This is a genomic window from Sporosarcina sp. P2, from assembly GCF_002743255.1.
Lineage (GTDB): Bacteria > Bacillota > Bacilli > Bacillales_A > Planococcaceae > Sporosarcina.
On the sequence record NZ_PDYY01000002.1, the window covers coordinates 1 to 230,686 of the forward strand.

Annotated in this window: 261 protein-coding genes, 6 pseudogenes, 1 riboswitch and 1 other annotated feature (1 of these 269 cut by a window edge); of the genes and pseudogenes, 47 read left to right on the forward strand and 220 right to left on the reverse strand. The window is 40.9% G+C overall.

Annotated elements, in window-relative coordinates; translation table 11 throughout:
* The 7 genes and pseudogenes from CSV67_RS02295 to CSV67_RS02325 all read right to left on the reverse strand — a co-directional run.
* Window positions 1–328, reverse strand: a pseudogene (locus CSV67_RS02295) (hypothetical protein); the annotation flags it as partial.
* A gap of 165 nt (window positions 329–493) precedes the next feature.
* Window positions 494–847: a hypothetical protein gene (locus tag CSV67_RS02300; RefSeq protein WP_099630025.1), complete on the reverse strand. Its 354-nt coding sequence runs from the start codon at window positions 845–847 to the stop codon at window positions 494–496.
* Between the two features lie 197 nt (window positions 848–1,044).
* A complete protein-coding gene (locus tag CSV67_RS02305; RefSeq protein WP_099630026.1) occupies window positions 1,045–1,569 on the reverse strand; it encodes a YceI family protein in 525 nt (174 codons plus the stop codon).
* Window positions 1,570–1,719: 150 nt separating this feature from the next.
* The gene (locus CSV67_RS02310; RefSeq protein WP_199173112.1) at window positions 1,720–2,316 is read right to left on the reverse strand and encodes an NADPH-dependent FMN reductase; all 597 of its coding nucleotides are present in this window, start codon (window positions 2,314–2,316) and stop codon (window positions 1,720–1,722) included.
* A gap of 370 nt (window positions 2,317–2,686) precedes the next feature.
* A complete protein-coding gene (locus CSV67_RS02315) occupies window positions 2,687–3,424 on the reverse strand; it encodes a pirin family protein (protein WP_099630027.1) in 738 nt (245 codons plus the stop codon).
* A 37-nt stretch (window positions 3,425–3,461) separates the two neighbouring features.
* Window positions 3,462–3,767, reverse strand: a complete 306-nt coding sequence (locus tag CSV67_RS02320) for a monooxygenase (protein WP_099630028.1) — start codon at window positions 3,765–3,767, stop codon at window positions 3,462–3,464.
* A gap of 2 nt (window positions 3,768–3,769) precedes the next feature.
* Window positions 3,770–4,693: a DsbA family protein gene (locus tag CSV67_RS02325; protein ID WP_199173123.1), complete on the reverse strand. Its 924-nt coding sequence runs from the start codon at window positions 4,691–4,693 to the stop codon at window positions 3,770–3,772.
* A gap of 245 nt (window positions 4,694–4,938) precedes the next feature.
* Between CSV67_RS02325 and CSV67_RS02330 the strand changes: the two genes are divergently transcribed.
* Window positions 4,939–5,511, forward strand: coding sequence for a TetR/AcrR family transcriptional regulator (locus CSV67_RS02330; RefSeq protein ID WP_099630030.1), 573 nt, complete (start codon window positions 4,939–4,941; stop codon window positions 5,509–5,511).
* 232 nt (window positions 5,512–5,743) lie between these two features.
* Window positions 5,744–5,995 (forward strand) — a binding site (T-box leader).
* Window positions 5,996–6,233: 238 nt separating this feature from the next.
* Window positions 6,234–7,535: a branched-chain amino acid transport system II carrier protein gene (gene brnQ / locus CSV67_RS02335; protein ID WP_099630031.1), complete on the forward strand. Its 1,302-nt coding sequence runs from the start codon at window positions 6,234–6,236 to the stop codon at window positions 7,533–7,535.
* Window positions 7,536–7,592: 57 nt separating this feature from the next.
* On the opposite strand, the gene CSV67_RS02340 is transcribed toward brnQ, so the two are convergent.
* From CSV67_RS02340 to CSV67_RS02365, 6 genes are all read right to left on the reverse strand, one after another.
* The gene (locus CSV67_RS02340) at window positions 7,593–9,401 is read right to left on the reverse strand and encodes a M3 family oligoendopeptidase (RefSeq protein WP_099630032.1); all 1,809 of its coding nucleotides are present in this window, start codon (window positions 9,399–9,401) and stop codon (window positions 7,593–7,595) included.
* A gap of 133 nt (window positions 9,402–9,534) precedes the next feature.
* On the reverse strand, window positions 9,535–10,008 hold the full coding sequence (locus CSV67_RS02345) for a peptide-methionine (S)-S-oxide reductase (RefSeq protein ID WP_099630033.1): 474 nt from the start codon (window positions 10,006–10,008) through the stop codon (window positions 9,535–9,537).
* 213 nt (window positions 10,009–10,221) lie between these two features.
* Window positions 10,222–10,422, reverse strand: a complete 201-nt coding sequence (locus CSV67_RS02350) for a cold-shock protein (RefSeq protein ID WP_085130578.1) — start codon at window positions 10,420–10,422, stop codon at window positions 10,222–10,224.
* Window positions 10,423–11,155: 733 nt separating this feature from the next.
* Window positions 11,156–11,854: a DUF7003 family protein gene (locus CSV67_RS16870; RefSeq protein ID WP_233189642.1), complete on the reverse strand. Its 699-nt coding sequence runs from the start codon at window positions 11,852–11,854 to the stop codon at window positions 11,156–11,158.
* 241 nt (window positions 11,855–12,095) lie between these two features.
* Window positions 12,096–12,557 carry a hypothetical protein gene (locus CSV67_RS02360; protein ID WP_099630034.1) on the reverse strand — a complete coding sequence of 154 codons (462 nt, stop codon included), beginning with the start codon at window positions 12,555–12,557 and terminating at the stop codon, window positions 12,096–12,098.
* A 132-nt stretch (window positions 12,558–12,689) separates the two neighbouring features.
* Complete coding sequence (locus CSV67_RS02365; protein ID WP_099630035.1) at window positions 12,690–13,211, reverse strand: GNAT family N-acetyltransferase; 522 nt, start codon at window positions 13,209–13,211, stop codon at window positions 12,690–12,692.
* A gap of 181 nt (window positions 13,212–13,392) precedes the next feature.
* Here CSV67_RS02365 and CSV67_RS02370 point away from each other — a divergent pair, with 181 nt between their 5' ends.
* Window positions 13,393–14,091, forward strand: a complete 699-nt coding sequence (locus tag CSV67_RS02370; RefSeq protein WP_099630036.1) for a pseudouridine synthase — start codon at window positions 13,393–13,395, stop codon at window positions 14,089–14,091.
* A 147-nt stretch (window positions 14,092–14,238) separates the two neighbouring features.
* Here the strand turns inward: CSV67_RS02370 and CSV67_RS02375 are convergent, their stop codons facing one another.
* From CSV67_RS02375 to CSV67_RS02395, 5 genes are all read right to left on the reverse strand, one after another.
* Window positions 14,239–15,918 carry a hypothetical protein gene (locus tag CSV67_RS02375; RefSeq protein ID WP_099630037.1) on the reverse strand — a complete coding sequence of 560 codons (1,680 nt, stop codon included), beginning with the start codon at window positions 15,916–15,918 and terminating at the stop codon, window positions 14,239–14,241.
* A gap of 274 nt (window positions 15,919–16,192) precedes the next feature.
* Complete coding sequence (locus CSV67_RS02380) at window positions 16,193–16,921, reverse strand: Fic family protein (protein WP_099630038.1); 729 nt, start codon at window positions 16,919–16,921, stop codon at window positions 16,193–16,195.
* A 275-nt stretch (window positions 16,922–17,196) separates the two neighbouring features.
* Window positions 17,197–18,462 carry a YbfB/YjiJ family MFS transporter gene (locus CSV67_RS02385; RefSeq protein WP_158232868.1) on the reverse strand — a complete coding sequence of 422 codons (1,266 nt, stop codon included), beginning with the start codon at window positions 18,460–18,462 and terminating at the stop codon, window positions 17,197–17,199.
* Window positions 18,463–19,042: 580 nt separating this feature from the next.
* A complete protein-coding gene (locus CSV67_RS02390; protein ID WP_099630040.1) occupies window positions 19,043–19,798 on the reverse strand; it encodes an SDR family NAD(P)-dependent oxidoreductase in 756 nt (251 codons plus the stop codon).
* Entirely contained in the window at window positions 19,785–20,726 is a 942-nt protein-coding gene (locus CSV67_RS02395) for an MBL fold metallo-hydrolase (protein WP_099630041.1), read from the reverse strand. The genes CSV67_RS02390 and CSV67_RS02395 overlap by 14 nt, the downstream gene beginning before the upstream one ends.
* Before the next feature lie 191 nt (window positions 20,727–20,917).
* Between CSV67_RS02395 and CSV67_RS02400 the strand changes: the two genes are divergently transcribed.
* The 3 genes from CSV67_RS02400 (at window position 20,918) to proC (ending at window position 24,290) form a co-directional block, all read left to right on the forward strand.
* Window positions 20,918–22,057 (forward strand): SPFH domain-containing protein, encoded by a 1,140-nt coding sequence (locus CSV67_RS02400; protein ID WP_099630042.1) that lies wholly within the window; start codon window positions 20,918–20,920, stop codon window positions 22,055–22,057.
* A gap of 10 nt (window positions 22,058–22,067) precedes the next feature.
* Window positions 22,068–23,174, forward strand: coding sequence for a TFIIB-type zinc ribbon-containing protein (locus tag CSV67_RS02405; protein ID WP_099630043.1), 1,107 nt, complete (start codon window positions 22,068–22,070; stop codon window positions 23,172–23,174).
* A 306-nt stretch (window positions 23,175–23,480) separates the two neighbouring features.
* Window positions 23,481–24,290 (forward strand): pyrroline-5-carboxylate reductase, encoded by an 810-nt coding sequence (gene proC / locus CSV67_RS02410; RefSeq protein ID WP_099630044.1) that lies wholly within the window; start codon window positions 23,481–23,483, stop codon window positions 24,288–24,290.
* 444 nt (window positions 24,291–24,734) lie between these two features.
* Here proC and rnz read toward each other — a convergent pair whose 3' ends face one another.
* The 6 genes from rnz to mce all read right to left on the reverse strand — a co-directional run bounded on the left by rnz (window position 24,735) and on the right by mce (window position 30,600).
* On the reverse strand, window positions 24,735–25,682 hold the full coding sequence (rnz, locus tag CSV67_RS02415; RefSeq protein WP_099630045.1) for a ribonuclease Z: 948 nt from the start codon (window positions 25,680–25,682) through the stop codon (window positions 24,735–24,737).
* A gap of 16 nt (window positions 25,683–25,698) precedes the next feature.
* Window positions 25,699–26,889, reverse strand: coding sequence for a DNA polymerase IV (locus CSV67_RS02420; RefSeq protein ID WP_099630046.1), 1,191 nt, complete (start codon window positions 26,887–26,889; stop codon window positions 25,699–25,701).
* Between the two features lie 108 nt (window positions 26,890–26,997).
* Window positions 26,998–27,462: a chemotaxis protein CheW gene (locus tag CSV67_RS02425; protein WP_199173113.1), complete on the reverse strand. Its 465-nt coding sequence runs from the start codon at window positions 27,460–27,462 to the stop codon at window positions 26,998–27,000.
* A 36-nt stretch (window positions 27,463–27,498) separates the two neighbouring features.
* Window positions 27,499–28,623 carry a M20/M25/M40 family metallo-hydrolase gene (locus tag CSV67_RS02430; protein WP_099630047.1) on the reverse strand — a complete coding sequence of 375 codons (1,125 nt, stop codon included), beginning with the start codon at window positions 28,621–28,623 and terminating at the stop codon, window positions 27,499–27,501.
* 18 nt (window positions 28,624–28,641) lie between these two features.
* The gene (locus CSV67_RS02435) at window positions 28,642–30,189 is read right to left on the reverse strand and encodes an acyl-CoA carboxylase subunit beta (RefSeq protein ID WP_099630048.1); all 1,548 of its coding nucleotides are present in this window, start codon (window positions 30,187–30,189) and stop codon (window positions 28,642–28,644) included.
* The gene (gene mce, locus CSV67_RS02440; protein WP_099630049.1) at window positions 30,190–30,600 is read right to left on the reverse strand and encodes a methylmalonyl-CoA epimerase; all 411 of its coding nucleotides are present in this window, start codon (window positions 30,598–30,600) and stop codon (window positions 30,190–30,192) included.
* A gap of 123 nt (window positions 30,601–30,723) precedes the next feature.
* On the opposite strand from mce, the gene prli42 reads away from it, so the two are divergent.
* On the forward strand, window positions 30,724–30,819 hold the full coding sequence (prli42, locus tag CSV67_RS16605; protein ID WP_155979530.1) for a stressosome-associated protein Prli42: 96 nt from the start codon (window positions 30,724–30,726) through the stop codon (window positions 30,817–30,819).
* Between the two features lie 231 nt (window positions 30,820–31,050).
* Here the strand turns inward: prli42 and CSV67_RS02445 are convergent, their stop codons facing one another.
* From CSV67_RS02445 to CSV67_RS02485, 9 genes are all read right to left on the reverse strand, one after another.
* Window positions 31,051–31,491 (reverse strand): BrxA/BrxB family bacilliredoxin, encoded by a 441-nt coding sequence (locus CSV67_RS02445; protein WP_099628904.1) that lies wholly within the window; start codon window positions 31,489–31,491, stop codon window positions 31,051–31,053.
* 117 nt (window positions 31,492–31,608) lie between these two features.
* Window positions 31,609–32,658, reverse strand: a complete 1,050-nt coding sequence (meaB, locus tag CSV67_RS02450) for a methylmalonyl Co-A mutase-associated GTPase MeaB (RefSeq protein WP_099630335.1) — start codon at window positions 32,656–32,658, stop codon at window positions 31,609–31,611.
* A gap of 32 nt (window positions 32,659–32,690) precedes the next feature.
* The gene (gene scpA / locus CSV67_RS02455) at window positions 32,691–34,847 is read right to left on the reverse strand and encodes a methylmalonyl-CoA mutase (protein ID WP_099630050.1); all 2,157 of its coding nucleotides are present in this window, start codon (window positions 34,845–34,847) and stop codon (window positions 32,691–32,693) included.
* The gene (locus tag CSV67_RS02460) at window positions 34,840–36,513 is read right to left on the reverse strand and encodes a methylmalonyl-CoA mutase family protein (RefSeq protein ID WP_158232869.1); all 1,674 of its coding nucleotides are present in this window, start codon (window positions 36,511–36,513) and stop codon (window positions 34,840–34,842) included. The genes scpA and CSV67_RS02460 overlap by 8 nt, the downstream gene beginning before the upstream one ends.
* A 502-nt stretch (window positions 36,514–37,015) precedes the next feature.
* The gene (locus CSV67_RS02465) at window positions 37,016–38,332 is read right to left on the reverse strand and encodes a dihydrolipoamide acetyltransferase family protein (protein ID WP_099630052.1); all 1,317 of its coding nucleotides are present in this window, start codon (window positions 38,330–38,332) and stop codon (window positions 37,016–37,018) included.
* Between the two features lie 18 nt (window positions 38,333–38,350).
* Complete coding sequence (locus CSV67_RS02470; RefSeq protein ID WP_099630053.1) at window positions 38,351–39,334, reverse strand: alpha-ketoacid dehydrogenase subunit beta; 984 nt, start codon at window positions 39,332–39,334, stop codon at window positions 38,351–38,353.
* Window positions 39,334–40,338: a thiamine pyrophosphate-dependent dehydrogenase E1 component subunit alpha gene (locus CSV67_RS02475; RefSeq protein WP_099630054.1), complete on the reverse strand. Its 1,005-nt coding sequence runs from the start codon at window positions 40,336–40,338 to the stop codon at window positions 39,334–39,336. The genes CSV67_RS02470 and CSV67_RS02475 overlap by 1 nt, the downstream gene beginning before the upstream one ends.
* Window positions 40,339–40,351: 13 nt before the next feature.
* Window positions 40,352–41,779 carry a dihydrolipoyl dehydrogenase gene (gene lpdA, locus CSV67_RS02480; protein ID WP_099630055.1) on the reverse strand — a complete coding sequence of 476 codons (1,428 nt, stop codon included), beginning with the start codon at window positions 41,777–41,779 and terminating at the stop codon, window positions 40,352–40,354.
* A 100-nt stretch (window positions 41,780–41,879) separates the two neighbouring features.
* Entirely contained in the window at window positions 41,880–42,974 is a 1,095-nt protein-coding gene (locus CSV67_RS02485) for a Leu/Phe/Val dehydrogenase (RefSeq protein WP_099630056.1), read from the reverse strand.
* Between the two features lie 211 nt (window positions 42,975–43,185).
* Here CSV67_RS02485 and CSV67_RS02490 point away from each other — a divergent pair, with 211 nt between their 5' ends.
* The gene (locus tag CSV67_RS02490; protein ID WP_099630057.1) at window positions 43,186–43,428 is read left to right on the forward strand and encodes a DUF2627 domain-containing protein; all 243 of its coding nucleotides are present in this window, start codon (window positions 43,186–43,188) and stop codon (window positions 43,426–43,428) included.
* Window positions 43,429–43,443: 15 nt separating this feature from the next.
* On the opposite strand, the gene CSV67_RS02495 is transcribed toward CSV67_RS02490, so the two are convergent.
* From CSV67_RS02495 to CSV67_RS02615, 26 genes are all read right to left on the reverse strand, one after another.
* Window positions 43,444–44,163, reverse strand: coding sequence for a glycerophosphodiester phosphodiesterase (locus CSV67_RS02495; RefSeq protein WP_099630058.1), 720 nt, complete (start codon window positions 44,161–44,163; stop codon window positions 43,444–43,446).
* The gene (locus tag CSV67_RS02500) at window positions 44,156–45,709 is read right to left on the reverse strand and encodes a flagellar assembly protein A (RefSeq protein ID WP_099630059.1); all 1,554 of its coding nucleotides are present in this window, start codon (window positions 45,707–45,709) and stop codon (window positions 44,156–44,158) included. The genes CSV67_RS02495 and CSV67_RS02500 overlap by 8 nt, the downstream gene beginning before the upstream one ends.
* A 523-nt stretch (window positions 45,710–46,232) precedes the next feature.
* Window positions 46,233–47,030, reverse strand: a complete 798-nt coding sequence (spo0A, locus tag CSV67_RS02505) for a sporulation transcription factor Spo0A (protein ID WP_099630060.1) — start codon at window positions 47,028–47,030, stop codon at window positions 46,233–46,235.
* A gap of 228 nt (window positions 47,031–47,258) precedes the next feature.
* Window positions 47,259–48,212: a SpoIVB peptidase S55 domain-containing protein gene (locus CSV67_RS02510; RefSeq protein ID WP_099630061.1), complete on the reverse strand. Its 954-nt coding sequence runs from the start codon at window positions 48,210–48,212 to the stop codon at window positions 47,259–47,261.
* 110 nt (window positions 48,213–48,322) lie between these two features.
* The gene (gene recN, locus CSV67_RS02515; RefSeq protein WP_099630062.1) at window positions 48,323–50,023 is read right to left on the reverse strand and encodes a DNA repair protein RecN; all 1,701 of its coding nucleotides are present in this window, start codon (window positions 50,021–50,023) and stop codon (window positions 48,323–48,325) included.
* 16 nt (window positions 50,024–50,039) lie between these two features.
* The gene (gene ahrC, locus CSV67_RS02520) at window positions 50,040–50,489 is read right to left on the reverse strand and encodes a transcriptional regulator AhrC/ArgR (RefSeq protein ID WP_099630063.1); all 450 of its coding nucleotides are present in this window, start codon (window positions 50,487–50,489) and stop codon (window positions 50,040–50,042) included.
* Between the two features lie 77 nt (window positions 50,490–50,566).
* The gene (locus CSV67_RS02525; RefSeq protein ID WP_099630064.1) at window positions 50,567–51,388 is read right to left on the reverse strand and encodes a TlyA family RNA methyltransferase; all 822 of its coding nucleotides are present in this window, start codon (window positions 51,386–51,388) and stop codon (window positions 50,567–50,569) included.
* Window positions 51,385–53,283 carry a 1-deoxy-D-xylulose-5-phosphate synthase gene (gene dxs, locus CSV67_RS02530; RefSeq protein ID WP_099630336.1) on the reverse strand — a complete coding sequence of 633 codons (1,899 nt, stop codon included), beginning with the start codon at window positions 53,281–53,283 and terminating at the stop codon, window positions 51,385–51,387. The genes CSV67_RS02525 and dxs overlap by 4 nt, the downstream gene beginning before the upstream one ends.
* A gap of 142 nt (window positions 53,284–53,425) precedes the next feature.
* Window positions 53,426–54,310: a polyprenyl synthetase family protein gene (locus CSV67_RS02535; protein ID WP_099630065.1), complete on the reverse strand. Its 885-nt coding sequence runs from the start codon at window positions 54,308–54,310 to the stop codon at window positions 53,426–53,428.
* Entirely contained in the window at window positions 54,303–54,545 is a 243-nt protein-coding gene (locus tag CSV67_RS02540) for an exodeoxyribonuclease VII small subunit (protein ID WP_099630066.1), read from the reverse strand. Before CSV67_RS02540 ends, CSV67_RS02535 begins: the two co-directional genes overlap by 8 nt.
* A 2-nt stretch (window positions 54,546–54,547) precedes the next feature.
* Window positions 54,548–55,897, reverse strand: coding sequence for an exodeoxyribonuclease VII large subunit (gene xseA, locus CSV67_RS02545; protein ID WP_099630067.1), 1,350 nt, complete (start codon window positions 55,895–55,897; stop codon window positions 54,548–54,550).
* Window positions 55,898–55,960: 63 nt separating this feature from the next.
* Window positions 55,961–56,830: a bifunctional methylenetetrahydrofolate dehydrogenase/methenyltetrahydrofolate cyclohydrolase FolD gene (gene folD, locus CSV67_RS02550; protein WP_099630068.1), complete on the reverse strand. Its 870-nt coding sequence runs from the start codon at window positions 56,828–56,830 to the stop codon at window positions 55,961–55,963.
* Between the two features lie 78 nt (window positions 56,831–56,908).
* Window positions 56,909–57,283: a transcription antitermination factor NusB gene (gene nusB / locus CSV67_RS02555; protein ID WP_099630069.1), complete on the reverse strand. Its 375-nt coding sequence runs from the start codon at window positions 57,281–57,283 to the stop codon at window positions 56,909–56,911.
* Between the two features lie 520 nt (window positions 57,284–57,803).
* Window positions 57,804–58,190 carry an Asp23/Gls24 family envelope stress response protein gene (locus CSV67_RS02560; RefSeq protein ID WP_099630070.1) on the reverse strand — a complete coding sequence of 129 codons (387 nt, stop codon included), beginning with the start codon at window positions 58,188–58,190 and terminating at the stop codon, window positions 57,804–57,806.
* Window positions 58,191–58,206: 16 nt separating this feature from the next.
* Complete coding sequence (gene accC / locus CSV67_RS02565) at window positions 58,207–59,553, reverse strand: acetyl-CoA carboxylase biotin carboxylase subunit (protein ID WP_099630071.1); 1,347 nt, start codon at window positions 59,551–59,553, stop codon at window positions 58,207–58,209.
* 13 nt (window positions 59,554–59,566) lie between these two features.
* Window positions 59,567–60,070, reverse strand: coding sequence for an acetyl-CoA carboxylase biotin carboxyl carrier protein (gene accB, locus CSV67_RS02570; RefSeq protein ID WP_099630072.1), 504 nt, complete (start codon window positions 60,068–60,070; stop codon window positions 59,567–59,569).
* A gap of 279 nt (window positions 60,071–60,349) precedes the next feature.
* Window positions 60,350–60,901, reverse strand: coding sequence for a SpoIIIAH-like family protein (locus tag CSV67_RS02575; protein WP_099630073.1), 552 nt, complete (start codon window positions 60,899–60,901; stop codon window positions 60,350–60,352).
* Window position 60,902: 1 nt separating this feature from the next.
* Complete coding sequence (locus CSV67_RS02580; protein ID WP_099630074.1) at window positions 60,903–61,310, reverse strand: hypothetical protein; 408 nt, start codon at window positions 61,308–61,310, stop codon at window positions 60,903–60,905.
* A 63-nt stretch (window positions 61,311–61,373) separates the two neighbouring features.
* Window positions 61,374–61,541 carry a hypothetical protein gene (locus CSV67_RS16610; RefSeq protein WP_158232007.1) on the reverse strand — a complete coding sequence of 56 codons (168 nt, stop codon included), beginning with the start codon at window positions 61,539–61,541 and terminating at the stop codon, window positions 61,374–61,376.
* 9 nt (window positions 61,542–61,550) lie between these two features.
* Entirely contained in the window at window positions 61,551–62,450 is a 900-nt protein-coding gene (locus CSV67_RS02585) for a stage III sporulation protein AE (RefSeq protein ID WP_158232006.1), read from the reverse strand.
* Window positions 62,451–62,485: 35 nt separating this feature from the next.
* The gene (locus CSV67_RS02590) at window positions 62,486–62,863 is read right to left on the reverse strand and encodes a stage III sporulation AC/AD family protein (protein ID WP_099630076.1); all 378 of its coding nucleotides are present in this window, start codon (window positions 62,861–62,863) and stop codon (window positions 62,486–62,488) included.
* Window positions 62,864–63,073, reverse strand: a complete 210-nt coding sequence (locus CSV67_RS02595) for a hypothetical protein (protein ID WP_029054553.1) — start codon at window positions 63,071–63,073, stop codon at window positions 62,864–62,866.
* Between the two features lie 320 nt (window positions 63,074–63,393).
* Window positions 63,394–63,951 (reverse strand): elongation factor P, encoded by a 558-nt coding sequence (gene efp, locus CSV67_RS02600; RefSeq protein WP_099630077.1) that lies wholly within the window; start codon window positions 63,949–63,951, stop codon window positions 63,394–63,396.
* Between the two features lie 24 nt (window positions 63,952–63,975).
* Complete coding sequence (locus CSV67_RS02605; protein WP_099630078.1) at window positions 63,976–65,034, reverse strand: M24 family metallopeptidase; 1,059 nt, start codon at window positions 65,032–65,034, stop codon at window positions 63,976–63,978.
* Complete coding sequence (gene aroQ, locus CSV67_RS02610; protein WP_099630079.1) at window positions 65,031–65,477, reverse strand: type II 3-dehydroquinate dehydratase; 447 nt, start codon at window positions 65,475–65,477, stop codon at window positions 65,031–65,033. Before aroQ ends, CSV67_RS02605 begins: the two co-directional genes overlap by 4 nt.
* A 70-nt stretch (window positions 65,478–65,547) precedes the next feature.
* Entirely contained in the window at window positions 65,548–65,973 is a 426-nt protein-coding gene (locus tag CSV67_RS02615; RefSeq protein ID WP_099630080.1) for a hypothetical protein, read from the reverse strand.
* Window positions 65,974–66,095: 122 nt separating this feature from the next.
* On the opposite strand from CSV67_RS02615, the gene CSV67_RS02620 reads away from it, so the two are divergent.
* Complete coding sequence (locus tag CSV67_RS02620) at window positions 66,096–67,085, forward strand: DUF1385 domain-containing protein (protein WP_099630081.1); 990 nt, start codon at window positions 66,096–66,098, stop codon at window positions 67,083–67,085.
* 111 nt (window positions 67,086–67,196) lie between these two features.
* On the opposite strand, the gene CSV67_RS02625 is transcribed toward CSV67_RS02620, so the two are convergent.
* From CSV67_RS02625 to CSV67_RS02650, 6 genes and pseudogenes are all read right to left on the reverse strand, one after another.
* Window positions 67,197–68,624 (reverse strand): carbon starvation CstA family protein, encoded by a 1,428-nt coding sequence (locus CSV67_RS02625; RefSeq protein ID WP_099630082.1) that lies wholly within the window; start codon window positions 68,622–68,624, stop codon window positions 67,197–67,199.
* Between the two features lie 235 nt (window positions 68,625–68,859).
* Window positions 68,860–69,978, reverse strand: a pseudogene (locus CSV67_RS02630) (vitamin B12-dependent ribonucleotide reductase); the annotation flags it as partial.
* A gap of 213 nt (window positions 69,979–70,191) precedes the next feature.
* On the reverse strand, window positions 70,192–70,671 hold the full coding sequence (locus tag CSV67_RS02635) for an HNH endonuclease (RefSeq protein ID WP_099630084.1): 480 nt from the start codon (window positions 70,669–70,671) through the stop codon (window positions 70,192–70,194).
* An 86-nt stretch (window positions 70,672–70,757) separates the two neighbouring features.
* Window positions 70,758–71,411 (reverse strand): annotated as a pseudogene (locus tag CSV67_RS02640) (vitamin B12-dependent ribonucleotide reductase); the annotation flags it as partial.
* A gap of 311 nt (window positions 71,412–71,722) precedes the next feature.
* A pseudogene (locus tag CSV67_RS02645) lies at window positions 71,723–72,520 on the reverse strand (ribonucleotide reductase N-terminal alpha domain-containing protein); the annotation flags it as partial.
* A gap of 163 nt (window positions 72,521–72,683) precedes the next feature.
* Window positions 72,684–73,517 carry a lipoate--protein ligase family protein gene (locus tag CSV67_RS02650; protein WP_099630087.1) on the reverse strand — a complete coding sequence of 278 codons (834 nt, stop codon included), beginning with the start codon at window positions 73,515–73,517 and terminating at the stop codon, window positions 72,684–72,686.
* A 129-nt stretch (window positions 73,518–73,646) separates the two neighbouring features.
* Here CSV67_RS02650 and CSV67_RS02655 point away from each other — a divergent pair, with 129 nt between their 5' ends.
* From CSV67_RS02655 to CSV67_RS02665, 3 genes are all read left to right on the forward strand, one after another.
* Window positions 73,647–74,042: a rhodanese-like domain-containing protein gene (locus CSV67_RS02655; protein ID WP_199173114.1), complete on the forward strand. Its 396-nt coding sequence runs from the start codon at window positions 73,647–73,649 to the stop codon at window positions 74,040–74,042.
* Between the two features lie 59 nt (window positions 74,043–74,101).
* Window positions 74,102–75,367 carry an ATP-binding protein gene (locus CSV67_RS02660; protein WP_099630089.1) on the forward strand — a complete coding sequence of 422 codons (1,266 nt, stop codon included), beginning with the start codon at window positions 74,102–74,104 and terminating at the stop codon, window positions 75,365–75,367.
* 468 nt (window positions 75,368–75,835) lie between these two features.
* On the forward strand, window positions 75,836–75,970 hold the full coding sequence (locus CSV67_RS02665; RefSeq protein WP_369803128.1) for a Spo0E family sporulation regulatory protein-aspartic acid phosphatase: 135 nt from the start codon (window positions 75,836–75,838) through the stop codon (window positions 75,968–75,970).
* A 196-nt stretch (window positions 75,971–76,166) separates the two neighbouring features.
* On the opposite strand, the gene CSV67_RS02670 is transcribed toward CSV67_RS02665, so the two are convergent.
* Together CSV67_RS02670 and CSV67_RS02675 are read right to left on the reverse strand one after the other, a co-directional pair.
* The gene (locus CSV67_RS02670; RefSeq protein WP_099630091.1) at window positions 76,167–76,715 is read right to left on the reverse strand and encodes a DUF7010 family protein; all 549 of its coding nucleotides are present in this window, start codon (window positions 76,713–76,715) and stop codon (window positions 76,167–76,169) included.
* An 81-nt stretch (window positions 76,716–76,796) separates the two neighbouring features.
* Complete coding sequence (locus CSV67_RS02675) at window positions 76,797–77,228, reverse strand: DUF1801 domain-containing protein (RefSeq protein WP_099630092.1); 432 nt, start codon at window positions 77,226–77,228, stop codon at window positions 76,797–76,799.
* Window positions 77,229–77,724: 496 nt separating this feature from the next.
* Between CSV67_RS02675 and queC the strand changes: the two genes are divergently transcribed.
* The 4 genes from queC (at window position 77,725) to CSV67_RS02695 (ending at window position 81,789) form a co-directional block, all read left to right on the forward strand.
* Window positions 77,725–78,390, forward strand: coding sequence for a 7-cyano-7-deazaguanine synthase QueC (queC, locus tag CSV67_RS02680; RefSeq protein ID WP_099630093.1), 666 nt, complete (start codon window positions 77,725–77,727; stop codon window positions 78,388–78,390).
* Window positions 78,390–78,941, forward strand: coding sequence for a VUT family protein (locus CSV67_RS02685; RefSeq protein ID WP_099630337.1), 552 nt, complete (start codon window positions 78,390–78,392; stop codon window positions 78,939–78,941). Before queC ends, CSV67_RS02685 begins: the two co-directional genes overlap by 1 nt.
* 14 nt (window positions 78,942–78,955) lie before the next feature.
* Window positions 78,956–79,444 (forward strand): preQ(1) synthase, encoded by a 489-nt coding sequence (queF, locus tag CSV67_RS02690; RefSeq protein ID WP_099630094.1) that lies wholly within the window; start codon window positions 78,956–78,958, stop codon window positions 79,442–79,444.
* Between the two features lie 305 nt (window positions 79,445–79,749).
* Window positions 79,750–81,789 carry a catalase gene (locus tag CSV67_RS02695; protein ID WP_199173125.1) on the forward strand — a complete coding sequence of 680 codons (2,040 nt, stop codon included), beginning with the start codon at window positions 79,750–79,752 and terminating at the stop codon, window positions 81,787–81,789.
* Window positions 81,790–82,234: 445 nt separating this feature from the next.
* On the opposite strand, the gene CSV67_RS02700 is transcribed toward CSV67_RS02695, so the two are convergent.
* From CSV67_RS02700 to CSV67_RS02760, 12 genes are all read right to left on the reverse strand, one after another.
* Window positions 82,235–83,071, reverse strand: a complete 837-nt coding sequence (locus tag CSV67_RS02700) for a malate synthase (RefSeq protein ID WP_099630096.1) — start codon at window positions 83,069–83,071, stop codon at window positions 82,235–82,237.
* A 537-nt stretch (window positions 83,072–83,608) separates the two neighbouring features.
* Window positions 83,609–85,096, reverse strand: a complete 1,488-nt coding sequence (gene gcvPB, locus CSV67_RS02705) for an aminomethyl-transferring glycine dehydrogenase subunit GcvPB (RefSeq protein ID WP_099630097.1) — start codon at window positions 85,094–85,096, stop codon at window positions 83,609–83,611.
* Complete coding sequence (gene gcvPA, locus CSV67_RS02710) at window positions 85,089–86,435, reverse strand: aminomethyl-transferring glycine dehydrogenase subunit GcvPA (RefSeq protein WP_099630098.1); 1,347 nt, start codon at window positions 86,433–86,435, stop codon at window positions 85,089–85,091. Before gcvPA ends, gcvPB begins: the two co-directional genes overlap by 8 nt.
* 20 nt (window positions 86,436–86,455) lie before the next feature.
* Window positions 86,456–87,556: a glycine cleavage system aminomethyltransferase GcvT gene (gene gcvT, locus CSV67_RS02715; RefSeq protein WP_099630099.1), complete on the reverse strand. Its 1,101-nt coding sequence runs from the start codon at window positions 87,554–87,556 to the stop codon at window positions 86,456–86,458.
* A 163-nt stretch (window positions 87,557–87,719) separates the two neighbouring features.
* A riboswitch (glycine riboswitch) is annotated at window positions 87,720–87,812 on the reverse strand.
* A gap of 134 nt (window positions 87,813–87,946) precedes the next feature.
* A complete protein-coding gene (locus tag CSV67_RS02720; RefSeq protein ID WP_099630100.1) occupies window positions 87,947–88,453 on the reverse strand; it encodes a shikimate kinase in 507 nt (168 codons plus the stop codon).
* Window positions 88,454–88,615: 162 nt separating this feature from the next.
* The gene (comGF, locus tag CSV67_RS02730) at window positions 88,616–89,050 is read right to left on the reverse strand and encodes a competence type IV pilus minor pilin ComGF (protein ID WP_158232870.1); all 435 of its coding nucleotides are present in this window, start codon (window positions 89,048–89,050) and stop codon (window positions 88,616–88,618) included.
* A complete protein-coding gene (locus CSV67_RS02735) occupies window positions 89,047–89,346 on the reverse strand; it encodes a type II secretion system protein (RefSeq protein WP_099630103.1) in 300 nt (99 codons plus the stop codon). Before CSV67_RS02735 ends, comGF begins: the two co-directional genes overlap by 4 nt.
* Complete coding sequence (locus CSV67_RS02740) at window positions 89,339–89,797, reverse strand: prepilin-type N-terminal cleavage/methylation domain-containing protein (protein ID WP_099630104.1); 459 nt, start codon at window positions 89,795–89,797, stop codon at window positions 89,339–89,341. Before CSV67_RS02740 ends, CSV67_RS02735 begins: the two co-directional genes overlap by 8 nt.
* Entirely contained in the window at window positions 89,784–90,059 is a 276-nt protein-coding gene (gene comGC, locus CSV67_RS02745; protein ID WP_099630105.1) for a competence type IV pilus major pilin ComGC, read from the reverse strand. Before comGC ends, CSV67_RS02740 begins: the two co-directional genes overlap by 14 nt.
* Before the next feature lie 288 nt (window positions 90,060–90,347).
* The gene (locus CSV67_RS02750) at window positions 90,348–90,590 is read right to left on the reverse strand and encodes a DUF3006 domain-containing protein (RefSeq protein ID WP_099630106.1); all 243 of its coding nucleotides are present in this window, start codon (window positions 90,588–90,590) and stop codon (window positions 90,348–90,350) included.
* Entirely contained in the window at window positions 90,587–91,672 is a 1,086-nt protein-coding gene (locus tag CSV67_RS17070; RefSeq protein WP_099630338.1) for an MBL fold metallo-hydrolase, read from the reverse strand. Before CSV67_RS17070 ends, CSV67_RS02750 begins: the two co-directional genes overlap by 4 nt.
* Window positions 91,673–91,790: 118 nt before the next feature.
* Window positions 91,791–92,153, reverse strand: a complete 363-nt coding sequence (locus CSV67_RS02760; RefSeq protein ID WP_233192551.1) for a YhjD family protein — start codon at window positions 92,151–92,153, stop codon at window positions 91,791–91,793.
* A gap of 326 nt (window positions 92,154–92,479) precedes the next feature.
* Between CSV67_RS02760 and CSV67_RS02765 the strand changes: the two genes are divergently transcribed.
* Window positions 92,480–92,911 carry a Panacea domain-containing protein gene (locus CSV67_RS02765; protein WP_099630108.1) on the forward strand — a complete coding sequence of 144 codons (432 nt, stop codon included), beginning with the start codon at window positions 92,480–92,482 and terminating at the stop codon, window positions 92,909–92,911.
* Entirely contained in the window at window positions 92,895–93,866 is a 972-nt protein-coding gene (locus tag CSV67_RS02770) for a hypothetical protein (protein ID WP_099630109.1), read from the forward strand. The genes CSV67_RS02765 and CSV67_RS02770 overlap by 17 nt, the downstream gene beginning before the upstream one ends.
* A gap of 104 nt (window positions 93,867–93,970) precedes the next feature.
* Here the strand turns inward: CSV67_RS02770 and CSV67_RS02775 are convergent, their stop codons facing one another.
* The 6 genes from CSV67_RS02775 to CSV67_RS02795 form a co-directional block, all read right to left on the reverse strand.
* Complete coding sequence (locus CSV67_RS02775) at window positions 93,971–94,765, reverse strand: N-acetylmuramoyl-L-alanine amidase family protein (RefSeq protein ID WP_099630110.1); 795 nt, start codon at window positions 94,763–94,765, stop codon at window positions 93,971–93,973.
* Complete coding sequence (locus tag CSV67_RS16985; RefSeq protein WP_255397345.1) at window positions 94,758–94,880, reverse strand: hypothetical protein; 123 nt, start codon at window positions 94,878–94,880, stop codon at window positions 94,758–94,760. Before CSV67_RS16985 ends, CSV67_RS02775 begins: the two co-directional genes overlap by 8 nt.
* A gap of 1 nt (window position 94,881) precedes the next feature.
* Window positions 94,882–95,160 (reverse strand): phage holin, encoded by a 279-nt coding sequence (locus CSV67_RS02780; RefSeq protein ID WP_099630111.1) that lies wholly within the window; start codon window positions 95,158–95,160, stop codon window positions 94,882–94,884.
* Between the two features lie 13 nt (window positions 95,161–95,173).
* Entirely contained in the window at window positions 95,174–95,581 is a 408-nt protein-coding gene (locus tag CSV67_RS02785) for a hypothetical protein (protein ID WP_099630112.1), read from the reverse strand.
* Between the two features lie 91 nt (window positions 95,582–95,672).
* A complete protein-coding gene (locus tag CSV67_RS02790; RefSeq protein WP_099630113.1) occupies window positions 95,673–95,861 on the reverse strand; it encodes a hypothetical protein in 189 nt (62 codons plus the stop codon).
* Window positions 95,862–95,961: 100 nt separating this feature from the next.
* A complete protein-coding gene (locus CSV67_RS02795) occupies window positions 95,962–96,687 on the reverse strand; it encodes a hypothetical protein (protein WP_099630114.1) in 726 nt (241 codons plus the stop codon).
* A 261-nt stretch (window positions 96,688–96,948) separates the two neighbouring features.
* Between CSV67_RS02795 and CSV67_RS02800 the strand changes: the two genes are divergently transcribed.
* Window positions 96,949–97,632 (forward strand): hypothetical protein, encoded by a 684-nt coding sequence (locus CSV67_RS02800; RefSeq protein ID WP_099630115.1) that lies wholly within the window; start codon window positions 96,949–96,951, stop codon window positions 97,630–97,632.
* A 37-nt stretch (window positions 97,633–97,669) separates the two neighbouring features.
* Here CSV67_RS02800 and CSV67_RS16990 read toward each other — a convergent pair whose 3' ends face one another.
* From CSV67_RS16990 to CSV67_RS02965, 35 genes are all read right to left on the reverse strand, one after another.
* Complete coding sequence (locus CSV67_RS16990; RefSeq protein WP_255397346.1) at window positions 97,670–97,795, reverse strand: CD1375 family protein; 126 nt, start codon at window positions 97,793–97,795, stop codon at window positions 97,670–97,672.
* On the reverse strand, window positions 97,795–97,974 hold the full coding sequence (locus CSV67_RS02805; protein ID WP_099630116.1) for a hypothetical protein: 180 nt from the start codon (window positions 97,972–97,974) through the stop codon (window positions 97,795–97,797). The genes CSV67_RS16990 and CSV67_RS02805 overlap by 1 nt, the downstream gene beginning before the upstream one ends.
* Complete coding sequence (locus CSV67_RS02810) at window positions 97,971–99,503, reverse strand: hypothetical protein (protein WP_099630117.1); 1,533 nt, start codon at window positions 99,501–99,503, stop codon at window positions 97,971–97,973. The genes CSV67_RS02805 and CSV67_RS02810 overlap by 4 nt, the downstream gene beginning before the upstream one ends.
* A gap of 2 nt (window positions 99,504–99,505) precedes the next feature.
* Entirely contained in the window at window positions 99,506–100,168 is a 663-nt protein-coding gene (locus tag CSV67_RS02815) for a hypothetical protein (RefSeq protein WP_099630118.1), read from the reverse strand.
* A complete protein-coding gene (locus tag CSV67_RS02820; protein WP_099630119.1) occupies window positions 100,161–100,463 on the reverse strand; it encodes a hypothetical protein in 303 nt (100 codons plus the stop codon). Before CSV67_RS02820 ends, CSV67_RS02815 begins: the two co-directional genes overlap by 8 nt.
* Window positions 100,464–101,120 carry a putative phage tail protein gene (locus CSV67_RS02825; protein ID WP_099630120.1) on the reverse strand — a complete coding sequence of 219 codons (657 nt, stop codon included), beginning with the start codon at window positions 101,118–101,120 and terminating at the stop codon, window positions 100,464–100,466.
* The gene (locus CSV67_RS02830; protein WP_099630121.1) at window positions 101,113–102,159 is read right to left on the reverse strand and encodes a baseplate J/gp47 family protein; all 1,047 of its coding nucleotides are present in this window, start codon (window positions 102,157–102,159) and stop codon (window positions 101,113–101,115) included. Before CSV67_RS02830 ends, CSV67_RS02825 begins: the two co-directional genes overlap by 8 nt.
* Complete coding sequence (locus tag CSV67_RS02835) at window positions 102,159–102,575, reverse strand: DUF2634 domain-containing protein (RefSeq protein ID WP_099630122.1); 417 nt, start codon at window positions 102,573–102,575, stop codon at window positions 102,159–102,161. The genes CSV67_RS02830 and CSV67_RS02835 overlap by 1 nt, the downstream gene beginning before the upstream one ends.
* 14 nt (window positions 102,576–102,589) lie before the next feature.
* Entirely contained in the window at window positions 102,590–102,973 is a 384-nt protein-coding gene (locus tag CSV67_RS02840; protein WP_099630123.1) for a DUF2577 domain-containing protein, read from the reverse strand.
* Entirely contained in the window at window positions 102,973–103,950 is a 978-nt protein-coding gene (locus CSV67_RS02845; RefSeq protein WP_099630124.1) for an XkdQ/YqbQ family protein, read from the reverse strand. The genes CSV67_RS02840 and CSV67_RS02845 overlap by 1 nt, the downstream gene beginning before the upstream one ends.
* Window positions 103,947–104,618 (reverse strand): LysM peptidoglycan-binding domain-containing protein, encoded by a 672-nt coding sequence (locus tag CSV67_RS02850; RefSeq protein WP_099630125.1) that lies wholly within the window; start codon window positions 104,616–104,618, stop codon window positions 103,947–103,949. The genes CSV67_RS02845 and CSV67_RS02850 overlap by 4 nt, the downstream gene beginning before the upstream one ends.
* Window positions 104,611–108,669 (reverse strand): tape measure protein, encoded by a 4,059-nt coding sequence (locus tag CSV67_RS02855; RefSeq protein ID WP_099630126.1) that lies wholly within the window; start codon window positions 108,667–108,669, stop codon window positions 104,611–104,613. The genes CSV67_RS02850 and CSV67_RS02855 overlap by 8 nt, the downstream gene beginning before the upstream one ends.
* The gene (locus CSV67_RS16770; protein WP_199173129.1) at window positions 108,669–108,827 is read right to left on the reverse strand and encodes a hypothetical protein; all 159 of its coding nucleotides are present in this window, start codon (window positions 108,825–108,827) and stop codon (window positions 108,669–108,671) included. The genes CSV67_RS02855 and CSV67_RS16770 overlap by 1 nt, the downstream gene beginning before the upstream one ends.
* A gap of 44 nt (window positions 108,828–108,871) precedes the next feature.
* The gene (locus CSV67_RS02865) at window positions 108,872–109,321 is read right to left on the reverse strand and encodes a phage tail assembly chaperone (protein ID WP_099630339.1); all 450 of its coding nucleotides are present in this window, start codon (window positions 109,319–109,321) and stop codon (window positions 108,872–108,874) included.
* A 110-nt stretch (window positions 109,322–109,431) separates the two neighbouring features.
* The gene (locus tag CSV67_RS02870; protein WP_233192542.1) at window positions 109,432–109,884 is read right to left on the reverse strand and encodes a phage tail tube protein; all 453 of its coding nucleotides are present in this window, start codon (window positions 109,882–109,884) and stop codon (window positions 109,432–109,434) included.
* A 43-nt stretch (window positions 109,885–109,927) separates the two neighbouring features.
* Window positions 109,928–111,322 carry a phage tail sheath family protein gene (locus CSV67_RS02875; RefSeq protein ID WP_099630128.1) on the reverse strand — a complete coding sequence of 465 codons (1,395 nt, stop codon included), beginning with the start codon at window positions 111,320–111,322 and terminating at the stop codon, window positions 109,928–109,930.
* Complete coding sequence (locus tag CSV67_RS02880) at window positions 111,319–111,546, reverse strand: YqzN/YkzM domain-containing protein (protein WP_369803129.1); 228 nt, start codon at window positions 111,544–111,546, stop codon at window positions 111,319–111,321. The genes CSV67_RS02875 and CSV67_RS02880 overlap by 4 nt, the downstream gene beginning before the upstream one ends.
* A gap of 23 nt (window positions 111,547–111,569) precedes the next feature.
* A complete protein-coding gene (locus tag CSV67_RS02885; protein ID WP_099630130.1) occupies window positions 111,570–112,010 on the reverse strand; it encodes a phage portal protein in 441 nt (146 codons plus the stop codon).
* A gap of 12 nt (window positions 112,011–112,022) precedes the next feature.
* Window positions 112,023–112,523 carry an HK97 gp10 family phage protein gene (locus CSV67_RS02890; protein ID WP_099630131.1) on the reverse strand — a complete coding sequence of 167 codons (501 nt, stop codon included), beginning with the start codon at window positions 112,521–112,523 and terminating at the stop codon, window positions 112,023–112,025.
* The gene (locus CSV67_RS02895; RefSeq protein WP_099630132.1) at window positions 112,520–112,873 is read right to left on the reverse strand and encodes a DUF3599 family protein; all 354 of its coding nucleotides are present in this window, start codon (window positions 112,871–112,873) and stop codon (window positions 112,520–112,522) included. The genes CSV67_RS02890 and CSV67_RS02895 overlap by 4 nt, the downstream gene beginning before the upstream one ends.
* Window positions 112,870–113,247 carry a protein YqbG gene (gene yqbG, locus CSV67_RS02900; RefSeq protein WP_099630133.1) on the reverse strand — a complete coding sequence of 126 codons (378 nt, stop codon included), beginning with the start codon at window positions 113,245–113,247 and terminating at the stop codon, window positions 112,870–112,872. Before yqbG ends, CSV67_RS02895 begins: the two co-directional genes overlap by 4 nt.
* Window positions 113,248–113,251: 4 nt before the next feature.
* Window positions 113,252–113,449 carry a hypothetical protein gene (locus CSV67_RS02905; protein ID WP_099630134.1) on the reverse strand — a complete coding sequence of 66 codons (198 nt, stop codon included), beginning with the start codon at window positions 113,447–113,449 and terminating at the stop codon, window positions 113,252–113,254.
* Window positions 113,450–113,465: 16 nt separating this feature from the next.
* Complete coding sequence (locus tag CSV67_RS02910; protein ID WP_099630340.1) at window positions 113,466–114,404, reverse strand: phage major capsid family protein; 939 nt, start codon at window positions 114,402–114,404, stop codon at window positions 113,466–113,468.
* A gap of 26 nt (window positions 114,405–114,430) precedes the next feature.
* Entirely contained in the window at window positions 114,431–115,534 is a 1,104-nt protein-coding gene (locus CSV67_RS02915) for an XkdF-like putative serine protease domain-containing protein (protein ID WP_099630135.1), read from the reverse strand.
* Window positions 115,535–115,550: 16 nt separating this feature from the next.
* Window positions 115,551–115,724 (reverse strand): hypothetical protein, encoded by a 174-nt coding sequence (locus CSV67_RS16620; protein WP_158232871.1) that lies wholly within the window; start codon window positions 115,722–115,724, stop codon window positions 115,551–115,553.
* Window positions 115,725–115,737: 13 nt separating this feature from the next.
* Entirely contained in the window at window positions 115,738–116,652 is a 915-nt protein-coding gene (locus tag CSV67_RS02920; RefSeq protein WP_099630136.1) for a phage minor head protein, read from the reverse strand.
* Window positions 116,649–118,178: a phage portal protein gene (locus tag CSV67_RS02925; protein WP_099630137.1), complete on the reverse strand. Its 1,530-nt coding sequence runs from the start codon at window positions 118,176–118,178 to the stop codon at window positions 116,649–116,651. The genes CSV67_RS02920 and CSV67_RS02925 overlap by 4 nt, the downstream gene beginning before the upstream one ends.
* A gap of 3 nt (window positions 118,179–118,181) precedes the next feature.
* Complete coding sequence (locus CSV67_RS02930) at window positions 118,182–119,483, reverse strand: PBSX family phage terminase large subunit (protein ID WP_233192552.1); 1,302 nt, start codon at window positions 119,481–119,483, stop codon at window positions 118,182–118,184.
* Between the two features lie 8 nt (window positions 119,484–119,491).
* Window positions 119,492–120,283 (reverse strand): phage terminase small subunit, encoded by a 792-nt coding sequence (terS, locus tag CSV67_RS02935; RefSeq protein ID WP_099630139.1) that lies wholly within the window; start codon window positions 120,281–120,283, stop codon window positions 119,492–119,494.
* A 58-nt stretch (window positions 120,284–120,341) separates the two neighbouring features.
* Entirely contained in the window at window positions 120,342–120,605 is a 264-nt protein-coding gene (locus CSV67_RS02940) for a hypothetical protein (protein WP_099630140.1), read from the reverse strand.
* A 27-nt stretch (window positions 120,606–120,632) separates the two neighbouring features.
* Window positions 120,633–120,926 (reverse strand): hypothetical protein, encoded by a 294-nt coding sequence (locus CSV67_RS02945; RefSeq protein WP_099630141.1) that lies wholly within the window; start codon window positions 120,924–120,926, stop codon window positions 120,633–120,635.
* A gap of 106 nt (window positions 120,927–121,032) precedes the next feature.
* Window positions 121,033–121,623: a GIY-YIG nuclease family protein gene (locus CSV67_RS02950; protein ID WP_099630142.1), complete on the reverse strand. Its 591-nt coding sequence runs from the start codon at window positions 121,621–121,623 to the stop codon at window positions 121,033–121,035.
* A 148-nt stretch (window positions 121,624–121,771) separates the two neighbouring features.
* On the reverse strand, window positions 121,772–122,221 hold the full coding sequence (locus CSV67_RS02955) for a sigma-70 RNA polymerase sigma factor region 4 domain-containing protein (RefSeq protein ID WP_099630143.1): 450 nt from the start codon (window positions 122,219–122,221) through the stop codon (window positions 121,772–121,774).
* Between the two features lie 15 nt (window positions 122,222–122,236).
* Window positions 122,237–122,437, reverse strand: a complete 201-nt coding sequence (locus tag CSV67_RS02960; protein ID WP_099630144.1) for a hypothetical protein — start codon at window positions 122,435–122,437, stop codon at window positions 122,237–122,239.
* Window positions 122,434–122,643 carry a hypothetical protein gene (locus tag CSV67_RS02965; protein WP_099630145.1) on the reverse strand — a complete coding sequence of 70 codons (210 nt, stop codon included), beginning with the start codon at window positions 122,641–122,643 and terminating at the stop codon, window positions 122,434–122,436. Before CSV67_RS02965 ends, CSV67_RS02960 begins: the two co-directional genes overlap by 4 nt.
* A 167-nt stretch (window positions 122,644–122,810) precedes the next feature.
* Here CSV67_RS02965 and CSV67_RS02970 point away from each other — a divergent pair, with 167 nt between their 5' ends.
* On the forward strand, window positions 122,811–123,671 hold the full coding sequence (locus CSV67_RS02970) for a manganese catalase family protein (protein WP_099630146.1): 861 nt from the start codon (window positions 122,811–122,813) through the stop codon (window positions 123,669–123,671).
* Between the two features lie 48 nt (window positions 123,672–123,719).
* Here the strand turns inward: CSV67_RS02970 and CSV67_RS02975 are convergent, their stop codons facing one another.
* The 4 genes from CSV67_RS02975 to CSV67_RS02995 all read right to left on the reverse strand — a co-directional run bounded on the left by CSV67_RS02975 (window position 123,720) and on the right by CSV67_RS02995 (window position 125,466).
* Window positions 123,720–123,884 carry a DUF3954 domain-containing protein gene (locus tag CSV67_RS02975; RefSeq protein ID WP_233192544.1) on the reverse strand — a complete coding sequence of 55 codons (165 nt, stop codon included), beginning with the start codon at window positions 123,882–123,884 and terminating at the stop codon, window positions 123,720–123,722.
* Window positions 123,885–123,962: 78 nt separating this feature from the next.
* On the reverse strand, window positions 123,963–124,661 hold the full coding sequence (locus CSV67_RS02980) for a DUF421 domain-containing protein (protein ID WP_099630148.1): 699 nt from the start codon (window positions 124,659–124,661) through the stop codon (window positions 123,963–123,965).
* A gap of 396 nt (window positions 124,662–125,057) precedes the next feature.
* The gene (locus CSV67_RS02990) at window positions 125,058–125,291 is read right to left on the reverse strand and encodes a hypothetical protein (protein ID WP_099630150.1); all 234 of its coding nucleotides are present in this window, start codon (window positions 125,289–125,291) and stop codon (window positions 125,058–125,060) included.
* A complete protein-coding gene (locus CSV67_RS02995; RefSeq protein ID WP_099630151.1) occupies window positions 125,272–125,466 on the reverse strand; it encodes a DUF6877 family protein in 195 nt (64 codons plus the stop codon). The genes CSV67_RS02990 and CSV67_RS02995 overlap by 20 nt, the downstream gene beginning before the upstream one ends.
* Before the next feature lie 88 nt (window positions 125,467–125,554).
* Between CSV67_RS02995 and CSV67_RS03000 the strand changes: the two genes are divergently transcribed.
* Entirely contained in the window at window positions 125,555–125,980 is a 426-nt protein-coding gene (locus CSV67_RS03000) for an NUMOD3 domain-containing DNA-binding protein (protein WP_099630152.1), read from the forward strand.
* Window positions 125,981–126,302: 322 nt separating this feature from the next.
* On the forward strand, window positions 126,303–126,470 hold the full coding sequence (locus tag CSV67_RS03005; protein WP_099630153.1) for an aspartyl-phosphate phosphatase Spo0E family protein: 168 nt from the start codon (window positions 126,303–126,305) through the stop codon (window positions 126,468–126,470).
* A 105-nt stretch (window positions 126,471–126,575) separates the two neighbouring features.
* Here the strand turns inward: CSV67_RS03005 and CSV67_RS03010 are convergent, their stop codons facing one another.
* The 20 genes from CSV67_RS03010 to CSV67_RS03100 form a co-directional block, all read right to left on the reverse strand.
* On the reverse strand, window positions 126,576–127,040 hold the full coding sequence (locus tag CSV67_RS03010) for a DUF1064 domain-containing protein (RefSeq protein WP_099630154.1): 465 nt from the start codon (window positions 127,038–127,040) through the stop codon (window positions 126,576–126,578).
* On the reverse strand, window positions 127,037–127,204 hold the full coding sequence (locus CSV67_RS16775; RefSeq protein WP_199173115.1) for a DUF6011 domain-containing protein: 168 nt from the start codon (window positions 127,202–127,204) through the stop codon (window positions 127,037–127,039). Before CSV67_RS16775 ends, CSV67_RS03010 begins: the two co-directional genes overlap by 4 nt.
* Before the next feature lie 210 nt (window positions 127,205–127,414).
* The gene (locus tag CSV67_RS03015) at window positions 127,415–127,969 is read right to left on the reverse strand and encodes a dUTP diphosphatase (protein WP_099630155.1); all 555 of its coding nucleotides are present in this window, start codon (window positions 127,967–127,969) and stop codon (window positions 127,415–127,417) included.
* 235 nt (window positions 127,970–128,204) lie between these two features.
* Window positions 128,205–128,687, reverse strand: coding sequence for a single-stranded DNA-binding protein (gene ssb / locus CSV67_RS03020; RefSeq protein ID WP_099630156.1), 483 nt, complete (start codon window positions 128,685–128,687; stop codon window positions 128,205–128,207).
* Window positions 128,681–128,893 (reverse strand): hypothetical protein, encoded by a 213-nt coding sequence (locus tag CSV67_RS03025; protein ID WP_099630157.1) that lies wholly within the window; start codon window positions 128,891–128,893, stop codon window positions 128,681–128,683. The genes ssb and CSV67_RS03025 overlap by 7 nt, the downstream gene beginning before the upstream one ends.
* The gene (locus CSV67_RS03030) at window positions 128,890–129,039 is read right to left on the reverse strand and encodes a pilus assembly protein PilO (RefSeq protein WP_099630158.1); all 150 of its coding nucleotides are present in this window, start codon (window positions 129,037–129,039) and stop codon (window positions 128,890–128,892) included. Before CSV67_RS03030 ends, CSV67_RS03025 begins: the two co-directional genes overlap by 4 nt.
* An 11-nt stretch (window positions 129,040–129,050) precedes the next feature.
* Window positions 129,051–129,902, reverse strand: a complete 852-nt coding sequence (locus CSV67_RS03035; protein ID WP_099630159.1) for an ATP-binding protein — start codon at window positions 129,900–129,902, stop codon at window positions 129,051–129,053.
* An 11-nt stretch (window positions 129,903–129,913) separates the two neighbouring features.
* Window positions 129,914–130,828, reverse strand: coding sequence for a replication protein (locus tag CSV67_RS03040; protein WP_158232872.1), 915 nt, complete (start codon window positions 130,826–130,828; stop codon window positions 129,914–129,916).
* A gap of 27 nt (window positions 130,829–130,855) precedes the next feature.
* Window positions 130,856–131,557: an MBL fold metallo-hydrolase gene (locus CSV67_RS03045; RefSeq protein ID WP_099630161.1), complete on the reverse strand. Its 702-nt coding sequence runs from the start codon at window positions 131,555–131,557 to the stop codon at window positions 130,856–130,858.
* Window positions 131,557–132,483 carry a RecT family recombinase gene (locus CSV67_RS03050; RefSeq protein ID WP_099630162.1) on the reverse strand — a complete coding sequence of 309 codons (927 nt, stop codon included), beginning with the start codon at window positions 132,481–132,483 and terminating at the stop codon, window positions 131,557–131,559. The genes CSV67_RS03045 and CSV67_RS03050 overlap by 1 nt, the downstream gene beginning before the upstream one ends.
* A gap of 171 nt (window positions 132,484–132,654) precedes the next feature.
* Entirely contained in the window at window positions 132,655–134,637 is a 1,983-nt protein-coding gene (locus tag CSV67_RS03060; RefSeq protein ID WP_099630164.1) for an AAA family ATPase, read from the reverse strand.
* 95 nt (window positions 134,638–134,732) lie between these two features.
* Window positions 134,733–134,879 carry a hypothetical protein gene (locus tag CSV67_RS16780; protein WP_199173116.1) on the reverse strand — a complete coding sequence of 49 codons (147 nt, stop codon included), beginning with the start codon at window positions 134,877–134,879 and terminating at the stop codon, window positions 134,733–134,735.
* Entirely contained in the window at window positions 134,880–135,068 is a 189-nt protein-coding gene (locus tag CSV67_RS03065) for a hypothetical protein (RefSeq protein WP_158232873.1), read from the reverse strand.
* Entirely contained in the window at window positions 134,992–135,174 is a 183-nt protein-coding gene (locus tag CSV67_RS16515) for a hypothetical protein (protein WP_143560672.1), read from the reverse strand. The genes CSV67_RS03065 and CSV67_RS16515 overlap by 77 nt, the downstream gene beginning before the upstream one ends.
* 193 nt (window positions 135,175–135,367) lie before the next feature.
* A complete protein-coding gene (locus CSV67_RS03070; protein WP_099630166.1) occupies window positions 135,368–135,646 on the reverse strand; it encodes a hypothetical protein in 279 nt (92 codons plus the stop codon).
* Between the two features lie 9 nt (window positions 135,647–135,655).
* Entirely contained in the window at window positions 135,656–135,934 is a 279-nt protein-coding gene (locus CSV67_RS03075; RefSeq protein ID WP_099630167.1) for a helix-turn-helix domain-containing protein, read from the reverse strand.
* 188 nt (window positions 135,935–136,122) lie between these two features.
* Window positions 136,123–136,791: a Rha family transcriptional regulator gene (locus tag CSV67_RS03080; protein ID WP_158232874.1), complete on the reverse strand. Its 669-nt coding sequence runs from the start codon at window positions 136,789–136,791 to the stop codon at window positions 136,123–136,125.
* Between the two features lie 280 nt (window positions 136,792–137,071).
* Window positions 137,072–137,269: a hypothetical protein gene (locus CSV67_RS03090; protein ID WP_099630170.1), complete on the reverse strand. Its 198-nt coding sequence runs from the start codon at window positions 137,267–137,269 to the stop codon at window positions 137,072–137,074.
* A 37-nt stretch (window positions 137,270–137,306) separates the two neighbouring features.
* Window positions 137,307–137,597 (reverse strand): helix-turn-helix domain-containing protein, encoded by a 291-nt coding sequence (locus tag CSV67_RS03095; RefSeq protein WP_099630171.1) that lies wholly within the window; start codon window positions 137,595–137,597, stop codon window positions 137,307–137,309.
* An 11-nt stretch (window positions 137,598–137,608) separates the two neighbouring features.
* Complete coding sequence (locus tag CSV67_RS03100; RefSeq protein WP_099630172.1) at window positions 137,609–137,830, reverse strand: helix-turn-helix transcriptional regulator; 222 nt, start codon at window positions 137,828–137,830, stop codon at window positions 137,609–137,611.
* Window positions 137,831–137,984: 154 nt separating this feature from the next.
* Here CSV67_RS03100 and CSV67_RS03105 point away from each other — a divergent pair, with 154 nt between their 5' ends.
* From CSV67_RS03105 to CSV67_RS03130, 6 genes are all read left to right on the forward strand, one after another.
* Entirely contained in the window at window positions 137,985–138,407 is a 423-nt protein-coding gene (locus CSV67_RS03105; protein WP_099630173.1) for a helix-turn-helix domain-containing protein, read from the forward strand.
* 106 nt (window positions 138,408–138,513) lie between these two features.
* Complete coding sequence (locus CSV67_RS03110; RefSeq protein WP_099630174.1) at window positions 138,514–139,209, forward strand: hypothetical protein; 696 nt, start codon at window positions 138,514–138,516, stop codon at window positions 139,207–139,209.
* A gap of 13 nt (window positions 139,210–139,222) precedes the next feature.
* A complete protein-coding gene (locus CSV67_RS03115) occupies window positions 139,223–139,792 on the forward strand; it encodes an ImmA/IrrE family metallo-endopeptidase (protein ID WP_099630175.1) in 570 nt (189 codons plus the stop codon).
* Between the two features lie 14 nt (window positions 139,793–139,806).
* Window positions 139,807–141,450 carry an AAA family ATPase gene (locus CSV67_RS03120; RefSeq protein ID WP_099630176.1) on the forward strand — a complete coding sequence of 548 codons (1,644 nt, stop codon included), beginning with the start codon at window positions 139,807–139,809 and terminating at the stop codon, window positions 141,448–141,450.
* 77 nt (window positions 141,451–141,527) lie between these two features.
* Complete coding sequence (locus CSV67_RS03125) at window positions 141,528–142,385, forward strand: DNA adenine methylase (RefSeq protein ID WP_099630177.1); 858 nt, start codon at window positions 141,528–141,530, stop codon at window positions 142,383–142,385.
* A 92-nt stretch (window positions 142,386–142,477) separates the two neighbouring features.
* Window positions 142,478–143,632 (forward strand): tyrosine-type recombinase/integrase, encoded by a 1,155-nt coding sequence (locus CSV67_RS03130; protein ID WP_099630178.1) that lies wholly within the window; start codon window positions 142,478–142,480, stop codon window positions 143,630–143,632.
* Window positions 143,633–143,681: 49 nt separating this feature from the next.
* Here the strand turns inward: CSV67_RS03130 and CSV67_RS03135 are convergent, their stop codons facing one another.
* The 3 genes from CSV67_RS03135 to comGA are packed head-to-tail and all read right to left on the reverse strand — an operon-like array spanning window position 143,682 to window position 145,841.
* The gene (locus CSV67_RS03135; RefSeq protein ID WP_158232875.1) at window positions 143,682–143,783 is read right to left on the reverse strand and encodes a prepilin-type N-terminal cleavage/methylation domain-containing protein; all 102 of its coding nucleotides are present in this window, start codon (window positions 143,781–143,783) and stop codon (window positions 143,682–143,684) included.
* Window positions 143,784–143,797: 14 nt separating this feature from the next.
* The gene (gene comGB, locus CSV67_RS03140; RefSeq protein ID WP_158232876.1) at window positions 143,798–144,850 is read right to left on the reverse strand and encodes a competence type IV pilus assembly protein ComGB; all 1,053 of its coding nucleotides are present in this window, start codon (window positions 144,848–144,850) and stop codon (window positions 143,798–143,800) included.
* A complete protein-coding gene (comGA, locus tag CSV67_RS03145) occupies window positions 144,837–145,841 on the reverse strand; it encodes a competence type IV pilus ATPase ComGA (protein ID WP_099630181.1) in 1,005 nt (334 codons plus the stop codon). The genes comGB and comGA overlap by 14 nt, the downstream gene beginning before the upstream one ends.
* Window positions 145,842–146,185: 344 nt before the next feature.
* On the opposite strand from comGA, the gene CSV67_RS03150 reads away from it, so the two are divergent.
* Window positions 146,186–146,428 (forward strand): DUF2626 domain-containing protein, encoded by a 243-nt coding sequence (locus CSV67_RS03150; RefSeq protein WP_099630182.1) that lies wholly within the window; start codon window positions 146,186–146,188, stop codon window positions 146,426–146,428.
* A gap of 61 nt (window positions 146,429–146,489) precedes the next feature.
* Here the strand turns inward: CSV67_RS03150 and CSV67_RS03155 are convergent, their stop codons facing one another.
* Window positions 146,490–147,125, reverse strand: a complete 636-nt coding sequence (locus CSV67_RS03155; protein ID WP_099630183.1) for an MBL fold metallo-hydrolase — start codon at window positions 147,123–147,125, stop codon at window positions 146,490–146,492.
* A gap of 157 nt (window positions 147,126–147,282) precedes the next feature.
* Here CSV67_RS03155 and CSV67_RS03160 point away from each other — a divergent pair, with 157 nt between their 5' ends.
* Complete coding sequence (locus CSV67_RS03160) at window positions 147,283–147,465, forward strand: DUF2759 family protein (protein ID WP_029054522.1); 183 nt, start codon at window positions 147,283–147,285, stop codon at window positions 147,463–147,465.
* Between the two features lie 137 nt (window positions 147,466–147,602).
* Here CSV67_RS03160 and CSV67_RS03165 read toward each other — a convergent pair whose 3' ends face one another.
* The 5 genes from CSV67_RS03165 to rpmG form a co-directional block, all read right to left on the reverse strand.
* Window positions 147,603–148,622, reverse strand: a complete 1,020-nt coding sequence (locus CSV67_RS03165) for a YqgU-like beta propeller domain-containing protein (RefSeq protein WP_099630184.1) — start codon at window positions 148,620–148,622, stop codon at window positions 147,603–147,605.
* A gap of 68 nt (window positions 148,623–148,690) precedes the next feature.
* A complete protein-coding gene (locus tag CSV67_RS03170) occupies window positions 148,691–150,592 on the reverse strand; it encodes an LTA synthase family protein (protein WP_099630185.1) in 1,902 nt (633 codons plus the stop codon).
* 127 nt (window positions 150,593–150,719) lie between these two features.
* Complete coding sequence (locus CSV67_RS03175) at window positions 150,720–150,905, reverse strand: YqgQ family protein (RefSeq protein ID WP_099630186.1); 186 nt, start codon at window positions 150,903–150,905, stop codon at window positions 150,720–150,722.
* Window positions 150,898–151,482 carry a 5-formyltetrahydrofolate cyclo-ligase gene (locus CSV67_RS03180; protein ID WP_099630187.1) on the reverse strand — a complete coding sequence of 195 codons (585 nt, stop codon included), beginning with the start codon at window positions 151,480–151,482 and terminating at the stop codon, window positions 150,898–150,900. Before CSV67_RS03180 ends, CSV67_RS03175 begins: the two co-directional genes overlap by 8 nt.
* A 55-nt stretch (window positions 151,483–151,537) precedes the next feature.
* Complete coding sequence (gene rpmG, locus CSV67_RS03185) at window positions 151,538–151,687, reverse strand: 50S ribosomal protein L33 (protein WP_029054517.1); 150 nt, start codon at window positions 151,685–151,687, stop codon at window positions 151,538–151,540.
* Window positions 151,688–151,860: 173 nt separating this feature from the next.
* On the opposite strand from rpmG, the gene CSV67_RS03190 reads away from it, so the two are divergent.
* Both CSV67_RS03190 and CSV67_RS03195 read left to right on the forward strand, forming a co-directional pair.
* A complete protein-coding gene (locus tag CSV67_RS03190) occupies window positions 151,861–152,220 on the forward strand; it encodes a hypothetical protein (RefSeq protein ID WP_099630188.1) in 360 nt (119 codons plus the stop codon).
* Window positions 152,217–152,666, forward strand: coding sequence for a hypothetical protein (locus tag CSV67_RS03195; RefSeq protein ID WP_099630189.1), 450 nt, complete (start codon window positions 152,217–152,219; stop codon window positions 152,664–152,666). The genes CSV67_RS03190 and CSV67_RS03195 overlap by 4 nt, the downstream gene beginning before the upstream one ends.
* 51 nt (window positions 152,667–152,717) lie before the next feature.
* Here CSV67_RS03195 and CSV67_RS03200 read toward each other — a convergent pair whose 3' ends face one another.
* The 4 genes from CSV67_RS03200 to CSV67_RS03215 form a co-directional block, all read right to left on the reverse strand.
* On the reverse strand, window positions 152,718–154,868 hold the full coding sequence (locus tag CSV67_RS03200) for a peptidoglycan D,D-transpeptidase FtsI family protein (protein ID WP_233192545.1): 2,151 nt from the start codon (window positions 154,866–154,868) through the stop codon (window positions 152,718–152,720).
* Window positions 154,869–154,967: 99 nt separating this feature from the next.
* The gene (locus CSV67_RS03205; protein WP_029054514.1) at window positions 154,968–155,576 is read right to left on the reverse strand and encodes a superoxide dismutase; all 609 of its coding nucleotides are present in this window, start codon (window positions 155,574–155,576) and stop codon (window positions 154,968–154,970) included.
* 87 nt (window positions 155,577–155,663) lie between these two features.
* A complete protein-coding gene (locus CSV67_RS03210; RefSeq protein ID WP_099630190.1) occupies window positions 155,664–156,146 on the reverse strand; it encodes a DUF456 domain-containing protein in 483 nt (160 codons plus the stop codon).
* A gap of 21 nt (window positions 156,147–156,167) precedes the next feature.
* Complete coding sequence (locus tag CSV67_RS03215; protein ID WP_099630191.1) at window positions 156,168–157,799, reverse strand: Na/Pi cotransporter family protein; 1,632 nt, start codon at window positions 157,797–157,799, stop codon at window positions 156,168–156,170.
* A gap of 242 nt (window positions 157,800–158,041) precedes the next feature.
* Here CSV67_RS03215 and CSV67_RS03220 point away from each other — a divergent pair, with 242 nt between their 5' ends.
* From CSV67_RS03220 to CSV67_RS03235, 4 genes are all read left to right on the forward strand, one after another.
* Window positions 158,042–158,545: a DUF1189 family protein gene (locus tag CSV67_RS03220; RefSeq protein ID WP_099630192.1), complete on the forward strand. Its 504-nt coding sequence runs from the start codon at window positions 158,042–158,044 to the stop codon at window positions 158,543–158,545.
* A gap of 46 nt (window positions 158,546–158,591) precedes the next feature.
* Window positions 158,592–158,930: a hypothetical protein gene (locus tag CSV67_RS03225; RefSeq protein ID WP_099630193.1), complete on the forward strand. Its 339-nt coding sequence runs from the start codon at window positions 158,592–158,594 to the stop codon at window positions 158,928–158,930.
* Between the two features lie 61 nt (window positions 158,931–158,991).
* The gene (gene ispG / locus CSV67_RS03230) at window positions 158,992–160,119 is read left to right on the forward strand and encodes a flavodoxin-dependent (E)-4-hydroxy-3-methylbut-2-enyl-diphosphate synthase (RefSeq protein ID WP_099630194.1); all 1,128 of its coding nucleotides are present in this window, start codon (window positions 158,992–158,994) and stop codon (window positions 160,117–160,119) included.
* Window positions 160,116–160,706, forward strand: coding sequence for a 5' nucleotidase, NT5C type (locus CSV67_RS03235; protein ID WP_099630195.1), 591 nt, complete (start codon window positions 160,116–160,118; stop codon window positions 160,704–160,706). The genes ispG and CSV67_RS03235 overlap by 4 nt, the downstream gene beginning before the upstream one ends.
* A 204-nt stretch (window positions 160,707–160,910) precedes the next feature.
* On the opposite strand, the gene CSV67_RS03240 is transcribed toward CSV67_RS03235, so the two are convergent.
* From CSV67_RS03240 to CSV67_RS03250, 3 genes are read right to left on the reverse strand one after another with little or no spacing between them, the layout of a single operon-like run.
* Window positions 160,911–161,327: a Fur family transcriptional regulator gene (locus CSV67_RS03240; protein WP_099630196.1), complete on the reverse strand. Its 417-nt coding sequence runs from the start codon at window positions 161,325–161,327 to the stop codon at window positions 160,911–160,913.
* Between the two features lie 25 nt (window positions 161,328–161,352).
* A complete protein-coding gene (locus CSV67_RS03245; protein ID WP_099630197.1) occupies window positions 161,353–162,183 on the reverse strand; it encodes a metal ABC transporter permease in 831 nt (276 codons plus the stop codon).
* Window positions 162,180–162,950, reverse strand: a complete 771-nt coding sequence (locus tag CSV67_RS03250; protein WP_099630198.1) for a metal ABC transporter ATP-binding protein — start codon at window positions 162,948–162,950, stop codon at window positions 162,180–162,182. The genes CSV67_RS03245 and CSV67_RS03250 overlap by 4 nt, the downstream gene beginning before the upstream one ends.
* 99 nt (window positions 162,951–163,049) lie before the next feature.
* On the opposite strand from CSV67_RS03250, the gene CSV67_RS03255 reads away from it, so the two are divergent.
* Window positions 163,050–163,292: a hypothetical protein gene (locus tag CSV67_RS03255; RefSeq protein ID WP_099630199.1), complete on the forward strand. Its 243-nt coding sequence runs from the start codon at window positions 163,050–163,052 to the stop codon at window positions 163,290–163,292.
* 34 nt (window positions 163,293–163,326) lie between these two features.
* Here CSV67_RS03255 and CSV67_RS03260 read toward each other — a convergent pair whose 3' ends face one another.
* Complete coding sequence (locus tag CSV67_RS03260; protein ID WP_099630200.1) at window positions 163,327–164,229, reverse strand: deoxyribonuclease IV; 903 nt, start codon at window positions 164,227–164,229, stop codon at window positions 163,327–163,329.
* A complete protein-coding gene (locus tag CSV67_RS03265; RefSeq protein ID WP_099630201.1) occupies window positions 164,226–165,521 on the reverse strand; it encodes a DEAD/DEAH box helicase in 1,296 nt (431 codons plus the stop codon). Before CSV67_RS03265 ends, CSV67_RS03260 begins: the two co-directional genes overlap by 4 nt.
* A 109-nt stretch (window positions 165,522–165,630) precedes the next feature.
* On the opposite strand from CSV67_RS03265, the gene vrrA reads away from it, so the two are divergent.
* Window positions 165,631–166,080, forward strand: a complete 450-nt coding sequence (gene vrrA / locus CSV67_RS03270; RefSeq protein ID WP_099630202.1) for a VrrA/YqfQ family protein — start codon at window positions 165,631–165,633, stop codon at window positions 166,078–166,080.
* Window positions 166,081–166,149: 69 nt separating this feature from the next.
* On the forward strand, window positions 166,150–167,115 hold the full coding sequence (locus CSV67_RS03275) for a 4-hydroxy-3-methylbut-2-enyl diphosphate reductase (RefSeq protein WP_099630203.1): 966 nt from the start codon (window positions 166,150–166,152) through the stop codon (window positions 167,113–167,115).
* Between the two features lie 40 nt (window positions 167,116–167,155).
* Here CSV67_RS03275 and CSV67_RS03280 read toward each other — a convergent pair whose 3' ends face one another.
* From CSV67_RS03280 to ccpN, 9 genes are all read right to left on the reverse strand, one after another.
* A complete protein-coding gene (locus tag CSV67_RS03280; protein ID WP_099630204.1) occupies window positions 167,156–168,277 on the reverse strand; it encodes a Nif3-like dinuclear metal center hexameric protein in 1,122 nt (373 codons plus the stop codon).
* Complete coding sequence (locus CSV67_RS03285) at window positions 168,264–168,971, reverse strand: tRNA (adenine(22)-N(1))-methyltransferase (protein WP_099630205.1); 708 nt, start codon at window positions 168,969–168,971, stop codon at window positions 168,264–168,266. Before CSV67_RS03285 ends, CSV67_RS03280 begins: the two co-directional genes overlap by 14 nt.
* Before the next feature lie 117 nt (window positions 168,972–169,088).
* Window positions 169,089–169,466: a cytochrome c550 gene (cccA, locus tag CSV67_RS03290; RefSeq protein ID WP_199173117.1), complete on the reverse strand. Its 378-nt coding sequence runs from the start codon at window positions 169,464–169,466 to the stop codon at window positions 169,089–169,091.
* 138 nt (window positions 169,467–169,604) lie between these two features.
* Complete coding sequence (locus CSV67_RS03295; protein WP_099630342.1) at window positions 169,605–170,744, reverse strand: acyl-CoA dehydrogenase family protein; 1,140 nt, start codon at window positions 170,742–170,744, stop codon at window positions 169,605–169,607.
* Between the two features lie 110 nt (window positions 170,745–170,854).
* Window positions 170,855–171,421: a hypothetical protein gene (locus tag CSV67_RS03300; RefSeq protein ID WP_099630207.1), complete on the reverse strand. Its 567-nt coding sequence runs from the start codon at window positions 171,419–171,421 to the stop codon at window positions 170,855–170,857.
* Window positions 171,422–171,501: 80 nt separating this feature from the next.
* Entirely contained in the window at window positions 171,502–172,671 is a 1,170-nt protein-coding gene (rpoD, locus tag CSV67_RS03305; RefSeq protein WP_099630208.1) for an RNA polymerase sigma factor RpoD, read from the reverse strand.
* A gap of 15 nt (window positions 172,672–172,686) precedes the next feature.
* The gene (gene dnaG, locus CSV67_RS03310) at window positions 172,687–174,504 is read right to left on the reverse strand and encodes a DNA primase (protein WP_099630209.1); all 1,818 of its coding nucleotides are present in this window, start codon (window positions 174,502–174,504) and stop codon (window positions 172,687–172,689) included.
* 169 nt (window positions 174,505–174,673) lie between these two features.
* The gene (locus CSV67_RS03315) at window positions 174,674–175,492 is read right to left on the reverse strand and encodes a pyruvate, water dikinase regulatory protein (RefSeq protein WP_099630210.1); all 819 of its coding nucleotides are present in this window, start codon (window positions 175,490–175,492) and stop codon (window positions 174,674–174,676) included.
* Between the two features lie 11 nt (window positions 175,493–175,503).
* Window positions 175,504–176,142 carry a transcriptional regulator CcpN gene (gene ccpN / locus CSV67_RS03320; protein WP_099630211.1) on the reverse strand — a complete coding sequence of 213 codons (639 nt, stop codon included), beginning with the start codon at window positions 176,140–176,142 and terminating at the stop codon, window positions 175,504–175,506.
* Window positions 176,143–176,456: 314 nt separating this feature from the next.
* Here ccpN and CSV67_RS03325 point away from each other — a divergent pair, with 314 nt between their 5' ends.
* Complete coding sequence (locus CSV67_RS03325; protein ID WP_099630212.1) at window positions 176,457–177,836, forward strand: glycine--tRNA ligase; 1,380 nt, start codon at window positions 176,457–176,459, stop codon at window positions 177,834–177,836.
* A 28-nt stretch (window positions 177,837–177,864) separates the two neighbouring features.
* On the opposite strand, the gene recO is transcribed toward CSV67_RS03325, so the two are convergent.
* The 16 genes from recO to CSV67_RS03405 form a co-directional block, all read right to left on the reverse strand.
* Window positions 177,865–178,659 carry a DNA repair protein RecO gene (recO, locus tag CSV67_RS03330; RefSeq protein WP_099630213.1) on the reverse strand — a complete coding sequence of 265 codons (795 nt, stop codon included), beginning with the start codon at window positions 178,657–178,659 and terminating at the stop codon, window positions 177,865–177,867.
* A 30-nt stretch (window positions 178,660–178,689) separates the two neighbouring features.
* Window positions 178,690–179,598, reverse strand: a complete 909-nt coding sequence (era, locus tag CSV67_RS03335) for a GTPase Era (RefSeq protein ID WP_099630214.1) — start codon at window positions 179,596–179,598, stop codon at window positions 178,690–178,692.
* Entirely contained in the window at window positions 179,579–179,992 is a 414-nt protein-coding gene (locus tag CSV67_RS03340; protein ID WP_099630215.1) for a cytidine deaminase, read from the reverse strand. The genes era and CSV67_RS03340 overlap by 20 nt, the downstream gene beginning before the upstream one ends.
* 28 nt (window positions 179,993–180,020) lie before the next feature.
* Window positions 180,021–180,371, reverse strand: a complete 351-nt coding sequence (locus tag CSV67_RS03345; protein WP_099630216.1) for a diacylglycerol kinase family protein — start codon at window positions 180,369–180,371, stop codon at window positions 180,021–180,023.
* 4 nt (window positions 180,372–180,375) lie between these two features.
* Complete coding sequence (gene ybeY, locus CSV67_RS03350; protein WP_099630217.1) at window positions 180,376–180,849, reverse strand: rRNA maturation RNase YbeY; 474 nt, start codon at window positions 180,847–180,849, stop codon at window positions 180,376–180,378.
* A 15-nt stretch (window positions 180,850–180,864) separates the two neighbouring features.
* Entirely contained in the window at window positions 180,865–182,982 is a 2,118-nt protein-coding gene (locus CSV67_RS03355; RefSeq protein WP_099630218.1) for an HD family phosphohydrolase, read from the reverse strand.
* 79 nt (window positions 182,983–183,061) lie between these two features.
* The gene (locus tag CSV67_RS03360) at window positions 183,062–184,024 is read right to left on the reverse strand and encodes a PhoH family protein (RefSeq protein WP_199171300.1); all 963 of its coding nucleotides are present in this window, start codon (window positions 184,022–184,024) and stop codon (window positions 183,062–183,064) included.
* A gap of 5 nt (window positions 184,025–184,029) precedes the next feature.
* On the reverse strand, window positions 184,030–185,121 hold the full coding sequence (locus CSV67_RS03365; RefSeq protein ID WP_099630220.1) for a sporulation protein YqfD: 1,092 nt from the start codon (window positions 185,119–185,121) through the stop codon (window positions 184,030–184,032).
* The gene (locus tag CSV67_RS03370) at window positions 185,111–185,368 is read right to left on the reverse strand and encodes a YabP/YqfC family sporulation protein (RefSeq protein ID WP_085133497.1); all 258 of its coding nucleotides are present in this window, start codon (window positions 185,366–185,368) and stop codon (window positions 185,111–185,113) included. The genes CSV67_RS03365 and CSV67_RS03370 overlap by 11 nt, the downstream gene beginning before the upstream one ends.
* Window positions 185,369–185,415: 47 nt before the next feature.
* Window positions 185,416–185,934, reverse strand: a complete 519-nt coding sequence (locus CSV67_RS03375; RefSeq protein ID WP_099630221.1) for a hypothetical protein — start codon at window positions 185,932–185,934, stop codon at window positions 185,416–185,418.
* A 36-nt stretch (window positions 185,935–185,970) separates the two neighbouring features.
* Window positions 185,971–186,960 (reverse strand): flotillin-like protein FloA, encoded by a 990-nt coding sequence (gene floA / locus CSV67_RS03380; protein WP_099630343.1) that lies wholly within the window; start codon window positions 186,958–186,960, stop codon window positions 185,971–185,973.
* Entirely contained in the window at window positions 186,960–188,294 is a 1,335-nt protein-coding gene (locus CSV67_RS03385) for an NfeD family protein (RefSeq protein WP_099630222.1), read from the reverse strand. Before CSV67_RS03385 ends, floA begins: the two co-directional genes overlap by 1 nt.
* A 265-nt stretch (window positions 188,295–188,559) precedes the next feature.
* The gene (rpsU, locus tag CSV67_RS03390) at window positions 188,560–188,733 is read right to left on the reverse strand and encodes a 30S ribosomal protein S21 (RefSeq protein ID WP_029054680.1); all 174 of its coding nucleotides are present in this window, start codon (window positions 188,731–188,733) and stop codon (window positions 188,560–188,562) included.
* A 144-nt stretch (window positions 188,734–188,877) separates the two neighbouring features.
* Window positions 188,878–189,549: a deoxyribose-phosphate aldolase gene (gene deoC, locus CSV67_RS03395; RefSeq protein WP_099630223.1), complete on the reverse strand. Its 672-nt coding sequence runs from the start codon at window positions 189,547–189,549 to the stop codon at window positions 188,878–188,880.
* A 95-nt stretch (window positions 189,550–189,644) separates the two neighbouring features.
* Window positions 189,645–191,000 carry a tRNA (N(6)-L-threonylcarbamoyladenosine(37)-C(2))-methylthiotransferase MtaB gene (gene mtaB, locus CSV67_RS03400; protein WP_099630224.1) on the reverse strand — a complete coding sequence of 452 codons (1,356 nt, stop codon included), beginning with the start codon at window positions 190,998–191,000 and terminating at the stop codon, window positions 189,645–189,647.
* A gap of 703 nt (window positions 191,001–191,703) precedes the next feature.
* Entirely contained in the window at window positions 191,704–191,925 is a 222-nt protein-coding gene (locus tag CSV67_RS03405) for a hypothetical protein (RefSeq protein ID WP_099630225.1), read from the reverse strand.
* 366 nt (window positions 191,926–192,291) lie between these two features.
* Between CSV67_RS03405 and CSV67_RS03415 the strand changes: the two genes are divergently transcribed.
* On the forward strand, window positions 192,292–194,703 hold the full coding sequence (locus tag CSV67_RS03415; RefSeq protein WP_099630227.1) for an ATP-binding protein: 2,412 nt from the start codon (window positions 192,292–192,294) through the stop codon (window positions 194,701–194,703).
* Window positions 194,704–194,723: 20 nt separating this feature from the next.
* Window positions 194,724–195,689: a TIR domain-containing protein gene (locus CSV67_RS03420; RefSeq protein WP_099630228.1), complete on the forward strand. Its 966-nt coding sequence runs from the start codon at window positions 194,724–194,726 to the stop codon at window positions 195,687–195,689.
* Between the two features lie 688 nt (window positions 195,690–196,377).
* Here the strand turns inward: CSV67_RS03420 and CSV67_RS03425 are convergent.
* Window positions 196,378–196,584 (reverse strand): hypothetical protein, encoded by a 207-nt coding sequence (locus tag CSV67_RS03425; protein ID WP_099630229.1) that lies wholly within the window; start codon window positions 196,582–196,584, stop codon window positions 196,378–196,380.
* A 12-nt stretch (window positions 196,585–196,596) separates the two neighbouring features.
* Entirely contained in the window at window positions 196,597–197,148 is a 552-nt protein-coding gene (locus CSV67_RS03430; RefSeq protein ID WP_099630230.1) for a hypothetical protein, read from the reverse strand.
* Between the two features lie 150 nt (window positions 197,149–197,298).
* Between CSV67_RS03430 and CSV67_RS03435 the strand changes: the two genes are divergently transcribed.
* Window positions 197,299–197,619 carry a hypothetical protein gene (locus tag CSV67_RS03435; RefSeq protein WP_099630231.1) on the forward strand — a complete coding sequence of 107 codons (321 nt, stop codon included), beginning with the start codon at window positions 197,299–197,301 and terminating at the stop codon, window positions 197,617–197,619.
* Between the two features lie 412 nt (window positions 197,620–198,031).
* Here the strand turns inward: CSV67_RS03435 and CSV67_RS03440 are convergent, their stop codons facing one another.
* The 14 genes and pseudogenes from CSV67_RS03440 to CSV67_RS03505 all read right to left on the reverse strand — a co-directional run bounded on the left by CSV67_RS03440 (window position 198,032) and on the right by CSV67_RS03505 (window position 210,786).
* Window positions 198,032–199,483, reverse strand: a complete 1,452-nt coding sequence (locus CSV67_RS03440; RefSeq protein ID WP_099630232.1) for a VWA domain-containing protein — start codon at window positions 199,481–199,483, stop codon at window positions 198,032–198,034.
* 73 nt (window positions 199,484–199,556) lie between these two features.
* Window positions 199,557–200,723 (reverse strand): AAA family ATPase, encoded by a 1,167-nt coding sequence (locus CSV67_RS03445; protein WP_099630233.1) that lies wholly within the window; start codon window positions 200,721–200,723, stop codon window positions 199,557–199,559.
* A gap of 86 nt (window positions 200,724–200,809) precedes the next feature.
* Window positions 200,810–201,004, reverse strand: coding sequence for a hypothetical protein (locus tag CSV67_RS03450; RefSeq protein ID WP_099630234.1), 195 nt, complete (start codon window positions 201,002–201,004; stop codon window positions 200,810–200,812).
* A 25-nt stretch (window positions 201,005–201,029) separates the two neighbouring features.
* Window positions 201,030–201,902, reverse strand: coding sequence for a DUF6744 family protein (locus CSV67_RS03455; protein WP_158232877.1), 873 nt, complete (start codon window positions 201,900–201,902; stop codon window positions 201,030–201,032).
* A 507-nt stretch (window positions 201,903–202,409) separates the two neighbouring features.
* Window positions 202,410–202,589, reverse strand: a pseudogene (locus tag CSV67_RS03460) (hypothetical protein); the annotation flags it as partial.
* Between the two features lie 69 nt (window positions 202,590–202,658).
* On the reverse strand, window positions 202,659–204,299 hold the full coding sequence (gene merA / locus CSV67_RS03465) for a mercury(II) reductase (RefSeq protein WP_099630236.1): 1,641 nt from the start codon (window positions 204,297–204,299) through the stop codon (window positions 202,659–202,661).
* A gap of 16 nt (window positions 204,300–204,315) precedes the next feature.
* A complete protein-coding gene (merR1, locus tag CSV67_RS03470) occupies window positions 204,316–204,714 on the reverse strand; it encodes a mercury resistance transcriptional regulator MerR1 (RefSeq protein WP_099630237.1) in 399 nt (132 codons plus the stop codon).
* A 354-nt stretch (window positions 204,715–205,068) separates the two neighbouring features.
* Window positions 205,069–205,791: a ZIP family metal transporter gene (locus CSV67_RS03475; protein WP_099630238.1), complete on the reverse strand. Its 723-nt coding sequence runs from the start codon at window positions 205,789–205,791 to the stop codon at window positions 205,069–205,071.
* Window positions 205,792–205,937: 146 nt separating this feature from the next.
* Window positions 205,938–206,843, reverse strand: a complete 906-nt coding sequence (locus CSV67_RS03480; RefSeq protein WP_099630239.1) for a cation diffusion facilitator family transporter — start codon at window positions 206,841–206,843, stop codon at window positions 205,938–205,940.
* Window positions 206,844–206,856: 13 nt separating this feature from the next.
* Window positions 206,857–207,903, reverse strand: coding sequence for a flavin-containing monooxygenase (locus CSV67_RS03485; protein WP_099630344.1), 1,047 nt, complete (start codon window positions 207,901–207,903; stop codon window positions 206,857–206,859).
* An 86-nt stretch (window positions 207,904–207,989) separates the two neighbouring features.
* Complete coding sequence (locus tag CSV67_RS03490; protein WP_099630240.1) at window positions 207,990–208,430, reverse strand: disulfide oxidoreductase; 441 nt, start codon at window positions 208,428–208,430, stop codon at window positions 207,990–207,992.
* A complete protein-coding gene (locus CSV67_RS03495; protein ID WP_099630345.1) occupies window positions 208,430–209,080 on the reverse strand; it encodes a DsbA family protein in 651 nt (216 codons plus the stop codon). The genes CSV67_RS03490 and CSV67_RS03495 overlap by 1 nt, the downstream gene beginning before the upstream one ends.
* A 57-nt stretch (window positions 209,081–209,137) precedes the next feature.
* A complete protein-coding gene (locus CSV67_RS03500) occupies window positions 209,138–210,232 on the reverse strand; it encodes a copper resistance D family protein (RefSeq protein WP_099630241.1) in 1,095 nt (364 codons plus the stop codon).
* Window positions 210,229–210,786, reverse strand: a complete 558-nt coding sequence (locus CSV67_RS03505) for a copper resistance CopC family protein (protein ID WP_099630242.1) — start codon at window positions 210,784–210,786, stop codon at window positions 210,229–210,231. Before CSV67_RS03505 ends, CSV67_RS03500 begins: the two co-directional genes overlap by 4 nt.
* A 161-nt stretch (window positions 210,787–210,947) precedes the next feature.
* Here CSV67_RS03505 and CSV67_RS03510 point away from each other — a divergent pair, with 161 nt between their 5' ends.
* The 3 genes from CSV67_RS03510 (at window position 210,948) to CSV67_RS03520 (ending at window position 214,704) form a co-directional block, all read left to right on the forward strand.
* The gene (locus CSV67_RS03510) at window positions 210,948–211,334 is read left to right on the forward strand and encodes an ArsR/SmtB family transcription factor (RefSeq protein WP_099630243.1); all 387 of its coding nucleotides are present in this window, start codon (window positions 210,948–210,950) and stop codon (window positions 211,332–211,334) included.
* Window positions 211,331–213,439 carry a heavy metal translocating P-type ATPase gene (locus CSV67_RS03515; RefSeq protein WP_099630244.1) on the forward strand — a complete coding sequence of 703 codons (2,109 nt, stop codon included), beginning with the start codon at window positions 211,331–211,333 and terminating at the stop codon, window positions 213,437–213,439. Before CSV67_RS03510 ends, CSV67_RS03515 begins: the two co-directional genes overlap by 4 nt.
* 395 nt (window positions 213,440–213,834) lie before the next feature.
* On the forward strand, window positions 213,835–214,704 hold the full coding sequence (locus CSV67_RS03520) for a cation diffusion facilitator family transporter (RefSeq protein WP_099630245.1): 870 nt from the start codon (window positions 213,835–213,837) through the stop codon (window positions 214,702–214,704).
* A 416-nt stretch (window positions 214,705–215,120) separates the two neighbouring features.
* On the opposite strand, the gene CSV67_RS03525 is transcribed toward CSV67_RS03520, so the two are convergent.
* The 9 genes from CSV67_RS03525 to CSV67_RS03565 form a co-directional block, all read right to left on the reverse strand.
* A complete protein-coding gene (locus tag CSV67_RS03525; RefSeq protein WP_099630246.1) occupies window positions 215,121–215,642 on the reverse strand; it encodes a CueP family metal-binding protein in 522 nt (173 codons plus the stop codon).
* 295 nt (window positions 215,643–215,937) lie between these two features.
* A complete protein-coding gene (locus CSV67_RS03530) occupies window positions 215,938–216,501 on the reverse strand; it encodes a YdhK family protein (protein ID WP_099630247.1) in 564 nt (187 codons plus the stop codon).
* A 113-nt stretch (window positions 216,502–216,614) separates the two neighbouring features.
* Window positions 216,615–216,941, reverse strand: coding sequence for a four-helix bundle copper-binding protein (locus tag CSV67_RS03535; RefSeq protein WP_099630248.1), 327 nt, complete (start codon window positions 216,939–216,941; stop codon window positions 216,615–216,617).
* 127 nt (window positions 216,942–217,068) lie between these two features.
* Window positions 217,069–218,145, reverse strand: a complete 1,077-nt coding sequence (locus CSV67_RS03540) for a stage II sporulation protein P (RefSeq protein ID WP_199173118.1) — start codon at window positions 218,143–218,145, stop codon at window positions 217,069–217,071.
* 179 nt (window positions 218,146–218,324) lie between these two features.
* On the reverse strand, window positions 218,325–219,815 hold the full coding sequence (locus CSV67_RS03545; RefSeq protein WP_099630249.1) for a multicopper oxidase family protein: 1,491 nt from the start codon (window positions 219,813–219,815) through the stop codon (window positions 218,325–218,327).
* Between the two features lie 295 nt (window positions 219,816–220,110).
* Window positions 220,111–220,602, reverse strand: coding sequence for a DUF2269 family protein (locus CSV67_RS03550; protein ID WP_233192553.1), 492 nt, complete (start codon window positions 220,600–220,602; stop codon window positions 220,111–220,113).
* Window positions 220,599–220,781, reverse strand: coding sequence for a hypothetical protein (locus CSV67_RS03555; protein WP_099630251.1), 183 nt, complete (start codon window positions 220,779–220,781; stop codon window positions 220,599–220,601). The genes CSV67_RS03550 and CSV67_RS03555 overlap by 4 nt, the downstream gene beginning before the upstream one ends.
* A gap of 128 nt (window positions 220,782–220,909) precedes the next feature.
* Window positions 220,910–221,992, reverse strand: coding sequence for a sensor histidine kinase (locus CSV67_RS03560; RefSeq protein ID WP_099630252.1), 1,083 nt, complete (start codon window positions 221,990–221,992; stop codon window positions 220,910–220,912).
* Entirely contained in the window at window positions 221,989–222,681 is a 693-nt protein-coding gene (locus tag CSV67_RS03565) for a response regulator transcription factor (protein WP_199173119.1), read from the reverse strand. Before CSV67_RS03565 ends, CSV67_RS03560 begins: the two co-directional genes overlap by 4 nt.
* Before the next feature lie 211 nt (window positions 222,682–222,892).
* Here CSV67_RS03565 and CSV67_RS03570 point away from each other — a divergent pair, with 211 nt between their 5' ends.
* Complete coding sequence (locus CSV67_RS03570; protein ID WP_099630253.1) at window positions 222,893–223,282, forward strand: cupredoxin domain-containing protein; 390 nt, start codon at window positions 222,893–222,895, stop codon at window positions 223,280–223,282.
* A gap of 154 nt (window positions 223,283–223,436) precedes the next feature.
* On the opposite strand, the pseudogene CSV67_RS03575 reads toward CSV67_RS03570, so the two are convergent.
* The 8 genes and pseudogenes from CSV67_RS03575 to ftsX all read right to left on the reverse strand — a co-directional run.
* A pseudogene (locus CSV67_RS03575) lies at window positions 223,437–223,685 on the reverse strand (heavy metal translocating P-type ATPase); the annotation flags it as partial.
* Between the two features lie 185 nt (window positions 223,686–223,870).
* A complete protein-coding gene (locus CSV67_RS03580; protein ID WP_099630254.1) occupies window positions 223,871–225,070 on the reverse strand; it encodes an MFS transporter in 1,200 nt (399 codons plus the stop codon).
* Window positions 225,071–225,220: 150 nt separating this feature from the next.
* Window positions 225,221–227,638 (reverse strand): heavy metal translocating P-type ATPase, encoded by a 2,418-nt coding sequence (locus CSV67_RS03585; protein WP_099630255.1) that lies wholly within the window; start codon window positions 227,636–227,638, stop codon window positions 225,221–225,223.
* A 123-nt stretch (window positions 227,639–227,761) separates the two neighbouring features.
* On the reverse strand, window positions 227,762–227,962 hold the full coding sequence (gene copZ, locus CSV67_RS03590; RefSeq protein WP_099630256.1) for a copper chaperone CopZ: 201 nt from the start codon (window positions 227,960–227,962) through the stop codon (window positions 227,762–227,764).
* An 83-nt stretch (window positions 227,963–228,045) separates the two neighbouring features.
* A complete protein-coding gene (locus CSV67_RS03595; protein WP_009498348.1) occupies window positions 228,046–228,333 on the reverse strand; it encodes a metal-sensitive transcriptional regulator in 288 nt (95 codons plus the stop codon).
* 214 nt (window positions 228,334–228,547) lie between these two features.
* Window positions 228,548–229,591 (reverse strand): C40 family peptidase, encoded by a 1,044-nt coding sequence (locus CSV67_RS03600; protein ID WP_099630257.1) that lies wholly within the window; start codon window positions 229,589–229,591, stop codon window positions 228,548–228,550.
* A gap of 339 nt (window positions 229,592–229,930) precedes the next feature.
* Window positions 229,931–230,506: a redoxin domain-containing protein gene (locus CSV67_RS03605; protein WP_099630258.1), complete on the reverse strand. Its 576-nt coding sequence runs from the start codon at window positions 230,504–230,506 to the stop codon at window positions 229,931–229,933.
* 64 nt (window positions 230,507–230,570) lie between these two features.
* Window positions 230,571–230,686 carry the 3' portion of a permease-like cell division protein FtsX gene (ftsX, locus tag CSV67_RS03610; RefSeq protein ID WP_099630259.1) on the reverse strand. The gene runs 769 nt beyond the window's last position, so the window shows 116 of its 885 coding nt (coding positions 770–885); its start codon lies off the right edge, out of view; its stop codon occupies window positions 230,571–230,573.

The following is a 230,686-nucleotide window of genomic DNA, read 5'->3' on the forward strand; positions in this document are numbered from 1 at the left end:
CGAACGCACTTGCAGGCAATCGAGTATAGTCGATTCGGTACCATTTCGTATTGTCGATTTTCATCTTGTTGTATTCAGAGATCGAAATGAGGTATCCTTGTTTCTCCAAATTATAAATCGTGCGTTTGATCGTCATTCGTGACAAGAAAGAAAATTCTTCCAACCATTGATCATACGTTTTACATACCCATAAATGGCCATCATGCATATCTTTTGAATGGAGTGAACGGAAATGCAATTGCTGCAGAAATAACGCCTCGTTTAACCCGACTAGATGCACAAGAGACGGTAGTAATTGTAATGGCTGTTCATTGATTAATAACTTCATACGGAATTCCTCCTCTATTGCGTGTAAGTGATAGCAATACACCACTTCACTTACTATATAGAGGGCTTTTTGGATAAGGATACTCATTTTGGAATTAATTTCAGGCTACAAAATCGCACGAAAAAAGAGCGGAAGCATAGAGCCTCCACTCACCTGTAATAGACATTAGTTCACGTTCAAAAGTTCTTCTCTCGCTGGTTGTAGCAGAAATATCGCATTTGACTCACATACTTCGTAATCTACGAGATACATCTTTTCTCCAAAGTTCTGTCGCATAGAACGAATGTAACCGGATTTCTCCAACTTTCGAATTGCTCGAATAATCGTAGCCATTGACCAGAAACTCATCACGTCATGCCACTCTTTATACGATCTCCTCACCCACTGCGTTCCTTCTACCGTATCATGAGGACCGAAAGACAGCTCATGGATTTGTTGCAGGAACATCGATTCATTAAGTCCGATCTGTGCCGCCGTGTGTGGATGAAATTGCAGAAATGGTTCATGGATCATTTGCATGATGGTATCCCCCTACTAACTAGTTGTAAGTGGCAGCTATTTGCCTCTTCACTAGCTATATAGAGATCTTTTTGAATAAGGATACGCCTTTTTAAAAATAATTTACTTGATGAGACGACTGAAGCTCATTGTCGTGAGAAACGTCGGTCGTTTACAAGGTGCCGATCTTCGCCTATGCGATTGGAAATCGCTATTCGTTATTCAGGATTCACTTGAAGCTCTACTGTGATTGTAATATCATCGCCTACCAATACGCCACCTGTTTCTAGTGCTTGGTTCCAAGTTAAACCATATTCTTTTCTAGAAATTTTTATCCCCGTCTCAAAACCGACTACATCTACACCCCATGGGTTTTTTCCAGCACCTGTACGCGTCACGTTAAACGTAGTGTTCTTCGAAATATCTTTCACTTTCAGATCCCCTGTTACATCATATTCGTCTTCACCTGTTTTCACAATTTCAGTTGAATTAAATGTGATATGTGGATATTGTTCTACATCAAAAAAGTCAGCTGAACGAAGGTGATTGTCACGATCTTCATTATGAGTATTGATCGTGTTCACATCAATCTCAAAGTGGATTTTCGCATCGGTTAAATTGTCAAGATCCCCAGTAACTGAACCTTCAATCCCAGTAAAACTACCTCTCACATTGGATACCATCATATGTCGAACTGAAAAACCTACGTTTGAGTGCGCTGCATCTACATTCCATTTTGTCATGTTAAAACTCTCCTTTTTATGTGTTCAGGCCACCGTATAGTGCATTTATCTCGAATTACATACATTCAATTGGATGGCATCCGAAATTTTTACCATTTTGGCCATACGTTTTATTAATATGGTCATTACAAAGATCTATATACCCGTACATTATTTGCGTATGGTATGTAACGCAGTGGTCCAAGGGATGACTTGGTCTAACATTTGCTCTACTGAAGCGGCTTGCACTGCCGCTGGTTTGAAATCCGTGCCATTTTCGAAATCTGTAAATAAGGATAATGCAGGATGAACACGAACGTGCGCTATGGATAATTCACTTAAAATTCCACGCAAATGTTCTGCTGCACGTGCTCCGCCAACTGAACCATATGAAACGATACCTGCTGCTTTGTCGTTCCACTCTACACGAAGGTAGTCTAATGCATTTTTAAGTGCAGCGGAAATGGAATGATTGTATTCTGAAACGATGAATACAAATCCATCCTGTTTCGCGATAATTTCTGACCAAGCTGCTGCGCCTGATGCATCTCTACCTGATTCACCTAAAAGCGGTAATGCATAATCTGCGATATCGATAACTGTGTAATTCGCATCCCCGCGTTGATCTGCTAATTCTTTGACCCATGCTCCGACTTGTGGACTTACGCGTCCCTCGCGTGTTGACCCTAAAATAATCCCTATGTTTAATTTTGTCATAGTTATTTCCTCCTCTTGTTTTTTTCCAAAAAAAGTACCGAAAAAACCCATTTCACTTCCGACTCCTCACAAATATTCTTTATTGATTGTAGGTACTCTTCCTACTCTATCGAATGGTTTCACTGATGATTTCATTTTTGGCGGATGTAATTCAAGAGAGATTATAACCGAAAATCTCTGTTTCCCGCATTGTTTGTTACAGCCGTAACATGATCATGTATGATAAGGTTCAAAATACCTCCTATTATTAAACTGAATTGATTTAATACTAATTCGAGGTATTATCGTAAAAAAATGAAATTGTATGAATCTGAACTTCAACCAAAGTTATAACTAATTAACTTATCTCGAATTCGTAGTAAATATATCACGAGTCTATTTAAGTTGTCAACACTTTAATTTTTTTACTGTATGACGGCCGTTAGCTCTTTACTCCACTAATCGTTCCGACCATAGACATCGGTGCATTCATCTCAACAAAAAACAACACCAAGGTCGTGTCTACATTCGCGGTGATAGCTGGAAGATCATGGACCAAATTCGTTACGGCTTCTTGTTTGCCTATCGTAAGATGCTGCATCGTAATCTCTCCATTCATTACATATAGAAAAGGCGTTAGCCCGGTATATGTTGGAACGTCTAGCACTTCACCCGCTTTCGGATGCGCGTCTAGTATACAGACTTGTTGCCTGACGTAAAGTGGCGCTTTGCTTCCTTCAGGTCCTACTAAGACATACCAATCTTTTTGATCTATCGGTTTTTCATGAAATTGAATGGCCGGTGGTAGGTCCGTTTCATTCGGTCGAACGAAGATTTGAAGCATTTCTACTTCATCTTCTTTCACTTTTTCTTCATGCCAAAAGCCTGCTCCTGCATTCATCATCATGAGTGTCCTCCGTGCAATAGCTGCTTCAAAACCCGCAGAATCTTTGTGATGCATGACGCCTGAGCTAATGTAACTTAAAATTTCATCATTTACGTGTTGATGCATTCTAATCGTAAGACCTTTTTTCATGACGGCATGATCAATGATAGCTAATGGTCCAAACGTCGTGTCCTTCTTTTCATCCTGAAGAATGTTGCCTGGTTGAACCCGTGTAATGGTAAATGGTCCAGTAAACGGCTTTGAATGACTACTTGCTGCAAGTTTTTGTAACAAATAAACGCCTCCTTTCTATACCCATACTTCCAGTGATTTATTTTACGGGACCTTTGTTAATCGCGGTAAGTGTAGAATTGACTGCAAATATTTTAGCGTTAACGTCTGTAATCCCAAAGCTAGCCAATCTTTTAGTGTGCATCTCCACATACTTTTCAGCAGATTCCTTTGTTTCGAAATTGTAAATTCCACCTGCTTCATTCGTTTCAGGATTTTCCGTCCAAATTTTCCAAATGAATCCTTCTTCCTCATTAATACTCGTTGCTAAATCGGCAAATGCTTCCGCCATGTCATCCCCGAATGGTCCATTCATTGTAAAATCAACTTGTACTACGTATGTCATGTTCATTCTCCTTTTGATTCAGTAGTTGTAAAATAGATTTCTCCTAGAATTTCTTTTGCTTGATAACGTTTTGATGAAAGTTCTTTTTCTACAAATGAGGCAATATCTGATTGTTCAACATCATACATGACTTCAATTTCTTTTGAAAAAAGCAGTCTTTCTTTTTCAAGTACGCTAGAAAGTGCTGGTTGTTGCTTTGGTTGTAATACTTCCGCATCTAACACTTTTTTTAATCCGTCAACGTACGTTTCAAGTGGACGTCCGCCTACAATTTTCACGCCTTTATTGTCCGCATTGATCATAATGATGCTGGGGAAACCAGTAGCGCCTAAACTTCTAGCCAGAGCAAAATCTTCATGTAATAGTTGTTGTCCGATTGGTTGTTCGGCTTCATTGACGATCGCTTCTCCATCAAGGCCAAGTGTATGGACGATTTCAATCATTACAGAACGTTCCGAAATGTTTTGATTGAATACAAAAAGTTCTTCTCTTGTACGTCGTAAATAATCAGATGCTAAAGCGTCATTATAATTTTTTTGAATGATTTTAAATACTCGAGAGGGTGGATAAGATGATTGAACTGGATGATCGATCATGACACTGCCATCAATCGGCATTCTTGCATGTTCTCCAACTTCTCTCCAGTGACCCGCCACGTCAGCCGGCTTATAAATTCCATTTGCGGGATCGATTGGCCCATCATGCCATTTTTCCAATAAACCGCCCATGACGGTGTGCATGTTGAAGTAACTACCATACTGCTCTACAAAACGTCTTAGAACAGGTTCAATCGCCCAACAATGAGAGCATATAGGATCCGTCACATAGTACAGATTAATCTCTTTTGCTGGCTGGTTAAAGTCGATGATCTCCATTTCTTCATTTCCAGCTTCTCCACATACACCTGTTTCCATATCACATATCATATTATTATTGTTTTTCAATGTCTGATTCCCCTTTTCAAACGTCTCATCCGCTTGATACTTGCGATTCATTCTCACTATTACAGAGCATTCACATTACAGTAAGTTCCTGTTGCTTCACGTGTTAATCATTTGCTTACCACTAAATTCTATACCAAAATGAAATGAATCAACACCAATAGAACCTTGAATATGTCGCTTATACAACACATCGAAGATATTGTATAAGAAGTAGGAGGAAAACCTATATGAATCAACCAAAGACAGATCCACGAATTCAACGCACTCGTAAATTAATTATGGATTCTTTTATGGAACTGTCGAATATAAAAGAGTTTAAAGAGATTACCATTACAGATATTGCGGCTGAAGCGATGATTAATCGGGCCACGTTTTATTATCACTTCGAAGATATCTATGATTTATTAGAAAAAGTATTATCTGAAGTATTGCTAGTAAATCTGAATTGTAGTAATTATCCACATAATGAATTAACTGAAGAAGCTATAACTAGTATTTTTGTAGCCATCACGAACTTCCAAAAATCCTTATCGAATCGTTGTCATAGAGGATATGAAGATACCATTGCCCGGATTATTAGAGAACAGCTTGAAATCATTTTTTATCAATTACTTTCACCACAACAGCATTCCGAAAAAGATGAAGGGTTGAGAATTATGGCTATCATATTGAGCTCTGGCATGTACGGAGCTTCTGTAGACTGGATGAGAAATAGTCACAAGATAACGCCAGAAGAATTTATTGAATTAGCTATACCTCATTTACTCCCTGCTCATCATATTGGGTCTCCTGACAACTAAATATACCTGTCGATGGTCTGAATAGGTATAGATAATAGGTTGTACACCTACATTCGATAGATGCTCCAGAACGAAAGACACTCACTAGGCCACATACCAATAAAATACTGCCTTTCCTCTTCTTGGATCAAGGAATTCTCTTTTAAAAAATAACGTGCTATGGTAATATTCGGAATATAGTAAAAGGTATTGACCTTTCTAATAGTTGTCTGTTAAATTATATTGTAGTATATAATATTCAGTGACGAGAAAGAGTACGGTATGAAGTTCGTTCCCCAGAGAGTCGACATGTGGTGAGAGTCGATGAACAGAGCATATCCGAAAATCATCTCTAAGATGCAAAGTTGAAAATAGTAAATTTTGCCGGATTTCCAACGTTACATGGAAAACATATAATCGTAAGATGAATTAGAATGAAACGTTTTTATCGTTTACGAAGCTTTTGGAACATGGGTGGTACCGCGAGTAAAAACTCGTCCCTATTTAGGGGCGAGTTTTTTCTGCGCAAAAATAAAGGAGAGATAATGGTATATGAACAGAGCACCGGATTGATCAAAACTATCGTATGCAATGAAGAGTGTTAGATGAATTCAACCACGTTGGGTACATAATCGACACAATTCACATTATATTTTGCGAAGTCTTACTATTCTAAATGCAATTACACATATATTATGTACTTTCATTTTACTCTACACACAAAAACATCAGGAGGTATTATAGTGAGTAAAAAAAACATACTATTCACGGGATTCATGCTCTTCTCTTTATTCTTTGGAGCTGGAAATCTGATTTTCCCACCATTTCTAGGCTTAGAATCAGGGACTAATTTTGCACCCGCCATTGTAGGCTTCCTAATCACAGGCGTTCTACTACCGTTCATGGCTATTCTTGCGATCGCCTTGTCTGATAACGGGCTATTGTCTATGGGTAGCCGCGTACATAAAGTGTTCGGAATGATTTTTGCGATCATCATCTATATGTCGATTGGAGCATTTTATGGTATTCCAAGAGCATCCAATGTTGCGTATGAGTTAGGATTTAAACAGATAGTGGAAGCGAACGGCAACTTACCGTTGCTTATATTCTCTCTAGTATTTTTCGGTATAACCTACTACATTAGCTTAAATCCTAAAAAAATCGTCGATCGCATCGGCCAGTTTTTAACACCTATTCTACTGTTGGTTTTAGGCGTGCTCGTTGTCCAAGCGTTTATCAAATTTGATAACATATCTTCAGCTCCAGCAGATGATTATGCATCAACTCCATTTGTAAATGGATTCTTAGAAGGTTACTTCACGATGGATGCCGTGGCAGCTCTAGCGTTCGGGATTGTCGTGATCAATGCGCTCAAAGATAAAGGTTCAAGGTCGAAGTCAGAACTTGTTAAAGGAACGTTGGGTGCTGGCTTCATCGCTAGTATCGGATTGGCCGTTGTGTATTTCTCACTCGGATGGATTGGTAAAGTCATTCCAAAAGAACAAACATTTGGAAACGGTGCGGAAGTATTAACTGCAGCCGCAAGCATGTTATTCCCAAGTGGCGGAGGACTCCTTTTTGGTATCATCGTCATACTAGCCTGTTTAACGACATGTGTCGGTCTAATTAATGCTTGTTCAAGGTTCTTCAATGAAATATATCCGAAGTTCAGTTACCAAGCCTATGTCGCGATTTTTGTAGTATTCGCCTTGGTAGTATCTAATTTAGGATTGAATGCTATATTAGCTTTGGCCATACCTTTATTAGTATTTATTTATCCAATCTCGATTGTACTAGTCATTCTTTCCTTATCCCAACATGTTGTGGGTGGCGGCAAGATGATGTATCGGCTATCTATATTTATCACATTCGTTTTTGCGTTATACGAAGTATTCGCTAGCACGGGGTACAGTTCTGATCGCGTTACCGAGTGGCTAAACGTTATTCCGTTTTTCGAACATGGACTCGGCTGGGCTGTACCAGCGTTCGTCGCAGCAGTGGCTGGTTATATACTAGATAAGTTCGACAAACAAGGAAATAAGTAAAACAACTAGAAAATCCCGCTTCTTTTTTAAAAGGAGCGGGATTTTTTGTCTTCAGGATTACTTCCGTAATGAATTCGTCAGTTCTACAAACTCTTCCACGTCTTTTGCTACTAGCTTAATGCCAGCTGCCCAGAAACCTTCTTTCGTCACATCCACATCCAGGTGTTTTTTCGCGAGGTCTTCTACTGTCATAGATCCAGTATCACGTAATAAGGCAATATACTTTTCTTCAAACCCTTCAGGTTTTTTCAAGTATTCTGCGTAGATCCCTAAGCTGAACAAGTATCCAAATGTGTACGGGAAGTTATAAAACGGCACGCTATCGATAAAGAAGTGCAACTTAGCTGCCCAGAAATGCGGATGATAAGAAGATAAACTAGCACCAAAAGCTTCTTTTTGTGCGTCTACCATTAATTCATTCAAGCGATTTTCTGACACTATGCCTTTCGCGCGTTCCGTGTAAAACTGATCTTCAAAAAGGAAGCGAGCACGAATATTTAAAAACATTGCGGTGGCACCTTCTAATTTATTCGCTAACAGAGAGATTTTCTCTTCATCGGATACAGCATTTTTCACGGTAGCATCGGCAATAATCGTTTCCGCGAACGTACTCGCTGTTTCTGCGACATTCATCGCATAATTACGGTTCAATGTCGGTAAATCTTTCATAACGTGACTATGAAAAGCATGCCCTAATTCATGTGCCAATGTGCTCGTATCATTTGGAGAACCTGTGAATGTCATGAAAATACGTGACTCTTCAAATTCAGGCAAGCTTGTGCAATAACCACCTGGTCGTTTGTTTGGGCGATCTTCCGCTTCCACCCAACGGTTTTCCAATGCATGTTTCGTAAAGTCGGTCAATTTCGGTCCAAATGAAGCGAAATGTTCCATAATGAAATCACAAGCATCATCATATGTGAAGCGTGTCGGCTTTGTTTCACCTACCGCAACTGGAGCCGCCACATCTTGCCAACCAAGCTGATCCATGCCCATTAAATCCGCTTTTTGTCCTAAATAATCAATAAACGTTTGTTTCTGCGCATCCACTGCTGACCACATCGCAGTAAGCGTAGCTTCAGACATCCGGTTATATTCAAGCGGCTCTTCTAAATGGCCTTCTCTCCCGTGAGCATCTTGTAACGTTAAGCGATAGCCTGCTAAATGATTCAAGATGTCCGCAAAGATCGGTCCATTCGCAGACCAAGTCTTTTCCCAATTCTCAAAAAGCGCTGCACGCACTTCTGCATCAGGATCGGCGTACATTTTATTCATAGCTTGCCCGATAGATAAGTCTGTGGTTTTCCCGTCTTTATCCGTAAACGGAACGGTCATAGTGGAGCCCACTGTATTGTATAGATCACTCCACGCGGAAAGACCATCTTTATTTAATTTCGCAATCAGTTTTTCTTCCGCTTCAGATAATAACCGTTTACCTTCTTCACGTATTTCATTTAATGAGAAACGGATGACCTGTAAAGTATCGTCTTCAAGAAGTTGATTCCAGTTTTCATCCGAAATGGCTACCAGTTTTTTCATGAAGATTGTGGAGAGTTGCTGGATTTCACTGCTTAGTTCCATCACTTGGCCTATAACAACGCTTGCATATGGATCATCCATGAAGGCGTCACGCCACATATTAATAAACGTACCCACTTGGCCTAAGCCTTTACCAATGACTTCTTGCTTGTTTAATAATTCTTGCAAAGTAGAGGCATCATTAGCCGGATCACTGTTCCATGCGTGTAACTGATCTGCATAAAGAGCAATATCTTCTTTGACAGCCGAAAGTTTCGTTTGTACTTCTTCAGAATGCGTTCCACCTGCAAAAATACTCTCTAGATCCCACGTGTTTTGATATTTCAATGTATCCCACTCCCCTTATCTGTCGCTACTGTAAACTTAGTTACTGAAATAAGAAAGTTTTATTTACTAAGTCCATTATATACCAGTTTATCATAGAGTGTTGTCATTTTTCTCGATTCCAAATACGTATTCTTCAGGAACCATATTTAGTTAATAACCCCACTGGTATATGACAATAATCTGTTGGGTATTTGGCTAATCTGTCTTGATGTTCATCTGCACTTTTCACATAGTTTGTAAGAGGTACTACTTCCACAACTATACGGTCCACATCACTTCTCTTCGTAATAAACGCTTTCGCTTCTTTCAAGTGTTCAAGGTTTTCACTGTAGACGCCCGTTCTGTATTTCTCGCCAACGTCTGCACCTTGTTGATTCACACTATACGGATCAATGATTTCGAATAAATAGTCCATTAATTCCGAAATAGTTACGACGGCAGGATCAAATCCTGTTTTTACACATTCAGCGTACCCATCATACTCACATTCGAGTGAATGAAGTATTCCATTCGCCCTCCCTGCTTCCGTAAATATCACGCCAGGTAAGGTTTTTATAAAAGCCTGTACTCCCCATAAACAGCCACCGGCAATGTATACTACTTCCATTTGGACACTCCTTTCCCGTGTAGATCGTGATTCGTTATACGCGTGTTCAAAAACAAGTTATTAAGTAAAGTAACCGTGTTAATCACCTATGTGAAGCAACTCTGAATATGTATGTTCATCCCTATACCCTACTGAGTAGCTCTTTCATATACTGTAAATAAATTTTAGCAAATAAAAAAAGACCCTACAAGTAGGGTCTCTTCCAAGCTGTTATTAAGCTTTTTGAACGTTTGTAGCTTGTAGGCCACGTTGTCCTTGTTCGATTTCAAATGTTACACTTTGACCTTCGTCTAAAGATTTGAAACCGTCGCCTTGGATTGCTGAGAAGTGTACGAATACGTCTTCTCCTGCTTCGCGCTCGATGAAACCGAAACCTTTTTCTGCGTTAAACCATTTCACTGTACCTTGTTCCATAATTAATTGCCTCCTAGTGTGGATGTCCACACAATGATGTTACTATACTTGCTCAAAACTTTAGACGAAAAACAAAATATATTTCCATGAAATATATTCTCGATCTGAAAAAGAACAAAGATAATACTCTTTAAATATAACAGACATTAAATAAAAAAGCAACCCAAATGTTTCTTTCCTAAAATTAAGCTCTTGGTATTTCTTTGCGCGGTCTATAAACAGGCTTGTTTCCAGTCTTTTATACCCTGTTTTTAAAGCTCTTGTTATTTCAGTGGATCAAATGTTTTCAACCGTTCATTTTTCTCGTGTGAATCATTTATGGTAATTATCACTTTCTAAATCCGTTTTTAGATCCTTCACATAGGCAGCTTTACACTCGCCAATCTCTTCCTCGTAGGTTTTGCCATTATGGGTTTCTGAACCAGGATGAAATGTAAAGCTTCGATGGATGCTAAAAAGCGACAATGGATAATACCAAGATATGAATACTATAACAAATACAATAAATACTCCTGAACCTATCCCCCAGACCTTCCTTTTACGTTTTATATTCTTATAAACCTCCTTTATCTACAGACTAATCCGCTTGTTTAATATAATAATTTGGCTCGATTGCGATATTGACGCAATCACTTATAAAGCAATCGCGCGCGTTTGCAGAAAGAAGTTTTAATTCATATCTCCTAAAGGGTAGTCGCTTTCCAACAACCGCCGCCGTTAGCATAACACTTCTTTATTCCATATCTTCTTCTTGGTTTTCAAAATCGCTCCATGTCCAATTAGACCAGTGAGTATTTGATTCACCCGATTTTATTAAATCCACATTATTCGATTCGATTGCTTGTGACAGACTTTGAAAAAACATACTTTCGCTTGGTTTTTGTCCATTACTAATATCAGGATGTTGCCATTCATTACTTTGATAAAATAATGGTAATTCAATACTTTCATCTATCTCGTTTAGTAGAAATTCGACCGTTAACCATAATTTTTCTTCGTATTGTGAATTTAGATAACGTAGAAGCTTAGTTAAATTAAATGCTTTCGTATTAATTCCTAACTTTATATATTCAGTCTTTTGAGGGTTTAATGTAACCCTTTCTCCCATTATAATAAGTTCTAAATGAAACGGATTTACAATAAACTTGCCTTCGTCATCATACCAGTTTTCTTTATTTTCTAAGGTTACCATGTCCTCTATACCTGTTAATAAACCTCCCTGTCTAGTGACATTGCTATAAATATATAAATCAGTAGTTATCTCCTGATTTATGTCTATTCCTACAACTTCAAATACAATTAACCATTGTTCTTTATCACTAAAAACAGTAATCCTACATTGTGCTAAGTCAACATTATAATTATCTAGTATAGGAAAATTATAATCCTCAGTGTATGCATCTAATTCTTGAAGAATTTCTTTTGCTTTCACACCGTCACTCCTTCCAAGATTCATTCAATATAATGGTCCTTTTGCGGTATATCCATTATTTCTTACTTCACTTAATGGTACAATATTGGAAACGCTGATGAAAAGCACCAGATACTTGAAGGACTCGTAATCGTGTGAATAACTAGTACTTTTTTAAAATAGGTAATACGCTTGTAGCCAATCAAGGTTTATGAATTATTCCATTAGAAAATATATACACCCTACATGGTATTTACAAACACTATCCCCAATTTTCTAATGTCCACTCTTGAGAAATTCTTTCAATAAGCAAACTATCATTCCATGTACCCCACGGAGACAACATTTTTTGTCCTTCCGATAATTCATTAATTTTTTCTCTTTGCCACGTATCATAGTCCACGATATGCCAACCGATCAGATTTCCGTCCTTATCCATTATTTCAGTTCTGAATTTAGTAGGAACTTCTATTCCTTTAGGCAATTCAAAGTTTGAAACTAGTTCTACTATTTTTCGCTTTTTAGCCGCTTTAACTGGAAAATGTACAAAGTATTCCTCTTTCACATTAATTATGTCAATCAGGTTTTCTGGTCTTTTATCATATACACCTGATAATACACGTACTAAATCTCCAATCACTTCATTATGTAAAACATATTGAATATACGCTTTACCACTCGTTGTATCGACTTCAAATACATCTCCAACCTTTAATCGCGCCATACTATTCACCTCTATTTATATCCAATAGATTTTAATAACTCATATTCGCTTTTTAAAACAATCAAAGTATTCTTATTGTAAGACATTGACAAGTGATGTGATTTTCATATAATCGTGTGCTTACTTATAAAATTACATACGCTTTTCCATACGAATATCAGCCCGCATTCCCCCATCATAATACGTAAAGTTTTCTATACGTCCTATTTCTTGATACCCTAACTTCTTATATAGTTTTAAAGCAGGTGTATTAAATTCAAATACGCCTAGCTCGATTCGTTGAAGATTATGCTTTCTAACTTGCTCTTCCAAGTATTCTAAAGCGATAAAACCTATTCCTTTCCCTCGACCTTCTGACTCACCAATCGAAATACTGATCCACGCTGTCCCTGTTTCTTTTCTAAGTAAATGCTCAGGATCCACTGTATAGCTCATTTCCCCGATCAGCTGATTTTCCAAATAGATCAGGAATGTATGCTGATATTCTAGCTTTTGAATGATGTCTTCTATAGTAAGAACATTTTTTTGCTCCAATGCTTCTTTACTTGGATTGGGTTGAGTCAAAGGTTTCAAATACATATCATTTCCCCAATGATTCAGAGTATTGACAAGCGCAGCAGTCGGTTCCATCAATTTTATAAAGTCGATATTCATTAAAAATACCCCCTGGTTCTGTATTTTCTGTAGCCGTTGAATCATTGCACTCTTCCATTCATTATATCAAAATGTTCTCTAGTTATTTAATAGAGCATGAATAATCGAATGTAGCCATTAGTCAAAAGAGTAATCATGATATACTAAAAGAAACATCGTAGAAAGACAAGGAGCGGAAATTTTGAGGTTGAATCAATATATTAGTTCTTCAGGATTCTGTTCCAGAAGACAAGCAGAGCGCTATATTACGGCTGAAAAAGTGCTAGTCAATGGTAAGATTGCATCGCATGTGTATTTTGTTGAAGATCATGATTATGTCGAAGTGGGCGGGCACCCCATCACGCAAACGGCACAAAACATATATATGATACTAAATAAACCAAGTGGGATTACTTGTACAGCTTCGCCTACTATTGCCGGTAATATTATCGACTTTATATCGTATCCTGAACGTATATTTCCCGTTGGACGTTTGGATAAAGAAACAGAAGGTCTGATTTTATTAACTAATGATGGAACTATTGTAAATGAGTTAATGAAAGACGAAAACCATCAGGAAAAAGAATATGTGGTGACAGTCGATAAAAAAATAACGAACACCTTTATAGAAGACTTATCAAATGGTGTAGATATTTACAATCCTAGAACGAAAAGCTATACGACGACTAACCCTTGTCCCGTAACTCCGCTCGACGACTTCACGTTTCGTATTACGTTAACTCAAGGATTGAATCGACAAATCCGCAGAATGTGCAGACGGTTTCAATATACCGTGACGCACTTGCAAAGGGTTCGAATCAAGCATATTGAGCTTGGATCATTGGAACGGGGTCAGTGGCGTTACTTGACTGAAGAAGAGATAGCAGGGTTGAAACGATGACTCTTATAGAGTGTTGAAATTCATCTGTTTCTTTAATGTGAAAGTTTATTATTTTTCAATGACTAACAATAATAAAAGCTTGAAATGGAACTCTTTATAAAAATAGCCTGACAACGCGAATGCGCTATCAGGCCTTTTCACCATTATTTATTTCATACTGTTATTCACCAATTCCTTCACAGGTAAGAATAACTCACCCGTCTCCAAATACGTCACCGTTAACTGGTCGCCTTCTTCTACATAAATCGAAAGAGGTTCAACTTCCGATGAAACAAGGAAGTTTCGACCGTCTTTTGCGAGAATGGAAACGAGTGTAAAATCACCGACGCGTTCTTTAAACACGCGCATCGCTGTAATCGTTGCTTTCGCTTCTTCTGCATTGGAACTTCCATCTACTGTACTGCCGCCACGTTGAAGTGCCGATTTATACAATTTCAACGCTTCGTTTGGTGAATTCGCAAATACCGAGATTTCAGGATTCGCTGCGGAAACAATGAAGTAATTTTGCAGGAATCCATTTGAATCAAGTACCGGCGTCAACCAACTTGATTCACCGTAGAAGTTATACAAGACAGGCATTTCGCCGTTCCATTTCTTTTCGATAAACTTCTTTTCAATGATCTGGAGCGCACCTTGTGAATCCATGTATGACTCTTCCAAATCCCCCGTATAATACGTCGCTTTCCCCGTTCGTCCATCTGTTAATGCATAGCCAAGCATGGAGTCTACGCCTTCTTTCGGACTCGTGAAATCAGTGAAGTAATACATATGTCCATCCGCATCAAAAATCGGGCTAACATTGGCTTCTGTTCCTTCGTCTGAAGGAATTTTCACATCTTTTTTTCCGACTACTGAATTCCAAAAACCATGGATATACTTACCGAAATAACTATTTTGAAGACTTACCGCCTCAGGTGAAACAGCTCCATTGATAAATTCAGGAACGTCCTGTAACGCATATTTCTTCGTAGCGCCTGTTTCAGGATTCAACATGACAATCCCTTTGGCGTTAAATCCGTTACGTGCCGAAATGAATTCTCCATACGTGCGAATATAATGCGGCTTCCCTTCATCATCAATTTCTAATTGAACATCTCCGTAAAAGATTAAATCTGGCATTTCCATACGCATTTTACGATACACTTTTTTATGGAAGTACGAAGACGTCGTATACGCCATTTCCGTTTTAATGAATTTCGGATTATCTGATGAATCCGTTGCACTCATCGTGAAATAACCAGGAGTCGTTTTACCGTTGAACCATTTGAAAAATCCCGAAAACTCAACAGGCGCAATATAGACAAATTGGTCATTCACTTTTTGAATTTGTAAATGCCCCAGTTCATAATAGCTCGTATCCGGTACTTGACCAAATGCTTTTTTCATTTTATTACGCGCAAACTTTGGTGGTACACTAGCCGGCGTCTTCGTTTCATCAAACGCTGTAATTTCAACTTTCTGTGTCATCGCAACGGTCTCATACTTTTTATTTGCGTTGAAAAGAGGTGCACTTAACACATACACGCCAATGAGTAACGCTGCCAATGATACAACCATTTTTATTTTGCGCTCTATACCTTGCGAAACCACCGCTCCTAAAATAGCCACAACGAGTAACAATGCCCATAGCGATGACCAATTACGATCCAAATTTGTCACGTAATAAAATAGGAATACGCCAATCATACTAATGACTGTAAGTGTCCCGAAAGCGATCCACCGGTTAAACGATAACGGCTCATTTTTGTTATGTACAGAAAGAAACGGAACGATAATAGCACTCGCGACAACCCCTACAAGTAATGAAAATAGTACTAAACTCAACATAACCAACCCTCTTTTCCAGTTACAAAATTTTGTTTCATACTATGTATACGGATAAGTTAGGAAATCGTTTCATATTTCATTCAACTAAAGAACGGGAGATTTAATGTGTAATGATCAAAGGGCTTTTCCAAAAGAATTTTGCTTTACAGTCCCATAGGTTAATACAGAGTTAAAAAACAAAGTGTCCCCATTCTAAAAACATGAGAACTCTTTGTTGTTTAATTGCGTTTTTGTACCAGTGAAATGAACAAGATACTTCAAAATGAAGAGCTTATTAACTTATTGTACTTAGATATAAGTCGAGAGAGTCTTCTACTTCATGTTCTACTAACGCTATGAAATCGTTATAATCTTCTGTTGTATGCGCTTTATCAAGTGCATCATAATAAGCCAATCGATTTTCCACCTTAATAACGACTGGAGGAAATCCCTCTTTCATCAGTTCTAAATTAAGCAACAGTCTTGAGGTACGCCCATTTCCATCAATAAAGGGATGGATGCCAACAAAAATAGCATGCAACATAGCCCCACGCTCTACAGGATGAAGATCGACGCCTTCGTTACGATACCAATTCATCATTTGATCCATTTTTTCTTGAATCAGATAATGTGCAGGCGGTCTATGTGTAGCTCCAGCAATAAAGACTTGTTCCTGACGGTATACACCTACATACTCATCATGAATTCCTTTTAGCACTAAACGATGTAAATTTTTTATTTGCCATTCTGAAAGTGTTTCTTTCATTTGGACAATTTCTTCGACATACGTAATAGCGTCACGATGATTGATTACCTCTAAATGTTCTCTTAGTGTTTTACCACCAATCGTAATCCCTTCAAGGACCACTTTCGTTTCGTTCATAGTTAATGTATTTCCTTCAATGGCATTCGAATTATACGTCCACTCTAGAAATAACTTTTCTCGTAAACTTTTTAACGTATATTTAGGCAAGGGACGAGCAGCATCTAATTGTGACTTTTTTTCATTTACGACTTTAAACACATCAGTAACCTCCTACTTACACATATAGAGCATTTCTATTATTGTACTGTATATCGGAAAAATTCTACACTGAAATCAACCCTTCATAAAAAGTATGGTTAACTAAGACTATTTCAATATAAATAAAATTTTATTTTTCAAAAGGCGCTGACATTCCTTTACCGGAATGTCAGCGCCTATATTTCTTCTAGTATACGTTTACCTATCACATATGCAGTAAGAAGCATATGGACAAAGTCTAATTTCAGTTGACCATACGGCAACTTCCACAAGACTCACAATTCCTCAGCAGAAGCCTCCTCCAGACATAGACTTTTTAAAACAGGCTTCGCTTCTAATGCCGTCACATCTACATCTACCGCATGCGCGTTCATTCGAATCGTCAGCAAGAACGCCAAAGCGAGTAGTACACTGCACATAATGAGTGCAAGCGGGATCTGCTGGAAGCGGTCGATGATCCAGCCACCGATGCCAGGTCCAAGCAACTGCCCTGCTGCGAAGAAGAACGTTACATAGCCTAGTGCAACAGGTGCATACGTCGGATGAACTTGTTCTGTAGATAATGCTTGGCAGAGCGACAGCATCCCGACAATCGTTGTACCCCAGAGGAATTGACTAACGACAAGCCCAATATACACTGGGAAAATAACCGGAATGATCAGTGAAACTGCACCAATCCCAAGTGTCGCAAGCAATGCAGATTTCCGTCCGATACGATCAGAAACTCCGCCCCATAAAGGTCCACTGAAAATCGACATAATTCCGCTGATCGCCATAATTTGTCCTGCCTGGAACTTCGTCAGTCCTACTTCGAGAATATAGCTGAATAAAAAGCTTTGCGGTACCAAATAGGCGAATCCAACGAGTCCATAGATGAATGCGACACGAAGTACTCGTTTATTGAAGTATACTTTCGTCCAAAATGAGCGTTTCTGCATTTCCTTAGGTAGTAACGGAATCGGTGGATCTCGCAAAATACTCATCGCGATGATGATAGATACGATCGACAGAGCACCGTAGACGAACCATAGGTAGCGCCAGCCCATATCGCCGAACCATGTAGTGAAGAACGGAATTAACGCGCTTGAAATCAGCGTTCCTAATCCCATGCCACCCACAAGAAAGCCAATAAGCATACCGCGCTTCCTCGGAAACCAGCCGACAAGTATCGTAATGAGCGGTGTATACGTAAAAGCGGTTCCAACTCCGAGCAATAACATGGCGAAAAGTGTCCATCCATAGCTAGCGACAAATGACAACATAAATAGTCCGAATGAAACGAGTCCCGTACCAAAAATCACAAGCTTTTTTGCCCCGTATTTAGTCACCAGCAATCCGACAAAGATCACCATCATTAAATAGCCAATCGATACCGTCGTTGCGAGCAGCCCCGCTTGTTTATAGGTCATTGCAAGGTTCTCTTTCATGAAAGGCATGACAATTCCATACGACATCCGTCCAAAGCCGAGAGAACTGACCGTAACGGCGACGCTTGCAAATGCATATTTCCAAATGTTTTGTTCGTGTTCTTTAGCCAACATACGAATCTCACCCTTTCCTCCATTCATATGAAATTCACTGTGAAAGAATTCACTCAGAATGGCGTCAGGGTGTCTACTCTTAGTAGTCTTGGCAACATGTCTGAGATATGTAATTTATGTCTAATATGTGAACTCTATCATGTACACTATAGCATTCATGATAGAATATTCCAACTTCTTTATTTGAAATCTATTTCAGTTTACATAATAATGTTATTTTAAACCCGAGATGAAAAGGGAGCGGGACGGCACCGTTGATCGACGTTCCAGGTGGACGCTTTCCCATGGGCCCGCGGTGAGCCAACTAGGTCGCAAGCTCCCTTTAGTTGTCTCACCTGTCGGGCTGATCCATCGGGAGTCGCCACCTTCCACTTACGATCAACTAGTTTTTTCTTCTATTTAATTAAACGTGTAAAGATTAATCCAATAATTAAACGAAGACAACTTCAAAACGGGGGCCATGCGCCAGCGACGTATGGAGTCCAGTAACATCACATATTTTTTCTCTCCCATTTCAAAAAAAGCTGCTGCTATAAGCCGTATCGTAACGACTTTCAGCAACAGCGTTCTAGATATCTTCTTACTTCTTATAGAAAAATGGCTTTCCGATGGTTTCTACTACGCTAGGCGCCAACGCATACAGCCTGCTCGTTAGACCCGTGATTTTTGGCAAGTTCACTTCGCGTCTAGGTCGCTCGATTGTTTCCATAACAGCGCGCACCACCGTATCCACCGACAACAACTGGCTACCCATTGCTTGTTTGTAGCCACCGGTGACATCCGCGAGCTCGATAAACGGTGTATCGATCGGCCCTGGATGGATGACGGATACATCGACGTCATAAGGCGCCACTTCCATACGCACAGCATTCGTATAGCCAATTAGCGCGTGTTTCGTCGCGGCATAGACCGATGTTTTTGGCGTTGCTACTTTCCCTGACTGTGAACCGATATAGACGAGATGACCGTGCTTGCGCTCAATCATTGCAGGTACTACACGCGCGGTCAGTTGCATCGGCACAAGGACATTGGTCTCGAGCATCGCATACATGTCTTCATCGGTCGTCTCATGGGCCAGGTGGAACTTCCCTACTCCAGCAGAAAATACGATGAGGTCAGGTGTTCCAATGCAAGATACCAGCCAATCTAGCTGCTTCGTGTCTCGCAAATCCGCACAGTATCCTTCTACTCCGAGGACGCGTAACTCTTCTAACGCTTTCGCATTGCGCCCTGTCGCAATCACACGATAGTCGTTCAACATCGCCAAACGTTTTGCAAGTTCAAACCCAATTCCACTCGTCGCTCCTGTGATCAGTACAGATTTAGAGACGGACATAATGATGGACTCCTGCTGAATCAACCGTTTCAGAAATTAATTCTGCCGCCATTAGATAATCTAACTGCCCGATCGTTTCAGACAGCGTCAGTCCCAACTCTTTTTCATAAACTGCCGGGAATAGTAGTCTCGTTACGTCAAAGACCGTTTTCGATTCATCTAACATAGCAAGAACTTTCATGGCGCGGTCGTGCTGTTTCGCCAAGCGTTCAGTTATCAGCTCGTGGGCATGGGTAATCTCTCCGCCATGACCTCCGTAAACGATTGATACCGGTAAATCTAACAAACGTTTTAGTGATGCATTGTACTGGAGCAATGATTTCGGACGTCCGTGCTCTTTCTTAAACGGAGGCTCAATTAATGGATTGGATGACACTTTCTCGAGCAACAAATCGCCACCGATCAGAATGCCTTCCCTTTCATTGAATAACGATAAATGACTTTGCGCGTGACCTAAAGACTCTTGGATTTTCCAGCCTGGATGTCCTGGCAGATCATCACCATCATTCATCATGCGATCGACGGGACGCCCTCCCATCAAATCGACTGATCGACGGAAGCGTTTCACCCACTTAAAATATTGCTCCGGCACGCCTTCTTCTATTAATGATTGTTCATAGAAACGGTCATGACGATCCAAAAATTCTGTATCTCGTGTTAGCCAGTAATTTAAATACGGATGACCGAGGATTTCCGCGCGGTCAAACATCTCGACCAATCCGCAGTGATCGGGATGGTGATGCGTGACGAAAACTTGCTCTATATCATGGAACGTATAGCCCATTTCTTTTAATTTCATCTGCAACACTTCACGCGCTTCTGGCGTTTTTGTCGCCGCGTCTACCAACGTTAGCGTGTCGCCTTTTAGTAAAAAGCAGTTCACGTCACCTACCGCAAATGGCGTAGGCGTACTAATTTTTGTGATCATCTTCTGTTCCCCCTAGTAAATGAATGACTGTTCAGTCTATTGTACTCTTTATTTCCATGTGCGTCACGTCTTGATTGTTCATTTACCGAAAGATTTTTCATCTTAAATGAAACCATTTTGTCTATTCTTCGTATGGTATACTACAAGAAATCGCACGATGTACATAATGATGTCGAGTTGGAGGGATAACAATGGGATTTTTTAATCTATTTAAAAACCAATTTATCGAAGTAATCGAGTGGCAAGCACAGGATGCCAATACGTTAGTTTATCAGTTCCCCGTGCATAATAATGAAATTAAAATGGGGGCAGAGCTGACGGTTAGGGAGTCGCAAGTCGCGGTCTTCGTCAATGAAGGGGAAATTGCGGACGTATTTGGACCAGGACGCCATATTTTGTATACACAGAATATGCCCATCCTGACGAAATTGAAATCGTGGAAATACGGCTTTGATTCACCATTTAAAGCGGAAGTATATTTCATCAATACAAAACAATTCATCAATCAAAAATGGGGCACTTCGAACCCCATTATGATGCGTGACCCAGATTTCGGCATGATCCGTCTTCGTGGTTACGGAATTTATTCGTATCGTGTATCAGATCCTACAGTATTTTTGCGGGAACTATTTGGAACGAACAGTTCATATGACACGAATTCCGTTGAAGGTCATCTAAAGAAAATGATCATTTCTGGATTGTCCGATTTATTCGCAGAGTCTCAAATACCTGCGCTTGATCTATCGATGCATTACGACGAATTAAGCGAAAAAGGAAAAGAGAAGATGATGTCTCGTTTTGCTGCATTCGGATTCGAGATCACATCACTCTATATCGAAAATTTGTCGCTACCAAAAGAAGTAGAAGAAGCGATGGACAAACGTACCTCTATGGGCGTGCTCGGCAATATGCAGCAATACCAGCAATATCAGGTGGCTGAAGCGATGCGCGATGCAGCACAGAACGAAGGCGGCATGGCGGGCGCAGGTGTCGGTATGGGGGCTGGTATGAGCATGGGTCAAGTCATGGCAAGTGCGATGAATCAGAACCAACAGCAGCAACCTCAAGCACAAGTTGCAACGAAATCCTGTCCGCATTGTCAGGCTACGATCAACGCTGATGCCAAGTTCTGCGGTCAATGCGGAAAATCAGTTGAAACGGATAAAGTACCATGCGTTAAATGTGAAACTATGATTCCAAAAGACGCGAAGTTCTGCAGTCACTGCGGTACATCTCAAGTCACCGAGAAAAAATGTCCCGCTTGCTCACATGCCAATCTGCCAGGCGCGAAATTCTGCGCAGAATGTGGTGAGACGTTAGACGAGAAGTGAGGGATGGACATTGACTTCATTTGATAGACAACACACAGTCGTAGAAGATACTGAAAATATCAAATGCCCTTCTTGTGGCGGCAACACGGAATATCATCCGGAAACACGCGGCTTAAAATGTCCTTTTTGTAGTCACGAAATGCCGATCGAAGCAACGTTCAACCATCATGTGGAACTGAATTTCGAGGAAGTTGGAAATAATCTTCAACATCTATGGAATGAAGAGAAACGTGTTTTTTCCTGCAGCAGTTGTGGAGCAGAATCCATATTGGACGCACATATCGTCGCGGATTTCTGTTCGTTTTGCGGATCTTCTCACATATCGGTTACGAATCACGATGCCGGTGTACAACCGGGGTTATTGATTCCGTTTCAAGTTTCCGAGGAACAGGCGCAAACGAAGTTCAAGGACTGGATCAAAGGGCACTTCTTCGCACCGAACGCATTGAAGAGAAATTATCGAATGAATAAAATATCCGGCGCTTATTTACCTTACTGGACGTATGATAGTCAGACACAGTCACACTATGTCGTACGTGTCGGGAATTACTATTATGTCACCGAAACACGGACGGTCTATGAGGATGGTAAGGCGAGACAAGTGACCGAGCAAGTGCAAAAAATTCGTTGGCATCAGGAAAGCGGTAATTATCGTGAATTCTTTGATGATGTTCTAATCAAAGCGTCTAGCACAGTCGAACCGAAACTATTGCAAAAAGTACAACCTTTCCAATTAACGAGTCTGACCGATTATAAAGTGGAATATATGTCCGGCTTCCTAGCTGAACGCTATTCTGTTTCCTTACAACAAGGATTTGAGCAGGCAAAAGACGTGATGACCAGAGGAATCGTCAACGGGATCGAAGGCAGCGTTGCCGGAGATATCGTACAAGTGGTCAATGTCTCGACAGATTATACCGAAATTACATACAAACATATTTTATTGCCGATTTGGATTTCCTCCTTTCATTTCAAGGAAAAAGTCTATCAATTCATCGTCAATGGACAAACGGGGAAAGTATCCGGAAATTATCCTGTGAGCGCGATGAAAATCGTTTCATTGGTCGTCTCGATTCTGGTCGTTTTATTCATCATCTACTTATTCGTCGGCAGCTAACGGCAATTTGACATTTTATTTAGTACGTGACATAATCATGGAAATAGTATGAAACGGGCATTGAGGAAGATCAGTAGACGGGTGACGGATAGCAGAGAGCATGGCCGAGGCTGCAAGTCATGTATCCCACTCCCCTTTGAACCTCCTTCCGAGCTGTCGTGGAAACACGACCGTACCTTCTGCGATAAAGAAGACTTGAAGTTGTGCTGTCGTAAACAGCAAATTTAGGTGGCACCGCGGAAACCGAGCGTTTTCGTCCTGAAACATAGGACGGGAGCGTTTTTTATTTTGGGGAGGATGTTAGACATGGAAAAGATTTTATTTGTAGGCGCCGGTCAAATGGCAGAAGCAATTATTGCGGGAATTATTAAGAAACGAGTCATATATGAAGACAATGTCTATGTCATGAATCGTTCAGACGCAGAACGTTTAGATGAACTGGAGGCGCGTTACGGTATTACGAAAGTATGTGAAGATCGAGATTTCATTAAAAAAGTCGACTTAGTAGTGCTCGCAACAAAGCCGAAAGATGTAGAGAACGTGATGGATGATATTGCACCTTACCTTGGGGAAAATACGACGGTTCTCTCCGTCATCGCTGGGATTTCCATCGATACATTTGAGAGTGGTCTCGGCAAACGCCCGATTGCGCGCTCGATGCCAAATACATCTGCGACAATTGGAAAATCAGCAAGCGGGATTGCGTTTAATGATGCGGTTTCAGACAGAATGCAACAATCCATTTTGAGCTTGCTGAGTGCAATCGGTATTGTTAAAGTCGTCGACGAAGATGATTTGCATGCGGTCACAGCCCTTTCAGGTAGCGGCCCTGCGTATATCTACTATTTAGTGGAGGCAATGGAAGAAGCTGCGGTAGCGCGAGGCCTAGATGCAGCGGCTGCACGTGAATTGATTGTTCAAACAATCTACGGTGCTGCATCGATGTTGAAGAAAACGGGCGAAGAGCCAAGTATTTTACGCGAAAATGTAACGAGCCCAGGCGGAACTACAGCAGCCGGTTTGCGATCGCTAGAAGACCACAACTTCAAGACCATTATTTCAGATTGCTTGATCAGCGCGGAAAACCGTTCACGTCAATTAGGTGCTATGAAATAATATAGGAATACGACGCTCGGGGAAATGATTTCCCCTGAGCGTCTTTTTTAATTGGCGGAACCCGGATCGTTATGAGCGGTTGCAGGGCTGGATAGAGCGCCTAAGCTTCCTGATAGAGCAGTTATGAGGCATGATAGAGCGCTTAGGCTTCTTGATAGAGCGCTTATGAGACCCGATAGAGCGCCTAAGCTTCTTGATAGAGCGCTTGTGAGACCCGATAGAGCGCCCAGGCTTCCTGATAGAGCGCTTGTGAGACCTGATAGAGCGCCTAAGCTTCTTGATAGAGCACTTATGAGACCCGATAGAGCGCCCGACCGGCTTTATAGAGCGAATACGCAGCAACATAGAGCCCTTCGTTCCCTTTGCGCCTATTAACGCATTCACAACAATCAAAAAAGGCCGATCACAAAAAGTCACTGGCATGGCGACTTCTTGGATAGCCCTTTAATTTTTCGCTAGCTTTATTAATTCTCCATGTTTCCACTGATAACGCGTAAAATCATCTGCAATCGAAATCGCCTCAAATACTTCGGTACCTTCAGCTAAGAATGCCGGCATTTCACTTGGCATGAAACGTGCGCTTATATGGTTGGCAATAAGGTTTTTCGCATTCGCTTCCTTCGCGATGGTTGCTGCTTCGACAATTGTTGAATGACCGAATTCTTTTGCGCCTGCTGCATACTCATCCGTGAACGTCGCTTCGTGAATCAAAATATCGGCGTCTCGTGCCAGTTCAACCGATGCTTGGCAGTACGATGTATCCCCAATGACCGTAATGACGAAGCCTTTCTTCTTATCTGTCGTAACGTCTCGACTGTAGACTGTTTGCCCATTCTCGAGCTCTACGTCAAAACCGTCTTTCAACCGTTGCAACAGCGGGCCTTTCGGAACGCCTTGCTCCATCGCTTTGTCGATCAATAATGTACCTGGTAACTCTTTCTGTTCAATACGGAAGCCAAAACTTTGAATGACGTGTTGGACTTCTTTGGCATAGACTTTGAATTCATCTGTCTCGAGAATCAAGCCGTCATGAATTTCATGCACATTCAACTTGTATGGCAAGTACGTTCCTGTCAATTGATACGTATGCTGTAGCCACTCTTTTAAGCCTGCGGGACCGTAAATATCAACCGAATCATCTCCACCTAAAAATGCTCGTGAGCTAAGGAATCCCGGTAATCCGAAAATATGGTCTCCATGCAAATGCGTGATGAAGATTTTCGTAATCTTCTTCGGCTTGATCGCGCTGTGTAGCAATTGATGCTGTGTCGCTTCGCCACAATCGAATAGCCAGTTTTCCTTATTTTCATCTGTCAAATCCAGAACGAGTGCGGATGTATTGCGCTGTTTTGATGGCATCCCTGCACCTGTCCCGAGAAATTCTATATCCACATCCATTGCCTCCTGCCTATTTCTTCGTACATCCTTTTTTAATAATACCATCTCCGAAACGCTGCGTCAGACTCGACATCAATTGATCCATTTCGTATTCCTTTTGTTGCTGCTCAAAATTATCGAATGTCAGTTGCTTGACCATTTCAGATCGTTCTATGACATTCGCCGCTGTAATGCCTAGCAAGCGAATGGGCTCGTAATCCCAATGTTGCTGGAATAATTGAATGGCTACTTCTGTAATATCTTCCTCAAGATAGATGGCTTGTTGGAGCGTTCTACTTCTTGTGGTATTTTGCCAGTCGGCATAGCGCATTTGAATACTGATAGTCATTCCGGCTAACCGTTTCGTTTCCAGTCGTGCCGCTACTCGTTTCGCAAGCCGTTCAAAAATCGGAATACAATCTTCTAGTTCTGTTAGATCAACAGGCAACGTAGTAGAACTACCGATGCTTTTACGTTCTTCCGCACTTTCGGGATCAACGGGTCGTGTATCGATTCCGTTTGCCCGTTGTTTAAGGCGCAAGCCATTTTTGCCAAGCAATGCTTCCAACGTGATTTTTTCGGCAGTAGCCAAGTCACCTATCGTTTTAATAGCTTTACTATGCAATTTCTCTTCCGTCCGTTTGCCAATGCCATGCATTTCAATGACGGGTAACGGCCACAACAGGTTCGGCACTTCGCGTTTACGTAAAATGGTAATACCCATTGGTTTTTTTAAATCAGATGCTGTTTTAGCAAGGAATTTATTCGGTGCAATTCCAATCGAACAAGGTAGATCCAGTTCTGCTAAAATTCGCATTTGAATTTCTCGTGCCAAGTCATACGCACGTGTCAATCCACCAATATCGGTCGTATCGATATACGCTTCATCAATGGAAACAGGTTCGACCCATTCGGTATAGCTTCGCAAAATATCAAAAACCGAATTTGACATTTGTCTGTATAAGTCATGCCTTGGCGGAACGATCGTTAAATGCGGACAGAGTCGTTTAGCTTCTCCTACCGTCATCGTCGTGTAAACGCCAAATGCCCTTGCCTCATATGAACAGGTTACGAGAATTCCTCTGCGTTCTTTCGGGTTGCCCGCGACCGCCAGAGGGATTCCTTTTAATGAAGGATTCGCAGCTTGTTCAACTGAGGCAAAGAAGCTGTTCATATCAAGATGCATAATGACTCGTGGATTAGAGATGATCGGACCCGTCATATCAACACCTATCTTTCCCAGGAAATAATTATGTAATAGGAAAAAGCGGCAAACCGACTTCAGTCTGCCACTCTTTCCATTTTATCAAATGTATGTTCTTTTTGCCTACTAATTTGATTGCTGTTGTTCTTTCATATAACTAGAGATTTCATCCATGCCGTGGAGTGAATCCGTCATGATATTCGGATCGATGACAGTCACTACACGGTCGTCTAGATTCGCTACTGTTACGAAGTAAGGCGTTTTGGAATACGCTTTTAACGCAGTAGATGTTAACCGTTCTTCTGGCAATTCAAGGATTTCTTTTGCATCTAGCACGAGTAAACCAACTTCCAACTGATCCGTTTTCACGACCACTACATGGGATTCAATATCTCGTGGTGTCGCCTGATGATACAGGATCTGACTTAAATCCAGTATAGGCACTAGCTCGCCACGGGATTTCATCAGCCCAAGTAAATACGTTGGAAGGTGAGGAATCGGTGTGACGTACTCCAGTTTCTCGATGGATATCACCGATTCAACAGGAAGTGCATATTCTTCATTGCCTGTACGCACAATCACAGTTTGCATAGTTATACCTTCTTTCAAGGCTCTTTGTTGAGACTGTTACACTGTGTGGATTGCCTGACCGACAATCTCAAGTACTAATTCCGTCAGCTTTTCCAGCTCTTTTACCGGCATGCGTTCGTTTTTCGTATGAATCTCTTCATACCCAACAGACAATGTCACAGTAGGAACGCCCATACCGTTGAAGACGTTGCCGTCACTTCCGCCACCGCTCGTCATGATCTTCGGCTCACGTCCTACGTTGCGGATTGACTTCATCGCGACTTGCACGACTTCTTCGTCATCTCCAATTGAGAAACCAGGATACATGAGTTCTGTTGTCGTCTCAGCTTTGCCACCTAAAGATTTAGAAGTCGTAGCAAATTTCTCGACCATTAAGTCGATTTGTTTCTTCATTTTATCAGGATTGATTGAACGAACTTCCGATAAAATGAAAGCCTCTTCACAAACGATATTCGTTGCTTTACCGCCTTCAAAACGACCGATATTCGCAGTCGTCTCTTCATCTATTCGGCCAAGTTTCATGCCCGAAATAGATTTAGCGGCGAGTGTGATCGCAGAAATTCCTTTTTCAGGGGCAACGCCGGCGTGAGCCGTTTTCCCATAGATGGTTGTCCATAATTTTGATTGGTAAGGGGCCGCTGTAACAATACCGCCTACTTCCCCGTCGCTATCGATCGCGAAGCCATACTTCGCTTGTAGGTGGTCAGGATTCATCGCTTTCGCGCCTACTAATCCACTTTCTTCACCAGCAGTAATAATGAACTGGATCGGACCATGCGGCTTGTCTGACTCTTGGATCACTTTCGCCATCTCAAGTAAAGCCGCAATTCCTGCTTTATCGTCGGCACCTAAAATCGTCGTGCCGTCACTGTAGATATAGCCATCTTCTTTGACGATTGGCTGAATGGATCGTCCTGGAACTACCGTATCCATATGACATGTGAAGAAGATCGGATCCGCGTCAGCTACTGTACTTGGCAAGTTGGCAATTAAATTGCCCGCTCCATGTCCTGTCTTCTCCGCTGTATCATCTTCCGTTACGTCAAAACCCAGTTCCTGCAATTTTTTCGTAAGAATATCTGCAATATTTCGTTCGTTTTTAGTTTCAGAATCAATTTTTACTAACTCCAAAAATTCTTGAAGTAATCGTTGTGTATTCAAGATGAAAGACTCCTTTGATTATAGAGGTATGTTGCCGTGCTTTTTCTTCGGACGATCTTCGTGCTTATTGCGCATCATTTCAAGTCCTTGAAGCAATTTAATACGCGTTTCGCGTGGGTCAATGACATCGTCGATCATGCCGTGTGAAGCGGCAACGTATGGATTCGCAAACTTTTCACGGTATTCTTCGATTTTTGCTGTACGAGTTGCTTCCGGGTTTTCACTGTTTGCGATATCGCGTGCGAAGATGATATTCGCCGCACCTTCAGCACCCATTACGGCTACTTCTGCGTTTGGCCAAGCGAAGACGAGGTCAGCACCGATTGATTTAGAGTTCAGGGCTACGTATGCACCACCAAAAGCTTTACGCAAGATTAGAGTGATTTTTGGTACAGTTGCTTCCGAGTATGCATACAAAATCTTCGCTCCGTGACGAATGATTCCACCGTGCTCTTGCTTGATTCCTAGGAAGAATCCTGTAACATCTTCAAATGTGATCAATGGAATATTGAATGAGTCACAAGTACGAATGAAACGTGCAATTTTATCAGAAGAGTTAATGTCTAGTCCACCCGCCATTACTTTTGGCTGGTTACAAACAAATCCAACTGTCTCACCTTTCATGCGCGCATAGCCAACTACCGCGTTCTTTGCGAATTCAGGCTGAATTTCGAAGAATGATCCTTCATCCACTACTTGCTCCAATACTTTTCGTACGTCATATGGACGAATTGTTTCGTAAGGTACTGTATCCGCTAAATCTGGACGATAATCATCTTGTTCTTCAAATGGCTGAACAGGTGTCTTTTCTGTGTTATTCTGTGGCAAATATGTCAATAATTCACGTGTTTTTTCCAATACTTCTTCTTCACTTGCCCCACGAAGATGCGCATTACCACTGATCGTGTTGTGAACTTTCGCGCCACCCAGATCTTCAGAAGTAATTTTCTCACCTGTAACCGTTTCAATTACTTTTGGTCCTGTGATGAACATCTGGCTCGTTTTATCCGTCATAATGACGAAATCTGTGATCGCTGGCGAATACACCGCGCCACCTGCACAAGGCCCGAGGATAACAGAAATTTGTGGAATGACTCCGGAATAGATCGCGTTACGGTAGAAAATTTCACCGTAGCCGTCAAGAGATAATACACCTTCCTGGATACGTGCGCCACCTGAATCGTTAAGACCGATGAATGGAGCACCGTTTTTCGCAGCCAAATCCATCACATTGGCAATTTTCATTGCGTGCATTTCACCTAGCGCTCCACCAAATACGGTGAAGTCTTGAGAGAATAAATAGACAGAACGTCCGTGGATTTTACCGTAACCGGTTACAACACCGTCTCCAGGTCCTTCTAGCTTGTCCATGCCGAAATCACGTGTACGATGAACAACGAATGGATTCAACTCTACGAAAGTACCTTCATCAAGTAGTATGTCAATACGCTCACGTGCAGTAAGTTTACCTTTTTCGTGTTGCTTCATGATTCGCTCATCGCCGCCACCCAACTCGATTTCGCGTTTCTTATCGTACAGTTCATTAATTTTATCGTAAATGTTCATCTAGTTTTCCCCCTTGGTCTTTTCACATAATTCATAGAGCACGCCGTACGATGATTTGGGATGCAGAAATGCCACTTCTGCTCCACCAGCACCTGGTTTAGGTTGATCTGAAAGTAGTTGAACGCCCTTCTCTTCCAATTCCTTCATTCTTGAACGAATATCCGTTACACCAAAAGCGATATGGTGAACCCCTTCACCGCGTTTTTCAATAAACTTCGCAATGGGACTTGTCTCCGTCATCGGTTCAAGTAACTCGATCTTGACGTTATGTGCATCAATGAACGCCACTTTAACCCCTTGGCTAGCAACTTCTTCAATAGCTATAACTGTCAATCCGAGTGTATCTATGTAATAATTAACTGATTCATCTATACTTTTTACAGCAATCCCTATATGATCTACCTTGTTCATAGCACATTCCCCTTTTACTATGTTTCTACTATATGAACACATACCAGCCATTCCAGTTGTGAAAATCCTTATTTCTGTTAAAATAGAATTAAACCCATTCCAACGTGTAAGGAGCTTTGCTGCATGAGTAATAAAAAAATTCAAAAAACAGTGGTCTACTTGATGATCGTCGCCATGATCGCATCTACTATGGTCATGGGTCTCAGCATGTTCTTATAATGTAAATGACAGTTCGCATATGAAAATATGCGAACTGTTTTTTATTGCCTTCTAGCTTCAGGACCCCAAGCGTCTGTCGAGACTAGACGGCGCATTCCGCTTTAGTAACATCTAGCTACATGCGCCAGTCTCTCGGATCGCTTCGGTCCTGATTCAAAAGGCAAGTTCGGCCTTTTGCTTCAGGACCTCCAGCGTCTGTCGAGACTAGACGGCGCATTCCGCTTTAGTTTATTACAGTTCTTCGCAGTGCTCTTCAAATTGTTCCTGAAGATTCACGACAACTGACATCGGGTCATGTCCTTCGATTTCAAAACGTCCTACTTCACCAATTAGTTTGCCGTCTTTTAGCAAAGCGAATGATGGAGAAGATGGAATGTGATCTTCACCGAAGTGCATACGTGCTTGTGCAGTTGCTTCTTTATCTTGTCCAGCAAATACTGTTACCAAGTGGTCCGGACGCTTGTCATAATGTACTGCGTGTGCAGCTGCTGGACGAGCGATTCCGCCAGCGCATCCACAAACGGAGTTAACCATGACTAATGTCGTACCAGGTTGCTTGAATGCTTCCTCTACGTCCTCAGGTGTTTTCAACTGCTTGTAGCCGCTCGCTTCCATTTCGGATCTCGCTTGGTTCGTCATATCGTTCATGTAAAAATCAAAGTTCATAGTCATTTTACAATATCTCCTCTCTCATACTCTATAATTGTGATGGTCTCTTCAGTTTCGCTTTAACACTTCCCTGGTACTAATTAGACTATCCTCTTCAATCATAGCATATCCCTACAGGAATTAAGAAGAAAACAATCGGTCAATTGCTCCAGTTACAGTTAAATGACCGTCGAGCAATTCTTCCTCAAGTGCCTTCACCTGCGTTTTTCGTCCTTGCTCCGAGAAAAATGAATCAATCAAGTGATCACGGATCATCGCATGGAACCAATCGCGTGTCTGATGCTGACGTCTTGTGTCCCAATGATTCTTATCTTTCATTTCTTTCTCAAACTCCAAAACCGTTTCCCATACCGCTTCCAAGCCGGTCTTTTCTATAGAAGAAACCGGTTGTACTCTGGACGTCCATTCAGGCGAAGCAGGTTGCAGCATGTGCATAATTCGTGTATATTCACGCACCGTTTTCTTGACTAGCGGTTTATTAGCACCGTCATTCTTATGCACGACAATACCATCCGTCAGTTCCATGATGCCCTTTTTCATTCCTTGTAGTTCGTCACCAGCACCAGTCAGCACTAGCAATAAGAAATAATCGACCATTCCACGTACAATCGTTTCGCCTTGGCCAACCCCTACGGTTTCAATCAAAATGACGTCGTATCCTGCCGCTTCACAAAGTAGCATCGTTTCGCGAGATTTCTTATGCACACCACCAAGAGTACCAGCTGACGGAGATGGACGGATAAACGCATTCTTATGCCGCGCCAACTCCTCCATACGGGTCTTGTCTCCTAAAATACTCCCGCCAGTCAACGTTGAGCTCGGGTCAATCGCGAGCACCGCCACTTTATGGCCCATATCCGCAAGCATTAGACCGAACGCCTCGATAAACGTACTTTTCCCTGCACCCGGAACACCTGTAATACCAATTCGGATACAGTTGCCCGTTTTCGGCAGAAGGCTAGTCAACACTTCCTGACCGACCTTCTTATCGCTAGGCTTTGTACTTTCAAGCAACGTTATACCACGCGCTAAATACAAGCGAGAACCATTTTCTATTTCCTGTTGCAATACATCCAAGTTTTTATGAGATGGATCTTTTTTAACAAAGCGTTTACGTGAAGAGGCAACAAATCCGTCATGTGTGGATTCTATTCCGCGCATCACATGCATGGCTGATTCATCTCGTCCGTTTTGTTTTTCTGTCAACCCGTCACTTCCTCATAGCCGAGCTGTCGGTAAATTTCCTCAATGACTTTTTGAGCCGCCACTGGAATGACTGTACCCGGACCAAAGATTGCAGCTGCACCATTCTTGCGCAAGAAATCGTAATCTTGTGCAGGAATCACGCCACCTACTACGACTAAAATATCTTCACGATTGATTTTCTTTAACTCTTCACGCAATGTGGGCACCAATGTTTTATGACCTGCCGCCAGTGAACTTACCCCAATGACATGCACATCATTTTCCGCCGCCTGCAAAGCTGTCTCTTCAGGTGTCTGGAATAAAGGACCGATATCCACGTCGAAGCCCAAATCAGCGAATGAAGATGCGATGACTTTCGCTCCACGGTCATGTCCGTCCTGACCCATCTTCGCAACTAAAATACGTGGACGACGCCCTTCATTTTCCAAGAACTCATCTGTCATATCTTTCACTTCTTGAATCTCTTCTTCATTTGAGAAGTTTGAGCTATATACACCACTCACTGAACGGATCACCGCCTTATGTCTACCGGATACCGATTCAATCGCATCCGAAATCTCACCGATTGTTGCGCGCGCTCTTGCGGCGTCAACTGCCAAGGCAAGCAAGTTCCCTTCGCCACTCTTAGCCGCTTCCGTGATTGCTGTAAGAGTAGCTTGAACTACATTCTCATCACGCTTGTCTTTCATATCGTGGATGCGGTCAATTTGCTTCTGACGTACCATCGTATTGTCGATATCCAGAATATCTATCGCATCTTCGGTATCCAAACGATACTTATTGACGCCGACAATCGTTTCCGCTTTCGAATCGATTTTCGCCTGGCGCTTAGCCGCTGCTTCTTCAATTTTCATTTTCGGCAAGCCTGTTTCAATCGCTTCTGCCATGCCACCAAGTGATTCGATTTCACCAATTAATTCCCATGCTTTCTCCATTAACTCTTCTGTTAATTTTTCTACATAGTATGAACCGCCCCAAGGATCAATCACTTTCGTCATCATCGTCTCTTCTTGTAAGAACAATTGTGTATTCCGTGCAATACGAGCCGAGAAATCTGTCGGTAACGCGATCGCTTCATCCAATGCGTTGGTGTGTAGTGATTGCGTGTGACCCATGGATGATGCATTTGCTTCAACTAATGTGCGGGTTACGTTGTTAAATGGATCTTGCTCCGTCAAACTCCAGCCTGACGTTTGGGAGTGCGTACGTAATGCAAGTGTCTTTGGGTTCTTCGGTTCAAACGACTGCATCATCTGCGCCCAGATCTTCCGTGCCGCCCTCATTTTCGCTATTTCCATATAGTAGTTCATACCGATCGCCCAGAAGAAGGACAACCGAGGTGCGAATGAATCGATATCGATACCCGCCTTCAAACCTGTACGAACATATTCCAAACCATCAGCAAGTGTATACGCAAGCTCGATATCCGCAGTCGCGCCCGCTTCTTGCATGTGATAACCCGAGATGGAAATCGAGTTGAATTTCGGCATATTTTCAGACGTGTACGAGAAAATATCCGCAATGATTCGCATCGACATCGCCGGTGGGAAGATATACGTGTTCCGAACCATATACTCTTTCAAAATATCATTCTGAATCGTACCAGAAAGTTTCTCAGGACGTACACCGGACTCTTCAGCCGCTACGATATAAAATGCCATAATCGGCAATACCGCACCATTCATTGTCATCGATACCGACATTTGATCGAGAGGAATACCCGCGAATAAAATCTTCATATCTTCAATGGAGTCAATCGCAACCCCCGCTTTCCCTACGTCACCTGTTACACGCGGATGATCGGAGTCGTAACCGCGGTGAGTCGCAAGGTCGAACGCTACTGAAAGTCCTTTTTGCCCCATCGCCAAGTTCCGTCGGTAAAATGCGTTACTCTCTTCCGCTGTAGAAAATCCAGCATACTGACGAACTGTCCAAGGACGCGCTACGTACATCGTCGGATACGGTCCACGCGTGTTCGGCGCGATGCCTGGGAAGTCTTTCAAATGCTCCGTGTTTTCAATATCTTTTGCTGTATAGATGGGCGCTACATCGATTCCTTCATTCGTTAAAAAATTCTCTTTTGACGATGTTTGCTGTGAGAGTTCATTGAGTGATTGCTCTATATTCACTTTACGGAAATCGGGTTTACTCAACGGAACGGCCTCCTTTAGTTTGCATAATAATAGTATTCAGCTTGTCAATCTTATCCTGTCCCGCGAAAATGAAACCATTCAATCCATTGGCAAGCCACTGATCTGCAGTTTCTGATGGATATTTACCCGCTGTATCGATTGGACAATTTCCTTTATAGGAAGCCAAGAAGTTTGTTACGACTTCTTCTGTATCCGCAACCGATGCACAAATTACTGCATAATCCGGCTGTTGTTCCTCGATCCAACTGAGCGCTTGATCGTTTGACTCGAAAGAAGGACTCCATATCGCTTCGATACCGCCAACTGCCAAGAATCCACTGACGAAATCCGCACGAGGTTTATAATCTTTCAATGCACCAAAGTTAAGCAATACCGTTTTCGGCAACTCTTCTTGTTGTTTGGATCGAATATTTTCAAAAGGCTCTGACAGGCGTTTGGATACCGTGACGGTTGATTCATTCGCATAATTCACATCTGTCAATTCCGCGTAGACATTCGTGCCGATCAACGTCTTCTTACCCGTCGCCATTTCTTTCTGACGTTGCGCATATAGTTTGCTCAATTCACCAGACTGCAAAAATGCTTGATAACCGCCATTCTCATCAATCTCTAAGAACTTCTCCCATGATTTACGAATTAATTCTGCCGTCAATGATTCGATGAAGTATGAACCGCCTGCGGGATCTAGAACTTGATCAATATGCGTTTCTTCCTTCAAAATCAATTGAATATTTCGTGCGTAACGATTCGAGCTTGGAGACGTTCCAGTCAATACATCATGCGGTAATACAGTCAGCCAATCCGCTCCGCCTAAAATAGCCGAGAATGCCGCATTGCCGCCACGTAGTAAGTTTACATACGGATCAAGTTTTGAGTATGAACGCAGTGAAGTAATTCCTAGCAAAGGCACTTGCTTCGCGTTTTCCACGCCATATGCTTCATTGAATAATTTCCATAATACACGAAACGCACGGAACTTCGCGATTTCCATGAAGAAGTGTGTATCAGCAGCAAATCGTACATAGAAGTCGTTTGTAAATTCTTCAAACGAAGTGGCTTCTTCCGCCAGTTCGGCTGCGATCGAAAGTGATAGCGCGAGTTCAGTTACCGCGTCAGCCCCTTCATGATGCGCTGTCCATAAATCGGCACCCTTTGTACGGACTCCCGGAAATCCTTCGAGTACTAACGGAACCGCACTGATACAAATTCCTGTAACGTCTTTGCGTTCTGTTTCTTCTATATACGTAAAGGCTTGTAAAATCGGATCATCGCTTTGCACTTCTGTGAATAAAATTGGATAGCGCGTAATCAGTTCAGCTACTTGCTTAATGTCCTCTTCAGCCCACACTAAAGGCTTCAGTCCGTTGTAAGCGATTGCTTCATTGCCCCGTGCCAAAGATTCTTTCATTTGCTCTACGAACTGTTCCCCATTTGTTGCACTAACAGGTTGTGCAACAGTCCAGCCAAATGCAGGCTTTGTGACGCGTGAAATTTCCAATTGATCCAGATCCTCTTTGGTATAAAGAGGTTTAAGTTCAATACCCTCAATTGTTTTTGTGTACAACGAGTCAAAAGGTTTTCCTTTTAGAGATAAAACAGCCGCTTCTTTCCATTCAGTAAAGTTTGGGGCTGTAAATGTAAATGTTTTCATGTTATGTATCGGCATAATGGTGCTCCTTCCCCTTTTTAAAACCATTAATAATTCTAGTGTACCGTAGATTACATTATGAAGGAAGAGGAAAATCAGAAGTTTCCGTCTAGTTACATTATAAGCATACGAATTTATGACTTTTATACATGAGTGTAGATTTTAGCTTAGTGAACTGGATACGAGGAAAAGGGATAAATAACTGATAGCCCATTCGTTTGCGCTCATTAATTCGTGTACGTGATCATACCTCTTCTGTAACCGCTCTTCACTTCCCAGACGCGCTCATACTCCACACTATCGCTCTATCCTCCACTGTTTGCGCTCATAAAGTTTATCTAACCGCTCATAAAGCGAAATTTCCTCACTAGATAGTACAATTGGACTGGTAACAAGCAAGCCAGCCTGAACGCATCCCGAGCCAGTGCTTCAATCCGAAACTATAAACCACTGCACGTACTTATTGCCCATCAAAATCAAAAAAACAACCCCCAAAACTAAGTATGGAGGTTGCCGAATCTTAATATAACGAAGTCTTATCTTTAGCCATGCCTTCCAACAGCTCTTTCACACGTGCGAGGAAACGTCCACAAACGAGTCCGTCCAGCACGCGGTGATCAAGCGATAGACAGAGGTTGACCATGTCGCGTGCAGCCATCATGCCATTGTCCATAATTACTGGGCGCTTGACGATCGACTCCACCTGCAAAATAGCAGCTTGCGGATAATTGATAATTCCCATCGACTGAACCGAACCAAATGAACCAGTATTGTTCACCGTGAACGTACCACCTTGCATCTCTGTCGATTTCAGCTTACCATTTCGCACTTTTCCAGCTAACTCATGAATTTCTCGGCCAATGCCTTTGATCGTCTTTTCATCTGTTCCTCTGATGACAGGGACATATAACGCATCATCCGTAGCCACTGCAATCGAGATGTTGATGTCTTTTTTCATTACAATCGTATCGCCTGCCCACATTGAGTTCATTTCAGGATATTCCTTCAAGGCTTGTGAAATAGCTTTAATAAAGAAGGCAAAATACGTCAAATTGAATCCTTCTTTTTCTTTAAATTCCTTTTTGACGCTATCACGCAATAGGACAAGTTCCGTTACATCTACTTCTATCATCATCCAAGCGTGTGGCGCTTCGGTTACAGAACGCACCATGTTGTTCGCGATCGCTCGACGTACACTCGTTACCGGAATTTCGATATCACCGTTTTCGCGTTTCACATGTGACGAGACAGCTTGTTCAGGTACCGTCTGTTCCGAGGGAGCCACTTGTGGTTTGGATTGTTCTTCAACCACAACGTCCAGTGATCCCTTTTGCGACTGGGCTCCGCCACTTTCAATGAATGCTTGGATATCTTTTCGCGTAATACGTCCTTCGCGTCCCGTGCCACTTACTTGAGACAAGTCAATGCCATGTTCCCGAGACATCTTCAACACAGCAGGAGAAAATCGGCCCGCTGCCTTACCGCCCGTTACAGTTCGCGTCTTTGCTTTTGGTGCTTCCACTTGCTTGTCAACAGGCTTTGCAGCTGGTGTTTCTACCGTGGGTGCTGACACGTGTACGGGTTCTTCCGCGTCGCCTTCAATTTCAATCAAACAAACCGTTTCGCCCACTTCAATCGTATCGCCTTCTTTTGCGATGATTTCTTTAATTATTCCAGAGAATGAAGACGGAACTTCCGCTGTGACTTTATCGGTTGTCACTTCCGCAAGTGAATCATATTTAGCTACCGTATCCCCGGGAGCGACGAGCCATTTTTCGATAGTTCCTTCGGTTACACTCTCACCCAGTTTCGGCATAGTAATTTTTTCGATGCCCATTTCCTTACGCCTCCTTAGTTAAAATTCCGCTAAATCCCTTGCTGCCTTTTCAATCTTTTCAGGATTCATCATAAAGAACTTTTCCATAGAAGGGGCATAAGGCATGGCAGGTACGTCGGGTCCTGCTAATCGTTTGATTGGCGCATCCAATTCAAATAAACAATTTTCTGCAATGATAGCAGAAACTTCACTCATGATGCTGCCTTCTAGGTTATCTTCTGTCACCAATAGAACTTTTCCTGTTTTCGAAGCAGCTTCAATGATCGCCTCTTTATCTAACGGATAGACCGTACGTAGATCCAAAACATGGACAGAAATATCATCTTCAGCTAATCGTTCCGCAGCTTGCAGTGCGAAATGTACACACAAACCATACGTGATAATCGTGATATCTTCCCCGTCACGCTTCACATCCGCTTTACCGATTGGCAATACATACTCATCGTCTGGAACTTCCCCTTTGATCAACCGATATGCGCGCTTATGCTCAAAGAATAACACGGGATCTTCATCACGCACTGCCGCTTTTAGCAAACCTTTTGCGTCGTAAGGAGTGGATGGGATGACAATTTTCAAGCCAGGAGTCGAAGCAAACATTGATTCAACGGACTGTGAATGATATAAAGCTCCGTGAACGCCACCACCAAAAGGAGCGCGAATGACGACAGGACATGAAAAATCATTATTTGAACGGTAACGGATTTTCGCCGCTTCCGAGACGATTTGATTGACCGCTGGCATAATAAAATCGGCAAACTGCATTTCAGCAATCGGACGCATACCATACATCGCTGCACCAATCGCTACACCCGCAATTGCGGACTCGGCGAGAGGCGTATCGAGCGAACGGTATTCACCGAACTGATCATATAGACCGGTTGTTGCCTTAAACACGCCACCTTTACGGCCGACATCTTCTCCAAGTACGAATACTTGGTCGTCGCGTTCCATTTCTTCTTTCATTGCCAGGTTGATCGCATCTATAAATGAACGAACGGCCATTATGCGTCGCCTCCCTTTTCTTCATAGACGTAGCGCAATGCATGTTCAGGCTTCGCGTATTCCGCCTGTTCCGCATACTCTGTCGCTTCATCGACCTGCAGTTTTACACGTTCTTCTATTTCATCGTACTTTTCTTCCGTCAAGACTTTTACTTCTTTTAGATACTGAATAAATGACAATAACGGATCTTGTTTCCTTTCGTCTTCAAGCTCTTCTGCATCACGGTACTGGCGTTGATCATCATCTGAAGAGTGTGCAGTCAGTCGATAACATACCGCTTCAACTAATGTCGGACCTTCTCCGTTCCTAGCTCGGTCTGCCGCTTTTTTCACCACTTCATACACTGTCAGCGGATCTCTGCCGTCTACAGTGTAGCCTGGCATACCGTAACCGATTGCACGATCGGAGACATTCTCACATGCCATTTGTTTATCAAGAGGTACGGAGATTGCATATTTATTATTTTCCACCATAATCACTGTCGGTAATTTATGCACACCCGCAAAATTCATCCCTTCATGGAAGTCTCCCTGATTGGAAGAACCTTCTCCGAGAGTTACGAACGTAATAAAATCTTCTTTATTCATTTTTGCGGCTAATGCTACGCCGACAGCATGTGGTAATTGTGTCGTAACAGGTGAAGATCCTGTCAAAATACGATTCTTGCGTTGGCCAAAGTGACCTGGCATCTGCCGACCACCGGAGTTCGGGTCATCCGCCTTGGCGAAAGCCGATAACATCAAATCTTTCGGCGTCATACCAAAATGTAAGACCACTCCCATATCACGGTAGTACGGTGCGATCCAGTCCTTTTCGTTATTCAGAGCGAATGAAGCCCCTACCTGTGCCGCCTCCTGTCCTTGACAAGAGATGACGAACGGAATCTTCCCCGCACGGTTTAGTAACCACATTCTCTCATCTAAACGACGTGCCATCAGCATCGTCTCGTACATTTTCAATACATCTTCATCTGTCAAACCCAATTCAATATGCCGATTACTCATTCCACTTCCTCCTTTACATGTGAATGGCTAGCCCTTCAACCGCTAACGCCGCTTCACTGAACGCTTCAGATAATGTCGGGTGAGGATGAATTGCCGAGGATATTTCCCAAGGAATTGCATTCATTACCATCGCCAAGCCCGCCTCAGAAATCAGATCCGTCACGTGCGAACCCACCATATGGACACCGATAATATCATCCGTTTGCTGATCCACAATGACTTTCACGAAGCCATCCGCATGACCGTTAACTAAAGCTTTACCGTTTGCCTTGAATGGGAATTTGCCGATCTTTACGTCAAACCCTCGACCTTTTGCTTGTTGCTCAGTCACGCCAACTGCCGCAGTTTCTGGGTAAGAGTACACACAACGTGGTACTAGATCGTAATCAATCGGATCTAGCTGTTTTCCTATTATATGTTCGATTGCATGCAATCCTTCATGTTCTGCCACATGCGCCAATTGAAGTCCGCCAATTACATCACCGATTGCATAAATATGCTGGTCTTTTGTTTGAAAATGTTGATTCGTTTGAATGGAGCCCTTTTCGACTTGAATATCCGTGTTTTGTAAACCGATATCATCGATAACTGGCGCGCGTCCAACAGACACCAACATCTTCTCGCTCGTAATGGATTGTTCATCATCACCTAGTCTATAAGAAATCGTGACCTCACTGTCGTTCTTTTGTAATGACTCTGTCAACACTTCCGCACCTAATATAAACTTCACACCGCGTTTTTCGAGCGCTTTATGCATAGCCATAGCCACTTCATGATCTTCAGTTGCCAATATCTGCTCTAGACGATCCATGACTGTCACACCCACGCCGAAATCTACTAGCATAGAAGCCCACTCGATGCCGATCACACCGCCGCCAATAATCGTAATTGAAGATGGAAGCGCATTCATTAATAAAGCTCCGTCGGAAGTCATTACAGACTGTTCATCTACTTCAAGTCCAGGTAATGTTCTAGGTTTGGATCCGGTAGCAATCACGAGATTTTTTAGAATCAATATTTCATTCTCATTCCCATTATCCATTTCCACGGAAATAGTTCCAGGCATTGGAGAAAAAATAGAAGCTCCTAGTATTCTACCCGTCCCACGATAGACATCAATTTTACCTTTTTTCATCAAACCTTCAATGCCTGCATGCAATTGATCCACGATTTTACCTTTACGTTTTTGTACTTGTGAGAAATCCAATGAGACGTCACCTGTATTCACGCCGAATTCATTCGCTTCTTGACGTGTTACGCGGTAGACTTCTGCACTTTTTAGCATCGCTTTACTCGGGATACACCCACTATGCAAACACGTACCGCCAAGTTTGGATTTCTCTACAATTGCTGTCGTCAAACCTAATTGAGCCGCGCGAATGGCTGCTACATATCCACCAGTTCCGCCACCTAATATCACTACGTCATATTCTTTACTCAACGTAAAGGACTCCCTTCGCTAACAGTATTGAACTAAATTTAGACAGGCGAGTGTAGCGGTGGACAGCTCCCCTGCCTACCGCTATGACTCATCTGCTAGATTATTTATTTGAAATAATACTTTTTTCGTTGCGCAAAAATGTACTTCTTAATGCGCCAACTCTTGCAATGCGTTCTTCTGCCAAACGGTCTGCAGCCTGGTAGGATGGAATGCCGTCTCGTTTTGAGATAGCGAAAATCTTTAGGATTGTATCGTAAATACCTTCTACTCGCTTTAATGCACGTTCTTTATTGTAACCGATCAATTCGTCCGCTACATTGATGACGCCACCCGAGTTGATCACGTAATCTGGAGCGTAGACGATGCCCATTTCATGCAAGCGATCGCCATGTTCCGGATCCTTCAATTGGTTATTAGCAGAACCCGCAATGACTTTTACTTTCAATTGTGGAATCGTTTCATCGTTAATCACCGCACCAAGAGCACATGGAGCAAAGATGTCCGCTTCTTGTGAGTAAATTGCATCCGTCGCAACAGCTGTTGCCCCGAACGCCTCCACTGCACGCTGGACTGCCGCTTCATTGATATCCGTAACAATCATTTTTGCGCCTTCTTCATGCAAGTATTCGCAAAGTGTGTAGGCAACATTTCCAACACCTTGAACCGCAATGGTTTTACCTGCCAATGAATCATCGCCGAATGCTTCCTTCGCAGCGGCTTTCATTCCTTTATAGATACCGAGCGCAGTAACGGGGGAAGGGTTTCCTGACGTGCCTTCTCCTGAAGAGATACCCGTAACAAAATTTGTTTCTAAATGGATTAAGTCCATATCGTATTCAGTAGTCCCTACGTCTTCCGCTGTAATATAGCGTCCGTTTAGCCCCTCTATGTAACGACCCAATGCACGGAAAAGCTCATCGTTCTTATCCGTTTTCGGATCTCCGATTATAACCGTTTTTCCGCCACCAAGATTCAGTCCGGCTGCGGCGTTCTTATATGTCATCCCTTTAGCCAATCTCAATGCATCTTCAATCGCATGTTTTTCGCTAGCATACGTCCACATGCGGGCGCCACCAAGTGCCGGTCCAAGTGTCGTATCATGAATTGCGATAACCGCTTTCAATCCCGATGTCTTGTCATAACAAAGCACCAGTTGCTCATAGTCGTGATTTTCCATGTACGTAAACAATTCCATAAGTATCCCTCCAGGCTAGTAAAAGATTATAAAGATTCATGTGTATGGTACTGATTCTAAATTTCCCACGGCAAAAATGCAAATTTGACACATTTTGGATATTACTCCGCAGCAGGTTTTGTAAACAATCTACCTATATCGTACATGATGGCAGAGTCCTTGACAATCCATGACCACACGGTAAAATTAAATTGGTAAGGGGTTGAAGGATATGGTACGTCTTGCTGCGTTTATTGTACTGTTGATTCCAGGGATTGCAGCGGCTCTAGGAATAAAATTAATGCGTGATTCATTGTTCGGGCATCTTTTTTCGCCATTCCCATTCATTTGGATGCAATTTTTAGGCGGTTTTATACTATTTGCCGCAGGTCTTGGTTTCTTTGCAGGCTTTTTGTTACGCCGAGACCGCAGATCTGGACGGGTAGCTGACAGATTTAAAAAAGACTTGAAATAAAAGGGCCAAGGTACACTACCTTGATCCTTTTATTTTTTTGCGCACACGCTTCGGATAATCCGTAATCCAACCTGTCACTTCGGGGGTATCTGATAAAAAAGATTCTGCACCCGTTACACCGTACATTCGTAATATCTTCCCACTTTCGAGCAGCTGACTCTTAAACGGATCTTTCCACAATCGCTTATGGAAATGAAAAGCATTGACTTTATATAAATCAAGATTTTTCCAATCGACCGATTTTTTTCTAAGCAATAAAGCGGTTTCCATGTCAGAGTCTAGCTCTTTTACTATACGCATCGTTTCATAATCAAATGAAGAGAGATGGACGGTAGACAACGGTTCCACATAATGCAAAATTTGCTCGAGTGCAACAACTTGCCCATATACCGTTTCCTTTATTTCGACATTCAGCGCCAAATTATGTTCAGAACAGAAAGAAACCACATCAAATAAGATAGGTATGGGGTGACCAAACATTCGTCTGTAACTGCCCTTACCTATTTTAATGTGCTGCAGTTCCTGCGATGTCAATTGATCAATGCGCTGATCAATTCCGGCGAGACGTACTAATTCATTGTCGTGAATCACAACTAATTGACCGTCGCTCGTTTGCTGCACATCCAATTCGATTCCATCTGCACCTTTTTGTACAGCCCCTAAAAAAGCGCGCATCGTATTTTCAAAATAATGTCCAGATGCGCCACGGTGAGCAAATATTTTACTATCAGACATTTAATGCTCCTTCGCTTGTTAGTTCGAAAACACCTTTCGTCACGCGACTCAACATACTCGTTTTATCGCCTATTACAATATGGACGCCAGGATGTGCTTCACGCGTAATTTCAATTTTAGGCTTGCTAGCCACTTGCACAAGTTGCAATTTATTTTTGATTGTCTGATCAAGTGATACAATGTCTTGCCGTTTAACTTGCAATGTCTTTTCTAGCATATCTAACTGTCCATCCGGGAGACTCGCTTTGACGCTCGTCATCTTATCCAGTGTCTGCTCAATTTTCTTCAGTTCCGCATGCTCCGCTTTGAGCTTTTCCGCCAATCGCTGAATTTCTTCTAGCTCCATTTCTTTATTGACACCTTTGACGATCAGTTTCGTTAAACGTTCATGGCTATTGCCAACCGTTGCACATTCAATAGAAAACATTGCTTCTGCAACGCCACCGATCACCCGACCTTTATGTTTATCAATACAAATATGATCACCGTATAATTCAGATCCAAGTGAATAGAGACCGATGTTGACTCGTTCTCCGTAAATTTTGCAGTTATTCGCATGTTTTACATAAACATTTTTCTTCGCCTTAATAACGGTTTCTCCTCCACCAAACACGCCGCCTTTAATATAGACATCGCCTTCTTCAGAGTAGATTTCCTTAGCGTTTGTTACACCTTCTTTTCCTTCGATAGAAATATCCCCAGTAGCATTGACCGAGAAGCCCGCCAAAACCGTTCCCATTACACGCACTGAACCATCAAACGTAATCGATCCCGTTTTCGTCCCCACGTCATCCGGAATGATCAATTGCTTACCGACACTAATTGCTCCGTTCAGTTCTTCGAGTGCTCCGCCATGCAAAGCGCGTAAGACGATTTTGCCATCTTCCTCAAACTCCCCGACGGATTTTCGATCATAGACCAGTTTCATATCCTCGCCTTTTTTAGCTGCTATCGGTTCACCAAAGACGTTATAGCCTTCAAATCCATCTTTAGCGGGCGTCTTTTCACCCAACCATTCATCTTTCACAATCGGCGTCACGAAATTCAACTCATAGTGATCGACAGAGCCATCATCGCGAAGAATAGGTTTACGATCTGGCATCGCAATATACTCGACCTGTGCATCTTCTCCTTTAATAGGTTCTTTACCTACCGCAATAATCATTGGATTGCTCGGAAGATACGCCAGGCTGAAGAGACTTTCTTTATCATAGCGTACTTCTCTCTGATCGAGTATTTCTTCCGCCTGCTTCAGGAACTGCTCTTTATTTGCAAGAAATTCTTCATTCGTTGCATGAATATACAATTCTACTTTCATTTTACTAGGTGATATATATACTTCGCAAGGTGCGGAATACGACCCAATTTCATGCTGACCTTCCGTTTGAAGTGCTTTCATCAGCTCTTTGAATGAATTCAGTTTCAATCTAGGAATTTTAGAAGACAGTGCGTCAAATGATTTAAGTGGATATCCAGCTTTCTTCGTATTCATGATTACTTTATTATTTTCTTCCAGAAGTTCAAAATGTTCATTTTCAACTAACAACGAAATCCCTCCCTCTTTATTTAGTAGTATAGAAGATTGCCACACACTACAGGTAGCTCTTTTTGCGAGTACCCCACGTAAATAAGCATTTTCTCACAGCATCATTCGGTTTTTTTACCCTAGGAATCAATTATAGACTTTATACCCACGATACGATGGTTGCAGAGCTCATGCATACACCACTTCTTGAATTATAATGTTTTGGAATTAAACCCCATTTTAATTCATGTGCAGAATAGTGAAGTATTGAGCGGCCAAACAAACTTTATGAGCGCTTTGAGCTGAGTATAGAGCGGACGCAAATGAGGTGTGAGCGCTTACAGGAAGTGAAGAGCGGTCGCAGAGAAAGTATGAGTACGTACACGAATTAATGAGCACAAACGAATTCGCGCAAAATTATTCCCTTTACCATCTAACACTACACAACCACAACGTATCTTCCCTTACCCAAGTACAAACGAAAACCAACTAATACATCTGATTAGTTGGTTTGCATACACTCTCTATCATTCTATTACTTCAATCAGCTTACCATATGCTCCAAACGGATCTTATCCGCAATCATGGCAATAAATTCGCTATTCGTCGGTTTGCTTTTCAAATGATGTACTGTATAGCCGAACGTCTTCGAAATCAAATCGTAATTTCCACGGTTCCACGCCACCTCAATTGCATGGCGAATTGCACGTTCCACACGGGATGGAGTCGTATTATACTTTTTCGCAATGTCTGGGTAGAGAATCTTCGTGACCGATCCGAGCAACTCCACATCACTATAAACCATCTGAATTCCCTCGCGTAAAAACGCATAACCTTTAATATGAGCAGGTACGCCGATTTCTTTGATCATCGACGTAATCGCCGTATCGAGTACCTTCTGAGTTACAACACCTGTCGGTTGTGCGGAGGATTCCTGCACGACAAATGAAGGCGTCGTATTTTTCGGTTTCCCAGCAGCTTTAAAGATTTGCCCGATTAAGCGGTCAAATTCAAACGGCTTCAACATGAAGTACGAAGCACCCAGGTTTGCGGCTTGCGACATAACGTTTTCCTGTCCGAAAGCCGTCAGCATCATGATTTGCATATCTCCCATTTTATTCGTTTCATTCAGTGTCTCTAATACTCCAATACCGTCGAGATGCGGCATAATAATATCCAACAATAAAATATCGGGACGCTCTTCTTCTAACAATGTCAAGCATACTTGCCCATTATTCGCTGTCCAAATCACTTCTATTTCATCGTGCTTCTCAAAATATGACATCATCGTTTTCACAAGTTCTTTATTATCGTCAGCAATTGCTACTTTTATATTTTCCATTACCCATTCCCCCTGATTTAAAATCGGACATTCATTTCTTTCTCCCGCTGTTTCTCTCCTATTATCGTAAGTCATATATTTGACGATTTCTACATTTACTTAATTTTTCACTCAAAATGATACTTCTGAACGATGCTTTCTACCTATTTCGACTTTATTCCCTTTTCTTTGTATCGAACACCTATACGAAAAAGCAGCCTGTGCACTTTTTAGGCACAGGCTGCTTTTTCATTTCTCATTCGTTCTCATCGTCTTTAGAAAAAGCGCGGCCCCTTTTTCTGGCTCGTCCACGAACATATGCGTAATCGCACCGACAAACTTACCGTTCTGGATTATAGGACTACCACTCATACCTTGCAGGATTCCGCCCGTCTTACTCAGCAGTTTCTGGTCAGTCACTAGGATATGGAATTGTTCTTCTTCTATCTTCGTTATTTGGATGGAGAATTTTTCTACAGTAGAACCTTCCACTGTGGTGTAAATTTCTGCGGGTCCGATCATCAATTCAAAAGGCTGCATAATTTCAAGCGGTTCAGACAACACTTTATTATGAGCATTTTTCCAATGACCGAAAATTCCATACACGCTATTGATTTGAATATTTCCAAGGAATTTATTCTGATCAATAATCGAGGAGATTTTATACCCTGGAATCCCTGGAGAACTTTTCTTGATTTGACTGATTTCAGATAAATAAATCGCGCCTTTTTCAAAAGACGGAGCAGACTGCAACGTACTATCAATAATCTGGTGCCCCAGCGCGCCATACGTGCCGCTTTCCGGGTCGACGTATGTCAACGTTCCTGTACCTTCCGTTCGATCCTTCAGAAAAGGCGTGACGCGCTTAATGAGCGACTTATCTGCTTCAATGGTTTCATTCTTCCCATTACGCAAAATGTCGAGTACCATCGTAGCACGATCTTTTTGTAACGCCCGTTCGAAATGAACGAGTTGCTTCGTATCCGTACCGTTCAACTGGCGAATGATATCCCCTTTTTTTAACCATTCCTGCTGACTCACCTTGACGTCACTTGTTACATAAATACCACTTAAATCCATTTGAATACCAATGGAATCACCCATCGGAATGAGCGTTTCTTCATTTGCTAATGAAATTCCAGGCACTAGGCAGAGCATCAGGACGAGTGCTAAAAGCGTTTTGAAAGATTTATTCCATCCCATGTTTCACCTCCTCAACGAAAGATACCTTTGGTATGTCCTTTCGAAGAGAAAGTATGAAAGGGTAAAATAAACAGTGTCATTTTCCATGGAAAACGTTGTGAATTCATACTTTATTTGCGGAATTCCTTTTTGCGTTGATCAGCTAAAACTAAAAGTTCTTCAGCATGTTGAAGCGTCAATGTCGTAATTTCCGCACCCGACAGCATGCGTGATAATTCTTCTGTACGTTCTGTTTTCATTACGTCATGAATCGCCGTTTTGGTACGACCATCATGCACTTCTTTTTTTATGAGATAATGATGATCTGCCATCGCGGCCACTTGCGGTAAATGCGAAATACATAACACTTGTGAATGACTGGAGATCATAGAAATTTTTTCTGCGATGGATTGCGCTACGCGTCCACTAACTCCGGTATCCACTTCATCGAAAATAATCGATGTAACACCTTGATGTTGAGAGAAAATCGTTTTCAGCGCCAGCATCATTCGGGATAATTCGCCACCAGACGCCACTCGTACCAAAGGTTTGAGCGGTTCTCCTAAGTTTGTGGAAATCATAAATACGACTTCATCAAATCCATTGGCATCGAATTGATAAGGTTGTTTTTGGTGAATCTGTACTTTGAATGTAGCTTTTTCCATATACAACTGCTTCAACTGCTCTTCAATTCCCTTTTCAAGAGACAGTGCTGCTTTTTTTCGAATAATTGATAATTCATTCGCTTCAATTTCAAGATCTTTTACGTATTGTGCCAATAATTCTTGATTTTGATGCAATCTTTCGTCACGATTGACCAGTTGATCGAGTGCATCCGCAATTTTATCACGATAAATCAAAATATCTTCAAGTGATTTCCCATATTTTCGTTTCAAAGTCAAAAACAACGCTAATCGATCTTCGACAAATTCTAAACGCTCTGGCTGGAATTCCATGCCATCGATCATCCTTTTTAAATCATGTGAAACGTCTTGAAGCGCGTAAAATGAAGAATTAACTGTTTCAGACATCGTTTTGAGATCTTCATCAATGGAAGCTGCTTCTTCGAGATCACTCATCGAATTACCAACCCAATCAAGTCCATGCGACTCTAAAGACAATGCTTCATATGAAGTATTCAAGCGGTCAAATAGCCGGTTAAAATGTTGGAGCTTTACAAGTTCAGACTCCAATTCTTCTTCTTCACCGATCATTAAATTCGCTGCATCAATTTCTTCTAATTGGAATTTATATAAATCGATTTTCTGCGCGATTTGTTGTTCATCTTGTGTTTTCGCCGCAATAAGTTGCTGAAGTTTTTTATATTTCTCATATAATTCGGTATATGTAGACATGGAACGTTCAATAGGTGCCCCAATAAAGAAATCTAGCAAATGAATATGACGCTTTTCATTCATTAATTCTTGGTTTTCATGTTGTCCATGGATGTCGATTAGCAATGCGCCAATCTCACGCAATATAGCAATGGTCACGAGTTTACCATTAACGCGACAAACAGATTTCCCGCTGGCACTTATATCCCGGCGTAAAATCACGATACCTTCTTCCGTATCAATACCAAATTCAGTCAATTTCTCTGTTACATTTTCAATATTTTTATCGATGGTGAAAAGTCCTTGAAGCTCAGCTTTTTTCGCACCGTGGCGAATGAATTCCTGTGAACCACGGCCGCCAGCGAGCAGCTGAACAGCATCAATGATAATGGACTTCCCAGCACCCGTTTCGCCAGTCAGCACCGTTAGTCCATCGTCAAATGCGATTTCAAGTTGTTCAATAATAGCAAAATTTTTAATCGAAAGTTCGCTTAACAAAGAAACCTCACCTCGCTTATAGCATTGATAGTAATTTATCTTTTACGTATTCTGTTTGAGATTCTTCACGACAAATGATTAAACAAGTATCGTCACCGCAAATGGTTCCAAGCATTTCATCCCAGTCCAAGTTGTCGACAAGTGATCCAACCGCTTGCGCATTACCGGGAAGCGTTTTCAACATGATAAAATGACTTGCACTGTCGATGCCAACGAACGCATCCTCGAGCATACGCTTTAATTTTTCTTCCGTATTATAGCGATGGATAGGAGGGAGACTGTATTTATAGTTACCTGAAGGTGAAGGTACTTTAATCAAGTGCATTTCTTTAATATCACGCGAAACTGTCGCTTGCGTGACATCGGCCCCAGCGGCTTTTAAGCTCTCGACTAGCTGATCCTGTGTTTCTATTTCATTGTTCGTAATAATCTCTCTAATACGTAGATGTCGTTGTCCTTTATTCAATTGAATTCACTCCGATTCTGTTGAGTCCATAAACAAAATTATACTAATCATCTAAAAAACGCGCAACTCATTGCGCGTTATGTTAAATCATTATGTGCCTGTTTGACCAATTGCTTAAAATCTTCCGCAGTGAAATCAGTCATTGCTCCGTCTTCGGCAACTAAATAATACAAGAATTCAATATTGCCTTCTCCACCCGTAACAGGCGAATACGTAGCACCTTTAACGGAAAATCCCTCCGTCGCTGCCATCGCCGCGATTTTCTCCAATACTTCTAGATGTATTGCTGGATCACGGACAATACCTTTTTTACCGACTTTCTCTTTCCCAGCTTCAAATTGAGGCTTCACTAGCGCCACCACTTGTCCGCCCGGTACAATAATGTTTTTAAGTGCTGGTAAAATCAAGGATAACGAAATGAATGAAACATCGATCGTCGCGACTTCCGGTAATCCTTCCGTAAATAAATCAACCGTCGCATGACGGAAATTCTGCCGCTCCATCACTGTCACTTGTTCATGCTGACGAATTTTCCAAGCAAGTTGATTATAGCCAACATCCAGTGCATAACAATGTTTGGCACCGTTTTGCAGTGCACAATCGGTGAAGCCACCTGTGGAAGCTCCAATATCCAGGACAATCTTTTCTTTCACAGAAATAGGAAAAGACACCAACGCCTTTTCCAGTTTCAAGCCACCACGACTTACATATTTAATCGCGGGTCCTTTTACAGTCAATGGAGCATCCACTGCAATTTTTTCTCCCGCTTTTTCAATTCTTGTAGTATCGGAGTAAACAAGGCCAGCCATGATGGATCGTTTTGCTTGTTCACGGGATTCAGTCAATCCACGCTCTACTAACAACAAATCCACTCTCTCTTTTTTCACAGATGTACTCATACTTTCGCTCTTTCTGCTGCTTGCTGAATAGCCGCTGCTGTCACTTCTGCTACGTGATCAGGTGTCATATGGACTTCGACAAGTAATTTATCGACACTACCATGTTCAATGAATTCATCCGGAATACCGATTCTTTCGAAGATTGTGCCTGTATGACCCACTTGCTCTGCATACTCCAACACCCCACTGCCGAATCCACCAGCAAGAACAGCTTCTTCGATTGTAATGATGGGTTTGCCTTTAGCAAATAGTTCATCCAGTAAATTCGTATCCATCGGTTTAATGAAACGCGCATTCACAATCGCGACATTTTTGCCTTGTAATTTTAATTGTTCAGCAGCCGAGAAAGCCATGGGGATCGTTGTACCGAACGTCAAAATCGTTGCATCTTCACCTTCTTGCAACACTTCCCATGTGCCGATTGGAATCGTATGAAGTTCTTCATCCATCGGAACGCCATATCCATTACCGCGTGGGAAACGAAGTGCAATCGGACCTTCATCGTAATCGATAGCTGTCTTCACCATGTGTTGGCCTTCATTTTCATCTTTCGGCATCATAATGACTAAGTTCGGCAAATGACGCAAGAATGCGATATCAAATACACCGTGATGTGTTTCTCCATCAGCCCCAACCAGTCCTGAACGATCAATACCAACAAAGACATTGAGCTTCTGGCGCGTAATATCATGCAACATTTGATCGTATGCACGTTGCAGGAATGTCGAATAAATCGCGAGGAAGGGTTTCATTCCAGTTGCTGCAAGTCCCGCAGCCATTGTCGTTGCATGTTGTTCCGCAATCCCTACATCGAAGAAACGATCCGGGAATTCTGCTGCGAAAGATTCAAGTTTCGATCCTACAGGCATAGCCGGAGTGATCGCGACAATACGTCGATCAGCTCTCGCAAGCTTGCGTACCGTTTCAGAAACCAACCCACTCCAAGCAGGGCCAGTAACAGGGGATTTTACAAAATCTCCCGTTTCAATCTTATAGGGTCCCGTACCATGCCATGTACCGATTTTATCTAACTCGGCTGGGCTATAGCCTTTACCTTTTTTCGTAATTACATGAAGTAATACCGGTCCTTCCATTTTCTTTGCATATTGAAGAGAACGCTCCAATTCAACAAAATCATGGCCGTCAATCGGCCCCAAATACGTGAATCCGAGCTCCTCAAAGAAAATCCCGCTCACTACTAAATACTTCAAACTGTCTTTCACACGTTCCGCAGCCGTTGCGACTCTACCGCCTACTGCTGGGATTTTACGCAAGAGGAATTCGAGTTCGTCTTTTACATTATTATACTTGCCAGCTGTGCGTAATTTTCCGAGAATCGAGTGCAGTGCGCCAACATTTGGTGCGATAGACATTTCATTGTCATTTAGAATGACCGTGAGATTCGTTTTCTCGTGTCCAATATGGTTCAATGCTTCAAGTGCCATACCGCCCGTTAAAGCGCCATCACCTATGATTGGGATGACATAACTTTTTTCTTTTTTAATATCTCGTGCCACAGCCATTCCCATAGCCGCTGACAAAGACGTTGAACTATGGCCAGTTTCCCATACATCATGTATGCTCTCCGCCATCTTCGGGAATCCGCTCAATCCTTTATATTTTCTAAGAGTGTCAAACTCGCCAGCACGGCCTGTAAGGATTTTATGGACATATGACTGATGCCCTACATCCCATATAAACTTGTCGGTTGGGCTGTCGAAAATTTTATGCAATGCAATCGTTAATTCGACAACCCCCAGATTCGGTCCGATATGCCCGCCAGTAACTGATAAATTTTCAATTAGAAAATGGCGAATATCCGCCGCCAATGATTCTAACTGCTCTTTATCGAGCTCTTTTATAAAAGATGGATTGGTAATCTTTGTTAGATCCATCATGATCACACACCTTCATCAAGTAAGTAGGTCTTTCTATTTGCTCATTCGCACTATTTCCTGTTCATTCGACCAAGTAGTTGCTGTTTGTTTTCTACATTATAACAGTAACAACGTGCGACACAAATATAACGGTTCCAAATTACATTTTTCGCTCAATAATGTAATCTGCTAACAATTGCAACATAGACTCCCCTAAGCCAATGGACTGCAACGCAAGTAACGCTTCTTCATGACGTGCTTTTAATTGTTCGCGAGCCCCATCCAACCCTAGCAATGAAGGATATGTTGACTTTTCGCTTGAAGTATCACTGTTAGCTGGTTTGCCGAGCTGCTCGGTAGTTGCAGTCACGTCTAAAATATCATCTTGAATTTGGAAAGCCAATCCAATATTGTGAGCGAATCGGCGAAGTTGCTCGCGCTGTTCATCAGTAGCCTGTGCTAGCACAGCACCCGCTTCAATACAGTATGAGAGTAATGCGCCTGTTTTATGAATATGTACTTCTTCCAATTCTGCTAAAGGCAATGATTGCTGTTCGCCTTTCATATCGAGGACTTGGCCTTTCACCATTCCTTGTGCACCCGAAGCTTTCGCCAGTAATCCGACGAGCTCAATTGCTGCTGCAGGTGGTGTTTCCTGAAGATCTGCAAGCGCTTGGAATGCCATTGCTTGCATCGCATCACCCGAGAGCGTCGCTACATCCTCACCGTACACTTTATGATTCGTAGGTTTTCCTCTTCTAAAATCATCATCATCCATGCATGGTAGATCATCGTGGATCAATGAATATGTATGTATCAATTCGACAGAAGACGCCACTTTTACTGCATCCACCGAATCCTTTTTCATATCAAATAAAACAGCCATAACCAATAATGGCCGAATCCGTTTGCCGCCTGCGTCTACTGAATACATCATGGATTCGTGCAAAACGTTAGGAATATCGGACTTCGCCAGTTGGTTCGTCAATTCACTTTCAACTTTAGGTATCATTTCATCGACAAATGCTTGTAGTTTATCATTCATTCGGCTCACCTGCTGTTGGGTCAAATGAGGATTCATTACCCTCTTGATCAATCATGCGAATCAATTGTTTTTCTGCATTTTGCAATTTCTTCTGGCAATAAGCTGAGAGCTCCATCCCTTGTTTATACAACGTAATCGTGTCATCCAAAGGTGCTTCACCGGCCTCCAACTTCTGTACAATTTCTTCTAACTGGTGCATTGCTTGCTCGAATTGCATATTTTTCTCTTCTGCCATCCTTACTCGACCTCCTTTGGAATGATTTCTTTCACTTTAGTGGAAATAGATCCGTCTGCTAATTGAAGCGTCACTAGATCTCCGCTTGCTACATCATGAATCGATTTAATCACTTCCTGATTTTTATAACCGATTGAAAAACCTCTCTCCATTACTTGTAACGGGTTCAAGGCTTGCATCATGCGCATCAGGGCTACGAAGTGTTGCTGGCGCTGTTTAATGGTGTGTTCTGCAGCACGGTTCAAACGCATTTCCAACTGTTTCATTTGTTGTTGTTCTAGCTGGATGCGTCGAATCGGTGTGTAGTACTGAATACCCGCATATAAACGATCGAAGTTCATCTGTTTTCCCTGAACGATTGCCTCACTGCCGCGTTGCAAGCGATCTTCCAAGTTGTCGAGCTTCTCAATGAATGGTCGATATAATCGTTCCGGATATTGGAGCGGATAAGACGCTTGTGCCGTTTCTAAACGCTTATTCAACTGGTTTATTAAGGTCTGGAACGCCAGATAGATCGAACGTTGCTGATTTTTCAAGTGTTGGAATAATTGAAGCTGATCTGGCACGGCCATTTCAGCTGCAGCAGTCGGCGTCGGTGCACGTAAATCCGACACAAAATCTGCAATCGTCGTATCGGTTTCATGTCCGACTGCACTAATGATCGGAATCCGACTGGAGAAAATAGCACGTGCTACGTCTTCTTCATTGAATGCCCACAGATCTTCAATGGAGCCCCCACCACGGCCAACAATCAATACATCGACATTCGCCATGTGATTCGCTTGTTCAATCGCTTTCACAATGGATGGAACGGCTGTGCGACCTTGTACGAGAGCTGGAAACAGATACATCTCCGCCATTGGAAATCGTCGGTTGATTGTCGAGTACATGTCACGTAGCGCAGCACCTGATTCAGCTGTAATGAGGCCAATTCGTTGTGGTACTTGGGGAATAGGTTGCTTGAATCTTTCTTCAAACAATCCTTCTTGCTGAAGCTTCTTTTTCAACTGTTCAAAAGCTAGATACAGCGCTCCAATACCGTCTGGCTCCATTGTGTGTACATAGAGCTGATACGATCCCGCTGTTTCAAACACGGTCACATCACCTGTAATCAGAACGTTCATTCCGTTTTCAGGCTTAAATTGAAGTGTGTTGGAACGGGAACGGAACATCGCTGCCTGAATTCTTGTTTTATCGTCTTTTAATGTGAAATAAATATGTCCGGACGGATGAAGCTTAACGTTCGATAATTCACCTTTTACATATACGTTACGTAAATGTGGATCAGCGTCAAATTTACGTTTAACATATTTCGTTAGCGCTTGAACGGTTAAAAAAGTTTGATTGGACATGTTTCCGTCACCTGCCCTTTTATGTATAGAGAGGCGCTCCAAAAGAGCGTCTCCCGTTCAGAATTACTTATTTTCCGTACGTACCTTTAATCTTTTTTCCGCACTTTCAACGGTGTTTTTCAATAACATCGTAATCGTCATGGGACCTACTCCGCCTGGTACGGGCGTGATAGCACTTGCCTGTTTTTCTGCTGATTCATAATCCACATCTCCACATAGCTTACCGTTTTCATCACGGTTCATACCGACATCAATCACCACTGCGCCTTCTTTGATGTAATCCCCTGTAATGAATTTAGCTATACCAATTGCGACGATTAAAATATCCGCTTGTTGCGTGAATTTCTTCAAATCTTCCGTACGGGAGTGACAATACGTCACCGTTGCATCTTTTTGCAATAGTAGTTGCCCCATCGGTTTTCCTACAATATTACTTCTACCGATAATTACGGCGTGCTTGCCTGCTATATCTACGTTGGAACGCTCAAGCAATTGCATAATACCATAGGGTGTACATGGTAAAAATGTTTCTTGACCGATCAACATTTTTCCGACATTCATCGGATGGAATCCATCGACATCTTTTTCGGGGCTAATCGCGCGGATGACTTTGTTTTCATCAATATGTTTGGGCAACGGCAATTGCACCAAAATACCATCAATCGTCTCATCCTGGTTGAGCTTTTCTACTTCATGTAGTAGATCTTCTTCCGACACAGTTTCAGGCAATTTAGTCAGCACGGATTTCATACCGGCTTCTTTGCTCGATTTCTCTTTGTTTTTTACGTACGTCTCAGATGCTGAATTTTCTCCCACTAAAATAACAGCCAGTCCAGGTTGCACTCCTTGTGTGATTAAAGAAGCGACTTCTTCTTTTAATTCATTCCGGATTTCCTGTCCTATCGCTTTACCATCAATCTTTTTACTAGACATGATTTTCCCACCAAACTTTTTTTATTTGTAATGAAAGTTTATCGAGCTCAAACTTGCTACTAGTAGAGACGTTTTCGGTTATTGGAATTTAGAAAGTACCCCATTAACAAAACGGCCTGACTTTTCGTCACCAAATGTCTTACATAACTCAATCGCTTCGTTCATAATGACCCGATTCGGAACTTCTTCGTTATGAAGGAGTTCATAGACAGCCAATCGTAATACTGTTCTTTCAATCTTTGGCAATCTGTCGATGGTCCAGTTTTCCAATTTATTTGTGATTTCACTGTCGATTTCTGTCAAGTGTTGCGCTGTGCCTCGAACTAGTTGTTCATAAAATGAATCCAGTGGTGCTTCCACAATATAACCGATCGCTTCGTCCACGTTCATCTCACTATTATCTAGCTGAAACAGTGTTTGGATTGCTTTTTCACGTGCTTCTCTTCGTTTCATAATTGTTATCTCCTCTACCGCTCATCTTCAAAACCTAATGATAGCACAAAATGCAGGAAAAGAACTAGTGCAATCAAGCGATTTTATGTCACCTGTTTACATTTCCGGTCAATAAGTTCATAAATATTTGAGCCCGCAATAATTGGTAAAGAGGAAAGCACCATGATCAGCGAGTCAGAAGAATACTTTCTCATGGGGTTTTACATGGCTAGTCAACTTTTCATTGTCGTTTGAAGTGTTATTTGTAGATAACTAGTAAGGGTAATGTGAGTTTCGCTCATTAATTCGTCTATACGCTCATAAACCTTCATGTCCGCCCTACGCTCTGCGACACCCGCTCTATCCAGACCCGCACCCGCTCATAACTTTACGTCAAGCGCTCTATCGCCACCTGTATCCGCTCATTGCCCACCGAATCACAATTCTTCTAACCCTTTTTCTCGAAACAAAAAACCGAAGACAGACCCTACGATCTTGAGTAGGGTTGTCTTCGGTTATCCGCTCATTCAATAAGACGCACTCAGTTTTCGAAATGAATGCCTGTAATGTGGACATTCACTTCATGCGTTTGAAGCGAAGTCATATTCAAAATCGCTTGGCGAATTTCTTTTTGAATCTTTGTCGCAATCGTAGGGATGGAATGGCCATACTCAATAATGCAATACACATCGATTTTTAATCCTTCGTCTACCCATTCGGTTTTCACACCTTTTCCGTACATCACTTTCCCCAACTTCTCCGCAACACCTGATGCGAAATTCCCTTGGGTAGCAATCACTCCGCTAACTTCTGACGTGGCGATACCAATGATGACTTCGAGTACTTCAGGTGCGAGCTGGACTCGTCCGAGTGCGGCATCTCCAGACGGTGTCATTCCGACAAACGATGCATTTGTTTTATCAGCCATTACACTTCTCCTCCAATTATTTCATGACGTCGTACTTTTCTAGGAACTTTGTATCAAAATCACCTGACTGGAAAATTTCGTCATCCATTAAGTTCGCGTGGAAAGGAATCGTTGTATGAACGCCTTCGACTACGAACTCGTCTAGTGCACGTTTCATCCGAGCGACCGCTTGCTCACGCGTATCCGCATGAACGATCAGCTTTGCGACCATCGAGTCGTAAAACGGTGGAATCGTATAGCCTGGGTACACTGCTGAGTCAACACGTACACCAAAGCCGCCAGGAGGTAGATACATTGTTACTTTACCCGGTGAAGGCATGAAGTTCTTTTCAGGATTTTCTGCATTGATCCGACATTCAATAGACCAACCATTGAATTGAATATCTTCTTGTTTAAATGCTAATTCTTCGCCTGAAGCTACTTTTAGTTGTTGTTGAATCAAGTCGATTCCTGTGATCATTTCTGTTACAGGGTGTTCCACTTGAATTCGTGTATTCATCTCCATGAAATAGAACTTTTGATTGATATGATCAAAAATAAATTCTACTGTACCTGCACCGCGATAGTTACACGCTTGAGCTGCTTTAACAGCGGCTTCACCCATCTCTGCGCGTAGTTCAGGAGTCAATGCAGGAGACGGAGCTTCCTCGACTAGTTTTTGCATACGGCGTTGAATAGAACAATCACGCTCACCTAAGTGAACCGTGTTACCGTATTTGTCCGCTAGCACTTGAACTTCTACGTGACGGAATACTTCGATATATTTCTCAATATACACACCTGGGTTACCGAAAGCCGCAGCTGCTTCTTTTTGTGTGATTTTCACGCCATTTACTAGCTCTTCTTCATCACGTGCTACACGAATTCCTTTACCGCCCCCACCAGCAGTTGCTTTGATGATCACAGGGAATCCAAGTTCTTTTGCAATTTCGAGTGCATGATCTGCGTCATCCACAATGCCATCAGAACCGGGAACGATTGGAACTCCTGCAGACGCCATTGTATTACGCGCAACATCTTTTGTACCCATTTTAGAAATTGCTGCCGCTGTGGGTCCAATGAATTCGATATTTACTTCTTCACAAAGTTCTGCGAAGCTCGCGTTCTCCGCAAGGAAACCATAACCGGGATGGATTCCGTCACAGTCAGTTGCTTTCGCAGCACTGATAACGTTTGAGAAGTTCAGATAACTGTCTGTCGATAGACGTGGTCCAATGCAAACTGATTCGTCTGCTAGTTGCACATGTAGCGCCTCTGCATCTGCTTCAGAATAGACCGCTACTGTTTTAATACCCATTTCCTTACATGCACGAATGATCCGTACAGCAATTTCTCCACGGTTTGCAATTAATACTTTTTTCATTAGTTACTCCCCCTTAGTTTTCTCTAACAAGGAATAAAGGCTGTCCGTATTCCACAAGTTGACCGTCTTGCACTAAGATTTCAACGATTTCACCATGTACTTCTGACTCGATTTCGTTGAATAATTTCATTGCTTCTACGATACAAACGATGGATTCAGCTGTTACTTTATCACCAGTTTTAACGTATGCTTCTGCATCTGGTGATGAGGCCTTATAGAATGTTCCAACCATAGGGGAAGTGATTTTGTGTAGTGTTTCGTCAATTGCGACTTCAGCTGCTGGAGCTGCCGGCGCTTCTGGTGCTGGTGTTGGAGCTACTGTTGCAGTTTCTACTGGTGCTTGAACTGGAGCCGGTGCAGCTTGTGGTGTTTGTGGCGCTTCTGTAACTGTTGTGACGGCTTGTCCACCATTCTTCTCTAGTTTAATCTTCCCTCCATCTGATTCTAATGAAAACTTCTGGATGGATGATTGATCGATAAGCTTAATAATTTCTCGGATTTCTTGAATTTTCAACATATCTGATTCTCCTAACTAAATTTTCTTGCTATCGTATACTATGATAGTCGTTTTACAGTAAATATGGAATAGCAAAGACACAAATTATTCTATTATTCTTGATAAATGCCTACTAGTTGCAAATCTTGTGACAATTTATTCGAAAAAACGAAGATGTGTTATCTAGTATCTTTAAAGAGTTTACCTATAAGCGTATAATTCTAATTATATGTTGCACCTATTTCAAAAGCTTAATTTTTACTATGTAAAAAAGGAAGCCACATGGACTTCCTTTTGTCGTTATTCTTTTGTTTCTGCAAAATCGACTTTGACGGTTTGCGCGCCATCCCAACTCGACATGACATACTGTGTAATTTCATCCGCCATTTTCGGTGAATGGCTTTCATTCGATAACACCGTCACGTTGACTCGATCGCCATCTCCACGTACAAACACTTCTGGGTAACCAAGTGCAGCGATCTGCATCTCCATCAACGCTTCTGTCGAACTTACTTTTCGTAACGCAGCAATCTCATTAAAAATTTCATTTTTCTGTTCGGCGGTAAAGTCAGAAGACGTCATCTTCTCTGTCAACTGTTGCACCGTCTCGCTACGTTCGTTACGCACTTCCATACGCATATCCTGGAAAATATACGATTCAGCAAAGACCGGTTTCACTTCCTCCGACTTGCCTTCCTTTTCGAGTAAATTCGTTGCGTCCTTGGTTTCTTTCGTGAAGATTGCAATCCCATCAAACGGCATCGGCGCTTCCTTCTTCACGTAGTAGATTGAAATCACTGCGACTAGACTGAGTAGTGTTAAAAACCAAACTGTTCGTTTATTGGCTTTCATGTTAATTCCCCCTTTTCTTCATTTCCACGATGACGATACGATGTTCAGGCAATTGTAGGACGTTGGCTAAGAGTTGTGAAAGTCCGTTTCGTACAGCCGGATCGTCTGCCCCTTCCGCTACAACGAGCAACCCTTGCAAAGGTGATTGAGTTTTCCCATTGGATGAAGCGGAAAAATAATTGGCTAACGGGCTCTCTTCTTCTTTTTCATCGTAATGAAAATAAACTTTCACTTTCCCTAGCCCTTCCATTTGTTCAAGTGTTTCTTCAAGTGTTGACAGCATGCGCTTCTCTTCTTTTTTCTGTTTCTCCCCTCCTACATTCGCCGTACTGGTGATGTATAAAACGCTACACACCATAACCATCAAACCGATCATGATCAATCGGGGTTTCCCTGTGGGCTTTTCCAAGTTCCATCACCAACTCAACGTGAATTAACTAAAATGCATTCTACATTTGCATAATATGTAGCGTCACAGTAACTTATGACTTGCGAATTGTAGAATATATTGCAAAATCCAAATACCAATGGCCACTTTACACAATGGAATAAACATTCTTTCCATTTCACGGCTCGCCAGTAACTGAATAATTAGCGCAATGACTACCAAGTTGGCCAATCCGATTAAAAATACTTCCATACATCCGCCTCATTTCCCGAACGTCATCAGTTTAATGAACGTCACAATGAAAATCGTTGTATAGATGAAAGCGAATGTCAGCAAAAATGAAATAGCGCATAAAACAAACAACGTACGGCCGATATCGTCTAGTAAACCGCACACTTCCTTTTGCGAAAATGGTTCAATGATTGCCGCTGTCCATCTAAACATAAAGGCAATACATAGAATTCTAACTGCCGGCAATAGTGCGATCGTCCAGATCGATACGAGCAGCCAAATACTCATATAAGCCGTGGCGCCGGAAGAATACCGTCCAATTGATCCGAGCGTATCCGTCAACAATGAACCGATGACAGGAATGTTGTTCTTGATCAGCTCTTTCAACGGCTCATTCATAGCACCATTCATCGTCCAAGACAGCGCTCCACCCGCTGTAATAAAAATGGAATACGCTGCCACCATGGCGGAAACAAATGCAAGCAATGACGTACGCAATAAATCCGCCATTCGCGTGAAGGCAATTTCTGGTACCAATCGCGTGAAAATATCGAACAACAGCGCTGTTAATAACACCGGCAACAGGAACTTGTCTGCAAAAACGACAGCCCCTTGCGCAAATAACAACATAGCGGGTTGGAAATTCAAGACGCCAAACGTTGCACCAGAAGCCAAAATCATCGCAGCAATTAATGGATACATCCCAAGGAATAATGAAGCAATCGTGTGCGTGATGACTTGGATTTGCTCAAAACTTTCCTTGGCTGGCTCAATCAGCAATACTAAAATGAGGATGAGCAACAGAAACCTCGTCCACTTTTGAAACGCCGGGAGAAAGAAATCGACAAGAGAAGCAATGAGCAACATGATGAGCAACAAGAAAAATGGTCCGATGATACCCGCGATACTTTCCTGCAGAATATTCAACATAGTTGTCTCGTCCATTCATTATTGTTAGGATTCGTTCACCAAGGAATGAACGCGTGAATTGTCTCGATCAATTGCGTGATATACGGCAGCCACAATGTCATAATGACTACTTTCATGCTGGTCTGAAACAACTGCCCGAAGGCCCCGTACCCCTCATCTTTCATCTGAAGCGACAGAACTTCCGCCACATAATACAGACCTGCACTCACTACTAGTAGCGTCGCATAAGGCGACGGCAACTTTTCCGTCAACGCTAACAATGTCGACCCAAAAGGTACCAGGACCGTGAATAATACATACACTGTAACCAGTAAGAATAGCGTGGTATAAAGAATGGGATGCAAGGCAGGTGCGGCAAATGAAAGCAGAAGCAGCAAGAGATACACGACAAATAATTGAAAGAGAATTGCCATTTACATCGCCATGGATAGCCAGCTAAAGAATTCCGTAATCTCCGTAAAGAATATTCTAAGGAACATCAGCAACTCGATCGAGATGTACAGATACGCTAAAAAAAATAGGAAAAATGAGAACTCTTTCTTGCCTGTTTGCTCGAAGAACACGTGAAGTACCCCAATCACCAACCCGACGCCGGCGATGCGCAATAAGTCATTCAGTTCCATCCCGCTACGCCTCCTCCATAATCCACTCTATGAAGTAGGCTTCTTAGATATGCAAAAGTATAAAAGTATAGGGGACATTGCGGATTGAAAAAGATAGGGAGTAGTTTTTATTGGCGTGGGGATTTGAAGTTCAAAGATATACTCCCAACGCTTCGCTTATGCTCGCAAAAGCCGTTCTTCGTGACGGCTCTCGCTCTAGGCGGAGCTTCCATCCCGAAGCACTCACATTTAACAAACATTTATCAAAGATTTAGTTCTTGAACTTAATTCCACGCAAAAAAAGATGCCCCATTACTGGGACATCCTAAATAAGTATTTACTTATGCGCGGGAAACGTATTCTGCTTCTTCTGTGTTGATGATCAACATATCACCTTGGTTCACAAAGAATGGCACTTGTACGACAAGGCCTGTTTCCATCTTAGCTGGCTTCGAACCGCCACTCGCTGTGTCGCCTTTGATTCCAGGCTCTGTTTCAGCTACTTCAAGCGTAACGGTCACTGGTAATTCAACGCCAAGTACTTCATCTTTATATGTGATGACGTGAACTTCCATATTCTCTTTCAAGAACTTCAGTTCATATTCAAGTTGCTTTTCAGATAGTTCGATCTGCTCGTAAGATTCGTTATCCATGAATACGTGCATATCACCGTCAGCATATAAATACTGCATTTTACGGTTATCGATCTGTGCTTTTTCTACTTTTTCTCCCGCACGGAACGTCTTTTCGTTCACGTTGCCTGAGCGAAGATTACGCAGCTTCGAACGAACGAACGCTGCACCTTTACCTGGTTTTACGTGTTGGAAATCCATTACGCGCCAAATGTCACCATCAACTTCAATTGTTAATCCTGTACGAAATTCGTTTACTGAAATCATTCGTATTCCTCCATTTTTAACCGATTATAAAATAAGCAGTTCTTTAGTAGACTTTGTCAAACGTTCATTACCTGTTTCTGTAATCAGTATATCATCTTCAATCCGCACGCCACCTACACCAGGAAGATAGATTCCTGGTTCAACGGTAACCGCCATATTCGGCACAAGCACCGTTTTAGAACGGAATGATAAGGCTGGAGCTTCGTGAACTTCCATGCCAATCCCATGACCGGTTGAATGACCAAATGCCTCCCCATACCCTTTGGACTTGATATAATCGCGTGTAATTGCGTCGGCTTCGATACCAGTCATGCCGGGCTTAATTTGTTCCACACCCAGTTCTTGGGCACGTAACGTAACTTCATAGATTTCACGAAGTTTAGCAGAAGGCTCACCGATCGCAACGGTTCTCGTAATATCCGAGATATACCCATTATAGAGGGCACCGTAATCCATTGTAACTAAATCACCTGTCTCAATCACTTTATCAGATGCGACCCCATGTGGTAAAGCCCCTCTTTCACCAGAAGCAACAATTATGTCAAATGAAGAGGATGTCGCACCTTGTTTCCGCATGAAAAACTCCAATTCATTGGCGATTTCTAGCTCCGTTTTACCTGCTTGGATGACCGAACAAATATAAACGAATGCCGCGTCCGCGATGGCTGCTGCTTGCTTCAACACTTCGATTTCTTCCGGCGTCTTAATTAAACGTAATTTCTCTATTAAACCTGCGACAGGCACTAGTTTCGCTTTTATCTGTTCGTTATACATCTCAAACTGACTATAACTGAGATCCTCTTTTTCGAAGCCTAGTGTATCAATCTTCATCTCTTTTACTTGATTCGCAACTTCTTGGATCATCGTGCCCGTATGCTGGACAATGCGATAGTCTTTTAGTTGGTCATTGGCTTGCTCCATATAACGGAAGTCTGTAATGAAAACTGCATCATCTTGTGAAACAATTGCCGTACCAGCAGATCCCGTGAAGTTTGTCATATAGCGACGGTTATACGGATTTGTAATGAATAATGCATCAAGTTGCTGTTCTTTTAGTAATTTTCTTAATTGCTCTATTTTCAAGACGGTCTCTCCTTTCGTTTTAACAAAAACGCTTGGAAGGCAAGATCGTAGCCCGCTGTTCCAAAACCGCACAATTGCCCTGCTGCAACAGGCGCAATGACAGACGTGTGTCGGAACTCTTCACGAGTATGTATATTTGAGATATGGACTTCAATTACCGGAACGGAAATAGAGGCGATTGCGTCACGAAGCGCAATGCTATAGTGTGTAAATGCGCCCGGATTGAAGATGATCCCATCAATTTCTCGATCCCCGGCATCGTGAATCTTATTGATGAGCTCACCTTCTATATTGGATTGAAAACACGCGAGCGTGATGTCTGATTCATCCGCTAGACGCTGTATTCGGCTTTCAATATCTGCAAGTGTCTCCGCCCCGTAAATATCCGGTTCTCTTTTGCCCAATCGGTTCAAGTTTGGACCATTTAAGAGTAACAGTTCCATTAAATCCCCTCCCACTCATTTTTCTTCCCTATTTTAGCACAATGCAGTAGCGGGACATACTAATACTGTTCTAGCCTATTGTTTTTTTCATGTAGACAGATGTTCCGATGACGAAACGGAAGATCATCGCAAACAAACAAGCAAACGGTATCGATATTTTTTTAATGAATTGTGTCATTGTCAAATCTGCTTTGACGTGGATCATCCATTCAATGAAGAGTATTACAATAATTGTGACGATCAATGAAGAAACAGTGGGTGGAATCTTAATCGTCAGACGTGCAATAAAGTACAGGATAAAAAATAGCAAGAAGCAGATGACTCCCAATATCACCCACTTAAACCAGCCAGGAAAAGTCGTAAGCATATGAAGTTTTTTTGTCCAGCCTATTGGTGACCATTTTATAAATTTGAAAACTTTCAGGAATTTCAGTGAAATGATAGATAGTACCGCAGCCACAACAGCTGTCCACATATGTGTTGATGTAATTTTCATGACAATACCTCCCATTCCAGTGTCGGGCAATTTACAACTTTTTAAACATCTCAATGGTGCAATTTCACTTTTTTTAGTACAATGGGAATATCGTTTCTTACGACAGAAAGTGTGGGTATGTTATGAGCCAACAGAAAACTCCTCCGGCATACGGAGGTCAAGCACTTATAGAAGGTGTAATGTTCGGTGGAAAGAAGGATACGGTGACAGCTATTCGCCGTAAAGATGATACGATCGAGTACTACCATGTACCGAGAGAATCACATCCTATACGCACCAAATTAAAAAAAATTCCTTTAATTCGTGGTATTGTCGCGCTAATCGAATCGGCTGGTAATGGTTCTAAGCATTTGACGTTTGCAAGTGATCGCTACGATGTGATGCCTGGCGAAGAAGAGGAACATGCTAAAGAAGAAGAGACGTCGAAACTAGTCATGATGCTTGGAGTGGCGGCAGTCGGAGTGTTGTCGTTTATTTTTGGTAAGTTCGTCTTTACACTTGCACCCGTTTTCTTAGCGGAGTTATTTCAATCCGTGGCACCTAGCAAAACGGCACAAATTATGATCGAAAGCTTCTTTAAACTATTCTTGTTACTGACGTATATCGGATTGATTTCTATGACACCGCTGATCAAGCGCGTTTTCCAATATCACGGCGCAGAGCATAAAGTCATCAATAACTACGAAAGTAATATGGAAATGACAGTAGAAAATGTACAGTCGCAATCCCGATTGCATTATAGATGCGGTAGTAGTTTCATTTTGTTCACGGTCATCGTCGGAATGTTCATCTACTTCTTAGTTCCAACCGACCCACTTTGGTTGCGCGTCCTCAATCGGATTTTGTTAATTCCGGTAGTGCTCGGCATATCATTTGAAGTATTACAGTTGACGAATGCGGTGCGCAACGTACCGGTACTTCGTTATCTAGGATACCCTGGGCTTTGGTTGCAATTATTAACAACAAAAGAGCCAGACGACAAGCAAGTAGAAGTTGCCATTGCTTCTTTTGAAAAATTATTGGAAGTGGAAGAACACGGAGTAGGTGTGTTGAATCCCCAACTAGCAGCAGAAACCGAAGAAGAGAATGAGCCAAAACCTCTTCTTTCATAAGATTAAACAAAGAGCCTCGAATGTATTTTTTACATGTTTAAGGCTCATATTTCCACAAAATTTTTCATGAAAGTAAAAGGGCCTTAGCACATTCGCTAAAGGCCCTTTTTTCTATTGTTCACTCACAATAACTGGAACTTGTTTCGATTGAATGACTTTCAGTATGTAAAACACACCAATCGCAGCTGAAACTGCAATTCCTGTACCTACAGATACAGCGTAGTCTAGATGTAGACCTTCAGGAGCATACATCCAGTACGTCACGACGACTGCAGTCATGAACAGTGCAGGAATTCCCGCAATCCAATGTGTTCGCTTTTCTCTGATTAAATAAGAGGTTGCGGTCCAAAGCATGATGGCTGCTACCAGTTGATTCGTGCCGCCAACATACCGCCACAAGAACGAATAGTCGATTGTGGATAGATAGAACATCGGTACACCTAATAGCAATGTACTAGCTAAAACCACCCACTTTTTATTGGGATTCAACCACTTAGATGTCGCTTCCGTGAAAATCATACGCGCTGAACGAAGAGCTGTATCACCCGTTGTAATCGGCAAAATAATCACACCTAAAATAGCTAACATTCCACCAAACGAACCTAGTAATGTACTCGAAATTTCGTTTACTGCACCTGCAGGACCACCCGCAGCCAAGGCGCCTTGCAATCCTGCCGTACCACCAAAGAATGTCATACCTGCCGCAGCCCACACCATTGCGATGATACCTTCCGCAATCATTGCGCCATAAAACACTTTCCGGCCCTCCGACTCCTTTTTCATCGTTCTAGAAACAATTGGACTTTGCGTACAGTGAAAACCAGAGATAGCTCCACAAGAAATCGTTACCATCAGCAATGGCCAAATTGGCAACTCTCCAGGATGTAAGTTCTGTAAAGTTAAATTCGGGATTTTTTCAGGACCAAATAATAACGCGCCACCGATTCCAACTGCCATCACGATCAACACTACCCCAAACACTGGATATAAACGGCCTATAATTTTATTAATCGGCAAAATAGCCGCCAACACGAAGTAACCAAATATAATAATAAGTGACACGATAAATGACAGCGGTGTAATGGATGAAATAAGTTGCGCTGGCCCTGCAGTAAAGGCAGCCGCCACAAGAACCATTAAAACAATTGAAATCACATTGATGAAACGTCTGGCGAAATCACCTAAATACTCTCCTACAATTTTAGGGAATTGAGCACCGCCGTGTTTTAGAGATAACATGCCAGAAAAGTAATCATGAACAGCTCCTGCAAAAATACTACCAAACACAATCCAAATGAATGCGACAGGTCCATATAACGCGCCCGCAATTGCCCCGAATATTGGGCCTAAGCCTGCGATGTTCAGTAATTGGATCAACCAGCCTTTCCACCAACTCATCGGCACGTAATCCATACCATCAGCCTGTGTATAGGCAGGCGTTTTCCTTGCATCATCAATCACAAATACCTTTTCGACCACTTTCGAATACGTTAGGTAACCAATGATTAATAAGACGATGGATGATAAAAATGTCAGCATGAAACCCCTTCTTTCTCGTCTTTTTATGTATTTGTCTGATAGATAGTTATACTATCAAACAATTTTCAACTTAGTATATAATAGTTTGAAAATTATATCAACATAGATTCTTGAAATAATTTAACTTTTATTACGAATACGATATTCACCTACAAGAGAAGGCTGTTATCCTTTTCCTATGAAAGCACAAAACCCCGAATGCATAAGAGCATTCGGGGTTTTGTCTAGTATTGAATTATAAACCACACTTCAACTGTGCTTGGCAATTGGTACACGTGTTACATCCACCAATTTCTTCTACTGTACCTTGTCGGCAAACTGGGCATGTGTCGCCCACTTCTGAACCGATTGTAACATTTGTAGAACGCAATGCTTGGATTGTATTAACGAGCACGACTTTCGGCTGTTCTGTCACTTCGACTACTTCTTCTGTATCCGGAATATTATCTTCCGCTTTCAGAGTTAGTACTTGTGCATCACGGCTACCGTCGACGTATACTGTACCGCCCTTTGCCCCGCCTTTATACAATCTCTCGTACACACTCTCGACTTGTTCCACTGTATAGCCGCGTGGTGCGTTAACGGTTTTAGAAATCGAGCTGTCGATCCAGCGCTGAATGATACATTGCACATCCGCATGCGCTTCTGGTGATAATTCCATTGAAGAAATAAACCACTCAGGCAAGTTATTCGGATCTGCATCAGGATTAGCCTGCAAATACTCTTCTACAATCGCTGCTTTTACTTCGATGAATTTCCCTAAGCGTCCGCTGCGATAATATGTGAATGAGAAATAAGGTTCTAACCCGGTACTGACCCCTACCATGGTTCCAGTGGATCCAGTTGGTGCAACTGTCAATAAATGGGAGTTTCTAATTCCATGTTCCAAAATCGATTCGCGGATATCTTCTGGCATGCGCTTCATAAAGCCAGAATAAATGAAAGCATGACGTAATGCTTTCGTTTCTTCATCCGTTTGACCAATTAGGAACGGGAAACTTCCTTTTTCTTTCGCCAATTCAATCGATTCGCGGTAAGCAGTTGTCGCAATTACTTCAAATACTTCATCCACTAATTGATTTCCTTCAGGCGAGCCGTATTCTTTTTCACAGTAGATGTGAAGATCAGCAAGCCCCATCACACCAAGACCTACACGGCGTTCGCCAAGAGCTTGTACTTTATTTTCTTCAAGGAAGTACGGCGTAGCATCGATGACATTATCTTGCATACGCACACCAGTCTGTACCGTCTCTCTCAACTTTTCAAAGTTAACCGTCTTCGTATTTTTGTCTGCCATCTCAGCAAGATTGACAGCAGCTAAATTACAGACAGAATATGGTGCAAGTGGTTGTTCCAGTTGTTATCCTAAAGGCTTTTTATCCTCTAGTTCTTACAGTTGTCTTCCTGTAAGTTCAGCATACATTTTCACTGCGTCATTCATACAGTGTTGCGGTCTCGTGCCTGGATTATAGTCTGATCAGGATCAATCAGGATCACCAGGTATGCGTTGCCCCTGACTAAAAATTTACTTCTAGCCTTCGGTTCGGATTGGCAAGTATAATTAACTTCAAAATCGACTTATATAAACAAGAAGAAATTCAAGAAATTCTTCGATATTTCTAATTCCTTTTAAATTATTACAATCACTGCAGGAAATAGCAATATTATTAATTTCATGTTTCCCTTCTCTTGAAAGTGGTTGCTTATGGTCAAAAACAATGTCTTCTCGATTTAGGGGTATTCTACAATAATGGCAACAAGGATCAGTATCATACAACAGCTTCAGTTCCATTCCAGAAATAGGCTTAGAGTTAATAATTACCTTTGCAGCAATTCCAGTTCTTCTTCCCTTGGCATTGTTAAAGCTGTAAGATCTAACCCTCCAAAAAGAAATATGATCATTTTCAGCCCACTTAGCTTTAGAATAAGTTGAATGGTTCTTTTTACATACTTTGCATTGTTGTCTATATCCATCTCTGCTATCTACCCTTTTTTCGAAATCATTAACAGTTTTAGTAACACCACAAGTTTTACATGTTTTTTTCATAAGCCCCTCGTCAATTTAATTTTCTTTTAATTATACTATTTCTCAGCTTTCCCGCTTCATCCCGCAATTTTTAACGTGAGGCGAACTTCACCACACGGATTCGTTGCTACAACTTGCTGTCCGTAAGCCTTCGCATTCGTGTCGTCATTTGCATTATCAATGAAGAATATGCCTGGTTCCGCTGAATACGTAGCACAGATATTAATTAAATCCCATAGTGCGCGGGCTTTAATCGTACGATACACACGAACTTCGTGACCTAGACGTTCCCATTCGCGTACATCGCCAACTTCATGCCACTGTTCATTATAATACTTCATCTGTTCAGGAGAATAATTTTCGACTGCCGGGAAACGTAAGTCGTAATCCGCGTCTTCTTCCACCGCTTTCATGAAGTCATCCGTTAATGTTACGGAAATATTCGCTCCTGTCAGGAATTCCGGATTATGAACGGTGTACGTTCCGCCATCCTGAAGCTTCAGCTCAGCGTCACGGATAATCGCTGCGTTAAAACCACCTTGACCTGGGATTTGTTTATAGTTTGTGATGCCTTGATACATTGCTTCTTCTTGTGCTGTCAAAGGTTTGAAATTCAGTTTCTCATCTGCCAGCTTCTTGATCATTTCGTCTTCTGTGTTTTCGATCAAATAGCGCAAAATTCGCGGATTTTGCATTTTGGAGATGATAAATTCATAAATGTCCGGGTGCCAGTTTGATAACATGATCATTTGAGCCATTATGTTACGTTGATACGCTACATCAACTCTCTATGTCACCATAGAGTTCAGACCATATCTTACACCTATTGAGGTGTCCTCGCACTTCGAGTTCGCTTGAACCCTACTCTACTCGCTTCTGCTGTTCGCATGCTTTCGATGGTCGTTGAACCTTCCTCATAACATTCGTCTTAGAGGCTTGGCTGCTGATTGTCTTTCACCACTTGTTGTTTTCAAGCATTCACGCTCACCGTTTCCAGTCACGTTGTAGCCAACAAGTCATAAGAGTTTCCAGCAATTCACGAGGTTTTTTTATAGACGAGGCACTTCTCTTTACCACGTCTTGATCCGCCTTGCTCAACCAAATGAGTCAACTTCGCAATATCATCCAGCCATGAAACCGATCCAGATGACTTCCCGTTGACACCGCGTGCCAATGTGTTGCGTGGACGCAATGTCGAACCGTTCGTTCCTACACCGCCACCACGACTCATAATCTCCATCACTTGCTTGCGGTGATCGGAAATTCCTTCACGGGAATCGGGTACAAACGGCATCACATAACAGTTAAAGAACGTGACATCCGTATCCGATCCTGCGCCATACAGCACGCGACCAGCTGGAATGAAGTTCAATGCCTTCAACTGATCATAGAACATGTTATACGACTGCGTTCTTCTATCTTCCGTCTTTTCAACAGATGCAAGTCCAGTCGCATTACGTTTCGCAATTTGCTCGTAGAACACTTCCAGCGGCTTCTCAATCACATCAAGGGGACGTGTAATCATTCCTTTTTGTTGCTCGTCCAGATCATCGATCGATGAACGATATTCTGGCTCAATCCAGATCTCCGCTTTTCCGTTCGCTTTATCAAGTTTTGTAATATAACCTAACCCACGAGCGGGGAACTTTGGATCTTCTCTCACTGTAAGAACGACAAAATCGCCTTCTTTTAATGACTTCTTTTCCATATCTTTAAATGAATACCGATCGATCATTACTAGACGTGATACTCCGCTGTGAGTCAGCTTCATATCCTCGGTAACCGGGTGAACTTGAGGGAAATTCGCAATATCCTCATTCAGCTGTTGCTTATCAAGCATTGGTTCGCCTTGTTTTGACATCGTAACCATATAACATCCTCCTCATAACGCTCCAAACACTATATATAGTGTTTAGCTTATTAAATAATCTACTACATATTGAATAGTATATCAATCGACATGTATTTTTCAAAAACGTAAAATCGTTGATATTACGACATTTCAACAAAAAAATAAAACCAAAGTACTAATTTCATTTCTTGAAATTCCAGTCATCATTGGCATATTTCTCTTTTTCAATTTGATGGACCAAAGCAAGCTGTTCCGGTGTTAATTCAAGTGGTTCCAATGAAATGTCGAGCGACGCTTCAAATCCCTTAGAAAAGGCCTGTTTACATTCCTCTGTTGAAATCTTGCGGTCCGTCAATCGGTCAATCGCAATTGCGCGATCTGGCAACGTTCTACGTACGCGTTCTTTCAAAGCGGGCGATGAATAGGTAAAAATAGATGTCAATTTATCGACATCTAAGCTCATCAAAATTGCCCCATGTTGCAAAATCACGCCTTTTTGACGTGTTTGGGCACTGCCGGCAACCTTTTTACCTTCGACGACAAGTTCATACCAGCTTGGTGCATCAAAACAAACACCGCTCTTTGGACTTCGTAATTGCGCTGTGATTTCTTGATCCGGAATCGAGAATTCTGCTTGAAGCCCTAGATTACGAAATCCTTGCAGCAATCCGCCAGAAATCACACGGTATGCTTCTGTCACCGTCTCCGGCATATTCGGGTATTTTTCACTAACAATTACACTGTATGTAAGCTCATGTTCATGCAGGACACCACGCCCCCCTGTTGGTCTTCGGACAAATCCAAGCCCAAGTTCTTTCACTTTTTCCATATCGATATCTTTTTCAATACGCTGGAAGTACCCAATCGATAATGTAGCGGGTTCCCACTCATAAAAACGCAGAACCGGTCCGATTTCACCTCGGCTATGTAAGTCAAGCAGCGCTTCGTCCAGCGCCATATTGAAGGAAGGACTACATTTCCCAGAGTCTACATAATGCCACACGGCTTTTGTCATAATCTATTCTCCTTCGTGTTTATACTCCACCAATAGTATAGGAAATCGTCAATGAAAAAAACAATAACGCATTTCATTTTATCATTAGGATTGAACTGATGCCAGATAATCTTTATAATAGAGATATTGATGAAGGGGGAAGTTTTTTTGAGTTATTATATTTTGGGAGTAGCCGTGCTCGCGGTCATTTTGTATTTCGTTATAACATACATACGGGTCGGGAAGGCATTGACCAGTCTGACACAAGAAGAGTTTATTAAAGGGTATCGCAAAGCACAATTGATCGATGTGCGTGAACCAAAAGATTTCGAAGCTGGACATATTTTAGGTGCGCGTAATATTCCATTTACACAGTTCTCACAGCGCTATAAGGAAATCCGCCCCGATAAACCCGTTTATCTTTATGACCAAAACACTAGCCGTACAGGCCGTGCAGCGCTGTTCTTGAAGAAAAAAGGTTGTACAGAAATCTATCAGCTACGTGGTGGATTTAAACAGTGGTCAGGTAAAATTAAAACAAAATAACATTGTAGATCCTCCTTAAAAAGGAGGATCTACTTATTTATAGGGAGAGTGTTTTAGTAATGATACCATCTTTTTTAATTCCACTTCATTCGGCACAATACGAAAAATTGACACATTATCACAATTACGGTGTCGTCATTGAAGCGATTCTTGACACACTTCAACAACGTTCACCTGCCGATTGGCAAATCATCCAAGTCGATGAATTCGCTTCTTACACAGAAACGATGCTTCCTGAATTGATTCATCGCAAACAATTGCCTTATGAATCACTTAGTCATATCTACGCCACATTGCCGACACAAAAGATTCAGCAAGACGTATCAACTGATGCATTTTCACTACAAGGCGCTGAAACAATTGACAATCAGTTGCTATTCTTTCCTGAACATCAAATCGCCATCGCCAATATTAGCTATTATGTCGCAACAGGCTCCACCTGGTCAGAGCATACAGTATTTGCGCCATCTGCGAGTCACGTCAAAGATTTCATCGAAGTACTGAATCAACTACAACGAGAAGCGATGAAAACGAATATTACGTATTTAGTGGATACTGAAGAAGGTATGGAAAAAAAGACGTATGGCGCTGGCACACAAATCGAGCGCAGTGATGTCCTACTCGATGAACATTTGAAGAATGATCTATTTCGTTCTATCGATGAATTCTTCCGAGACGGTGGGGCTTTCTTTAAAGAATACGGACTGCCGTATAAAAGAGGGATCTTGCTGTACGGATCTCCGGGTAACGGCAAAACGACGCTTGTGCGTTCTATCACCGGAACAACTGACGCACCTGTCGTCTACTGGCAAATCACGGAATTCACGGGAAGTCATTCCGTACAGGAAGTGTTCACTACAGTCGAGCGTCTAGCACCCGCCATCCTCGTAATTGAAGATATGGACTCCATGCCTGAACATATGAGAAGCACATTTCTGAACATTCTAGATGGCGTACATGTCCGTGACGGCCTATTCATCATCGGTACGACCAATTACCCTGAACGCATTGACCCTGCCCTCATCAACCGCGCAGGCCGATTTGACAGCACATATGAAATCAAATCCCCGACACGAGAAGTCCGTAAGCTATACATGGAAAAACTGGATCGCAAAAAGATACTTTCGGAAGAACAAGTTGAAAAAATAGCGAAGCAGACAAAAGGCCTTTCGGTATCACAGTTGAATGAATTATATATGTCGATCGCGCTTACTTACCATTATGAGAAGAACATTCAATATGAAGAACGAATCCGCCAGTTACAGAAGCAGCATCGACAAGCTACTCGAGATGACTGGGAAACCGATTCAACAATAGGTTATTAAGACGAAAAAGAGGTTGCCTTGACTTGATCAAGACAACCTCTTTTCCTTGGTTATGTATATTTTTACGCGGTGTCACTCAGTCTAGTTCTAGATTCTGATCTCCATACAAAAATGCGCCTTACTTTCAAAGACCGCAATGGTTTGTGAATGTAGTAATTCCATATGATAACAAGTATATAATAGTAAGCTTCTATTATTCACAGTGATTTATACATTAAACAACAGTAGTGTCGATTTAAGGGTGTTTTATTCCGCCTATAATGCTTGAATTATCAATCATCATACACATTTCCGTCATAATCTGAAAATAATATAGTAGTCAGTCAAAATGCGACATACTTTTCATTTCGCTTTATATATGATAAGTAAGTTGCTTCTATGACGAACGAGATAACCGCCACATGACTTGAAGCGTAATATATATTACGGAGGAAGAAAATGAATAAATCTATTGAAAAAAAACTACTCATGTTAAGAATTGAAGTAAAAAGAATTATCATGTATAAGAAAGCCGAATTCTTGGGAATCACACATCCAAGCGTGGTAAGAAGTAGCCAGCGACTGGATAGCCTATTGAACAGAGTGCAAGGAATTTATTCATAACTATTAAAGTCCCATACATAGTATCCATAATAGTTCCAAGCAAAAAAAGACAGTTCCCATTTTGGAACTGTCTTTTTGTATTGTCTAAAACTTTGTCATTTAAAACTTCAATAAAATCCGACATTCACTATCACTTGATTTTATGAAAATCGCTAGGCTACCAATTGCGTGAAGGAGAATAGTTCAGTAAGTACCGTCATATTCGCTTCACTCCCTTTCTATAATCCATATGGAGTGCGAAGCATAATAGTAATAATACGCCTACCATAGAGAGAGGAATCATCCATAGATTGTCTACCGTTGTATAAAGGCCTAAAAACATTATGCCGATCGCAATCATCGGAGCCGATATATAATAAGCTTTTGCATTATAAAACCACCCATACGTAAAAAAGTGCGCCCCTGTAATAATGGCAAATATCATAATTGCATCCTGTGGGCTTTTTATCATACTCCAAAAAAGTATCGGAAAATAAAGAATCTGTGCTAGATTCAAATATAACCCTAGACTACCTAAGGCATTATTTTTAAATTTCCAATCGGTCTTTAATACAGATGAAATACCAACTGAGAGTGGGAACATTAAACCTGTCGAAAAAAGCATCCCTATATTTTTCTGCGTTATTTCTAATGACTGCATAAATATAATGGTAATAATCAACCAAATCACACTAGCAGACAGGATAAATGAGATCCCATTTCTCCCTTTAATCGATAAATCGTTTTTCATCTCATCTATCGTCAAAGAAGTCTTCCACCTTTGCTCTTCTCTTGTAAAACAATATTGCTAAATTAAGCAAAGAATATCTAGTACACGTACTCCGCTCTATAGTTTTTCAGTATTTGGATAGATTTCTTTAATAAACGCCGCAGATTGTTTTATTAATTTCTTTAATACCTCTATTTCAATATCTGTGATTTTGTTGATATAAATACAAGATTTACCTGTTGTGTGTTTCCCGAAATCTTTTAATAGTTTCTCTCGCTGTTCACTTTCAAGCGTTATATATAAACTGATTTTAGCTTTTCGTGGGGAAAAACCTACGATGGGCGCGTCCCCTTCATGACCAGAACTATATTTGTAATGATATTTGCCAAAACCTATAATACTCGGTCCCCACATTTTCGCTTTATACCCCGTCGTTTCGGTGAAGATATCCAGTAATTTAAAAGCATCTTCCCGCTTTCTAAGTTGATCAATGTTCCCAATAAATTCAATAACACTACTATCGGTTTCTTTAGTTTTTAATTCGTACATTGAATGATCTCCATTCTACTGTTTTTTTGATTTTTGCGGAGTTCATAATGATTTCTAGATCATCAGTCGATTTTGAACCCTTTGCTAAATGCCATTGTGGAAATACGACTAATCATAATGCCAGAAAAGAAGACTGATTACAGCACTGGTATCGCCTATTGATTTTATGGAAAGAACATCGCACTGTCATCCTGATGATGTTAGTATCACACATATGCCTTTGCATTATTTAAATACCAGAAAAATCAATCTCTTTTTACAATCACTTTCCTAATTGGCGCGGCTATAAAAATATTATCTAACATGAATATTGCTTCATCTTTCATTATGTTTTATTAAAGATACCAGTAACAAGTAGCATTCTCAATCTACTTGTGAAAAGTATAAGTAACGTGTATATTTAACTATTGATAATCATAGGTGTCTTAGCTATATGTAGGTAAGTGACTTCGATTATTGCAGAGGGTTCGTAACCATCCCCTCTAAAAACAAAACTATGGAGGAATGTAGAGTGAATAAAGCAGTTGTAGTATTTAGTGGCGGACAAGATTCTACCACTTGCCTATTATGGGCAATGGAAGAATTTGATGAAGTAGAAACCGTCACGTTTTTGTATGGGCAAAGACATAAGTCGGAAGTTGATTGCGCTACAAAGATCGCGAAAGACTTAGGGGTTAAACAAAAAATCATCCAAATGGACGTTCTTAATCAGTTAACCACGAACGCCTTGACCAGAAGCGACATGCAAATTGAAGCGGAAGAAGGAAGTGTCCCCAATACAATTGTCGAGGGACGGAATCATATATTTCTTTCATTTGCAGCAATCTACGCTAAATCAATTGGCGCGAATGCGATTATAACCGGTGTAAGCGAGACGGATTTCAGTGGATATCCGGATTGTCGTGATGCGTTTATTCGTTCTTTAAATACGACGTTGAATTTAGCAATGGACTATACATTTGATTTAATCACTCCTTTAATGTGGAAAGACAAAGCAGAAGTTTGGAAATTAGCGGATCAAATGGGTCGGCTGGAGTACGTAAGAGACAACACATTAACTTGCTATAACGGTGTGATCGCCAATGGCTGCCTAGAATGCCCCGCTTGCAAACTGAGAAATGACGGACTAGCGAAATACTTACAAGGACAACATGCCTCATGATCCGAATTACGATTTATTTATTATCCATCATTCTTGCCAATGTAATTACAGCACGATTTGCACCACTTGAACTAGGTCCACTCATTATTCCCTACGGTACTTTGTTCATTGGATTAACACTTGTCATGAGAGATATGGTCCAAAATAGATTCGGTAGACATCAAACATACATATTGATTGGAGTCGCACTTTTATTATCTGCTCTTACAAGTCATTTATTAGGGGATCAACTATGGATCGTCTTTGCAAGTACACTTAGTTTTATTGTTTCGGAAACAGCAGATACTGAAATTTACACCCGCTTTAAATTACCTTTTGTAAAAAGAGTACTATTTTCCGGTGTTGTGGCCGGCTTTTTAGACTCTAGTTTATTTGTAATTATTGGTATCGGTCCACTAGGGCTTCACTTCGTACCGTGGGAATTGGTTCCATTTGCTATACTCGGACAATGGATAGCGAAAGTGTTAATGCAGTTAATTGTTGCGGGTGGAATTAGACAAGTTGTGATGAAGCTAAATATATATGAACCAAATGTTTCAGAAGTACATTAAAAGGGGTTTGAAAAATGCTAGAAAACAGTAAAAACAACCTTACATTACTCGGCAATCAAGAGACAAAATACAACTATGAATATGATCCTGATATTTTAGAAACGTTTGAAAATCAACATCAAGACAATGATTACTTTGTTAAATTTAATATTCCTGAATTCACTAGCCTTTGTCCAATCACTGGCCAACCTGACTTTGCTACCATATATATATCCTATATTCCTGATGTGAAAATGGTAGAAAGCAAATCGTTAAAGCTTTATATGTTCAGTTTCCGAAATCATCCAGGTTTTCATGAAGATTGTGCAAATCTAATTATGAAAGATTTGATTCATTTAATGGATCCACGCTATATTGAAGTATGGGCCAAGTTCACCCCGCGTGGTGGTATCTCAATTGATCCGTATTGCAATTACGGGAAACCTGGAACGTATTTTGAACAAATGGCTAAAGAAAGACTTTTTCAACATGATTTATATCCCGAAAAGATAGATAATAGATAATTTTCCTTGCCAGGCACAGACAATTCGAAAATGTCTCCGTGCCTGGCATTTTACTATTTGTCTTAAAGTAGAGCGGAACACATATAAAAACTGCCATACAATGCAAAACAAATGATAAACATAGCTATACTTTACATCCTTTCCTGGTCCTTCCATTAAAATGTATGCAGTTTAATTTCATCACATAAACTATCGGAATTTTTATCTTCGCTTACACATACGGTATAAATGGGACGTAAAGTATTCATCATCATATACCAGTAAATGGAGGGGATTTCGTGAAAGATGAATCGGCAAATGAAAATATGAATAGAAAACAGAACCGAAAAAGTCAGCAGTTGGATCAATTTAAAGTGGACAATAAAGGGAAAAAGCTTACGACCAATCAAGGAGTGAAAGTATCCAATGATGAAGAGTCATTAAAAGCAGGAGTACGTGGACCTACTTTAATGGAAGGAATCCATTTAAAAGAAAAACTCATGCACTTTGACCGTGAACGGATTCCTGAACGAGTTGTTCATGCAAGGGGATATGCAGCACATGGTGAGTTCGAGTTATACGAATCAATGAAAGACTATACAACAGCTGATTTTCTCCAGAAAGCAGGACAGAAGACACCCGTTTTCACTCGTTTTTCTAACGTAGCTGGAAATCTAGGATCGGTTGATACGGCAAGAGATGTCCGGGGTTTTGCGGTGAAGTTTTATACAGAAGAAGGAAATTACGATTTGGTCGGAAATAATTTACCTGTGTTTTTCATCCAAGACAGCATGAAATTTCCCGATCTTGTTCATGCAGTCAAACCTGAACCGGACACAGATATGCCTCAAGCAGCCTCTGCCCATGATACCTTCTGGGATTTCATAGCAAACAATCAAGAGTCCGCCCATATGGTGATGTGGCAAATGTCGGACCGCACTATTCCTAGAAGTTGGCGAATGATGGAAGGCTTTGGTGTCCATACATTTCGGTTTGTTAATAGCGAAGGTAAAGCTACTTTCGTAAAATTTCATTGGAAACCGATACTGGGCGTACATTCATTAGTATGGGATGAGGCACAAAAAATCGCAGGAAAAAATGCGGACTTCCAACGTAGAGATCTATGGGACTGTATTGATAAAGGCTATTTTGCTGAATATGAATTTGGCGTCCAATTGATTGCAGAAGAGGACGAATTCATGTTCGATTTTGACATTCTCGATGCAACAAAATTGTGGCCAGAAGAGATAGTGCCTGTTAAAATCATCGGCAAAATGACGTTAAATCAAAACGTCACGAATGTCTTTGCTGAAACTGAACAAGCCGCCTTCCATCCCGGCAACGTAGTGCCAGGTATAGATTTCACTAATGATCCACTTTTACAGGGAAGACTCTTATCTTATCTCGATACTCAACTATACCGCCTCGGCGGGCCAAACTTTACAGAAATTCCGATTAATCGTGCAGTATGTCCATTCCATAACAATCAGAGAAATGGATTCAATCGTCAGCGGATTGATGTCGGCAAAGTAAGTTATCATAAAAATTCCTTGGCTGATAATACACCTTCCACTTCCACAGCAAAAGAAGGCGGATTTGTTCACTATGCTGAAAAAGTGGAAGGTCGAATTATTCAAGCGCGAAGCGAATCATTCAAAGATCACTTTTCTCAAGCTCGACTCTTCTGGAATAGTATGTCACCGCCGGAAAAACAACATATTATTAACGCGTTTATCTTTGAGGTCGGAAAAGTGAATAGTATAAGTGTGAGACAACAAGTAGTGGATATGTTCGCAAACGTCGATCAGGAAATGGCTACAACAATCGCAATCAATGTAGGAGTGAATAAGCCAACAGGCGAACAAGTCAATGTTACAGAGTCATCCCCTGCGCTGAGCCAAGTAAATACCCCCCGCTATCCATACAGTTTGAAGGTCGGTATTCTCATTGGTGACGGTTTTTCTGACGAAGAAGTGAAGTCGACAATTGAACATCTAGCAAAGTATGGAGTTTGGGCCTATACGATCGGTGAGAAGCTTGGTACAGTAACAGGGAAGAACGGATTGGAGATTCATGTCAATGAAACGTTTATGACTACAGCACCCGTTTTATTTGACTCTCTCTATGTGGTAGGTGGAAACGCAGCCAATCAAGCGAAGTTCAATGCGGATAGTGTCTATTTCATCAATGAGGCATTCAGACATTATAAACCGATTGGCGTTGCCAAAACCGGAAATACTATTTTCACAGCATCTGACGCAAAAAAGGGACCGGGTATCGTACTTGGAGAAAATAGCGCTACGTTTAATGATGATTTTATACTCGCTATTACACAGCAACGTTTTTGGGAACGAGATATTTACTAATATGTAAAGCAAGAAGCGTCACTCTTCATTTAGAGTGACGCTTCTTTGTATTCAAATCCATGAATATAACTTTCGAAAACACATCATGACAAAGTCACTATATTATTTCTGAAACATATGAACTCTCACTTCTTTTGCGCTAACATATACCACGCTTTTCATCGTAATGATTGTCATCGCTTTTCATTACCTGGGAAATTAAAAGACAAGACGATCCAAATATTTACCTCTTTGAGTCTTCACTTTATAGTCCGATCGATAACCACTTTTAATTCTGTACGCTGTATGTTACTAATCACTTGATATAGTTTTCTCAGCATGCTATATCAATAGAACAATTTTAAAAAGTGAAAAGCTACCAGATACCGGCTCGTCATCACGTGCCCGTATCTGGTAGCTTTATGTGTAATGTAATAAAGTATTCAATCCAAAGTCATTTTACACGTTAACGTAAAACTCCTTCAGCTTCCGGAATATTATTTATGTCAATGGCATTTAATTTGCAGAAATAGTTCAGAAATTCTTGTGCTTCTCTGATTTGCTCTTCATCCGTCTTTAACGCGATAATATCTTTTAAAATTTGAGCAGTCCAAATATTATCAAAGTAACGGAATGTACCTGAATTCCATGATGTACGTTCAGGATAGTTCTTATTTTTATAGTAATTCCAGAAAAGCATTTTCTCGGCTTCTTCTTCTGTAAGTTGAATTCTATATTCAGGGTGTGTAGGCACCAAACCGTCCTCGCCGATACTTCCAGTAAACGTATCATCAACCATGAAAAGACCCGTAATGGTTCTTTCCGTTTCCGCTTGATCTGAAGTTCTCACCGTCAGAACACCTGCACTGTTCGGACGCAAACGAGTTACTGGGTTGGGTAATCCTTTATTCTTCCCGCTTTGTATGCTTCCAGTAGATATTTCCCAATCGCTAAATACTTCCGACTGTCTTTCTTTATCTAACCAGAAAACAATTTGTGAACTTTCATGAATTTTATGGTTCTTTAATATTTCCCTACGTTGCTGTTCAAGCACCTGGATAGCCTTTTCTTCTTTACGCTTCTTTTCCAATATTTTTTCTTCTGCTCTTCGTTCCACGAAGACCTTTTCTAAAGACTCTGCCATACTTCGATTGTTTAAAGTAATAAAATTCTCGAATGCATCGGGATAGACAAATCTTTTACGATCTTTATTGAAGTCAACGGTGATGAATGACTCCTCGTGTTCCACGATATTTCCTTCACCAAACACGTTATGAGTAATTTCTTCATTAATTAAATTCACTAGACAATCTCCTCCTATAAATTCTTTGATAACTACTTTACAGTTAATCTAATTAACGTAATCCGTGTTTTCACATATTATTTCATTGAAATACAACCACCCATTTTTCAAATTCAAAAAAATGCGCCCTTCATTCCTAACTGGAATAAGTTGCGCAGGAGTATTACATACCGTCCTGTTTACTTGTACATATACAGTATAACACATAATTCGAATTTTCTCAAATTTGCGGTTGACATTGGTCATTTGTTTATCGTATAATATACGATTTTGATTTTACGAGACTATGTTTAGAACTAGTTTTAGTCTTCCCGGTATCCATATGTAGTCCACACGTTCCGCGAGATATCTTCATGAACCATGGGGTTTACAGCGTATAAAAATCGAATCATTATTTCTCTTCCTATGATCTATTGGTTCTTAATATTGTATTCTTTAAACACCCTGTGTATAACGGAAGAGTGACCAGAGTGCTATAGTATTTTCAATTCAAAGAGCACCGCTAACTTTCAGCGGCGCTCTATTCAATGTATTTTATTATTGTACTGTTTCTTCTACTGGTGACTGTTCTTTTATATAACGCAACACAGGCTTCCGCGCTGCCTTCGTTTCATCAAGGCGTCCAATGACGGTTGTGTGTGGTGCTTCTTGAACGATTTCCGGATTCTCTTCTACTTCTTTAGCGATTTGAATCATCGCTTCGATGAAGTTATCCAATGTTTCTTTGGATTCCGTTTCTGTCGGCTCGATCATTATAGCCTCTTCTACGTTCAACGGGAAATAGATGGTTGGCGGATGATAACCAAAGTCTAGCAAACGCTTCGCCATATCGAGTGTACGTGCACCAAGTTTCTTCTGACGACGACCAGACAAAACAAATTCGTGTTTACAGTGTTGTGTATACGGAAGGTCGAAGTATGGCTCTAGACGACGCATCATATAGTTCGCATTGAGTACTGCGTATTCCGTTACAGCTTTTAAGCCGTCAGGACCCATTGAACGAATATACGTATACGCACGTAGGTAAATACCGAAGTTTCCGTAATACGGCTTCACACGACCAATAGATTGTGGCACGTCGTAATTCAACACGAAGCGATCATCTACTTTTTGAACAACGGGTTTTGGCATGAAAGCAGCCAATTCATCTGTTACACCTACCGGACCTGAACCTGGTCCCCCACCGCCGTGAGGACCTGTGAACGTCTTGTGCAAGTTCAAGTGAACCGCATCAAAGCCCATGTCGCCGGGGCGTGCTTTGGACATAACCGCATTCAAGTTCGCACCGTCGTAATAGAGTTTTCCACCGACTCCGTGAACCACTGCCGCCATTTCCAAGATGTCTTCTTCGAAAAGACCTAGCGTATTCGGATTCGTTAACATCAACGCCGCTGTATCAGGACCTACTTTTAACTTCAAATCCTCAAGATCTACTAAGCCTTTTTCATTCGACTTCACTGTCACAGTGTCAAAGCCAGCAACCGTTGCAGAAGCCGGGTTTGTTCCGTGAGCGGAGTCTGGAACAAGTACTTTCGTGCGCTGCGTATCACCGTTCGCCTCATGGAAAGCACGGATCATCATCAATGCTGTCCACTCACCATGCGCGCCAGCTGCAGGTTGCAATGTAACTTGTGGCATACCTGTGATTTCAGCTAAATGCTGTTGCAGATCGTATACTACTTCGAGTGCACCTTGTACAGTGGATTCGTCTTGTAGCGGGTGAACGCGTGCGAATCCCGGGAAACGAGCAACTGCTTCGTTGATTTTCGGATTGTATTTCATTGTACAAGAACCTAATGGATAGAATCCTGTATCGACGCCATGATTACGGTTAGACAACGCAGTATAGTGACGCATGATGTCCAACTCAGATACTTCAGGCAGTTCCGCGTCTTCCGTCCGAATTACGCCTTGAGACAAAATGGACGAAACGTCTACTTCAGGAACATCTAATTCAGGTAAGCTATAACCGATTCGTCCGGGTTTGGATAGTTCAAAAATGAGTGATTGATTGTCCTTATGCATGGATAGCCTCCAGTTCTTGCACGTATGCATCGATTTCTTCTTTCGTACGTTGTTCTGTTACAGCGATCAGTGCGTGATTCGCTAGACTCTCATCTACGAGACTTAAATCATATCCACCAATAATTCCTTGTTCAAGTAAGCGTTTGTTGACATCTTTAATAGGTGATTTACAATTCACTACGAGTTCATTGAAATGCGCAGGACCGAATTTCACTTCAAATCCAGCTTTTTCAAATGCTTGTTTCGCATAAGCTGTTTTTGCGATATTCTGATAAGCGATTTCTTTAATTCCTTCTTTACCTAGTGCTGTCATCGCAACGGATGCCGCAAGAGCATTCAGCGCTTGGTTCGAACAAATATTGGATGTTGCTTTGTCACGACGAATATGTTGCTCACGCGCCTGCAATGTCAGTACGTATCCTCTACGCCCTTGATCATCATTCGTCTCACCAACTAGACGACCAGGAACTTTACGCATCAACTTTTTCGATACTGCGAAATACCCACAATGTGGTCCACCGAATGATTCCGCAATTCCGAATGGTTGTGCATCTCCAACCGTAATATCCGCTCCAAGCGCGCCAGGTGGTGTCAAGAGTCCAAGTGCAAGTGGATTAGCCGAGACGATCGATAGTGCCCCATGTTCATGTGCAATATCGCTGATTACTTGTAGATCTTCTACTTGGCCGTAAAAGTTCGGATATTGAACGAGTACTGCTGCAGTCTCATCATCAATCATTTCTTTAAGTTTATCGATATCTGTTACACCGTTTGTATGTGGAATCGTTACCACGTCAATGTATTGCCCGTCTGCGTATGACTTCACAACTGCGCGTGATTCGTTGTGAACAGTAGCAGATACAAGTAACTTCTTACGGCGTGTATGACCTGCAGCAAGTGTCCCCGCTTCAGCAAGTGACGTGCCTCCGTCATACATGGAAGAGTTCGCTAGCTCCATGCCTGTCAATTCGCAAATCATCGTCTGAAATTCGAAAATCGCCTGTAACTCTCCTTGTGAAATTTCGGGCTGGTATGGTGTATACGCTGTATAGAACTCAGAACGTGAAATGACATGATCTACAATAATTGGACGATAGTGATCATAGACTCCCGCTCCTAGGAACGAAGCATAATCTTGGGCATTAATATTTTTCGCAGCCAAACGTCCAAGTTCTTTTAAAAGAGATGTTTCGGATTTAGCCGGTTTAATTTGATACTCCCCTTTAAATCGTACTTTCTCTGGAATATCTGAAAAAAGTTCATCAATAGAGGAAACTCCAATTGTTTCTAGCATATCTTTCTGATCTTGCTCCGTCATAGGTAGATAACGATGCTTCATAATTTTTTACCCCTTTTCGCTTATGATCTTTTATAGAAAGGTGTTGCAATGACTTTTGCTTTCAGACGTTTCGCGCGAATTTCCACTTCCACTTCCGTGCCAAGCTCAGTGAACTCTGTAGATAGAAGCGCAAAACCGATGTTCTTTTTTAATGTAGGAGACTGCGTACCCGTTGTGACTTCGCCGATCTCCCGGTCACCCACAAACACTTTATAACCAGTACGCGGAATTCCTTTATCGATCATTTCAAGTCCCACTAGCTTACGTTCCACACCTTGTTCTTTTTGTTTTACAAGAATATCTTTACCAATGAAATTTTCTTCTTTATTCACTTTTACGACGAAACCAAGCCCTGCTTCTAATGGAGAAATATCCTCTCTCAATTCTTGACCGTAAAGAGGTAGACCTGCTTCAAAGCGCAATGTGTCTCGTGCACCAAGACCTGCAGGTACGACACCGTCTTCTTTGCCTTCTAGCAAAATCTTTGTCCACAAGTTTTGGATTGCTTTGGGTGTACCATAGATCTCAAATCCATTTTCTCCCGTATAACCAGTACGTGAAACGAGTACATTTTCTCCGCCCACTTGAACATGTTCTTTAAAACGGAAAAACTTGATTTCTTCAAGTGACTCATCCGTCAGTTTCTGTAATACCGACTCAGCCATCGGTCCCTGCAATGCAAGTAACGCGTAATTGGAAGATTGGTTGTCAATAACGACATTGTCGATCTGTTGTTTTTCCATCCAAGCTACATCTTTTTCAATATTCGATGCATTGACTACCAATAAATAACGCGCTTCCTCTAATTTATAAATTAATAAGTCATCAATCGTTCCACCTTGCTCATTACACATCACTGTATACTGTGCTTGGCCTATTTGCAGTTTGGAAACATCATTTGTCACAAGCTTCTGCAAATAATCGAGCGCTCCGCTACCACTAACAAACACTTCTCCCATATGCGAGACATCAAACAAACCAGCTTTTGTCCGAACCGCTTCGTGTTCCGCTTTAATACTAGAGAACTGCACAGGTAACTCCCAGCCGCCAAAGTCGATGGTCTTACCCCCGTACTCTTTATAACTTTCAAATAACGGTGTACGTAATAATTGAGTTGTCAAACTGTTTCCTCCTTTTTGTCCTGATCAAGGAACGATCAGTATGTACTTCATCAAAAAAAGGACAGGGGTCTCCTATAAAAGAGAACCCCTGTCCTTTTGCCTGAAAGCTTTACAGTTTCCATACTTTCTTCGGCCGCTGATTACTCAGCACTCTCCAGAGATGCGTCATGTATGCGTTTTGTTACCTGAGAGATTCATAACATTCGTTATTTGCTCCTTCGGCGGCGCCTAATGCGCGCTCTCCCCATACAATCATTCGCATTATTGAGTTAATTTTTTCTTCACTGATATCTTAACATTTTATATAAGTAAGCGCAATCTATTTATTAATAGCGCATAAAAGCGAATAATAGCTCAACTACAAACTAAATCATTCGCTTTTTAAATACATTATTGATATCTTTCAATTTGAAAGATAATATATTCTGCAATGTCCGTTAAAGATTTTCCTGTTGTTTCCACAGTGAAATGGGCAGACTGTAAATACTTCGATTTGCGTTTTTTATAAAGAGCTTCTAATTCTGCCCGCGAAGATTGTTGTACAATCGGACGATTAACATCAGTCGAGATTCTTCGCCAAATATCACGGAATGATGCGTTGAGGAAAAACACGATACCCGTTTCACGCATCAGTTGAATATTCTTTTCTTTTACCGCAACACCCCCACCGGTCGCCACAATACAATACTCTTCAGGGAATTTTTCGAGAAATTCTGTTTCCAACTGTCGGAAATACAGTTCGCCGTACTGATCAAATATCTCAGGAATCGTCATTTGCATTTGTTCTGTAATTTCATGATCCATATCAAAGAACGGAATACCTGTTAACGTATGCAGCCGTTTACCGATTGCGCTTTTTCCACATCCCATGAATCCTACTAAATAAATCCTTTTCATTTTCATCCATCCCGTTTCATTAATTCAACTGCTTTATGCTCATAATAGGTTTCGAGCCAGTCGTATATTCTGTAGATACTATCATGCCATGAAACGAGGGAGAAAAGAAAGAGACTTACACAAATTAATAGGACAATCGCGAAAATAAATGATCCTCCCTTCTCATTCTTGATATAATCCAATAGCAAACGTCCTTTCTTTACGCATACCGTCCTTCATTTCGACTGCAATTTTCAATTCGCTATCTTTCACGGTAAATTTACTGGATTTCACATTCATCAACAAAGGAACATGACCTGTTCCATCCACAACTTTGCGAAGCATTGTATCGTATTGTTGTATAGTAATCCTTCTTTTTGGGGTATGGAACGTAATGGTCGTTAATTTTACTTCCTCCACTCTAGTTACTTCTTCCAACAATTCCTGTAATTCCAATGAAAACAACTCCCACTCTCCAAGTAGATCTCCTTGATAAGCTTTCTTCATGGGTACTTGCCAATAGAAAAATAGAATTGTTAATTGAATTAACATAGTAAAAATAAGTAAGTGAATGATACTTTCAACTAATGAATAGCCTTTTTCATCCAATCGTTTCATAAACTCACACATTTTTGATTTTCGATTTGTTGTATTTCATATGTAACACAAATCTGTCTATTATTAACCGTCCAATTGTAGTGAAGTTCCTCATGTGATCTGTGTCCTGTCGTTTGTCCCAACGATTTATATAAAATAGCCGCTTGATAGATGGTTTGGGCTGCAATCATTGCTTGTTTTTTCCCTGTGACAGACGAAGTGATACTGGTGGCCAATGGTAAAAGAGATGAGAAGATTACCATAATAATGACTAGTGACAACATCGCTTCAGGCCAGGACTGACCTTTCTCATTCATTGACTATCATCCTCCCTCTTTCAAACTGGAACGAGATGAATATTAGTCCTCTGCTTTGTGTAGAAAAATACATTTTTCCTGTTTTCACCATGTATCCTGTTTCAGCAAAGTCCAATCTTTTAAGCGGAGATTGTTTTGTCATACGCATGCCATCAGGAAATATCCCACTTCTTAAAGTTACCGTCCTATCCATTCTTTCCACCTTATACATTGCGCCACTATCGCTGAATGTCAAAGCAACACTTCCTTTATGTGTCATTGCATATAGCTGTGCCTCGTGAACAGCGGCAATGAATTGCTTCAGCGCATCCTCTTCGGATTCTTTTTCCAGATGTTTTTCGCTAAAGGGAAGAATGACGGCTGTCAAAATCATCATGATCGATAGGACTAGCATAAGTTCCAAAAAGGTGAACCCATACTGGCAATTAAAAATACGTTTAGCTTCCGGCATTCGCAGCTTTTACTTTTCCTTCCGAGTCGATCGAGATTGCACTGCCATTCGGACACGCAGGTTCAGCCGGTAAATACCCCTCTGTAGTTAGCGAAGAAATTGTTGGAATCGTTTTTTTATCCATCTTATATGCTTGTACTTGGCCTTCAACCATTTTCACATATGCATCACAGCCCTTTTCATCTATCGATTTAGAATGCTTCGTCACATTCGGGATAGCAATTAAGATTAAAACAGTAATGATTAGCAATACGATCATCATTTAAAACAGCTTTTCCTGTAGTTTTCAGTCTGCCCAAAAGCTTGATTTAAAGTGGTGTAAATCACTTTCTTTATCTATTTTCTTTGCTGTGTCTATCTGTCCGTGTATATTTCTGTGGTTTTTATGTGAGTTGACCACCGGAAAAGACCACATTCCGCAGTATTAAAATGTGGTCCACTAAAAAAGACCACATTTGATCAAGTACCTTCTATATAATGTACCATTTTTCTGTTGTATTCAAAAATTAAAACAGCCACCTTCTCAATAGAGTCGGCGGCTGTTTTATCATCATTTTTTATTCTTTAGTCTTTCTAATAGATTATTCACTTTTTCACGAGTGATCTGCGTTTCATCAATCAGCAGCTCAATCTTGTATTGCTGTCCTTCTGAGTTGATAGAGACTATATCACCCTCATGAAAAATTTCATCTACTTGATCAACTGGTATTAGTAGTTGATTCTCTTCTTCAGGATATTCTAAAAACACGTATATTCCTTCTTCAATTCTGTCTAGTGTGTACTTCTTACTCATCGCTCACACGCCCAGTTGTCTTTATCTCGATCCATCTTGGATTGATATGCTGGGTGTCCTTTTGCAACTCCGTTAGGATAAACTTTACGTAACTCTGTGCAGTTTTTGAAACCAGTTTGTGTAACGGGTTTTGTGGCCGGCTTAGAAGGGACTGGTTTGGGTTTGACTGGTGTTGGCTTTGCTACTGGTTTAGTTGGTTTAGGCTTCGCCACTGGCTTAGATGGTTTTGCAACAGGAGTAGATCCCTTGCCGCAGCTATTTGCTACTGAATGCTTCACACCATTAGTCGTCACCGTGATATTGCAGTCTACAGGTGTTTTATAAGTCTTCGCTCCAACATTTTTCAAACGCGCTTCAATAGCGGCATGTGGGTGTCCGTAGCTATTGTTTTTGCCATAAGACAAGATGCCTACGCTTGGTTTCACATTGCTGATAAACGCCGCTGAACTGCTCGTGTTAGATCCGTGATGACCGTTTTTAAGGACCGTTGCTTTTACATCATATTTCTTGCGAATGTAGTCTTCAATCGTTGTGTCCGCGTCACCCATTAATAAAAAGGACACTTTGTTGTACGTCACTTTTAACACGATAGTCGCTGCATTACTATCTTTCGCTTCTTCGTCCGCATACAATACCCGCGTAATCAACTGTGGATCAAGTGCCAACTTGTCCAATTCCTTTGCAACTGTAAACTTGATATTCTTTTTGTCAATTAGCGTCAACAGATTATAGTACGTTTGTGACGTATGTACATAACCAGAATCAATAAAGTTTGTAACCGGAAATGCATTTAATACAGCTTCCAGTCCGCCGATGTGATCGGCATCCGGATGCGTCGCTACTACATAATCAAGACGCTTAACTCCTTTTGCTTTTAAAAATGAAACGACTTTACTTCCAGCGGCCTTGGGACCACCGTCTACTAACATGTTTTTACCATTTGGAGACTGAATTAATACCGCGTCTCCTTGTCCTACATCGATGAAATGTACCTTCATATCTTTTGTTGCTGCGTCTGAAGTGACAGGCAGCAGACTTATGGCTAGAACCATAGTCATGATAATCATTGTTAATTTCTTCATTTTAACACTCCTTTTGACATACTGATATAATCATAGTGCGTCAAAAGTATAATGTCTAGATGATTTTTCCAATTCAGACAAATAAAAAACCACTCCGTCCGGTTATGGATAGAGTCGCTTATTTTTCCTTCATTTTAGCTTTTGAAAAGTAAATATTCATTAACTCTTCAGTATGATTTCGCAACCGCACGTTGGCATAGTTTCTTCTGTCTTCATATCCGTTATGTATAAAGACGTATTCTGTGAATATACCTTCTCTTTTACCTTGCACCAGTTTCATCTGATTTTGCCGTAAGTAATCATGCGTCTGCTTCAAGTCCAATTGGACCGTTAACATAACATCATCAATAAAATCAATATAAGGTCCAGTAAACTTTAAAGGAAGTTTTTCGATCCGCTGGCGATCACTCGACAAGATTGTCATGATCATTGGTAAGTAAATCATGTTTTCGAAATGTGGAATAGATTCAGTTGGAACCATTGCCAATCAAATCACCACACTTTCCGACGTTTTCAGCACATGTGTTCCCGTTCTTGGATTAATTATAAAGAATGTACGTTCGTTTGTAAAGAGGAGTATTATGTAATCAACTAAGTACATTCATGTGTTTTTGTGCATCTGCAAGTGTCAATAAGTAACTTTACGTACCATTAAGCGTCCTTATGTATCTTTTCTCCCTGCTATAGTGTATATTAGTAGTAGTTACATTCGCTTGACAGAAGTATCAGAAATTTTAAAACGTGCGTTTTGAATCCCTTAAAATCCTTTGGATTTATGGGTTTTTTCTGTTAGAAGGAGGGATAATTATGACTATGAGAGCCTTTGCAGATCATGTGATTTCATTAGCAAATGAAGCGGTGGGCGGTATTACCAATTTAGAGTTGCAGAAGGTAATGTACTTTGCTTTAGGTAATTATATTAATGAAAATGGAGTCGATGACCTGGTAACAGAAATCTATGACGAACCTTTCGAGGCATGGCCTTATGGACCTGTAGTTAGGTCTGAATATTTTAGGAACCGTTCATTTGGGAGGTACAATATTAGAAATGAAGCATTCTCTAATGAACGATATGAAGCTTTAAATGATTTCATCCTAGAGGTTTTAGAGGAAGAAGTAAATAATTTGGTGGAAAAAAGCCATTTACATGGCACATGGTTACACAATAGAGAGGCAATTTTAAGACATGACTTAGTAGAATACAGGCTAGAGGACATAATAAATGACTTCGCAAATTGATGCCAGAAAAGATCAAAATGAAAGAGTAATCAACGTACTAAACAAACTGCAAGGAGCAACTAGTTCCAGCGTAGAACCAGAAGTTAAGAAAAAAATAGCAGAAGATTTTTTTTCGTTATTGAATGAGTTGCCATTTGACTTATTACCTTACGCCGCTGTCTCTCAATTTATATATAATGACGATAGCCCAGACATTTTTTATTTCATCGAAAATCTTGAAGAGATGATTACAGAAGAATTTGCAGATAATCCCCAAAAAGAAAACTATAAAAAAGGTATAAAAATGATTGAGCATATGGAGTTAGCTAAACAACAAAAAGACAATTTATATGAAAAACACGAAAAAGATATTCAAAGAATAAAGACACTTAACAGTATATTTGCGGAGAAGTCTTCCCAAATTACCAAGATCCAAGAAATGACCGAAGAGTTGCAAGAAGATAACAGAAGAATGGTGACAAACTATATTAGCATTTTAGGTATTTTTGCAGCGATTTTAATGGGCGCATTTGGAGCGATTCAAGGTTTTGCTAGTCTGTTCAACAATGCTCATGAATTAAACCTAGGTACATTGTTAATTATCAGTTCGATAGGTGCTTCCTCCGTATTATTAATATTATTCTTTTTACTGAATGGTATAGCAAAATTAACTGGCAAAAATTTAAGTAGTACAAACAAAGCTGATGGAACCTTACTCGAAAAACATCCTTCACTGGCTATTTCACACGGTATATTGATATTCATCGCCCTAATAGGCGCTTCTATTATATTAAGCAATATTAGAATACAATTTGCATGGTCAGGTCTCTGGTGGATTCTACCTTTCCTCTGGTTTATATATTTAATTATAGCTCTTTCTAATAAAAAGCTAGTACCCTCGTTTGTTCGACAGCCAATTGAGAATGAAGAAAGTGAACCTATTTCAGAGGGTATTAAAAAAATGCTACCTAAATAAGAATAATCTTAGCACCCCATCCAACCGGACAGGGTGCTTTAACTACGCTTTGGCCATTTCGCAAACCGCGCCATATCCACGTTTACATTATGGCCAGTTGCTTCTTATTTGAACTCTTTAATTCCCGCTCCAATCATCAGCGCTACTAAATCGCCGTTAGCCGCGGATCCATCTGCTTGCTTATTAATCCATGCAGAGGAATATCCGCGTTCCGATGCTGCCTTAACTGCAATCTCCTGCTGTAATTTGCTACCTAGAAAGGTCTCCACTACTTTACGTAATGTGCCAGATGTAAATTCTAACTCGATCGTAAGTTTCTCTGGCGCGGGCGTTGGTTTAGGTTTATTCGGCACTGCTGCTACATCCTTTTTACCTCCAGCGTAATTAACTATTCCTTGTGCTGTCAGTAATGCCAACTTTTCAACTTCATCAATCAAGATAGTTTCATCACTGTAATTCGAAATGAAAGCATACTCTACGAGAACAGCCGGCATATTTGTTAAGCGCAAAACCGCGAAGTTCGCTCTCTTTCTACCGCGATCACGAATACCGATTTGATTAACGATTGAACTGTGTACAGCGTTTTGCAGTTTCGTTGTAGCGGCACTAACACTGCCGTTATAGACGAACGTCTCGAATCCTGTAGCCGACGCTGTAGCCGAGTTGTCGTGTAAGCTGAAGAAGTAATCGGCTCCCCAAGCGTTAGCTAGTCTCGCACGCTCTCCCAATGGAATAAATACATCAGTTGAACGTGATAGTCTCACTTCATGCCCATAACCTTCGAGAATAGTCTTCAGTCGTAAAGCTACTTTTAGTACATTGTCTTTCTCTTTGGAGCGTTTCCCAACAGCACCTGGGTCGTGACCACCGTGACCTGGATCGATAAAAATCTTACTCATCGCCAAACACCTCGTTTTCTGGATCGTTATAGCAATCCTGGCACATCATTTCACCGTTGAACTGTTCCAGAACTTCGATTTCTTTTCCGCATACTACACATTCTGTTTTATCCATATTATTTCAGCCCTTTCTTTTTATCTTTTCGTGGCTCTTGATACCGCATTGCTTGATCGCTGTCATCAGTACCGTCAGTAGTAGGATCTACGACAATACCTAATATCACGAGTAAAGCAAACAAGGAGTTAATGAACTTAGTAGCTTCAAGGCCAATCAAATCTGCCGCTAATTCCACACCGAACCATGCTGCGACAATCTGCAAGACCAACAAAAAAGCCGGCACCAAGGCCAGCCAGAACAACTTATTTTTCGCACGTACTTTCCAATTAATTTTCATTTTATTTCTCCTTTCATTTTAAAAACTGTATTAAAGCAGCTATCCCTGCTAAAATTCCGCCTGATCCCGCAAATGCGCCAACGACTCCAAGCACGATTTTCTCGCGAGTGGAGAAACGCTTTAATGTAATCCGCTCATCTACATGGATTACGTCACGTTCTGTTTGCAGGCGTTCTTTGTCAGTCGCGAAATAATGGTCCACGAATTTGTTTAGAATGCTTCTGGTTTCTTGTCCGTCTTTCATGACGGTCAGTTCTAAATTCGTTTGTGAAGACTTAATTTCTGCAACCTGAACCGTGACTTCTTTGACTTGTCCCGTGATTACCTCCGCTTGTGTGCTAAAGTCCATCTGCGCTTTCTCGACTTTTTCCAGCCGCGGTATAATGTCATGATGTATTAGTTCATCGTGTCTATTTAGCATGTCCAGCTCCTCCTCTGTCTGCGTCATATCTCACCCCACACCCTTTTCTTTATGGACATAAAAAAGAACGCCCGGATGGACGTTCTCTCGCTTAATTTTCTATTGGATCTGCTACTTGCGACATCATCATGATATCTTTCACTTTAAATTTTTCACCTGTTATGGATGTCAGCGTTTCATTTTGCATCATGCCTATTCCATTTACCATCATCATGTAATCTTGTGAGCTGCCTTCGACAATATGTTCTTTCCCACCGACTACTTTCATCATAGTTCTCATATACTCACCCCTTTATGTCTAAATAATTCGATACAAGGTGTTTTTATCCTTCTTTTATCCTGAATCTTTTTACTTATAAAAAGAACACCGTGTAGACGTTTTATTTTATACTTTCCCTGTACTCAAGATAATCATTATAGTACTTTTTATTAATAAAATAGAATACATGTGAGAGTATAATAAATATCAAACCGATAAACGGAAACAAAATACCTATTGGTTTATTGCCATCTATGTCCTTTTCGGACCAATAGAATAAAAATTGATAAATCATACCAGTTGAAAACAAATAAAATAGAACTAAGATTACTATTTTTATCGTTAACATTTCCTTTTTGTATAGAATCCTAATTCTATACGTTTCTTCAATACTACTCCTCATAAATACCGCATTGTCTAAATTCGAAATAAGATATTTGTTTTTGTGCTCTGAATGAACAAGCAACGCTTTCTCATCGCTAATCAACCTTCTTAGATGCCACGGTCCTACTTCATTATTTATTTTTATTTCAAATTTCGGTTTAACTGCGAACAGAAGATTTATTACCCAAACTAGTAGCAAAGCTAATATCACTAAAATATACATGGCTATAAAACTAATAAACAATTCAGTAATATTTTTAGTGAAGTAAAAGATAAACGTAAATATAATCGCTATTAACATCGCAATCAAAAGTGAGTTTTTTAACTTTTGATACTTAGTCATAATCTGAATCTCTAAGTCTGTTACGCCAATATAGTTCACGGCTTTTAAAACTGAAAAACAAGCAACTATTACACCTAAAACAACCTCTCCATTTTCAAAAGACTCTATTATATTCTTCAATGTATATATCCCTTTCAAGTCTATCTTGAAATTCTATTCGACAGATAGTGAGGTTTTCCCTTCTATTTACCTAAGACTTATTTCTCTTTCTCAACCTCCGCAGCCAAATACTCCACAATTAAAAAAAGAACTATCGTTAAGAACATCTTATAATGCTGTTTTTTCTGTATTCCCACCCTTTATAACTCATTTTAAATAAAATCCTCTTTTATTTATGCTATGGTGTTCAAGAGAAAATAAAAAGGTAAAGGAATGTAACAGATGAGTAAGAAAAAGAAGAAAACAAGTAAATCAAAAGACATTCGCTTCACACCCGAGAAGGATAATAAAAATATTTTTATCTCCCTGCCAAATCTGATAACAATCTTTGCAACGCTTATTAGCGTTATTATTGCTCTTGGGAGCTTAATGTATTCGAAAAACACATATGATCTTGCATTCGAACAAGTTTATGAAGAGAAAAAAGCTGTATGGCTTAGCGAAGTCAATCAGGAAAACAACGAAATTACATTTACAACTAACAACGAAAATATCGCAATGCAATTTGCGTTGATTAAATTTCCAGAACCATTTTCCGATTCTAATAGAGAGATTCTTTTTCCTAATTTTTCTTTACCTACTAATGCTTTTATAATTGATCTTGAAAAACTATTAGAATCCAAATATAGCAGAAAGGAAGGCTATGCAACTGTTGTCGAAAGTAGTGTTCCTTTTGTTTTACAAGCCTACTATGTCGTAAAAGGTTCAAGCTATAGTATACAATCTTTATATCATTTAAGATATTTGGTTACAATGGGAGACCAGGAAGAAGACTTTCCCACTGTTGAGATTGCAGGCTTTTGGTTTGATCGGCATCTTGAAATTGATGAAGATCCCAACGAAGCACTAATGAAAATTTGGGGAAATAGTGAATACAGAGAAGGTTATTCAGGCTTAGTTAACTGAGCCTGTTTTCTTTTATACGCCACACTACATAACATTCTTATTTTCCCTGCTCCGCCAAATACTCTGCAACCGACACTTGATACTGCTTCGGCAAGCTGTCAATCTTCCGCGCCCCGGCCTTTACTAGCAACGCATACACCGGAACCATATATTGATGAACCATTACTCAGCTCCCCCTTTCTCATCATGCTTCGCTGTCAGCATATCAATCTGCTCCTGCATGCCTGCCATTGCCTGCAGCATGATAAGAACAGTTTCATCCATCTGCTCAGGAACTTCGGGAAAGGCAGGCTCCAATGGACCAAGTGATCCGTCAGACTGTCGTCGTCTAACCATAATCATTGTGTCAACGCCCCCGATACTTTAAGGATTGGCTTGTCGCCTGTCCAAGACAGCTTGATAGCGATTTTTTCAGCCGGCGAGTCGGCACGGAACTTGAAGAAGTCTTCCACAGTACCAACATTCGCAGGTCCAGATGAATCAAGCGTCATTGGTTTGAACTGTTCTTGCTCCGTTCCGTTCGTCATACTGATTTCTGCAGTGATAGATTGTGTTGCATCTCTCTCAATCCACATTAAAACACCTTGTGCTGAACCGGCTGGGGGTACGATTGTGTACCGTTGTACGGATTTGGCTAAAGGCGTTAGGTTAGCTTGCTTATTTATTTTACGGGTTAACGATGTTTTGAAGTTGTACGAATCAATTGTTTCAACAACGATTGTATTCTCACCATCTTTTAAAATGGATAATAGTAAATCGAACGACCAATTTCCATCTTTGCCACGATAGACTTCAGTAGCCAGGCCACTGTTTAATTTGTAGGAAACGACTACTTCATTACCGTCCGGATCGGATGTGGAGCCGGTAAATGTAACCTTATCGGCATTAATTAAATTGGAAATAGAATCAAACGGATTGATTGTTAGTTTTGGTGGACGGTTCGGGACGACATAAAAGGTTCGTTCAGCAATTTCAGATTTGCCCCCCTTATTGTCCTCAGCCCAAACTTTAAGCTTGTGTGCAACGCCTTCGGCCAATGCACCTGTCAAAGCAGTGCCGTCAGGAAGATGCAATTTGCCTGCCTTGAATGTCAGCTGCTCGGAAAACGGAATAGGATTGACACCATCTGTGATACGTGTTTGGATAGGTCGTGGTGTACTGTTGTTAATTTGATAGTACACATTTACGATGTCGTTTTTATCCGTGTCTTTCGCGTTGCCGTCTACTAAGAACGTGTCGTTTTCGTACAGCGTAAGATTGTTCGGCGTTTGCAATGACACCGTCGGACTACTGTTGGATATCATCTTGCCGTCGCTGTCTACCATTAGGTTTGATTTAAGAACGAGTGCTGGTTGTTTCCATTTCGGATTTGAAGTAAGTGTATAGCTTGTTTTCCCTCTCCCTGTGGATTGGTTAAAAGGACTTTCCGAACCATCTAAATAATGATGTTGCGATGTATTCAGTCGATTTAAAAGCCATGCAGTCTTGCCTGGAATATACGGTATATTCCCGCCGTACCGAACGCCGTATTTCCGCATCTCACTAAGTGTTAAAAGCCCCACATAAGCAGAAATTTGAAAATCGCTTTCCCCTGACGTACCATCTTCTGTTTGACCCACATTCCATGTAGCCTTTATCAGCATGCTTTTTACATCGGAACTCAATGCGTTGAAAAATGTTGTGTTAAGAGTTGCTCCTGTTCCTTTTAATTCGGAATAAAAACCATTATCTCCATAATAGAATGCTCCATCATATAGATAATCTGCCCACACTATTTTTGTTCCTTCAATTCCATGCTCTACTACATAGCACTTATGACCATCTAAATATATTGTATCCCCCGAAACTTTTTGTGATAACGGCATCACCATAATTAAACCACCTCCTCAACCGAATAAGTACCCCAAGCACCGCGACCCATCCGACTATTTTTAATTGCCGCATTACTTCGGGCAATAACTGCGCCCTTGACGTAGTTATTGACCAACGGTTGAACAGTAATCGTAGATGCAGTAACATCCGTAATTAATGTATCTTCACTATTCGTATCATCGTAAATTGTCACGTCAGTAAATTTGATAAAGCCATCTACGTTATCCACATTAAGGACTGTCGTTCCGGCAGAGCGGGGAACTGTTAGGACGGCTTTTGCAGTCTGCCTAATTAACTTATTCGGCTCGCCATCAAACGCATCTACAAACGTGCCGCTATTCCCAGGTGCTTTGCCATCGAGTTCTTGATTGATCTGCAAACGCAAAATGTCATTGGCATGCTTGTCTAGTCGCTCATGAGACTTCGCAATCCCTTGCTCCTGATGATTCTCTCGCTTGGCAGAGTGCTTTGTACCGACCTGCAGTAACCTTGGTTTCGGCAATGGTTTATTTGTAATTGGATCCAAAATGTAATTGCCGAAACGATCGGTTAAATAGATAATCTTACCGTCTGGATCTTTCTCATAAATCACATTTCCCAATTCGTCTTGCTCCACAATCTGGTCGAGCCATTGAAACGGTACATATACATAGGGTTCAGCCAATGCTAACACCTTCCTTTATGTCCAATTGAAAAAAGAACGTGACCATGAGTCCGTTCTCTCCTTTTCGGATATTCATTGTTTTCTCGCGAATCGGTCGCCCGTGTTGGTCGTGGATGTAGGTATGGGTAACATGACCGGATTCGTCTTCTAGGTACACAAATTTCTTTAATACGTTACCTTCTATATAAGATGACGGGTGTATGGGATACTCTTCTTCAATACCGTCAATGGTAACCTTCGCACCCACCATCAGGCGCTCCCAGAATTTCAAAGTTTCTTCTTGCAATAAATTCATCTAGACTCCTCCTTCCGAACAATAAAACGTCCCGGTGACGGGATATGGGACAATATTTGCATATGCCTTCTCTTCCGCCTCTGTTGCTGTCTTGGTTGCCACACCGCTGATTGGCTCCGTGTGGAATGTGCCTGTTACTGCGTAGGGAACGGAGAAGGTGTATTGTTTGGTCGTAATAGTCGCTATGATTCCGTCTGCTATCGCCAAAAACAGAGCTGCTAAATGAGTAGGTTTCATGTCCTCGATATTTTTTGTTAATTCAGCAGGCAACCACTCATTTATATCAGTCAAGGGAATTGTAATCTCCATTGCATAACGCCCCTTTATCAACCTTACACGAGACGTTGGACTACTCAAAAAGCGATTCACTTCATTTTCGAGCACCTTATAATTTGTCGGCGTCTGACTAATTAACTTACTAATAATCTGATTGCGTCGAGCGGGAAAATCAGTAGTGATCGGGCGAATCTCCAATTCATCTTCCCACTTATCCAGCCCCCATGTAGCTGTCTCAACAAAAAATTGATTTAGCACATCATCCATTACGCTGTTCAGCTCTTCAAAACGCCGATCGCCATCCTCCAGAATCGCGATAATTTCGGGCGACTCAGCAAAATGCTCAGGAAGATAGGATTTCATACGTTCCAATCTATTCATAGAGATCCACCGCCGATAAATACGGAATTTCTACGTCTTCGAGTTCCAAGTTGATCGGGAGGCCGTTGATCAGCACATCTGAATAGTCGCTGATCCACTTGTTTGCATAAAGAATATTGCTGACTGCTGCTACTTTAACAGCAGCTTTTTCGTTTAAGGGCAAGTCCTTAAATGACAAGCCTTTAAACATCAACTTCAATTCTTCTGCCACTTCAGCAGAAACAGCTTCAACCGTGTTTCCACGTAAAGAAACCTTCGCACGAATGATGATCACTTTATTCTGCGCGCTTTCGACTGTCAAGGTTGCTCCAATCGGCGCCTCGCCTTCGCCCATTCCTGGCACCGGATCGATATAGTCATTCACTGCTTGTACTAACTCAGGCGAAGCAGGCTTCATTTCGGAATTGACGATAATGACTTTTACAGTTCCTTCACCGGCCCATAACGGGAAGACTTTGGCTTTACCCACTCCCTCGACTTCCTCAGCCCATTTTTTATAATGGGCCTTGTTGGCACTGGTAGTCTTTCGTCTACGCTCAATCAAAAAGCGTTCAAGCAGAGATAGGTCCGATTCTTCTTCCTCGCCAGGGATAATGACCTCCCCAAGGATTGCGGTTTCCAACTTCGAAATGTTGCTGACTGGCAAAAGCTCCGAGTCATTCGGCGGCCGGTTGCCAATCGTGCCTTCCTCCTCACATTCAACTATTCCATTCTCGATAACCTGATAGAACAAATCATCAACAAAAAAACGCTCCCCATTCGCTACTGGAATGTTGAACGTTGCTCTTCTTTTTGCCTTTACCGCCGGATTTCTATCGACTCCCGCTTCACGCGCTCTTTTGTCCAACCATTCACCGCTGGAATCTTGCGCAAAGGCTAATTTTAGTATCCGATCCAGCCAAATATACATCTCTGCCATTTCCATGTTATTGACGGCAACAGCTGCATAGATAATACTGCTGGTCCGCTTGTCCAAGTGCAGTGGAATCTCCGGTAAAGACTTCTCCATCAGGTGCTCAAATGTCTTATGCTCGAACATCAATACACCTCCTGGATCGATAGATAGCCCTCTACCGTGTCGACTTCAAAACTCACATATAACGAATCTTCTTTTTCTGTAATACTGAATCCATATACCCGCTCGATTCGGTCATCATAAATCAATGCTTCTTCAATTAAGCGAGGAATTTCAGATTTTTTGAAGGCGATTGTATTCTCTGGATTTTCAACACATTCGTGGACCTCTTCGCCGATTTCATCTGGATAGACCGGATGAATAAAGCGCCGGGTCCGCAGTGTTAAGTAGATAAATTGCTCAATCGCTTCTATTCCGTCTATGATTTCACTTGTAATTCGATTTGTTTTAAAGTCGTAACGAAAAGTGGCAGACGGTTCCGGTGGACTATTATCGTCAAACTCAAAGCCATCTACATCAATTTCAGGCGAAATACTCATATCTATCACCTCTTTTATTCATACCTGACCACCCGATCTGCAATGTAATAAGCCTGGCCGCCTTGCAAAGCGGTAACCAGTACTTCATCACCCGCTTTTAGCTCATCTAAGAATGTGACTTCGGCTTCTGTCATGACGATTGCTTCGTATCCATGAACATGATTATCGGCCGACATTGTAAAACCTTTGATATCACTGCTTTTTATCTGCACTTTACGTTTATGCCGGGTAAGATGCTCTGCTACAATGATGATTTCTTTCGGGATTGGCAGCTTGGAATCATTTTTTAATTGAATGACCAATTCAGGCGGCCCCTGCGTGACAACCGCTCCCATCAATTCGACTGGGCTGTTAGCATTTACGCCTTTCAACGCATTTCTTTTAATAATATCTAACATCAGGACACCTCCGGCATGGCGTTATTGTCGATCAGAACAAGTGACATGACGTGGCGATTACCGTAAAACTCGTGCACATCGCTATCAATATAGAGGATCTTGTTCAGTTCAATTTCCTTCTCAATGACGCGCACTGGCTCGCCGCTTATTAGATCTGGAATACCTCTGGCTTCAATCGTCAGCTCCTTCTTGACGCCTTTCTTGCGCTTTAGCGCTTTATCTGCACGATTCTTCAGCTGCGCCTTGTTGACCTTGTCCGTGACCTTCTCATAGTACTGAAGGACACCGTATTTTTTCTTTCCTTCTTCGTCTTTTGCGGTTACGGAAATCTGCTTTTTCTCTTCGCCGGCCACCATAGTTACCTGCGTAGCTGTTTCCTCGATGCTGGTCGTGTAGTTATAATCTTCAATATTTACGCCTGTTTCTAGGACCCATACATCATCCGGCAGTTCGAGCGGGCGTAGCATAAACTTGCCCTTTTGCGAATACATGCGAAATCGCTTGCTTGTGGACTTCAGCGTTTCGATCATTGCATCCAGGATAATGTCATACAGGTTGGTCTCGTTTTTGTGAGTCCGTGTTTTCATGACGTGCCCTGTATTTACAATAGATCCGATCGGTATTTCGAATTCTTTCAGCAGAGTGGTGGCAATCTGGTCTGCTCGCTTATTGACAAATACACGTGCTGTCTCATTGAGCAAAAGGTACTGCATGATGTCATAAGCTACCACGGTCATCATGCCACCTTTAGTTCGGCCCCTTGCAAAGACAGTTCCGCGGAACAGCTCTTTTTTGAACCACTTGAACAGCAGCGTGTCACCCTCTTCGATTTTCACAATCTTGTGTCCTGTATTATGCTTGACAAGTATCCTGGCTTCGATTTTTCGAGCGGCATTGTAACGCTTCCCAGACCACTTAATAGACTCTGTCGGAATTTCCACTACTTCTTTAGGTGTAACCAAAAATAGCTCCATCATGATGGCAACCTCAGATTGAAACCAATATGAATCCAGCGGCCGGGCTGTTTCAGGTTGCGTTTGTCTCGCTTGATCAGCGCATCTTTATTCAGCTTCCAGATGTCATTCCAACGCTTACTGTCGTTATAGTACTTTCGAGCAATCGTGATCAGTGTCTCGCCCTTTTTCACAGTATGTGATTTAGGAACATTTTTGGTATTTGGCCTGGTCTTATTCGGTTTCTTCTGCGTTCTCGGCATCTTGCGCCGTTCAATAAATTGGTACTCTTTGAGCAACAACTCGAAGTCATAATCCCCGACATCCTTCTCGCCTTCGCGATACAGAAAATCCTCGATAGAAACAGCGTAGTTGATTGGGGTGCCCGTCACGATAAAGCGAGCAGGCTTGCCGCTGTTTTTCCATCGCTCAATCATCTTGATATAGTCCCACGGATACAGAGTCCCCGAATACTCCGTCAGAGGAGACTCTTCGCGAGGAAAGAAAGAGCTGAAGTGAAAAGTTTTCGCGGTAGGATCCTGAATAATCGTCACTTCGCCAAGCCTTGTAATCATCACGCTTTCGTTATCTGATCCGTTACTCACGTTTAAAACGCCTGGCATTACGGGAAAGCGCAACTTCTCTTTCCCGGTGCCAAACGTCAGCCACATTTCATATTTGCTTTTAGACATCGATCACCATCTCTCCTCCCTCGAATTCTTCGGCTAATAAAGCTTTCCGGATATATTCATATGCCACCTTGCCGACCTTCTCAGCATCCATATCGTTCGAGTAGTGATTGTCGCCTGTAATTTCTACTTTGATATCACGGATGCCGCTTCTGGATGAACCGCCTCCTCCTGCTGAAGAGGAAGTAGCAGCACGAAACTGGCTATCAGATAACGCGACCCTTTCTTCTTCAAATCCAATGCCTTCCGCATAAGCAGGGGCCTGTTTTAGATAAGATACTGTATTTCGGTGCGACAGCACTTCCGTTCCTCTTGGAAGATTCAGCAAGGTATCTGTCGCTGGAGATAGCGCCATTCGTCCGTTCGGGAATCGCATTAATTCCTCTCCGCCACCGTCACCGACGATTGCGTCACCACCCGGATGGAACCGCGTACCTTTTGCATAAGCTTTTGGGCCACCACCGGGTGCGCTGACCGTAGGAGTTGGAACACTTGCTATACGAGCCGCCAAGTTACTCAATGCCGACTTGACCGCCGTAGCTCCTGACTGAATTCCATTCAATGTCGATACCCAACCCGACGCTTGTCCAAGTATAGAAGCGAGCCTCATGGTGTTACCGTGAAGTAACGGTCCAGATCCGGCTAATGGCATAAATGCGCCTGCTACCACAACAGATGCGGTGCCAAGTACCATACCAAGTGCCATAGTGTTCTGGTTGGCCATAGCTCCCGAAGCAGCTAATGGTAGATATGCTCCAGCTACAATCACCGTAGATTCTCCGAGTATGAGCCCCAAGGCAGAAGTGTTCTGCGTTAGCATTGCCCCTGCGCTTTGTAGCGGGAAGAATGTGCCTGCAATCCATCCTGCAGCTTCTCCTGTCGTCATGGTCAATGCACTGATATTATGAACCAATCCTGCTGTCGTGCCTTGTAGTGGGTAGAATGCTCCCACTACCCAGCCAGATGCTTCGCCAGTGACCATCGTTATTGCACTAATGTTGTGCACGAGTCCCTGCGTTGCTCCCTGTAACGGATAAAAGGCACCAACAATCCAACCGGATGCCTCGCCTGTTACCATGGTGATCGCACTAATATTGTGCTGCAGGCCGTCTGTCATTCCTTGGAGAGGATAGAAAGCTCCTACCACCCAACCGGCGGCTTCGCCAGTGACCATCGTGATTGCATTAAGATTATGACTCAGCCCATCAGTGGCACCTTGTAACGGATAAAAGGCTCCCACTACCCAGCCAGACGCTTCGCCGGTCGTCATGGTGAGTGCGTCCATATTATGGGCTGCTCCCTGGGCTTTGTCTGCCATTGCGGATAGAGCGGCTGCTAATGCTTCAGCGTATTGGTTGAGTGCTGTGAAATCCGGAAGCTGTCCAGGAACTTCACTACCGACCGGCAAGGTCCCTCCTGCCATATTAGGCATTTCTTCCGCTTCCGCCTTTCCAGGGAAGAATCTGTCTTTGATCCAACCAGCTACCTTTTGACCAAGATCACTGCCGATCATACTTCCTCCGAACATTCCAAGGACGCCGCCGACGGCTGTGCCAAAACCGGGTACAATGGAACCGACTGACGCTCCGATAGCGGCCCCTGTAGTTCCGCCTGCCACTGCTCCTGCAAACCCCCCTGCCGCCTCTGCTTTTTCGCCTTTAGGTGCCATAGCGATTGTAGAAGCACCAAATAAGGTGCTTATAAGAGGGACACCCTTTACAAACTTGCCTAACTTCTCAATTCCTTTGGTTAACTTTGAATTTTTGGGGTTAAGCGTATCAACGAGACTCTTAGTTTCTTTAGAAGAACTTTTCGTTTGGCTGCCACTGACAGTTTTTTCAGCCTTTTGACTGACCGTCTTCGTTTTCTTCGTCGCGTTACCAGATTGCTTACGATCTGCTTTCGTTGTGACAGTCTGAGGCTTAGGTGTTGTATCCCTACTCCTTGCTTCAATCCACTTTCTAAGCGGTTCAGGATAAGGTGCGGACTTAGGAGCAGGACCTGGCCATGTCTTAGTGGTAAGAACGGTTTTTGTAGTTGGTCTTGGCTGTGGTTCCGGTTTATTCTTCCGATCTTTCATCGTCTCTGTATAGGAATCTCTTTTGGGAGGTATCACAGTAGTAGGTGTAGGTCTACCGCTCGTATTGCGGCCTGATGAGTTGTTACCTTTCCCGCCAGCATTTTTATTCGATGAATCAGATTTATGATTTCCAAAGATCGTTTTAGGTATATCAACAAAGATAGTCTTCACTAAATCCTTGATAGGCTTAAACTTCGTTAGAATGGTTGAAGCCATTCCTAATGCAATAGCATCAACTACCAAGGCACCGCCAATAGAGCCTGATTTCTGTAGCTCTTCATTTCCTGTCGCATATCCCCAAGCGGACTTTCCTGCATCAATATTGATGTCGCGTATTTTAGCACCGATCTTCATAGATAAATCCACTGGATCAATCGCTTCTAAGAACCCTGTAATAAAGCTTTTACCTGACGTAATACCAGCATCTACAAAAGCATTGCCAGTTTTATCAGACTCGCCACCAAGCAGTGTAAGAACAGCAGAACGAATAAAGCCACCATAAGTGCTACCAATACCTTCGCCTATACGAGCGGCATTGGCTTTACCTTTTGTTTCCCACCATTCCCCGACAACATCCTTTGTCGTGTCGGCTACTAAACGCCAGCGTGTTTCAAATGTCATATCACGGTATTTTTCCAATGATTCAAATCTAGCTTTAAAAGCAGGATCCTCTTCAAATTTCAGCTTCATTGTCTGAGTCCACTCTTTAAATTCATCCGGTTGCATTCTGGCCATAGCCTGAGCTGCATTTTCTCCAGGGAATAGTATCTTCATTTGATCTCCAATGAAATTAAAAGCCTGCTTAAACGGATTGAGTAAGTTCTTTGCAAAAACAGATCCTGACTTTTTCAGTTGTCTTGACATATCAGATAAAACGAAAGAATATTCTCCACGCCACTTCCTAAATGAAAGTAATGCGGGTTTGAATACATCTCGTAATCCTTCACCCCAAGGCATCAGAATAGAGTTACCGACAAACGATTTCAGTCCTAATAGCAAGTTGTTCATGTTTCCAGACATCTTTTCCATCATGCCATTGTATTTGCCGAATTCCTTCGTAACTTTTGGCCATAACTTCTTGATGTCTCCGCCACTTTCAGCTAGATCTTCAATTCGCTGCCTAGCTGCTCCACTAATAGCACCCATCTCTTGTAGTCTACTTGTAGCCGCACCGACTGGTCGTCCCGAATCGATACCATCGTACAGTCGGCCGAACCACATAGCTGTCTCTTCTAAATCGGTTTGCGTCCCGACCGCAACGTCACCAATTAACTCCATGCCTTTCGATGTCGCTAATGCATCACCAGTAAACGTCTGAAGAATACGACTTGATTTGAATATTTCATCTCTCGTTAACGGTGTTCTTCCCGCGAACTCTGTTAAATCCTTCATTCGCTTATCTGCAGCGCCTTTACTGCCTAGCATTACTTCGAATGAGGTGGTCAGGTCTTCTCTATCCGCTACCATTTTGATTGGTATGATGATACCTCCGCCGACTCCTCCGGCTACACCTAATAGCCCAAGCGTAGAAGTCGCAGCACTGGCAATTGCCCGAAGTGGCCGCGTTGCCAAATCCACTACACGGACTGTCGTACTGACAGCTTTGGGCACATTCCGCTGGGTAAAGTTAGACACGTTACGAATAGTACGGCTGGCCAAGTCATTTGCCCGTATTGTAATTCGGTATGCTTTTCCAAGTGAAGAGCGAGCGAGCCGCCCAACTTTCGTGATAACAGGCGAAGCCCGATCAATAGCTCGAATGGTCAACCTCCGCATTTTTGGAAATTTACGAGCGGCAAAGGTGTCGAATCTTCTCAATGCAGAAGTCGCTCGGTCTCGCACGGTAATCAACATGCGAACTGGCTTATTTAAACGGTCCCTTGCCCTTGCCAGCCGTTCGGTTTCACCCCGGATCGTCCGCATCTTACCGGAAATATTGTCCTTCATATCAAAACGAGCAGTCAGTTTGGCCATTATTTTTTACCTCCTTTCTTGTTCATCTTTTCAAGTTCAGTGCGCTCTTTTTCCAGCTGTTCGAGCTTATAGCTGATACAAGCGTTCATCAGCGCTTTAAAACCGCGTGGTGCTTCACGCCATTCTTGTAAATCAGAAGGGGAATAATTCTTCTCCATCATCAGAAAATAAAAATAGACAGCTTCCTTATTCCCCTCCTCGATTAGTTTTTTGCTGCTTCTTCCAGATCTTCGAGCGTGTCGTCAAAACCGTTGATTTCGTTTGCCGCGTGAAGCCATTCTGCATACTCCCCTGCAACGTGCAACATCTTCTTCGCTACTTCTATTGGGTCCTGTTGCTTGTAAGCTTTACGCAATTCTGCAGAGCGGAAATTTGGATACAATGTAGTTTCCACCGCGATCAGCGCCATGTAACGAGCTTGATTCAATCGCTCTCCGACTTTCTTCTTTCGAGAACCAGTGTAAACCGGCTCCATGCACATCTTTTCGATTTCTTCTACCCGGGCTGTCGAAATAGCTTTAAAACGGAATGGAATCACCTTGCCTTCTTTGTCTTTGAAACGTCTGGATACAGGACGCACTACTTCTTCCGTTTCTTCCACGTTTTCTGGCAGGAAGAACGATAAGTCATCCACTACCTGTGATAGCTCCATTTCCTCGCGCTCTACCTCGTCGTTATATTCAACTGCTTGTTTGTTTTCTGTCATGTCAATCTCTCCTTTTGTTTTGGTATGTAAAAAAGAGCGAATTTCTTCGCTCTTGATCAGTTAAAGTCATCTTCCAATTCTTCCGGCATATCGATATCTTCGAATGTGAACGGCACTTCTTCCTCGACTGGATCACCTTCAGCAGCCAGACTGGCCACTTTAGCGCTGTCGAAGTTTACATCATACAATGTGACACGCTCCGTTCCACGTCCAGAACCTTCATCATCCAGCACGGACTGGAATGTAAAGTACGGATCCGGTCCGCCCTTTGCGTATTCCATCATGATTCGAACAAACTTAGATGTTACCTTGTAGAAAGTAGCCGTTCCTGTACCGCTGCCCCCGGTCGCCTTATGGCCCATCATGCGGCGGCCCATAAGCGGAACTTCTACTTTGTTTTTTTCAATCGTTGCTTCGAATTCCTTGATATAAGCGAGTTCTTCACCATCAAGGAACAAACGGCCTTCTTTCCCGCTGATCGTGTTAAACGATCTCATTTTGCTAGTCATCAGTCATTTCCCTCCTTTTTCTGCATACAAAAAAGAGAGGCGATTATGCTGCAATCGCGCTCTCTTGTGAAATAGTGGTGTCGATATAGAATTTCTTCGCTGCATATACTGGTTGCGCATGGATTCCAATGTAGAAACCGTCACCGTCTTCCGTAATGCGAATATCGATATCCGTATTGGAGTCAAAGTTTTTGATAGCTCCTTCTTTCTGAAGCTCATTCATATACACCGTGATCAGCGTTCGAATATATTGCGCCCCATCATCACCTGTTCCAATGCTCCGATTTGCTTTGTTGCGAGTTTTAATCGCATGTTTAATCTCACGGGTTACATCATTGTTGATGCCATCCAGCACACGCATGATCTTGTTGTCAGAGAATTGCTTATCCTTTTCGTCCGTGAAGGATGTAAAGGAATTGATATCCATTTCAACCGTGACTTCCTTGTCCCTCGGATCATAAGAGAAAATGAATTCTCCGTTCTGGATTGCATCTTCTTTCGCATAAGTATCCATTCGCACCGGCACATCCACTGCGCCTTCATACTCCACAAACGTTAGTGATTTCAGAGAAGAAGCACTTGCGCTGGCTCCGGTAACCCAAGCGACTGATTCGGCAGTTGTCAGCTCACGCTCAATGAACTGCCCTTTCACGGCACCGGGAACTTTAATTGCCACGTTATTCGTCACGTTAGTAATTCCTTCAAAGTCAGCTGCGTAATTCGCCATCACGCCTCCCACTTTGATGCCCGCCTCATCGCGAAGACGCTTCACAAATGACGCAAACACTGCTTTTAGCTCTTCGTCATCATCAACCGGCAGACCGATCGTGTCGAAGTACTCCACTTCCGCCGCATCCATGAAGTCCATAAAATCCTCATTGGTCACTTCACCATTGGTTCCGCCCGAAAGAAACTTTCCTGCAGTCACTTCGAGCTGGCCGACGCCGGACAATTCGACATAATCATTCACCTGGAAATCAGTGATATTTTCAATCGTTTGTCTGACGACACGCTGCAGACCGAGGAATACGGTGATATCCTTTTTAGCAGGATCCAGTACGTTTTCCGCAATTCGAATTTGCAACTTGTTTCCAAGCTCTCCACCGTACTTTGCCGTTGCAGTAACACCTGTTCCTAGTTCAGCCGTTGCCTGTGTCCCCTCATTCAGACGATAGACCAGGACTGTCTTCGCTTCCTTCTTTGCTTCTTTTACAAGTAGCAGGGAAGGATCGTCAATTTCAGCACCCAGATATTTCACCGTATCCTTGTCTTCATTGATGGCAATAAAGCTTTTTGGCTTCCCCCAACTCAAGACAAACGGCAGGGCAGCTGTACCACGTTCGCCGATCTGCGCACGTTTCTTGGCCGCAGAACGAAAACGAAAATAAATACCCGCTAGAATCTTCTCTACACCTTTTTCAAAAGTTCCACCGTTCATTGTTCACCCTCCTTTTTCTTACCGACTTTTTTATTCAGGAACGTATCAATCATTTTCTTGGCTTCCGATTTCGTCACTTGATTTGACGGATAATTTCGGAATATACCGTCCAACACTTCCGGCTTCACGCCGAATAATTCCCGGCTGTGTTCCCGCAGCTGGTGAATATAAAAAAGAGACTCCCGCGATTCGCTTTGAACAGCGACAGGAATCTCTTCAATCATTTCTTTAACTTTTTTCTCTTTCGTCATCTTTTCACCCCACTATATAATTTGAAATGTTCGAGCGGCACATGCTCTGGACGGTCGTAGTGATAACGGCTATCCCAGTTGACCAGCAACGTGACTGCGCCTTCTGTTTGTCTAACATCAATCCGGTTGATCCGGACAAAATCACCTGCTGAACTACCATCTGGATTGATCAGAGGGATTTGTCCTCGTTTCCACCTCACAGTATCCGCAATCCTTTCCGCTTCAGCATAGGCCTGCTGTGCGTCCTTGTGGAATAGCTTCACAGGTAGCGTGTATGTTTTCAGGAATGTCGAAGTGGAATCATTGCCATCAAACGACTGCGGAATCGGAAAATACATGGACGGTACCATGAAATTCTGTGGAACTTCTTTTGTGTACACTTTTACAGGAAAAAGCTGATAAAAGTATGACATGATGGAGCCTACTTCAGGATTCAACCGCTCACCCCCTTAAAAATTTGCATCAATCCACTGCTGTAGCTTCTGATCTAAGTTTTTACCAAACATTTTCTCGAAGATCGCAAATGCGAAATCCCAGTAGTGCGTGCCAGGTACCCACTGTTGCTTGAGTAGCATGCCTGTATTGGCTCCTGGCTCATATACAAACCGGCTGCCACTCCAATGGCCGGGTACCCATCGCGTTTCGACACCGTCAGGATTGGTCATATGCCCATCGTTGACATAAACGGCATAGTTCACATTTGTCCCTACATCAATCGTCAAACCACCGTCAGACACGGTCCATATGTTATCCCCGTCACCTTTGCCAAATGAGTTCAACAGTCGGCCGGTATCAACCGTGCCAGTGCCAATGATTTCATCCTGTACCACGTCCAAAAACTCCATGCCCATCATATCCAGCCATAATGCCATCTCATCCCTTAATCCGCCATTAGAGGCATCATCCAGTGCTTTTAGAAAAGCGTCCAGTCCGTCAATTTCAAAATTTATAGATTCCCACTCCTGACTGCCACCACTTCGATATGGTGATTCTTGATTTTTCGTGGTATCTGTAACTTGAATTCTGTGTCATTCCATATCACCTTGTCATTGGCGCGGACATCAACGTTCGGCAGGAAATGAATGAGAAAGGACTGGAATACTTTTGGGTTCGGCTCGCTCTGTACAATAGACTGATTGCGTTCAGTGAAGTAGCAGCGCACTCCTGTATGATCTGGACTGTCATGGTATGAAAATGACTCATCCAAGTCAGCTCCTGGAATGCCGAAATCTCCCGTCCCTGTCTCTTTATGCAGATGATAAATGTCACAGCGGTGAGTCAGCAGTTTGACATAACTCATAGCGCCCGCATCCGCATGAAGAACCCTGTTTTGGACTCTGCTACCTTTGCATAATCTTCAAGCAGAGCAGTTACATCAGGCAGAGCCAGACTTGAGCCGTCTCCCATCGTGTAGGAGTAATCGCCGATTTTCTCGGACTTGTATCCCTTCGAAATGGATTCATCACTATTAATCAGCGCAAAATACTGCGCCACTTTCAGCACGGCAAGACGGATTTCAGCGGGCAGCGGCACATACTCCGCAAGCGGCTTCTCAACTCGCTTCTGTATATTCGCTTCCGCTTCCAGAATGTCCAGTTTCAGCAGTGTATCAGCGCGCTCTTTTACCGCTTCGAACGCGCTGTAATCTTTTAGTTCTAGTGGAGTAATGATCATGAAATCACTCCTTTGTTTTCTTGTTTTTTGACTCTTCCTGTTCTTCCTTCTTGGAATCTTTCACTTCTTCCAGGTCAGAATACAATTCTAAAAGATCATCACGTTCCTTTGCAGTCACTTCGACAGGTTCTTGAGCATAGAAAAAACGTCCTCCGCCAATGTGTAGAACGCCTGTTTTTTGTTTGTACTGTACTTTAGCCAATATTTATCATCCTTTCTTAAAGTTTTTCACCAGTCATGTACGCCACTGCTTCTACTTCGCGAACAACAGCGTCCAAGTATGAGTACAACACGTGATATGTCGCATCTTTTGCAGCAGCAGTCGCACCGTCAGCTGTACGAATATAACGTAACTGGCGTGTGAATACAGGCTTCAAGTTAGATTTCGGTGTCAACGCAGCAAAACCGCCTTGCATTTCTGCAACGACTTCTACTGGATATCCAGCAAGACGAGTGATTTTCCCATCTTGTAGAACTGCATCACCAAAGCCAGTCTGACGATTTGAAATCAGCGCCACAAGCTTGTCATTGGTCTTTTGTGTAATGAACCACGTGACATCCGAGAAGCTTTTGAATCGCTCCGGTAACAGTTGGATATGATGCACAAAATCCATGATAGTGGGTTCTGCTGCAACCAATTCCGTTTTATACGTCGATGCTTTCATCTTCTTAACGAAACCATCTAAAATTGAAAGGAATGGATCTGGTGTGCTAAGCGGCTCTTCTGCATCCACATCTCCATTAAAGATTAAATCTTGCAGATCGACCGCAAATTGCTGCTGAATCATGCTGATGATTTTCTGTTCCGCATTATCCCCACGAGCAGAAACAGAATAGAATACATCATCATTTTGTAACCATTCATCCCACTTCAGCTTCTTAACTGCATATGGGATCTTTCGGCTGGCAATGGATCCTGTGCCTGTTGGCAAGTCATCCTTACCCGCTTGACGAATACGACGGCGTCCAACACTAAGCGCGTCCAAGTTACCTGCAGCTACATTCCGATAAATCGGCAATAGTTTTGGTAACGTAGAAGCCATATTGATCGTATCAACCAGGAATGCTTCTGCATCACTGATCGCCATCGGAATATCAAGATTTTTCTTGATGCTTGCTACTGTTGATTCTTTGTTTAAAATTGTCTGATTGCTCATCGGCATATCATTTTCCCCCTTTTACATTAACCGAAATGGCGCATGTATCCTTTTTGAATTGGTGCTTCACCTTGATGATTGTCTGGATCCGCTTGATTTGAAACCCCTCTTGCTTTTTCGACCGCTTCTAAACGATTTGAAATAGGCTCCATCGCTTCTTTCAGCACTGCTTTGAACGATTCAAGCTCAGCGTTCTCTTCGACTGCTTTCGGTTCTGGTGGTGCTACCTCTTTCTCAATCGCATCTAGTCGCTCTGTGATAGGCGCCAGTGCTTCAGTTACTGCTTTTTGAATGTCTTCTGCTTTCATGTCCTCACCCTTTCGAATTTTTTCAGGTTTGATCTCTAATGACTTTGCAATATCGTCAGTTGATTTAATCTCTTGCAATATTGCCAGGAAATCTTGTACACCAGCTTCCAGTCGTTCGAAATCAGTAACGTCTGGTGTCCGATTTTCCCACAGCGAATCATAATAGGTACTCTCAATACCATCCCAGACAGCCCAAAGATTACGGCGCTTCTGGTTGTCCTCATAATGGTCACGGACCTCGCCTTTTTGGATCTTTTCGCCAGTAAAGAAGCTTTTCAGCAAATTAAAAAAGCCCTTCATCTCCGTGTCGTCTTCCGACTTGGAAACAAGCTTTTCATGTTCTTGCTTTTCGATTGTCTCGGCAGTGCCAGCCAGTGAGTATCCCGTGAATTCACCTTTTTGGATAGCTTCCCAAATTTCATCAGACGCTTTTGTCACGAGCACCCATGAACCTTTAGTGATCGCCTCTTCGCCAATCGTCATATCGACAGGCGCGATATATGACTCGACCACTTCGCCGACACCCGCTTCGAAGTCGTGCTGCGTGTCGATGTTGCGAGCATCTTTCATAAAGCCGTGTGCAGCCTTCTCGATTTCAGCAGCTGTCATGAAGTCTTCATGTGAGTCAATCGTATCTGGTTCATACACAACGCCGTAAACGAGCTTTTGCGCGTCCTCGTCTTGTTTATTGACAAACACCTTCACTTCTTTTTCGAATATTGGTTTTTCAGCCGACTTTGTGAGGAAAAACTGCTTCTTGTTTGCACCCTTGTCCACATATGAGACGTGCGTTATGTTGGCGTTGATTAGTTCTCTAGGCAATGTTATTCACCTCCTTTCAGTCATCGCGACCGGCTAAATTGAATGTAATTGCAGCCTCGCCAATTGGTTTGCCGTCTACATAAAACGTTCCAGCAGCGCGTCGGAAAAGCTGTTTTTGAACAGTTAAACTTCTCTCTGCCAGCCGCCTTGACAAGTCACTGCTTTCCATAAGGCTTCTGTATCCACTCATGAATACTCATCTCCTATTCATTCATTTCTGCCAGCACCTGCTGCCGGATCTCTTCTTTTTCTTCCGGACTCAATCGAATAATATCTTGATTCACGACCGGACCGATGACGCAGCCGCAATTCACACGATTCTTCGCGCTAAATGTTGTATCCCGCGGATACATCCCAAACTCGCCATCCACCAAGAACAACTCATCTACCCCGACCACTTCGCCATCCATTGCTACATGGGAAGGACGCGGCACGCTCTTCTTTGAGCCGCTATGCTTCCACTTCTTTCCCTCCACTGCAGGTGATTGCATGAATGATTCCCAGTTCGCCTGACTAGATGCTGCCAAAATTTCAGTACGTGCAGTGGCTCTAGCTCTCTTACGATCAAATTCAGGTAAATCCTTCAATCGCAATTCGGCTTGCTGAATCGACTCTCCATTTTGAATAGCGGCTATCAACTCAGATTCAATCGCCTTGTGTGTGTTCAGCTGCATGATTTCCCCTAGTTCCGTAGACCAAGACTCCACCCAGTTCGTTGTCCGTTTTGATAATGTTTGGAATGGCACATCTTCGTCAATCGACTCCATAATGACTTTGGCAAGCCCTTCCGTGGTTAACGTCAAAAAAGTGGCCGCTTCCACACCGTATAGTGCCGCGAATTCATCAGCAGCAAATAGATTGCTTTGGAAGTAGTTGAGCATAGCCCCCAATGTTATCTGGTCATCTTTAGAAACGAACGTTTGAAAAGCATCGAGAAAGAATTTCCGCTGTTGTCGTAGTAACTTTGCAGTCAATTTCTCGAATCCTTCTACAAGTTCTGGTATCTTGCTTAATTCTGGTATGTCATCGGGCAGAATGTCTGCGATATCCTCTTTGCCTTCCTCAGCTTTTCGAATGAATGTATCAATACTTTTGAGCAGTTTGTCTGCATTACTCATGACCGCATCGACTCCAAAACATCCCGCATGTCTTTCAGTAGGTCAATTAGGCTTTCCTGCTGATTTTCTGATTTAAAGATGCCATGAAGTCCATCGGATACATCAGACTGACTTTGCATCACTTGCATTGGCAAATCATATTCTTCAGGAAGGAACTCAACCTTTCTTCCGAGCACTTGACCAAGAAGCGGACGTAAATCATTCGGTGCCACTGCTTTCGCTTGAATAAATGGACCGAGAACTTTCGCAATTTCCACCGGATCATGGAAGTCTGCGCCTTTGATAGACAACTTCACATAACTGAATTCAAGTGGCTCCAGAAACAGAGTGTTCAAGATTCGCGCTAGAGTTTTCCTCTCCGGCTGGAATACTTGCTCTTCCGTTACCTTACGAGCCGTGTCAGCTGTCGCTCGGCTGAACTCCTGCGCTTCTCCTGTGTAAAGTGGAGGCAAGCGGAAGGAAGAACGAATTTTCTGCCGTGTGTTCTCGTCATACTCCAAGAATAGCGCATCCTGTTGCAGCACTTCAGCCAGTGATTTAATTTCAACTTTAGCTGGCGTTATTTTCTCTTCGCCGTTCGTTGCTGTTTCCGTTGCCATCCCCTGAACCTCCAGCAGCAAAAACTTATGCGCGTTGTCAGTACCAGATAAATCATCCATATAACCTTGTAACGCTTGATAAGATGCATCATCCAATTGACCGTTACTCACAGTGATAGCTGCAGGTATATGCCGACCATTAGTGAAGTACATCAGATTCAGTTCTTCCGCTTTACGAGCACCATATAGACTTATCAGATTTCCAAGCCAACGCGGTTTACCATACGTGTCACTGCCTATTTTAAAGTGATAAACTTCAGTAGCGCGTAAGTTTTCAGGTGTATTTTCATCAAATTTGCCTGTTTTAAGGTTCATGATGCGTGGATCACCGTACTCTTTGAAATACACTTTTTCTTGATCAATCATCTGGACATAGCGACGGAATCTTTTAGAGCGTATCACTTTCTTTTCTACGCCATACTCCAAGATGATGTACTCCACTTGTACAGGCTCCGTCTTTTTGCATACACGCATATATTGAGCATCTACATACTCAATGCCAACAGGCAATCCCACACCGTCACGGATAATCTCAATATAGCCATTCCCTGTTTTCTCGCGGTCTTCCAAGACGTAGCCAAGAATCAGCTCAGGTGATTCATCCAGATTCAGATAGCGAATGAACTCTCCAAGTCTTGTATTTTCTTTCTCTGCTTGCTCTTTGACACCTTTCTCGACTTCATCTGAATTAATATCCAACTTGTATTCAGACTCGACACCAAAGCCGACTATATTCGTTTTATATGCATCGATACATTGCTGCAAGATAGAGGAATATTCACCCATCAACCTTAGTTCAGTCAGATTGTATGGAGGAGTTAGAATATCAGTTCCATATAACCCTTCGAAATCATCTTTATGAATCTGTTTGGTTTCAGGTGAAACAGTAGCTTTAACTACTCTTGCTCGTACTGTTGATTCTGACAAAGTTTATCTCCTCCTTCCTTGCGGGCGGGCTGATGACGGCCGCCCTTGTGCTTCTTCTTTTAGATCTGTTACCTCATATCCGTCTAGTCCATACCATATGGCTTCAAATGTGTGTGGATCTATCCCGAATTCATCAGGAATGATATTACCCAGCTTATCCGTCGCGTATACCAAGTCCTCCATCTCGTGAATGGTATTTTCGCATTGGTCAGAACAGATGATTTTCTTGAATCGCTTCATCTTTTTAGTGTTCGCTAGACGAGAGCCTGGAAACTTATGAGCACCTTTAATGTTCAGACCTTGTTTTTTCAAATAGTAAATGGTTTTGGGTTCTGCTGAATCCGCCACAATTCGTTCTCCTGATGCCTCGAACTCTTTCAGGTCATCGAATAACTGTACGTCATCAATGCCCCGCTTGTAGTACTCCCAATAGATGTAAAGATAATGCTTTTCCGTGTCCACTACCATCCGAATAACAGCATTGTAAGAATCTACAAATCCGAAGTCCATACCAACTCGGTATATAGGTTTCCGGATCTCCTGCATGTCCTTCATCACTTGCTCATGCGGCACGATTTGGAACTGTGGAAGCACCCGCTTTCCGTTCACGCCAAAACGACCTTTCCGAGCAATCCGGTAAAGGTCAGGATCATATTCTTTCATCTCTTCCAGCTGCTCAATGTAGCTGTCGGGAAGGAACAGGTTATCATCCGCTGTCGAGTGGTGATAGTATGTGTCACCGACAATCATTGTGCGTTCCCTGTACAGGTCCTTGTCATCCAACACCAGACGTTTGTTCATTCTATCTTGGAAGAAGTGTAAATAGGTCCAGTTGTTCTCTCCAACCGGGTTAGTAGACAGAATCATATGCAACTTGAGCGATGGATGTCGCAGACGACCAAGTAACTCTTTGAAGCCTGCATACTTAACTTCTGAACATTCTTCCAACCAGATCAGCGACACGTTGTTAATGGACTTCAATTTTTCTGGACGGTCCATCCCTTTAAATATGATTTTAGAACCGTTAGGGAACCTGATTTGCATCGGTGACGTTACACAACGAATACGGTCAGACAACCCCAATTCTTCGACGATCTCACTTAATAAGGAGAACGTTGAATCTCTGTGAGTGTCGTACACTTCCCGAATGACTAATGCGGTCCGCTTTTCTTCTATTAGCTTTAGAATGATTTTCAACGCTACATGGTAGGATTTACTGGACCCGTAACCACCGACTAAGAAATGAAACTTCTGGTTCCAATCAAAAAGAAAGTCCTCAAAATGCGGGTTTGCCTCTTTTAGCACAACAACCATCAGCGATCACCCTTTCGAGTAATCATGATTTCGATTGGGCCTTCATCATCGTTGTCAGTGAGATTGTCGATTTCAGCACGCGTCTTGTCTATACCGGTTTGCATGGCTTCTAGCTTCAGCAAGCGTTCGTCATTATCATGGGCCATGTCACAGAATTGCTTAATGGATGTACGAAGCTCGCTGATCGCTCGGGATTGCGCGTTCATAAACGTAGCGTGACGTTCCCAAGCAAACTGGATCTCGTATTCCTGCTCGACTGGCACCTGAATCTCTTTGCCTTCAGCAGAGATGGCGTTCTCAACTTTCAGCTTCTTCAGCTCTTTGGCCGTGTCTTCCTGGTCACGAACGAACATGATCTGCTGTGCTCGGATGATGGCAGCATACTGAATCATGATTTGGTCCCACAGTAAATCTGCCGGATTGTCCTTGTCCATCATGCCCATGATTGCCAGTGTCTCCTGCGGGATGTATCGGCTGAACAGACCGTGCTTTAATGCAGCGGTGTTCCGTTCTGTAAATTGGTTCTTCGGATTGGGGTTGCCGCTACGGTTGCGCCGCCCCTTCTCACCGCCATTAGATGATACTCTTTTCATATTACTCCCTGAATCGTCCTTTGCATCGGTTGCAACTCTCTTACCTTTCTTGGTTGCATCGGTTGCATCCCTCGACCATCCCTCACGACTGCGACGACTCTTTAGTGTTCCCTCTTTTACACCGTGCTTTTCAGCCAGTGCTTTGAAGGTGATTTTTGTTGTTTCCCACTCTCTCTGAATCTCTTCCCAATTCGTCATCTACATCACTTCCGCCTCCAATATTTTCAGGCATAGAAAAAGCACCTCCGAAGAGATGCTACAAATTTTTAATAATTTCTCTTGTTTCGATTTCAATCGATATGTCACGAGTGAGTTGTACAATTGATTTTCCATTCTCAAACTCTGCAACAGTGCCTCTGAATTGTTTTATGCTAATGTTCATAGGTTCTACTGCAATTGTAGGATCTACTAAGAGTTCAGCTATATCCCTTAGAATATCAGCGCTTTCCTTTCGCGTTTTCATCTCATCCGTATTTTCGTTTTCCGGTACCATGAAATTCTCTCCTTTATTTTCAGGCATAGAAAAAGCACCTCCGAAGAGATGCTTTCAGCTTACTATTGCTTTTTTATCAATATAGGTTGTTCCACTCTCTTCAAACAGGTTGCCGTTTATTATACCGTAAACCTCCAAGTGGCCTCCAGAGTTTATCACATCTCCATTAATTGTACCGTTGATTTTCACAGAAGAATTTGATCGTAATAATAAATCTCCAACAACCATACCACTAATTAAAAAAACATTATTTTCAGCCACGACGACTTTTCCTACTATCATTCCGCTCAGCCTTGTGTCTTCAGATATCTGAACATCATTTTCGATCTTCCCATTCAATACTCTCACGTCTTCACCTCCCACTGACAATATTCGTCAAAGAAGGTGAATTTCCTCTTTTATTACCGGTTACATATAAGACGACAAGAGTCGTTTAACTATTCAAAAGTATTGGCTAAAAGTTTTTTAATTGGATGTTTCTCTCTTTTCTAATCGCCAAATCTGCATCAGAACGGCCTTCAAAAATGTAACAAGATAAAAGCCTTTCGTCTATTACTTTTCGCGGAAATTTCTTTTGGTATTCCAAGTAATTGTCAATAATACACCAGCACTTTATTCGTTTTTCAATACTCTCTTCGGAGGGATTCAAAGAAAAACTATTAGAAATAGCTATGAGAGTGTTTAATTCATCATCACTTATGTCAGAATAATTGTTTCTAGCAAATTGACTCAGACTCCACAACTCACCAAAATGTTTATCTTCATATTTTAATTTAGCGATTAATTCATATATCTCTTCACTATTGTAAAACCATTCACCGAACTTATGGTGTTCTGTAAATTTTCGATGTAAATGAAACTCTAATCTTTTTCCGCCTGTCGTTGTATGTAAAACTCTCAACTTCTCAGGGTTACCTGTCTGTAGTGCTTTAATTCTTTTTGAAACATTTGAAGCCGAACCAATTTTTATTGGTCCTCCTATTTCAGCCTGAACAAAATAGACATAATCCCAATTATTATCTGTTTCAATGTCCAACCAAATCAAATACTCATCCCCTTTTAATCCATATTATTCAGATTAAGGGGGAATTAGTCCTTCTAATGACTAAGACCGAAGGTGATTTCCGCACATTTTACAGCACGAAAGCAGAGCGAACTCACGCCCAACCTTCCGCGCCGACCTGCCTCCCAGTTTACACGCATTTTTTAGTCGCGGTCAAAATACCAGTTATTTGTCTACTTTGTCTCATTTGTCGCACGATTTCTGTCTTTTGCCGTTGCACGAAATCCTTTGATACATTCAGATGGAGAGCGATTTGTCGATATGTCATTTCGTCCAGCAGACAATCATAGATAATTTTTTGTCTTTCATCTTCTAAAATGTCTACAGCCGATTCTAAAGCATACACATACTTTTGATAGTCCTCAAGACGCTGGATCTGTCTCTTTTCACGTAAGTCCATTGCGTCCATCTCAGCAATACTTTTCCCTTTGCTACCTTTTGGCATAGCAGCGTCGATTCCATATTGAGCAACACCCCATGATTTCATCGGAAAAGTTGTGCCGTATATAATCCGTTGCAGTCGTCCGATCTCATTTTTCATCCATCTGTAATCTCGAATAAGCTGTGTTATTTGCTCCATCTGAAATCCCCCTTTTTATCGTCTACGAATTGCTCCACCTGGTCCACGTCTGTATGTATCTCGATTCGTTCCCATCATCTCTTCCCAATCACGTCGGTTCATCTGTTCTATTTTCTTGTTCTCTCTATCGTTTTTCGCATTAATACGCTCTCTATTTCTTTTGCGTTGTTCAAATTCAGCTACCTTCCTAAGTTGCTCTTGCATGCTTTTATTCATTCGTCATCCCTCCAACCGTGAAGGAAGGCGAGAAACGTTGCGCAAATCGCCATTGCTGCGTAACCATGAATAATTGTGTATTTAACGCCAAATTCCGTGAGTACAACAGTTGACAACCTAAACGCAATAGCCGCTTTCGCAATCCAAAACCCAATAAAGTTATAAGTCGCCGCAATAGCAAGTGTTCGTATGATATTTTTCACCATTTTTCATCACTCCTTTTTGAAATAAAAAAAGAGGACAACAAATGACGCAGCGCAATGCTGCAATCAAATGTTGTCCCCGGTTGTTCCAGTAGACTTTTTAATATTAAGAATAAATTTTTTCTTTTGTTCAATACTACATAATACAAAAACTAAATGAGGTGCTAATTTTGTATTACTACAAAGAAGAATTGATTAATCCCATCACCCCTCCCGATAGACCAGATCCAGCAGCAGCTAAAGTCCTGCAAGAAATTCTAGGTGGCCACTATGGAGAAATGCGAACCATGATGCAGTACTTCTTCCAAAGTTCTAATTTCCGCGGAAAAGACACACAATATCGAGATTTACTCCGCGGTATATTTTTGGAAGAAATTGCTCATGTCGAACTCGTGCAAAATACAATCAACCAATTGCTAAATGGCTCTGGCGAAACTGATTTACCAGGGAATAGTGGGAGTAATCATGCGCCGCTTGAAGATGCGGTAAGACATGCAAACCCTCATCATTTCATCATAGGCGCTCAAGCCTCTCTTCCCGTTGATGCCGCAGGAAATCCTTGGAATGGTTCTTGGGTTTATAGCCACGGCAATCTGATTGGTGATTTGCTGGATAACCTAGTATTGGAATCGACCGGTGTCTTACAAAAAACACGCATTTATGAAATGAGCTCCAATAAAACATTCCGTGAAACCTTAGCATTTCTTATAGTTAGAGACAATGCACATCAAAACGCATTCGCTAAAGCGTTAGAAACGCTAGGTGTAGATTGGGGAAAACTTTTCCCAGTCCCTAACTATGATATAAATAAATATCCTGAGTGCAGAAAATACGTGGAATTAGGATATCACAATGCTCAATTCAATTTCCGTTTAGATCCAACTAGAATCGCCGAAATTTATCAAGGACAATCACCAAGTAGAAATGAGGGTGAACTTAAAGTTACTCCTCCACCTGCAGGCTTCCCGGTTCCTTTGATGCCTGATATGCCTAATGAACATAGTCCCGGTATAAGTGATATGAATCGTTAATCGTCTGACCCCAAGTCGTATACTTGGGGTCATTTTTTCTTCAACTTCTTATCTTTTCGTATAGCTCACTTCGTAAAATAAAGGCTTATCATCTTGCCAAGTAATAACTTGCTTTCCAAATCCGTTGCCTGGCTTGTCCACCTTCTCCAATTGACCATCTTTCACTCGATACACCGCATTCTCTTCTAAATTCACCACTGCTGTTTTTCGCACAGGACCCCTCCATGTGTTAATATAGTGTCAGCCATGACGGGGAGAAATCTCTGTCTTTTTTATTTACAAACAACATCATCAATAAAAATAAAATCTTAATTGTTCTTGATTATCCATAGTTGCCAATAAAATATCTTTTTCACTAACATTAGAAATTGACATTTTATGTTCTAACCAAGCAATGTCTTTACCTATCTGGCTTAATTCAGCGAGATCTATTTTCCCTTCCTTGATAATCGTCTTCGGAATAGAAAAAGGATCTTTTACTAATTGAATATCTTTCGGAGTTAATGCCTGAAGTTGCGGCGATAAGAAAAAAGAAATGGTTCCATCAGGTTCCCACATTGCAAGGGCGACTTGATTAATTTCTGCAACTTTTGCTTTTCTAGCTTCTGATAATAAATGGTCTATTGTGATCCTTGCTTTACCCAATTCTTTATACAGAATTTCTCCATTTTTTATTAAAGGGAAAGGAGATGGTTCTAACCATTTTCCAAATCCTCTCGACTTCAAAGAAACAAATACACTTAGCAAGTAAAGAGCAATTAGCATCCCTGTCGTAATAATTGAACCTTTTAATCCTAACTGCTCGTCTGATAAAGGGTGTGCAAGTATATTTCCAAGTATCAAGGCTATAGTAAAATCAAGAAGCCTTAACTGCGCAATTGAGCGGCGTCCCAATAATTTGGTTGCCAAAAGTAAAACGGAAAATGAAACTATTGCACGTAATATCCATTGAATACTTGAAAGATTTTCTTGACCATAAAAAAACTCCACTTATATTTCCACTCCGTTTCTCTTTCAACATTTCAAATTATTGTTGCCATAAAATTTAAAAACATGCGTGTTTCCCATAGGATACCTCTTTGTGTATTACAATGTTGTCAGCCATGACGGGAGAGATCCTGTCTTTTTTTGTTTACGCAAGTTCACTTTTCAATTCGTTTACACAGCCTGGAAAGAACCCTTCCTCAAAATAACCACGATGTTCTTTTATCACTATTTCGCATGGTGAACACAAATAGTAGTTATAAAAATCACCCTCGAATACTCCTGAATTATTTATCGCCTTTTCACCTTTAGGAATCAAATCCTGGCATCCAAGGCATCGGTGGTCTTTCCGTGTCTTATTAACCTTCCTATGATTGTTGAAAGAACTCATTACTACACCCCTCAATTCCCCCACAATCCAAACTTCCGCTGTTCAATCTCACCCTTCATCTCCTGATCCATAACGAGCAATGCCACACTCCGCCTGTTCGTTTTCAGCTCCTTGGCCAAGTCATTAATCGGCACACCGTCACTCCACCTCTCGCGAAAATGAAGTAACTCGCTTTCTTTCCACGTCCACTTGATTTCAATATCTTCCAGAATTAAGATTGTCGGTTCATTTCTTGCGCTGACCATTTTGCTCCCTCCTAGCCACATTTTGCGCATACCGCAATTGCTGAAACATGTACGGGTCATCATAGTTGCCGCCTGATGATAGCCAGTCCGCTATGCGTTGGTGTAAGTCCTGTACTACCGATAACGGCAGTTGTTCTTGCAATTTATTAATTTCATAGATTGGATTTAGTTCCATGATGTAACTCCTGTTGTCTATTTATTTTCGCTCGCTCTTTCCAGTCGGAATTTTTTGTAGTATCCTGACAAAAAAAGGAGTGTTTTAAATGTTTGATTTCACACCCATCGAAGAGGAATTGAAGATTAAAATTGAAGCTCTGGATATGAAAATTGTTTATTTATATTATCTTGAAAAATACTCGATTAGAGAGGTTTCAAGAGAGCTAGGTTGCTCCACCCATGTAGTCAAAGATGCTTTGGTTTATGGCGTTCGCAGTAAAAAGGAAGCCTGTGCATTAAGATCAACTGAAGAATTCAAAGCGAAAATGAGCAAGATAAACACCGGTGAAAAACATCCAAAAGCAAAGCTTACTGAATCCGACGTAATCGCTATTCGCGATAAATTTTCAGAGCTGTTTAATCTTGGGATCTACACCAAAGCTCACATTTACCGGGGCTTAGCTGCTGAATATGACGTTAAAATTCCGACAATACTTTCCATCATTCAAAGGCGTAACTGGAAGCATATTTAACCCAAAACTTGCCACGTTTATTGACTGTCGGACACGTTAAAACTGCAATCACACCAAATGGTGAGTGTAGGCCGCTTCGAGCGGCCATCTCTTTGATGCGTTTCATGTTCCGAACTCAAACCCAAAAGCTTTAATTAAAGTCAAGACTAAAACGGTTAATAATGAATAAGATTCATTATTTATGACATTATTATGAATTCACTTTTTTCACTCATAATTCGACACTCTTTACATATTGAGTCGGCTACTATAGAAAAGGTTGTTGTATTTCAACCATGGCGCAGATGAATCGAGCTAATAATATTGGATGAGAGGGATTGTAATGATCAGCTTCTGGTTAAAGAAAATATTGAAATTGAGAATTGAGTTAAAAAGAAAGGACATGTATAAAAAAGCGAAAAATTTAGGTTTCACACATCCACTAGTAGTAAAATGCAGCCAAGAATTGGATGTATTACTAAATAATTATTTAGATCAATCTGTTAAATGAAGGGAGGAATATTTATTAATCCACTGCGTCACCCCTGATTCCCTCTAATAAACCCAAATACATACGCGGTAATAAAGATCAAACCGCCAACTAAATACACTTCTGTCATTCCCTCACCCATTCCTTATGCTTCAAACGAACGACGATCAACTCTTGTCCGATTGCCTTTTCAAACAGTTTTCTTCGTAGCGGAAAATCTCTGGTAACAGGACCACCCTTCACGTCGATATACTCAATCCAGCCGTTCGTGTATGTAACCTTGAAGTCGGCTGTGTATCCCGCGCCTGTCTTCTCACGCTTGCCTTTGCCGCTACACAATTTACAATTGATTGGTTTACCTGTTCTCTCGCTATCGCGCTTTCCTGAGCCTGTACAACGCTTGCAAACGACTGTGTATTTATCAATGATGGCAAATTGCGGATGCGGTTCGATATCTTCTACGGCTGGATCACGCTTTAGATAGTCGTAGTAAGCAGCCTCTGTCAGTGAATCGAATGTAATCCCATCAACTTCAATGCTTTTCTTGTGAAACTGACGCGACTTCTTCGGTCGTTTGAGTGATTGCCTCATACGCCCACCTTTTCCTGATACTCGATTTCCTCATCCAACGTAATCTGTCTCTTCAAGAACTCCGCTTCCGCCTCATCGTGTTTTCGTTTGCAGACCGGACCGAATCCGACGTTGATGCTTTCCGACGTTTTGAGCGGCTTGTTGCACCGTTTACACTTTGACATGATGTATCTCCTTCCCGTGGTATACCGTTTTTGTTGATTTGTAGTGAAGGTTTCTCGCGCCATTGAACGCGATACCCCTCACTCTTAAACTGATTCACTTCACGATTAGACAAGTGTCCAAAAATGACCAGCGGTTGCTTGTAATCGTCTTTAATTAACATTGCTAACATCTGGATCACTCCTACAAGATTAGTAGCCTGTCGTTTGCCGTTAGTGATTTATCTTATTTTTCGAGTAGTAAGCTTGTTCGATTTGTTCCATCTCGAAGCCGAGCAATTCTCCCAAGCCCACGAACACGCTGAACATAGAGCCGAAAGTTCCTACCGTATCCTCCGGTGGTTCTTTAATGTGGTCTTCAAGTGCGTGGGCTTGAAACATTAACCTGGAGATCGTATACGTAATTTTGTCATTCGATTTCATCGGGAATACATAAATATCCTCATGTGAAAGTTCAATCCCAATCGACAAGATAAAATGCAGGCAGTCCACGTATTCTTCGAGGAGTGGGTTCTTGTCGTACTTTGCTATGCTCGAAAAACCATTTTGACCGTGCTGTTTTTCTTCATGGTGAGAATACGCCTTAGTACGCGGCTCCCGGTTCTCGCTCCAAAACTTAAACCCGCGCCATTCATTCGCTAATTCTCCCAACTCCACCTGCAACGCCAGAATCTTTTCTGGTAGCAAATTCTGTCCTTCCAATCCCTTTTCCTTCACAATCCGTTTGTCCAATATGTCTTGCGTTTCAAATAATCTAGTTAAATTCATCTTCATTATCTCTCCTTCATCCATCCGTCAAATTCTCGATTCGCACAATCCGAACATAATCGACTGGTGCAACAATAACTGTGTACCTGTGCGACTTGCTCCCGTCCGCAGATGTGACATTCGATGGTTTTTGATACATTCCTCGATCGCTCTGCTTTGATTGCTCGTATAGCCTTACTGTTTCCGCTTCTGATTTTCAACGTCATGTTGTTGTCCCCTTTCAAAGTTTCATAGATTAAAAAGGCAAGTCGTCTTTTTCTGCATCATAAGTCGGCGCATCATACTGTTGTGCTTGTCCACCATAGCCGCCTTGCCCTGTCTGATAGCTCGATTGAGTATTTGTCTGTCCTTGTCGATTCGGCTGTTGTGAAGCTTGTTGTGCGTTATTTGCGTTGCTTGATTTCGGTTCAAGGAATTGTGTACTTTCTGCAACGACTTCTGTCGTGTAAACACGCTTGCCATCTTGTCCCTCGAAACTGCCAGTGGTGATACGGCCGTCTACTCCCGCGAGACTGCCTTTCTTCAAGAAGTTCGCTATGTTCTCGGCTTGTTTTCTCCATGCTACGCACTGAATAAAGTCCGCCTGTTGCTCTCCACCCTCGCTTTTAAACGGACGGTTGCAGGCTAATGTAAACCTGCATACCGCGACACCACTTTGCGTATACTTCAATTCAGGATCTTTCGTGAGACGTCCAACTAAAACGACACGGTTTAACATTGCGCCACCTCTACCTCTGTAATAATTCGGTGATTTACCCATACATCAGAAACATATACCTGCATATCATCTGCTCGGTCTGAGATAAAACCCCCGTTGCCTATTTTGCCGTGAACTTCATATCTACCAGATTCTAAAATCAGTTCCCCACCGTCGTTGTACATGTCGACATGCAACTCAACAAACTGTTTAGCATTTCCAATCATGCCGTCATCCCCTTCCTCATAGCCATAGCCGCCTCTGCCTGTTGCAACTTGATTTCCAATGCGTCCATTTCGCGTTTAATCTTCTGCCAGTCGACTTTATCTGGAAGCGGAACCGTATAGATCCCGCTGTTGTTTGTCCATGTCATTCTGCATCCTCCTAGTAAAATAGTTCATCTCGATAGTCATGATCTGGCGTGAAGATCTCTATCACTTCTGCGTTTTCACTCATTCGCGAGACAGATCGTGCGCCAATTACTTTTTTTAATGATTCTTTGTCGAAGTTGGTTGTGTACACCGTCGACTTACCTTTTCGTAAATCAATCAGGCTAACCCATTCGCCGCTCGACCAAGATAATTCATCAGCTTTTCTTGTTTCGACTCCCACATCATCAATAATCACTATGTCGAATTCCGAAAACTGCTTTTCAAAACGTTCCTGTGCTACCTGATTGCCAAACATGCTCTTTAGCTTGTTGAACAACTTCTTGGATTCGATGAAGGCCACTTTCTGACCTTGATGCTTGAGCGTTCGCGCAATCGCTTTAGAAAGATGGGTCTTACCTGTTCCTGGAGTTCCAGACAAGCGTAGGTTCTTCGGCTTCCCCTCTAAAAGTTCCTTTACATAGGCGGTTGCCTTTTCCTTAGCTGCTGTCGCTTCTGGAGTCACATCTTCAAAGTTCTTGAATCCTGCCTTGTCATCTGCATCGATGTAGTACCAATCACCGTCCACTACGTCTTGGCGCTTCTGAATCAACTGAATTCCTACGTCTTTTGCGTGAGCTAGTTTTTCGCAGTCATGGCAGATTGGCCAGACATTCTCTTGTAACCAATCTCCGTTATAGCAATACACCCACGCTTGCTTTGTGTTGCGCTCACATCTAGGGCATTTAACATTTTCCATTCGGACTTCTGATACGCCTTGCACATAGTCAGGGTGTATCTTGAAAAATAGATCTTCCACCTTCCGAACTCCCAACCGCTCGAATACCGTTTCAAATGCACTAACCAATTTAACCCCTCCTAGTAAGGTAGATCCGTGTAATCAATTTCCTTTTTGTTCTTTTGGTGCTCTTCCACCATTCTTCTTTGTCGTTCCAAGGTTTCTGGTGAAGCTTCAAAGAGTGAGTGAACAATTCCTCTGGATGGATTACTATTAGCTTTACGCTTTTCATCATTCTCTACATCTTCTATAGTTTTGTAGTTTTGAGTTTTCCAACTGTCGACGATCGCTCTTGCGTATTTGAATTTATTATTCGCGTTAGCTTCTACTGATTTTTTCAGAGCTAGCAGAACTAACTCTGAATTACTCTCGTCAACCAGATATCCGATTTGCTGACTAACATACGGTGAAATCAATCCAATATTTTGTTCGTGAAATTTGATGACTTCACCGAAATATTCGTCAACCATCAGCAACCCCTTGTTGTTGTCTTTAATACTTTCTTTATAGTTATCTTTAACCTTTCTTTCTTGGGTATCGTCTTGCACACTAGTACTAGTATCGTTCTGTACACTAGTGCTAGTAGCACCTTGCACACTAGTATCAGTATCGACTCGCACACTAGTATCGTTCTGCACACTAGTATCGTCTTGCACACTATTAAATATGGTGTATTTCTCTATTTTCCATGAGTTATAATTCTTGTTGAACATGTAAGAATTAGTTGCATTCGCTCCACCTTGTTCTATTTTTACTATCACGTTAGATTCGACTAACTTCTTCAGGGAATCATTTATTCTTGTTCTTCCTAACCCTGTATGATTCATAAGAAAAGTCAGTGATAATTGATGGGATTTCCTCTGAAATCCGTAAGTGTACCGCCAAACACACATGACTATTTTCATTTCATTTAAAGTGAATTTGTATCTTTGCACCGACTCTAAAATCTCGTTAGCTATCCTCGTAAATCCATTTTCAGTTTGTGGACTGCTCAACCACCTCACATCCTTTTTTCGTTATTTCTAAGCTACATACACTAACTTCCCAGTAGCAGCCTGTACCGCTTGTTTAAATTCGATTCCATTACTGTTTGAATCAGATAGATGTAGCAAATGAATCTCCTGGACTCTTGATAGATCGTTAGCTTTCAAAAAGACCAATAGGTTTTCGAGCGAGAAATGCGAATTCATTATTCGTTCTGCTAGAAATAGTGGTATAGATCCGTCCGCTATCTTCCGATTAATTATTTCTAGTGAGTAGTTACATTCGATAAGTAAATGTGTAATTCCAGTAAATTTATACTTAATGTAATAAGTGTCGCTGGCGAACAATATACGTTCTCCACCTTCACTTTCAATCAGGAATCCGAAAGGTTCTGCTGCATCATGTTGTAAATCAAAACCAAGTACCTTCCAAGAACCAATCTGCACAGCCTCTTTGTTTTTCATGGTCTTTATCCGGTGGTGCTCGATGCCTATAGCGTCCTTAGTGCCTTGCGACATATAAATGTCTAGCCCTCGATTCGCAACGTCTTGCACAGCCTTACAGTGATCTTTGTGGTCATGACTCACAAGAACCGCTTCTATTTCGCTAGTTTTGAAATTTAATCCTCTTTGAATGTCCTTAAACGAGATGCCGCATTCTATAAGCAAGGAAGTGCGGGAATCGCTAATGTGATAGCAATTCCCCGTACTTCCTGTTGCGAGTGTTTGGATCGTAATCATTAGAATCCAGGCCCATCCGACGTGACTGTTACTGGTTCAGGTTCCTTTGGTGTCGATTTCTGTGTCGGTACCTCTTTTGCAGGTTGGATGATTTCACCAGTTGTCGGTTCAACAAAATCCAATACTTCTTTATTCGCATTTTGGTCAATTTCATGTTGTGGATTGATTTCGCGTAAAGGTTTATCGTCTTCAAATTCGTTTTCTGTCGTGCGATTAATTGCACCAATGAATAGATCGCTGTCATCTGAAGTATTGATAAACGCTTTAGACGCTCGATTGATTACAGTTCGTTTCGCCATCTCTTGCGGATACTTGTTTTGTACAGTCTGCATAGATGATTGGGACCATGATGTTTGAATTTCTGCCATGGTCATCACAGTCAGGAATTGCACGCCATCATCTCGCTCGATAATGCAATAAGCCCCAAGAATGTCTTCTTTCTTTCCGGTAGCCGCCATCCAGTCAACGCTATGAGATTTAAAGGCTAGTTGTCCTCTCTCGTTGTACTCCACGTTGAATTCTTCGCCTTTCCAGATGACGTTAGCCCATACATCCTTTACACCGTTCAAGCGCTTTAGCACCGCTTGTGTGCCGTGGTATGAACGAGTGAACTGCATTTTGTCACCGTATACGATGAAATAGCCTTGATTCTTGGCTACACTCAATGCCTGGATCGCCATATCTTGAAGGGAGAATGCAACACTTTCTGGCGTCGCACTATCCATCAAAGATGTTTTCTTTTTGAAATCTACTTCTGTAAGCTTGAAATAAGCCGCTTGTACCGCATTCACAATGGAGTAGTTTTCAGGGATGTTAATCTGATTGTTTTCAACCATTGCTTTCACTTTGTTGGCGACCTTAGTCACCAGTTCGTTTTTCTTTTCTGCTGGTTGCATTTGTTGGGTTTCTTGTAGTTGGTTAGTCATTTATTTTTTCCTCCTTATTAACTTCTTTTCTTTCTAGTAGAGTTACCGATCCTGTATATTCACCGGAATTTATCATGGTAAGAAATAACATCCGTTCCGTCAGGGAGTTGAACATAATTGTGTTTCTCCCATGTCTTCCTGAAAGCGTCACTCCATATTTAGTCGTTTCCATTACGCCACCACGCTTTCTTCATTCGACTTCGTTTCAATCCGCAATCGCTTGTCTGGCTCTGATACAACCAAACTGATTAGCTGGGAATCTGTGTCCGCAATGCGTGTGACTGCTTCGGCATTGTCCACAAATATCGGGACTCTGAAGCCGTAATGATTTGATAGAGTTCGGATAATATCCAAGCCGACATTGATCTTCGCTGCGTTGTTAAGTCCGGAACCATAAGGGACACCTTTATACGTCGTTTCACACACGTCAACCAGAGTTCCATCAACTTGTTTGTGAGTTAATTTAAAGCGTGCAATCTTGAATTTACTGTTGATTTTCTCATCCAACATATCTACTTTGATTCGAGTAAATTCTTCAATCAGGAATAATTCCTTTTCAACATTTTCGAAATCCTTCGCGAGTTGTTCCTGTTGCTCTTCCAGTTCAGCAATGCGCTTTTTGGACGTTTCCGCCTGTTCATGTTTTGCGATTTGTCCGTTCAGTTCGGAGCGCTTTGCTTTGAGTGTAACTACTTCCTTCTCGATTTCCGCAACAGCTTCAGTTGCATTCGCCTCGAGGGATTTGATTTCTTCTTGGACAGCGGACATTTCCGCAACCTTGTCCGTGTACTTAGGGTTCGTTCGAGCGTTCTTCACTTCATCGCGCAATTCGTTTAGCTGGATGTTCAGCTTGTTGATCGACTCTTCTTTCTTCGCAATATCGTCTTGCAGTTGCGCAACGACTTTCTCTGATTCCGTGATTCGATTCAGTGTTTCTTCTTTGTCTGCCGCAATCGCTTTACCCATCTTTCGGATGTGCTCTAACTTGCTGGACTTTATGGTGTTAAACTCCGCTACCGCCTTATCTCTAGCGGCTGCCAGTTGCTCTTCTGGTATGGCTTGTCCGCACGTCGGACACTCACACGCTTCTTTGTGTTCAAGTTGTTTAGCGTCCTCCGTCGCAAAGTCTTCCCGTAAAGCGACCAACTTCTTGTCAAACTCGACTACATCTTTTTTACCTACATCTATCTGATGGTTTGCATCATCCAGTTTTCTTTGCATAATCGCTTGATTGGATTTCTTTTCTTGGATCTTAGCGGTCACCTGGTAGCCCTTGTCAGTTGCTTCTGATTCCAGTTCGCGCTTGATGGACTCAAGATCCATTTCAATCTGTCGTAAATCGTTCTTTTTATTCGTAACAGCCGAACCGTTTTTAATGTTGTTGATTTGAGTAGATGCCGCATCAATCTCTTTTTCTACTTTTGCGATTTCTACTTCTATAGAAGAGACATCAATACTCCCTTCCGAAAGCATGTTATTAATCTCGCTGATTCTTGTTGGAATGCTTTTGATTTCATCATTGATTTTCTTCTTCTTAGCAGCAATCACTTTTTTGTGGTCCTCGATTTTTCGACCATTCAGAATGCCGGTCAATTCTTGTAACTTTTTGTTAGCAGAAATAACTTCTTCATCAGTTAAATCTCCGGTAATATCCAAAAGCACTTCGCGTCGCTTCTCCCACTTGAACTGCTCGTTGAAGTAAGTAGGTGAAGTCAAAAGCTTAAATACCTCTTCGTCAATCAATTCTTTAATTGCCTCGTTGTATTTCTTTTCTGGTGTTGGGACTTCATCAATGAAGTATTTGTTTTTGTTTCCTTTAAACGTCACTTCAAGCGCATTTCTCTTTTGAGTCCAGTCCTCGTAATGAACTTTTTTCAATACCATCGGGTGACCGTCTACCAGGAACGACGCTTCAACTTCGTGTTCCAAGTTGTTCATTTCTTGACCGTCAGGCGTCAGTGTTTTAAGAGAGAACTTCGTTTGGTTTTGGCTGTTTTTGTTGAACAAAAGCCACAAAAACGCATCGTACAAAGACGTCTTACCTGTTTCGTTATCCCCGAAGATTGTTGCATCGTTACCGTTTACGTTGAGTTCAAATTCCTTGATCCCCTTGAAGTTCTTCAATGTGAGATTCATCAATTTAATATTTTTCAAAATGTTCTCCTCCTTGTGATTTTCGGGATTCCGCGCTATAATAGCGCCAAGTAGTTTTATAAGGAATCCCGAACTCGCTGCTCTAACAGCGGGTTTTATTTTTGTTCTTCTTCGACCTCTGCAACTGATAACTCGTGATAGCAGTCGTCGCACGTTTGTGGGTATCCGACTTCATTTCCGATAAACTCACCACAACGTTCGCAACACACGCCCCCGATAATCATTTCAGCGTATTCACCCATTCAAATCGCCTCCTCAAAACGAATGATTTCCGCGTCTTTACGAATCGCATAGACCTTCATGTGATCACCGTAATTGTTGTAATACGTTTGAGCAGCATCCAGTACACTGTCTTCAAATGTCATCACGTAGACCGAATCGATTTCTTGCATAAAGACGATTTCCCACTGGTACGTTTTCATCTTCTTCACACTCCTCTCCAAGTTGGTGATCAGCATCTTCCCATAACCGCCCAATCATAAATGCGATAATCGGAAGCATGATGGAACAGATCAGCGCGTATTCGAAATCCGTCATGTCATCAACCCCTTTCTATTCGATGGATGTGAATCCCATCAAGAAGACCAGGTCTACGAGTTTCCAATTCGCAGTGGAAATGATCCAATGGCTAACCAACCAACCTGAGCTTCTTGATAGGAGCCAAAGCTCCCAATCTGTGGTATACTAAAAGTACATAAATTCTAGTTTTGCCGATTTGACGTTGGATCCGTCAGTCGGCTTTTTTGCGCGTAAATTGCATGGCTTGTGCGTTGATTCCTTGCGCGATCAACTTGGCTGCCAGTGCATGCGTGCTACTGTCTGCGCGCTTCATATGTTGCATAACCCTCACTTGCTTAAACATTTCTAGCAATGTCTCCGCACGGAATACCGCTTCCTCCATGTCGTCGGTCCAGTTACATAACTCCAATGCTTCGATTTGATGCATGGCCATCTTCTTTAAATCAGCTGCTCTTTCAATGTCTGCTCTACGATAATTTGTTAGTTTCATAGTGTCCTCCTAAAATAAAAAGTGAATAGCTCCTACTACCATCGTGCTGACGGTATTGATAATGTCCGGCAATGTGTGCAATACTTCTGTCCCGTATAGGAAGGCAATGCCCAAGTCGACTGTCTGCGTCTGTACTGTCCAATCTCGGAAGATATCTAATGCTGGGTACTTCTCGCCCCGCTCGATTTTTGATACATCTGACTGGTTGATGTTCAGCGCGAATGCCAGCTCCTCTTGTTTCAAGCCTTGACTCTTGCGGCATTGCCTTAAAAATTTCCCGATTTCCATTGACTCACCCCCCTCTCGATATTCCAGATCGGAATATATGCCGTTGAAGCATATAAGCCAGTGTGGAATTTAATACTTTCGCAAGGTGTTGTATTCTAGTAATAGACCTACTCATAACCCTCGTGTTACGCTTCGTACGCAACCTCTGAATCTAGTGGAGCAAACCCCTCCGCTCTGCTAGATCACTTCTAAGCTATCCGTTTAGGGATCCACGCTTCTACGTAATAGATTGCCGATTGTAAATCTTTACGTAGAACATCTTTATATGAAGCAACACCGAAACGGTCTTTAATTTCTCGATATAGTTCACGAAACAGTTTTCTTCTTGCTTGATCTTCACTTTCAATCTCATAAACCCGAGCGCCCACCGCTCTTTGTAATCTTCGTTGCATGCGGTAATCCAACGTCATCTGATTGTCAATCTTGTCCTCCAGCTCCTCTACCTTGCCCTTGATTTCTTCAACTTCCTGAGCAGTTTCCAGTGTTAGCTGCATGGATGCCATCAGTTGCTCTTTGGGTGAAAGTACTTTTGGCAAATGCAATTCCTTCTCCATTTCTTCAAATCTAGTAACATATGCCGCCGTAAATAGAATGCCTTTTTCACCGGTCAATTTATTCGCCACCATGTCACAACCTTTCCGAGTGAGAAGGAAACATGGCCGTATCTCTTTTTTAGCGTCCTGGTACGTATGGGGAATAAAGAAATCTAACGAGCGCAGATCTGCGCCGGTTAAAACACTGATGTAATTACGAATGGAACGAAGAACTTCTTTGTGTTGTTGTTCAACTGCTTCCGCTACATCTCTGCTGTCAGTGACTAGTTGTCCATTAAGTGCCACGACATTTAACTGATTCATAAAAACATCCCCCTTAAAGTAGGTATTTTGTTCCTCCGTGTCGAATAGTGACATTGAAGGGTGGTGATATTAATGGCTACAAACGTTTATGCCTGCTTATGCGGTGATTGGGTAAATCTAAACGATGATCCCGATTGTAAGATGGGTGGGAATTTATCGTCGCCTTCAATTTGGTGGGAAGAAGGTGCAGAAATATGGAGTCCTTTCAAAAGAGCTGTTGAACACACCATGTACCAACTAGACCATGTTCATATTCTTTACAAAGGAAAAGACTATCGAATCAATCCGATGTATCTCCAAATCGTCGAAGGTTAAATTCGACTTCCAAACTTCGTTTCAGTTGCGTCGTGTTGCCAAGCCTCACCTTGGCAGCCTGGCTACTGAACACCATGTCTACTTGTTGCTTGATTCTTCCCCACTCAGAACTTGATATTCCGTTCAACAGATTTACAAGTTCTTCGATTGTTTGCTTTTCCATCCCTCTCACCTCCTACATAGAAGATTCACATCCCTGTTCATCCACTAAAGTTATAAACCAAGTCATAATTACTGCGTTTCTTAATCCATTCGAGCAACTGATCCGTTACAATCTTGGCGTGACCGAAATCATGAGTGACTGGAAAGCCTTGAATTTTTGCTGCACGGTGCACTGTTGTATAACTCACCCCCAGCAAGTCTGCAGCCTCTTGCAATGATAGTAAGATTGGTAGTTGACGTTCGCGCAATGCTTCGGCAACCGCCCGATTTACCGCTGCATTGATAAGCTCATTTAATTCTGTTGCATTTGTTACAATCACTTCTGACATCTTTCTCCCTCCTATCCGACATTGTTTTGTTTCACTTCGTTACATTTCGTATCAAAAAAAATAGTCCAATCAAAACCCATAACTAGAGCAATAGATTTCGCGACATGCACACTAGGGTTTCTATCGCCAGCCTCAATCATAGTGTAGTAGGCGCGTTCGATGTTAGACCGTTCCGCGACACTCTGCTGGGTCAAACCTTTCTTAACGCGCAAATCTTTCAACCACTTTCTCATCTTATCCACCTCCACTTGTTGCGATTCGTTACTTTTATTATAGTATCGTTATGTTACATTGTCAACTTAAAAATTAAATTATGTTTCTTTTCGTTACGTACTATTGTGGTAACACTATGTTACTGGCATATTAAAGGTAGTAGGAGGTTTAAATATGCTAAGTGTTAGGCTTATTTCATTAAGAAAATCCCATAAAAAAACTCAGCAAGACGTGGCTGACTATTTAGGCTTAACTCGCCCCGCTTATACAGCGTATGAACGAGGAAATAGACAACCCGATTATACAATTCTTCAAAAATTAGCAGATTACTATGATGTTACAACTGACTACCTATTGGGGCGTTCTGATAATCCTGGTTCAAATCCAGTAGTAGTCGCTGGACAAGAAATCAATCTAACGGCCGAAGAACTCCAACTCTTCAACGAACTAAAAAAACACCCTGTCATGTTTCATGACTTGGCGTCTGATCCGGAGAAGAAAGTGAGGGAGCTTTTGAAGATGTATAAGATGAAGAAGATGTTTTTGGAAGATGATAGCGAAGAATATGGCGATGGATTTGGGGATTTTGAAGATTAAATGAAGGTAATACCACGGTTTAACCAACCGTGTTTATTTTTACATAGAGTATGGTAGTATCTCACTATGATATTTTTGTGAGACAAACTGATCAGGAGGGGTTTATGTGCTTAAAAGAACCTTAATTACAACGGCTGGAATAATGCTCACCTTATCACTTTCAGCCTGCGGAGATTCATCTGTAGCTACTGAAGATACAAGCGAAAAAACTAATAAGGAAAACCTTGTCTCAAAAAGTAGCGAGTCTCAAAAAAATGAAAGTTTAAATAAGGAAAAGAAAATTGTCGAACCAATTCAATTAATGCCTTCAAGTCAAAATGAGCATTTGAAAGATTATGTAACATCTATAGATAGTCCTTTGATTGAATATCAAGAACAAGAAATTAAAATTATTGGTATCGATTTCGGAAAAAAAGGCATCCCTAGTATATTAGGCATAAAAGAAGTTTCAGGAGAATATATTGGTAGTTTTTCTGTTCTTAAAGGTATGAATTCTGACAGCAAAAGAGATGCTGAGCTCATCTTATTTCTCGAGTTACAATCACAAAAGGATATCGAACCAAGGTCAGGAATACCAGCGGTACTACCTGAAATAGTAGTTACAGATGATCGAGATGATAATGCGAAAGAAGTTGCCAAAGTTCCAAATTCTACTACAGAAGTTTATTACCAAAAGGGAGAAAACGTAATTGCGGCTGTTGGATTCGCTGTGTATTCGGATGCTGAATCATTCGTAATTGACATTGAAGGAAATAGGTTTCTGGTAAATGAATTAAATTATAGAACAAAAGACGAATTTTAAAGGTCGTGAGCGCATGCAGCTAAGACAACACACCGACTACTGGGAGGAACGGGCCGACAAGGTCCTCTCCCATTTTTCATATACATATCCAGATGAAATCGATTTGTATGACATCTGTTGGCGTTACGGTATACGAGTATTGCCCTTGGACTCCCCTTCTATAGAAGGAATAGCAATTAATAAACATTTAAAGGCCTTCTCCATACCGAAGGATCATGCACGACGTGGGACCATCTTCATTAAAGAAGGATTGGACGCTATTGAAACGAAACTTCTGCTTGCGGAAGAGTTCTGTCACTTGTATGCACATCATCAAACACAACTAAGTGTGGATCAGTACACCATCGGCAAGTGTGAGAACCAGGCGAAGCGTATGGCCGCCTATCTGCTGATGCCAGGGGAATTCATTGAAGATGTATATGCAGATGCATATGAAGCACCTGTGGTGATTTCGGACATTGCGGATTATTTTCTGGTGACTGATGAAGTTGCTGCTTATCGGATGGAGTTGGAGTTTCAGCATAAGGTGGATGGGTTTGTTGTGTCGCGTGGGAAGTTGGGGACGTTGGAGTGGATTGAGTAAAGGAGAGATGAAGAATGGCTAAGATTAAAGTAAGTAACCCTATCTCCCCCAAGGATTTAGGGAAAGCTAACAAAGACATTATTGTAAAGAAAGTTTATGGTATAAAGGTTAAAAAGTTCAGAAATATGTTTGATGCAAATATTGAACTATCTGACCGAATAACATTGATTTCTGGTCATAATGGGACAATGAAATCTACGCTTATAGGATTATTCGTTCAAAACTTTAACTCTGACGAAAAGGACCTTTTCGGTGGTGAGTTAAAGACGCAATTTAGGGAAATATTTAAACTTTCTTCAGTGTTCGATAAAGAGAAATATGAATATGATTTAATTATACAAGAAGAATCAGGACTTGATGTAAAAATCCCTGTTTATACTAAACCTAGGAGTAGTAATGATCCAAAACCCAGAATAGTCACTGGGGGTAATACCAAAAACGATGGTAATCTTATATATAATACAAATTATTTAAATTTGAATCGTCTATATTCAATACATACTACAAACTCAAAACCCCTTGAAATTGACTTAACTGAAAAGGAAGAAGACTTTGTTGCAAGGTTTTATAATATTGTTCTACAGAAAGAGACCTATATGAAAATGGAATCTGTTAGTGACAAACAAATAAAGAAAACTTTTGCACCAGCTGGTGGGAAATATAACTATGAATCCATCTCATCCGGAGAAGACAACTTAGGCAGGATTGCAAATAGCTTAATAACTTTCATGAGAATAAGCAAAACCAAGAACGTCCAAGGGTGCTTCAATGGAATTTTGTGTATTGATGAAATAGAAACGAGCCTTCATCCGGTAGCCCAAAAAAATTTATTCAACTTTCTGTATAAATGGTCCAATCAATATAAAGTCCAAGTGATTGTAACTTCACACTCATTACCTTTAATCAGGCATGCAATAGAAAGCGAACAGTTAGGAAAAGAAATTAATACATATTATCTTTCAACTTTATATACTGATCATATAGAGGTAATTAAAAGCCCAGCCTATGAAAATATTTACCAAGAGCTCACTTTTGAATTTACTGATCACACAAAAATAGTCATTCCCAAAATAGATATTCTATGCGAAGATGATTTAGCAAAAAAATTTATGCGATATATGATTTCGAAACAAGATATTATAAAAAGAATTAACTTTGTATCATTTGATGATACTGAGGGATTTCCTTTTTCTTTTTTAGTTAAACTATGTAATACTGCTAGTTCTTTTGTAAAGAATACCTTAATAATCTTCGATGCAGATGTCAAAGCAGAGGATCTTAAAATAATCAAAAAGCAAGAGAATATATTGAAACTCCCCAATCATCAGGAATCCTTACCGATAGAAAAACTGTTTGTGAAGTATATTTATAATCGAGATAAAAATGATGAAATGTATTCAAAAATTCTATGCATCCCTAGAGCTGCATTTATCCAAACGCTGAATAATGCTAACATATACATCACGGATGAAAATTCTTTTAAAACTATCGAGTCACGTCATTTTAAAAAGTGGTTCAAGGAAAATGAATGGATTGTTAAAAAGTTATTTAATAATTTCTCAAAAAACGTCGAAGGTAGAGAAGAATTCGTTAATGATCTAGTACAAAAACTGAATTTTATTAACAAAAGAAATGGATATCCCGAAATAAGTTTATAAATTACCATTATTCTATCAAATCGGATTGGTTGGCCAAGAAATTCTATTTTTGATAAAGTATATGTGAGGTGAACAAAATGACTAACCTATCTCCTTTAAGATATCCAGGCGGGAAAAATAAGACATACCAATATGTAAAGCATTTAGTAACAGAAAACAATATAAAAACCTATATCGAACCTTTTGCTGGAGGAGCAGCCGTTGCCCTCCGACTTTTGGCAAATGATGATGTAAAACAGATAATAATAAACGATTTTGATAGAGGTATATACGCACTATGGAACACTATTGTCAATAATACTGATCAATTAATACAGCTAATTCGAGAGACCCCTATTACAATGACTCAATGGTATTTACAAAAAGAAGTTCAAAATAACAAAGAAAATGCTGATGAACTTTCATTAGCATTTTCCACCTTATTCTTGAATAGAACTAATTTTTCTGGAATCATTAAAGCTGGAGTTTTAGGCGGAAAGAATCAAGACGGTAAAAACAAAATTGATTGTCGTTTTAATAAAGAAAATATAATTTCTAGGATTGAAAAAATAGCTTCACTTGGTCATCGCATTAAAGTATTTAACTATGATGCAAAAGATTTCATTGAACTAGTAATTAAAAACACTAGATATTCTTTAACTTTTTTCGATCCTCCGTATTATGATAAAGGACCTGACTTATATACAAATTTTTATACTCACGACGATCATGTAGAATTAGCTAAGATGATAAAAAGTAAAATGAGAAATAGATACTGGATATTAACTTATGACATCGCTACAGAAATCGAAAAGTTATATGTGAAATTTGGACCAAAAAAATATTATTTAAATTATTCAATCGCTTCACCAGCAAAAGGTCAAGAATTTATCTTCTTTTCTAATAAAATAGATCAAGGAGATATTGGTAATCACTTAAATCTTGTATCCTATTAAAAAAGCTCATCTCCTATGGTGGGTTTTTCTTTTAACATTGAACAGAACGTATATTCTTAAAAAGAGTTTATTGTTCGAAAGGAGAAATCAATATGTACTGTCGTAAATTAAGCAATGGTAAATGGTCTTGCACCACTGACGCTACACCTAATCCCCTAACTGGCCAGAGGCGACAAGTAACACGCCGTGGCGACACAAAGAAAGAAGCATTACAAAGAGCCCAGGTAGCTGCAGAGGAATTATCTAAACAAAGACAACCACAAAAAAGAATCGTCCAGGAAGTTTATGACGACTGGTTAAATGTATACAGAGAAACGGTTAAAGCTTCATCAGTAAAAGCTAGAATGGTGGCAATGCGTCCCTTTATTGATAAGCATGGCAACCACTTGATCAGCAAGTTACAAATAAACGACATACAGAAATTCTTAGTTGAAAGGCGCGATACAGATATTTCGAAACATCATATCGCCTCGACTCGAACCGCATTGAACTTAATGTTCGAATTTGCTTTTAAAAATGATTATGTCGAAAAGAACATAGTGAAAGACACTGTAATTCCCAAAGCTAATAAGAAATCACAGCAACTCGTTAACTTAAAGAAAAAGTATCTCGAAAAGGATGAGATCCAGAGCTTCTTATCAGGTGTAAAATCTTCTGGCAGAAGAAACGCTTATCCGTTGGCACTCACCATGCTTTCTACCGGCTTACGTGTCGGGGAGGCATTAGCACTTACTTGGGATGATATTGACCTGGAAAAGCATAGGCTGGTGGTCAGCAAAACGTTGTTTGAAAAGGCTTCTGATGAAGGTGGATTTGAATTGGTGCCTCCGAAAACAGAAGACTCAAATCGTACCGTATCCTTTAACAAGGATCTCGCCGAAGAACTAAAGAAGATGAAGGTCCAATATAATAAAGAAAAATTGATAGGTTTACGAGATCCTAAATCCGTGTGGTGCAATCTAGTCTTTACAGGTAGGAGTCAGCAGCCTGTCCGCGCTGTCACAATCGCTGCGGTTTTCAACAAAATATATAAGGCGTATGGAATAAAAGATGTTAGCGGTACTCATATCTTGCGGCACACACATATCACCATGCTCGTCGAAGCCGGTGTGGACTTGCCTGTCATCATGGAGCGTGTCGGACACTCGAACATAAATATCACCCTCGACATTTACACGCATGTCACGAAAAAAATGCAGAAGCAAAGTGACGACAAAATTAATGAGTATTTCCGCCAATTTATCTAAAATCAAAATAAATGTGGTTTTTCTGTGGTTTTTTGACTTACCAAGTCAACTATAAACCCCTGCGAGCGCTGTAGTTGCGCTCTTCCCACTCTCCAACGTTTAAGATGATCATCATTTCAATTAACGTAAAACCTTTTTCATTCTTCCGCAACATTTTTCCTCCTTTTAGATACTGTCGATCATCTTATAAACAGGTAATAAAATAGATAAATAGGATAATAAAATACAAACCGCCAGAACACCAAATAAGGCAGGCTGTAAAATCGTTATCCACTGAGTAATCTTCTCCTCCAACTGTTCACTCGTATGTTCGCTATATAGCATAAGTTCTTTCGGTAAGTAACCGCTATCGGCTCCGTGTTTTGCAAAATCTGCTAGACGTGGTGAGAGTCCATTTGTTAAACGAATGGCTTCATGTAAGGATTCCCCATAAATGACGTGTTCACTTAGTTCATTCGTGATAACGGATAATATAGGATCCTCTGTCTGCTCCACTAGAACAGCTAATGCGTTTTGCATGGAAAGACCAGATTGTAATAAGCTTCCAAGCTCACTAGCGAAATCCCTAGTTTTCATTTCACAGTAGAATATTCTGATTCGTGGGATTTTCAATATATAGCGCAAAACATCAGAAGGAGATAATCTTCTTAACCACAAGCGAACTACTAGAAAACCGACAGCAAATATAATAGCCATAACTAGCAAGAGGTCTGGTATCGATGAAACGAGTTTCGGTAGTAATTGGACGAATCCTCCATTGTCATTTGCCCGCATTACAGTCAATGCTTCAAAATTCGGTAAGAAAAATTGCCGAAACGCGACCAATAAAATTAATAAGAAAGAAAACAATACACTTGGATACGCCAACAGTTTACGAACTTGCTTCTGCTTCTCCATCTTTCTGTTGACACGATCCGCCACTTCTTTCAACGCGCGGATCAAGTTGCCATCTACTTCCGCAATAACGATCGGCAACATTATACTTTTACCGAAACCTAAACTCTTCAGAATATGCGAAACACCATATCCCATCTTCAACTCTTCTTCTACTTGCAGAAGTTTTTCCTCATACTCTTTCGTGTGATAAGGCAATATCAGAATGAGTCCTTCATGAAAGGTATATCCTTCTTGTAATAACACTGACAGTCGTACTAGAAACTCCGCCGGCTTTGTTAATTTTTTATTGGAAGATGGACTAAATAATCTAATCCGTTCCATACAGCACCTTTTCATACAAAGCTTGTTGTACTTCAATTTTCTTATTAACAGGAGTCGTAAACCGTAGACCATTCACCGTTGATTCCGTAGCTAATTGAAGATCTGACTCTTGCAATATTTCAAAAACTGCCGCCGCTTCCCCAGACTGTTGTATAATCAGTCGCTGAGCGGATATTGCAATAATGGTCTGTCTGAGCTCTTCCACTTGAATTCCAAGGTCTAGTAAGCGATACAAGCAACCTACCGGATCTTTCGCATGGATTGTGCTAAGTACTAAGTGTCCTGTCAACGCCGCTTCAACCGCGATTTTAGCTGTCTCAGCGTCACGTATTTCACCAATCATGATGACATCGGGTGAATGACGCAAAATCGCTTTTAACCCAGCGGAATAGGAAATACCAGAACGTTCATTCACTTGAATTTGTAGCAGATGACTATGATTGTTCTCTACTGGATCTTCGAGTGAAATGACATGACGCTTAAGTTCGGATACACAATGGGAAGTTAAGGAATATAATGTAGTCGTTTTACCAGAACCAGTTGGTCCGGTGACAAGAAACAGTCCCTGTTTATAAGCGGCAGCTTCAGTCAATTGCTGTGTCCATTCAGGATTGAGACATAGCTGGTTGAGCGTAACGATTTTATCGTGTTTCTGAATACGGATCGCGACACTTTCCCTCAATTGAATAGATGGAATTGTCGAGACGCGAAAAGAGAAGTTGCAGTCTACGATAGACCGGTGGAAGGAACCACTTTGCGGACGACGTTGTTCGCTTATATCTAAAGAAGATAAGAATTTATAGAATGAAATTAACCGTCCGCCTAATGTATGAGGATACTGCCCGATTTTCGAAAAATACGAGTGCTTGCGAATTGTCACATCATATCCTTCTACCGTAGGCACAAAATGAATATCTGTCGCTTCAGAATTAATTGCTTTCTCAAGCAATTCTAAACATGTTTTTTCTATAATGTTCTTTTCAGTTTCCATAGTTCTCTCCTTTCTCCATTCGACAAAAGACCACTTTTTATCTTAGAAAGAAGTATATATGGAAATTAAATTGTTTAAAAACGTATGACATTTAAGTCAATTCATTTTTCATAGCCCATATGGGGTCATAATTCATTTCTTTACGTCAATTTGATATCAAAAACCAATTTTCACATTATTTTCATCATAGGTTCTGTTATACTATTAACAGCTACTATCTTAATCTGTTCGGACAAGTACACTCTTTTGACACAATGTAAAATCGATTGGAGTTTACTTTTAGGCTGACGTTCTATTATAATGGATAAGAGCTTATTGTAATGTTGTGAAGGAGGGATTCTTAGATGGATAATATGTTTAAACTTTTAGGATTCTGGTCAGGTATTTTTGCGGTAATGTTCTTTGTAGGAAATATGATTCCAGCTGCTTTACTTATGGTAGCAGGCACAATCTTCTTTATTCTACTTGGATACTTGAAGCTTTCAGAGCGTATGTATGTTTACCTATTCGGAGCATACCTGATGATCTTCATGGTTGGTTTTAGTTACTATTCTATTTTCATTCACGTACCTGGCGGAGGACACTAATCCGTACATACAAAAAACAGCTTTCTCAATGGAAAGCTGTTTTTTGTATGCTTTATTTTGATCAAAATCCGTGTAAGTATGGATTTTGGTCTTTTTCAATTCCGATTGTTGTCGCAGGTCCATGTCCTGGATAGACCAACATCTCGTCGTCAAGTGACAATAATTTTTCGTGAATCGCTTTGAGCAATGTTTCCGTATCGCCACCAGGCAAGTCGGTACGGCCTACGCTTCCTTGGAACAATGTATCTCCTACGATTGCGAACCCTTCATCTTCAAAGATATAACAAACGCTTCCAGGCGAGTGTCCAGGCACATGACGTAGCTCCATCTTAAACGGACCCACTTCCAAATACTTTTCATCATGAAGTAGTACGTCAGCAGGATGACAAATCACGTCAGGTAATACGGGGTATTTAGCAGAACCGTTTAACTCGGGACTCCCAAGCCATTTCTTTTCCGCCACATGCAAATACACAGGGATATCAAAAGCAGTCCGAATCTTTTCCACCGCTCCGATATGGTCAAAGTGTGCATGCGTCAGCAAAATGGCAACTGGCTTCAAAGATAACTTTCGTAATTCCGATAGTAATGCCTCTCCATCTCCACCTGGGTCGAAAACTAAACAATTTTTCTCTTCGTCTTCCAATATGTAACAATTCGTCTGAATTGGACCTAATGGACGTATATGTATCCTCATTTAACTCACCTCTAAGTCTAATATTAATGAATATGGACACAAACTTCAAATAATCGTCATTATTTAATCTCGACAAAACGATTCATTAACAGTACAATAGAGGAGGAATATCGCTTATGGCATTCATTTTTTCAATGTTGAAAGGAGTGTCTACTCAATGAATTTATTAGTCATCATTTTTGGATTGATTGCAATTTTAGCAGTCTTTGGAACGGTCCAAGCTTTTAAAGAGCGGAATCTGTTAAGTATAGTATTCAATGTGGTAACGGTTGTAGTTATCGGAGGATTTACGATCGCTACTGTTATATATTCTGGATACCCGCCACAACTACACAAATAAGTTCCTAAAAATAAGGACACCCTTTCATTGGGGATGTCCTTATTTTTTTGATTCGCTAGTAGATAGTATTGGCGCTTCGGCGGAACGCATTCTAGCTTGCCTTTCATTCCCCACGTAAAAACAGTAACTCCCCAAATTTATTCTTGCGGCTTGATCTCCAACCACTTTACCGTCTCACCGGTCTCTATATCCATCCAAGTATCCAAACTATATCCAATGAGACACTTGTCGCCTTTGCAATCTAAGGCGCCGCCTCCCTGTAGTTCTTGGCGCTTTACTTCCTTACCGTCCTGTATCTTCACTAGAAAACTGGTTGGTCTCATCTCGGTTTGATTGGTAACAGTCATCATTAATGTAGTACCATCCGAAAATACAGCGTGATCCATCACGAATGAATCATCTTGGGAAAACCAGGAATATTTCTCTTTCCCGTTTGCATCTATTACAGTGTATCGTATCTGCTCGCCTTCAAATGATTCAATCAATACTTGATCTGAAGAGGTATGGAATTGGTTGGCGTTATTCGCGAGTATAGTCTCTTCTCCCGTAGACAGCGCTTGTTTTATTACCACTACGTCTTCCATGTACACCAACTCTTCCGCACCTAGCCAACGGGGAAACGGATCAGGTAGTTCTACCGCTACCAATGTATCGTCATTCGCGTCATAGCGCATGATTTCGTAACTCCAATCATCAGAGAAAGCGGTGATCAGTAATTGTGAAGCATCGAATTCGTTCCATTGAATTTCAAGTTCCGAGGATTCTACCGACACTTCATTTAATGGAGTACCCGCATGATCGAGTATATGTATGACAGCTTCTGTTGAGTCGTCTGCTGTTTTGACTAGCAGTTGCGAAGCAGTAGGATGAACTTGCACTTCAGAGATCGTTGCAGTGGCCGTAAATAAGGTATGTATATCACCCGTCTTCAAATCAAACGACAGCAGACGGTCTTTAGCGTCTTTTTGATTGACGAATAAAATCGTCATTTCGTTCAACCAGCCTGCAACAAAACGAATATCATCTTGTGAAGCTGTAAGTTTTTCTACTGGCTCGGCTTCTTTTTCTACTAGTTGTTCTTCGGTTTCAACATCTTCAGATTGCGTACATGACATTAAAAACAATGCACACACTATTGAGATAAGAATTCTTTTCACTTTTTCACTTCCTCTTCAGTTGGTTAAAAAAGAGCTGCGCGGCATAGGCAGCCGCGCAGCTCATCAATTTATTTACTTTCTTTCATTTCAGGACTGCCATCTGGTCTTTCTTTAAAGCGAAGCAAGTCACCGTTGATGATAGCATCTGAATAATTCAATTCAGTATTCGCACGCTCAATATACGGCTCACATTGCGCTTCATCTATTGCTGGTTCTCCTGTTTCGATGTCATAGCAAACTTCCTGAGCGTAAATATTTTTGTCTGTGACAAAACGGCCGTCACGGAAAATCACAAATGGTTCATGATCTGGTGAAAATAAATCGGAACCGAATTGCATATCTGCTTTCGTATCAATTCCCAGTAGGTGAAGAATAGTAGGTCGGATATCTACCTGTCCGCCAAGCTCATGCATCTTCTTACCTTCACCAGAACCTGGTATATGAATGAATAATGGAACCTTTTGAAGCTCTGCATTATCAAATGGTGTAATTTCTTTATCCATATACATACCCATTGCTTTATTGTGGTTCTCGGAAATACCATAGTGATCTCCGTACATGACAATGATCGAGTTTTCATACAAACCGCTTTCCTTCAAGTCCTCAAAGAACTCCTTAACTGCTTCGTCCATATATCGAACTGTTTGGAAATACTTATTCAACGTGTTGGAATTTGATGTGTATTCAGGAATTAATTTATCCTGCTCATCCAAATCAAATGGATGATGGTTTGTTAGTGTAATCATTCGTGTAGCAAATGGTTGCTTGATATCTTTCATCAAGTCAACTGACTGGCGGAAAAACGGAATATCTTTCATTCCCCAGTTGACTGCTTCATCTTCACCAATTGTGTAGCTATCCACATCGTAGAACTTCTGTACGTTAAGTGCTTTATACATAATATCACGGTTCCAGAAACTCTTACTGTTTGCGTGCATGACACTTGTAGCATAACCATTCTCGCCTAGACGTTCAGACAGCGAGTTATATGTGTTACCACTATGCGTGAAAAATACTGCACTACCGTTACGTCCATATAATGAGTTCTCTACGATAAACTCAGAATCGGATGTTTTGCCTAACCCAGTTTGTTGATAAAAGTTGTCAAAGTAGAATGTATCTTTATCGTTTGTTAATCCATTTAAGAATGGAGTAATTTCATGTCCATCCATATCATTGTTAATAACAAAGTTTTGTAAGGATTCAAGTGAAACGATAATTACGTTCTTGCCTTTTGCAGTACCAAACATTTTCGGATCTGGTTGCGCATGGTTAGCTTTGACGTAGTTCTCAATTTCTGTCAACTCTGTACCATCAGCAAATGTACGCTGTGCATGGGATTTGGATTGAACGAATAAATCATATAGATGGTAGTTGTACGTACCAAGGTTTTTAACGAGTAATTCGCGATCAAAGCTTCTTGTCAATAACTGTGGTCGCTGTGTTTCTGCAAGCGCCAAATTGAACATCATCAACGTAGCAGCGGCGGCAAAGTACACTTTCCGTCCCATTTTACTGCTTGATTCTTGAACTGGTTCTGGACCTTGTTTGAAGAAGCGAATAACTACTAAAATGATCAAAACATCCGAGAAAAAGAATAGATCAAGGAAACGCAAGTTCTCGGTAATTGAAGAACTTAAATCTGCAAAGTTACTCGTCTGGAACAATAAAGGCAGTGTAATAAAGTCTGTAAAGAAACGATAGAACACAGCATTGGCAAACATGATAAAAGAAGTAATGAAACTGACCGCTAATATATATCGGTTACGTATTTTTGTCTTTTTAATAAAGAAAGCCACCCCATAAATAAACAATAGAAATGCTAGGGGGTTAATTAGTAAGATAAATTGTTGCATAGCATTATCGATCTTCATATTGAAACTGGTGAAATACCCGATGTAGGTAGTCAACCAAGTTGCGATTACAGCGATAATGAGTACGGAATGCTTAGGCCATGAAAATTTTCTCATTCCATCTCTTCCTTTCGTTTCGTTTAGATACTGTTTTTTTATTGTCAGCGTATATATATACGTTTGACTGAGTGAAAAGTTTCACATAATACGAGGAATGAGTAGTTTGTATGATATCAGCTAGTTGTTAGCTGGTTTGTTCTCTTCGCAAAACAAGCAATGCTTGAATATATGTTTGTTGATCAATAAATTGATGATCATACAGTTCTTTGACTTCGGACTCCATTACTATACTGTCCTGTCTTTTATTTCCTGTATAAATGATTACACCAAACCGTTTAAGCAATTTCATCACATCATAAAATTCATTCATTCACGTCACGAGCTTTCTGACAATCTATAATATGTTTGTCTGTGTAAATATAGGACACCGGAACGTCATGCGGCTCCTTAACTATATTATGGCGGATTTGACAGTCAAATGCCAGCGATATCGTTTCAAATGGAAAATTTATCAAATAGCGATCGTAGTAACCCCCACCGAATCCAATCCGATAACCAGTCTCTGAATACACGACGCCGGGCACGATTTGTAAGTCAATTTCCTCTGGTTTTACAGACTCTGTTATATCTATTTTCGGTTCTCTCAAGTCCATATAGACTACTTCTGTTTGATCAAATGAATCAATCAAACGAAAATCCATTTCCCTCGTAGAGGAGATACATCGAGGAATCGCAACTCGCTTCCCGGCTTGCCAAGCGATTTCTATCAAACGACGCGTGTCCACTTCCGGAAATCTAGATAATGTGATTCCGATTGTTTCTGCATACTTAAATTCATCCGAAGCAAGAACTTTTTCTACTATACTAGCTGATTTTTGTTCGTGATCAGATGGAGTTAATTGATGTAATTGCTGTATAACCTGTTTTCGAAGATGCTGCTTTTCCACTGTACTACCTCCCGTAAGAAAAAACCAAAACCGAAGCAGGTTTTGGTTTTAATGATTATTTCGTTTCACGGTGCAAAGTTTGCTTTTTTTCACGTGAGCAATATTTCATCATTTCAATACGTTCTGGATTGTTACGCTTGTTTTTCTTAGTAATATAATTACGCTCTGCACATTCTGTACAAGCGAGTGTTACGTTTACGCGCATTACTGTCCCTCCCACTCAATAGCTATAGATATAAGTAAAACATGAGCATGATTTATACGACTAATATATTATACCATAGATTCAATCATTGTACAGCAAAAAAAATCAAATATCATTCATCATATGCTTATGGTATTATGAAGGAAATTCTAGCTATGCGGGAGGGAAACACTATGGATATCCCCTTAATATTACTCAGTATTGGTGTATTGGCTGTTATACTATCGTTTTTTATCGGAAATAAGACTCGTTCGATGGATGATGAATTGGAAGCTGTTTCGATTAGCCTTCATCAGGAAATGAGTAATCTGAAAAAAAGAGTGCGGTTGCTTGAAGAGGAATTGATGGTTGCATCCCCGACTTCCGAGCCCATTTCACCAGCACCTCAAAAAACGATACACGCAATTATAGTCAATCAAATTATCTCTCTTCACAAACAAGGCTACACGGTCCCCGAGATTGCCAAACGCGCTTCACTTAGTGAAAAGGAAGTAACGGACGTGCTACATTCCAAAGGAGTGCGATTGTCATGATCAAGGAAATATTGCGCGCTGTAGGTATTGGTTGTTTGATAGCTGGTGGCATTCTGTATTTCGTACAACAACAAACATCCGAAGGTTCGTTGCAAAAGCAATTAGCAGATTCAAAAGAAGAAATAGCCATTCTAAAAAAAGAACTGGCGATTGCACAGACATTGTCGCGGAAAGATGCTATCCGTCAACCAGAATCTGAACAAGATACGATTCCAGAGAAAAGTGAAGCGGAGGAAATTGTCACGAAGAGCTTCACGGTTAAAGCAGGCATTACACCTGCCGAGTTATCACGTGAATTAGAAAAAGAAAAATTAATAAAAAACGCGGAAGAATTCGAATTATATATAATTGAAAATGATTACACACGAAAAATCAAAACCGGTACATACGAATTACGCTCTGATATGCGCTTTCCTGAGATTGCTAAAATCTTTTTACACCTATAAAAAAGACGAAAACCATTTGGTTTTCGTCTTTTTTGTATTGATCAATCCTTGTTATTTCTGTATCTTCACATCCGGAGACGCGTTGTCAGCCTGTAAACTTCTCTGTCTTTTTTGTTCAAAGAATACATCGAGTGCTTCTTTGGCTATTTCACTTGCCGTAGCGGATGGATAGCGTTTCGTATTCGTTGAAATATAGGGAATGATTACTGAATACGCAACTTCAGGTCGATCAGCAGGGGCATATCCTACATGGGACAAGTTAATTGTCGGAATAACAGGATTGGATTTATTACCCGTGTAATAGAATGATTCGGCGGTACCCGTCTTTCCGGCTCCTGTATAGGGTGCGCCCGCTAGTAAACCGGATGCAGTACCATTCGCGCCATAGTATACATAATGCATGCCTTTCTTCACTTGATCGATTTCCGCTTGTGAGTTTTTCAGATGATTTAACACTTTTATGGGTGTTTCTTCAACTAATTCTCCGAGTACTTCCCCATCCGGAGAAGGTTCACGAATTTCTTTCAAAATTTTCGGTGCTATTCGATTTCCATCAGCGGCAATGGTTGCCACATATTGCGCCATTTGCAGAGGAGTATACGTATCAAACTGGCCAATTGAGAAGTCGAGGAGCTTTCCGGGAATCGTTTCCGTACCCGTAACGCCTGTATATTCGCCAGGTAAATCAATGCCTGTTTTTACACCTAAACCAAATGCCGCAAAGTTTTCACGGAATGTATCAAATGCTTTCTTGTCGATTGGTAATCCTTGACCCGGTCGGTATGTTGCCTTTCCTAACCCCATCGCAATACGGAACATATACACGTTGGAAGAACGACCGATAGCGGAAATGTCGTTTAATGCAACCCGTCCATTCGGATTAAATAAGGACCGTTTGTACCTGCCGCCAATATTGATCGGTTGGTCAATTTTCACTTCACCGATTTTAACGGCTCCTTCATTGTATCCTGTAAGCATGGTTGCCAATTTCACTGTAGATCCCACTTCATACGCAGAAGTAAATGTACCAAATGTGTAATCTTGTATTGCCCATCGTCCTGTCGATTCATCTTTTACTACTTTCTTTCCGACAAGAGACAGAATTTCTCCATTGTTTGGGTCCAACATGACAAGGAATGCTGATTCCAACGCACCTGTATTCGGACCTTGTTTTAAACGCAATAATTTATTGGATACGACATCTTCAAGCGCTTTCTGCAAATTGGTGTCTGTAGTCAAGATCAGATCTTTACCAGGCTTTCCTTCTTTCACCGTTTTCGTTTCAACGACTTTTCCTGTGCGGTCTTTGATATTCTTCACAATCGTCTTTTGACCTTTCAGTAAGTCTTCGTAATACAATTCCAAATAACTTCGTCCGACGCGATCATTTCGCGAATAATCTCGCGCTAGGAAATAGTTTAAGTGAGAACGAGGAATGCCTTCTATCGGACTCGTCGTAGATCCTAGAATTGCACTATCTGATTTCTTAACTCGATCCCAGTCCGTAGTCGTATTGACGCCCGGCAGTTGATCCAATCTTTCAGACACCACAGCAAGCTCTTTATCGGTAACGCCATCGCTCTTGATGATTTGTGGGGAGTAGGCGTAACCTGCCATCATTTCTCGATAAATTGCGAGTACTTCTAAATCTTCCGCTGTTAATGTAGCTAGTTCTTCGTCCGTGATCCGGTCGCGTGTCAGCTGGTTAATCTCTCGTTGAATATCTTTCTGAGATTTATTGTCGTCTTTACTGAGCTTATTTTGTTCTTTTTTAGGTACTTTATCAGCTGCTTTTACAGGATTCAATAAAATCCAGAAATCCCGTTTATCGCCTATTGTCACGCGCTTTGTATCTTGATCAATCAACTTCGCAATTTTTCTAGCAAGCGCAAGCATTTCTTTTGTTGTCGTGGAGGATGTTTTCGTATACGTGATAGCATTTTTCGCTTCATTGTCGACGAGTACTTTCCCGGTACGGTCGAAAATTCTTCCACGCGGTGTGCTCGTGTTGACCGCAATTTCCTCTGTTCGTTCAAGACTGCGTGCATAATCCTCCCCTTTGACGATTTGCATATAACCTAAACGGAATATGAGTAAGGAAAAAAGGACAAAAATCGCTACAAATAAAAAATTCATTCGAAATGCAATATGTTGACGTTGACTCGTTTTTGGCGACTCCGTCTTTTTTTGGTTTCTCTTCAACAGGAATCTCCTTTCTCAGGAAGTTTATGTATAAGAATTATAGCATGAAAACAATAAAGAACACACATCTAGACGAACTAGATGTGTGTCAGGTTTCAATTACTTATTGTCTTGGTAACGCTTTTCAACTTCATCCCAGTTGACTACGTTCCAGAATGCAGAAATGTAGTCAGGACGGCGGTTTTGGTAGTTTAAGTAGTACGCATGCTCCCAAACGTCCAACCCTAGCAATGGTGTTTTACCATCCATATAAGGTGAGTCTTGGTTAGGAGTTGATGTGACTTCAATTTCACCGTTGTTTACAACAAGCCAAGCCCAACCTGAACCGAAGCGAGTTGTTGCAGCTTTAGCGAACTCTTCTTTGAAAGCGTCAAAGCTACCGAACTTTTTGTCGATTGCTTCTGCAACTTCCCCAGTTGGGTTGCCGCCACCGTTTGGTGAAAGGATTGTCCAGAACAATGAGTGGTTAGAGTGCCCGCCACCGTTATTGCGGACTGCTGTACGCTTGTCCTCTGGAACTTTGTCCAAGTTTGCAACTAATTCGTCAACAGGCATGTTAAGAAGTTCTTCGTGACCTTCTAGTGCGTTGTTCACGTTCGTTACATACGTGTTGTGGTGTTTCGTGTGATGGATGTTCATCGTTTCTTTGTCGATGTGTGGCTCCAACGCATCATATGCGTATGGTAGTTCTGGTAATGTATAAGCCATTTTCCATTCCTCCTCTAAATTATCTCTGTTTTGCCCTACCACTTCACATTATCAAAATATGAGCCAGCATTCAAAGAAAATGGACTGTTAACGGAGAAAAAATAGGAATATGACAATCATAACTACCATAATAGTACCTTTTACAGCAACGGAAGTCAGAAAACCAACAACAGAGCCGACTCCCGTGCGAAAAGCTTGTTTGATCCCGGAACGTGTAAAAACTAGTTCTGCAAGGATTGCGCCAAGAAAAGGTCCAGCTAAAATACCCACAACCGGAATGACGAATGGACCAATAAGCAGCCCAATCGTACTTCCCCACATTCCTGCTTTGCTACCACCAAAACGTTTAACACCGACGAGATTTGCGATCGTATCCGCGCCAAATAATAGCAAAACGAATAATACTTGGATTACCCAAAACAACCACGTTAACTCTTCAAATGAAACGATTGCGCCATAAAGCAGGAAGCCTACCAATAAAAACACAACAGATGGAATGACAGGATAGATCAATCCGACAAACGCGATCGCAAACATAAGAATTGCCAATGTCCAACCGATCCATAACATAGTCGTCACTCCTTTAATTCATTATGCGTGCTTGCCTAAAATGGCTTCTGCAATATTCACTGCATGGTCACCAATTCGCTCAAGGTTCGACACGATATCGACGAATACCATACCCGCTTGCGCACTACAATGTCCTTCATTCAAACGTACAATATGGTTTTTACGGAATCGACGTTCCATATTATCAATTAAATCTTCTTTTTCTGAAACAACACGTGCAAGATCTGTGTCGTTTTGATCCAATGATTCAATTGCTTTTTGTACAGTTTCGATTGTCAATGTGAACATTTCTGTTAAATCTTCCAACGCATCGTCTGTCAGCTTCAGTTTATTAGTTTCACGTAAATCTATCAGCTCTATAATGTTTTCGAAATGATCACCAATACGCTCAATATCCCGAACAGAATCCATCAATAACACATGGCGGCCGGATTCAGCCGGTGAAACGATTGCTACTGACACTTCAACTAAATAGTCTGTAATTTTGCGGTCGAGATTGTTGATGGCATCTTCAATTTGATACGCTGTTTCTGCGTGTTTTTTCTGGCCTGTCTTCAAATACTCGAATGATTCCTGAAGACCACGGACACTGAAGTCACCCATGCGAACAATTTCTTCTTTAGCTTGGCCTATTGCCACAGCTGGTGATTGTGCGATAAAACGACGATCAAGATGTTTCGGTTTATATTCGATCGTCACATCCTCACCCGGTATCATCTTAGTGACGAGATAAGCCCAAGCAGCAATGAACGGAAATTGAATGATAGTATTGGCGACGTTGAACGAACCGTGCGCAAATGCGATTTGCATTTTGCTTTCGAGGTTCAAAACACCAGAAATCCATTCGACATACGCCGTAAATGGTATGAGCAGGATCATAAAGATGATGGTACCGACGATATTAAATAGTACATGCACAGCTGCTGCGCGTCTTGCTGCAACAGATGCACCAAGTGCCGCAAGTACCGCAGTAATTGTCGTCCCGATGTTATCACCGAAAAGAATCGGCAATGCTGCTTTCATTGTTACTAGATCTTCAGCATAGAGTCCTTGCAAGATCCCAACAGTTGCACTGGAACTTTGCACGATTAGTGTAAAGATTGTTCCCGCAACGACACCTAACAATGAATGTTCACTCATTGCGAGAGTGAAATCGGCAAATGCTTCTAATGAACGTAAGGGTTTCATTCCGTCGCTCATTAATTCGAGCCCTAAGAACAATCCTCCGAAGCCGAAGATGACTTCACCCAAGTTTTTGATTTTAGCTTTACGTACGAAGAAGATCAGGAAGGCCCCAAATGCCATGATCGGTAACGCATACGCACCAACGTCTAGACCGATAATAAATGCAGTCACAGTTGTACCGATATTGGCGCCCATGATAACACCGATCGCCTGACGAAGTGTCATGAACCCAGCACTTACTAGACCGACTGTAATAACAGTTGTTCCAGAACTAGATTGGATTAACACGGTTACGATAATACCAACTAGAACACCCATAAATGGATTGGTTGTGAAACGGTCTAAGATTTCACGAAGTCTGTCCCCTGCAGCCTTTTGCAATCCGTCCCCCATGTACTTAATTGCAAATAGGAAAATTCCTAATCCACCAAGAAATTGGAACACCACTTCCTGCCAGTTCACTTCCATTGAATTGTCAACCTCCATTAAACGTTTTATGTATGATTTCTAACTGCCCTTCACTACGTAAATGCGTCGTGAAGTTTCAACTTATTATGCAAGTTGTATACATCAAATGTAAAGTATCCGACGGCAATCTTTACATCACCTTAACAATGCAGCAATAAAATGTCATAAGAATGTCGAAATTTCTGCAAAGCTGTATGTTTTAAATAAATGGTAGACTGTATGTAGAAAGGGAGGCCGGCTCAGTGAAATTTCATCAACTCTTTAAAGCTTCATTACACGAACCGAAAAAACTTGCAGCGTTTCGCATGTTATCAATCGGTAAAGTCATTCAATACATATTTGTGTTTATTTTTCTTTACACCGGTGTGTCGTTTTTACAATTTGTACTAGGTGATCATACACTGTTCCAGTCATCTCCTGAATTAGCGGAAATCGGCGAAACAATCGGCTTTTTGATCTATCCAATCGCGTTTGTGTTGCAATTGGTCATTATTACGTCGTATTTATTTATTCGCATCAGTATTTTTGCTATCATAGGGGTATTGCTATTGAAACTATTGCGTCGCCGTGGTGAATTCCGTTTTATGTGGCGAACAGCAGCGATTGCCGCAACATTACCCATCTTGCTGACGATGGCATTTGAATTTGTTCAAGCCATGCAATCGTATAGCTTGTGGCTTGCATCTTTAGTCCATCTACTCTTTGTGTGGAGAGCAGCAGTCTATTATCCAAAACTCCCACGATGAATAGACTTCCTCTTGTCTGCATAGTGTAGTGCAGGAGGGATGCATGATGAGAATTTTACTGATCGCACTTGCTGTATTCTGCACAGTTCATTTTGTTCGAATGGATTTAACGGAAGGGACAATCCCTCTTGCAGCCTTTTTTGATGATGAATCGTCCTGTATAGAGGAAACTTCAAATCATTCAATTGTCATTCGAGTGGTTGAAGGTGATACAATAGAATCGTTATTTGCATTATATCCAGATTCAACACAAAACTTTCTTGAGAGGTTGGAGCAATTTTATTCCATGAACCCTCATCTCAAACGCCAACAATTTCTAGCTGGCGAACAAATTAAGTTGCCTATCGGTGAACAAGTGGAATCGGCTTGCGAAGAAGGCGAATAAGGATAATTTTATATTCCATCGAATTTCGATGGTATTTACTCATTTGAAGGAGAGAGACATAATGACTGAAATGATTCATCGTTCCAATACCCGTCCCGTAAAAGTCGGTAATTTGACAATAGGGGGAAGCAATGAGCTGTTTATGCAAAGCATGACGACGACAAAAACACATGATGTCGAAGCAACAGTTGCAGAAATTAAACGTTTGGAGGATGCAGGCTGCCAAATCGTACGTGTAGCATGTCCCGATGAGCGTGCAGCGTATTCGATTGGTGAAATCAAAAAGCAGATCAATATTCCGTTAGTAGTGGATATTCACTTTGACTATAAATTAGCATTGATTGCAATTGAACAAGGTGCAGATAAAATTCGTATCAATCCAGGTAATATCGGCCGTAAAGAAAAAGTAGAAGCTGTTGTCAACGCGGCAAAGGCGAAAGGTATACCGATTCGTATCGGTGTCAACGCAGGTTCACTCGAGAAAAAAATTCTTGAAAAGTACGGCTACCCTACAGCACAAGGTATGGTCGAAAGTGCATTGCATCATATCAAAATCCTCGAAGATTTGGATTTCCACGATATTATCGTGTCACTTAAAGCTTCTGACGTTAACTTGGCGATCGAAGCGTACAAGCTAGCGGCAGCGGCATTCGATTATCCGTTACACTTAGGTATTACAGAATCGGGTACGTTATTCGCGGGTTCGATTAAGAGCGCAGCAGGACTTGGTTCTCTTCTATCTTCAGGGATCGGTAACACGATGCGTGTATCGTTAAGTGCGGATCCGGTTCAGGAAATCAAAGTAGCGAAAGAGTTGCTGAAAGTATTCGGTTTATCGTCTAACTCTGCAACATTAATTTCTTGCCCTACATGCGGCCGTATCGAAATCGACTTGATCTCGATTGCCAATGAAGTAGAAGAATATATCTCGAACATTAAAGCGCCATTAAAAGTAGCAGTTCTTGGCTGTGCAGTAAACGGACCAGGTGAAGCACGTGAAGCAGATATTGGAATCGCCGGTGCTCGTGGTGAAGGATTACTCTTCATGCATGGTAAAACCGTACGTAAAGTTCCTGAAGAGACAATGGTCGAGGAATTGAAAAAAGAAATCGACATTTTGGCTGAGGAGTATTTTGAGAAGAAGAGACAAGAAGAAGCACTTGCAGCACAAGGTAGCGTTTCTGAATGAGGGATATTCGTTTCGGGATCGATATTGACGGAACGGTAACTACTCCGACAGCCCTTCTCCCCCACATCAACAAACATTTCGGTTCCAATCTGACACTCGATGATATTAAAGAGTATGATTTGACGAAAGCGTTTGATGTGGATCCTATACAGTTTGGGCAATGGTACAAGGAAACGGAAGAATTGATCTATCAGACTTCCCCTGCTCAAGAATTTGCACAAGAAGTCTTAACGAATTGGCAGAAACAGTTCGAGTTGTTTTATATTTCGGCACGTGGTCGAAATGTACTCGAGTCTACAACGAACTGGTTTCATGAGCAACAAATACCTTATGACCACGTAGAGTTGATTGGCACACATCATAAAATTGAGACGGCTAGGCAATTCAACGTAGATGTATTCCTCGAGGACAAGCATGACAATGCAGTTGGGATTCATGAAGAATTGGATATTCCGGTGTTCTTGTTTGATACACCTTATAACCAGGATCCAATTCCAAAAGGTGTCATACGTGTAGCGAATTGGAAACAAGCTGATCAGTACGTTAGGCAGCTGTTTCACGCGACTGAAATGATAAAGAGTAAGTGATCGGAAGAGCATCGCACATTGCGGTGCTTTTTTTCGTAGTATACTTCTATTTCTGCACCTTACCTTGATTCTCACATGTATAATAATGTGAAAATCCAGGTAAAATAAACCGGAATGATCTTACCGTTTACTTCCATCCAAATACTAGTACATAATAAAAGGCAGTACATCATGAACATAAAATGATGTACTGCCTTTTTTAACCTACCCAGCTATACAATTTGGACATCTACCATAAATCTCGAACTTATGCCCTTCTATTTCATACTCGGACAAATTGACTGTCACACTATCCATCGGGCAAATCGGAATGGATTTCGTACCACCACACGTTGTACAAATGAAATGATGGTGATGGTGATCCGTAGCGCATTGCATGCGAAATAGTCGCTCGCCGTTCAATTCAGTCTCATCTAAAATTCCAAGCTTTGAGAACATGGCAAGATTCCGATAAATCGTATCAAAACTAATGCCTGGATTATCCTGCTCCACAGCTACTCGGACTTCCATAGCTGTCACATACCGATCCGCTTGATCAAAAAACTGCAATAATATCTCGCGATTTCTTGTTCGTTTATAATCATATTTCAATAGAATATCCCATGCTTCATCTATTGACATAGCCTAACGCCACCTTTCCTGCTTCTCATGACCGTACTTTTTTCCAGAAAAGTACTAACAGTAAAATGAACACCGATGTAACTACAATGGTCCCACCAGGCGCGATATCTAAGTAATACGCAGAAATCAGTCCGATGACCACCGCAATTTCCCCGAATAGTATGGAATATACCAGTGCACCTTTATAACTTTTGGCTACTTGGATAGCTGCCGCCACAGGCAATGTCATCAACGAAGAGACAAGCAAAATTCCAACGATTCGCATCGATGCACCAATAACTAGCGCTGTGATAATCATAAATGCTGCCTGAATGACGCGTTCATTAATTCCCGAAACTCGTGCATATTCGGGATCAAATGCCAATGAAAATAGCTCTTTATATAAGAAATAGATAAATGCAATCACCATAACAGCTATTAACATAACAATATATAAATCTTGCCGACTCACGGCGGATACCGATCCAAATAAATAACCGACTAAATCTGTGCCGAATCCTTTGGCAAGAGAAATGAATATGGCCCCAAAACCAATTCCGGCAGATAAAATAATCGGAATCGCCAGTTCCTCAAAGCTTTTATACACTCTGCGCAATCGCTCGATCAATAAAGATCCGACTACCGCAGCGCCCATTCCTAAATATACTGGATTAAGCGCTGCAAAGAACAATACTTGCTGACTTAAATAGAGACTGCCTGCAATCCCTGCAAGTGCTACGTGACTAAGCGCATCTGAAATCATAGACATCCGACGCACTACGATAAATAAGCCGAGCATGGGAGCGATTAGACCGATAATCAGCCCGGATAAAATAGCATTTTGTAAAAACTCATAGGTGAAAATAGCTTCAATCATTTAACCGGCTCCGTTTCTTTTTGATGGAGCCGACGAATAGGATGACCGTACCAACCAGACAATTCCGCCTCACTCATTTTTTCATAGTCAGCATGGACACCATGGAAATGGATAGAACGATTCAAGCATGCAATATGCGTTGCGAGCTTCGTTACGACATCGATTTCATGTGTCACGAGTAAAATCGCTATTCCGTACTCACGATTCAGTTCGCTAAGCATAGAATAGAAGGATTCAACGTTTTGTCTGTCGATTCCGACTGTTGGCTCATCCATGATCAGCAAATCGGGGTGACTCACGAGGGCTCTAGCAATAAAGACACGCTGTTGCTGACCACCTGACAGATCACCTATACTTTCATCTTTACGGTCTGCCATTTTCACTATATGTAACGCATCAATGGCTTGCTGTTCATCTTCTTTATCGAATCGCTTAAACAGTCCCTTTTTGGCAGTCAAACCACTTTTTACCACTTCCAATACAGTTGCAGGGAACTTCGTCGTAAATGCGTTAGACTTTTGAGAGACATAGCCGATTCTTTGTTGTTGGTTAAACGAATCAATCGGCCCGCCAAACAATTCAATGGTTCCTTGTGACGGTTTTAGCAACCCTAGTATGATCTTTAACAATGTGGATTTACCCGAACCATTTGGTCCAATTAATGCCCAAAACTCCCCTTGTTTCACTTCTAGACTGACATCAGAAAGCGCAATGGAATGGTTAAATTTATGCGTTATATGCTCTAAGTTAATAATGGAATTTGTCATATACATATCCCTTCCTTTAATTCGGAATCATTCCGATTACTTTATGAATTATATAGTAAGATGCGGAGGGATACAACCAATTGAAAGGAATTGATGAAGATGGATTTACTTCAGTTAATTCAGGAAATTAAACAGTTGCCCGATCAGGAAGCTGTAGATTACGCGGCAAGTTATGGTGTAGAGTTGTCTACTAAAGAAGTGCGGCAGTTACGTCCTTTGCTGGATGAAGTTTCATTCACTTGGCTATTTACAGGCATTCCAACCGCATTTATCGAAAAAGTCACTTCGATCATTGGATATGAGAAGACGATGCTGTATTTGGAATACTATAAACTTCAATAGAAAAAGCGTTGCGGTTACGCAACGCTTAAAGCTTTTAGTTATGCAATTCTTCCAATCGAGCAGGAGTGAATTGATGGTTTTTTAACATGTCAATCTCCACAGCATACGGTGCCTTTTTACTTGCTTTATCCATTCCAATGAAAGGTGTTTCCAAAATTTTTGGAACGTCTTTAAACGCTGGATGATGAACGATATAAGCTAACGGTTCAAAGCCAATATGTCCCATGCCGATATTTTCGTGGCGGTCTTTTCCAGCACCACAAATGTTCTTACTGTCGTTCACATGAATAACGGAAATTCGGTCTAATCCAATAATGTCGTTAAATTGATCCAAGACACCTGTGAAGTCATTGACAATGTCATAGCCCGCATCATGGACGTGGCATGTATCAAAACAAACGGATAGCCGTTCATTATACTTCACGCCGTCGATGATCTTCGCAATTTCGTCAAAACTTCTCCCACATTCTGTTCCTTTACCAGCCATCGTTTCAAGTGCAATCCGAACATTTGCGTCTTCAGATAATACTTCATTCAAGCCTTCAATAATCTTTTCGATACCTATTTCTGTTCCAGCACCCACATGAGCTCCTGGATGAAGAACGATTTGATTGGCACCAAGTGCTTCAGTGCGCTGAATTTCCTGTTGCAAAAAGTCTACGCCTAGGCGGAACGTTTCAGGCTTCGTGGTATTCGCAAGATTGATAATATATGGTGCATGGATGACGAGATTTGATTGACCATTTGTCTCCATGCTCTGTGTACCACTTTCAATATTCAATTCTTCAATTGGTTTACGTCTCGTGTTCTGAGGCGCTCCCGTATAGATCATGAATGTATTGGCTCCATAACTTAAAGCTTCTTCACTTGAACCAAGCAGCATCTTTTTACCACTCATGGATACGTGAGAACCTAGAAGGACATCATTTTGTGTCATGATTTCTTCTTTATTCTCCTTTGTCTTCTTTTAAAGTTTTCTTTTTGTTCAGCCATCTTCTTTTTGTAGCCTGGCTTTACTTTATCTGGTTTTCGAATATAGGAATCCGCTTTTTTATCAATTTCATCTACTTCACGCACGCGCTTCTTACGCGCTTGACGCTCTTTCACTTCAATCCATTCACCGTTTTTCACATCTTCGTGTATGAAAGGAATTCCAAGCTTTTCAATTTGATTAATTGCGTCTTCATCAGACGGTTCGTATAACGTAATTGCATGACCTTGCATGCCCGCACGTGCAGTACGTCCTACGCGGTGAACGAAGAATTCCAGATCATCTGGCAATTCAAAGTTAATGACGTGACTGACACCGGGAATATCGATCCCTCTTGCTGCTAAATCAGTTGCCACAATGTATTGATACTCTAGATCACGTACTTTCTTCATAACACGTGTACGTTCACGAGGTGTTAAATCACCATGGATTTTCCCAGGCTTATGGCCATGCTCTGCTAAATAGGTAGCTAGTTGATCGGCATTTTGCTTAGTGTTCATGAAGATAATCGCAAGATATGGCTGTAGGGCATCCATCACGTGAAGTAATTTCTTGTTTTTATCCATACTTCTAACAGGAACTAATGAATAATGCATATTCTCCGTCAACGGTTTTTTATCATCCATCCGCACATGAACAGGTGAGTTCATATACTTCGATAAGAAGGGCTTCAATTTTTCAGGAATCGTTGCAGAGAATACATACATGCTGATCTTCTCCGGCATTCTGGAAGCAAACTTATCAATGTCTTCAATGAAACCCATGTCGAATGCTAGGTCCGCTTCATCAATTACGAGCTGAGTGGCAGTGTGGATCGGTAATGCGCCGGTTTCCGACATATCTTGGATACGCCCTGGTGTACCGACGATGATGTGCGGTGTGCTCTTCAATCGTACAGCAGAGCGTTTTTTATCAGTACCGCCAATCAGGATCGCACTTTTAATATCCGTTCCTTCGATTAGCTTTTTTAATTCATCATGAAGCTGAACAGCTAATTCACGTGTCGGTGCTGTAATGACCGTCTGCAGTTCATCCTGCTCCGGCTTAAGCTTTTCAACAAGTGGAATAAGAAAACTATGGGATTTCCCTGTTCCTGTATGAGCTTGCCCGATTGCACTTGTATTTTTCATGATCAACGGAATCATTTCTTTTTGAATGGGTGTTGGTTCTTCAAACCCTAATTTTTGAATGGCTTCCCTCAAAAATGGTTTGAATTGATAATCAGTAAATTTAGACATATCGTTCCTCCTCTAGATAAATCTTATTGTACCATGATTCGGTGCCATCAGTGGTTTTTTTCGCATAGGATATAGGGGAAACAACTAAAAAATTAGAAAGGAGTTCGTGATGAGATATCAATCATTTTATCCGTTCAGCAATCAGCCACCTCAGTCTAGGATGACACCTAACACTCCGCCTATTCAACAAAGTGCACCCATGCCTTTCCCCCAAGGCATGCAAGGGAATCCCAGGGGTCCGCGGGAAATGCGTGGTAGTGCTCCGCAACAGCAAGCAGGCATGCAAGAAAACGGTCCTTCACGGGCTGAACAATATATGCAAACCGCCAATCGTTTTTTCAATACCGCCCAACAATTTGCACCATTAGTTCAGCAGTTTGCACCACTTGTCCAGAATTTACCGGCTATGTGGCGATTATATAAAGGGGTACAATCTATGCCGGACGCACCGACAGCTTCTTCCGCTCCACGTCCAAGTGGTCCGCGAACGTCTAGTCCTGTACCTCCTCAAGCCACTAATCAGCCATCTTTACCGCGAATTTTTCAACCTCCCTTCTGAACTCTTTGAATCGTTCACGAATCTCCGCTATAATGAAAGAGAAGTTAGTAGAGGAGTGGAGTGGAATAAATGAAAGTACTCAAGATATCACCAAGAGGTTATTGTTACGGTGTAGTTGATGCGATGGTCATTGCGAGGAATGCTGCGCTAGATCCTACCCTGCCGAGACCCATTTATATATTAGGCATGATCGTCCACAACAAACACGTTACAGATGCATTCGAAGAAGACGGAATTATAACGTTGGACGGCGAAAACCGCCTGGAAATTTTACGCAAAGTAGATAAGGGAACTGTAATCTACACAGCACACGGTGTTTCACCTGAAGTTCGCCAATTAGCGAAAGAAAAAGGATTGGTCGCAATCGATGCAACATGTCCTGACGTTTCCGTTACACACGACTTAATTGAAGAAAAAGTAGCTGAAGGCTATGACATTCTTTATATCGGCAAAAAGCACCATCCGGAACCAGAAGGCGCTATTGGCGTTGCCCCCGATTCTGTTCACTTAATTGAGCGTCTTGAAGATATTGATAACTTAGAGATTACCAATGACAAACTACTGGTTACAAATCAAACAACCATGAGTCAATGGGATGTTGCACATCTTATGGAAGAGTTGCAACGTAAATTCCCTCACATCGAAGTTCATCAAGAAATTTGTCTAGCTACACAAGTTCGTCAAGAAGCTGTAGCAGAACAAGCCGGCGAGGCAGAGTTGCTGATCGTTGTTGGAGATCCAAAAAGTAATAACTCCAACCGTTTAACGCAAGTATCAGTAGAAATTGCAAACACACCTTCATACCGCGTCTCAGACGTCTCAGAAATTGATCCTGCATGGTTAATGGACATTGAGACAGTAGCGGTCACGGCAGGCGCTTCTACACCTACAATAATCGTTAGAGAAGTTATATCGTTCCTAAACGAATTTGACCCAGAAGATCCTACAACACATCATCCGGAGAGAAAGTTTAAGCTTGAAAAAATCTTGCCGAAAGTCAAGAACCCGACTCCTGTTATCCGGATCGAGCCATAAGCAACGAAAAAACCGTCGAGTTTATGCTCGACGGTTTTATTTACGATAGGAATTGAAAAGGCTCCGTAATGACTTTCGATTCAATAAATTCAACAGGTAATTTATTTTCTTTACACAGTTCTGTCATTTTATTCGCAACGCCAGCAATCATAATTTTTTCGATATTATGACCTGGGTCTACAATGGCAAGATCGAGTACTTGCGCGTCTTGCGCGACGTGATAATACATATCCCCTGTCACGAATACATCGGCTCCTTTTCTCTTCGCAGCCGTAATGTACTTATTTCCATCGCCACCGAGAACCGCCACTTTACGAATTTTTCTCTCCGGATCACCTACGAAACGTAATGCGGGAACTTCGAATACATCTTTTACATGTTGTGCGAATTCCTTTAACGTCATCTCATTAGCGATTTGTCCGATACGCCCGATCCCTTGCTCATTCGTTTTCTGCTGCATTTTTACTAAATCAAATGCCGGTTCTTCATAAGGATGCGCGGCAAACATTGCTTTGATGACTTTAACTTGCTGACTTTCTGCAAAAACGACTTCAATTCGCTCTTCATCTACCAGCGTCGGCTCGCCTACTTCTCCGATTGCCGGATTTGCTCCCGCAACCGGTGTAAATCGTCCAATACCTTGTGTGCTAAAACTGCATGCCTGGTAATCGCCAATCGCACCCGCTCCCGCAGATGCCAATTTCTGACGCAATGCATCAGCATTTTCTAACGGGCAAAATACCGCGAGTTTCATCAAATGTTCAGAATTCGTCACATCGATCGGTTCCGTCTGCTGTATGCCAAGACGTTCCGCTAGCATATCATTGACACCACCTGCTGCAATATCCAGATTGGTATGAGCAGCGTAGACCGCAATATTATGCTTGATACATTTCTCAATCATTTTCCCTTGTGGTGTATCGGTCAAAATAGATTTAACGGGACGGAACAATGGAGGGTGGTGGGCAATCACGAGAGTTGCCCCATTTTCAATTGCCTCATCAATCACTTGTTCGTTGACGTCTAGCGTAACTAGAACTTTATCTACGGGACGATTCAATTGGCCGATGTGCAATCCAATTGGATCTCCTTCAAATGCAAGTCGCTTCGGTGACCACTTTTCAAATAGTTCAATGATCTGATATCCATTACTTTTCTTCATGTGCTAACACCTTCCTGACTAATTCTATATTTTCTTGTATATTTGCTTTTTTTTGCTTAATTTCTTCTGTTTGTTCTGCGTTATCAAGGGCTTTTATGACCCGCTGCCATTCCAGCATTTCCCGTTCCCATTTCACGCGGAACACGGTAGATAGTTTACGTCGTAAAACCGGCCCGACGAGCAAATCCGTTCTCGTGTAATCAGCCGTTCCTCTTTCTAACACGAGGACTTCATAAATTTTACTGTCTTCTTGTAGAATCTCTTCGTCTACAATAATAAATCCATTTGCTACAGCCCATTCCCGAATCGCGATCGCATGCAGATTAGGTTGCGCGATGATCCGCTGTACATGCGTCAGACGATCCTTACCCGCTTCTAGGATGGAAGTAATCAATGTTCCACCCATACCGGCAATCGTTACGGTCTCGACATGGTCAGCATCTTCTATCGCTTGTAAACCATTTGCTAGACGCACTTCAATACGGTCCGCAAAACCATGAAGATCTACATTGCGCGTCGCCGCTTCAAAGGGACCTGTCACTACTTCTCCTGCGATAGCCTTACGTATCTTGCCTTTGTTCATTAAATAGCACGGAAGATAGGCATGATCACTACCAATATCCGCAAGCACAGTATGATTCGGTACAAAACTGGCCACCATCGCCAGACGTTCCGATAATTGATTGGTATTCATGGTTCCCCGCCTTTCATTCTTATCTATTGTATAATCGCTACTCATTTCGTGCAATGCAAAAGAGCCAGTAAACCAAGAGTTACTCCGGTTTACTGGCTCTTTAAATTAAGTAGACAATCAATCTAATGATAAAATGTAATCAACCATTTCATCTATGTTCTCATCAGGAACTAGTCCAGCTGGCATTGCAGTTCCAGCAACACCGTTTTTGATTGCATCATGTGCTTCTTTTGCGTCAAGTGAGCTATTTAAAGCCGGCCCCATTCCGCCAGCCAAGCCATCGCCGTGACAACTAATACACTTCTGCTGAGCAACTGCCTCTGCGTCAAATTCGCCAGTGTTTGCACTTTCTTCTTCAGTTGTTTGCTCAGTGCCTTCTTCGTTAGCTCCAGCAATTTCCTTTTTTTGATCTAGGCCATAAAGTGACATGAAGAAAACCAGTCCAATTCCGAGCGCGAAAATTAGGAAAAATGGTACAACAGGATTTTTATTCATTGGATTACCCTCCTTCACCAGAATCTATTCTGTAAAAGATACAGTATACAATTAACATTGTACTGTATCTATAAGAAAACTGAAAGTGTTATTGGACGACTTTTCGTCTTTTGTGACAGAATCGCCATAATTCGCAATTCAGCAACCTAGTTGTCTAGCGATGACCATCCGCTGTACTTCTGAAGTACCTTCTCCAATTTCAAGAAGCTTGGCATCACGTAAATAACGTTCGACTTCGTACTCACGCATATAGCCATAGCCACCGTGTATTTGGATCGCTTCATCGGCAACTTCCATAGCAATTTCGGAAGCATATAATTTACACATCGAGGCTTCTTTTGTAAACATTCTACCTTGGTCTTTCAGCCAGGCCGCTTTATACACCATAGTCCGTGCAAGTTCAATCTTCATCGCCATATCAGCCAGTTTGAATTGTGTAATTTGGAAAGAGGATAACGTCTTTCCGAATTGCTTACGTTCTTTTGAATAGTTCAAAGCCCTCTCATAAGCTGCCTGTGCAATACCTACTGCCATAGCACCGATCCCGATACGACCACCGTCAAGTGTTACAAGGAATTGCTGAAGCCCTTTTCCACTCTCGCCAAGTAGATTCTCTTCTGGAACTACTACATCTTCAAGCAATAATTCTGTTGTATTGGAAGCATGCAAGCCCATCTTTTCATAGTTATCGATAATTTTAAAGCCTTTTAAATCCGTCGGTACGATAATTGCGCTAATCTCTTTCTTGCCGTCTTCACGACCCGTCACAGCCGTCAATGCTAGGTGTTTAGCGTAGCTTGCATTGGTAATATAGACCTTTGAGCCGTTGATCGTATACTGCCCGTTAGAAAGCACAGCAGACGTCTCTGTTCCACCAGCATCAGATCCAGCATTAGGCTCTGTCAAACCGAAAGCCCCAAAGGATTCGCCAGTACAGATCGGCGTTAGATACTTCTGCTTTTGCTCTTTTGTTCCAAATAAGTTGAGAGGTGCACCGCCTAGTGAAATATGAGCGGAATACGTAATACCCGTCGATGCACATGCACGGCTCAATTCTTCCGTAACAATAGCAAAACTGATCGTGTCTGCCCCACCACCCCCGTATTTCTCGGGAAATGGTAAGCCCATCATGCCCATTTCTGAAAGCTTTTGAAAAATTTCCACCGGGAACTTTCCCGAGCGATCACGATCTACTGCACCTGGCGCTACTTCCTCATTTGAAAAATCTCTCATCAGTTTTTTCACCATTTGCTGTTCTTGAGTTAAATCAAAGTTCATCATGATCATCCTCTCTCCACTTATACCGTTCTATTAAACTTGTAAGCCCTTACATGTTAGTATATAGAAAAAGAACGGAATATAACAATACCTCATTACATTCCGTCCGTTTATATAGATAATAGTAAAAATGCGACTACTGTCAATAGACCTAGTGAGCCTGAAATAGTGAAGTATAGTAACTTTAATATTCTTCCAGTAAATAACCATAAACCGCAATTCAACACGAGGAGTCCGATCAATAATGTCGTGTCCCCATTAAAAAATGCAGTCCAAATCTTCAATGACATCATCAATAAAAGAAAAGCCATCGATATGTAGAGAAATGGTGCAAAACCTTTCTTACTGAATGTTTTTCCCGATACGAACGTTAGGAAAATCAAAGCCAATACAGCTGCAACAGTCAATGTGGCGACTGGATATTCCGTCAGTACAAACATAGCAACTGATGCTACACCTGCAAGCAATAAGCTAATAAGCAAAATCATAAATTGTTTGACTCGCAACTTTCTGCGTTCCATTTGAAGTGTGGAAGATTCTTTCTCTGCCACTTCGTCCGGATCTTCTCCTTGTGCATACAAGGTTATGAGGAAATCACAATAATGCTCAGGCAGGAGTTTATTGGCTTTCCAATACCGGATTTCAGAAATGATGATCTGTTTCTTATCTATAGCCATCCTTTCTCCTCCAATAGTATCAATCTTCTTTTTTAAAATAAAGAATAAAAAGCATCGGCTATTTCCAGCCGATGCACCTATTATTCTAAGAAGTCTTTAAGTCGTTTGCTGCGTGATGGGTGGCGTAACTTTCTAAGTGCTTTTGCTTCGATCTGACGAATACGCTCACGCGTAACACCAAATACTTTGCCCACTTCTTCAAGCGTACGTGTGCGTCCATCGTCTAGACCAAAACGTAAACGTAATACATTTTCTTCACGATCTGTTAATGTATCTAAAACATCTTCAAGTTGTTCCTTTAACAATTCATACGCTGCATGGTCTGAAGGAGACTGCGCTTCTGAGTCTTCGATAAAATCACCAAGATGAGAGTCGTCTTCTTCACCAATTGGCGTTTCCAATGAAACGGGCTCTTGAGCAATCTTCAATATTTCACGAACTTTTTCTGGAGTCAAGTCCATTTCTTCTCCGATTTCTTCCGGGGACGGCTCTCGTCCTAAATCTTGGAGCAATTGACGCTGAACACGAATCAATTTATTGATCGTTTCCACCATATGCACAGGAATACGAATGGTACGTGCCTGATCCGCAATTGCGCGTGTGATTGCCTGACGGATCCACCAAGTTGCATACGTACTGAATTTAAAGCCTTTCGTATGGTCAAATTTCTCAACGGCTTTAATAAGACCCATATTCCCTTCTTGAATCAAATCTAGGAATAGCATACCGCGACCGACATAGCGTTTTGCAATACTGACAACTAAACGTAAGTTCGCTTCAGCCAATTTCTTTTTGGCATTCTCACCACGAATAATAGTAGCATCTAATGCAGGTGTCATTTTCCCTGTTTCCTCAAGCTCTGTTTCAGCAGCTAAACCATCGATAATCCGAATCGCTAATTCTACTTCTTCTTTACCTGTCAATAAATCTACTCGTCCTATTTCTTTTAAATACATACGGACTGGATCGTTGATTCTTACGCCAGGTGGTACACTTAAATCATTTAAATCAAATTGCTCTTCTTTTTCAGCCTTGGGATCAGCTTCTTCTTTTCTATCCATTTCGATTTCTTGCGCTTCAATCTGATCTAAAAACTCTTCAAATTGGTCTGGCTCCATTTCGAAGGATGCCAGTTTTTCTGTTACATCCTCTAATGTTAGTTCACCTGTTTTTTTACCTGCTTCAATAATTGCTGCTTTTGCTTCTTCAAGAGTCAATTCTACTTCTCCCGTTTGTTCTTCTTTTGTCATAGTGACTATACCTCCTTACAGAACCTTTAACGATCTCACAAGCTGGATTACTTCCGAGGCCAACTCCATTGCTTTAAGTAGGTCGTTCCTTTTTTCTGCTTCTTTAGATTCGTGCCGCTTTTGATCAATTAGACGTTTAATTTGATTTCTTTTTAAATGACGGATACAGTCATTTACTTCTTGTGTGGTATGCTCCTTTGAACGTTCAGTTAAGATGGCTTCCATGACGACTTTCTTCAGTTGCCGGTCTTCCAACATTTCTGCAAATCGCTGATAGTTTGGCAAATCATATTGTTCATAAAACGCTGCCAACTTAAAGAATATTTTGATGACATCATCTCTTACAAATAAATCTTGAAGTTCCAGTCGTTTTTCCTCGAATAGATCTGCGTCCATCAGCAGATGTGCAAGAAGTAATTGTTCCGCGCGATCTGTTTCTGCACGATTCGCCGGGACTCTCGTAACTTGTACAGTTCTGTTTTCATCAGGACTTGAATCATGCGATTGTTTCGATTGTTTCGCCTTTTTTGCAATCGACTTAGTAAATTCTTGTTCAAGTGACTCTTTTGAAGCATGTGTTTCATTGTGGAGTTGCTGGATCAATAAATCTTTCTCAATAGGAGAACAACGGTGAGCCAGTTCGTCAAATACTTCATGTACGTATTGCTTGATATCATGATCAACGGACAAATTTTTATCTCTTCTATAGTAGGCCGCTACGAAAGAAATATAGGACAACGCTTGATCAAGCACCTTTTCCGAAAATACTTCTGAACCATGCTGACTAATATAATCATCAGGATCCATTTTGTCTGGCAAAGTGGCAACGAGTACGTCCATTGCGCTATCCATCAATTGGTCAGCAAATCGTTTGGCAGCCCCCCAGCCAGCTGAGTCACCATCACAGCAAATGACTATTTTTTTTGCCATTCGCTTTAATTTCACGATATGATGCGCGGATAATGCAGTACCCATAACAGCCACCGTATTTCCTATTCCGCCACGATCTGCTGCAATCGTATCCATGAAACCTTCGAATAGTACTACTTTACCCGTTTTTCGAACATTAAGACGTGCTCGGTGAAAATTAAACAAAACCTTACTTTTTTCAAAGACGGGAGTTTCTGGACTATTGATATATTTAGCGTCAGAAGAAGAATCCTCCAACCTTCTGCCGGAGAATGCGATTGTTGCACCATTATCATCCTGAATCGGAAACATGATCCTTCCCCTGAAACGGTCAAAATAACCTGAGCCATCTTCTTTATGGAAACAAAGTCCTGCCGTTTCCATTTCTTGCATATCAAAACCTTGTCTCTTCAGCAGTGCCGATAAGGCATCTGACTGAACGGGAGACCATCCTATTTCATACTGTTCTATCTCATCACGCGTAAATCCTCTTTTTTCTAGATATTCTAATGCTTTTTCGCCTTCTATGGTGTTTAAGAGCAGATGGCTATAAAAATTAGCAGCCAGTGTGTAGGCTTTCAGCATTTTTTGATTAGACGAGGATTTTGACGCTTGGTTGTCTGTTTGGGAACTTTCCAACTCTAATCCCATTCGACTGCCTAGTTTGACGATGGAGTCAATGAATGATCGATTTTCCATATCCATCATGAACGTGATGGCATTACCGCTTGCACCGCAACCAAAACAATGAAATAACTGCTTATCTTCGGAAACAGAGAAAGACGGGCTACCTTCTTCATGGAATGGGCAGAGTCCAAACCAGTTTTTACCTCTTTTTGCTAATTGGACATATTCGCTGATCAAATCGACAATGTCAGTTCCTGAACGGATTTCCTCAATTGTATCGTCAGATATTCTTGTCATTCTATCACCATTTCCACTCTATATACATAAATTCTAGACGTTTTCCAAAAATCCTTCTTTATCGACATTTTTTGCTATAACTATTTTCAGTATCTGCAATTATGTCACATTTATGACATGTTAGCCGAGTAGACACACACACAGAAAAAAGAAGACCCAACTAGTTCGTTCAGTTGGCCTTCCTTGCTGAAAATGCTTTAAGAATCGTATTGGCTGTCTCTTCTACCGCGCGATTCGTCACATCGATGACTTCACAACCGACACGCGTAGTAATTTCATTGAAATAGTCCATCTCTTGTTGAATACGTGCTATTTTCGCATAGTTTGCATCATCTTTCAAGCCTAATGCCTCCAAGCGAGATTTCCGAATCGAATTTAATTGCTCAACGGAAATACATAGGCCAAAGCACTTTGTAGGGTCAATGGAGAAAAGTTCTGATGGTGGGTCTACTTCTGGCATAAGGGGCACGTTGGCCACTTTAAAACCTTTATTCGCAAGATATTGAGATAAAGGAGTTTTGGATGTTCGCGACACACCGATTAGAACCATGTCTGCTTCCAATATACCACGCGTGTCTCTTCCGTCATCATAGCGAACTGCAAACTCGATGGCTTCGATTTTTTTGAAATAGTCATCATCTAACTTCCTGACAAGACCCGGCTCTTCAAATGGTTCTTGTTTCAATTGGTCCCCCATCTTCTCAATCAATGGACCGAGTAAGTCTACGAAAGGGACTTCCAATTCTTCACAAAGTACATATAGCTGTTCCCTCATCTGGCTTTTGACCAAAGTAAAGACAATCAACGCTTGCTGTTGCTTTGCCAAGAAAACAATTTCTTCTAATTGTGAATTCTCTTCTATATACGAAAACCTTTTTATTGAAACCGTCTCTAAATCATGACGAAACTGACTCGCAGCCGCTTTCGTCACAAGACCTGCAGTTTCCCCGACGGAATCGGAGACAATGAATAATGTGAATTTTGTCATGTAGTCACTCCTCACACATCTTGATCTTCCACTAATGAAAGAAAAGCGGCAGTAATATTTGTTTTTGTCACTCGTCCCATTACTTCAAGTCCGTTTTTACGCTCTTGAACTATAGGTAATGAATCGATTTGGCTGTCCATCATTTTTTTGGCAACGGAAATGAGTGTATCTTCTTTTTTGCAATATGTGACATTCGGCATTCTTGTCATAATGACATGCACGGGTATCTTTTCTAGTTCTGTTCTTCCGATGCTCGTTCTCAACAGATCCTTACGTGATACAACGCCTGTCAATAACGACTGCTGGTCCACTACGAATAGTGTTCCAACATCCTCTAAAAACAGTTGGCAAATCGCGTCATATACTGATAGATTTTCAGTAATGACGACTGGCCTCGATTGATAATTAGCTACAATCATATCCACCATGCCATCCGCAACGGATTTAATAGGTTTCTTACCTGAATAGAAATAACCTACACGCGGTCGTGCATCCAAAAATCCAGCCATCGTCAAGATTGCTAAATCTGGCCGGATCGTAGCGCGTGCTAAATGTAAACGTTCAGCAATTTGCTCTCCTGTAATCGGACCGTTTCCTTTGACGATGTCGAGGATTTCATTCTGACGTGTATTTAATTCCAAACATGTCACCGCCTTCAGACTTCAAAGTTGTATTTACTGCCTAATTATATATCAACACGCTCGCTATTGCGAAGAAAGGAGAAGCATGCTAAACTAATTTTGAATCAAGTAAACGAAGAACGGTCAATAAGTAGTGTATATTTTGAGCGAGCAGGGATAGTGAAAGCCTGTACCTACACGAAACGGCAGCCGGGAGTTGAAACATTCATTATGAAAGTGGGTTGAAAAACCAATCGGGGTGGAACCGCGGGTTATCATGCACTCGTCCCCGGACATGATCTATGTCCGGAGACGTGTGCTTATTTTAATTGGAGGCGTTTAGAATGTTATCTATGGAACAAGTAGTCAATCTTTCAAAACAACGGGGATTCGTATTCCCAGGGTCTGATATTTATGGCGGTTTAGCGAACACTTGGGATTACGGTCCACTAGGTGTCGAACTGAAAAACAATATCAAGCGTGCCTGGTGGCAGAAATTCATCCAGGAATCACCTTATAACGTAGGTCTTGATTCCGCAATCCTGATGAACCCAAGAGTTTGGGAAGCATCCGGTCATATTGGAAACTTCAACGATCCGATGATTGATTGTAAAAAATGTAATACCCGTCACCGTGCAGATAAATTAATTGAAGAAGCATTGGACGCAAAGGGAATTGAAATGGTCGTTGATGGCCTACCGTTTGATAAAATGTTCGATTTGATTCAAGAACACGAAATCAAATGTCCTACATGTGGTGCGTTGGATTATACAGAAATCCGTCAATTCAACTTAATGTTCAAAACAAGCCAAGGTGTAACAGATTCCTCTGCTAACGAAATCTTCCTACGTCCTGAAACAGCACAAGGTATCTTCGTGAACTTCAAAAATGTTCAACGCTCTATGAGAAAGAAAGTACCTTTTGGTATTGCACAAGTAGGAAAAAGTTTCCGTAACGAAATCACACCGGGTAACTTCACATTCCGTACTCGTGAATTCGAACAAATGGAACTTGAATTCTTCTGTAAGCCAGGCGACGATGAGCAGTGGTATAAGTACTGGATTGACCAGTCTGAAGGATTATTATTGAAACTCGGTTTGAAGAAAGATAATATTCGTCTTCGCGAACACAATGAAGATGAGCTATCCCACTATTCTAAAGGAACTGTGGACATCGAATACAAATTCCCATTTGGCTGGGGAGAGCTATGGGGAATCGCTAACCGTACAGACTTCGATTTGAAGCGTCATATGGAATATTCAGGCGAGGATTTCCATTATCAAGATCCAATTACGAATGAAAAATACGTACCGTACTGTATCGAGCCTTCCGTTGGTGCGGACCGCGTAACGTTGGCTTTCCTATGTGACGCATTCGATACGGAGGAACTTGAAGACGGCGATACACGTACCGTTCTTCGTTTCCACCCAGCATTAGCGCCAATCAAAGCAGCAGTCCTTCCATTGTCCAAAAAACTTGCGGATGATGCAGAAAAAGTATATGCAGAGCTTTCAAAGCATTTCACAGTACAATATGATGATTCCCAATCCATCGGACGTCGTTACCGTCGTCAAGATGAAATCGGAACTCCATTCTGTATTACATTTGACTTTGATTCACTAGAAGACCAACAAGTGACTGTTCGTCACCGTGATTCTATGGAACAAGAACGCATGCCTATTGCAGATGTTACAGCATATATTCAGAAACACCTACAATTCTAATCATAGGAAAGCCCAGGAGAAGTTGGCATCAGCCTTCCTCTTCTGGGCTTTCTTTAGTTCGTTCTTTTGGTTTTTGCAATTCAGGTGTACGTTCCAATTGCTCAATGAACTTTCTGGATTTTAGAAAGATCCCGGTTTGCTCCTGATAAATCGTTGATACAAGCTTCGCCATAAATGTCTTTGTCGGTTTCTTTAATGTCAGCTTACCAATCTGATCGAGCGGAACATTATAAAACATTCGGATCAATTTAATTTGTGTAGGTGACAGCCGAATAATATAAGGATCGACGTGAAAGCAGCGATGACAGAGAAAACCTATCTGCTGGAAAGAAAATGCGAATTCACCTTCTGTAGCGCCACAACTTGCACACTCGTGAAGTATAGGGTGTATTCCAGCAACCGGCAGCATCTTCCACTGAACGAACAGTGTGATGGCTTCTGCGTCATAGCCTTCTTCCATAGCGTTAAATGACTCGTCAAGCAAACGAAATATGCTAGCATTCGGCTGTTCAGATTCCGTTAGGCGATCAAGCAACTCTACAATCAAGCCCGCATATGCAGTCGTCTCTAAATCTGAGCGAATGTGACGAACGCTACTGATAAGCTCGCCTTGCTCAAGCGATCCCATGCCCCTGCTTGCACGAACAAGAAAATAGCCGTGCGTAAAGGTTTGTGTAATAGCCGCTAAGCGACTCGCGGGCTTTTTCGCACCTCTTGCCATCGCCGTGATCTTTCCTGCTTCTCTCGTATAGATCGTCACGATTTTATTGGATTCTCCGTAAGGGATACTTTTGATAATAAAGCCTTCCAACTTATTCAGCAATACGCTCTCTCCTTTAGCAGGACAGACAGCTTAGTAGTCTTCCTCGTTAAATCCGAATTCTTTCAAACGACTTGGCCGGTTACGCCAGTCTTTCTGGACTTTCACCCATAGCTCCAAATATACTTTATGTCCAAGCAACATTTCGATATCTTTTCTTGCCTTCACACCGATTTCTTTTAAGAGCTTACCACCTTTACCGATGACTATCCCTTTTTGTGAATCACGTTCCACAATGATTGTCGCGCGGATATGCGTTTTGTCAGTTACGGGGTCTTGCTCGATGCTTTCAATCGCTACCGCAATCGAGTGCGGAATTTCTTCGCGTGTAGTGTGCAACACTTTTTCACGAATCATTTCGGAAATGATGAAACGCTCTGGGTGATCCGTCACTTGCTCTGCATCATAAAATTGTGGGCCTTCTTCTAGATAACTTTCTAGCGTTTCCACCAATCGTTCAATATTATTACCGTTTAGCGCAGAGATTGGAACTACTTCCGCAAATTTCATTTCATTTGTATACGATGTAATGATCTCGAATAATTGATCAGGATGCACAAGGTCGATTTTATTGATGACCAAAAATACAGGAGTCTTGGATTTCTCGAGCCATTCCATAATAAATCTATCACCTGTACCGATTTTTTCATCCGCATTGACCATAAACATGATGACGTCGACTTCGCTTAGCGTACTGCGTGTCACTTTCAACATGAAGTCGCCTAGGCGGTGTTTCGGTTTGTGAACACCTGGTGTATCGATGAAAATCATCTGAGATGTATCGGTTGTCACAATTCCCTGTACTTTGTTTCGTGTAGTTTGCGGCTTGTCGCTCATAATCGCAATTTTTTGACCGACCATGCGGTTGATAAATGTAGATTTCCCTACATTGGGACGTCCGATGATGGAAATAAAGCCTGACTTAAAGTTGTTCTTCTGCATAATCTAAATCCTCCTTGGAAAAAGCACCCGGCAATAGCTGGTCTACTGTTGTTTCGTGTATATCACCTTTCAAATTCGTCAAGTATACAGGCATGTTCGGTGCGCAAAATTCCGCAATGACTTGACGGCAAGAACCGCACGGCGCAATTGGACCTTCCGTATCGCCAATTACTGTGATTGACTTGAACAATGTAACACCTTCAGATACCGCTTTGAAAATAGCTGTTCTCTCTGCACAATTGGATAAACCATACGCAGAGTTTTCAATATTGCATCCACGATATATGGTACCGTCACTAGCCTCTAATGCAGCACCTACTGGAAATTTTGAATAGGGCACATAGGCCGTTTTCATCGCTTGCTTTGCTTCATTCATTAATTGTTCTACTTGCATCTACATACCATCCCTTCATTCGATCAATTTATCCAAACCATTTCGGAAAGAAAATTATACAGCCGACAATCGCGCTGGCTATGGCAAACACGAAAACTGATCCAGCTGCAATATCTTTTGCTTTTTTCGCTAGTGGATGGAATTCCGTTGTGACAAGATCCACTACATATTCCACTGCTGTATTCATCAATTCAAGCGCCATCACCCCTGCAATGACGATAAAAATGATCATCCATTCTGTTTGTGACAGACCGGTGAACCAACCCGCAATCAACACGATTATTGCGGATAACCCATGAGATTTCATATTCCGACCTTGCCTAAAGCCGTCTTTAATGCCTTGCCACGCATAGAGGAATGATTTCAAGAATTTCTGCATAGACTCACTGCCGATCCAAACCGAATGCAGTTAAAATCTCTGTCTGCCTGCCGAACATCTCACGTTCTTCCCCTTCATCGAGATGATCATATCCGAGTAAATGCAAGAATCCGTGTAATGCAAGAAACCCGAGTTCCCGCTCGAACGAGTGATTATATTCAATAGCCTGACGTTTTGCTGTATCGATGGAAATCACGATATCCCCCAATACAACAGGCATATCGCTTTCTTGAACAATTGCCACTTCTCCTTCCGACAACTCTTCTAGCGCAAATGAAATAACGTCGGTTGGACGGTCTTTGCCCCTGTACTCAGCATTCACAGCTTGAATGGATTCATCATCCATAAACGTAATAGACAACTCATACAGACCTTCCATTTTCTCCATTCTTGACGCGTGAGTCAACAAATCCTTGATCAAAGCTTCCGAACTCGGTTCCACGATTTCTGTTTCATCTTCGAAATAAAAATCTATCATAGTTGCTCTGCTCCTTTACTTATCGGGATATTCAATCCGATTATGGAAGATCCCATTTAACGTTTCATTAATGGCTTGTTTCACTAGTTTAATTTCTTTTAACGACAAATCACATTCATCAAATTGATCATCTTCTAATTTCCCCCGCACAATCGCGTTGACGAGCGTTGCAATTTTTTCAGGTGTCGGTTCTTTCATAGAACGCACCGCAGCTTCCACACTGTCTGCAATCATGATCACTGCATTTTCTTTCGTTTGCGGTTTTGGACCAGGATAACGGAACTCGTCTTCATTCACATCGGGATTGGTTTCTTTCGCTTTCTGATAAAAGAATCTGACACTACACGTTCCATGATGCTGTCTTGCAATAGCTATAAGCTCTTTTGGCATACGATGCTTTTCCAAAATTTCCGCTCCATCTTCCGCGTGGGCTATAATCATATCACGACTTTTCTCGGGTGTCAGTGCATCATGTAGATTACGGCCATTATGTTGATTTTCAATGAAGAATCCTGGATGTATAGTCTTCCCGATATCGTGATAATAGCTGCCAACACGCGCGAGCAACCCATTGGCTCCAATTGCCTCACACGCCGCATCCGCTATATTCGCAACCATAATGCTGTGATGATATGTCCCCGGCGTCTCCACTAAGATTTTCTTTAGTAGCGGATGATTAGGATTCGAGAGCTCCACTAAACGCATATTAGAAAGCAAGTGAAAACTCGACTCGAAAAATGGTAATAACCCCATCGTCAAAGCCCCAGACAACAAACCTGATGAGATGGCTGCCACGGCATAGAAAATCAGTTCGGGTGTTGTATAACTAGTCTGTGTCATCAATAAATAAAATATGATGAACATCATATTTGATCCCGCCACACCGAGACTTGTCTGTAAAATCGTTGAGCGTCTACCATGTTCACTTAGTAAATAAATACTCACAATCCCACCGAATAAAATATACAGCGCTACTTCCATTTGCATAATTGCAGCCAAGCCTTCTTGCATCATGATACCGGCTGTCGCAGACGTAATAATCGTTGCAAGTACTGCTGAACGCTCGTTAATTAATAGCTTGATCAGCATCGGCACGAGAGCCGTCGGAAATAAAAACGCAATGAGGACATCAAACTCACGATCAATGTAGCCGACGATTTTCATTAAAACGACGGATAGTAGGAAAATGCTATAGAAAATACCTAGTGCTTTCTTTTTAAATGCCTCATCTCTTTTGGACTTGCCGAAGTGTATGGCAATCAAACCCGATACGAACAAAATAAACAAAACAATGCCGAACATCGGTTTAAGAGAAGACTGATTAGTTAGGACTCCTGAAAGCTTGAGCTGGTGATACACATCACGATCGATCAATTGTCCTTCACGGACGATGACTTGTCCTTGTAAAATACGAATGGCTTCAACTGAAGCCCGCGCATCCGTCTGATTCTTAACAGTCAATTCTTCATCGACTACCTCTGTTTCCACTACTGCCATTCGCCCGAGGGATAGCGCAACATCAAGCAAATCTCTCGGGAATGTAGTAGTTTCACGAATTCTGCGCTCCACTTCATAGCGATGAATCGGCACTTGTTCAGCTTTAAACGGCTTCGATAACTCTCTTCCCACTACAAGTGTCAGTAATTCATGCAAATTATTTAGATCATTTTGTTCAGCCGTAAGTAGCTGCTTAAGTTGGTCATGTGTAACGGGTAAAAAAGTTTGTTCTTTTTCCAGTCCTTCCAACTTCTCTTGAAGTAACTTCATTTTAGAACTTGACGTCATGCTAGGATCTTCTGTCGCTTCGACTTTGACATCACTGACTGCAGTAAAGATGGAACCGAGGATAGCTTGGCGGTTTTTCATAACATCCTCTGAGAAACGATAGGAATTAGGTACCGCCTGTTCTGCCCGTACACGTTCAAGTTCGGTTTTTTCGATATCTTCTATTGTTTTAGGTGAACGTATAGTTTTCGGTGAAATTTCAAAAGCCGAAATTTCGTACGTTTCGTTTTGTGTACTGCCATACATTAGAAAAAACAATACGATACTGGAAAGAGAGACGACAAGAAGCAAAAGAAAGGTAAATTTCACTTTTCTTAGTTGTGAAAATAGTTCCTTTAAAGCTGTCATGCAGTTGCCTCCTTTTCGGCAAATGTTCCGCACATGAATGTGTAACTATGTATATTCATCATTCAAAAAAAGCAGTCAATTAATTAGTTGACTGCTCTTTCTCATATGCATCAATGATCTTCGCTACAATCGGATGTCGGACTACGTCACCTTGTTCCAAATACATGAATTGGATATCTTGTACGTTCTTCAAAATATGTTCTGCAACATTTAGTCCAGAATCTACACCACGAGGTAAATCAATTTGCGTTTTATCACCTGTGATGACCATTTTCGATCCAAAACCAAGACGTGTCAAAAACATTTTCATCTGGGCTTTCGTAGTGTTTTGTGCTTCGTCCAAAATAACGAATGCATCGTCAAGCGTTCTTCCACGCATGTACGCAAGTGGTGCAATTTCAATGACGCCACGTTCCATAAGACGTTCTGTATGTTCGGCTCCTAGCACATCGTGTAACGCGTCGTAAAGAGGACGAAGGTACGGGTCAACTTTTTCTTTCAAATCGCCTGGAAGGAATCCTAAGCTCTCTCCTGCTTCAACAGCAGGTCGGGTCAACACAATTCGCTTTACTGAACCCGTTTTCATTGCCTGCACCGCCATCACGACAGCGAGATACGTCTTTCCTGTTCCAGCAGGTCCGATACAAAATACGAGATCTCTTGAACGAATTGCCTGGACATATTCTCTTTGTCCAATGGTCTTTGCACGAATGACTTTCCCCTTTGTATTGCGTGCAATTTCTTCATCGTATAAAGAAGAGAAATATTCAATCGTGCCGTTTTTTGCCATCTCTATTGCTGTTGCCACATCGCGTAAATTAATATTAATCCCTTTACGGATCACTTTCAGTAACTGCTCGAGCAATGTTTTCGCAGCTACCGCCTGTTCTTCTGCTCCACTGATCGAGATATTTTCACCTCTAGTGTGGATTGAAACTTTCAATTCCTCTTCAATTAAGTTCATGTTCTGATCGGAAATGCCTAGAAGCATAATCGCTTCGTTCGGTTCTTCAATATGAAGTTGAAGTAAATGTTCGCTCAATATTTTCAGTCTCCTTGAGTTATAGGTCGTTTTTCAGCAATGTTTTCATTAAGTAAAAATAGTATAGTCCCACTCACTTTATCATTAGTAAAGGATACATGTAAAATGTTTTCTTCTTTAATTATGCGCTCATTTGTTTTTTTTGACAATAAATCATACTTGATCAATGGCAATATGATGGTCTCTTCCATTCCTTTTTTCAAAAACACTTCCTGAATATGCGTTTCTTTCAGCTTATCCATCACAATAGGGTTTCTAAAACGTATATCTTTTATCTGCTTACCTGTCCATGGCTTTTGCCAACTGATATCCAAATTCTCTTCTCCTTGAATCGAATAACTAATCGTACGGGGTAATTCAAAATGACATTCCAACCAGTAGTCAGCAAATACTTCCCCGTCTGCCCCTACTACAGTCGTTTTCTCTCCTTGTTCTAGAATACCTGTTGCTAGCATATCCCCTTTTTTTACAGTTTGATGAATAATACTCGCTCTTTCTCCTCTTGTTAATGCAAAGCGTGTAATGACTCCTCCTGTTTTTGCTACTAGATGGGATGGCTTTTCTTTCACTTCTTCTTTCACTTCAGTGGAAAGTGGAGCAAGCATCGGTGAAACAGTTAACGAAGTACCTGTCTTTGAGAACCGGATCCACGATAGAGAGGGTTCATCTTGCATCAGCAGTCGACGAATTTCATCTTCTTCCGGTAATTTGGATAATAAAGTAGGCGCAGTAATTCGCGCTTTCTGCATCTTGGTTTCCATTCGTTGCGCAATTTCCGGAACATCACTTTCCACTGTGATGTTCCACAGAAACAACGAGGCAACTAGCGGGATGACACAGACGATTAAGAACAATAAAGATGCGAATAATCGATGCTGAACTGTATCCTGACCTTTACGCCTGATTTGTACTTTCACACGGTATTTCCTTCTATAACGACGGATAATATGAATTCCTTTTGAATCCGTCTCAAAAAACATTGCACTTCCAGAGACATACAAGCTGCTGATCTTGACATGCTCTCTTTGTAACCTACTCAGAAAAACAGAACCGTTACGAACATCTTTCACCTGAACTTCAAATCGTTTAGGACTCATGGCTGTTTCCTTCTTCAGGTGTAAAACGCACCGTCACTTCCTGCAGTTCGTCGATCGATATATGGGCGTGTTGTTCAGTCAGCATTAGAACCGTTACATCTTCTCCTTTGACAGTCATGACATAGTCATTCGTTTGAAAGGATACGGATTGTTCGCTTAATGCAAGCAAGCGATAGTTGCCAGTAATCCGCAATGAGTTGAATTCATCTAAAATAATGGATGGATGAAGTGCGAATAATTTTTTCATGAAAAAACCCCCTGTCTCATCCTATGAAAAGACAGGGGGCGGCATGATTACCGTTTTGATTTTGGTGGACCTAAAATTTCTGCATAGACAATCCCTTGCATGATCTGCTGCGGAGTTTTCGGAATCAAGTCTTCCTGCAAAATCGGTTCATCTTCTAACATGATCTTCCCTCCATGTAGTTTACCTCTGCCCGTTTGACGTTCAGGACGTGACGCGGAAGCAGACTTAGCTGGCTTTTTAGGTTCTGCATAGAAGATTTCTGACTGAGGCGCCTGCGTCTTTACAGGCTGTTCAGGTTCTTTCGTTTCTTGTTGAAGATCTTGGAATTCCTTTTGAATATCTTCGAATAGGTTCCTAGATAATTCCTTCAACGAACGCGGCTTCTCTTCAGGAGTTGCATGGGTCCGCTGAGTTTCTCTCTGATTCATTTGACGTTGAGTTGGTTGTGCTGGCCATTGCTGACTTGGCGGTCGTTTCGGTTTTTGACCTGGTTTTTCTTGGTCTTTCTTTTTACCGAATAAAGATCCGAGAGCCAGCATAATGACTAAAATTATCAGTTGTTCCATTATGCATCCCCTTCCCGGGAATTCATCTCGTTATAATTAATCTTTCTTTGGTTGTTGATCCGAACCTGTTTTGCTGATAGAATCCCGCATGCTTGTATCTGCTTGGATATTTTTATAATTCATATAATCCATGATTCCGATATTTCCTGAACGCAAAGCTTCTGCCATAGCTAAAGGTACTTCGGCTTCCGCACCCACAACTTTCGAGCGCATCTCTTGAGTCTTCGCCTTCATCTCTTGTTCACTTGCAACAGCCATCGCACGGCGTTCTTCCGCTTTTGCTTGGGCAATGTTTTTATCCGCCATCGCTTGTTCAGTCTGAAGTTCCGCTCCGATGTTTTTACCGATATCTACGTCGGCAATATCAATCGAGAGAATTTCAAACGCTGTACCTGAATCTAAACCTTTTTTCAGAACAGTCTGGGAAATCATATCCGGATTTTCCAGTACTTTTGCGTGGCTGATAGAAGAACCGATTGTCGATACGATACCTTCACCAACACGCGCAACGACAGTTTCTTCCCCTGCTCCACCGACTAGACGGTCGATGTTTGCACGGACTGTGATTCGAGCTTTCGCTTTAACTTCGATACCGTTCATCGCAACACCTGCGATAAATGGTGTTTCGATTACTTTCGGGTTAACGGACATTTGAACTGCTTCCAAAACGTCACGTCCTGCCAAGTCAATTGCTTGTGCTCTTTCGAAAGTCAAGTCGATGTTCGCACGTTGCGCAGCAATCAATGCATTTACAACGCGGTCAACATTACCACCCGCAAGGTAATGGCTTTCCAACTGGTTGATTGATACTGTTAGACCCGCTTTATGTGCTTTGATTAACGGGTTAACTACCCTGCTCGGGATAACCCGACGTAAACGCATACCGACTAACGTGAAGATACTTACCCGTACGCCTGCCGCCATTGCGGAAATCCATAGCGTGACTGGCACAAATGTAAAGAATACCGCCAGTACGATGATGATAATGAAGACTGCAGCTACCAGTCCGATTGTTCCTAGTCCCATCATAAGCCTTGTTCCTCCTCTTTCTTCTCTCTTACTACAATTCTGAAACCTTCTACTGCTACGACAACTACTTGTTTACCACTCTCGATATAACGACCTTCTGATACTACATCGATTCGTTCACCGTCCAACTCGGCGACACCTGATGGATAAAGTGGTGTAATGGTTGTGGCAACTTTCTGCAACAATTCATTACGATTTTTGTTGGAGACGTAACCGCTTTCCGTATCCATCGTATCCATTAAAATGATTTTGTTCAACAGATGAAGTTTTTTACCGAAGAATTTCATAATAACCACTACTCCTATACATGCTACGGCTATCGCAATTAGCACCGAGATTGCCATGAATGCCAAGTTTGTGCCTGCCAATAAAATACTTCCTATGATAGCTAAGATTCCGAAGATCCCCGCTATCCCCCCTGCAACAAAGAATTCGGCAATTATAAGGGCGACGCCGAGCAGGAATAATAACAATGTTTCATAACCCGCAAGACCCGCTACTGTGTGTCCGTAGAAGAATAAAAACAGAGCGGTTAACCCCATGCTTCCCGGCACACCAAAGCCTGGTGAATATAATTCAACAATCAGTCCGAGACTTGCAACGGAAAGTAAAATCGGTACTACGACCGGATGGGTGATGAATCGCGCCATTTTCTCTGTAAACGTTTCCGTTGTAGAAATAACTTCCGCGCCTTCCAAATCTAGCTTCTTAAGTAGCTCATCAAATGTAGCCACTGTACCTTCACTGTACTTCACTTGTTCGGCTTCGTCAGCAGTGAGAGTCAGAAGTTCCCCTTTTTGTGCACGCAAGTCTGGCAGATCGATATCGGGATTTGCCATGGCTAGTGCATATTGTGGATCACGGCCTGAGTGCTTTGCGGCATTTTTCATTTGCGCCAACCAATAACTATTGGCTTTCGTTTCTGCTGCATTTCCAGATCCATCGATGACTTGTGCAGCACCGATCGAACCGTTTGGCGTCATGTAGATTTCATCTGCATACAGCGCTAGGAAAGCCCCAGCAGATAGCGCCCGATCGTTGATGAAGGCAATAATTTTTACATCATCAGTCGTTTTCATCAGCTTGGCGATTTGGTCAGCAGCGTCTACAAACCCTCCAGGAGTGTCTATATCCAACACAATCGTCTCTGCACCTTCAGCTTTGGCTTCTTTAAATGAACGCTGTAGAAATGCATGCAGCCCCTTTTCTACTTCTTGGTGAAGGGGTACGCGATATACTTTTGTTTCAGCTGCGTCTGAGTGTATAAAAGGCAACGCGATTGTACCGATGAATAAAATGAGCAGAAAAACTGACCTAATCATTTTAGACATTATTTTCTCACCTCTCTCTACTGCCTATTATACTTACTATTTACGTTTGAAGAAGCATTTGGTTTCATTTAATCGCAATTAAATAAAAGTTTTTCTTTCTGTTGTGTCATAGCTTGTTAGTATATGGATTAAATATGGTTGAACTACTCCTATAAATGGCTTAGTAAATTCCAGACAATAAAATAAACCGAAAATCCATGGAAGGATTTTCGGTTTATAAGAAATTACATTAGTAGGTAATATCAAAATTCAATGTAGGCAGAAATTAGAACTTGCGCTTACGTGCAGCTTCAGATTTCTTTTTACGTTTTACACTTGGCTTATCATAGAATTCACGCTTTCTACTCTCTTGTATTGTACCACTCTTGGATACAGTACGTTTGAAGCGGCGAAGAGCGTCTTCAAGTGATTCATTTTTGCGAACGACTGTCTTAGTCATATCTCTTGTCCCTCCCTCCAAACACACACTTCGAAACATAGCACTTTGCTATGTACTATAAAATTATATCGTATCTTTTCTATTTGGTCAATAAAAACTATTAGAATATCATGAGAAGTTTTACGAATTACTCTTTTACCGTAATCAATAATCGGCTGATGATGATAGGCCTTGCATGATGGAAACACCTGAACTCGCACCAATTCGCGTTGCACCCGACTCCACCATACGATCTACGTCTTCTGCACTGCGCACACCGCCACTCGCCTTGACTCCAATTGCGGGTCCTACTACAGCACGCATCAGCTTCACGTCTTCTGGAGTTGCACCGCCAGTAGAGAATCCAGTCGATGTTTTAACGAAGTCCGCTCCTGCAAGCACTGCCAGTTCACATGCTGTACGTTTTTGGATATCGTCCAGCAAGGATGTTTCAATTATCACTTTTACTAAAGCCTGACCTTTGGCGGCTTCTACAACGGCTGCAATGTCATTTTGTACTTGTTCAAGCAATCCACTTTGTAATGCACCAATATTAATGACCATATCTACTTCCGTGGCCCCGTTAGCAATCGCGTCTTTTGTCTCAAACGCTTTAACTTCAGATGTGCTTGCACCTAAAGGGAAGCCAATCACAGTGCAGACTTTTACTTCCGTGCTTTGTAAAGCTTCTGCAGCTGTTTTGACCCAAGTCGGATTAATACATACTGAAGCGAAAGAATATTTCTTAGCCTCTTCACATAATTCCAATACTTGCTGTTTTGTTGCCTCTGCCTTTAACAGCGTATGATCGATATAAGCGGCATAGTTTGTAGTCAATGAAAGCGCTCCTTTTTTTTCGTATCGTTTTTTTCAGTATAACAAAGCTTACATTTCGTTGCACGAAAAAGACCACCCATTACAGGTGGTCCATATTAAATCGTTATTTTTTCTTCTGTAAGTACACGGACAGGTTGACCTTCACTGTAAGGATAGCCTGCTTTCGTAATTTTCACTTTTATAATTTGTCCGATCATCGTTTCGTCTGCAGGCAAGACTACTTTCAAATAATTATCTGTATAGCCTACATAGAGATCCTGATCAGTGTCGTCTTTAAAGCTTTCTTCTGGAATAACTTCGAGTACTTCGCCTTCAAAACGAGAAGCGTAATTTTTTGCTAATTGATCGTTCAATGTTAATAAACGGTGGACGCGTTCGTTTTTCACACTTTCGTCGACTTGATCTTCCATGCGAGCAGCAGGTGTGCCAGTTCTCTTCGAATAAGGGAACACATGGAGCTCAGAAAACTTATGGTCACGAATAAAGGTATAGGTTTCCATAAACTCTTCTTCTGTTTCACCCGGGAAACCTACGATGACGTCAGATGTAATAGCGAGATCCGGCAACGCTTCGTTCAGGCGCTTTAGACGATCAGAAAAGAACTCCATTGTGTATTTACGGCGCATCCGTTTTAGTACAGTATCTGAACCTGACTGAATAGGAATATGCAAGTGGCGTACAACAATATTAGAGTCGCGTAATACATCGATTACTTCGTCTGTTAATTGGCTCGCTTCGATTGAACTAATACGGAGACGTTTCAATCCTTTTACTTGCTGTTCCAAGTCACGCAACAGACGAGCTAAGTTATAGCCTTTTAGATCCTCACCGTAACCACCTGTATGAATACCCGTCAAGACGATTTCAAGATAGCCCGCATCGACAAGTTGCTGTGCTTGATGAATCACTTCTTCAGGATCACGTGAGCGCATTAATCCTCTAGCCCACGGAATGATACAGAATGTACAGAAGTTATTACAACCTTCTTGTATTTTTAACGAAGCACGTGTGCGATCAGTGAAGGACGGTACGTCGAGTTCTTCATAGACACGGTTTTTCATAATGTTGCGCACCGCATTAATCGGTTGGCGCTCTTCACGGAATTGGTCAATCAGCCCAAGTAGTTTTGAACGATCTTGTGTACCTACTACAATATCCACACCTGGAATCGCCATAATTTCTGCTGGTGATGTTTGCGCATAACAACCCGTTACACAGATGACTGCGTCTGGATTTTTACGAATGGCACGACGGATCACTTGTCGGCTCTTTTTATCACCGGTATTCGTTACTGTACATGTATTAATAACATAGACATCAGAATTCTGATCAAATTCTACTCTTTCATAGTTTGCTTCTTGGAACAGTTGCCAAATAGCTTCTGTTTCATAATGATTCACTTTACAGCCTAGTGTATACAGAGATACGGTTTTTGGAAGCTCGTTACCCATATATATTTTTCATCCTTTCATTACACTCAATAAAAATCTTGACTTATCCTATAATATCACAAATGTGCATAATGGGACTAACCTTTTAGATCATCAATTATTAACGATGGGTTGTTAAATTGAGCACAACGCAACCTCACTAGAAAGAAAAATGGTCTGCAAACCTCAAAAAATCCCCACTTGTTAGTCGATACTACAAAAAAGTGGCGAACTTACAAACATGGTTTTCTACAAGAGCAAAGTTATAACTTATCAAAAAACTACCCGGGGATTGTCGTAAAAAATCCAATTATCTGGAATAGGAAATTGGTTAAATCCATTTCCGGTGTCGTATGGATCATGTTCAAAAACATGATCACTTATTAGTGTGGAAAACAGGACGGTGTACTTGTCAAAGTAGGGTGAAATACACAACATTAGACTGTTCTTCCCGCAGTGAGTACTTGAAAAAGTAACTTTCCATCCCTATGCAACATTGTACAAACGTCTGGACAGCCCTAGATCCGTGACCACAGCGTCAGTCTAAACATCCCCGAGGCCGGTTTCGATTATAGCCCTTAAACACTGTTAGATCAATTGTTCTTATAAGCCTTGTGTAAAATTTGTGTAAAATTGTTTAAGTTTATACTTTTGTCCGCTTACTCTTTCGGTAGAGTAAGCGTTTTTTATACAACGACTTCCCCGATATTTCTGTTTTCTCAACTTACTCATTTTCCTTAACCCACTCATTCAACCACTCAATTTCCTCGAAGGACAAGTTCTGTTCTTCTTCTTCTTCTTCTTCTTCTTCTTCTGTTTCTCTTTCTATTACATGGTGCCAATTCGCTTCTTCCCATTCTAAATTGGCTTCCCACTCACGCATTACTTTAACTGCCTTTTCTGTTTCTAGTTGTCGCCTAGTTTTGAATGGTATTATTTTCGCCATTTTTGCCACCTCTTCCGACTTGTTCTGTTCCTTCTATAATCGTTTCAATCGAAAGAATCAAAAAGCCCAAACTATAAAATAGCACGGTGTTTAACAAAATTATGCAGAATGGGTTGAAGGGATTGAAACATTATATAGTAATAAATATCATGTATAATGAAATCACTATCCAACAATCGGCCCAGACTAACGAAGATTATAATTTGAAAAATGATCAATCCTTATTCAAAAGCTGCATCAAAGATTGTCTAAAAAAACCAAGTGTGAGGTTATTAGAACAATTGAAACCATTAAAGTTAATCTTTACACAAATAGCATTTATTAGATAGCAGTTCAAATAAATTTACATAGAAGGAAGGTCGCGTTTTGAAAAAAGATAAATATTTTGAAATTGCGCTAAATTCAAGTACGAGTAAAATATTTAATGAATTAAAAAATATAAAGGAATCTTCAGAGGCGAAGAAAAATGAAATCCGGCGTCGATGGATATGGGAGTTAATTCAAAACGCTTCTGATTGTACGCCTAAGGATAGTACTATTAACATATCTTTAGAAATTACAGATGATAGAATTTCCTTCAGTCATGATGGAACGCCTTTTTCATACGAAAATCTACTGTCTTTAATAACTCAAATTTCTACAAAACAACAATCTGAAGAAAATTTGACAGGAAAATTTGGTACAGGATTTATGTCTACTTTTTTATTGTCAGCTATCGTAGAAATTGAAGGTACTTTTATTCGTGAAGATGGTACCTGGACTGATATGAATTTTATCGTTGACCGCACTGATGGAGACTATCCCGATATTAGAAGGAAAACAGAAAAAATGTTAAGTGATTTGGAACTTTTAAATAACGGTACTAATGAAACTGTGGAGAAAATAAATAAAACAAAATTTATTTACAATCTTAACGGAACCTCTGAATCAATAGCAACGGTACAACAAGGCGCAGAAGATTTACAAACAACATTGCCTTATCTTTTAGCATTTAACGAAAACATTCATTCTATAAATTATAATGGTGAGACTTATGAAAGAGAAAAAATCATTTCATTACCAACTCCGCTGAACGTCAATATTTTTGCGTTGAAAACGGGCAATGTGGATACAGATAGTCTGAAGAATTTATTCTTTTTAACACAAAATAACGTAACAATCGCTTGCCCTGTGAAATATGACCTTGAAAATGGCTTATTTTCGTTTTTAACTATCCCTGAGAACATGCCAAAGTTATTTTGTAATTTTCCCTTAATTGGAAGTGAAGAATACGCCTTTCCTATCATTGTAAATTCTGACCTCTTTGACGTTGAAATAGATCGCGATGCAATAAGAGATGGCAATGCGGATAATAAAAAGATAATCGAAGAAGCGGTTTCTTTATATAAAAAATTAGTAGATTATTGCGCTGAAAATGTTAATACTAGAAATGAATTTAATATATGTTTATTGAAAAGTGGCCAGTATTCTGGTCTACAAAAGTATTGCTATGATGAAATAATGGGTTATATAGAGAAGAAGCCTCTTATACCGATAAACAACCCTTCTTATGATTACGAAAGAATGTCTTATTTAGACGATTCAGGAGACTTTCAAATCTATCTACCAAAAGCCAAAAAGGAAGACGATGATATTTCGTTTTGGAAATTATTCACTGATAGAAGGAACTTTTATGTACCTACAGTTGAAACCTTCTTAGGTTGGAGAAAGATTTTTGGTGGCAACTTCTATTTAAAAAATTTCAATTCAATGTTTGAAGAAATGAATCTTACCGAATTTTATGGATATGTAAATGACGAAAAAAAAACATATGAATGGTTAGATAATTTTTACTCATTATGGATTGATGATGAAGGTGTGGAACAGGTAATTAATTCTGCATTTGTTCCCACGCAGGATAAAAACTTTTATCCTTTTAATAATGTCTTTTACGATTCAAATATCAACGAAGAATTAAAAAGAATTTCATTTGAGTTTGATCCCTCTTATAAAAAGAAGCTGTTGGACCCTAATATTTCTGCATTTAATTCTTATTATCAAAATAATCCTTTGAAGCAAAAAAATACAGAGTCCTGTGCTAAGAAAATCGAAATTAAAGTGACTGATATTCTTTCTGAAGAGACCATTAATCAAGCAGAGCGAAAAGTACAAGCCATTTTTAATAAACTGACTGACTTCTTTTTACAGGAATCTGAACTATCCGAAAAGTTATTCCCTAAGATTTTCTCTAAAAGAATGATGTTATCTTCACCTGAAGAAACTTTGCGAAGAATGAAAATTGCCGAAAAGGTTGAGCGAAATGGGATTGATATAGAAGGTTTAGATGAGCTCTTAAAAAACCAACAACAAATCAAAAACATACTAGCAAACCCTGACTTAAATACCGAAGAAATAAGGGAATTATTAAACCATATTGTAACATCGACACCAGAAATGCGTAAATACTTCGAAGCCTTATTAGCAAGAAGCGTTTCGAATGTCTATAATTATTTAAAAGATTCACCAAAATATACCCTTCCAACAACCTTAGAAGAATGGCAAAGTCACCAATATACAGAAACGATATTCCCTATAAAAAAAGATGGTAAAGAACTCACAATTGTCATTCGTCCAACTGATGGCGACCAAATTATTTTTTATGGTGAAGGAGAATTAGAAGTTCTTGATAGCACGGAGTATGAGTTGTGGACAGATAACGGGACTGAGCAAAAGAGTATAACATTGGGTGATCTTCTCAAAACAACCGGTATCACAAAGATTCCTCTTAGAAAATTATAAAAGTCAGAGGTGCAACAATATTGAGAACAAAAGATGAAATTATACAAGCTATAAGAAATAGCGACAGAAATAACAAAGTATATATACACCCGACTTTAACTCCCGAAAAAGCAGCTAAATATATTTCTGCTTTTTCAAATAAAAGTGGGGGAGATATTATTTTGGGTATACATGATGATGGCCGAACGCTGAGAGTTAAAAATTATTCAGTCCCCTTCCAAGTAGAAAATGTACTAAAACTTTTAAATATCAATATAAACTGTATATTTGAACCTTTTCAATTTGAAGGCAAAAAACTTATATATATATCCATTGATAAATCAATGGATATAGTCAAAGCCAATGATATTCCTTTTATAATTAGCCCGGATGGAGAGTTGGTAGAATTGAAAATAAAAACCGTATTCCTTTCTTATTGTCATGATGATGCAGACCTTGCAGATATTGTTGAAAATAGTTTAAATAAGCATAATGATATTAGCGTAAGTAGAGACATAAACATAAATAAATACAGAGACGATTTGGATGAGTTCATGAAAACAATTAGAAATCATGATTTTGTTGTTTCAATTGTAACTAGTAAATATTTAGAGTCTTTAAACTGTATGTATGAAATTACAGAGTTAATGAAGGACCCTAATTTTAATGATAAGTTATTATTCATTATCGTTAACAAAGATGACGCAAAATATTATAAGGAACAGAATAAATATAATAATTTTGAAGCGGGCATTTATGAATTTAGTAGGCGTTTATCATACATCACGTACTGGAACAATAAAAAGGAAGAAATGGAGCAGAGCCTTAAAAGTGCAGGCCTTCCTTCCGAAATGATTGCCGAATTTGCACTCGAAAAGAGAAAATTGGTATCTATAATCCCCTCAACAAGTAGCTTTATGAGTTTATTGCAAAATAAAATAGGCAGGACATTTAAAGAAATTAAAAAAAATGACTTTAAAGAAATTTTAGATATAATTAAAGATTGATTATCGCGGGGATGCCTCACTTTTAATATCTAATGTAGATGTAACATAAGGCTGTGCTGCAATTGGGCGTGATTGTGGAACAAAAAAGTAACTCTACAACTTTAAAAAAGCTCAGATTTAAGTCTGAGCCTTTTTGCGTTCTATTTATACTGTTGATTCGTTGTTGAAGAATCTGATAATTGATTGAGTATTGCAGATGAATTGAGCCACTTATGCGTAGTTTTGAGCCATCCATTGCGGAGATAAGAGCCACCTTTTGCGAAACTGAGAGCCACAATATAGTACAACCTCCGAGCCACAGCGGAGCTATTTGCCATTGATACTTTGCATTTACTGGAAGGGGTTAGGGTCCCCCAGCGAATGCATAAAATCGATTTGTCCGTGTTATTATGTTTGAGTAGATGTGCCTTTTAGCATTATTTTTATCACACCTGCGATTGCTTCACAACCACAGACAAAATTTACAGTCAATGGTGGCGGACCACAAAATCTACAGAGTTATTGCTAAATATTGATGGATCTTCTTTCCGCAAACAGTGCCTCAAAACTTCGCCATTGCTGGCTCTTTCTGTTCACAAATCTCAGTTTAAGTGCTTTTTCAATGCCAAAAATAAAGGGGTGAAGTCGAGGTGATGTGAATTGATTAGGAAAAACAGAAATATTAAAAGAGGAAAGGTAGTGTATTCTCTCATTGACAGTCAACAACTTGCTTTCCTCTTTTTAAGGCGTCCGATATGTTTCGATACTTACTCTTCCATACAGCCAATGTTGAACGACTGACACCGATATTATGACCAATCTGTTTATCAGTTAAGTCGTCTCTTGCCCAATCTTTAAGCTTGATTAGTCCTTCTTGCTTCAACCGTTCTTGGAATACATACCAGTAGGTGCACATTTGTTTTAAATCCTATATCGCTCCATTATTCCTTAGATTAGTCATAATTTGGGGATTATCATTTTCCACACTATAGAAAAACACTTCATCTACATAATTTTCAATATCCCATTTTTTTATGCTCCACTCATTTGTAGTGATTAATATTATTTTACTTGAATTAGTAAGATTAAGCTCGTTCAAAAAATTACTATATCTCTTTGGGTCATCTAATACCAACTGAACTGGATGGAATACAGTGTATGTGGTCTCGTTACCTTTAGGATTGTTTGCCGTATGGGTAGCATAGCTACTTATATTAACAAGCATCCGCCCTAAATCATAATTGGTGGTTGATTTAATGGCCTCAGGTAATAACTTTTTATTAAAAGCACTATTGATATGATCTGAAGCGTATGCCATAGAACTTGTTCTAATGATACCTTTTTTAAATTTTCTTTCCAAACAACCTAACACCACTCTTACTTTAGCATCATTATCATAACCTCTCACCAGTAGTATTCTCTTGGACTTATCATTTAGAAAATCCATTACAGCAGAAATAGCAAGATCCTTATCAGTCATATTTATATTTCCCTCCTTCTACGATTATAGCAAACTGGGTATTAAAATCCCACATGCTAAAAACGCTGTAAATTTGGATATGTTATAATTTATGTACATTAATTTTTACAACATATTTTATTTATATAGCGATATACGAGGAGGGTTATAATGATTAAAATAATTGGCACTGTTGAATTTCTTACTTCTAAGTCAGAAAGTTATTATAATATCCATCAGAGAAATGCTCGTATTGAACCTTTTAAAACCCAAAACCGATTCGATTACGACGGGACTCCCGGTTATAAAATAACTTGCAAATTTGAAGTTTTATTAGAAGAAGATTCCCTTTGTAAGTCTAAAAATGATTACGCCGGAAAAATTAAACCTTTCTTAGATTCTCTCCTTGATACAACTATAATTCTTAATACTCACCATTATAATATAAGTCAAGTAGGTACTCCCATAAAGCATATAACAGATTACTTTTAATCCCTCATCACCCGTTTCAGAAATAGTCTTTTTTAGAATGGTGAAAATCCTCTTAATTGAAGTAGTAATGATAAAAGCAGAATGTATAACTATTAAACATCTGCTTTAAAATGGAGGGCGATAATTTAGTCCATGATGAACTCGTTCTTTTGGCGATTAAGATTATTAATGAGCAACTAGAAGATAAAGAGTTTAAATGATGATAAAAACCATGGGAATGGCTATATTCCCATGGTTTTTTAAGCGGCGTCAATCTAGTGGCATACTCATCCGCAAACAGTGGCTCAAAACTCCGCACTGCCGGCTCCATACGTCCGCAATATTCAATTGATTTGCTATTTCTATTGTTATTAACCCTTTTCTTTTTGGATGCTGAACCCGTTACTGTAATTGAAAGCTTATAGCTTTTATTTTATATTTCAAAAGCAGTAAAACTACCTGCGTCGTCAAAATCCTTAATAAGAACTACCTTGTCTGAAAACTGCCCTACTGTTTTTGTGTTGTTTCCTATTACTAGGGATAGCACATTGAATTTCTTTTCTTTTTTATTTTTATTGAATTCTTCAAGAAATGAATCTCTTACTCTATCTTCACCATCAGTAACGAAAACTAAATCGGCTTGTTTAAAACGACTTTCGTTTATTACATTCAATGCTCTATTAAGAGGAAGTGCAAAGTCCGTACCTCCCCCTAAGAAGGTTTGGGCTATATTGATCATATCTGAACTTTTTATTTTCCCTCTCTCATATTTAAAGATTTGTGTACGAGTAGAGAACAATATCAAACAAAAATCCCTTCTCTGTTTTCTTGCAATCGACATGAGCGCTAACGTAAATCCTTTTGATTGGGTATCTAGCTTGTGCATACTGCCTGACTGATCCAGACAAAGCACAATTGGACCTTTCCCTAATACCTCATGTCCTTTCTGTTCATATTGCATCGTTTGGCCTTCCACAAAGCGACGTAGGAAGTCGTTCTTCGTTATTGGATGTGTGTATAAGCCTAACTCCATCGGCAATAGTCTTTCAATATCGTTACCTAATGTAACCCCACTTCTTTCCATTGAATCATTATGTTTGGATTTTTGCTTTCTACGGGCTATCTGTTTAAATCGACCAGTCCAATCTGCAATTTCTTTCATCTGTTTATTAGATGCGATTTTTTCAGCTAATGAAATTTGGTCCCGTAAAGGAACTTTTTTCAGTTCTGCATCACCACTACCAGCACTCGTGCCTCCAAGTAATGATTTCAAGCTATCTTTCGTCTGTTTCGTTTCCTGCATAGCTTGAGACATCGCTTCTGAAAAACTATGGCTGTTGTTCTGTAACGTCTGTTGAAGTTGACCTTCCAAGTCTGACATTGCTTCTTTTAAGTCTTCTTGTAACTCCTCACTACCATTTCCGGCCCCATTTTGTGGTTCCTGCTTTTGAAGTTGCCTTTGCATCGCCTGTATTTCTTGCATTTGTTTTCGTAAATCTTCATCCTGTTCTTTTTGTTCAATTAACCATTCATTCGTTTTCTCCCCAAATTTCACAGTTCCGATGGCTGAAGATAAATCATCTAACCGAGTAAAATTTCGATAGTTTTCAAACGAATCATCATTCATGATTTTTTCCATAAACGATTTGTTAATTTGCAAATCATCAGGGATCTCCTCTTCACTCAATTCAGGTTTCATCTTGTATAAAGAAGCCCATATGTCACCAAGTAACGGTTCAAACATAGGTAACTCCCCATCAACGCTTAACTTTTGAAGTCCTTGCGACATATTATAAATTTCTTTGAATCGTCTTTTATCGAAGGTATCTGTATTTAACACAGAATGATTTTCATTTCTAATTCTAGTTGATTTCAAATAAAACACTCCCTTTTATTTTTTCGAAAAAGAAATGCCAAGAAGTATCCTTAGCATTCCAATTATCTTCATCAATGTTTTTTTAGAATGGCATTTGTACAGTTGATTTTTCACTTACAGTACCAAAATCCATTGGCTCCAAAATACTGTCAAGAATTTCTTGTTGCATCGCTTTCACTTTATCAAGTAAAGAGTCAATATCTGCATCTCTACTTTGATTATGCTTTTTCAATTTATTTAAATCCGCAACCAATGACTTCAGTTTTTGGGTTGCTTCCATACCAGCGTCAGTAGAAGCATCCGTCTGCATGGAAGAAAATATTTCACTTGCCTCTTCCTGAATCGTATCAAGTTTTCGAGTAACCACGTCTTGTGCGTGGCTACGAACAATCAGAGAAACGTTATCCTTTTGATCAACCGTTTCCCAAAGGGCATTTTCAAGAATGACAATATCATCTACCTTTACAACTTGCCTTTGGTTTATCAAAGCCTTCGCTTGAAGTACCGATAGGGATTGTTTAAAGCGTCTGTCAGAAGGGCGTATGCCTTCATCACGCAATTCATTTCGGATTTTTGAAAGAGTTTCATACACTTCATCTGGTATTGTAACCATGTCTGTAAAAAACTGAAGTTGAACCAACTCATCCATTGTCAAGGAGGGCATGACCTGATTTTGGTCGGCACCCTTCATCATAGAAACAAAATTCGTTTCATCTGCAATATAGTCTAGCTCAAACCGAAGTAAGAACCTGTCGAAAAGTGCTTCAAGTCCTTCTCCTTCTTCGGGATATTCATTTGAAGCCCCAATAACAGATATCAAAGGAACCTTTACCGGCGTTCCGTTATTATAGAAGAGCCGTTCGTTTATAAGTGTCAGCAAACTATTCAAGATTGCCGAGTTCGCTTTGAATATTTCGTCAAGGAAAACAAGATTTGCTTCTGGCATTTTAGTTGCGGTATTCCTCTTGTACGCTCCCTGTTCCAGGTCCTTTAATGACAACGGGCCAAATACTTCTTCGGGTGTGCTAAATCTTGTCAGCAACCATTGGAAGTATTCTGTTCCCTGTACGATTTTTGCTAACTCAACCGACAATGCCGATTTCGCGGTTCCGGCAGGTCCAATCATGAGCATATGCTGCCTTGAAAGTAGAGCAACGAGAATCCCTTCAACTTCTTTCTCACGCTCAAAAAACTTTGCATTGAGTGCATTTTTTATTTCCTCTAACCTTGCAAAATTTGTGTTTGTCATTTTGAAAAACCCCTTTGTTTTTTAGTTTAAATAGAAAAAGGAAACCGGTTTCTATTGCAACCGAACTTCCTTTTATAAGAATCCTTTCAGTTTTTCGCTGAAAGAATAAACAATTCTTGTTCTTTTATCGATAGCTCACGCATCTTCATCTGCAACTCCTGTTCTTTCAATTCATTTGAACGTTCGAGTTCTTGAGCAATCTTCTTAACGTGATGCACATAATCAACAACATCTCTTTCATAGAATTTTCTTCCCATTACCGTTTGATAAAACTCTGTCATTTTAATCTCTCCATTCCGTTACTTTTTAAAGTTCCACAACCATTTTTGACACCGCAGCACGAATCGTCATAATTTTATTTTCTAGCGTATCTGCTTCATTAGCGACAATGCCTTTGTAATTTCGATAGTTCGCAATTACGGACTTCGCATTTTCAATAATCTCTTTCACTTGTCCTTTTTTCAGCCCTGCACTCGACTTACAATCATGTAAAATAGATTCTAAATGGTCATTTAGCTTCGTGTTCACCATTTGCCGATTGTCGAATGTATTTACAACGGGTATTTTGAACCCTTCACTGTTCTCAAGAGAGGACGTGAAGTTTACAAGCTGATTTAGACCCTCCGTATGCGAATCTGGGACAAAATAAACGCCACCATTTGGACGTACAGGTGTGGGTGCCAGCGATTGAAGTATTTTACTCACCATTACTCTTACTTGCTGAGCTGAATAATGGTCTTTATAAATATTGAAATTACGCTCTGCTTCAAAGCACAGCTCTTTTGCAATTTCGTTCTCCGTTATAAACGTCAGAGAACTATTCTGCTTATCTAGCGTGATTACTCCTGCTTTACTATTGTAGTTAAGGCGTTTACCTGCCTGATCCACTTTTTCCACTACAATGTTTCTTTGCACGTGGCTTTTGTCCGAGAACACTTCACGTATAAGGTAGTTCTCGAATACCCCAGCATGTCCTGTAGATTTTCTAGTCTCTATCTCTTTAGTACTTCTTCGGAAAGCATCAGCTGGACGAATCGCATTTGGCATCCATTCAACAGGCAAACCTGATTGAACGAGTGCTTGCTCTAAATCATTCATTTTGACTAATTGCTTGCCAACCGAGAACCACATGAGGTGGCCGAGAATACCGTCTTGCTGCTTGTTTTGAACAGCTGTCATATTATCAAGATTAATAGACATACCTAACAACCCTTTCTATTTTTGTATTTTAGATAAATAAAAAAACGCATTTACACCTAGCGATTGCTAAGTAAATGCGTTTTAAATAACCCGATTTGTTCGTCAACAAATTCTTTTCTATCTCCCTTCTATAGTTTTTGAAAGCAAAAAACCGACCACTCCTGAATAGGAATAATCGGTTTTAATATAGTTCACGCAAAATGCGTAAGTATCTCTTCTGATATGCAAAAGCAATTTATGGACGTCGAATACGTCTGCCTAACTTCTCCTTTAAATAAGGAATACAAAGGCTGAAAATTTGTGCCGAATCTCTTTCTGCTTACGCAAAAAGTGTAACGACTTTCACTAGAAGAACAGTGACTTAATAACATAAAGAATATATATTTACCTTAACAAAACCCATGCCCGATAGCAACTACATTAGAATTAACGATCCTTCCATTGATTTCCAGAGCAATTTATTGTCAACCATTTTATCAATGAATATTATATCTTTGTAGAATTTAAAGGTAACTGAGATATGACACCACTGCCTATTTTAGCAAAACGTTCAATCCTTGCACCAATTTCATCACGCACACGCTGGAGGAACGCCCATTTCTCTTCATCGGTTCCTTCCGCTTTCACAGGGTCATCAAATCCCCAATGATTACGTTTTACATGAGGGGTGTCAGGAAAGCTGTAGGAATAGTAGAAGTTCTCCAAGGTATTTCGGCTCTATTTGTATTCATATTGCTATCCAGCACAACAAGATAATTTGGATACATCTTTATCAAACGTAAGGGCTGCTAATTTCAATCCTTCTGCCATTGTCAAATAGGGAGCAAGAGTTTCTCGTAGATCCTCTACTGTCAATCCAAATTTTACAGCTAATGTTGCCGCATAGATTACCTCTCCTGCGTTTTCCGAAACTATATGAACGCCTAACACTTTTAATGTTTTTGCATCTGCTATTAATTTAAAAACACCTATTGTTTCCCGATTAACAAGGGCTCTCGGTATGGCATCTAACGGCAAGACAGACGTTTTCACCTCAAGTCCTTTTTCTTTTGCTTGCTGTTCAGTTAAACCAACCGTTGCAATCGAAGGATTAGTAAACGTAACAGCTGGAACAACTTCTAAATTCACCTTTTGATTTAGGTCTCCGATTGCATTACGCGCAGCAAGTCCACCTTGATAAGCAGCTACATAAACAAATTGAGGACCAAGCGTTACATCTCCGGCTGCGTAAATTTTGGAATTGGAAGTTTTAGAATATTCATCAATGACGATTTCACCACGAGACCCAACGTCAACACATGCCGCATGTAAGTTCAAAGATTCTGTATTTGGCTTTCTTCCCGTTGCTACAAGCAATTGTTCTGCTTCAATAATTCGCTTTTCACCATTTATCTCTACATGAACTTTTTTAATGTCTCCTTCCTGTTCTACACGTCCATAGGTTGCTCCTGTAACTAAATTAATTCCCTGTTCTGTTAAGGCCTGAGTAATCGCTTCTGAAATTTCAGGATCGTATTTTTTTAATAGACGCTCACTTCTTTGTATCAATGTTACTTCCGAGCCTAAATTATGAAATAGTTGTCCCAGTTCCAGCCCGATATATCCGGAACCAAGCACTGTGAGACGCTTTGGAACCTTCTTTAATTCAAGTAACGAAGTGCTTGTTAAATAATCTACTTCATTCAATCCTGTAATATTTGGAACAGATGGAGATGCACCTGTAGCTATTAAAAATCTTTTCGCAGTTATTTGGTTGCCATTCACTACAATTGTATTATCATTGAGAAATGTCGCTTCACCATTTATTAATTCAAAGCCATAATCATCAATTAAATTCACATATTTTTCATTGCGAAGTGTACTTACTAATTCATCTTTTTGTTTTACTAATGAGGCTAAATCAACATTTTGTGCTGTAGTGTGTAACCCTGTAAATGGATTTTTTTTTGCTGAATGATTGATTTCTCCTGCTCTTAACAAAGTCTTAGACGGAACACATCCGATATTAACGCAAGTTCCTCCCACCGTTCCACGTTCAATCATTGCAACTTTAGCACCGTAACCCACAGCTTCAATGGCAGATGAAAAGGCTGCTGCACCAGAACCAATAATGATGTAGTCATAATCATCTTCGCAACCTAAATCAACTTTTACTTGTGTTTGTAAATCTTCAATTCCACCTGGATGATATTTGGCTTCAGCAATCGCATTTTTCGCTGTTTCAACTTCTACGTCATTTTGAAGTTCAAATACAGCTTCCCCACGGCGAAAATCAACTTCAATACGCTTTGCACCTATATTTTGAAGCGCAACAGCCACATGCTCTTCACAATCCTTACATGTCATTTCTTGAACGCTAATCCGATATCTTTTCAATACTATTCCTCCGTCCTTAAATTTCTAGTAAAGTTTCAATAATAGGGCATTCATAAATATCTTTGTTTGAGGGACATCTTTCTTTTAGGTCAATTAGCATTTCTTCGATTCTTTTGAGATCTTGAATTTTCCGTTGAATGTCCTCTATCTTATAAACTGTGAAATCATACATATCACGGCACTTTGCTTCATCACGATCTACCACGCCTAAAAGCTTATCAATTTCATTTAAAGTAAAACCTAATTCCTGAATGTGCTTAATGAAATTTAATCGGTCAACGGTTTGTTCTGTGTATATTCGATATCCTGACTCTGTACGAGAAGGTTTCGGAATTAATCCTAATCGTTCATAATACCGAATGGTTTCTTTATTAACGTTACATTTCTCCGCCAGTTCTCCAATATAAATCTCCATTTGTTTCACCTCATACGTAGTATAAACCCTGTACCTTAGTACAGGGTCAATATATATCTAGCTTCCCCCAAAATAGCACCACCTAACAGGGATGCCAATTTGTATTTTTTGAAATTATTCGGCTTGTTAATTCAAGTTTAATACCTCTGGAATTAACGTGTTACAATATATAGAATACCATTTTTAATTGACACTTTTATAGACTCGTCATTACTAAAAAGGATCTCCGGTAATTAACTCCTTCTTGTCTGATGGTTTGTTTCATCTTATTTATTTCGACATTTGGGTAGGTACTCATCGCCCTCTACATAAAAATGGTAGTGGAGACCAAGGCATTGGTCTCCACTACCATCCTTAATAATAAAACAAATATGCACCCATCAGACAAAAACTGATTAATGTAACCAGTAAACTATAGATATTCGATGATTGCCTAATTGATTCAGTTAGGATTTCCTTAATCGTCACCATATATATAGTTCCAACTGTCAAACTTATTAAGAATGCCCATAATAGATTATTTTGCATGCCTATCATTTCCCCAATTAGTGCCCCAAGCGCAATGGGAACAGCTACGAAAATAGAGAGAAAAAATAACATATAAATACTAGACCCAGCTATAAATAATGGAGTAAAAAGTATCATACCTTCGGGAATATTGTGCAATATTAGTGCTTGTAATAAAGCTATGCTTAACTGAGATTGTTCACTGGCTCCAAGAACTATTCCCATAGGTAGATTATGGATAGAGATAATTAGAGCTAGGAATAAACCTAGCCTTCTATTATGATGTTTGTGTGATGCCTTTGTAATTACAGAGTTCTTATGAACCCCTATATGGATGAGTTTGAATATAAAAACTCCTGCTAAAAAACCCAACAAAAAAATAAGCCAATTACCCAGTTGTATAGCTTCCGGTGCGATTTCAAAACTAATTAACCCTAAAATTAGCCCAGTGCATACCGCGTAGATAGTACCAATGCTTTTCTTAAAACCATTAATAAGACCAGCAATAACCCCTCCTACGCCAATTCCAGCAAAAGTTGATAAAAAACCGATAAACCAGACATGAGTCAAAAAACCATCCTTCGATTGTTTGTCTCTATGTTTATATGGGTATTGACTTGAAATTATGCTAAGCCCTATTTACAACAGGACAACTCAGCACCCTTGAATTCCATCCTCATGAAAGTATTCTGATATATTGGCTAGCAATTAAGTGATTAGATATTCAATTCCTGATGCTGAAGATTCGATTTTTCAATTTGAATCGTCGTATGTTCAATTTTGTAGTTGTCAAGAATTAGATTAATGGCCTTTTGAAGAATAACTTGTTCATCCGATTCTTCACCAATTAGAATGTGACAGGTTAAAGAATCTAATCCAGAGGTAATTGTCCAAATATGAAGATCATGAACATTTTCCACGCCTTTGATATTTTCCAATAAAGCTAAAACTTCTTTTTTATTAATCATCAACGGTGAACCTTCCATTAGGATATGAATACTTTGTTTGAGTACGCTCCATGCACTTTTTAAAATCAATAACGCAACGACCATCGAGATGATCGGGTCTGCAATATACCAGTCGAACAGAAGCATAAGCAGACCAGCCAATATTGCACCAACCGAACCTAAAGCGTCGCCGATTATGTGTATATACGCACTTTTTAAGTTGATATTTTCTTTTACATCGGCTTTTTTAAGAAGAGTCACCGCACTAAGTAGATTAGCAGCTAATCCGATGAATGCAATGATTATCATCGTTCCACTTGCGACAGTTGGTGGGTCGTTAAAACGTTGAATTGCTTCTTTGACAATAAACCCAGCAATCACAAATAACGTAACTCCGTTAAATAAGGCAGCTAGAATTTCAAACCGATAATAACCATACGTTTTATTCGAGGAAGGTGGTCTACTTGCAAACCATATTGCCATAAGACTTAAAGCCATTGAGCTTGCATCGGAAAGCATATGACCACTATCTGATAGCAAGGCCAAACTATTCGTAAAAAGTCCACCGAAAAACTCCAAAATCATAATAATCGTTGTAATAGATAAGGCAATGATGAGACCCCGTTTATTCCCTTCTCGTTTTTCCGCAAAATGATTATGTTGATGATTTTCCATTCAAGCGTCCTCCCTACGTGGCTATGTCCTTCATGTGTTCAATTATATACTTCGCATCGTAACCCACTCCCTGTAGCAAAGATGAACCCCTACGTGATTGCCACGGTAAACCTAAAAAGTAGAGACCCTGTATCGGGCTTACACCCCTGTTGTGTATAATGTTTTTCTGTCCATCAATCACGCCATCAACTTTTAACCATTCATAATCTTGTTTGAATCCAGTTGCCCAAATAATGTTATTCACTTCAAGCGTAGTTGAATCCTCAAATGTAACCTTCTTGTACTCAACATTTATGACTTTTCCTTTCAACGAAACTCCCCAATCTTTTATGGCGTGTTTTAATTGACCTCCGAAGATAGGATCCCCCTTTTTTTGTAACATATCCCCAATAAATGACGTGTTTGTTACTTTTAATATTCCCAATTTATCAAACCACCAAAACACACTTTTCCCACCTATCATTAATGGAAAATAATGTGGTTTTTTACTTATCGCCAAATATGTTTCTTTTTCTTCTGACAACTCTACTGCGATTTGAGCACCGCTATTTCCACCCCCGACAACAAGAACATTTCCTTGTTGAAGCTGATTAGGGTTCTTATACTCGGATGAATGTAGCTGTAGGATATTTTCGCTAAGGGAATTCGAAAAGGCGGGAATCCACTTCTTTTGAAATGGTCCTGTGGCAACCACAACATTCGTCGTATAAAATATACCTTTTGTTGTTTCTACACAAAAACCTTCTTCATTTTTTGTTACGTACAGAACCTCGGTATTCAATTCAACAGGTAATTCAAACGTGTCCGTATAGCGTTCTATGTAATCCACAATTTCATCCTTTGACGGAAACCCCTGTTGATTGCCTTCTATGGTAAGACCGGGCAATGAACTAAACATTCTAGGTGTAAATAACTTTAATGAGTCGTATCTATTTTTCCAAACCTCTCCCAAAGCCTCCCCTTTATCAATAATTAAAAAACGTTTATTGTTTTGTTTTAAATAATATCCTATCGCAAGTCCAGCTTGTCCTGCTCCTATAACAATGGTCTCATACCGCATAAGTTTCTCCCCTAAAAAGGTATTTTCAAACACAAAGAAGCCAAATGAAACAACTATAGCTTCTTTGGCTTCTTTCATAAATTTCTTTACTCAATAGACTTCTTTGGTTTAAGGAAAAACATACAAACAGCAATAATCACAAATGCCACTAATGCTAAAAATGGTATCGTAACAAACCCAAACCAATTTATATACTCGGCACTACAAGGCACACCACTCACACACGGCTTGATTCCGCCAAACCCGGGTATCTTCTGCTCCAAATAATGCATGAGCGATATGCTTCCTCCAATAAGTGCTAACGGAAGCACGAACTTTTTAACGGTACTATCATTCTGGAACGTTCCAATCCCTAATATCAAAGTAAGGGGGTACATGAGAATCCGCTGATACCAACATAGCTCGCACGGAATATACCCTTTCATTTCACTGAAGTACAGGCTACCGAACATTGCTATTAATGAGACAACCCATGCAACATATAATAAGAATCCCTTTGGTTTTGATTTTTCTTTTATTTTCCCCATCACTTTCCATCCTTAATCTCTTGTTCTATTGCTGTCTTAATGGCTTCGTAATCAAAAGGATCCTCCAACATTTTCCCGTTTATCACAATCGTCGGAGTCATTGAAACACCGGATTCTCTTACTAAATCTTCATCGATCTTAACGCTCTCCCTAGTCGCTTCTTGTTCCATGTCTTCTTTTAGCAGTGTTTGATCAATCTCAGGAAATTCACTTGCAATTTCAAGAATTCTTTCGGAAGTTATCCATGGTCCATCATGGTTTTCAACTGGCTGTGCATCAAACATCGCCTGATGGAAGTTCCAATACAAATCCGGGCTCCGCTCATATACGGATTCAGCGGCAATCGAAGCTAAAGTCGATTCTTTTCCGTGAAACAATACATTTATGAAGGAAAATTCAACTTTTCCTGTTTCGATATAATCATCAACTAATTTCGGATATATCATTTCCCCCCATGCTTTACATGACGGACATTTAAAGTCTCCAAATTCAACAACCGTTACAGGAGCGTCTTTCTCCCCAATTGAGGGCTGTCCAGTTACATCGATTTGTTTTATTTCTATTGGCAAAGATTCCTGTTTATTGCTTAATACAACAACCGCCGCCAAAATTCCTATTGCTACGAGTGTTAACACAACTGCAAATTTCATGTTTGAATTCTTATTCCGTTTCACCTCATACCTCTTCTCTATTATTTTTCTTTCCAATTAGTGAATACTTGCCATTAGCCCGAAATACAGAGCAAGGATACAGAACATCCCCATGAAAAAAGGAACAACTGCGGGCGCCTTTTTCCTGAAGCTGTATATGATAAGCCACATGAAGATGAGGGCTACCATGAAAAACAATGTATTTATTGTATTTAACCCAAATTGCAAACTCATAGTCGGCTCAATGATCCCTGAATAAAAATAATCAAACATAGCAGAGGGACCACTACCAGCAAGGGTTGTCTCAATACTATGAGGTGGTTCCTGTTGTCCCAAAACCGCTGTCGAAACAAAGGTGAAAAATAGTAGAATGCTTTCAAACTTCAACCACGGTATTGGGTTAATTTGCTCTTGTCGCTTCAATTTACGTCTAATCCAAAATCCATTTATGAAAGCGAAAAATAAAACAGGGATGATGGTCAGATGCTTCACCAATAAGGCTTGTCCATAGGGTAGCATCCATGCGTCCCCATACTCATTTACATCAATCACCAACGTCATGAGAAATAACCCAGTTCCCGTAATCGTGAGAAAACACGCGATTGCCAAAGGGGTAAACCACTTTAAATAAGAAAGCCAATTCTCTTGGTTTTTTGAACACCAGCCTACGATGAGAAGAATTCCAACCCACACTGTAACGGCTAAAAAATGTAACGAATGAGAAACGAAGCCGCTCCATTCAGTAAGGGATGCTGCGTGACTCGCCCATCCCAATGCCAAGAGCAGGATGAAGGTAAAGGCAAGAGAAATAGCAGCCAATACTTTGCTTTTCAATACTGGAAAGAGCGAAACAAAAAGGTAAAAGAAAATTGCAAGTATGACAGTGACATTCCAGGCCTTTCCTACTTCGAAACCGCCGAGAACGTTTTGCATCGTCAACATCAAACCTATATCTTCATATAGAAATACAACCAACCTAATCACGGGGGCAACTGAAAAGAACACAACTCCTAACACAGAGAGTTGAATCAGACGTTTTGGGATACGTATTTCCGGTTTCAGTCGTGCCGGAATAAATTGAATGATAAATGCACCCATTAATAGCGAGAAACAGAGATATAACAAACTTTCAGAAATATAAATCCAAATCATTTACTTTGCCTTCTTCCTATGATCCAGCCGAAAAAGCCACCGGCAATAGTAAATAAAATAACTAGGATTACAACGAGTACATCATTCGACGCTATTTTTGATGTATCTTCTGTTGCCTGCTCTACAGGTTTTTCTATTGATTCTTCCAGTGGAGTAGTAGGTGTTTCTTCGGTTTCTTCAGGCACTGCTGGATCTTCCATTTCGTCTTGACTTACCGTGAATGAATAAGTCCCTTGTATCGGATGACCATCTGCACCAATAATCTTCCATTCGACTGTATATTTACCGTTATCCAACGGTGACATGAATCCCCCTGTCATCACATTATCACTCGCTTGGGTATTACTGATGACCACTTCCTCTTTATTCTCGTTAAAAACTTTCACTGTACTGGTCGTTTCAATTTTTGTATTAAATTCCAATACAATTTCATGAACGTCTTCAGAAACGTCTTCCCTATCCGCCGGTGAAGAACTGGTCAAACCCGTATGTGCATAGCTAACAGACGAAAATGCCAGCAGAAAAATCAGCATTGCACTAAGTATTTTCTTCATTTTTTCAGCCTCCTAAATCTGGTAGTAGTGCCGTTCTTTCTGATTTCATTTTAACAGAAAACACATACATTAAAACAACCATTTGAGTATTATTATTGACAATTTTTCACCGATTGCATACACTAAAGTTAATCAAATGAATATTTGAATGAGGTGAAAAGATGACGGAAAAAATTAAAGAACAAATTGGCCCTACAACGGATTCATGTGAGACGTATTGTTATGACGAAACAGTTGTTAACCGCGTCAGCGATCGGATTGACGAAATCAGTGGTGTCGAATTACTGTTTAAAGCTCTTGCAGATGCCAATCGCTTGAAGATCGCATATGCATTGACACTGGAAGAAAAAATGTGCGTCTATGATGTCGCCAATGTATTAAAGACATCCACTGCAAACGCTTCCCATCATTTGCGTTATTTACGCGATATGGGGATTGCCGCTTCCAAAAAAGAAGGTAAGCTTGTCTTCTACTCTTTGGTTGACGAACATGTCCATCAATTAGTGAATATTGCACTTGAACATTCGAAAGAAGGTTGGTACAAATGAGTTCAGACAAAAATGTTTATAGACTGCAAGGACTATCCTGTATGAGTTGCGCAGCTAAATTCGAAAAAAACATTCGTGAGATTGAGACAGTTGAGGATATCCAATTGAATTTCGGTGCGTCCAAAATAACTGTTTTGGGAGATGCATCTGTTCAACAATTAGAAAAAGCCGGTGAGTTCGATGGCATTAAAGTTTATCCTGAAAAACAACGGATTGTTGAAGAGAAAGAGCCATTCTGGAAAAAACGTGAGAATAAGACGTCCATTGTATCACTGTTTCTGTTGATTCTTGGCTTTATAACAGCTTCAGTCACGGGAGAAGGTAGCGCTTCATCCATCCTACTCTTTGCTACAGCCATTCTTGTCGGTGGATATGATCTGTTTAAAGTCGGGCTACGCAATCTGACTAAATTGGAATTCGATATGAATACCTTGATGACAATTGCAGTGATTGGCGCGGTAATAATCGGTGAATGGAAAGAAGGAGCTCTTGTCGTCTTTCTTTTCGCAGTAAGCGAAGCCCTTGAAAGTTATTCGATAGATAAGGCTCGAAATTCAATCCGCTCACTTATGGACATTGCACCAAATACAGCAATCATCAGACGCGGGAATAATGAGCTTGAGGTTGATGTTGAAGATATCCAGATTGACGATATTATGATTATCAAACCCGGTCAGAAGCTAGCGATGGACGGAGAAGTTGTAAAAGGAAACTCTTCCATCAATCAGGCAGCCATAACCGGAGAATCCGTTCCTGTCCATAAAGTTTCCGGTAACGAGGTATTTGCGGGAACAATAAATGGAGAAGGTTCCTTAGAAGTACGTGTAACAAAACGAGTAGAAGATACGACAATCGCCAAGATTATCCACTTAGTAGAGGAAGCTCAAGCCGAAAAGGCTCCTTCCCAGCAGTTTGTGGACAGATTCGCTAAATATTATACGCCGGCAATAATGATCCTCTCCCTTCTCATTATTGTTATCCCACCTTTATTTTTAGGCGGTGTATGGAGTGAGTGGTTTTATAGAGGACTCGTCGTACTTGTTGTAGGATGTCCATGTGCATTGGTCATTTCAACTCCTGTTGCAATTGTGACAGCGATTGGCAATGCGGCACGGAATGGTGTGCTTATAAAAGGTGGAATCCACTTGGAAGAAACCGGACGTTTAAAAGTAGTAGCATTTGACAAGACAGGAACCCTAACGAAAGGTACACCTGAGGTAACAGATATTGTTTCTCTTGGAGATATGAGTACAAAGGATATACTTCAAATTTCAGCATCTGTTGAGAAATTCTCACAACACCCATTAGCTTCTGCCATTATCAGAGAAGCGGATAAACAGAATTTGGAATTAATAACCGTTGATGATTTTCAATCGATTACGGGTAAAGGTGTCAAAGCGACTGTTAAGAATGAACTTGTCCATATTGGGAACCCCAACTTATTCAGGGAGTTACGAAAACTACCTGAGAAATACGAAGAACAAATTGAAACCCTTCAAAAAGAAGGCAAAACAGTAATGTTGTTAGGCTTCGAAAATGAACTAAAAGGCTTGATCGCAGTTGCCGATCAGGTTAGAGAAAGCAGTTTGACAATTATTAAAAAGCTGTATCAGTTAGGAATTAAAAAAACGATTATGCTAACGGGAGATAATCTAGCTACAGCAAATGCCATAGGCAACCAGCTCGGTCTCTCTGAAGTGAAAGCAGAATTGATGCCCCAAGATAAATTGGATACGATTAAGTCTCTTCGTGAACAATTCGGAAAGGTAGCAATGGTTGGCGATGGTGTCAATGATGCCCCCGCCTTAGCAAGTGCGACCGTAGGGATTGCGATGGGTGGAGCGGGTACTGACACAGCCTTGGAAACCGCGGATATTGCATTAATGGCTGACGACTTAGAAAAGTTACCGTATACAATCGGTCTAAGCCGTAAAACGTTAAACATTATTTTGCAGAACGTTTCCTTTGCCTTAGGTATTAAGTTAATCGCCCTACTGTTGGTTATTCCAGGTTGGTTAACATTATGGATGGCAATTTTCGCAGACGTGGGTGCCACTATAATCGTTGTATTGAATTCTCTTCGATTAATGAGATCGAAGTATTAACTATTTGAAAACCAATTGATGAAGTTTTAATAAACTTGGAAAAGATTATAACCTTAGCCCCTGTTGAATATGCACGAATTGTTGAAGTTCGGGGGGGACGAAGCTAAAGATAGCCTTGATTAATCTAAACTCAATCAACTTGTTGATTTGTTAAATCCATGCTATCGTAGTTCAACTACAAATTTAAGGAGTGATAAGTATGTTTCACCTTATATTTCACCCAAAACTATATTTTAAAATCCCAAACCCTCGACTGGTATCAGTCGAGGGTTTTTCTTGCTCAAGGGAAACTTTTCTATTTGATGTGCTAAACCTACGAATTATCATTCCAATTTCGAATTCGCAATCATTTATGTTGGTTGGTAATTAAGAAACCGATGGAGGGACCAAAAAAAATGGACAATCAGAAGTATAATGATCTGAAATTAGGCGAACGCGGAGCAATCATTAGTATTATTGCTTATGTTTTTCTTTCTGTAATAAAGTTGATTGCTGGATATATGAGTGATTCTGCTGCGTTGAAAGCAGATGGTCTAAACAATACCACCGATATTGTTGCATCCATTGCTATTCTCGTCGGTCTAAGACTTTCACAAAGACCACCTGACAAGGATCATCATTATGGTCATTGGAAGAACGAAACAATTGCCTCAATGGTCGCATCTTTTATTATGTTAGCGGTTGGTATTCAAGTGTTAAATGACGCTATTTCCTCTATGTTTCAAAGCGGAAAAGAGGCCCCTCACGTTGGTGCTGCTTATGTAGGAGTTTTCTCTACAATAGTCATGTATTTTGTCTATCGTTATAATAAAAAATTAGCGAATAAAATTAATAGTAAAGCCGTCATGGCAGCCGCAAAGGATAATATTTCAGATGCTTGGGTAAGTCTTGGAACTGTCATAGGTATACTTGGTTCTCAATTAAATATGCCTTGGCTTGATACGCTTACTGCTATTATAGTAGGACTGCTAATTTGTAAAACAGCTTGGGGTATCTTCACACAAGCTTCCCATGAACTTTCGGATGGGTTTGATGTAGATAAAATAAAACTTTATCAGAATGTAATCGCAAAAGTGGATGGAGTTACAGGTATAAAAGAAATTAAAGGTAGAAACTACGGGAATAATGAGGTAATAGATGTTGTGATTCTTGTCAATTCGACGTTAAATATTAAGAAAGCCCATAGCGTAGCAACGCGAGTTGAAAAAGTCTTGATAAAAGACTATGGAGTATACGATGTTCATGTACATGTAGAACCAAATTAATACACTAAAATTGTTCCAAAAATAAATATTTATATCCTTCGCATTTCTTTTTTAAAAAATCCTGGGATTCTAGGGATTTTTCGCCTCCCTGTCTTGGTCGACTTAAAAATAATATTTACCTGTGGGAAGCTTCATTTTAATGCAATTATAACAAGCTTAAAGCGTGTTTCGTCATTAGAACCGGGCGGATTTGTTTCATACCCATTATGTAGAAATAAGAACAACGGAAGATGATGGTCATACACATGCAATTAAAGGATTTACTCAACCTTCGAAAGATTAATAACAAAAGGTATTAAGGTAAGAAACACTCTTATTACGTGGGAATAGCACGGGATCAAATTTTATAATAAAAAGAGAACCGTGAAAAGTATTGTGAGTACTTCACGATTCTGACTGGATGATGTTTAAAGTAATTATGCTAGTTGCATCGTTGTAATACAAGTATTATCGCCTTCAAATGTAGAGATGTTTGATTCAACCGTTTTGCTGTCATAAGTAATTTTTACCTTGAAATTTTTATCACGCGGTAACCATAGATCGATAAATCCATTTTCTAGGGAGGTGATCGTTTCGTCTACTACGACATTGCCATCTTCGTCTTGAATATGCACGTCGAAGTCTTTTTCAACTAGTTCTCCTTGACACCCTGTTAAACTATGGATTGCACAAGGATGTGTAGTTTCAACAAATGGTGCAATAGAAACGAAGAATTCATCACTTGGCAAGTCGAATGTAGTTTCTTTGCCGTTGTCATTAACAATTAGTTCATGAGATGAAATAGATGCTGTTACATCGTCTTCAAAACTTCCAACGCTATACTCATGTACCTTTTCTTTTGTATCTTTGACTTCACTTCCATCCGATGAATCATTGCTGCAAGCGACTAACATAAAGCTTAGCAATAAACTGAATGCTATGAGTAATCTTTTCTTCATAATTAATTTCTCTCCTATTCTTTATATGAAAAATTATAGGTCATCGAATTGATTTAACTTTAATTCAATCTAAAAAAGAACTTACATCAAGTATATTTTATCATATCTCATTTATAAATATCGCAAGTTAACCGAACTGTCACACTTTAAATTGGGTAGTTGCCTATTTGAAAATCAACTTTTAATCGTGTTAAATGATAGAATTGAAGGTATGAGGTGCTTCTATCAAAAAAATGCCCCATAAAACCGATAAATTTTGGCTTATGGGGCATTTTTATTCTACTTTGTAATAAAGTTATTTAGCTGATAGTTCACTTTCCGTTACCCATTTATGATTTGTAACTTCTTCTCCACCGGTAGTCGGAGTATAGTCAATCATATATACTGTAGTTTTTTCTGCTGAATCAATTTCAGCTAATGCTCCTTCCATCCCTTTCATATGGTCTGCCTCCACGGTGACCTCGGTTCCCTGTTCCAAAGTTTTGTCGTCATCATCTTTAACTTCTTCTTGAATAACCCATTTATGATTTTCCACTCTTTCTCCGCCAGTTACCGGGGTATACGAGATAGCGTAAGCCGTAGTATCATAAGCACCCACAATTGTCGCTACAGCCCCATCCATTCCTTCCATATGGTCTGTTTTAATAATTGCTTCGCTTCCCACTTCATAGGTTGGATTTTCTGCCACCTTCAAGCTTTCAAGGACTTCACCTGAGCTCGAATGGTTCATCTCCATCTTCATGTCTTCCTGTTTGGGTTCGTTATTATTGTTTTGACTTTCCTCGTTGCCTGTACTATTTCCACACCCACTTAAACCAATAATCATAGCGATACTTAAAAAAAGTAGTTGTTTTTTCATTTAAATAACACTTCCTTATCCTGGGTAATTATCAAGTAAAAGAAGCTATCCCAAGAAAGCCTTTTCAACTTCTTGAAATAGCTACTTTGTTGGTTACGTTTTCTGTATATTGCTTAAGCTACCATTTGTCGGCATGCCTCCGCACACTTACGGCAAGATTCAGCACAGCGTTGGCAATGATCGTGATCATGTTTTGCACACTCTTCTGCACAACGTTCGCAAACTTCTGCACATAGTTCTAAAATCTGTTTAGTAAATGGGCTATTTCGCGTCATTGCTTGTGCGGCAAACGCACATATATCTGCACATTCACGGTCCAAGCGGATACAATCAGCCATCATCTTCATATCGTCCTCTTTCAAGCATGCATCAAAACAAACGTTACATGCTTCTAGACATTCTAAACAAGCTTTCAGACATTCTTCGTATTTCGTATTCATGGACTCACCTCCTGCTATTTTTGCAATCAGTGATATTTTTCCCTTAAAAGACGTTTTAAAACTAAAAAGAAGAAACTCCTTAAAAAATCCTTATTTCACTTTATTTGTTGGACTCCAAACAAACAGATCACTTTTCTCTGTGCCAATAATAATCGCTTAGCACGTCCGCCAACGCTTCAGTAGTCCGATGAAGTTCTTCTACCGTATTATCGACACCACCAATTTCTACAATAACGGAGTTTGGGGAAATGTCTTGGTTATATACTCCATTGCCTTGGCTACTGTCCTTTTTTATTATTCCTTTTGACAAACCGGGATACTGAGTAGCGAGAAGTTTATCTAGACCTTCAGTAAACGAAAGATTCTTCGTAAATTCTTCATGTCCAGTACCAACTACAAATAAGAGCCGTGCATAATTTTCCCCATTCATTTCTAGCGTGGTAGAATCTTTGCGCAATGAATCACGATGTAAATCCAGAAAAATGTCTAAATCTTTATTTTCGACACGGGCAGACCGAACCAATTCTTCTGATAAATCATATGAACTATTATAGCCCAACTCTCTCAAACTTAATTCTTGAACAATATCAGTTGAATCCACTTTCGTTCCCACCCCTCTTCTCTCTAGTGCCTTACCCAGCATTTCACCGACCAACGTAATATTTGCTTTTGAGTGATAAGCATCTTCCGGTTTATCGGTGTCTTTTAAATAAGGTAAAAAAGATTCCCTGTTATGGGTGTGATAAATATAAATAACATCTCTGCCAAATGTCGAGTGGATTGAATCTTTTGTAATTCTTTTAGGTGATTTCATATTTTCAAAGATAGCATCAATATTCTTGAAAGTAAGATCCTTATCTATTAAAAGATTTTTCATGGCTGGCTCGAATTCATCTCTATCTGGCCGTTTCAACCGACTCTTCACCTTATCTTTTTCATTGGACCTTTCGTTTAAAGAAACGTTCGTTTCACTTAATGATTCGAGAAAATCGGAAGAAGCATTCAACGTCCCCATGCCGAAATTAGAAAAAGGATTCACTTTACCCAGTAAAGGATTTTCTTCGATTTCATCACGCGACAAGTAGTATGACAGCAATAAAACAACTAAGAACCATATAAAAAATAGAATAATTGCCAAATATAAAAGGACGATTAATAAAGATTTTTTCTTTTTCTTAGTGTACTTTTTGACCTTTGGAAACATAATGTAGCCTACCTTTAGAAAGAATGAAAACATTCATTTTTTATATAACTATAAATTTAATTTTAAAACAGCTAGTGTGAACCAATACACACTAGCTGCTTTAATAACGAATTACGTATCATTTTTCTACATGTTTTGGTGTAAAATTTACCGATTTCCATAAATAATTGAATTGAAGTTTATTCCACTTCTACCTGTCCCATCATGCCGTTATCTTCATGTTCGAGAATATGGCAATGGAACATATAGACACCTTTGTGCTTGAATTGTATAGCTATTTTTACACGCTCATCTGGTTTTATGGAGATAGTGTCTTTCCATCCCTGTTCATTTTCCGGCGGCTCTTCTCCGTCTCTGGAAATTATTTTAAATTGCGTTCCATGAATGTGGAATGGATGAATCATTCCACCCATCATGTCGGGTTTATTGTAAATTTCCCACACTTCAGTAACCCCTTGCTGTTGTGTGAAATCAATTCTTTCCGGATCAAACTTCTTTCCATTTATCGTTACCTTGTCCATCATCCCAAACAATTCCACTTTCTTTGTGACTGGTAAATTCTTCTCTTCTTCTGTCAATACAAAATCATTCAACTCTTCTGAAATTCCACTAATCACTTCGTCTTGATCAGAAACCTTAAATGGTAAAAGGACAGACCCATCCTCATTTACCAACGCCAAGTCATTTGAAGTATTGAGCTGTGAAAAATCGACAATGATTTCCGCTCTTTCCGAAGGCGTAAGTGTGACTTCATTTAAAGTAACCGGTTCGTTCAAGAAACCGCCATCCGTTGCGATTTGAACAAAAGAATCACCTGTATTCAATTTAAATGTGTAATTCCTCGCATTCGATCCATTTAATAAACGAAGACGTACTTTTTCTTTGTTTACAGTCAACTTGGGATTCAACGTCCCGTTGATCAGTAAGGTATCGCCAATTGTCCCGTCTTCATTTTTTGCGGCACTAAAATTCAATTGTTTCTTATCATCAAATATTCGATCTTGGAAAATCAAAGGAAAATCATTATTCCCATAATCAGTTGGCAATCCAAGACTTTTCGAATTTTCATCCTCGATATAAATCAATCCCGCAAGTCCATTGTATACCTGTTCAGCGGTTTTCCCTTCTGGATGGGGATGAAACCATAACGTTGACGCTTCTTGTGTCACTTCAAATTCAATCACCTTTTCTTCTCCCGGCTTAACCACATCATGCGGTCCACCATCCGCATCAGCAGATACTTCCAATCCATGCCAGTGAAAAGTCGTCTCTTCATCCAGTTCGTTTATCGTTCTAATTTTAACTTTGTCACCTTTTTCAAAACGGAGCATCGGCCCTAAAAACGACCCGTTATATCCATACGTTGTCGATTCAGTACCATCGAATATTTCGGTTTTTCCTTTTTGTGCTCGAACCGTATATACGACTCCATCCTCATTATCAGTTTCAAGCATAGAAGGGATTTTTAATTCATTTTCCCCTGTTGAGTCGTTTAAACTTACCACCTCATCATGGCTCATATGTCCCTCCATCATGTCACCCATAGTGGAATGATCCATTTCCTCCATGTCTTGATCCATTTCCTCGGCAGGTTGCGGATTGTTATTGCTACAACCGCCAATAACCAATAAACTAATTGCCGCCGCGGCAATCTTTATCTTTATTCCCATCAAGTATTTCCCCTTTCAGCTGCTATATTACTTTTTTAGTGTAACAAGAAAATATGAAAAAAATATGCATATTGCAGTGAAGTAGTTAGAAAGAAGATATTTGATAAAATCGAAATAATTTATCTCTTAATTGAATTGCGCAATTTAAAGATACGAAGACTGATCTCGGCTGTGGATTTTAGAAATTGGGTCAAAAAAAGCCGCATTTCTACGTCAAACGCGGCCGTTCACTTAAAATATTGCCCATTCACAAAAAGATATATAAATATTTTACCTAATGCTAATTAATTTTAAATCAACTATGTTGCTTACGCTTCCCAAACGGAGTCGTGCCTCTTGGCTTGTAAACCGATAGTATGATGATTACGAGCAACACAAGTAGACCTACCCCGGCGTGGAATAGTTCGCCCCACAAGCCGCTAGGATCGGCACTTCCCGTCTCTTTCGCTACATTTGCTAGGAAGCTCACTGTCTGCATATTTAGCAGCAAGACCGTTGTGGCTATAGCGGTGAGCAGTAGTTTGAAAAGGACCCAATAATGCTTTACTAAGCCCCACTTAGTACCCAATGACATAACAAACCCGGTTAGTAGTGAGATGAGAGCCAACGGGACGATGGCGAACCAGCCAATCAACTCCATCGCAATCCAAGCAGCATGCACCGTCTTGGCATCTTCTTTTATAAGGGCAGCGACGACAAGAACTAGGAATCCAATGACCGCGCCGAGCCAGCCAATCGAAGAAGTGATATGGGCAGTGAGCGCGAACTTACGTAGGCCAGGTTTCATGACCACTGCTGTTTCACTCCCTGTTCCACATTGCTAGAAGACGGTATGTGACGACCAGGACCATGTTCACCACCGCTAATAACCATTATTGCAACAGCAAGTAGTACTAAAATAATCACGACAACCCCAGACACCTTTACCCACCGCGGTGTACCCGTAGTAGATTTGCGATCCGACATATTCGTATCCTCCTCTGCCGTATGACTTGATATTGATTTTTTTATTTATATTTTCCTCCCTTGTATTCATCGTTTTTTAATGCCCAATCAGTATAGCAATTTTTTATGAACGGACGATGAACAGAGAATTATGCATTCCTATGTTTATTTGATTTATTCATAGCTAATGGGAGTGTAAATGTAAAGATTGTCCCTCTTCCTACTTCACTTTCCACTTGAATGTCGGTTTGATGAAGGACTAATATGTGCTTAACAATGGACAAGCCTAGTCCTGTACCCGCCTTTTTAGTTCGGGCCTTATCTACTTTATAAAACCGTTTCCAAATAGATTGAATGTTTTCTTGACTAATTCCCGGCCCATAATCTCGAATTGAAACTACCGCTTGGTGTTCCTTTTTCAAAAACACTTCGATAGAACTCTCGTGTTTGGAATAGTGTACAGCATTTTGAATCAAATTAACGATCACTTGATCAATTCGATCCGGGTCAGCATATACGTAGATATCTTCTACTTCATCAGATATTAATCCCACATTTAGTTTTTTATTTTCAAATTCAGTTTCCATACGAGCCATCACTAAGCGAACCAGCTCTGATAAATTAAAGCGTACAGGGTGAATTTCCAACTGCCCCGATTCGATTTGGGACATATCGAGAAGATCATTGACCAGCTTAATCATTCGTTCAGTTTGTTCTTTCATAATGGTAAAATAATGACGCTTTCGAGCATTGGGGATTTTATCATCCAGAAACGCACTGGCGAATCCATGAATTGAAGTAAGAGGGGAGCGTAAATCATGGGAAACATTAGCGACAAAATCCTTTCTCATCTGGTCTGTGCTAGCCAACTCATGCGCCATATAATTGAACGTTTCGCCCAGTTCGCCAAGCTCGTCACTCGTCCTGATATTGACTCTCTGATTAAATTCTCCCCTAGCAATAAGAAGCGCAACCCGATTCATTTCTCGAAGTGGAGCGGTAATTCTTTTCGTCAGGTAATAAGTAAATATGCCTGTAATCGTTATTGAAATAATCGAAGATGAGATAAACAAATATTTCATTTGGTTAAAACCTTCGGGATTTAAATGCATATCAGTTAGTTTATTCTGAAATAACAAATAAGAAGCCACCGCAAAAACGAGATGTGACACAATTAAAATGGCTATATATGTGAAGAATAGCTTCACAAAAATACTGTTTATCTTGATCACTCGTTGGCCACCTCAAATTTATAGCCAACTCCTCTAATCGTTTTCACCCTCCAATAAGCGTTGGCATTCCCTAATTTGTCTCGAATCCTTTTAATATGTACATCGACCGTTCTTGGATCCCCCTCATAATCCAACCCCCATATTTTTTCCAGAAGCTGCTGACGTGTGAATACTTGATCTGGATGTGAGGTGAGAAAATACAGTAGCTCCATTTCCTTGGGTGGTAACACAATCTCCCGTTTATCGTAGGTCACCTTATATTGTTTAAAATCAATCTTCAACAAGGGAAGTTCAATAATCTCATTTGTACCTAACATTGGATAAGCCCGCCGCATCACCGCATTTATCCGTGCCATCAGTTCGTTTGGATCAAAAGGTTTTACCATGTAATCATCTGCTCCTAGGTTGAAACCTTTAAGTTTGTCATAGGTTTCGCCTTTCCCAGTCAACATGATAATGGGTGTTTTATCAAATCTCCTTATTTCCTTGCAAACTTCCCAACCATCCATTTCAGGCATCATAATATCTAGAATGACAAGATCAGGATCATTGTCATAAAACATTTCTAATCCCGCCATTCCATCGTTCGCGATGCTAACGAGATATCCACTTTTTTCAGCGTATAAAATAATCAAATCACAAATATAAGGATCATCTTCAATGACAAGAACTTTGATTTGCTTGTTCATTCATCGGCCTCCTCTTATTCATTTATGTCTTATAGTAACATCTTTTTATGAACGGAAAGTGAACACAATAACAGACCACCCACTTCGGCACACTAATAACTGTCATGACTTTGTCTTACTTTCTCCATAGATAATGGATATTTGATAGCTATCATTATGTATAAGAGGGATACAAGGAAATCAATCCCAAAACAAATAGGAGGTATTCATTTTGAAAAAATGGTTATTGGCAACAGTTTTATTAAGTGTTTTGTTTGTTCTTGCTGCTTGCGGTGGAAAAGATACAAGTGACTCAACCGGACAGGTAGAGAACACCGCCCCTTCAGAAACTTCAACCGTCAGCAATGAAATCAATATCACAGGGATTAATTTTGAATTTGATCAGGCGGAATATACTGTCAAGGCTGGCGAGGAGGTTAAAGTAATATTTGCAAACGAAGAAGGAATGCACGGGATTGCTATCGATGAACTTGATGTGGACATAAAAGATGATGGTGAAGCAACTTTTACACCTACAGAGCCGGGTGAATATACTATCTACTGTAATATTCCATGTGGGGCGGGACATGCCGATATGAAGTCAACGCTAATTGTCACATAAACTAATAACTGCTAAGCAATTTTGGATGCGCTTCCGTGATTGTTTTTCACGATTTTAGAATGAAAAAGAGTAGGATTAGGAATAATTTCCCGGTCCTACTCTTTTTAATGCTTATATTTCCACTCGCTTCAATCGTACAAATCATCTACATTCATTACTTCAAATTAACTTTTTGTAGACGTAACGCATTTAACACCAGAGATACTGAACTGAATGCCATTGCCGTAATCGGTATCCAGATCGTATTGTAAATGAATTCTAAAAGTAAGTTCTCCTTAATATTCCGTATTGTTTTTCGGCTCATGGTAATTGCATCCGTAACACTATTTAAATCTTCGAGCATTAGTGGAATGCTGGCTGCCTCTATGGCGATATCCGTATCGGTCCCGACCGCCATTTCGACTCTTCTGTAATTTCATTCGGATTTAAGAGGGAATGGTTTTCAAAATCCCGCACTAGCAGTAACATCGGCTACTAAAGTATGTAATCCCATAAATGAATTATTACTAGCAAAATCACCAGAGAATATGTCAACATATAAATGGCTATTTCTCCTTAAACGAAGAAATAGCCATCATCCTTAAGCGATTACGAACCTTGAATTTCTTTTTTTGGTCGCGCCTCCGCTTTGAAAAGTGGAAAGGCTATTCCCGCAGCAAATAATGCCGCAATTCCAAACACAACAAATGCCGTCATCATTCCCCAATGAAGTACGCCACTAAAAATGAGACTTCCCAAACCAAATCCTACGAACAACATAAATACATTTAGCCCCATTGCCACTCCTCGATTCGGATGAAGATTGGTCACGATTCCTGCCAAAAGCGGCTGTGTCATATCATACCCGAGTGAAAGGATAGCCACCACTAAATTCATCGCAATGAGGGGGAGATTCAAGGCAAATGTGAGTGCAGACAGACCTGAAATAACAATGCCTATCGGTATTAACTTACTCCTGCCAAAGCGATCAGCTAGGCGACCGATTAATGGACCGAGCAAAAGACCGGGAATTCCATAGCCGAGAAGAGAAAGTCCTATCCTCGTTTCATTCAATCCATAATGATTAGCAAAATAAAATCCTAACCAAGTAAAGATCCCTGAATGAAAAATACCATTGAATAAAACAAAGGAATAGGTTCGAATACTCCTTTTTGAAGTAAATAACGCTTTATAAGTTCCAATAAGCTTGCCAAAATCTACGAAACCTTCCTTGGAGGACTTTTTCTCCATGAGGAACCGGTAAGGGAAAAGGATAACCAATATCAATACAGACAAAACAGCTACGCCTAGAAAGAGTCCTTGCCAAGTAATGATAGGCTCAAGTATAGCACCAAAGGCAGCACCAAACGCCATACCCCCGGCCATGGCACCAAAGAGCCATCCCAATGCCCTTCCTCGTTCATGGTAAGGGAATAAATGCCCAACCAAGGCTAAGGCAATCGGGACAACTCCTGCCGCACCAAGCCCCGTTAACAAACGTAGGACAATCATCGCTGAAACGGATTTAACCAGAGCTGTTAAGGCAGTAAGAAGAATGAAAGCGATGAGTGAACCAAATATCACTGGTCGCTGGCCAAAACGATCTGAAAGTATACCATAAACCAGTGTCGTAACTCCGTAAGTAATCAAGTACGCTGGAACGATAAGTCCGGAAACTTTGATAGAAACGTGAAATTCATTGGAGAACATTGGAATAAGCGGAGCAACCATGAACGCCTGGAAGAAAATGAGAAGGGTTGCTCCGGATAGCACCCATAGTAGTTGATTTTTTTTATGATTTTTCTCCATTCATAATAACCCCTTTTTAAAATCATTCAAAGATAGTAAATAACGTACCACACTATTTTTAAAAATATAATTTCTTTTTCTGGTACTATAAAAAACCATTCCAACTCTTGAAAGGAGTTGGAATGGACTCTTTTTATTATTCTTTTTGTGTTAATTCTTTAAATTCACTTTCTGAAGACGTAACGCATTCAACACAACAGATACCGAACTAAATGCCATCGCAGCGCCCGCAACCCAAGGCGCTAACAGACCAATTGCCGCAATTGGGATTCCAACCGTGTTGTAGAAGAAAGCGAAAAATAAGTTTTGTTTGATGTTACGCATTGTTTTTCTGCTCATAATAATCGCATCTGCAACACTGTTTAAATCGCCACGCATAAGCGTAATATCTGCCGCTTCAATCGCAATGTCTGTACCTGTACCGACAGCCATTCCAATATCAGCCATCGCAAGTGCTGGGGCATCATTAATTCCGTCGCCGACCATGGCAACTTTCTTGCCTTGATCTTGTAGCTTTTTAATTTCATCACTTTTTTGTTCTGGTAACACTTCTGCGATCACATGGGATAGACCGACTTGGCTAGCAATGGCCTCTGCGGTTCTTTGATTATCACCTGTTAGCATAATGACGTCCAGACCCAATTCCTGCATTCGTTTAATTGCTTCTTTAGACGTCTCTTTCACCGTATCTGCAACTGCAACGACACCCGCAAGTTGTTGATCTACAGCAATGAGCATTGCTGTTTTCCCGTCACGTTCAAGTTTTTCCATGGAAGCTTCAGAATTTAAAATGGCTATTTTTTGTTCTTTCATCAATTTTCTTGTGCCAACCAATACTTCTCTACCACTAACAATGGCTCGAATACCATAGCCTGGTAATGCTTCAAAATCTGTAGCTTCAAGAAGGGATAGCCCTTTTTCTTTCGTGCCAAGGACAATCGCCTGTGCCAATGGATGCTCGGATTGATTTTCTGCTGTTGCAACTAACTGTAGAACTTCATCTTCTGTAAAACCCTCTGTCACTGTAATATCTGTTAAAGCAGGTTCTCCTTTTGTAACTGTTCCTGTTTTATCCAATACAACCGTATCGATAGAACGTGTATTCTCTAAATGTTCTCCGCCTTTAAAGAGTAAACCCATTTCGGCAGCTCTACCCGAACCTGCCATAATCGACGTCGGTGTTGCCAGACCTAGCGCACACGGACAAGCAATTACCAAAATCGTAATTGTTGGAATAAGTGCCGAACGGAAATCACCGGGTGTTACCGCAAAATACCAGATAAAGAATGTAGCAATCGCGATAACAACAACTATCGGCACAAAAATGCCGGAAATTCGATCGGCCAAACGTTGAATATCTGCCTTGGATCCTTGTGCTTCTTCAACTACTTTTACAATTTGTGCTAATGCTGTATCTTTCCCCACTTTTGTCGCTTTAATTTGTAATGAACCATTCTTATTGATGGTCGCACCAATAACAACGTCACCAGCAACTTTATCAATCGGAATACTTTCACCCGTAATCATCGATTCATCAATTGCAGAACGCCCCTCGATAATTTCCCCGTCCACTGGAATACTTTCTCCGGGCCTAACAAGGATTGTATCCCCTGTGACGACTTGTTCAATTGGTAGCTCTTGTTCAACACCGTCTCTTAAAACTCTAGCTGTTTTTGCTTGTAACCCTAATAATTTTTGAATCGCTTGGCTTGTTTTTCCTTTTGCACGCACTTCAAATAATTTACCTAATACGATTAGTGTAATAATGACCGCTGCCGCTTCAAAATACAGTCCTGGATCTCCGACACTTCCTGCATTCATCCATTCAAACGATAAATAAAGACTGTAGAAATACGCCGCACTTGTACCGAGTGCAACCAATACGTCCATATTGGCACTTTTATTTCTAAGCGAATTAAATGCACCTTTATAAAACTGGGCACCAACGATGAATTGAACCGGTGTCGCAAGTGCAAGTTGTACCCACGGATTCATGAAAATTGCGGGCAGGTAGATAAACGATAGAAATTCAAAATGTGCAACCATCGTCCATAACAAAGGAAATGTTAAAATAGCCGAAAAAATGAACTTATTCTGCTGCTTTTTGATTTCTTTTTCTTGATGATCTATCTTGTCTTTCCCGTCTTGCTTGGGCATTAATTCATAGCCCATTTTCTTAACAGCTGTAATCATATCGGTCGTTTCAACTTGTTTACTATCATATTCGACAGCGATTGTTTCGAGTGCAAAGTTGACGTTGGCACTTGAAACACCATCCATTTTACTAATTCTTTTTTCAATTTTCGTTGCACATGCCGAGCAAGTCATCCCCGAAATATCAAATGTTTCTTTTTCTTGAACGATACTATAGCCAAGTTTTTCAACTCTCTCCATGAATTCATTCACATTGGTTTTATCAGGGTCATAGACAATCGTAGACCTTTCCATTGCATAGTTGACGTTTGCTTTTTCGACACCTTCAATTTGCGACAAACCTTTTTCGATACTGTTTGCACAAGCAGAACAAGTCATACCATTAATTTGCAAGGTTTTTTCTGTTGTAGCCATTTACTCTCCTCCTATACTTGATGGGGGTATATAATTTTGAAAAAGAAAGATTATACCGATATGGTACAATCCTATCCACCGACTTATACCCCCATGTGGTGTAAGCGGAAATTCTTTTATATGTTAGACAAGATCGTAGCCTTGATCTTCAATCGTTTCTTTAATTTGAGCCAATGTCGCTGCATTGTCGAATTCCACAGACACTTCATTATTGTTTAGGTCTACTTTAACTGCGGAAACACCCGCAAGTTCCCCGACATTCGTTTCGATTGAATTCACACAGTGATTACATGACATACCTTCTACTTTTAAGATTTCTTTCATATTAAACGCCTCCTATTTTGTTGTTATTATTAATTTAACATACCCCGTACCAGTATGTCAAGTGAGATATCTTACTATATTTCTTATTTTGTCATTGTTTTCATGACACTCATCAACTCTTTAATCGCCGCTTCACCATCTTGCCCTTTAATTGCGTTCGCTACACAATGATGTGTATGATCTTCCAGCAGAGCTAATGAAACTTTATTCATCGCTGATTGAATCGCGCTAATCTGATGTAAAATATCTACACAATAACGGTCATTCTCAACCATTTGATGAACGCCTCTCACTTGTCCCTCGACACGTTTTAATCGATTAAGAAGCTGTTGCTTATTTGGCTGAACTGTTGTTTTCGAAGTTTCTTGCATGATCTTCCCTCCTTGTATAAGTACTTATACCCTGTACCCCTATAATAACACTCTCCTTTTTCAAGGTCAATTTATAAGCAGATGTGATTTCATTAGGCAGCATTCCACTTTTCAAACTTTTCGGACTGATCTCCATTCTTCCACTAACAAAAACATAAAAAGGGCGTACATCTTTTATATTGGATGTACGCCCACGCTATATATAATAGAATCCTTATTTGTGAGATACTGCGGTGAATACGGCCGCAGCGAATTCTGCACGAGTCGCTTCTTTTCCTACACTAAATCCTGGTTTCTGAAAGACTTGTGTCTGATCAAGTGTCTTCAATGCACGAATTGCTTCTGAAGCCCAGTGACTTGTCGGGACAACATTATGATTAGATGCGACTTGTGATTTACCATCGATTTGTCCCTGAAGATCGAATGCCCGATCGACGATAGCTGCAAGATGTGCAAGTGTCAGTTTGTCGTTAATGCCGAATTCACCTGTTCCATAACCTTGAAGGATTCCCGCTTCATTCATAGCCGCAATGTCAGCCGAAAATGGGTGATTTGGCGCGACATCCTTAAATGTCACACCAGTTGATGCTTCTAATTTAAGCTCCCGATTTATCATTGCAGCTGCTTGTCCCCGAGTAATCGAACTTTCAGGTTTGAATGTGGAGTCTCCATAGCCAGTTATAACCCCACTTTTGTTTAGTGCAATGATTGCCTCGAAAGCAGGATGCTTTGTCGATAAATCTTTAAACACATCACTCATCTGCTCAGCAGGTGTTTCCTTTACTGATTCAACAGCTTCTTTCGTGTTTAATACACGTTTTGCCCCCGCGTATTTAGGCGCCCAATATGGATCTGTCTTTAGATTCGCCTTCATGACCCCACGGCTTTTCGCCGATATGAACTCGTCATTCCCTAAATAAATTCCAGTATGGGAAATACCTTTCTTGTACGTATTTGCAAAGAACACTAAATCTCCTGGTTGTAACTTGTCCTTACTAACCGCAGTTCCCACTTTGAACTGATCCGCGGATGTTCTCGGTAGGCTAATGTTGAAATTATTAAATACATATCTGATATAACCCGAACAGTCAAATCCAGAAGTGGTTGTCCCTCCGAACTTATAAGGTGTACCGGAAAACTTTTTCGCATAGGTTGCAATCTCATTTGAAGTTGCCGCACTAACTTTATTTGACGATATAAATGGTATTATACTAATAAGAAACACAGCCATTAGTATTTGAACAAATCGTTTTCTCATTCTCCACCTCAACTATTTTATTGATGTCTTTTTTCGACATCTTTATTTATCTCTTCCTGTATAACTTTAGCATAATAACTATCATTTTCACTTTACAATCGCAATACATTCGCATGACAAAACTAAGGATTAATTAAGGAGAATTAGTGCAATGTTTTAGCAATTTATTTTGCATCTTCTATATGCTAAGCACAAAAAAACGCCTAGATTTATAATCTAAACGATTTTTTATATCCACGATTTTCATTGACGGTTCCCACCACACTGTGTTCGGGTATTCTCTAGTAAATGAACAAAAAAGTCATACAATAGTCTAAAGTCTGGCCCTAGTTTCATCTATTATAGATTATCAACAAGTTCTTTTATCGTTTTTTCGTCCATCGGTCCAATAATCTTATGCTTAATTGTTCCATCCGTGCTAATCATATACGTCGTAGGAATTGTCATAACCCTATACATATCCATTACTTCACCATCATTATCAAGCGGAATAGGAAATGTTAGCCCATACGCATCGACAAATTTCTCGATGCTTACGAGCCCTCGCTCTTCCGTCGTCAAATTAACCGCGATGATTTCTACGTTCGCGGAATCCTTATTTTTCGCGTAATAATTTTGCATATGCGGCATTTCCGCCTTACACGGACCACACCACGATGCCCAGAAATTAAGAATAACTTTTTTCCCCTTATAATCCGTCAGCTTGATTATGTCACCCGAAAGAGTAGAAAGTTCAAAATCAGGCGGTGTATTTCCTTCTTCTAGCCCGGACTCGTACTCAGTCGTTGTAGTATCCGCTCCAACAACAATCGCATCGATTGGCTCTGCTGTTTTCATATTCGACTTAACCGTCATCACAATCAACATACCGATAATTAAAGCTGTTATTACAAGACCAACAGTTCGTTTCTTCACAACGTCCCTCCATAATTTTTTCAATCTACTAGCTAAGACCTTTGCAACCCGCCCGCCTTTCTTTTTAGGCTTTTATAAACTTTTGAACTGATATAAAACTCCCCCAGACACCAATAAAGAGACCCATGAATAAAAGAAGCCCATTCAGCTGATAAATAAATGGCGTCACACTAAGAAGTT

Bases quoted from the DNA above. Each gene is read 5' to 3' on its own strand.
- CSV67_RS02660 (WP_099630089.1), top strand. From the start codon at position 74,102: ATGATACCATCTTTTTTAATTCCACTTCATTCGGCACAATACGAAAAA.
- accB (WP_099630072.1), bottom strand. From the start codon at position 60,070: ATGTTGAAAATTCAAGAAATCCGAGAAATTATTAAGCTTATCGATCAA.
- CSV67_RS03095 (WP_099630171.1), bottom strand. From the start codon at position 137,597: ATGTCAGAAGTGATTGTAACAAATGCAACAGAATTAAATGAGCTTATC.
- CSV67_RS03005 (WP_099630153.1), top strand. From the start codon at position 126,303: ATGATCAGCTTCTGGTTAAAGAAAATATTGAAATTGAGAATTGAGTTA.
- ybeY (WP_099630217.1), bottom strand. From the start codon at position 180,849: ATGATAGATTTTTATTTCGAAGATGAAACAGAAATCGTGGAACCGAGT.
- CSV67_RS03405 (WP_099630225.1), bottom strand. From the start codon at position 191,925: ATGGCGAAAATAATACCATTCAAAACTAGGCGACAACTAGAAACAGAA.
- CSV67_RS16775 (WP_199173115.1), bottom strand. From the start codon at position 127,204: ATGTCAAAGTGTAAACGGTGCAACAAGCCGCTCAAAACGTCGGAAAGC.
- CSV67_RS03500 (WP_099630241.1), bottom strand. From the start codon at position 210,232: ATGATTTGGATTTATATTTCTGAAAGTTTGTTATATCTCTGTTTCTCG.
- CSV67_RS02445 (WP_099628904.1), bottom strand. From the start codon at position 31,491: ATGACTATGAACTTTGATTTTTACATGAACGATATGACGAACCAAGCG.
- aroQ (WP_099630079.1), bottom strand. From the start codon at position 65,477: ATGGAACTGTTACTCTTAAATGGTCCAAACTTGAACCGATTGGGCAAA.
- CSV67_RS02990 (WP_099630150.1), bottom strand. From the start codon at position 125,291: ATGGTCAGCGCAAGAAATGAACCGACAATCTTAATTCTGGAAGATATT.
- CSV67_RS03120 (WP_099630176.1), top strand. From the start codon at position 139,807: ATGGCTAAGATTAAAGTAAGTAACCCTATCTCCCCCAAGGATTTAGGG.
- CSV67_RS02465 (WP_099630052.1), bottom strand. From the start codon at position 38,332: ATGGGCATCGAAAAAATTACTATGCCGAAACTGGGTGAGAGTGTAACC.
- CSV67_RS02765 (WP_099630108.1), top strand. From the start codon at position 92,480: ATGACTATGAGAGCCTTTGCAGATCATGTGATTTCATTAGCAAATGAA.
- CSV67_RS03150 (WP_099630182.1), top strand. From the start codon at position 146,186: ATGGATAATATGTTTAAACTTTTAGGATTCTGGTCAGGTATTTTTGCG.
- CSV67_RS02835 (WP_099630122.1), bottom strand. From the start codon at position 102,575: ATGAGTATTTCGCCTGAAATTGATGTAGATGGCTTTGAGTTTGACGAT.
- CSV67_RS02590 (WP_099630076.1), bottom strand. From the start codon at position 62,863: ATGGCAATTCTCTTTCAATTATTTGTCGTGTATCTCTTGCTGCTTCTG.
- CSV67_RS03265 (WP_099630201.1), bottom strand. From the start codon at position 165,521: ATGTCTAAATTTACTGATTATCAATTCAAACCATTTTTGAGGGAAGCC.
- CSV67_RS03155 (WP_099630183.1), bottom strand. From the start codon at position 147,125: ATGAGGATACATATACGTCCATTAGGTCCAATTCAGACGAATTGTTAC.
- CSV67_RS03355 (WP_099630218.1), bottom strand. From the start codon at position 182,982: ATGACAGCTTTAAAGGAACTATTTTCACAACTAAGAAAAGTGAAATTT.
- CSV67_RS03210 (WP_099630190.1), bottom strand. From the start codon at position 156,146: ATGTTATGGATCGGTTGGACATTGGCAATTCTTATGTTTGCGATCGCG.
- CSV67_RS03300 (WP_099630207.1), bottom strand. From the start codon at position 171,421: ATGGCTATAGATAAGAAACAGATCATCATTTCTGAAATCCGGTATTGG.
- CSV67_RS16770 (WP_199173129.1), bottom strand. From the start codon at position 108,827: ATGGAGAAGAATTATTCCCCTTCTGATTTACAAGAATGGCGTGAAGCA.
- CSV67_RS02865 (WP_099630339.1), bottom strand. From the start codon at position 109,321: ATGGAGCTATCACAGGTAGTGGATGACTTATCGTTCTTCCTGCCAGAA.
- CSV67_RS02305 (WP_099630026.1), bottom strand. From the start codon at position 1,569: ATGACAAAATGGAATGTAGATGCAGCGCACTCAAACGTAGGTTTTTCA.
- CSV67_RS02390 (WP_099630040.1), bottom strand. From the start codon at position 19,798: ATGTCCGTCTCTAAATCTGTACTGATCACAGGAGCGACGAGTGGAATT.
- CSV67_RS02995 (WP_099630151.1), bottom strand. From the start codon at position 125,466: ATGGAACTAAATCCAATCTATGAAATTAATAAATTGCAAGAACAACTG.
- CSV67_RS03090 (WP_099630170.1), bottom strand. From the start codon at position 137,269: ATGGAAAAGCAAACAATCGAAGAACTTGTAAATCTGTTGAACGGAATA.
- CSV67_RS03285 (WP_099630205.1), bottom strand. From the start codon at position 168,971: ATGAATACCAATCAATTATCGGAACGTCTGGCGATGGTGGCCAGTTTT.
- queF (WP_099630094.1), top strand. From the start codon at position 78,956: ATGCTAGAAAACAGTAAAAACAACCTTACATTACTCGGCAATCAAGAG.
- CSV67_RS03555 (WP_099630251.1), bottom strand. From the start codon at position 220,781: ATGTCGGATCGCAAATCTACTACGGGTACACCGCGGTGGGTAAAGGTG.
- CSV67_RS02760 (WP_233192551.1), bottom strand. From the start codon at position 92,153: ATGGTTCCAACTGAATCTATTCCACATTTCGAAAACATGATTTACTTA.
- CSV67_RS02750 (WP_099630106.1), bottom strand. From the start codon at position 90,590: ATGAGTAAGAAGTACACACTAGACAGAATTGAAGAAGGAATATACGTG.
- CSV67_RS03325 (WP_099630212.1), top strand. From the start codon at position 176,457: ATGTTATCTATGGAACAAGTAGTCAATCTTTCAAAACAACGGGGATTC.
- CSV67_RS03385 (WP_099630222.1), bottom strand. From the start codon at position 188,294: ATGTCTAAAATGATTAGGTCAGTTTTTCTGCTCATTTTATTCATCGGT.
- CSV67_RS03375 (WP_099630221.1), bottom strand. From the start codon at position 185,934: ATGGAACAACTGATAATTTTAGTCATTATGCTGGCTCTCGGATCTTTA.
- CSV67_RS03050 (WP_099630162.1), bottom strand. From the start codon at position 132,483: ATGACTAACCAACTACAAGAAACCCAACAAATGCAACCAGCAGAAAAG.
- CSV67_RS02395 (WP_099630041.1), bottom strand. From the start codon at position 20,726: ATGATCACAAAAATTAGTACGCCTACGCCATTTGCGGTAGGTGACGTG.
- CSV67_RS02525 (WP_099630064.1), bottom strand. From the start codon at position 51,388: ATGAGTACATCTGTGAAAAAAGAGAGAGTGGATTTGTTGTTAGTAGAG.
- CSV67_RS02325 (WP_199173123.1), bottom strand. From the start codon at position 4,693: ATGATATGTGATATGGAAACAGGTGTATGTGGAGAAGCTGGAAATGAA.
- CSV67_RS02585 (WP_158232006.1), bottom strand. From the start codon at position 62,450: ATGTTGAATATTCTGCAGGAAAGTATCGCGGGTATCATCGGACCATTT.
- CSV67_RS03495 (WP_099630345.1), bottom strand. From the start codon at position 209,080: ATGAAATTTGCAGTTGTGTTAACACTCGTAGCAATAGGAATTTTGGCG.
- CSV67_RS03105 (WP_099630173.1), top strand. From the start codon at position 137,985: ATGCTAAGTGTTAGGCTTATTTCATTAAGAAAATCCCATAAAAAAACT.
- proC (WP_099630044.1), top strand. From the start codon at position 23,481: ATGGAAAAGATTTTATTTGTAGGCGCCGGTCAAATGGCAGAAGCAATT.
- CSV67_RS03345 (WP_099630216.1), bottom strand. From the start codon at position 180,371: ATGCAGAAATTCTTGAAATCATTCCTCTATGCGTGGCAAGGCATTAAA.
- meaB (WP_099630335.1), bottom strand. From the start codon at position 32,658: ATGCATGTGATGCGCGGAATAGAATCCACACATGACGGATTTGTTGCC.
- CSV67_RS03130 (WP_099630178.1), top strand. From the start codon at position 142,478: ATGTACTGTCGTAAATTAAGCAATGGTAAATGGTCTTGCACCACTGAC.
- CSV67_RS02625 (WP_099630082.1), bottom strand. From the start codon at position 68,624: ATGCTGACATTTTTATCATCCATCGTCTTATTAATCATTGGTTACCTA.
- dnaG (WP_099630209.1), bottom strand. From the start codon at position 174,504: ATGACAAGAATATCTGACGATACAATTGAGGAAATCCGTTCAGGAACT.
- CSV67_RS16620 (WP_158232871.1), bottom strand. From the start codon at position 115,724: ATGAGTGGATACAGAAGCCTTATGGAAAGCAGTGACTTGTCAAGGCGG.
- nusB (WP_099630069.1), bottom strand. From the start codon at position 57,283: ATGAAACGAAGAGAAGCACGTGAAAAAGCAATCCAAACACTGTTTCAG.
- queC (WP_099630093.1), top strand. From the start codon at position 77,725: ATGGAGGAATGTAGAGTGAATAAAGCAGTTGTAGTATTTAGTGGCGGA.
- CSV67_RS03255 (WP_099630199.1), top strand. From the start codon at position 163,050: ATGGATTTACTTCAGTTAATTCAGGAAATTAAACAGTTGCCCGATCAG.
- CSV67_RS03540 (WP_199173118.1), bottom strand. From the start codon at position 218,145: ATGTTTCCAAAGGTCAAAAAGTACACTAAGAAAAAGAAAAAATCTTTA.
- CSV67_RS02365 (WP_099630035.1), bottom strand. From the start codon at position 13,211: ATGAATATCGACTTTATAAAATTGATGGAACCGACTGCTGCGCTTGTC.
- CSV67_RS02790 (WP_099630113.1), bottom strand. From the start codon at position 95,861: ATGAGAACTATGATGAAAGTAGTCGGTGGGAAAGAACATATTGTCGAA.
- CSV67_RS03275 (WP_099630203.1), top strand. From the start codon at position 166,150: ATGAAAGTACTCAAGATATCACCAAGAGGTTATTGTTACGGTGTAGTT.
- CSV67_RS02675 (WP_099630092.1), bottom strand. From the start codon at position 77,228: ATGTACGAATTAAAAACTAAAGAAACCGATAGTAGTGTTATTGAATTT.
- CSV67_RS03505 (WP_099630242.1), bottom strand. From the start codon at position 210,786: ATGAAGAAAATACTTAGTGCAATGCTGATTTTTCTGCTGGCATTTTCG.
- CSV67_RS03100 (WP_099630172.1), bottom strand. From the start codon at position 137,830: ATGAGAAAGTGGTTGAAAGATTTGCGCGTTAAGAAAGGTTTGACCCAG.
- xseA (WP_099630067.1), bottom strand. From the start codon at position 55,897: ATGTCCAATCAAACTTTTTTAACCGTTCAAGCGCTAACGAAATATGTT.
- CSV67_RS02535 (WP_099630065.1), bottom strand. From the start codon at position 54,310: ATGAATGATAAACTACAAGCATTTGTCGATGAAATGATACCTAAAGTT.
- CSV67_RS02850 (WP_099630125.1), bottom strand. From the start codon at position 104,618: ATGTCTAAAAGCAAATATGAAATGTGGCTGACGTTTGGCACCGGGAAA.
- CSV67_RS03190 (WP_099630188.1), top strand. From the start codon at position 151,861: ATGGATATCCCCTTAATATTACTCAGTATTGGTGTATTGGCTGTTATA.
- CSV67_RS03315 (WP_099630210.1), bottom strand. From the start codon at position 175,492: ATGACAAAATTCACATTATTCATTGTCTCCGATTCCGTCGGGGAAACT.
- CSV67_RS03070 (WP_099630166.1), bottom strand. From the start codon at position 135,646: ATGAAACTAACAAATTATCGTAGAGCAGACATTGAAAGAGCAGCTGAT.
- CSV67_RS03240 (WP_099630196.1), bottom strand. From the start codon at position 161,327: ATGTCAATAGATGAAGCATGGGATATTCTATTGAAATATGATTATAAA.
- CSV67_RS03160 (WP_029054522.1), top strand. From the start codon at position 147,283: ATGAATTTATTAGTCATCATTTTTGGATTGATTGCAATTTTAGCAGTC.
- CSV67_RS03215 (WP_099630191.1), bottom strand. From the start codon at position 157,799: ATGGAAGTGAACTGGCAGGAAGTGGTGTTCCAATTTCTTGGTGGATTA.
- CSV67_RS02300 (WP_099630025.1), bottom strand. From the start codon at position 847: ATGCAAATGATCCATGAACCATTTCTGCAATTTCATCCACACACGGCG.
- CSV67_RS03250 (WP_099630198.1), bottom strand. From the start codon at position 162,950: ATGACAAATTCCATTATTAACTTAGAGCATATAACGCATAAATTTAAC.
- CSV67_RS02595 (WP_029054553.1), bottom strand. From the start codon at position 63,073: ATGGAACTGAATGACTTATTGCGCATCGCCGGCGTCGGGTTGGTGATT.
- CSV67_RS02840 (WP_099630123.1), bottom strand. From the start codon at position 102,973: ATGTTAGATATTATTAAAAGAAATGCGTTGAAAGGCGTAAATGCTAAC.
- CSV67_RS02735 (WP_099630103.1), bottom strand. From the start codon at position 89,346: ATGAATGAGAAAGGTCAGTCCTGGCCTGAAGCGATGTTGTCACTAGTC.
- CSV67_RS02820 (WP_099630119.1), bottom strand. From the start codon at position 100,463: ATGAATTTATTGCAAGAAGAAACTTTGAAATTCTGGGAGCGCCTGATG.
- era (WP_099630214.1), bottom strand. From the start codon at position 179,598: ATGCAGAAGAACAACTTTAAGTCAGGCTTTATTTCCATCATCGGACGT.
- CSV67_RS02665 (WP_369803128.1), top strand. From the start codon at position 75,836: ATGTTAAGAATTGAAGTAAAAAGAATTATCATGTATAAGAAAGCCGAA.
- CSV67_RS02800 (WP_099630115.1), top strand. From the start codon at position 96,949: ATGAGTAAGAAAAAGAAGAAAACAAGTAAATCAAAAGACATTCGCTTC.
- CSV67_RS02510 (WP_099630061.1), bottom strand. From the start codon at position 48,212: ATGGGATGGAATAAATCTTTCAAAACGCTTTTAGCACTCGTCCTGATG.
- CSV67_RS03365 (WP_099630220.1), bottom strand. From the start codon at position 185,121: ATGAGTCCTAAACGATTTGAAGTTCAGGTGAAAGATGTTCGTAACGGT.
- rpoD (WP_099630208.1), bottom strand. From the start codon at position 172,671: ATGACAAAAGAAGAACAAACGGGAGAAGTAGAATTGACTCTTGAAGAA.
- CSV67_RS16985 (WP_255397345.1), bottom strand. From the start codon at position 94,880: ATGGATAAAACAGAATGTGTAGTATGCGGAAAAGAAATCGAAGTTCTG.
- CSV67_RS03010 (WP_099630154.1), bottom strand. From the start codon at position 127,040: ATGAGGCAATCACTCAAACGACCGAAGAAGTCGCGTCAGTTTCACAAG.
- CSV67_RS03545 (WP_099630249.1), bottom strand. From the start codon at position 219,815: ATGGGAATAAAGATAAAGATTGCCGCGGCGGCAATTAGTTTATTGGTT.
- CSV67_RS02785 (WP_099630112.1), bottom strand. From the start codon at position 95,581: ATGCTAAATAGACACGATGAACTAATACATCATGACATTATACCGCGG.
- CSV67_RS02475 (WP_099630054.1), bottom strand. From the start codon at position 40,338: ATGAGTAATCGGCATATTGAATTGGGTTTGACAGATGAAGATGTATTG.
- CSV67_RS02425 (WP_199173113.1), bottom strand. From the start codon at position 27,462: ATGCAAACTGTGATTGTGCGTACAGGCAATGAAGAATATGCACTTCCT.
- CSV67_RS02655 (WP_199173114.1), top strand. From the start codon at position 73,647: ATGAAGGGGGAAGTTTTTTTGAGTTATTATATTTTGGGAGTAGCCGTG.
- CSV67_RS02330 (WP_099630030.1), top strand. From the start codon at position 4,939: ATGAATCAACCAAAGACAGATCCACGAATTCAACGCACTCGTAAATTA.
- CSV67_RS03425 (WP_099630229.1), bottom strand. From the start codon at position 196,584: ATGTGCACCTACTGGTATGTATTCCAAGAACGGTTGAAGCAAGAAGGA.
- CSV67_RS02910 (WP_099630340.1), bottom strand. From the start codon at position 114,404: ATGAGCAATCAGACAATTTTAAACAAAGAATCAACAGTAGCAAGCATC.
- CSV67_RS02940 (WP_099630140.1), bottom strand. From the start codon at position 120,605: ATGCCTGAAAATAAAGGAGAGAATTTCATGGTACCGGAAAACGAAAAT.
- comGA (WP_099630181.1), bottom strand. From the start codon at position 145,841: ATGGAAACTGAAAAGAACATTATAGAAAAAACATGTTTAGAATTGCTT.
- CSV67_RS02460 (WP_158232869.1), bottom strand. From the start codon at position 36,513: ATGCCGATACATAACATGAAAACATTTACATTTACAGCCCCAAACTTT.
- CSV67_RS02770 (WP_099630109.1), top strand. From the start codon at position 92,895: ATGACTTCGCAAATTGATGCCAGAAAAGATCAAAATGAAAGAGTAATC.
- CSV67_RS03515 (WP_099630244.1), top strand. From the start codon at position 211,331: ATGAGTTCAGACAAAAATGTTTATAGACTGCAAGGACTATCCTGTATG.
- CSV67_RS02420 (WP_099630046.1), bottom strand. From the start codon at position 26,889: ATGACGGGTCCGATCATCTCTAATCCACGAGTCATTATGCATCTTGAT.
- CSV67_RS02540 (WP_099630066.1), bottom strand. From the start codon at position 54,545: ATGGCAGAAGAGAAAAATATGCAATTCGAGCAAGCAATGCACCAGTTA.
- copZ (WP_099630256.1), bottom strand. From the start codon at position 227,962: ATGAAAGAAATCTTAAAAGTAGAAGGTATGTCATGTAATCACTGTGTG.
- CSV67_RS02825 (WP_099630120.1), bottom strand. From the start codon at position 101,120: ATGAATAGATTGGAACGTATGAAATCCTATCTTCCTGAGCATTTTGCT.
- CSV67_RS02965 (WP_099630145.1), bottom strand. From the start codon at position 122,643: ATGGTGAAAAATATCATACGAACACTTGCTATTGCGGCGACTTATAAC.
- CSV67_RS02360 (WP_099630034.1), bottom strand. From the start codon at position 12,557: ATGGCGCGATTAAAGGTTGGAGATGTATTTGAAGTCGATACAACGAGT.
- efp (WP_099630077.1), bottom strand. From the start codon at position 63,951: ATGATTTCAGTAAACGAATTTCGTACAGGATTAACAATTGAAGTTGAT.
- CSV67_RS03245 (WP_099630197.1), bottom strand. From the start codon at position 162,183: ATGATTGAAGCTATTTTCACCTATGAGTTTTTACAAAATGCTATTTTA.
- CSV67_RS03025 (WP_099630157.1), bottom strand. From the start codon at position 128,893: ATGATTGGAAATGCTAAACAGTTTGTTGAGTTGCATGTCGACATGTAC.
- gcvPA (WP_099630098.1), bottom strand. From the start codon at position 86,435: ATGAAGCATCGTTATCTACCTATGACGGAGCAAGATCAGAAAGATATG.
- CSV67_RS03340 (WP_099630215.1), bottom strand. From the start codon at position 179,992: ATGCAAGTAGAACAATTAATGAATGAAGCAAAGCAAGCGATGAAAACG.
- CSV67_RS02870 (WP_233192542.1), bottom strand. From the start codon at position 109,884: ATGACTAGCAAAATGAGATCGTTTAACACGATCAGCGGGAAAGAAGGC.
- cccA (WP_199173117.1), bottom strand. From the start codon at position 169,466: ATGAATAAAAATCCTGTTGTACCATTTTTCCTAATTTTCGCGCTCGGA.
- CSV67_RS03520 (WP_099630245.1), top strand. From the start codon at position 213,835: ATGGACAATCAGAAGTATAATGATCTGAAATTAGGCGAACGCGGAGCA.
- CSV67_RS03430 (WP_099630230.1), bottom strand. From the start codon at position 197,148: ATGACTGATAAGGATCTTGCTATTTCTGCTGTAATGGATTTTCTAAAT.
- CSV67_RS02310 (WP_199173112.1), bottom strand. From the start codon at position 2,316: ATGGGTTTTTTCGGTACTTTTTTTGGAAAAAAACAAGAGGAGGAAATA.
- CSV67_RS03485 (WP_099630344.1), bottom strand. From the start codon at position 207,903: ATGCGGTATGAGACCATTGTTATAGGAGCAGGACAAGCTGGACTTGCG.
- CSV67_RS02830 (WP_099630121.1), bottom strand. From the start codon at position 102,159: ATGTTCGAGCATAAGACATTTGAGCACCTGATGGAGAAGTCTTTACCG.
- dxs (WP_099630336.1), bottom strand. From the start codon at position 53,283: ATGGATCTAACAAAGATTACCAATCCATCTTTTATAAAAGAGCTCGAT.
- CSV67_RS02960 (WP_099630144.1), bottom strand. From the start codon at position 122,437: ATGAATAAAAGCATGCAAGAGCAACTTAGGAAGGTAGCTGAATTTGAA.
- ispG (WP_099630194.1), top strand. From the start codon at position 158,992: ATGACTGAAATGATTCATCGTTCCAATACCCGTCCCGTAAAAGTCGGT.
- CSV67_RS02400 (WP_099630042.1), top strand. From the start codon at position 20,918: ATGGGATTTTTTAATCTATTTAAAAACCAATTTATCGAAGTAATCGAG.
- CSV67_RS02495 (WP_099630058.1), bottom strand. From the start codon at position 44,163: ATGTCTGATAGTAAAATATTTGCTCACCGTGGCGCATCTGGACATTAT.
- CSV67_RS03030 (WP_099630158.1), bottom strand. From the start codon at position 129,039: ATGACATGGACAAACAACAGCGGGATCTATACGGTTCCGCTTCCAGAT.
- CSV67_RS02740 (WP_099630104.1), bottom strand. From the start codon at position 89,797: ATGCCGGAAGCTAAACGTATTTTTAATTGCCAGTATGGGTTCACCTTT.
- accC (WP_099630071.1), bottom strand. From the start codon at position 59,553: ATGAAAAAAGTATTAATTGCAAACCGTGGAGAAATTGCTGTACGGATC.
- CSV67_RS03015 (WP_099630155.1), bottom strand. From the start codon at position 127,969: ATGAATTTAACTAGATTATTTGAAACGCAAGACATATTGGACAAACGG.
- CSV67_RS03170 (WP_099630185.1), bottom strand. From the start codon at position 150,592: ATGAGAAAATTTTCATGGCCTAAGCATTCCGTACTCATTATCGCTGTA.
- CSV67_RS03435 (WP_099630231.1), top strand. From the start codon at position 197,299: ATGATTAAAATAATTGGCACTGTTGAATTTCTTACTTCTAAGTCAGAA.
- comGB (WP_158232876.1), bottom strand. From the start codon at position 144,850: ATGGAACGGATTAGATTATTTAGTCCATCTTCCAATAAAAAATTAACA.
- CSV67_RS03450 (WP_099630234.1), bottom strand. From the start codon at position 201,004: ATGACAGAGTTTTATCAAACGGTAATGGGAAGAAAATTCTATGAAAGA.
- CSV67_RS02805 (WP_099630116.1), bottom strand. From the start codon at position 97,974: ATGATTATGGTTAGACGACGACAGTCTGACGGATCACTTGGTCCATTG.
- spo0A (WP_099630060.1), bottom strand. From the start codon at position 47,030: ATGGAAAATATAAAAGTAGCAATTGCTGACGATAATAAAGAACTTGTG.
- CSV67_RS16990 (WP_255397346.1), bottom strand. From the start codon at position 97,795: ATGGTTCATCAATATATGGTTCCGGTGTATGCGTTGCTAGTAAAGGCC.
- CSV67_RS03080 (WP_158232874.1), bottom strand. From the start codon at position 136,791: ATGAATCAGTTAAATGTCGTGGCACTTAATGGACAACTAGTCACTGAC.
- CSV67_RS02955 (WP_099630143.1), bottom strand. From the start codon at position 122,221: ATGGAGCAAATAACACAGCTTATTCGAGATTACAGATGGATGAAAAAT.
- prli42 (WP_155979530.1), top strand. From the start codon at position 30,724: ATGAGTAATAAAAAAATTCAAAAAACAGTGGTCTACTTGATGATCGTC.
- CSV67_RS02350 (WP_085130578.1), bottom strand. From the start codon at position 10,422: ATGGAACAAGGTACAGTGAAATGGTTTAACGCAGAAAAAGGTTTCGGT.
- CSV67_RS02345 (WP_099630033.1), bottom strand. From the start codon at position 10,008: ATGGAAGTAGTATACATTGCCGGTGGCTGTTTATGGGGAGTACAGGCT.
- CSV67_RS02320 (WP_099630028.1), bottom strand. From the start codon at position 3,767: ATGACATACGTAGTACAAGTTGATTTTACAATGAATGGACCATTCGGG.
- CSV67_RS03195 (WP_099630189.1), top strand. From the start codon at position 152,217: ATGATCAAGGAAATATTGCGCGCTGTAGGTATTGGTTGTTTGATAGCT.
- vrrA (WP_099630202.1), top strand. From the start codon at position 165,631: ATGAGATATCAATCATTTTATCCGTTCAGCAATCAGCCACCTCAGTCT.
- CSV67_RS02435 (WP_099630048.1), bottom strand. From the start codon at position 30,189: ATGAACATTTACGATAAAATTAATGAACTGTACGATAAGAAACGCGAA.
- CSV67_RS02895 (WP_099630132.1), bottom strand. From the start codon at position 112,873: ATGAGTTATGTCAAACTGCTGACTCACCGCTGTGACATTTATCATCTG.
- CSV67_RS17070 (WP_099630338.1), bottom strand. From the start codon at position 91,672: ATGAAGAAATTAACAATGATTATCATGACTATGGTTCTAGCCATAAGT.
- CSV67_RS02470 (WP_099630053.1), bottom strand. From the start codon at position 39,334: ATGGCCGTTCGTTCATTTATAGATGCGATCAACCTGGCAATGAAAGAA.
- CSV67_RS03235 (WP_099630195.1), top strand. From the start codon at position 160,116: ATGAGGGATATTCGTTTCGGGATCGATATTGACGGAACGGTAACTACT.
- yqbG (WP_099630133.1), bottom strand. From the start codon at position 113,247: ATGATCATTACTCCACTAGAACTAAAAGATTACAGCGCGTTCGAAGCG.
- CSV67_RS03580 (WP_099630254.1), bottom strand. From the start codon at position 225,070: ATGGAGAAAAATCATAAAAAAAATCAACTACTATGGGTGCTATCCGGA.
- CSV67_RS03530 (WP_099630247.1), bottom strand. From the start codon at position 216,501: ATGAAAAAACAACTACTTTTTTTAAGTATCGCTATGATTATTGGTTTA.
- CSV67_RS02615 (WP_099630080.1), bottom strand. From the start codon at position 65,973: ATGAAAATTACATCAACACATATGTGGACAGCTGTTGTGGCTGCGGTA.
- CSV67_RS02635 (WP_099630084.1), bottom strand. From the start codon at position 70,671: ATGAAAAAAACATGTAAAACTTGTGGTGTTACTAAAACTGTTAATGAT.
- CSV67_RS02490 (WP_099630057.1), top strand. From the start codon at position 43,186: ATGGTACGTCTTGCTGCGTTTATTGTACTGTTGATTCCAGGGATTGCA.
- comGC (WP_099630105.1), bottom strand. From the start codon at position 90,059: ATGATGATCGTATTGCTAATCATTACTGTTTTAATCTTAATTGCTATC.
- CSV67_RS03535 (WP_099630248.1), bottom strand. From the start codon at position 216,941: ATGAATACGAAATACGAAGAATGTCTGAAAGCTTGTTTAGAATGTCTA.
- CSV67_RS02560 (WP_099630070.1), bottom strand. From the start codon at position 58,190: ATGGCTGATAAAACAAATGCATCGTTTGTCGGAATGACACCGTCTGGA.
- CSV67_RS02385 (WP_158232868.1), bottom strand. From the start codon at position 18,462: ATGTTGGCTAAAGAACACGAACAAAACATTTGGAAATATGCATTTGCA.
- CSV67_RS02720 (WP_099630100.1), bottom strand. From the start codon at position 88,453: ATGAAAAGGATTTATTTAGTAGGATTCATGGGATGTGGAAAAAGCGCA.
- CSV67_RS03115 (WP_099630175.1), top strand. From the start codon at position 139,223: ATGCAGCTAAGACAACACACCGACTACTGGGAGGAACGGGCCGACAAG.
- CSV67_RS02880 (WP_369803129.1), bottom strand. From the start codon at position 111,546: ATGATTGAAGAGATTCCTGTCGCTGTTCAAAGCGAATCGCGGGAGTCT.
- CSV67_RS03550 (WP_233192553.1), bottom strand. From the start codon at position 220,602: ATGAAACCTGGCCTACGTAAGTTCGCGCTCACTGCCCATATCACTTCT.
- CSV67_RS02845 (WP_099630124.1), bottom strand. From the start codon at position 103,950: ATGATGGAGCTATTTTTGGTTACACCTAAAGAAGTAGTGGAAATTCCG.
- CSV67_RS03600 (WP_099630257.1), bottom strand. From the start codon at position 229,591: ATGAGAAAACGATTTGTTCAAATACTAATGGCTGTGTTTCTTATTAGT.
- CSV67_RS02875 (WP_099630128.1), bottom strand. From the start codon at position 111,322: ATGAACGGTGGAACTTTTGAAAAAGGTGTAGAGAAGATTCTAGCGGGT.
- CSV67_RS03280 (WP_099630204.1), bottom strand. From the start codon at position 168,277: ATGAAGAAAAGTAATGGATATCAGATCATTGAACTATTTGAAAAGTGG.
- mce (WP_099630049.1), bottom strand. From the start codon at position 30,600: ATGAACAAGGTAGATCATATAGGGATTGCTGTAAAAAGTATAGATGAA.
- CSV67_RS03125 (WP_099630177.1), top strand. From the start codon at position 141,528: ATGACTAACCTATCTCCTTTAAGATATCCAGGCGGGAAAAATAAGACA.
- CSV67_RS02620 (WP_099630081.1), top strand. From the start codon at position 66,096: ATGAGCCAACAGAAAACTCCTCCGGCATACGGAGGTCAAGCACTTATA.
- CSV67_RS03075 (WP_099630167.1), bottom strand. From the start codon at position 135,934: ATGGAAATCGGGAAATTTTTAAGGCAATGCCGCAAGAGTCAAGGCTTG.
- terS (WP_099630139.1), bottom strand. From the start codon at position 120,283: ATGACGAATTGGGAAGAGATTCAGAGAGAGTGGGAAACAACAAAAATC.
- rpsU (WP_029054680.1), bottom strand. From the start codon at position 188,733: ATGACTAAGACAGTCGTTCGCAAAAATGAATCACTTGAAGACGCTCTT.
- ssb (WP_099630156.1), bottom strand. From the start codon at position 128,687: ATGTTAAACCGTGTCGTTTTAGTTGGACGTCTCACGAAAGATCCTGAA.
- CSV67_RS03175 (WP_099630186.1), bottom strand. From the start codon at position 150,905: ATGAATGAATTTTATGATGTGATGAAATTGCTTAAACGGTTTGGTGTA.
- rpmG (WP_029054517.1), bottom strand. From the start codon at position 151,687: ATGCGCGTAAACGTAACACTCGCTTGTACAGAATGTGCAGAGCGTAAT.
- CSV67_RS03490 (WP_099630240.1), bottom strand. From the start codon at position 208,430: ATGGGGAAAATAAAAGAAAAATCAAAACCAAAGGGATTCTTATTATAT.
- CSV67_RS02920 (WP_099630136.1), bottom strand. From the start codon at position 116,652: ATGAGTAATGCAGACAAACTGCTCAAAAGTATTGATACATTCATTCGA.
- CSV67_RS03595 (WP_009498348.1), bottom strand. From the start codon at position 228,333: ATGCAAGAAACTTCGAAAACAACAGTTCAGCCAAATAAGCAACAGCTT.
- CSV67_RS03225 (WP_099630193.1), top strand. From the start codon at position 158,592: ATGAGAATTTTACTGATCGCACTTGCTGTATTCTGCACAGTTCATTTT.
- CSV67_RS16515 (WP_143560672.1), bottom strand. From the start codon at position 135,174: ATGACGGATTTCGAATACGCGCTGATCTGTTCCATCATGCTTCCGATT.
- CSV67_RS02855 (WP_099630126.1), bottom strand. From the start codon at position 108,669: ATGGCCAAACTGACTGCTCGTTTTGATATGAAGGACAATATTTCCGGT.
- CSV67_RS03525 (WP_099630246.1), bottom strand. From the start codon at position 215,642: ATGAAGAAAAGATTACTCATAGCATTCAGTTTATTGCTAAGCTTTATG.
- CSV67_RS02650 (WP_099630087.1), bottom strand. From the start codon at position 73,517: ATGACAAAAGCCGTGTGGCATTATGTAGACTCTGGGAAATGTAGTCCT.
- CSV67_RS02775 (WP_099630110.1), bottom strand. From the start codon at position 94,765: ATGAGTAAGATTTTTATCGATCCAGGTCACGGTGGTCACGACCCAGGT.
- CSV67_RS02485 (WP_099630056.1), bottom strand. From the start codon at position 42,974: ATGGAATTGTTTACGTACATGGAAAATCACGACTATGAGCAACTGGTG.
- CSV67_RS03480 (WP_099630239.1), bottom strand. From the start codon at position 206,843: ATGGAAAATCATCAACATAATCATTTTGCGGAAAAACGAGAAGGGAAT.
- merR1 (WP_099630237.1), bottom strand. From the start codon at position 204,714: ATGGAGATTTATATTGGAGAACTGGCGGAGAAATGTAACGTTAATAAA.
- CSV67_RS03510 (WP_099630243.1), top strand. From the start codon at position 210,948: ATGACGGAAAAAATTAAAGAACAAATTGGCCCTACAACGGATTCATGT.
- CSV67_RS02695 (WP_199173125.1), top strand. From the start codon at position 79,750: ATGAATAGAAAACAGAACCGAAAAAGTCAGCAGTTGGATCAATTTAAA.
- CSV67_RS03370 (WP_085133497.1), bottom strand. From the start codon at position 185,368: ATGAAAAAATTATTCGCACTTCATCCATCCATTATTTTAGATGAATTC.
- CSV67_RS02810 (WP_099630117.1), bottom strand. From the start codon at position 99,503: ATGGTGATGCCGTTATCACAAAAAGTTTCGGGGGATACAATATATTTA.
- gcvPB (WP_099630097.1), bottom strand. From the start codon at position 85,096: ATGCATAAGGACAATCAATCACTCATTTTTGAACTATCCAAACCCGGA.
- CSV67_RS02375 (WP_099630037.1), bottom strand. From the start codon at position 15,918: ATGTTGAGTTTAGTACTATTTTCATTACTTGTAGGGGTTGTCGCGAGT.
- CSV67_RS16780 (WP_199173116.1), bottom strand. From the start codon at position 134,879: ATGGGTGAATACGCTGAAATGATTATCGGGGGCGTGTGTTGCGAACGT.
- CSV67_RS16610 (WP_158232007.1), bottom strand. From the start codon at position 61,541: ATGGAAGTATTTTTAATCGGATTGGCCAACTTGGTAGTCATTGCGCTA.
- CSV67_RS02575 (WP_099630073.1), bottom strand. From the start codon at position 60,901: ATGAAAGCCAATAAACGAACAGTTTGGTTTTTAACACTACTCAGTCTA.
- CSV67_RS03045 (WP_099630161.1), bottom strand. From the start codon at position 131,557: ATGATTACGATCCAAACACTCGCAACAGGAAGTACGGGGAATTGCTAT.
- comGF (WP_158232870.1), bottom strand. From the start codon at position 89,050: ATGAAACGATTGGATGAAAAAGGCTATTCATTAGTTGAAAGTATCATT.
- CSV67_RS03445 (WP_099630233.1), bottom strand. From the start codon at position 200,723: ATGACAAACACAAATTTTGCAAGGTTAGAGGAAATAAAAAATGCACTC.
- folD (WP_099630068.1), bottom strand. From the start codon at position 56,830: ATGTCTAGTAAAAAGATTGATGGTAAAGCGATAGGACAGGAAATCCGG.
- floA (WP_099630343.1), bottom strand. From the start codon at position 186,960: ATGGGACTAGGAACAATCGGACTGGTAGCTGCAGTCTTCATTATCATC.
- CSV67_RS03565 (WP_199173119.1), bottom strand. From the start codon at position 222,681: ATGAACAAGCAAATCAAAGTTCTTGTCATTGAAGATGATCCTTATATT.
- CSV67_RS03205 (WP_029054514.1), bottom strand. From the start codon at position 155,576: ATGGCTTATACATTACCAGAACTACCATACGCATATGATGCGTTGGAG.
- mtaB (WP_099630224.1), bottom strand. From the start codon at position 191,000: ATGGGTAACGAGCTTCCAAAAACCGTATCTCTGTATACACTAGGCTGT.
- CSV67_RS03260 (WP_099630200.1), bottom strand. From the start codon at position 164,229: ATGACACAAAATGATGTCCTTCTAGGTTCTCACGTATCCATGAGTGGT.
- CSV67_RS03585 (WP_099630255.1), bottom strand. From the start codon at position 227,638: ATGGCTACAACAGAAAAAACCTTGCAAATTAATGGTATGACTTGTTCT.
- CSV67_RS02780 (WP_099630111.1), bottom strand. From the start codon at position 95,160: ATGAAAATTAATTGGAAAGTACGTGCGAAAAATAAGTTGTTCTGGCTG.
- CSV67_RS03000 (WP_099630152.1), top strand. From the start codon at position 125,555: ATGTTTGATTTCACACCCATCGAAGAGGAATTGAAGATTAAAATTGAA.
- CSV67_RS03455 (WP_158232877.1), bottom strand. From the start codon at position 201,902: ATGACAGCTGTTCAAAACAAGCAGCAAGACGGTATTCTCGGCCACCTC.
- CSV67_RS03295 (WP_099630342.1), bottom strand. From the start codon at position 170,744: ATGAACTTTGATTTAACTCAAGAACAGCAAATGGTGAAAAAACTGATG.